Source organism: Cytobacillus spongiae (assembly GCF_021390075.1).
This window is the reverse complement of record NZ_CP089997.1, coordinates 2,594,184-2,824,869: the sequence shown is the minus strand read 5'-3', so window position 1 is coordinate 2,824,869 and position 230,686 is coordinate 2,594,184. Positions and strand designations below refer to the sequence as shown.

Sequence of the window (230,686 nt, the reverse complement as noted above, 5' to 3'; positions counted from 1 at the left end):
AATAAGTGGTATTATATAGGCGTAAAGAGACAGACCATTGTTTCTTTGCGCTTTTTTCGTTTATTTTTCTGATTGGTTAACTATTTGAGGGAATGGCAAAAGGTTGGCTTGTGAGATTATGATCGGATTATATTAGATAACTAGTAGTTAGTATTAAGAGGACCAGGCTTTTTGATCCTCTTGACTACAAAATTCATGGTATAATTATCCAAAAGGAGTGTGGTTCCTATGATCTTGAGCGAAATACTATTAATAGTGACGATTTTCTCTTTGCTATTACTTGGAGGCGTATCGTTTACTCTTTTCATTAGGAGATCGATTCACAATTCAAGCTCGAAGGCGGCTGCATCGAGTGAGATTCATAAGAAATTAGATCGTATCATTGAACTGTTAGAACACCAATCAAAATAACATCGGACGTACCCATTAAATCGCTTCATCTGTTAAATAAAACAAGCCGCCATTAATAACCGAGATATGTATTTTCGGCTCGTACTGATCTTGTAAGGCTTGCTTTTCGACCTCATAGCTTTCCGTTTTTTCTTCTTGTTCCTCATAGAAATGCTCTAGTAGGTCAAGGTCTATTTTCCAGCGTTGTCTCGCATCTGCTGCCCATGTATGTTCTTCATCTGCTATGACATTTTTCAACGTATTTTCGATGCGAGAAACCCCACTTTGCGGTTTGATGATGGGTGATAATGTAAAGGTATAGTCTGGAATTTTCGGTGTTAACTTCAGTTGCAGTAAGCGGTCATGAAATCCTTCGACCATTTTCCCATTTATTAATTGAAGCCCAATAGATTTAAAAACATCCCGTTTTCTGTCACATTGGTACGAAATTTTCACATTTATTCCAAGCCAAGGCTTTAAAGCTGTTTGCTGGCCGTTGAAGTGATGATTTTCATATAGCCGAATATATCCTGCCAGCTTTTTCGTTGACTGAAAAATTTGATGAAGTCTTGGAGAGCCGAAATGAATCGTTTCTCCCTTTACATGCTCAGGTGTTTTATTTGGTTCGGTAATAAAGGTGAGCTTCATTGGGTTTGGCTCTCCACCAGTCTTCTCCAAATAGTGCCAATAAAACGGACGATTCATCAGCTCCTTGTCTAACTCAATCGTTAATTGGACGGACATATAGCCTGGTTGATTTTCAATGATTTCGCAGCCATTAGCGACAAAGTACTTTTCAAGAAATGCTTTAATCTCATGTTGCTGCATTTGATTCACCCTCTCTCACTTGCTCAGCGAATTCAATCATTGATGTGAAGTTATCCATCTTGATCTTCATTTCTCCTTCACTCGTTGAATGACTGAAAATATCAATTAAATGATCCTCAACATTCCCAAATTCCAGCTTGGTTAATATATCGTCAAGTTCACCGATGACCTTTTCAAACAAATTAATTTTCTCATGTAGCAGCTTTAATACATGTTCTTCAACCGTGTTCTTCGTGGCAAAGTTGTAGATCATCACATCTTTTTCCTGACCTAACCGGTGGATACGGCCAATTCGTTGTTCAAGGCGCATTGGATTCCACGGGAGGTCAAAGTTGATAATATGGTTACAAAATTGGAGGTTAATCCCCTCACCGCCAGCCTCTGTTGCAATTAGTACCTGTGCATGCTTTTGAAATAACTCTCGCATCCAGTCCTTTTTCCCGCGTTTAAACCCACCTCGAAATGGCACTGATGTAATGCCATTTTGCTTTAAATACCATTGCAGATACATTTGGGTAGCCCGATACTCTGTGAAAATAATTACTTTATCATCAATTTTTTTTATAAGCTCTAATGCTTTTTCTGCTTTAGAGTTCGATTGAACTGCGTTTACCTTTGACATAAGTAAGGCGATTTGCTGCTCATATGCTTCGTTCGGTGTTTCTTTTCGTTGAATCATATTTTTGAGCGTAAAATAAACGGCCTCTCTACTACTGCATGCCTCTCTTTGTAAGGTCATTATAGAAAATTGACTCGCATGTCCAAAAGTCTCTGCCCCCCTTAAGAGATTTACAGCATCGTATAGCTCTCTCTCCTCTTTTGTTAATTCGATAGGAATAGTTTCTACATGTCTCTTTGTCCATTCAATGCCCGTGTCGCTTCGTCGATTGCGAATCATGACTTTATTGACAAGTTCACGCAGATGCTCATCATCGTTTAGTGATCGGGCATCCTTTTTGTATTTCTCATAAAATGCAGTTTCGTTTCCAAGATGACCTGGCTTTAAAAGAGAAACTAGGTTGAAGATTTCACTAATGCGATTCTGAATAGGTGTAGCGGTTAGTAGCAAGCAGAACTTTTTCTTTAAGTTTTGGACAAATTCATAGTTTTTCGTTTTATTATTTTTTAATTTATGAGCTTCATCAATAATAATTAAATCGTAGTTTTGTTCATAAATGATCTCTCTATGAGGCGTACGTTTTGCTGTATCAATTGATGATACAACCACATCACATTGCTCCCATACATAGCTTTTCTTTTGACCAATCGCTGGTATAAAGAATTTGCTGTTTAACTCCATCGTCCATTGCGTAACAAGGGAGGCTGGTACAAGAATTAACACCTTTTTCACTAGTCCTCTTATCATGTATTCTTTTAGGATTAGTCCAGCCTCAATCGTTTTTCCAAGTCCAACTTCATCGGCTAGAATCGCTTTTCCATTCATATTTTCAATGACCTGTTTCGCCACCTCAAGCTGGTGTGGAAGGGGTGTCAAATGGGGCAAATGATTTGGTGCCTGAAGCCCTTCGAATTCCGGAACTACTGTGTGCTTTTCCACTTCCACAGCTAGTTTATATAGCTCCCAATTTCCCCATGGGCCATCATATGCGATTCGATGGTGAAATTCATCCTGCCACTTTAGATGAAAATCGATTTCTACTGTCATTAAAATACAGCTCCTTTTCATACATAAATATATTGCCCAAATGGTTTAAGGATGGTAGGATGAGAGTAGCTTTTAAATGTTTAGAAATTTGTCAAATTATAAAATCTTATAGAAGTTTTATTAAATGATTTCCAGTATGTACTAGTATGACCAATATGGTAAATTTTATAAATGCGAATGACAGCAAGGGGAGAGACTACAGCGTAGCGCCGAAGGAGCAAGCAATGAACTTGTGAATCTCTCAGGCAAAAGAACTCTTGTTGGACGCAACTCTGGAGAGCGCTTTTTACAAAAAGCCACCAAAGGGGAAAGCCATACACTGGTAAACTTTCAGGTGAAAGGACAGAGACCTTCTCGAATTAACAGGGAGGTTTCTGTCCTTTTTTGTATGCCCAAATACAGCATGAAAGCAAGTTAAATCATACTTCTATAGCGATTTTCAATGGGGGAGGATTATCAAATGTCAGAATTAAAACGCACACCGCTCTTTGACGTATATAAAGAATACGGAGCAAAAACGATTGATTTCGGTGGTTGGGACTTACCTGTACAGTTCTCAAGTATTAAAGATGAACATGAAGCTGTAAGAACAAAAGCAGGGTTATTTGATGTTTCTCATATGGGAGAAGTAGAGGTTAAAGGTACTGATAGCCTCGCATACTTGCAAAAAATGATGACAAATGATGTTTCAAAATTGAAAGATGGTGGCGCGCAGTATACAGCGATGTGCTACGAGAACGGCGGAACAGTTGATGACCTCCTCGTTTATAAATTAGAAGACAACCATTATTTACTCGTTGTAAACGCTTCTAACATTGAAAAAGATTATCAATGGTTAGTAGATCACGTGGAAGGTGAAGTGAAGTTAGATAATCTCTCTGAAAAAACAGCTCAGCTTGCCCTTCAAGGTCCTTTAGCTGAAGGTGTTTTGCAAAAGCTTGTTCAGGAAGGTAGCTTAAGTGATATCGGCTTCTTTAAATTTCAAAATGAAGTCAATCTTGGAGGCATACACGCCTTAGTATCACGTACAGGATATACAGGAGAAGATGGGTTTGAAATTTATTGTGACTCAAAAGACGCTGTTACGCTTTGGCATGCTATTTTAGAAGCTGGAAAAGAAGAGGGCGTCATTCCGTGTGGGTTAGGTGCACGTGACACTCTTCGTTTTGAAGCAAATTTAGCTTTATACGGCCAAGAATTATCTCCAGAAATTACTCCTTTAGAAGCAGGTATTGGGTTTGCTGTCAAGATAAATAAAGAAGCTGATTTTATCGGAAAAGAAGTATTAAAGAACCAGCGTGAAAATGGTGTACCAAGAAAGCTTGTTGGTGTTGAAATGCTTGATCGTGGTATTCCTCGTCATGGATACTCTGTCTTTAAAGGTGAAGAGCAGATTGGCGAAGTAACAACGGGTACACAATCGCCAACATTAAAGAAAAATATTGGCTTAGCATTACTAAAAACAGACTTTACTGAAGTGGGAACAGAGGTAGAGATTGAAATTCGTGGAAAACGCTTAAAAGCACAAGTTGCATCAACCCCATTCTATAAAAGAGAAAAGAAGTAAGAGAGGAGAATCACTGATGAAACATCGCTACTTACCGATGACAGAATCTGACCAAAAAGCCATGCTAGATACAATTGGTGTTCAATCTGTTGATGAGCTATTTAATGATATCCCTGAAAAGGTTCGATTCAAAGGGGAATACAAGATTAAACAAGCGAAATCTGAAACGGCTTTAATGAAAGAGCTGACACAATTAGCACAAAAAAATGCCGATTTACGCTCAAACGCCTCCTTCCTTGGAGCGGGTGTCTATGACCATTATATGCCAGTTATTGTCGATCACGTTTTATCTCGCTCTGAATTTTATACAGCGTATACTCCTTACCAGCCAGAAATTTCTCAAGGGGAACTACAAGCGATTTTTGAATTCCAAACGATGATTTGTGAACTTACAGGAATGGATGTTGCGAACTCTTCTATGTATGATGGGGGAACAGCTCTTGCAGAAGCAGCCATGCTAAGCGCAGGTCAAACACGTCGGAAAAAGGTACTTATCTCTTCTGCTGTACACCCAGAGTCAAAAGAGGTCGTTAAGACATATGCGAAGGGTCAATATATAGAAGTAATTGAAGTGCCACATGAAAATGGAGTAACGGACCTACAAGCCTTAAAAGAAATGATGAATGGTGATATTGCAGCTGTGATTGTTCAATATCCTAACTTCTTTGGTCGTGTGGAGCCGTTAAAAGAGCTTGAAGAAATCATCCATGCTGAAAAGTCTATGTTTGTCGTTTCGAGTAATCCTCTTGCACTTGGTGCACTAACTCCTCCAGGTTCATTTGGAGCAGATATCGTAGTTGGGGACGCACAGCCATTTGGGATTCCTACCGCTTTCGGTGGCCCGCACTGCGGTTATTTTGCAGTAACGAATAAGCTGATGAGAAAAGTACCTGGCCGACTTGTTGGACAAACAAATGACGAGCAAGGGAGACGTGGCTTTGTCTTAACGTTACAAGCACGTGAACAACATATTCGCCGTGATAAAGCGACTTCAAATATTTGTTCAAACCAAGCACTAAATGCACTAGCAGCCTCTGTTGCGATGACAGCTCTTGGGAAAAAAGGTGTAAAAGATATGGCGATGGCAAATATCCAGAAAGCGCATTATGCTAAAAAAGTCTTTATAGAGAATGGATTTGAGATTGCATTTGATGGACCATCGTTCAATGAATTTGTCGTGAAATTAAATAAGCCTGTTAAAGCAATGAATCAACAATTATTAACGAATGGAATCATCGGTGGATATGATCTCGGACGTGATTTCAACGAGTTAGAAAATCATATGCTTGTAGCAGTTACTGAGCTTAGAACAAAAGAAGAGATAGACACATTTGTAAAAGAATTGGGGGATTACAATGCTTAATCAAGATCAGCCGTTGATTTTTGAAGTGAGTAAACCAGGTCGTATTGGCTATAGCATCCCGGAGCTAGATGTTCCAGAAATCGATGTAAACGAGCTGCTTCCTGAAGGCTATTTACGCGTTGAAGAGCCGAATCTACCAGAAGTGTCTGAGCTAGATATTATGCGTCATTATACGGCATTATCGAAGCGTAATCATGGAGTAGATTCAGGCTTCTATCCTCTTGGTTCTTGTACGATGAAATACAATCCGAAAATCAATGAAAATGTTGCACGTTTTAATGGATTTGCTCATATTCATCCATTGCAAGATGAGAGCTCTGTTCAAGGGGCTCTTGAACTGTTATACGATCTACAAGAGCATTTAATTGAAATTACAGGAATGGATGAAGTGACACTTCAACCAGCTGCTGGAGCACATGGAGAATGGACGGGGTTAATGATGATCCGTGCTTTCCATGAAGCAAACGGCGATACAAAACGGACGAAAGTAATTGTTCCCGATTCTGCTCATGGAACAAACCCAGCATCTGCGACAGTTGCCGGCTTTGAAACAATTACAGTAAAGTCGGATGAGAATGGCTTAGTGGATTTAGAGGATCTTCGTCGTGTTGTTAATGAAGAAACGGCAGCTCTAATGCTAACAAACCCTAATACACTAGGTCTATTTGAAGAGAACATTCTTGAAATGGCTGAGATCGTTCACGGTGCAGGTGGTAAGCTCTATTATGATGGAGCAAACCTTAATGCCGTTCTATCAAAAGCACGTCCAGGTGATATGGGCTTTGATGTCGTTCACTTAAACCTTCATAAGACTTTTACAGGTCCACATGGTGGGGGTGGCCCAGGATCGGGCCCTGTAGGTGTAAAAGAAGACTTAATTCCGTTCCTTCCAAAACCAATTATAACGAAAAGAGGGGACGAATATATATTAGATTATGATCGCCCTCAATCGATTGGCCGTGTCAAACCATACTATGGAAACTTTGGGATTAATGTACGCGCATATACGTATATCCGTACGATGGGTCCTGATGGGTTAAAGGCTGTCACTGAATACGCGGTATTAAATGCCAACTACATGATGAGAAGACTTGAGCCACACTTTGATCTTCCGTTCGACCGTCATTGTAAGCATGAATTCGTACTTAGCGGAAAACGACAAAAGAAACTAGGGGTTCGTACGTTAGATATTGCCAAACGTCTTCTTGACTTTGGGTACCATCCACCAACCATTTACTTCCCGCTAAATGTAGAGGAATGTATTATGATTGAACCAACAGAAACAGAATCTAAAGAAACATTAGATGAGTTTATCGATGCAATGATTCAAATTGCGAAGGAAGCAGAAGAAAATCCGGAAATCGTTCAAGAAGCTCCACATACAACTGTAGTAGGTCGTCTAGACGAAACGCTTGCTGCTCGTAAGCCGGTTCTTCGTTACCTAAAAGCTTAAAAAATTGTTGTAGAAAACATTCACTGGATAACTTGTTGAATAATCAAAATTAAGCGTGAATTCCTAAGCGAATTCGCGCTTTTTCCTTCTATTATTAGACGAGGTTGCTTTTTGTAGAATGGAACTGTTTTGGGATAGAATGTCGACATAGAAATAGACAATTAAAAGGCAAGAAGAGAAAAAAGCCTGTTGAGGGGAATTTCCACACAACAGGCTTTTTCTTTGTTTTAGTTCTTTGATTTTATTTTACCAGACCATTTTTTGAACCCGCCTTGTAGTTGAGAAAGGTCTTTATAGCCTTTTCTATTAAGGAATTGGGCAGCTCTGCCGCTGCGAGTTCCACTTTGGCAATAAAGATAGACAGGCTTGTCCGGACGAATTTCCTTCATGCGCATTTTTAACTGCGAAAGCGGGATATTTCTAGAGCCAAGAATATGTCCTGCTTCAAATTCATTCGGTTCTCTTACATCAATTAGTTGTGCCTTGCGATAGCCTTGACGGAATTCTTCCTCTGTCAAGGTTTTTAGAATCTTTCGTTGATATAAAAAGACAACGATTGAATAGGTTAAAATAGCACCAACCGCAATTAAAATGAAATATAAAATATCCATCTCTTTACTCCTTTCACACAGGGATAAGACAACTTATATTATATAAGTTATGATAGGAGGGAGTAAAGAATATCTTCTTAAATAATCGGACAAGGTTTTCTTACTTTGTTTTTTATGTATCATCTGATAGACTAAAAAACGCAGAAATTATTAAATGACAAACGAGGGTTCAAGATGGAAAAAGAAATTTGGCGGTTTATTGACTCGGGCAATTGCTCCCCATCATTTAATATGGCACTAGATGAGGCATTGCTAGATTGGAATAGTCAGGGGAAAATCCCACCTGTTATTCGCTTTTATGGATGGGATCCAGCAACATTATCGATCGGTTACTTCCAGAAGGTTGAAAAAGAAATCAATATGGAAGCAGTACAAGAACATGGCTTAGGTTTTGTAAGAAGACCTACAGGTGGGAGAGGGGTTCTTCACGAGCATGAGCTTACATACAGTGTGATTGTTTCAGAAGAGCACCCAGATATGCCAAATACGGTCACAGAAGCTTACAGGGTGATTTCTGAAGGGATATTAAAGGGCTTTCATCATTTAGGGTTAGAGGCCTATTTCGCAGTCCCAAGAACAGATGAAGAGCGTAGTTCATTAAAAAACCCTCGATCAGCGGTCTGTTTTGATGCACCTAGCTGGTATGAACTTGTTGTTGAAGGACGAAAGGTAGCTGGCAGTGCACAAACGAGGCAGAAGGGTGTTATTCTTCAACATGGATCAATTTTACTCGATCTTGATGAGGATAAGCTTTTTAGTCTATTTAAATATCCAAATGATCGGGTAAAGGAACGAATGCAGAAGGCTTTTAAAAATAAAGCGGTTGCAATTAATGAAATAAGCCCAAGAACGATTACGCTTAATGAAGCAAAAGAAGCCTTTAAAAAAGGGTTTGAAGAGGGGCTTAATATCAAGCTAGAGCCATATGAGCTTACACCTGATGAAATTTCAATTGTTGAGCAACTAGCTAAAGATCGATATGAAAATCCAAAATGGAATTTCAAACGATAAAAATAGAGCATTGCTGTGTTGTCAACAAGTAATGCTAGGTATAAGGAACGATTTAATAATATTTTGAAAAAGTGGCGAATTTTGTCGCTTTTTCTTTTTTTGTTGTTAGATGCATACAAATCGCATATTTCTAGGCTTTTTCCTTTGAAAAAAGAAGCAAGGCTCAAAATATGTTAAAAATTATCGTATTTTGCTGTAAAAATAGATAAATCTCTTTTTTTCTCTTGTTTCTATCCTTTTTGGTGTTTGACAAAATGAAAACAATTTGACCAAAACACAATATATAGTATGTAGAAAAATAAATGAGGTACTATATGTTGATTTTGGTTTTTTTATATGATATTTTATTGTTACTGCAATAAACATCTAGATTCGTAACATAAACTACTAAACTATTAGCTTTTCGCTAATTTATAGAAAAGGCTATTTTCTAAAAGATTGTTGTTTTATAGCATGATACCTTCTTCATACGAAGGCTGGGAGTATGGAGCGGTAGGAAGCGAGACACATGTGTGAGCGGTGGGACAGATGAGATCCCGGAGAGAGGCAAAACCGAGGAGGCGAATTGCACGTCTCGCGGCAAGCGAGTATCCTGGAGCAAAAAACTGCTGCCCATGTTTCAGAAGCAACAATATATAGGAAAACAGCCATAGAAAAAAACAAAGAAACATTTTCATTTGAAGGAGTTGTAGGCATGTCTGTTGCATTGAGACAAAATAATGAAATTAATATTGAGAGATTGAACAAGGATATTCGGTTATTTCCCCAAGTTCACCCCATTACCCCTGATATGAAAACTACCCATAAAGGGGTCTCTCGTTTAGTGATGCTCGATCGTTATACGTTTAAAGATACTGAAAAAGTGACACTAACAAATGGAGACTTCGTTGTATTAACCATCAAAGAAGACCCTAAATTTCCTGCACGCGGATTAGGATATATCGTTGAGATTGATTGGGAAAGTAAAAAAGCAAAGGTAAAAGTCGATGATGAGTTCAGAGGCGTTTTGGACAACCCACAAGAGGCTGACACCGGTATTATTATTCGCTCTCTTGATGTGATAGAGAAGCCATTAGAAGTATTCTATGAGCAAATTGCAAAACGCAATGCAACAGGCCTAGCATCGGTCGAAACAACGGAAGAAAAGCGCCAAGAATGGTTTCACAAGTTTTACGAAGAGCTTGTGAATTTAAACTTTATTCCAGCTGGTCGTGTATTATACGGAGCTGGATCGAATACAGATGTGACCTACTTTAACTGCTACGTTATGCCGTTCGTTCAGGATTCTCGTGAAGGGATTTCTGAGCACCGCAAACAAGTGATGGAAATAATGAGCCGAGGTGGTGGTGTTGGAACAAATGGTTCCACGCTACGTCCACGGAACACATTAGCAAAAGGTGTGAACGGCAAGTCGTCAGGTTCGGTTTCATGGTTAGATGATATTGCGAAGCTAACTCACTTAGTTGAGCAAGGGGGTTCACGCCGTGGTGCCCAAATGATCATGCTAGCAGATTGGCATCCAGATATAATCGAATTTATTATTTCAAAAATGCAAAACCCTCGAATTTTACGCTTTTTATTAGAAACAACTAATGATGAGACAATCAAAAGGTATGCGAAGGAAAAGTTAAAATTCACTCCGCTTACAGAACAAGAAAAAGCAATGTACCAAGGGATCATTAACTATAAAACAATCCCTGGTCTTGGCGGATTCTCAGATAAGATGATTCGTGATGCAGAAGAGAAGCTAGAAACTGGTGGAAATTATTCTGTTCATAATTCCGAATTTTTAACAGGTGCGAATATTTCAGTATGCTTAACGAAGGAATTTATGGATGCAGTTGAAAAGGATGAAGAATATGAGCTTCGCTTCCCAGATGTAGAAAGCTATTCTGCAGAAGAAATGCAAACCTATAATGAAGAATGGCATAAAGTTGGCGATGTTCGCGAATGGGAGAAAATGAACCATAAAGTACGAGTTTATCGCCAAATCAAAGCGAAGGAGCTTTGGAACTTAATCAATATCTGTGCTACTTATTCAGCCGAGCCTGGAATTTTCTTCATTGATAATGCCAACGATATGACGAACGCAAAAGCGTATGGAAATAGCGTTGTCGCTACAAATCCTTGTGGGGAACAGCCGCTTGCCCCTTATAGTGTTTGTAATTTAGCAGCTGTAAACCTTGCTGAAATGGCGAATAAAGAAACAAAGCAAGTAGATTTTGATAAATTAAAGCGCACGGTTGAAGTAGGCGTTCGTATGCAAGATAACGTTATTAATGCTACGCCATATTTCTTGGAAGAGAATAAAAAGCAAGCACTAGGCGAGAGACGTGTAGGTTTAGGGGTTATGGGTCTTCATGATCTTCTCATTTATTGTGAAACAGAATACGGTTCTGAAGAAGGGAATCAATTAGTAGACAAAGTGTTCGAAGCAATTGCTACGACAGCATACCGCACATCTGTTGAGTTAGCGAAAGAAAAGGGAAGCTTCCCATTCCTAGTTGGTCAATCAGAAGCAGAAACGAACCGTTTACGAAAAGCATTTACTAAAACTGGATTTATGAAGAAAATGCCTGAAGATGTTCGTCATTCAATTCTAGAGCATGGAATTCGTAACTCTCATTTATTAACCGTTGCACCAACTGGAAGTACAGGAACAATGGTGGGGGTATCTACTGGATTAGAACCATACTTCTCCTTCTCTTATTTCAGAAGTGGTCGTCTTGGTAAATTTATTGAAGTTAAGGCAGACATTGTTCAAGAATATTTAGATCAGCACCCAGATGCAGATCCTAACAATTTGCCACATTGGTTTGTAACGGCTATGGAGCTAGCACCAGAAGCTCACGCGGACGTTCAATGTATCATTCAACGCTGGATCGATAGTTCAATTAGTAAAACAGTTAATGCCCCTAAAGGATACAGTGTTGAACAGGTTGAAAAAGTATATGAACGTTTATATAAAGGTGGAGCGAAGGGCGGCACAGTGTATGTTGATGGCTCTCGAGACACACAAGTCTTAACCTTAAAAGCAGAAGAAAATAGCTTTGAAGAAGAAGAAAGCAAGAAAATTCCTGCAGCGAAACAGCATGTCGTTCTTGTCGATACAATTAACGATCTTCGTTCAACAGATGTGACGATTGGATCAGAAGTAGGAAATACATGCCCCGTTTGCCGCAAAGGACAAGTAAAAGAAATCGGTGGCTGTAACACGTGTACAAATTGTAATGCACAATTAAAGTGTGGGTTATAAGTTCATAATTGAGGAGAGTTGGAAAAATTTTTCCTACTCTCTTTTTTTCGTTTCATTTTTTTGTTGAGCATACTAAGCATAATCAGGTCAATAGCAAAGAAATGAGGTCAGAACATGAAACCGTTTGTACCACAGCTTGTATATATCGAACCTAAAGCACTAGAATATCCGCTTGGAATGGAATTAAAAGAGAAATTTGAGAAGATGGGGCTTGAAATAAGGGAAACAACTTCACATAACCAGGTAAGAGGAATCCCGGGCGAAAATGAGCTGCAAAAATATCGAGTTGCCAAATCTACCCTAGTGGTTGGAATTAGACGAACATTGAAATTCGATACATCAAAGCCCTCAGCTGAGTATGCTATTCCATTAGCGACAGGTTGTATGGGACACTGCCATTATTGCTATCTTCAAACAACATTAGGGAGTAAGCCTTACATTCGAACATATGTAAACCTAGATGAAATCTTCGACCAGGCAACGAAGTACATGGAGGAAAGACAGCCTGAGATTACCCGTTTTGAAGCAGCCTGTACATCGGATATAGTAGGGATCGATCATCTTACACATTCATTAAAAAAGACGATTGAATTTATTGGTCAGACGGAATTTGGTCGATTGCGGTTTGTAACTAAGTATCACCATGTAGACCATTTATTAGATGCCAAGCATAATGGGAAAACCCGTTTTCGATTCAGCGTGAATTCCCGGTATGTAATCAAAAACTTTGAACCAGGCACTTCCTCATTTGACGAGAGATTAGAAGCGGCAAGAAAGGTTGCAGACGCCGGGTATCCCCTTGGCTTTATAGTGGCCCCCATTTATTTGCATGAGAATTGGGAAGAGGGCTATAGAGAACTTTTTGAACGCTTAAGTGAATCTCTAAAGGGTGTAAACCTTGAAGGTCTGACATTTGAATTAATTCAACACCGGTTTACAAAGCCAGCCAAAAATGTGATTCAAAAACGCTATCCAAAAACTAAGCTAGAAATGGATGAAGAAAAGCGAAAATATAAGTGGGGCAGATATGGGATTGGAAAATATGTTTATCCTACAGATGAGGCAAGTCAGTTAGAAGAAACCATTCGAGGGTATGTAAAATCTTACTTTCCTGAAGCAGAAGTACAATACTTTACGTAGTAGGATGCAATTTTATTTTATTTAGCTTGTATGCCGTACTATTTTTATGAGGTGCTGCTTAAAGATGTAACATGGGATTACATCGAGGGAGTGGCGATCATGTATATTGACGGCGTTTTTTCAGGTGGAGGAATTAAAGGCTTTGCCTTAGTCGGAGCATATGAAGAAATTGAGCGTAGAGGCTTTCGTTTTAAGCGAGTTGCAGGAACAAGTGCGGGAGCATTGATTGCAGCATTTATCGCAGCAAAGTATACGAGTGATGAAATAAATGAGTTACTCTCAGACCTTGACTTAGAGAAGCTTCTAGATTCAAGAAGGACGATTATTCCCTATCCTATTGCTAAATGGGTACTCCTGTATTGGAGACTAGGACTATATAAAGGAAAAGAACTAGAAAAGTGGATCGCTATTAAGCTTGCTCAAAAAGGTGTGCGAACCTTTGGAGATTTGCCGCCCAAAAGTTTACGTGTGGTTGCTTCTGACTTAACCAATGGTCGTTTGCTCGTCCTGCCAGACGATCTGCCAAAGTATGGCATAGATCCCCTCACGTTTTCTGTTGCTAAAGCAATCCGCATGAGCTGTAGTCTCCCCTTCTTTTTTGAACCTGTAAGGTTAAAAACAGGGGGTGACACGAATATTGTGGTTGACGGTGGGGTTCTTAGCAATTTCCCTATGTGGTTGTTTGATAAGGAAAATGTGAAACTAAAGCGTCCAGTATTAGGAATAAAGCTGAGCCATAATTTAACTGCAATGCCTAAAAATAAAATTGATAATGCTATCGACCTTTATGGAGCATTGTTCGAAACAATGAAAAATGCACATGACGCTAGATACATTTCAAGAAGGCACGAGAAAAACATTATCTTTATTCCAACAGAGAGTGCGATCACAACCGAATTTCAAATCAGCTCAGAAAAAAAACAGGAGTTATTAGAATTAGGGAGAGAAAAGGCATCCATGTTTCTTTCTACATGGACTTATTAGATTGAATGTATCACTTGAAATACAAAAAAATCGAGCATATTATAACGATGCTCGATTTTTCTTTTTGCCTTTTTTTCCTTCGATGACAGTTAAATGAGAAGAAGACTTCTTCTTTGATTCAGATTTCAATTTAGTCAAAGAGCCGAGATTGGATTTCTTTAGACTTCGATTGGAACCGCTTTCGGATTTTTGGAATCGTTTCTTAGATCGTTTAGCTGCTTTTACGAATGCTCTTTGCTCTTGCTTTTGCGGGCTTGATTGGGTCATTTTTCGGTATATGAAATAGAATACGGCACCAACGATGACTATGACAACTATGCTCTGAATAAATGCGCCGGGGTTGTTAATCAAACGGCTAATTACGCCTAAGGCTCCAAGCGCAATCAGTATCATTACGAAGTAAAACGAAGTCCTTTGTTTCAAGAAAACCACCTCCTTAAAAGCATGATTAGCATATTTTGTTCATTTTAAACTAGTCCTTCTGCAGAATTTAGCTGATCTTCCGTTTCTTTTTCCATTCGCAATAGTTCTTGGAAGGAAAGGATCGCTACTTCCACTTGATCATCACTAGGTTCTTTCGTAGTTAATAGCTGAAGCCAAAGTCCAGGTAATCCAAGATATTTTAATACTGGTACATCACGGAGTTTATTTGTAACCTGCAGCACTTCAAAGGAAATCCCTAGTACAACTGGTATTAGGGCAAGGCGATTCACAACGCGAACCCACAATGGCTCAAGGGGAACAAGCATATAGACAAACACACCGATAATGACTGTGAAAAGAATAAAGCTGCTCCCACAGCGATAATGAAGCCTTGATTGGGCTTGCACATTTTCAACAGTTAATTCTTTTCCGTTTTCAAAGGTATTAATTACTTTATGCTCTGCTCCGTGATATTGGAACACCCGTTTAATAATTGGTGTCAATGAAACAAAATAAATATAGCCGAGAAGTAAGATGAGTTTAAAAAAGCCTTCAATTAACACCTGACTGAAATCACTAGAAAAGATCGGTTTTGTTAATTCTGCTAAAAATACGGGTATTAATGTAAAAAGAAATTTTCCAAATAAGAAGGAAATAACCCCAATGGCTGCAACACCAAGGACCATTGTTAATTTAGACGTTTCTTGCTCTGCAATTTGGTCGTCATCTTCTGGGTTGACATCATATCTTTCTGTTGAGAAGTTTAAGTGCTTCGAACCGTTTGCACTTGCCTCAATAATCGCAACAATTCCTCTGATGAAAGGGATTTTCTTCAATAATTTTAAAGAGGGATTCGATTTTCGAGGGAGATGATAGTAATCAATCGACTCGTCCTTTCTCCTAACTGCTGTAACATAATGATGTTTTCCGCCGAACATAACCCCTTCGACAACAGCTTGCCCACCGTAAACGGGCTTTTGCTTTTTCGACATGGTTTCGCACCTCAATCTATTTTCTTAGGAAACAGCAACGATCCTTACTTATAACAATCGTATGAAATAAAGCAGCAATTTAGAAAAATAGATTAATCTAAATTGGTTCTTGCGTTGTATGCTTTTTTTTACAGACGCTGAATACCTTATTTTCATTTTACTAAAAAAGTTAAAAAACCTCTACATTCAGCAATAGCTTGACCAATATTCTAATCGATATGAAAAAATTAAAAATGAATGCAAGAGTCTAAGGGTTGATGGACAGAATAAATAAAGCGGAGGTGGTAATAGTGGCTGAAGAAAAAGGCTTAGAACAGAATCAAAATGAAAAGCCAATGTCGATGATGACTATGGTCGTTTGGACTGGATTATTTGGTGGTGTGTTTTGGAGTAGTTTAGCATATGTTGCTTATGTTTTTAGTTTTACAGAAATTAGTCCAAGAATTATTCTTGAACCATGGGCGATTGGGGATTGGAAGGATGGATGGCTAGGTACAGTCATTTCCATCATCTTAATCGGTGTCGTATCCATTGTAGCAGCACTTATATACTATAGCGCTTTAAAAAAGTTTGAAAAAATGTGGGTAGGCATTCTATTTGGAGCCGTGCTGTTTTTGTTGGTGTTTTTTGTGTTAAACCCTTTATTTCCAGGGATGAAAACCTTTACTGAGCTTGAACGAAATACGATAATTACTTGTGCGTGTTTCTATATACTTTATGGAACATTTATTGGTTACTCGATATCATATGAATACAATGAGTTTTTACAACGAAAAAAAACGAATAAAGAAGTTGTCTATTAATTATTAGAAATATAAGAATTTATGTTAGAATGTTCATATTGGACATTCTTTTTCATTCTTACTAAAAGGGATGTTTTTAATACAATTCACAGGAGTTCAATATGCAAAAAATAGTCGTATTAAATGGCCCCAATTTAAACCTACTTGGTCAAAGAGAGCCGCACATATATGGAGCAACAAGCTTGAAGGATCTAGAGAGTCAAATGGAAGAATTGGGGAGAGGGCAGCAAGTTGAAGTCTTCTGCTTTCAATCAAATCATGAAGGGGTTCTCATCGATAAGCTCCATGAAGCTAATCATGTCGGGATAATTGGAGTTATTTTAAATCCTGGAGCCTTTACGCATTACAGCTATGCCCTTCGCGATGCGATTGCAGCTATCGATGTTCCAGTCATAGAAGTACATATATCAAATGTTCATGCCCGCGAAGCATTCCGCCATGTTTCCGTCACGGCTCCTGTGACAGTCGGACAAATTGTTGGTTTAGGCTTTAAAGGGTACGAATTAGCATTTCAAGCATTAATTGATCGTGCAAAGGAGAGAGGAAACAATGGAAAAATTACAGAAACTACGTAACCATTTTGAAAAGCTTGGAATTGATGGAATGTTAATTACAAGCAATTTCAATCGTCGTTATATGACGAACTTTACAGGGTCTTCTGGTGTCGTGTTAATTAGCATGGACAAAGCTCAATTTATTACAGACTTCAGATATATTGAGCAAGCAAGCAAACAGTGTGAGGGATATGAAATAGTCAAACATACAGGTTCGATTCCTGAAGAAGTAGCTAAGCAAATAGAAGTACTAGGAATAAATAAGCTAGGATTTGAACAAGATCATTTAACATTTGCAGGATTTAAAGCATATGAACAAGTGGTTAAAGCAGAATTTATGCCAATTTCAGGTGTAGTGGAAAAGTTACGCTTGATTAAGACGGATGCAGAGATTAAGATATTAAAGGTGGCAGCAGACATTGCGGATGCTGCATTTAAACATATTTTAGATTTCATTCGACCAGGCAAAACAGAGCTTGAGGTTTCGAATGAACTCGAGTTCTTTATGAGAAAAGCTGGCGCTACGTCATCTTCTTTTGATATTATCGTGGCTTCAGGCTACCGTTCTGCCTTACCACATGGAGTAGCAAGTGATAAAGTGATTGAGAAGGGCGATTTTGTTACACTTGATTTCGGGGCATATTATAATGGATATGTGTCAGATATTACACGTACGGTCTCTGTAGGAGAAGCAGATGACAAGCTAAAGGAAGTCTACCAAGTCGTGCTAGATGCACAGTTACGAGGCATGGATGGAATTAAGCCTGGCATGTCGGGAAAAGATGCAGATGCCCTAACGAGAGATTATATAACAGAAAAAGGCTATGGTGAATACTTTGGCCATTCAACAGGTCATGGAATTGGACTTGAGGTTCACGAAGGACCATCCCTATCTGTGAAATCAGACCTTGTACTAGAGCCTGGAATGGTTGTAACGGTAGAGCCAGGTATATATATTCCTGGACTTGGTGGGGTTCGTATTGAAGATGATACGTTAATTACGAAAGATCATAACGAAACGCTAACACATTCAACAAAAGAGCTAATCATTCTTTAAAGGTAAATAGGAGGATATCAGTATGATTTCTGTAAACGATTTTCGTACAGGTTTAACAATTGAAGTAGACAATGGCATTTGGAGAGTAATGGATTTCCAACATGTTAAGCCAGGAAAAGGGGCTGCATTTGTTCGCTCAAAATTACGTAACCTTCGTACGGGTGCTGTTCAAGAAAAAACATTCCGTGCTGGTGAAAAAGTAGGGAAAGCTCAAATTGACAATCGTAGAATGCAATACTTATATGCAAACGGCGATCTGCATGTTTTCATGGATAACGAGTCATATGAACAAATCGAACTTCCGTCAAAATCAATTGAGTATGAGCTAAAGTTCCTTAAAGAAAATATGGAAGTACAAATCATGATGTATCAAGGAGAAACACTTGGAGTGGAGCTTCCTAATACAGTTGAGCTTGAAGTAACAGAAACAGAACCTGGAATCAAAGGTGATACGGCTTCAGGCGGAACAAAGCCTGCGATCTTAGAAACTGGCTTAAGTGTACAAGTTCCTTTCTTCGTTAACCAAGGAGATCGTTTAATCGTTAATACAACTGACAGCACTTATGTTTCTCGTGCGTAATTAGAAAAAGTGTTTGCGTTCTAGCTAAACACGGCTCTAACCAGGAATTTCTAAGCGAATTAAGTATTAAAAGCCGGTCGTAGTAGTATGCTCCAATCGGCTTTTTTACTGATTATGAATTGATAAATTGTATCGATGGTGGATAAGCGCTGCGACATCCAGCGCAAGCGCCCTAGCGCCTAGTGTACTTCGGTCCTCTCGTTACGATAAGTCAACATCGATTCGCTTACAAGCTAATCGGGTTTCCTTTATCTCCTTCGAAGCCCTCGTGGACAGGGGCGCACTGCGCTTTTCTTACTGGAGATTATTTTTTAGAGAACGGTTCCCTTCCTGTTGCACCTACCGAAATGTCAGTGTCACCCTTATTATTATAAGTGGGATCTGCGTTTAGGTTAGTATGATTCTTTTGTGCACCACCTAAATAGGCTGACTTTTGTTGATAATTAAAAAACTCCTCTTGATTTTCATTCACCATATAAAACACTCCTTTCAGTTATATTGTTGTCAAGCTCGATGGAAAAGAGAACAGGAAATAAATGAAAGGAACTAGCCAGTTTTTTCTATTGAAAAAATAAGACTAAACAGGTATGATAATGACTAAGGATGCTGCGTTGTTCGTTTGTATATGAAGTTTCAACCTTTAATTAGTAATAGGGAGTCTAATATGAGAGCTCAGACATCAAGCCTTCATTGCGTAGAGGACGATGAACCAGCTTCTGCAGACACCCACCTGTTGGAGCAGGTATGAAACTCCATATAAAATCGGCGGCAATCGCGGCTACACAAGTTTATAACTCTAAGAGGCACTCAAATTAATTTGAGTGCCTCTTTTTTAGTGCGGAACAATTATGGATAGTTGTCTCAAACAACTACGAATCGTTAAAACATTAAGGTAATATCACTTAGCGTTACAGGTCAGGTAATTTCTCAAACTGAGACTCTCTTGGGAATAAATATACACTCTCACTCCTACTCGTATGGATATTCCACTCTCAGCGATGCTTCGATTTCTAATTGTCCAGGCTCAATCGGAGTGGTAGATACACCTTTAACCTGAGTAGATGCTTCAAATGGAATGGGGCCACCATTCATTTGCGAACCTTCTGTAATTAATATTGGCGGTTGCACGAGCTGAACGCCTAGTGAGTGAGCAATGGTTGCAGCTTTTTGCTCAGCCGTTTGCAGGGCGATTATGAGTGCTTGTTGATAATAAGCATTCGGATTTGATACAGAGAATTGAATTTGTGATACAGAATTTGCACCGTTTTGCACGGCAGTATCTACTATAGCCCCAACTTTGTCTATTTCACTAATTGCAATTGTTATCATATGGTTTACTTTATAACCTCGGAAAATTTGCTCGCCCTCTTTGTATTCATATAATGGGTAGATGGAATACTCGCTTGTTTGAATATTTTGTTTATTAATCCCTATGCTTTCCAAACTTCTTATTACATCATTCATGTGTTTTGAATTGTTCGCTTGAGCAGTTTCAAGATTTTGATCTTCAGTGTTTACCCCAAGAGTGATGGTTGCTTTATCTGGCTGAACGGCCACTCTTCCTTCTCCCGTTACTTTTATCAGCTTTTTCTTGGGTAATTGCATACGAAGATAGGGCTGAAATGGTTGCTGATAGTACATTCTCTTCTCCTCCTCTATAAGGCTCCATTCAATAAATTGATTGCAGCCCTCAATCTTTAAATGCTTATTCAAATAACAAGTAAGGTGCAAATCAACGTTCATTAGTAGAAAATATTCTATTACTTGTTTTTTCATTCAACAATCTCACTGTTTACCCGTACACGTTCACAAATTCTTTAGGAAAACAGGTGAAACAAAGTCATAAAGTGGTCAAGCTTACATACATTTTAATTAGTAAGAGACACGTAGAAATATGGGAGGATTAGCTGTGGAAACGATACGAACCTTTTTACCAAAGCATATTGCCGAGATTCTTAAAAAAATCCCTCCTGTCCAGGCGTTGGGTGTGGAAGAAATTCGATTACGAATCAATCGGCCTATTGAGATTACGATGAATGGTTCTCCGCAATTTTTGTCTTATATTTTTCAACCGGAAGATGCGATTCAATTAATGAACAAAGTAAGTCATTTCTCCATTTACACGATGGAAGAGGAATTGAAGAGAGGCTATGTCACCATTGCAGGTGGTCACCGCGTAGGGTTAGCTGGTAAGGTGATTCTTGAAAATGGCATGGTGAAAGCCATTCGTGACCTCTCCTCGTTTAACATTCGCATAGCAAGAGAGAAAATTGGAATTGCCGAAGGGATTATTCCTTATTTATACAATGCTGGTTACAAGCATACAATGATTATCGGTCCTCCCCAAACCGGGAAAACAACCTTGCTGAGAGATATGGCAAGAATCATTTCTAGTGGGGATGAGCGAAAAGGTCGCAAGGCGGCTAAGGTAGGAATTGTGGATGAACGATCTGAAATTGCCGGTTGTTTAAATGGGATTCCTCAATTAACCTTTGGACCTCGAGTAGATGTTCTTGATAGCTGCCCAAAGGCAGAAGGGATGATGATGATGATTCGTTCGATGAGTCCAGATGTACTAATTGTGGATGAAATTGGAAGAAAAGAAGACGGAGAAGCCATAATGGAGGCTGTGAATGCGGGAATTACACTCATGATGACCACCCATGGAACATCCATTGAAGATGTGAAAAAACGTCCCACATTAAAACCACTAATTGAGATAGGTATTTTTGAACGGTATATAGAGCTAAGTAGAAAAGATGGGCCAGGAACGATTACAAGTATCCGCGATCAAAATGGTCGTCCGATTCTAAAAGAAGTGAGAGTGACTTAGATGCTTAAACTTATTGGTGCTGTAATTATTTTAGTAGCCACCACATGGACAGGCTTTGAAGCTTCTAGGCATTTGAATGAACGCCCCCGTCAGCTAAGACAGCTTAAATCTGCACTCCAATCGTTAGAGGCGGAAATCATGTACGGTCATACTCCGCTTCATGAGGCTGCTAGAAGATTAGCTGCCCAGCTGTCTAAGCCATTATCTTGGTTTTTCGAAGCTTTTTCTAAAAAGCTCACAAATCAAGATACAACCGTGAAAGATGCGTGGGAAGAAAGCTTGATTGAAGTATGGAAGCTAACGGCCTTTAAAAAAGGAGAGTTTGAAATTATGAAGCAATTTGGTGAAACACTTGGTCGGCATGACCGTGTTTCACAGCAAAAGCAAATCATGCTTACCCTGTCCCACTTAGAAAGAGAAGAAGCAGATGCATGTGAGAGACAGGCAAAATACGAAAAGATGGTAAAGAGTTTAGGGTTTTTATCAGGCTTATTATTAATCATATTGCTAATGTAGCAAAAGTTCTGAAGTGGTGAAGTTTAAGGAGGAGAAATGATGGGCTTAGAGGTAGATATTATTTTTAAAATTGCGGGAGTAGGAATTGTGGTGGCATTCCTTCACACGATCCTTGACCAGGTTGGCAAAAAGGAATATGCACAGTGGGTTACATTATTTGGATTTATTTATATCTTATTTATGGTTGCTACGATCGTTGATAATCTCTTTCAGAAAATTAAATCGGTCTTTTTATTCCAAGGATAAAGGAGGGCTTCGTCATTGAAATTGTCCAAATTGTAGGAGTAGCGCTCGTATCTACTTTTCTAGCCCTCATTGTTAAAGAACAAAAACCTAACTTCGCTTTTCTGCTAATTGTTTTTGTTGGATGTGCGATTTTTCTTTATTTGGTCGATCATATTGCCAATATCATTCATATGATTGAGCGAATTGCTGTTAATGCAAATGTCAATCTCGTTTATGTGGAAACGATTTTAAAAATTATTGGTATTGCCTATATCGCTGAATTTGCTTCACAAATTACAAAGGACGCAGGTCAAGGAGCAATCGCTTCCAAGATTGAGCTTGCTGGAAAAATCCTCATCCTAGCGATGGCGATTCCGATTTTGACTGTCTTAATAGAAACAATCATTCAGCTCATACCGAGCTAGTAACATGACGAATTTTAATAGCTTCTAGCCATTCTTTGTTGTTCCAACCCGGACGTGATTGCACTCATTTACGTCTGATAAAGCCTTCCTTTAAAGAGGTGAAATTATGAAGCAACCGCTTCCGATCGTTCTCCTATTCCTATTTCTAATTTATTTACTATTCATCCCAAATGTACAAGCCACAACAAATGAAGAGGAAGCAAATGAAACCGTTCATCCAGAAGTGCTTGTAGAAAAACAGCTAGAAACGTTAAATATTGATGAATTAAAGCAATTTTGGGAAGATGTCATGAATCAATATGGAGGATTCCTTCCTGAAAGTCAAAAAGGAAGTTTATATGAATTTATTAAAGGGGAAAAGAATTTTTCCTTTAAAGAATGGTTCTCAGGTGGTATCAAATTTGCTTTCCATGAATTTATCGTAAATGGAAAACTTCTCGGTTCCCTAATCATGCTGACAGTATTTAGTATTTTCCTACAAACCCTTCAAAACTCTTTCGAACAAAGTACAGTTAGTAAAGTAGCATATTCAATTGTATTTATGGTGTTGATCATCATCGCTTTAAATAGCTTTCATGTGGCTATTACTTATGCCAATGAGACGATCGGCACGATGATTTCCTTTATTCTGGCGCTCATTCCTTTGCTACTCGCATTAATTGCCTCATCTGGAGGCGTCGTTTCAGCCGCATTTTTCCATCCTGTCATCTTGTTCCTTATGAATACTAGCGGCTTATTTATCCAATATGTTGTTCTGCCATTATTGTTTCTTGCTGCTCTGCTTAGTATTGTCAGTATTCTTTCAGAGCATTACAAAGTAACACAGCTTGCAAATCTTTTAAGGAATTGGAGCATTGGGCTACTTGGTGTGTTCGTCACGATTTTTTTGGGTGTCATCTCGGTTCAAGGAGCTTCAACCGCTGTAACAGATGGGATAACGATACGAACGGCTAAGTTTATTACAGGGAATTTTATCCCGGTAATCGGGCGGATGTTCACAGATGCAACTGACACAGTGATTAGTGCCTCCGTTCTGTTAAAGAATACGGTTGGTATCGCGGGAGTAGCCATTTTGCTTCTTATTGTTGCTTTTCCAGCCATCAAGATTTTAATGATTGCCTTTATATATAAATTTGCTGCAGCGATTTTACAGCCGCTTGGAGGTGGCCCTGTCATTGCCTGTTTAGATGTTATTAGCAAGAGCATCATTTATGTTTTTGCAGCGCTTGGCATTGTATCTTTAATGTTTTTTTTAAGTATTACAGTTATCATTGCGGCTGGGAATTTAACGATGATGATGAGGTAAAGGGGGGGAGAAGATGGAGTTTTTAAAAGAGTGGATCACCAATATCATTCTATTTGTCTTGCTGGCAACCGTAATAGATATGCTTCTCCCGAACTCCAAGCTGCAGAAGTATACAAAGATGGTAACAGGGCTCTTATTAATTACTGTGATTATGGCGCCAATCCTAAAAATTTTATCCGTCGATCTAGAGAAAACGATGGCAGCTGTCACGATCTTTGATCAATCAGGTGAAAAAAATATGGAAGATTCAATCGAAATGAAAAAAATAGAAATACAAGCCTCCCAACGTGCATATATTTTAGAACAGATGGCTGTCCAATTAGAAAAGGATGCAGAAGAGGAGTTGATGATTCAATACGGGCTAGAAATAGAAAAGATTGAACTTTTAGTAGAAGAAAATGAACAAGTACCTTCCCTGGAAAATCTACAAAAGGTAATGGTCCAACTCAAGCAACCAAACGATGGAGCTAAGGCAGCTGTAGAAGTGGTAAAGACTGTAGAGATAAATACAGAGAAGCCACTTGAGAATAAGGCAGCTGAAGAGCATGCAGACAATGTTGCAAGCCTGCTCTCGCAAAAATGGAATGTAAAAGAAAAAACGATTGAAGTCTTGATAGAAAGGGGGAGCGTTGAGTCAAATGGATAATGAAAAGGGACCCATTTCATGGTTGAAAAGGTTAATTTCGAAGGAAGATCAATCCAATCAAAAAGCAAGTAAGTACCAATATCTACTTCTGGTTCTAGTTTTTGGAGCAGCGATTATGTTAGTTAGTAATATGCTATTTAAAGATGAAGGGGCAAACGCTAGTCTTCCAGCTTTCAAAAGCGAGGAGCAAAAGGAAGAAGAGGTTCCTGCCTTTGGGCAAAAGCAAACAGGTGAGAATAAGCTGATTTCCGATTATGAAGCCCATTATGAAAATCAACTAAAAGAAGCACTTGAAGGCATGATGGGTGTCGATGATGTTTCCGTAATTGTAAACGTAGACGCCACAGAAAAGAAAGTGCTAGAAAAAAATACAACCTCCCAATCCCAAACGACGGATGAAACCGACCGTGAAGGTGGGAAGCGTAAAGTAGAAGACCAATCAAAAGAAGAACAGCTCGTTATTGTTCGTAATGGTGAAAAAGAGGTTCCGATAGTAGTAGAAACAAAGAAACCAGAAATTCGCGGAGTCCTCGTAGTAGCCAAGGGAGCAGATAATATTCAAGTGAAAAAATGGATTATTGAGGCAGTTACAAGAGTACTTGATGTTCCAAGCCATCGAGTAGCAGTTATGCCGAAAAAAACTAAGGGGGAATAAATAAATGTTATTGAAAAAACAAACAGTATGGTTATTAACAATGCTAAGCTTAGTTGTCGTATTATCAGTGTATTACATTACATCTCCAGAGCAAATGAATCAGGATCTAGCCGCGATGGAAGAGAAAGCAAATGAAGAGGAAGCAAAGGATGCACAGGGAGAAGCGACTGAAACGGAATCAATTGAAACAGAGGATGGTGAAGTTATCTCTAGTATTGCAAGTGATGAAGTATTCGAAGCATTACGTTTAGAGCTAGACACAGAGCGAAGCAAAATGAAGGAAGAATTAACTGAAATTATGGCGTCTACTGATCTTCCAGCTGACAAGCGCAGTGAAGCATATGATCAAATGCAAAAGCTTGACCAAGTAGCGCAGCAAGAAAGTGTTTTAGAGACATTAATTAAAGCAATGGGATATGATGATGCATTAGTTCGTGCAGACGGGGATAAAGTTCGTATTACTGTTAAGTCAAATGACCACTCACCAGCTGCAGCAAATGATATCATCCAACTTGTGAAAAACGAAATCGGACAACTTCAAGCAGTGGCTGTTCAATTTGAGCCATCAAAATAAGAAGATTGAAAAAGAGCTGACCAAACAACAGGTCAGCTCTTGTGGCTTTTTATCCTCAGTTAAATATAGTGTAAGCGATATAGTATTGAATGATTTACGATCGATAAATAAATTACGATTTATAAAGCTTCATCAAATTATCCATTGCATCATGAGCAGAAGCAATCGAATGAAATAATGCTTCATGATGCTTTGTTTGTAGGCTGACGGTTGACGACAACTCTTGGAGAGAAGCACTTGCTTGCTCAATAACTGAACTAAACTCAGCGATTGAGCTTTCGATTGACCGAGAAGAGGTGTCTATATGCTTCGTCATGGCATCGTATTCGGAAATTTCCCTTTTCAGTTGAATAAAAGTCTCTAAGATTTGTTCAAAGGTTAATTCTGTTCTCTTCGCTTCCTCCAAGGTGCTTTGAATGGTGTTACCAGTAAGCTGAACGTGCTCTTTTGTTACATTCGTACTATTCATGACATTTTTTAAATTATCGGATATTTGATTGGCGATTTTTCTTGTCATTTCTGCGAGCTTTCTAACTTCGTCTGCAACAACTGCAAAGCCCTTGCCACTTTCTCCTGCACGTGCCGCTTCAATAGACGCATTCAGGGAAAGTAAATTGGTTTGGGCGGCGATTTCTTCAATGCTGGCTGCAAAACGACCAGTTTCCATTATGAGATTTGAGAGGCTTGATATATCTGAATGAACCTTATTCATATCGTCATATGTCTTTGTCATAGACCCTTTCAAGGTGTTCATTAACTGATTTCCTCTTTGCGTTAATCCTTCTGCAGCAATCGCATCCTCATGTAATTTGCCAACGAGCTCGCTTGCCTTTCGAACGACTCCGTTTGAGTGTTCAAGCGCTGTTGTTATATCCACAATCGAATCGGTTTGGGACTGAATACCGGAAGAAATTTCTCCAATGGTCAAGTCCATTTCGATTGCAGATTGATAATTTTCTTCACTCTTGGCTTTAACATGATCGATCATTTTAGAAATGCTCGAAGAATTCTCTTCCAATGATTTTCTTATATTTTGATCTTGTTCATAGAGAGTTGACGTCTCCACTTGTGCTGAAACAATATTGTCCGATAATTTTTGAGAGATTTTTAGCTGAAAGGTTAAGAGAATGGATACAAGGACAAATAATAGATAAATGGTCACATAATTTTTACTTTCAAGCGGTAATACCGAGTGGTTTAATAGCGTAAAAGTAGTGATAATCCCTAAACCTAATACTGTTGCTAGCCATAGTATCCATTTATTCATATAGATTGCTGCAGTTGCTAAAACAAAATAAACAAGAAAGTAGGCTGTAGGTGAAATGCTATTTTGCATAATAATTAACATAACAGAAGAAACAATAATAATAGATACGTACGGTATAAATGAAGCAAGCTTCCGGGAATAATGAAGTGTAGCAACAATTGCAACACCCATTCCGCCTCCAATGAGAATAGATAATATAACGGCAAGTTCTTTTTTCATAGCGATATCTACAATAGCGGCTAAGATAACGCTTACAAATGTAGCTTTGACAACTAGTGAATTTTTTCTAGTTAAATCTTCGTGTTTTATTTCTCCAATCGTTTTCATTTCCTCATCCCCTTCGTTCATAATCATAATTTCGCTATAATGTAGAAATTTCCTCTTCTAAAATTCACAAATTTTTCGAAAAGTATTACAATGGATATGAAGGGTTTGTGTCGAATATAGAAACAAGCAATTGAAAATATATCATGTTGAACTTTGGTAAGGTATTAAGGTATGATATTAGTATCTAGTCATAATCTAGTAGAAACAAGGGGTGCTTAACATGTTAAAAGTACAAGAAATTCGTGAATTAATTAAGCTTGTTGATCAATCAAGCATTGATGAGTTTGTATATGAATATGATGGTTCAAAAATCAAAATGAAAAAGAACGTAGTAGGCTCTGTACAGGTAGCACAGCCAGCAAAGCAAGTGGTTATTGAAGAAGCTCCTGAGGCTCAGCCAGTAGTGGAACAGGTAGCGGCAATAAAGCAAGAAATGAAAACAGAAGCACCAAAGCAAGAAGTTGTAGAAGAAGATACTTCTCACTTACATAAAATTGTTTCGCCAATGGTTGGTACGTTTTATCAGGCTTCATCACCAGAAGCAGGGCCATATGTTAAGGCTGGAGACAAAGTATCAAAAGATTCAATTGTCTGTATTGTAGAGGCAATGAAGTTGTTCAATGAGATTGAAGCTGAAGTAAACGGGGAAATCGTTGAAATCCTTGTAAAAGATGGCCAACTAGTTGAATACGGTCAACCATTATTCTTAGTGAAGCCTGAATAAGGAGTGATTTCAGGATGATAAAAAAACTATTAGTAGCTAACCGAGGAGAAATTGCCGTCCGAATTATACGAGCTTGTCGTGAACTTGGGATTGAATCTGTTGCTGTTTATTCAGAAGCAGATAAAGATGCATTACATGTACAGCTTGCGGATGAGGCATATTGCATTGGTCCGAAAACTTCTAAAGAAAGTTATTTAAACTTTACGAACATTATTAGTGTAGCGAAACTAACGAATTGCGAAGCCATCCATCCGGGTTATGGGTTTTTAGCAGAGAATGCAGATTTTGCAGAGCTTTGCCGCGAATGTAATATCATTTTTGTTGGTCCATCTCCAGAAGCCATATCAAGGATGGGAACAAAAGACATTGCCCGTGATACAATGGAAGAAGCGGGAGTTCCTATTGTTCCTGGCTCGAAAGGGATCATTAAAGATATCGATGATGCAATGAACCTTTCAAACCAAATTGGATATCCTGTCATTATTAAAGCAACTGCTGGTGGTGGCGGAAAAGGAATTCGGGTAGCGAGAAACGAGCAAGAGCTAGTAAAAGGGATTAACATCACACAGCAGGAAGCCTTAACAGCATTTGGAAACCCTGGGGTTTATATTGAAAAATACATTGAGGACTTCAGACACGTGGAAATCCAAGTGCTTGCGGATAACTTTGGAAATGTAATACATCTTGGCGAGCGCGATTGTTCCATTCAACGAAGACTGCAAAAGCTTCTAGAGGAAACGCCATCTCCAGTATTATCTGAAGAGATGCGTAACCAAATGGGAGAAGCAGCTGTAAAAGCAGCAAAAGCAGTTGATTATTCAGGTGCAGGAACGATTGAATTTATTTATGACTATCGTGCCAATCAGTTTTACTTTATGGAGATGAATACCCGTATTCAAGTCGAACATCCTGTTACAGAAATGGTCACAGGGGTAGACTTAATTAAAGAGCAAATTAATGTGGCATCAGGTGAACGATTAAGATATACTCAGGATGATATAACTTTCAACGGCTGGTCGATTGAATGTCGAATCAATGCTGAAAACCCTGAAAAGAACTTTATGCCATCTCCAGGTAAGATTGAAATGTATTTACCACCAGGGGGATTTGGAGTTAGAATAGAGTCAGCGGCATATCCAGGTTACATGATACCGCCATATTATGATTCAATGATTGCGAAAGTCATCACATATGGAAATACAAGAGAAGAGGCAATTTCTCGCATGAAACGAGCTCTAAGTGAATTTGTGATAGAAGGAATTCATACGACCATTCCTTTTCATTTAAAGCTATTAAGTCACGAGAAGTTTGTTGAAGGTGAGTTTAACACGAAGTTTCTAGAGATGTACGATGTGATGAACTCTTAAACCTACAGGAGGTACAAATATGAGTGAAAATAACATTTTGCAAATGAACCAAGGAAATAGCGGGCTTGGGAAGGTTGAAATTGCTCCTGAAGTGATTGAAGTGATTGCAGGAATTGCTTCATCTGAAGTTGAAGGTGTAGCTCAGATGCGCGGTAACTTCGCTTCTGGTGTAGTGGAGAGACTAGGCAAGAAGAACCATGGCAAAGGCGTTAAAGTGGAGTTAACTGAAGAAGGGATTAAAGTGGATGTCTATTGTGTACTTAAGTTTGGCATCTCTATTCCGACAGTTGCTCAGAAGATTCAAGATAATATTCGCCAAGCATTGCTTAACATGACAGCTCTAGAAGCTGAGGAAGTAAATATTCATGTTGTTGGAATTCAATTTGAAAATGCTAAGCAAGAAGCTGAAATTGAGGAAGAAATTTAATCGAAAAGCCAAAGGCATCTACAGTGTCTTTGGCTTTTGTTCTGAAACAGCAACAAAATCATTCTTTAATAAAGTAGTGTTTTTTGATAACATTACAATTTCGAGGGAAAATAATATTGTTTTCCATGCGAAGTGGCTTGACTTATGCTATTATCTTCATATGAAAATGAGATAATGGAACGTAGAAGGAGTTAATGAATTATATGAAAAGAAGAACAGCAAGAGAAAAAGCTTTGCAAGCATTGTTTCAAATTGATGTGAGTCAAGTAGAAACAGCTGATGCAATTGAACATGTTTTAGAGGATGCTCCAAGTGATGATTACTTGGATTTACTTGTAAAGGGTGCTGTCGAGCATCGCGAACAAATCGACGAAATCATAAAAAGTCATCTTGAGAAATGGACGATAGAGCGAATTGCCACTGTTGATAGAAACTTATTAAGATTATCGGTATTTGAATTAAAGTACTGTCAGGATGAAGTTCCAGCGAATGTTGTCATTGATGAGGCAATTGAGATTGCCAAGCTATACGGAGATGATAAATCGAGTCGCTTTATTAACGGGGTACTTTCAAAGGTGAAAGAACAAATTTAAGCGACAGTTCATTCCATTCGGGCGGAAGGTGAAGATACTCTATACTTGCCATCCGCCCTTAAATTTTAGGTGGAGATGAAATATTCTTAAATTGGTAATAAATGAGGGATACATATGGAAGCCATTTTGTTGAACGGAAAAGAAATAGCTGAAAAAAAACGTAAAATGATTAGAGATGAAGTGAGCCAGCTTCGTTTGAAGAATATCATCCCTGGCTTAGCTGTCATATTGGTAGGGGACGATTCCGCCTCTCGTACATATGTGACAAATAAGCAAAAAACTAGTAAACAATTGGGTATGCATTCCATTTTAATTGAATTTCCATCGAGTGTAAGTGAAGAAGACCTTCTTTCAAAGGTTCAAGAACTAAACATTGACCCTAGCATTCATGGGATTCTTGTACAGCTTCCACTGCCAAAGCAAATCGATGAAATTAAAGTAATTGAAGCGATCTCTCCTAATAAAGATGTGGACGGGTTTCATCCCATTAATATTGGCCGATTGATGATTGGTCAAGATACATTTATCCCTTGTACTCCTTTTGGAATTATGGAAATGATAAAGGAAACAGGAGTAACTGTTGAAGGCAAGCATGTGGTTATTGTTGGTAGAAGCAATATTGTCGGAAAGCCAGCAGGACAATTGTTCCTAAATGAAAACGGGACGGTAACCTACTGTCATTCAAGAACACCTAAATTACATGAGTATACCTCGAAAGCAGATATTCTTGTGTCAGCTGTTGGAAAAGTGGATCTTATAAGAGGAGATCATGTCAAGGAAGGTGCTATCGTAATAGATGTGGGGATGAATCGAAATGCAAGCGGAAAGCTGTGCGGGGACGTTGCCTTCGAAGAAGTGAAGAAAAAAGCATCGTACATTACGCCGGTTCCTGGGGGAGTAGGTCCAATGACAATTACGATGTTGATGGAAAATACGCTAAAAGCGGCAAAATTACTGCTCCAAAACAGATGATAAATACACAAGGGTAGTCCTTCTCTGTTTAAAGTTTGAAAATCGTAGCCAAAGCATATGCAAAAGTGACGGATACGAAAGGACAACTTATAATAGAGAGGGATATTTTTATATATATGACAGTGTTAAACCTTAGTGGTGATCTCTAACAGTACGTTGATTGTATCGAAAGGTGGGAGACTCCAGACTCCAATGGGAAATCGATTTTGGGAGACCCCACAGTCGAAGCAGAGGATATTCACCTTACGCCTAGCGGCAAGTGAGTATTCTGGAGGGAAACTGTCTAAGTTTCAAAACATCAATGTATACGAAAACAGCCTTTTATTAAAACAAATGGTAAGGGAGTTTGGTATGAAAGAACAGCGTTATTTATCGATCAACGCTTTAACGAAATATATAAAACGAAAATTCGACGCAGACCCCCATTTACAAGATGTACTAGTAAAGGGAGAAATTTCGAATTTTAAACAGCACTCTAGCGGACACATGTATTTCACTTTAAAAGATGAAAAGGCTAGAATTCTAGCCGTAATGTTTTCTGCTCAAAATCGTACAATGAAATTTACTCCTGAAAATGGGATGAAGGTGTTAGTCCGTGGAGATATATCGGTCTATGAATCAAGTGGGCAATATCAGATATATGTCAAGGAAATGTTACCTGACGGAGTGGGAGCTTTATACCTAGCATATGAACAACTGAAAGAAAAGCTTGAAAAAGAAGGACTGTTTTCTCCAACCTCTAAGCAATCATTACCTAAATATCCGAAAACCGTAGGGGTAGTAACATCTCCAACCGGTGCAGCAATTCGAGATATTATCTCTACCATCTCTCGAAGATATCCTCTTGCTAGGATTCTGGTCATTCCTGCTCTTGTCCAAGGGCAGCAAGCCGGACCTTCCATTGTAAGAGCAATTCAAAAGGGAAATGAAATTTCGGATATCGATGTACTTATCGTGGGCAGAGGAGGAGGCTCAATTGAAGAGTTGTGGGCGTTCAATGAAGAAGAGGTAGCAAGAGCCATATTTTCTTCTAGAAAGCCGATTATCTCAGCTGTTGGTCACGAAACAGATTTTACGATTGCGGACTTTGTAGCTGACCTGCGTGCACCTACACCAACTGGAGCTGCTGAATTAGCTGTTCCTCATATTGATGAATTAGTTGATCGCCTTTTAAATAGGCAAACGCGGGTTATTCGTGCCATGAAGGAAAGAGTTCAATTACAGCGAGAAAGACTAAACCGGACAAAAAAATCGTATGCATTTCGTTTTCCTGAACGGATGTATGAACAAAAATTAGAACAGTTGGACCAGCGTACAGAGGATTTAAAGCGCGGTGCATCAAGGCTTTTTACCATGAAGTTGGATGAACACAACCAACTAATCAAACGTTTGGCTCGAAATCGGCCAGAAGAAATGGTAAAGAAATCAAAGGAATTACATGAACGCCTTGAGAAGGCTTTGAATCTTTCCATGAATCGGAAACTGGATCAGCAAAAGCGACAGTTAAATCACACCCTAATCACTTTAGATGCGCTGAGTCCGCTTAAAGTAATGGACAGAGGATATAGCCTCTCCTATCGTGAAAATGGGGACTTAATTAAGAGTGTGAATCAAATTGATATAGCCGAGAAGCTCGAAGTAAAGGTTCGGGATGGTTCGGTTATTTGCCAGGTGATGGATAAAAAGGGGAGTGAATTAGATGGAGTCAAATGAGAAGTTAAGTTTTGAAGAAGCGATGGAAAAGCTAGAAGGAATTGTCGAACGATTAGAAGAAGGGGATGTACCTTTAGAAGAAGCTATTTCTATTTATAAAAAAGGGATGGACCTATCCAAACTATGTCATGAAAAACTGAAGAATGTTGAAGAACAATTAACTCAAATTTTAGTGGAGGATGATCAAAAACAACCATTTTCCATTCGTGAGGAGGAATAGCCAGCGTGGAAGCGTATGGATTGGCTGATTTTTCAAAGAGAGAAAAAGAACGGTTGGAAGTAGATCTGAAAGAGCGAATAAACCTCTTATCAGGTCCTAAGGTGCTTAAGGATGCGATGTATTATTCGTTAGAGGCAGGTGGTAAGCGGATTCGTCCCTTACTAGTATTTGCTACATTAGAAGCGTTTGGTATCGATACGAAGCATGGCTTACCGATGGCTTCTGCAATTGAAATGATCCATACATACTCTTTGATTCATGATGATTTACCGAGTATGGATAATGATGATTTAAGAAGGGGAAAGCCTACAAATCATAAGGTTTTTGGAGAGGCAAATGCAATTTTAGCTGGAGATGCTCTATTAACTTACAGCTTTGAGGTTATTGCTAATGCGAAGGATGAACAATTAGATGCGTCTAAAAAGGTAAAGCTAATTGCAAAGCTAGCTCAATCATCCGGTGCAGAAGGCATGGTTGGAGGTCAAGTAGCAGATATAGCTGGAGAAGACAAACAGTTAACTCTAGAGGAAATCGAATACATTCATGTTCATAAGACAGGTAAGCTATTAGCTTGTAGTGTTGAAGCTGGTGCGATTATTGCAGATGCAAGTATCGAACAGTTAGAAAAATTTAGTCAATTTGCGTACCATTTAGGTCTAGCCTTTCAAATTCAAGATGATATTCTTGACTTAGAGGGTACAGAAGAAATGATTGGCAAGCCTGTTGGTAGTGATGAAAATAAAAATAAAAGCACTTACCCAGCATTATTAACGATGGATGGTGCAAAAAAAGCATTAGCGAACCACTTATCTGCTGCCAAAGAATTATTAAAAGAAACGAAATTAAATACGAAAATACTTGAAGAAATCACGGATCTAATCGGAAATCGTAATCATTAAGAAGAGCAATTAGGTATAATAATTGAGGTTATATATAAATTATGGTATAATTTAATCTGTTTTAGGATGGTGCAGTATTCTAGTCGACCTACTGTTTCTGAAGGTGGGGCTAAAAATCCACTAAAGGGCACATCGATGAAGTTCCTATTTTTGGCTTGAAGCGCCCAGCTTTGGGTCAATAGTGGGAGTAAGGGATAAGGGCGATCCACAATGGCATGTGGGCGAAGACCCTTATCTCGCGGAGGCCTTTATTGAGGAGCTATTGATGGATTTCTCATAAGGTATGAACCTGTGAACACGAATCTATGGGGATTCAAGTAACAGCGTAGCCTGCCTTGAGTGAAGCGTGAGGGGATTGCGGTTACAGAGTATACATCAGTTGGCCATTGATATATGCTACTTTCGTCCGCATGAAATCTGCTTTGCAAAAGAGGATAGGGTACAGTTAAAGGTTGCTGAGGAAAACTCCTAGGCTGTTCCTAAGACATATTAGGGGGATTATAGTGCGGACTAAGTGGTAATCCAGTCTAGTCGATGGTGACACGGCTAAGGTGTATTTAAAGGGAAACCGCCGGTATGGCGACATCCGGTATATGCTTGGGAAAACCTACTGGACCTAAGCCGTAATTTTTACTCCTTATATGACCATCCTTATTATTTGATGATTAGGAGACATATCTAAATCTCCTTTACATATACTTGTTCAACAATCTTTTAAAGGGAAGCGTAAGCGACTTATGAGGACCATTTTACGAAATTCGATTAGATGGAGTGTTAGTATAGCCGTTATCACATTCGTGTTAGCGGCTCTTTTTTCAATTGTATCTACAAGTATACTCGATGGACTATCATGGGGAATTGGAATGTTTGTCGTTTTAGTGATCGTTTGGATTGGAATTTTTTTTGATATGGTTGGGATAGCTGCAACGGCAGCCGATGAGATTCCATTTCATTCAATGGCCTCTAATAAAGTGCATGGAGCTAAGCATTCTATTCAAATCATTCGTAATGCAGACCGTTTTGCAAGCTTTTGTAATGATGTGATAGGGGATATTTCAGGGATTATTAGTGGAGCTGCCGCAGCTATCGTCATCGCAGAATTAACGTTGTCATTTAAGATGGGAGTAAGCTCAGTTCTTGAATATAGTATTTCAATTATCATGACTAGTGTAATTGCAGCCATGACGGTTGGAGGAAAAGCATTTGGAAAATCCATCGCAATAAGGTACTCTAGAGATATCATTTTTCAAGTTGGAAAATTATTATATTTCTTAGAAAAACATACAAAAATCAAGCTATTTAAAGATAAAAAAAGAAAGAAAAAGAAACGAAAGTGAGTGATCCGAAGCATGGATCTGTTATCCATTAAAGACCCTTCCTTTTTAAAAGGGCTTTCTAACAAAGAGCTAGAAGCTCTCAGTCAGGATATTCGCCAGTTTTTAATTGAAAAGCTCTCTGTAACAGGGGGCCATATAGGGCCTAATTTAGGTGTTGTTGAGCTTACAGTGGCATTGCATAAATGCTTTGATAGTCCTAAAGATAAAATTCTTTGGGATGTAGGACACCAGTCATATGTTCATAAAATCTTGACAGGCAGAGCAAATGATTTTGATTCACTAAGGCAATATAAAGGTTTGTGTGGATTCCCGAAGATGATTGAGAGCCCTCACGATGTTTGGGAAACAGGTCATAGTTCAACATCCCTTTCAGCTGCAATGGGAATGGCGATTGCACGTGACTTAAAGAAGGAAGACTCTCACATTATTCCTGTTATTGGAGATGGTGCATTAACAGGAGGAATGGCTCTTGAAGCATTAAATCATATCGGGCATGAAAAGAAAGATATGATAGTCATATTAAATGATAACGAAATGAGTATCGCTCCTAATGTTGGTGCCCTTCACAGCGTTTTGGGAAGATTAAGAACAGCAGGGAAATATCACTGGGTTAAGGATGAGCTAGAATACTTGCTTAAGAAAATTCCAGCCGTTGGCGGAAAGCTAGCATCGACAGCTGAGCGAATCAAAGATAGTTTAAAATATTTATTTGTGTCAGGGATGTTTTTCGAAGAGATGGGCTTTACTTATTTAGGCCCAGTTGATGGACATAACTTTGAAGACTTATTCGATAATTTAAATTATGCAAAGAAAACGGAAGGCCCGGTCATTCTACACGTAATTACGAAAAAAGGAAAAGGCTATCATCCAGCTGAAAGTGATACTACGGGCAATTGGCATGGAACTGGTCCATATAAAATTGAAACAGGAGATTTTGTTAAGCCAGCAAATACTCCACCAGCGTGGAGCAAGCTTGTAAGTGATACGGTTTTAAAGGAAGCTCGTAAAGATGAGCGTATTGTTGCCATTACACCTGCTATGCCTGTTGGAAGTAAGCTTGTTCATTTTGCTGAGGAGCTTCCTGACCGTATGTACGATGTAGGAATTGCCGAACAGCATGCTGCAACAGTTGCTGCTGGATTAGCTACGCAAAAGATGAAGCCGTTCTTAGCTATTTATTCTACTTTCCTGCAACGTGCATATGACCAGGTAGTTCATGACATTTGCCGTCAAAATTTAAATGTATTTATAGGAATCGATCGTGCCGGCTTAGTTGGAGCAGATGGAGAAACACATCAAGGTGTGTTTGATATCGCCTTCTTACGTCATCTTCCAAATCTGGTTCTGATGATGCCAAAGGATGAAAATGAAGGACAACATATGGTCCATACTGCACTTAAATATGATGATGGACCAATAGCAATGCGTTTTCCAAGAGGTAATGGAATTGGTGTACCACTTGATGAAACATTAAGACCAATCCCAATAGGCTCATGGGAAGTACTGAGGCCTGGAGAGGATGTGGCTATTCTAACGTTTGGAACAACAATTCCAATGGCGATGGAAGCGGCAGTAGCTCTCGAAAAACAAGGAATATCTGTACAAGTAGTAAACGCAAGGTTCATTAAACCACTTGATGAAAAGATGATAACCGAGCTGTTAGCTATGGGAATGCCAATCCTTACAATAGAAGAAGCAGTTTTACAAGGTGGATTTGGAAGTGCTGTTATTGAATTTGCACATGACAAGGGTTATCATCATGCTGAAATTGATCGTCTTGGTATTCCTGATCATTTCATTGAACATGGTAGCGTAAATGAGCTATTAAAAGAAATTGGATTAACAACAGAAGATGTTATCGAATCGATCCAAGCTTTAGCTCGGAAAAAACAAAAAAGGGCATAAACTAATGAATACAAAGAAAGAACGGATTGACGTATTGCTCGTCGAAAGAGGGCTAATAGAAACAAGAGAAAAGGCAAAGAGGGCTATTATGGCAGGACTTGTCTATAGTGATACAGCAAGGCTTGATAAGCCAGGGGAAAAAGTATCAGTTGATACACCACTTACCGTTAAAGGAAATGTAATTCCTTATGTAAGCCGCGGAGGACTGAAACTAGAAAAAGCATTAAACGTATTTCACCTAAGTGTGAAAGATAAGGTTCTCCTCGATATTGGAGCTTCAACAGGTGGCTTTACCGATTGTGCACTGCAAAATGGAGCAAAAATGTCCTATGCACTAGATGTAGGATACAATCAGCTCGCATGGAAGCTTCGCCAAGATGAACGAGTAGTAGTAATGGAGAGAACGAACTTTCGTTATGTCACACCAGCTGATCTTGAATCAGAGATGCCAAATTTTGCTTCAATCGATGTTTCATTTATTTCACTTAGACTAATTCTCCCTGTGTTAAAAACACTTTTAGTAGCTAATAGTGATATTGTGGCACTTGTGAAGCCTCAATTTGAAGCTGGACGGGATCAAGTCGGGAAAAAGGGAATTGTGCGAGACTCAAAGGTGCATGAACAAGTGATAAAAGAGATGATCGACTTCTCATTGGCACAAGGATATGATGTAAGGGACTTATCCTTCTCCCCAATAACTGGTGGGGATGGCAATATTGAATTCCTTCTCCATTTACATTGGTCAGGGGAGAAAGAGAATGGTGAGCATTTACTTACCTACTCCCCTAATGATGTAGTGTCAGACGCACATAAAGAACTAAGATCTAAACAGAGTATGGAGGAATAAGCGACAGCTTGTTCCTTTTCTTTTGATAAACAATTATATATTTTCCATATTAAATGCACCATAAGGAAAAAGGAATCATAAAAATTATGTCGAATACTTCTTTATATAAATCACATTTGCTTTTTTCTAGAGTGAAGGACTTTTGCAAGCAGAAAATTCGAATAATTTGTGATTAAATGTACATTATGAGGGAAATCAGCTAACATGGGGTTAAGTAAACATACATATTAAGATAAACCACTTGAGGTGAGAAAATGAACAAAGGGCAAAGGCATATTAAAATTCGAGAAATCATCACAAATAATGACATTGAAACACAGGATGATCTGGTTGATGAACTGAAGAACGCAGGCTATAACGTAACTCAAGCAACTGTTTCAAGAGACATTAAAGAACTACACTTAGTAAAAGTTCCATTGATGGATGGCCGATACAAATATAGCTTACCGGCTGATCAAAGGTTTAATCCACTACAGAAATTAAAGCGTAACCTAATGGATGCATTTGTTCGTATCGATTCAGCAGGTCACCTTCTTGTCATGAAAACGCTTCCTGGAAATGCAATGGCGATTGGAGCGCTTATTGATAATCTGGATTGGGAAGAAATTTTAGGTACCATCTGTGGTGATGATACGTGTCTCATTATTTGTAGAACTCCAGAAGACACGGAAGTCATTTCCAATAAATTTCTTGAAATGCTTTAAACAGAGGTGAATAGTAGTTGTTAAGTGAGCTATCAATAAAAAATTTCGCTATTATTGAAGCCCTCTCTATTTCGTTTGAGAAGGGCTTAACTGTATTAACGGGTGAAACAGGTGCAGGAAAATCGATTATTATTGATGCACTACATTTGCTTGTTGGTGGGAGAGGCTCTTCAGAGTTTGTACGTCACGGTGAAGCACGTGCAGAAATTGAGGGCCTTTTTCAAATTGACCAGCCGTCACATCCTAGCTTTGAGAAAGCAAAGGAATTTGGAATAGAAATCGAAGAAGGAATGGTCGTTTTAAGGCGGGACATTTCTCAATCCGGAAAAAGTGTTTGTCGAATTAATGGAAAGCTTGTAACCATCTCAACCCTACGGGAATTCGGTAGTACACTCGTCGATATTCATGGTCAGCATGAGCATCAGGAGCTTATGGATGAGGCTAATCATTTATTGCTTTTAGACCAGTTTGGAGGACAAGAGATCGAACAAGCAACAGAGGAATACAGAGCAATCTATCGTGCCTATGAGCAAACGATGAAAAAGCTAAATCAATTAAATGAGAATGAACAACAAATGGCCCACCGCCTTGATTTGATTCAATTCCAATGGGATGAAATTGAAAAAGCCCAGTTAAAAATAAATGAAGACCAGGATTTGCTTGAAGAAAAGAAACGATTATCTAACTATGAGAGAATATATGATGCGTTAAAGGTCGGCTATTCCTCATTAAGTGGAGAGCAAAAAGGTTTAGATTGGATTGGTCTTGTCATGAGCCACTTAGAGACAGCCTCTGACATAGATGAACAATACAAGGATCTATCAGAAGCTGTGTCTAACAGTTTTTACCTATTGGAGGACACGGCACGTACGCTAAGAAATGAGCTTGATCGATTGGAATATGACCCCCAACGTTTGAATGAAATTGAAGAACGGCTTAATGAAATAAACCAATTGAAGCGTAAATACGGCAAAAGCATCGAGGAAATCCTAGAATATGCTTCCAAAATTGAAGAAGAGATTGAAACCCTTCAAAACAAAGAAGTTCATATAGATCATTTGCAAAAAGAAATTCAGAGCTTAAAAAAAGATTTGCTTGTAGAAGGGAAAGAGTTGACTACTTCTCGAAAAAAATGGGCACAATTACTAACAGATTCGATCCATAAAGAGTTAAAAGAGCTGTATATGGAAAAGACTGTATTTGAGATTAATTTCCATGAGCAAATAGATGTTTTTTCAAAAAATGGGATGGATAAAATTGAGTTCTATCTATCAACCAATCCAGGAGAGCCATTAAAGCCTATGTCGAAAATAGCATCTGGTGGGGAGCTTTCGCGGATTATGCTTGCGATGAAGAGCATTTTTTCAAAACATCAAGGCGTGACTTCGATTATTTTTGATGAAGTAGATACTGGCGTTAGCGGCCGGGTAGCACAAGCAATTGCAGAAAAAATTCATCATGTATCAACGGATTCTCAAGTGCTTTGTATATCTCATCTTCCTCAAGTGGCAGCGATGGCAGACACCCATCTATATATTGCAAAGGATACAAAAGAAGGAAGAACGAAAACAACTGTAGCTTCGTTGACGAATCATGAAAAAATACGAGAAATAGGCAGAATGATTTCTGGAGTGGAAATCACCGATCTTACAAAACAGCATGCAAAGGAATTGCTGGAATTAGCAGATGATATTAAGAAAAAATGAAAAGCTATCCAAACAGGGTAGCTTTTTTACAACTATAAGCAGTTATAAATGACTCAGAAGCAGGCAAAATTAAAGATGTAGCCATTTAAAGACGTTGTTTGGACTAGAAGCGAGGAGAGTGAAGGTTTTGACATACGAACTTCTAAGAAAAATTATTGGTGGAATTCTCCTTGTTTCATTAATTGCAATTGGATTTGCGAATCCTATTCAGGAGTATATCCATATTCCAAAAGATATTACAGTCTTTGAAGGTCAGCAATATGATTTTTCAAAAGCAGCCCCAGTGTCAGCTACGATATCATCTGAGCAATCGACTGTAGCCTTCAATGACAATGGAAATGGAGTCAAATTAACTGGAACTAGACCAGGTAAAGAGGAAATGATGCTTGAAATAGCGGGATTTCCGATAAAAAAAGTAGATGTCAATGTATTAAAGGATTTTAAAATAATCCCTGGCGGTCAATCAATCGGTGTAAAGCTTAATACGGTAGGTGTTTTAGTCGTTGGACATCACCAAGTAAATACCTCGAGTGGAAAAGCGTCTCCTGGAGAAACAGCAGGCATTCAGGTGGGAGATATAATCACAAGCATTAATGGAGAAAAAATTGAAAAAATGGCCGATGTTGCTCCATTCGTACAAGACGCAGGTGAATCAGGTAAGTCATTGAATATCACCTTGAAGCGTGAAGAAGGTGAGGTAAAAACGGAATTAACTCCGCTAAAGGAAGACGGAGGAAATATGTATAAGCTTGGGTTATATATTCGAGATTCAGCTGCTGGAATTGGAACAATGACTTTTTACCACCCCGAATCCAAAAAGTATGGTGCATTAGGCCATGTAATCTCTGATATGGATACAAAAAAGCCTATTGTTGTCGAAGATGGACAAATACTACGTTCGACCGTTACATCCATCGAAAAGGGGAGCAATGGAAATCCCGGTGAAAAGCTAGCACGTTTTTCCTCAGATAAAAAAGTAATAGGGAATATCACGAGAAATAGCCCATTTGGAATCTTTGGGAAATTGAACAAAGATATAACGAACGGTGTGGTTGATGAAGCGTTGCCAATCGCCCTTTCCCATCAAGTAAAAGAAGGACCAGCACAAATTTTAACAGTTGTAGACAATGACGAAGTTAAAAAGTTTGATATTGAGATCGTTAGTACGATTCCACAAAAATTTCCTGCTACAAAAGGAATGGTCATAAAAGTGACCGATTCAGAACTTCTAGAAAAAACTGGCGGAATCGTTCAAGGCATGAGCGGTAGTCCGATCATACAAGACGGCAGAGTAATTGGTGCAGTCACACATGTTTTTGTAAATGACCCCACTTCAGGATACGGTGTTCATATTGAATGGATGCTAAATGAAGCAGGGATTGATATATATGAGAAACCTCAAGAAAAGGCCAGCTAAATAAATGGATAAATAGGCGGAAGAGATTCCGCCTTTTCATTATTTTATTCTCTTCTACTGGTATGGTATGATAGCATAAAGATTTTTCGACATAAATTCCGCTTCATAGCTTGTCAAATATCGAAAAGAGTCGAATAGATGAGAAAATGGGAGAAAAGTAAAGATTTCTTCTGATATTTAATAAAAATTAAAAAAAGAAAAGGATTTTTTGTTGCATTGTCGAATTTGTCCTTTAGAATAGAAAATAGAGAGAGAAAAGAGACCAACAATGAATTGAGGAGGAAATAAGTAGTGAAGAAAATCAAGGTATGTGTTGTCGACGACAATAGAGAACTAGTAAGTCTAATTGAAGAATATATTGCTTCACAAGATGATATGGAAGTAGTTGGAGTCGCTCATAATGGTCAAGAATGTCTTGATGTGGTTGAGCAAACAAATCCTGATGTTCTTGTTTTGGATATTATTATGCCTCATCTAGATGGTTTAGCGGTGCTTGGAAAATTACGTGAATTGAATTTAGAATCCCAGCCGAATGTTATCATGCTAACGGCATTCGGACAAGAAGATGTAACTAAGAAGGCAGTTGAGCTTGGTGCTTCCTATTTTATTCTTAAGCCATTTGACATGGATAACTTAGCGAATCACATTCGCCAAGTAAGTGGAAAGGTAAGTCAAGTTTTAAGAAAATCTACATCATCGAGCTACCGTACACAAGGTGAATCCAAACCGAAAAATCTTGATGCCAGTATTACGAGTATCATTCATGAAATCGGCGTTCCTGCTCATATTAAAGGATATCTTTATCTACGTGAAGCGATCTCAATGGTTTACAATGATATCGAACTACTTGGGTCTATTACAAAAGTTCTTTATCCAGATATTGCAAAAAAGTACAATACGACGGCTTCTCGAGTTGAACGCGCCATTCGTCATGCAATAGAAGTTGCATGGAGTCGTGGCAATATCGACAGCATTTCCTCCTTATTTGGCTATACCGTTTCTATGTCTAAAGCAAAGCCAACCAACTCTGAATTCATTGCAATGGTCGCTGATAAGCTTCGTTTGGAGCACAAGGCTTCTTGAAAGGGTAAGGAAGGTTAACAATAACTAATCACATGCAATTATTCATAATAATAATGACGTTTGCGCCTTCAATTTTTCTGCTACTTAAGCAATAATTGGAGGTGTTTATTATTAAATGAATGCCTATTTATATAAACAGCATAAAGTTCATTAAATGAACTTATTCCTATCAGTTTGTATATTTATTTTTTGATGATTAGATAATAAATCTACACCATGAATTTTACAAAAGTAGAAATTTCCCCACCTAAGTTGTAGGTGGGGAAACTTGTATATTCAGCTAATTGCAATAAGGTTTTCTTCACTTTCTTCTTTCAAAGCACACATTTTTCAATTCAATAGCTATTTGCCCTCACAGCTTGTCCTTTCCTTCATAAAATATAGTAGTAAAAGGAAAGGAGGTGAGCTACATGGGGTGCAATCGTGACCGTAATAACGTTGCAGGTGCATTTGATGACAGGGACGATCTAGTAGCTGGCGCTTTTGATGAAAATTTCCGAGTTCCTGTAAAAGCGTTTATCGATGGAGAAGATTTTTGTCGAGGTGTTCGACGTTGTCTCATTAAGGATCTAGTAGCTGGTGCTAGAGATGATCGACGGGACAGACGCCGCCACAGAAGGTGTTGGTAATAACGTCACCATAAGCTACCAATCCGTGTTCATTCCTTTTCAATAGGTTCAAAATAATTGGTTATTTTCTAAAAAGATTTTTGTTTTACTTTTGGTAGTAAGCTTACCTTCTTGTTTGGAGTGGGAGAATGGTAGACGCCTAAGGAGTAAGTGGGATATAGGAGATCCCACAGGCGAATAAAGGAAGGATCACCGCACCCCTAACGGTAAGCGAGTATTCTGTAGCGGGAAACTGCCCATGTATTAAAAACAACAATGGATACGAAAAAAGCCCAATAAATATAAAATGGAAATTCACTACCTCCAAAGAGAGCCCCGCAGCCTGAAATCTCTAATATAAATACTGGAGGGAAGCGGATTTCCTTTTTTAAAAAATTAATTGGATAATTGACCCAAAAAACAACAACATTACAAATTTTAGCCGATACTATTGAGGAGAATAACTTGATCCATTTTATTGTGAAATGACAAAACTTTCAATTAATGGTATTCACTCAAACCAATTATCTTATATAATTTATCTATTAGTAAAAATGTCGGAGAGGTCGTACATCTTATGGAGTTAGTTAAAAATGAATTTATCATCTTGGAAGAAGATGCTGAAATAGTATTTATAACAGTATTTAAAGCAGGCTTCACATTGCTCCAGATTAACGAAATTTTGAACGAATATCCAAGAGTATCTATTACGAAGTTTCTGCCATTAAAGGCTGCGTTAGAAAACGCTGAAAATGTTCGAATTGAGATAGGTGAAATGAAGCCATTAGTAGGCTTATTCTTATCTGCTGATCAAATGCTAGCAAAAATTAGATTGAATATAACTGAGCAAGAATTATTAGAAAATAAAGAAAAATACCGATCCGCCATATTAGAAACCTTACATAAAAATCATGTAAACGAAGGAATTCTTGTTTCCTCATTACAAAATGACCTTGTTGCTCAAAAGGACATTGTCATTGCGCGTGGAATAGAGCCACAAAATGGAGCAGATGCTCGCCTGCTGTATTATAAGCGTTCAGAGCGAAAGCCTTCCATTAAAGATGATGGGAAAGCAGATTTCTATGATATGAACTTTATTGATGAAGTGAAAAAAGGAGATTGGCTAGGCGAGAAAATTAATGCTACTGGAGGGACACCAGGAAAAACGGTGACAGGAGAGCTGCTTCCTCCTAAATCTGGTAAAGAGCGTAACTTTCTTTATGATCCCCAATCAGTAGGAGAATTTTCAGAGAATGGAAAAGTCGTTTTAAGAGCGTTAACAGATGGAGTGGTAGAGATTAAGGCTGGGAAAATATCAGTTGGCAGGCACTTAACAATCAATGAAGATGTAGGAGTTGGGACAGGAAACATTGAGTTTGATGGAAGTGTGACGATCAATGGTGTGATATTAGATGGCTTTTCCGTTCGAGCTACAAATGATATTTCCGTAACCGGTGATTTAGGTGTTAGTGGGATTAAAGAAATCGTTTCCCTTAAAGGAGATATTTTTATTAAGGGGGGAGTGTTTGGAAAAGGATATTCTACAATTAAGGCAGGAAAAAGTATATTTGTGAGACATGCAAATGAATGTATCCTGGAAGCTGAAGAGGATATTCATATTGGCTACTACTCAATAGGAAGCACAATAAAGGGTAGAAATATCATTATCGATGATCAAAAGAAAGGGAAGATCATTGGAGGCCATACGGAAGCAAAAGGGAGAGTAATTGCGGCCATTCTAGGGAATAAAATGGAGCGAAAAACGATTATTCAGGTAGAAGGCTTCAACCGAGAGGAAATGAGCAAGGAGCTTGAAAGTCTATTACATGATTATAAAGAAGGCATTATTGAAATAGAAAAGCATCGTCGCAAATTAGATGTGTTTGAAAGCTTTCTAGACCAATTAAATGAGCATCAACGTGAAGAATATCAAGTGGTTAAGAGTAGTTTTGAAAAGGTCTTTATTCGTATTACGAAACTCGATGAACGCCGTAAATCTCTGATGGCATTATTAGAGACAAAAGGAGAAGGACAAGTATCAATTGAAGAAGTTGCCTATCCTGAAACGATGCTACAAATTAAAAACTTAAATAAGAGACTGAACTCAAGTGTTAAAGGAACCTTCTATGCGATGAAAAACAACCTTCATTTTGAGTAACCTACTGGGAGGTGAGGATCATGGTTGAACAAGAACGAGATACAAAGCAAAATTATCAGGTCTTATTAGAAGCAATTGATTTTTTTACCCAACGTTTTCATTTAAATCAGTTGTTTCATTATAGCTTATTATTTTCAACAAGGATGCTTCAATTAGACAAGGCTGCATTATTCGTGTATAAACCAGATGGGTTTTTATGTACGGAACAAACTTCGTTTGCAGAACTTGTAGGTAGAAAGGTTTTCGTCTCTCAAAAGTTTAAAGAGCTCCCATTATATAATGGAAGAATCATTACGAAGGAGTTCACGGAATATTTGCCTGCAGACTTTGTTGAAGAATATGGGATTAAATTAGTCGTTCCAATCATTAATGATACGGAGCTAATCGGATTTATCGTGACTCCTACTAGAACGAAAGGTGAATTCACAGAAACCGAACTTACTTTTGCGGATATTCTTATGAAACTGATGAATGCATCGTTCGAAAATAATTCCAGATTACTAGATTTTAATCAAGTGAAATCCGATTTAGATAAAAAACTATTTGATCTTTTTGTTATAAACCAAAGCACTAAAGCGTTATTATCTGAGCTAGATATGAAAAAACTCTACTCAATAGCAACCGATGTATTTAGTGAGATTTCTGGAAGTAGGGTTACTTCCTTTTCGGTTTACGATGAGCTGACTAAAAAGGTGAAGGTTGTGGGTTTTAAGGATGTTCATTCCTTCAAGACCAATTACACTGAACTAACTCTAAACAGTCAATTCTTCCCTGAGAAAGTAGTTCTGAATGTCAAGAAAGACCAGTACATATTAAGAGAGCTGTTTGTAGAGTCGGAAAGATTAGAGGAATTGCAAGCTGAGTACGTTGTGTTAATCATGCGTAATGGGATCGTTGGAATCGTTACATTGAGTGAGAGCCGATCAGGAGAAGGGTATGATTCAGCGATTTTTGAATTAATTGAAACGCTTGCCTCTTCTACTTGCATCGCTCTAAATAATGCAAAGCTTTTTCAAGAAATATCCTACCAAAAAGAACTAGTGGAGAAAAAGCTGAAGACTCTTGAAACGTATAATGTTCTATCTAGAACAGTCAATTCTTGTGAAACAGAAGAAGAGCTTTTAAGCTTATCTTTACAGGCCATTCAATTAGCATTTGGGGTTCAGCAAGCGTTTTATGCAAAGAAAATGAACGGGCATACATATAAAATTAGTCAAGCAGTCGGTTTATATACTACTACAAATGAAACGATTGAGCTGAAAAATGACTTTTATGAGGAACTAGGTGATACATTTATTCAGTACCAGCAAACACATTTATCCGATTATTTTTCTGGGCAGATTACGAGTGAGGTTCGCTCAACGAATGGGTTAATTGTTTCACCGATTTCATTTCGAACGCGTACAGATTCATTAGAAGAGGAACCGGTATATCTACTTGTTATCTTTTCTGAGGATCGAGCATTAAAGCACGAAGATTTTCTCATTATAGATACATTGACGAGAAATATCAGGCCAATCCTTTACCAAATGAATCGTGTAAAAGATGATAAAAGGAAGTTTCTTCAAGCGGTTGAAGAAAGAATGATCTCTTCAAAGCTCTTTGGAACGGAAAATGTATTTGTTTATTGGCAAAGAGAACATATACATCCTTTTCATGACGGAGCTTCGGTAGTTGTCGATGGGAAAGAATTGCAGACATATTACAGGATAAATGGTTATGTTTTCTTTTTGGAAAATCAATTGGTGGAATATGATGGTTGGAATATTATTCATAACCCTAGGGAATTGGAGGATATTATTGGGCACCCATATCAATAACAATGTCTTGTAAGACACTGTTATTGATGTTCGGTCTCTTTTTCAAGCTCCATAAGCTTTTGGATTAATATATGCTGAGGCATATGCATTAATTGTTCTAGTGGAACATTTAGCTTTTCAGCAAGTTTTAAAGCTGTTTCGGGTGAAAGCTGTAAAGGCTTCATCTGTATTCCTCCCTGTTCATTTAGCTTGATTTCATTATAACACAGTCTAAATTAAAGGATGTGAAGGTATGACACTGATATTTGCTCATCGAGGATATTCTTCGCTTTATCCTGAAAACACGATGCTTGCGTTTAGGGAAGCTGAAAAAGTGGGATCTGATGGAATTGAACTAGATGTACAATTGACTAAAGACGGGGAAGTTGTAGTCATTCATGACGAAAAGGTAAACCGAACGACAAATGGTACAGGATTTGTCAAAGATTTATCCTACCAAGAAATAAGAAAGCTGGATGCAGGTTATTCCAACAAAATGCTTGTGAAAAAAGAACCGATTCCATCATTAATAGAAGTTTTTGACTGGATGAAGACAAATGATATGATCTGTAATATCGAATTGAAGAATGGAATATTTCCTTACGAAGGGATAGAAGAAAAGGTACTCTCCCTAATCAGAGAGTATGAACTTTCTGACAGGGTTATTATTTCTTCATTCAATCACTATAGCATTATTCACTTCTACCTTTTAGCTCCTGATATTGAGATTGCTCCGTTATTTGCAGAAGGAATTTATATGCCGTGGGTGTATACTCAATCCATCCGAGCGAAAGGCTATCATTCGAATTATTTGGCTATAAATGAAGAGATTATTCAATCTTCTATAGAGAATGGAATCGCTGTTCGACCTTATACGGTTAATAAAGAAGAGGTTATGAGAAGCTTATTTTCCATAAATTGCACAGCGATTATTACAGATGATCCGGTGAAGGCGCAAAGAATAAAAAAAGAATATCGAAAATAAAAAGATGCTGGGACATAAGCATTTCAGTCAATAATCTATCCGAACGATCAGGAGTTATCTCCTTTTACTAGTTCGGATATTTTTGTTTGTTCGGAAAACAAATTTTATTAAATAATGGAATGGAGCGGAAGACACTCGACTACTAAGGGAAATAGAGGAAAGGCTGAGACACCCAAGCGCAGCAAGGAGGCTCAGATTCCTCCCCGCGGAAATCGAGTGTATGCAGCTCAGGTGGAACGAATTTGTTTTTGCAATCTTTAAATAAAGTCATTGTTCGTCTTATGTCCCAGCCTCTTTTTGCATTCTGAGAATCTCTACGTTGACTATTTTCTTTCTTGAGGATTCGATTGATTATTGGATTCATCGAGTTTAAACCGCGCTTGAACCTTGTTTCTTTTTCGGTCACGATAAAGGATAAATCCGGCTACAAAGGCTAGTCCAAATAAAAACAAGACGAATCCAGCGATAAATTGTAGCCATAAGTAAGGAAATGGATCAAGTAAAATACCAAACACCATATCCCTCATAAGTTTAATTCCAACTGCAGCTAAAAAACCTGGTATTAACAAGATAATTAAGGCGATAATTCTTAACATAATAGGTCCCTTCAACTTGTATTCCTCTCACGAAAATAATAAAACAAATAAGAAATTTGTCAAGAAGAGTGAATCACTCTAAAATAGGGATAGTATGAAAAAAATTGCACATACATTTGAAGTAGTAGATAAAGCTCTATAGGGGTGAAGAAATAATATGCAGACGGTGATGATTGTTGGGGCAGGTAAAGGTGGAACTGCCATTATTAAGATATTAAAAGAAACCGCTGTCTTAGATGTACGGGTTGTCGTCGATATCAATCCAAATGCACCAGGACTTAAGGTTGCTAAGGAAAATGGGATCATAACCGATCAAGATTGGCGTCCGTATTTAACCGATGATATAGATATTATTATTGAAGTGACAGGGAATGAAGAAGTGTTTAAAGACCTTCGAGATCATCGAAGTAAAAATACTGTCCTAATACCTGGCAGTGTAGCTTTTTTGATTTCTAAGTTAATAGAGGAAAAGGAAGAACTCATCTTTAAATTGAAAAACGAAACATACAAGCATGATATGATCTTTAACTCTGCTGGTGATGGAATGATCGTAATTAATCAGCAGGAGGAGATTATTCTCTTTAATCGAAGTGCCGAAAAGATGACAGGCTATAAGCGTGATAAAGCCGTTGGGAAGCATATTCTCGATATTATCCCATCCAGTAAGCTTCCACGTGTCCTTGAAACGAGAAGAATTGAAGCAAACCAAGAAGCGCTATTATCAAATGGTCTAAAAATTATTACAACGAGAATTCCAATTATTGATGAAGATGGTGAATTAATCGGAGCTTGTTCAGTATTTAAGGATATTACAGAGGTTGTGAACTTAGCGGAGGAGCTTACGAACCTTAAAGAGATTCAAACGATGCTTCAAGCGATTATCCAATCAAGTGATGAGGCCATTTCCGTTGTTGATGAAGAAGGGCGTGGAATCTTAATCAACCCTGCATACTCCCGAATTACAGGGCTAACGGAAGAGGAAGTGATTGGTAAGCCAGCAACTGCTGATATTTCCGAAGGGGAAAGTGTACATATGAGGGTGTTACAAACGAGAAGGGCTGTACGTGGTGTCCCCATGCGCGTTGGGCCGAAAAAGAAGGAAGTCATTGTAAATGTTGCTCCTGTAATTGTGGATGATAAGCTAAAGGGAAGTGTAGGGGTCATACATGACATCACAGAACTACAAAATTTAAACAGAGAATTAAGTAGAGCTAGACAAATTATAAGAACATTAGAAGCGAAATATTCCTTTGAAGACATCATAGGTGACTCTGACGAGATGAAGCTTGCGGTTGAACAAGCAAAGCTTGGGGCAAAAACGCCTGCTACCGTGTTATTAAGAGGAGAATCTGGTACAGGGAAAGAATTGTTTGCTCACGCGATCCACAATGCAAGTGATCGAAAATATAATAAGTTTATCCGAGTGAATTGCGCTGCCTTATCAGAATCTCTACTAGAAAGTGAATTATTTGGCTATGAGGAAGGTGCTTTTTCTGGAGCCAAACGAGGAGGCAAGCGTGGATTATTTGAAGAAGCGAATAATGGGAGCATATTTTTGGACGAAATTGGTGAGCTAACAGCCAATACACAAGCGAAATTGCTACGAGTTCTTCAAGAAAATGAAATTATTCGAGTCGGTGGTACAAAGCCAATTCCTATTAAAGTTCGCGTTATTGCAGCAACCAATGTCAATTTAGAAAAAGCAATTGTTTCAAATACGTTTAGAGAAGATTTATATTATCGATTGAACAGAATGCCAATTCAGATTCCTCCATTAAGAAGAAGAAAAGGGGATATCCCATATTTATGTGAACGCCTTATCCAAAAAATCAATCAGGATTATGGGCGGAATGTTGAAGGGGTTACAGAAGCGGCGATGAAACAGCTAATGCAGTATGAGTGGCCAGGTAATGTGAGGGAGCTAGAAAATATTCTTGGGCGAGCGATTATCTTCATGAATTACTCAGAAACCTTTATCGATATTCAACATGTTCCGGAATTACTTGAGAAGAAACAGGGAGATACTAAAGAAGATATGGTGACTGTTATGGTGTCTGACCAGATGCCTCTATCAAAGCTAATTGAAAATTATGAGCAAAAAATTATAAAAAAAACGCTCGAACAATACGATGGCAATAAGACTCTTACTGCAAAAACATTGGGAGTATCTGTGCGAAATCTCTACTATAAGCTCGAAAAATATGGAATTGCAAATGGTGGCATGCAATAATTTTCATAGTGTGCAATATTCTTCATATAAAAACAATGAAAAATAAAGCGTTTTCACAAAAAACGACTTGGCACGGTTCTTGCATATTATATTTGTGAGTGTTCAGCAAAGAGAAAAAAGGGGTTGAAGCAAATTGAAATTGGACTCGCTTATAGAAAAAGCAACCCAATACGAGAACAAGACTGTTGCGGTGGCCGCTGCAGAAGATCACGAAGTAATAGAAGCTGTCGGTGAGGCACTCAAAAGAAATTTAGCTAATTTCATGTTATTTGGGGATAAAGAAAAGATTATTGATATCATCAATGAAATTGACCCAGATATGGCAAAGAATGAGCATATTAAGATTATTCATGCCAACTCAAAAGTGCTTGCTTCGGAACAGGCTGTTAAAGCAGTCAAATTAAATGAAGCCAATGTACTAATGAAAGGGAACGTTCCAACAGCTACTATTTTAAAAGCAGTATTAAATAAAGAATATGGGTTGAGAACAGGTAGTGTGTTATCCCATGTGGCTGTGTTTGAAGTGCCTGATTACGATCGCTTTACAATTGTAACGGATGCAGCTATGAATATTGAGCCAGACTTAAGCCAAAAAGCTCAAATAGTGAGCAATGCCGTTCAAATTGCGAGGGGTATTGGAATTGACATGCCAAAGGTCGCTCCAATTGCTGCCGTTGAGGTTGTGAACCCAGCGATGCAAGCAACATTAGATGCAGCAGCACTTACACAAATGAATCAAAGAGGACAAATTCCAAACTGCATAATTGATGGACCTCTTGCTTTAGATAATGCGGTTTCAAAGCTAGCTGCTGAACACAAAGGAATTAAAAGTGAAGTTGCTGGACAAGCCGATATTCTACTCGTTCCTACAATTGAAGTTGGAAATGTATTATACAAATCTTTAATTTATTTTGCTAAAGCAAAAGTTGGAGCTGTTATTGCAGGCGCAAAGGCACCAATCGTATTAACATCCAGAGCGGATTCTGCTGAAAGTAAATTATATTCTCTTGCTTTAGCATTATGCTCTGTTTCAAAATAGAATTTTTTTATAGATATGGGGAGGAATTTTTAAATGGAAATCTTCAAGTATATGGAAACTTACGACTATGAGCAATTAGTATTCTGTCAAGATAAACAATCAGGATTAAAAGCAATTATTGCGATTCATGATACAACTTTAGGGCCTGCACTTGGCGGAACACGTATGTGGACTTATGAAAACGAAGCAGCAGCAATTGAAGATGCTCTTCGTCTAGCAAAAGGAATGACTTACAAGAATGCTGCTGCAGGTTTAAACCTTGGTGGAGGAAAAACGGTTATCATCGGTGATCCACGTCAAGATAAAAATGAAGAAATGTTCCGTGCGTTCGGCCGCTACATCCAAGGCTTAAATGGTCGTTATATCACTGCTGAAGATGTTGGTACAACTGTAGCTGACATGGACTTAATCCACGAAGAAACAGATTACGTTACAGGAATTTCACCTGCGTTTGGTTCTTCTGGTAACCCATCACCAGTAACTGCATACGGAGTATACCGTGGAATGAAAGCTGCTGCGAAGGAAGCTTTCGGAACAGATTCTCTTGAAGGAAAAGTGATTGCAGTACAAGGTGTAGGAAATGTTGCATATAACCTTTGCCGTCACCTACATGAAGAAGGGGCACAACTGATCGTTACGGATATCAATAAAGAAGCAGTTCAACGTGCAGTTGAAGAATTCGGTGCGAAAGCTGTAGAGCCTAACGAAATTTATGGAGTAGAGTGTGATATTTACGCACCATGTGCTCTTGGGGCAACTGTAAATGATGAGACAATTCCTCAAATTAAAGCAAAAGTTATCGCTGGTGCGGCTAACAACCAATTAAAGGATACAACTCATGGCGATCTTATTCATGAATTAGGAATCGTATATGCTCCAGACTATGTAATCAATGCAGGTGGAGTAATTAACGTAGCGGATGAATTATACGGATACAACCGCGAACGTGCAATGAAAAAAGTAGAAACAATCTACAATAACATCGAAAAGGTTATTGAAATTGCAAAACGTGATGGAATCCCAACATATAAGGCAGCAGATCGAATGGCTGAAGAAAGAATTGAAAGAATGCGTAATTCTCGCAGCCAATTCTTACAAAACGGACACCACATCTTAAGCCGTCGCTAATTCTTAGGGCTATTTTCTAAATGATTGTTGTTTAATACGAGGTGAGATTACCTTCCTTTGTACGAAGGCTATCAGTTTGGAGCGAAAGGATGCGAGATGCCTACGGTAAGCAAGTATCCCTAACCGAAAACTGCCCATGTTTCCAAACAACTATGAATATGAATTAACATGATTAAAAAGCTACGACTTAATCATTCTGAGAAGCTCGGTGCGAAAATAAGCTCTGTATCATGATTAGCTGAGCAAAAAAAGTAAAGGAGAGAGCGCTGAATGATAAATTCAGCCTCTTTGCCTTTTAGCTATTGGAGGAATACACATTGCAAGAAAAAGAATATCGGATTCTCGTCATCAACCCAGGGTCAACTTCTACGAAAATTGGAGTGTTCGATAACGATATTTCCATTTTCGAGAAGACCATTCGTCATGATTCTGAGGTGATCAATACATTTGAAAATATTATTGATCAATATGAGTTTAGAAAAAATACGATTTTAGAAACACTTGATAACGAGGGAATTAACATTTCCAAATTAAATGCTGTTTGTGGTCGTGGAGGGTTATTGCGTCCAATCGAAGGTGGAACATATGGCGTTAATGATGCGATGTTACAAGACTTACGTGCAGGCTATTCCGGTCAACATGCGTCTAACCTAGGGGGAATTATTGCTTACGAAATTGCAACAGGGTTAAATATTCCTTCTTATATTGTAGATCCGGTAGTAGTAGATGAGCTAGACCCTATCGCACGTATTTCTGGTTTTTCTCTAATTGAACGAAAAAGTATTTTCCATGCATTAAACCAAAAGGCAGTTGCTCGCCGCGTTGCTAAAGAGCTTGGGAAGAAATACGAGGAACTGAACCTTATTGTAACGCACATGGGTGGAGGAATCACAGTTGGTGCTCATAAGGAAGGAAGAGTCATAGATGTAAACAATGGTTTACATGGAGATGGACCTTTCAGCCCAGAGAGAGCTGGAACAGTACCTGCAGGTGATCTAGTTGCTCTATGCTACTCTGGTCAATACTACCGAGAAGAAATTATGAAAAAGCTTGTTGGCCAAGGTGGATTGGTGGGGTATCTAAATACAAATGATGCTGTTGCAGTTGAAAAAATGATTGAAAATGGCAATGAAGAAGCAGAGCTTGTATACTCAGCGATGGCTTATCAAGTCGCAAAGGAAATTGGTAGTGCAAGTGCAGTTCTTGGCGGAAAAGTAGATGCGATTATTTTAACTGGTGGCCTTGCTTACGGAAAAGACTTTGTTAAAGAAATTAGCAGCCGTGTGAACTGGATTGCTGATGTGATTGTTCAGCCTGGTGAGAATGAACTTCAAGCATTGGCAGAAGGAGCTCTCCGTGTGTTAAAAGGAGAGGAAAAAGACAAAGAATATCCAGGTGCGAAACAAGCGAGCAAGGCAAAGGCTTAATAATAAAAGGGGGAGCTAAAACATGGCACAAGAATATGATTTAGTCATTCTTGGTGGCGGAACGGGCGGCTATGTAGCTGCCATTCGTGCGTCCCAGCTTGGACTTAAAACAGCAATCGTAGAAAAAGGCAAACTAGGTGGTACGTGCTTACATAAAGGTTGTATCCCTAGTAAAGCACTGTTAAGAAGCGCAGAAGTGTATGCAACAACAAAGCGCGGTGAAGAGTTTGGTGTTATGACAAGTGATGTGAGCCTTGATTTCGGTAAGGTTCAAGAGCGCAAGAACAAAATCATTAATCAGCTACATGGTGGAGTTCAGCACTTAATGAAACAAGGGAAAATTGATGTGTTTGAGGGAACAGGTCGAATTTTAGGACCATCTATTTTCTCACCAATGCCTGGCACAATTTCAGTTGAAATGAACAATGGCGATGAAAATGAAATGTTAATTCCTAAAAATGTTATTGTGGCAACAGGTTCACGTCCAAGAACATTACCAGGCTTAGACGTAGATGGTGAGTATGTAATGACTTCTGATGAAGCATTAGCAATGGAAAGCATTCCAAACTCTATCATTATTGTTGGTGGTGGTGTAATTGGAATTGAGTGGGCATCCATGCTTTCGGACTTTGGTGTAGAAGTTACAGTTATTGAATATAGTGATCGCATTATCCCAACAGAGGATAAAGAAATTTCTAAAGAGATGCAGCGTCTGATGAAGAAACGAGGCGTGAAAATTGTAACGGGTGCAAAAGTACTTCCTGAAACGTTAAACAAAGGAGAAGGTGTTACGATCTCCGCAGAAATTAAAGGCGAGCAAAAAGAATTCAAGGCTGAAAAATTATTAGTATCTGTTGGCCGTCAAGCAAATGTTGAAGGAATAGGCATTGAAAATACAGATATCGTAATTGATAAAGGGTACATTGTAACAAATGAGTTCATGCAAACGAAAGAATCTCATATTTATGGAATTGGTGATGTAATTGGTGGACTTCAATTAGCTCATGTTGCCTCACATGAAGGTATCTTAGCAGTTGAGCATATTGCTGGAGAAAACCCATCACCAATGAACTATGATCTTGTGTCAAAATGTATCTATAGCAGTCCAGAAGTAGCAAGTGTTGGAATTACAGAAGACCAAGCAAAAGAACAAGGGTATAATGTGAAAGTTGGGAAATTCTCGTTCCGCGCAATCGGAAAAGCACTTGTTTTTGGTGAATCTGATGGATTTGTAAAAATTGTGGCTGACAAAGATACCGATGATATTTTAGGTGTTCACATGATTGGTCCACATGTTACTGATATGATCTCAGAAGCAGGTCTTGCAAAAGTATTAGATGCAACTCCATGGGAAGTTGGACATACGATTCATCCGCATCCAACTCTGTCGGAAGCAATCGGAGAAGCAGCTCTAGCGGTAGATGGAAAAGCTATTCATTCTTAATAATTTTACTCTGTTAGATAAACAGGGTACCTAAAATATTTTGGATCGATGTAGACTGGTACGAAGCCATTCTACTAATTGAACTTAGGAGGTTACAAATATGGCTGAAAATCGTCATAAAGATTTAGGTTTAAGCGATGATCGAGTTTTAGAAATGTATGAAACAATGCTGCTAGCTCGTAGAATTGACGAACGTATGTGGCTTTTAAACCGTGCTGGAAAAATTCCTTTCGTTATTTCTTGTCAAGGACAAGAGGCAGCTCAAGTTGGTGCTGCATTCGCGCTTGATGTGGAAAAGGATTATGTATTACCTTACTATCGTGACATGGGTGTTGTCTTAACATTCGGAATGACGGCAAAAGATCTAATGCTTTCTGGTTTCGCCAAAGCAGAAGATCCAAACTCAGGTGGACGTCAAATGCCTGGTCACTTTGGACAAAAGAAAAATCGCATTGTAACAGGTTCATCTCCAGTAACGACTCAAGTTCCACATGCAGTTGGAATTGCACTTGCTGGAAAAATGGAAGGCAAAGACCTTTGTACGTTTGTAACATTTGGTGAAGGTTCTTCTAACCAAGGGGACTTCCACGAAGGCGCAAACTTTGCTGGGGTACACAAGCTACCAGTAATTTTCATGTGTGAAAATAACAAGTATGCAATCTCTGTTCCAATCGAAAAGCAATTAGCTTGTGAAAATGTTTCTGATCGTGCAATCGGGTATGGTATGCCTGGATACACAGTAGATGGTAACGATCCATTAGAAGTATATAAAGTGGTTAAAGAAGCTGCTGAGCGTGGTCGTCGTGGAGAAGGTCCAACATTAGTTGAAACGGTTTCTTATCGTTTAACACCTCACTCATCAGATGATGATGATCGTAGCTACCGTGCACAAGATGAGGTTGCTGAAGCGAAGGCGAAAGATCCTATCATTACATTCGCTGCTTACTTAAAAGAGCTTGGACTATTAACAGAAGAAAAAGAAAAAGAAATCAATGATCGTATTGCAAAAGATGTAAATGAAGCAACTGACTATGCAGAAAATGCTGCATATGCTCCTGCAGAAGATGCTCTAAAATACGTTTATGCTGATAAGTAAGGGGGAACGAACATGGCTGTAATTTCTTATATTGATGCGGTAACAATGGCGATCCGTGAAGAAATGGAAAGAGATCCAAAAGTCTTTGTCCTAGGAGAAGACGTAGGTAAAAAGGGTGGAGTATTTAAAGCAACAAATGGTTTGTATGATCAATTTGGTGAGGATCGCGTTTTAGATACGCCACTAGCTGAGTCAGCTATTGCTGGTGTAGGAATCGGTGCTGCAATGTACGGAATGAGACCGATTGCTGAAATGCAATTCGCTGATTTCATTATGCCTGCTGTAAACCAAATTATTTCAGAAGCTGCTAGAATTCGCTACCGTTCGAACAATGACTGGAGCTGTCCAATGGTTATCCGCGCACCTTATGGTGGTGGAGTTCACGGTGCACTATACCACTCTCAATCAGTTGAAGCGGTGTTTGCTAACCAACCAGGTCTAAAGATTGTCATGCCTTCTACTCCTTATGATGTTAAGGGATTATTGAAAGCGGCAATTCGTGATGAAGATCCAGTATTATTCTTTGAACATAAGCGTGCATATCGTTTAATCAAGGGTGAAGTACCTACTGATGATTATGTACTTCCAATCGGAAAAGCAGATGTTAAGCGTGAAGGGGAAGATATTACGGTTATTACATACGGATTATCTGTTCACTTTGCACTTCAAGCTGCTGAGCGATTAGCAAAAGATGGTATTTCTGCTCACATCCTCGATTTAAGAACGGTTTATCCTCTAGATAAAGAAGCAATAATCGAAGCTGCTTCTAAAACTGGTAAGGTATTACTTGTTACAGAAGATAACAAAGAAGGAAGCATTATGGGAGAAGTAGCAGCAATCATCGCAGAAAACTGCCTATTTGACTTAGATGCTCCAATTCAACGTTTAGCTGGCCCTGACGTTCCAGCAATGCCATACGCACCAACAATGGAAAAATTCTTTATGATAAACCCAGATAAAGTAGAAAAAGCTATGCGTGAATTAGCGGAATTCTAAAAACACTTGTAAACCATCAATCGGTATAAGCAGCGAATGAAGCTGCTTATGCCAAAAGAATAGATCGGACGAAGAAGAACGTTAATAGGAGGTTAACTCATTGGCTATCGAACAAATTAAGATGCCTCAGTTAGGGGAAAGTGTTACAGAAGGAACTATCAGTAAATGGTTAGTTTCTGTTGGAGACAAAGTAAATAAATATGATCCTCTTGCTGAAGTTATGACGGATAAAGTAAACGCGGAAGTACCATCATCTTTCACTGGTGTAATTAAAGAATTAGTGGCAAACGAAGGAGATACGTTAGAGGTTGGTGAGGTCATCCTTACAATTGAAGTTGAAGGCGGAGAGGCACCTGCTGGAAACGCTGCGGCAGCTGATAAAGTAGACACACCTGCTTCAACACAAACAGAGGCACCTACTCCAGCAGACCAGCCAAACAAGGCACGTTATTCACCTGCAGTATTAAAGCTTTCTCAAGAGCATGGAATTGATCTAACTCAAGTTCAAGGCTCAGGTGCAGGTGGACGTATTACACGTAAAGACATTCAAAAAGTAATTGAATCTGGCGATATTCCAACTGCAAGTGCAGCAGCACCAGCACAACCTGCTATGGCACAAGCAGCAGCTCCTAAGGTAGATGCGCCAGTAGCAGCACCTCAAGCTACGGCACCTAAGCAAGCAGCTCCAAATGTTCCAGTTGTTCCAGGTGATATTGAAATCCCTGTAACAGGTGTACGTAAAGCAATTGCGGCAAATATGCTTCGTAGTAAGCATGAAGCTCCACATGCTTGGACAATGATGGAGGTAGATGTAACGAACCTAGTTGAATACCGTAATTCCATTAAAGGTGATTTTAAGAAGAAGGAAGGCTTTAACCTAACTTTCTTTGCCTTCTTTGTAAAAGCTGTCGCTCAAGCATTAAAAGAATACCCACAAATTAATTCTATGTGGGCAGGCGATACGATTGTACAAAAGAAGGACATTAATATTTCTATCGCTGTAGCAACTGATGATGCGTTATTTGTTCCTGTAATTAAGCATGCTGACGAAAAGACAATCAAAGGCATTGCACGTGAAATTACTGATCTTGCGGGCAAAGTTCGTGCTGGAAAGCTTACATCTGCTGAAATGCAAGGCGGAACATTCACTGTGAACAACACTGGCTCATTCGGTTCTGTTCAATCGATGGGAATCATTAATTATCCACAAGCGGCAATCCTACAGGTAGAATCGATTGTTAAGCGACCAGTTGTAATGAACAACGGCATGATCGCAGTTCGTGACATGGTAAACCTATGTATGTCACTTGATCACCGCGTATTAGATGGTCTTGTATGTGGTAGATTCCTACAACGGGTAAAAGAAATCTTAGAAAATACTTCAAAAGAAAACACTTCTGTATATTAATACAATGTCCATTCACAAAAGAAAGGCGGCTGACTCTTCTGAGTCAACCGCCTTATTATTTATGCCTTCTTCGTTGCGTCAATCAGCCAAACAAATGGGTTTAGCTGTTTAAATTGAATAGTGAATCCATTTTGTTGGAACAAGTCCGTTAAAACAGGAATGGTCGTGTAGTATTCCGTCTCAAGGTCCGCTGCAAGGCTTAGGAAGTGATTTTTTTTCGCTTTTTCAATTGTTTCCTGCTTTCGTTCACTCGTTTCAAAAACAGTGTCAGCAAATACAACCTTGCCTCCCTCTTCTAACAATTCACTATATTTATTAACAGCAATCGCTTTTTCTTGGTCTGTTAAGTGATGAAATGCATAAGTACTTACAAAGGCATCTATCCCCCCGTTCATTTCAAAGTCAATAAAGTCACCATTTAGGATTGTAGTTCCTGGGAGCTTCTCTTGCGCTTTCACTCGCATTGTTGGAGAAGGCTCAAATCCTGTAACGGTGGTGCCCTCATTCTCAAGGAGCTTTAACGTTAAATTTCCAGTACCAACACCAAATTCAACAATTGATCCTTCTACTAAGTTAGCAACTTCTTGAAGAATCATTTCATAATTCAAAAACACTTCTTTATATTCAAGATCATGTCCTGTAACAGATTCATCATAAGAATCGGCCCAACCTTCAAATAATTCAACAAATTCACGACCCATGCAAGCATCATCCTTTTATCCGTTATCGTCTCTCTCATGAAAAGCAATTTTAAATTTTATAATTCCTATTGGTATACTATGATATAAACAGCTAATATGCAACTATTAACTTTGGATTAAAGATGAGGAAAATTCTACAAAAGACAATAGAATTGACAGATCTCTTGTTAAAGCATAGTATATTACTAGGAATAGTAAGAATTAAAAGGAGTTGGCTCAATTGACAATTAAAAAAATGAACGTAGAAAGCTTTAATTTAGATCATACCAAGGTTGTAGCTCCGTATGTCCGTCTAGCTGGAGTAAGTGAAGGACAGCATGGAGATAAAATATATAAATATGACCTGCGTTTCTGCCAGCCAAACAAAGAGCATATGGAAATGCCAGGATTACATTCATTAGAGCATCTAATGGCAGAACACAGTCGGAACCATCACTCGACTATTTTTGACGTTAGTCCGATGGGGTGCCAAACAGGTTTTTACCTTTCGGTCATTAATGATGATTCTTATGAAAATGTATTAGAACTTCTTGAAAAGACCCTTCATGATGTTTTAGAAGCTACGGAAGTACCTGCTTGTAACGAAGTACAGTGCGGATGGGCAGCAAGCCATAGCTTAGAAGGTGCGAAAGAGATTGCTAGAGAAATGCTAAGCAAAAAAGCAGAATGGAGCCATGTCTTTTCAAAATAATCGATTGCTTTGAGGTGTGACGAATGAGGTATTATGACCATGTAAAGGATTTGATCGGTAAAACTCCGTTAGTAAAATTGCATCATCCTGAAATCCCAGCTGGAGTAAATGTTTTTGCCAAGCTTGAATTTCTAAATCCTGGTGGTAGTATCAAGGATCGTCTTGGACTAAAGCTTTTGGAGCTTGCAATCGAAAACGGGCTTCAAGAAGAAGGAGTCATTATCGAGCCGACTGCAGGAAATACCGGTATAGGCTTAGCTCTAGCTGCAATTGGGACAAAAATTAATATCATCTGTGTAGTTCCTCAAAAATTCAGTATGGAAAAACAGACATTGATGAGAGCGCTTGGGGCGACAGTGATAAACACACCTACCGAAGAAGGAATGGAAGGTGCGATTAGGAAAACGGAAGAACTATTAAAGGAAATTCCAAATTCATACAGTCCTCAACAATTTCAAAATGCAGGGAATCCATTAACTTACTTTGAAACGTTAGGTCCAGAGCTTTACGAGGATTTAGATGGTCAAATTGATATATTTATAGCAGGAGCGGGAACGGGCGGAACCTTTATGGGATGCGCCAATTATTTTAAATCCATCAATAAGGAAATCAAAACAGTTATTGTTGAGCCAGAAGGATCGATTCTGAACGGAGGAGAATCCGGGCCACATCGAACAGAAGGAATCGGGATGGAATTTTTGCCGCAGTATATGAATAGGGGATATTTTGATGCGATCTACACGATTTCAGATGAAGCAGCATTTCGCAGAGTAAAGGAGCTAGCACAGCTGGAGGGACTACTTGTCGGTAGCTCGTCTGGGGCAGCCTTTGAGGCAGTGTTACAAGAGGCGAAAAACTCTTCGGAGGGAACGAACATCGTTACAATCTTTCCTGATAGCAGTGAACGATACTTAAGTAAATCCATTTATGAAGGTGATAACGTATGAGAAAAAAGACACAAATGATTCACGGTGGAATTCCGAGGGATGAGCACACAGGGGCCGTTTCTATTCCCATTCATCATGCAAGTACGTTTAAGCAGGATGGCGTAGGAAATTTCGTATATGAGTATGCTAGAACAGGCAATCCTACAAGGTTTGCTCTAGAGGAGTTAATTAAGGATCTTGAAGGTGGTGTTCGTGGATTTGCCTTTGGTTCGGGAATGGCTGCAATTTCTTCTGTAATGAATCTCTTCTCATCAGGAGATCATATTGTATTAACAGACGATGTATATGGCGGCTCTTATCGTTTAATGACAAAGGTACTCGCAAAGTATCAAATTGAAGTGACATTTGTTGATACAAGCGACCTAAATGAAATAAAAGAGGCTATAAAGGACAATACGAAAGCGATTTATATTGAAACGCCAACAAATCCACTTTTAAAAATTACAGATTTATCAAGAATTTCAAGTCTTGCAAAAGAGCATCAGCTCCTTATGATCGTGGATAATACGTTTAGTACTCCCTACTTCCAAAACCCAATTGAGCAAGGGGCAGATATTGTTCTTCATAGTGCCACAAAATACTTGGGCGGACATAGCGATGTAGTGGCAGGGCTTGTAGTTGTTAATTCGGAGACACTGGCAAATGACCTGCATTTTATTCAAAATTCAATTGGAGCGGTACTAGGACCTCAGGATAGCTGGCTTTTAATCCGTGGAATCAAAACATTAGCGATCCGCATGGAAGAAATTGAAGAAAATGCAAGAAAGGTTGCCAACTTCCTAACAGAACATGAAGCCGTTACAACTATTTACTATCCTGGTTTTGAAGAGCATAAAGGTCATGAAGTTCATGCGAAACAAGCTCGGGGATTTGGTGGAATGATCTCCTTTGATGTGGGAAGCGAAGAAAAAGCCTTAGATGTGTTGAAGAAAGTCCACTATTTCACATTAGCTGAGAGCTTAGGAGCTGTCGAGAGCTTAATCTCGTTACCAGCAAAAATGACCCATGCTTCCATTCCGAAAGAGCGCCGACTTGAATTAGGGATTACAGACGGATTAGTGCGCATATCTGTTGGACTAGAAGATGTTGAGGACTTAATCGAAGATCTACAAGCTGCATTACAATAAGATTTGAAGAAAAGACCCTTGAGATAGGGTCTTTTCTTTTGGGCTAAAAATTATCATGGTACTTAAGGAAGGAAAAAACCTGGTTTGTCGATCTGAATAAAAGCATATAGATTGGTAGTGGGCAGACGCTCATTTGGTAAATATGCCTTCAGTAAATGTGAATTCTATCGGAACCACATTGCTTGTTTCTCCCATGTATACTAAAATATGATTGAAACATAAAAAATTTCGAATTTTAATACAATTGAATCAGCGATATCGGAAGGGAGGGGAGCTGTCAGGTAATGACAGTGAGTTATGAGCCTAGAAAATATGATGAATGAGAAATTCACAACAACGTCTTTAGAAGATTGGAAAAAAAAGGCGGAAGAAAGCCTGAAAGGAAGACCAATTGAGACCTTATCTAGAAATACATACGAAAACATTCAATTGAAACCGCTTTATTCGTCTGCAGACCAACAGGAAGGTGAACTTTCCCAATTTCCTGGTGAGTTAGATTTTCGTAGAGGAACGGAAAGCCTTGGGTATTTAAAGGATAGCTGGAAGATTGCCCAAAAGGTTAATTATAAGAATGAAGAAGATTTAATTAGCAGTCTCGGGCATGCCTTGGAAAAGGGTCAGAATGCTATTTCATTTGAATATATAAAAGAGAATCTTGATAACTTATCTATCGTTTTGACAGAGGTGTATGAGAAAGCACCATTTAGTATAGATGCAAAATCCGACCAAACCATCCTTTTAGAGGAGCTTGAGAAACTCTCCAATCGTGAGAAGGTGTCGGGCTATATTGGGATGGACCCGATAGCACTGTTAACTAGAAATGGAAAGCTTCCAGAGGAGTTAGACAACTTCTATGATGCTTGGGCATTATTAATTCAGGATGCTGATAGAAATCTACCAAACTTGAAGACGGTGTTAATTGATAGTACGCCATATCTTGAAGCAGGAGCTAACAGTACGCAAGAGCTTGGGATTTCGTTAGCAGTTGCCGTATTTCATATAGAAGAGCTTATGAAGCGTGGGATCACTCTTCAGACGATATTATCCAAGCTTGTGTTTAAATATTCGATTGGCGCAAATTTCTTTATGGAAATTGCAAAGCTAAGGGCCGCTCGCTTTCTGTGGAGCAAAGTAACAGAAGCATATGGAGCGGACTTAGATCATCAGAAAATGACCATTTCCGCTGAGACTTCTTCTTTTACAAAGACGGCTTTCGATCCGTATGTGAATATTTTACGTTCAGGAAATGAAGCATTTGCAGCTATTATCGGTGGAGTTCAGTACCTTCATGTCCAAGCGTTTGATGAGCTATCAGGAGAAACATCCCCATTGTCCGAAAGGCTTGCAAGAAACACCCAGCTAATTTTGAAAGAAGAAGCTCTTTTGCAGAAAGTGATGGACCCAGCTGGAGGTTCTTGGTATGTGGAGCATTTAACAAATGAATTAGCTGAACAAGCATGGAAGTATTTTATCGAGATAGAAGACCGCGGCGGAATGCTAGAAGGATTAAGGAATAATTGGATTCAAGAGGATATTGCAGCTACGCTGGACCAAAGAAGGCAAGATATTTTTACTCGGAAACAAAGCATCATTGGGACGAATTATTATGCGAAGCTGGATGATCAACCGGCTTTAGCAAAGTCTTCTATCGTTGAAAGAGACAATATAATAATTGAACCACTTATTTCATCTCGCCTTGCTGAGCCATATGAAACGCTTAGAAACCGTGCTGCCTTCATCCAAAATAAGACAGGAGAGTGTCCGAAAATAGGCTTGATTTGCCTAGGGGATTTAAAGAACCATAAAGCTCGAGCTGATTTTATATCAGGGTTTGTTTCAGCTGGTGGGTTAGATGTCACAAAAAGTGCAGCAATTTTTGGAGTAGCAGATGCGGCTGCGTTCATTGAACAGACCCAATATCAACATTATTGTTTGTGTGGCTCAGACGTTCAGTATAATGAATTTGGTTTGGAGCTAATCAAAGAGTTGATGGCTTCTACACCTCATTTGAAACTTTACCTAGCGGGAATGCCATCTGTAGACAAACAAGGAGCATTTCGAGCTGCAGGTATAGAAGACTTTATCCATATGAAAAGTAACTGTTACGTCACAGTTTCTTCATTAATCAATGAACTGGAGGTGGCGTTGCATGACGAAAAAACCAAACTTTAAGAGTATTAACCTCTTTTCAACACGGGAGCAAGTGACGGAAAAGGATTGGAAAGAGAGGGTAGAAACCGAAATTGAAGTGTCTCTCGATGATTTGCTTTTCGAAACGAATGAGCAAATACAGTTAAAGCCCATATATACTGTAAATGATAGACAAGGGCTAGAGCATATTGAAGATAAGCCAGGGCTGCCTCCTTATACTCGTGGACCTTACCCAACTATGTACGTAAATAGACCGTGGACCGTTCGCCAATATGCTGGCTTTTCTACTGCAGAGGAAAGCAATGCCTTCTATCGCCGGAATCTTGCTATGGGACAAAAAGGCCTTTCGGTAGCCTTTGATCTTGCGACACACCGAGGTTATGACTCGGATCATCCACGTGTTGTTGGTGATGTAGGGAAAGCGGGAGTAGCGATTGACTCTATCCTCGATATGAAAATCCTGTTTGATGGCATACCATTAGATCAAATGTCTGTTTCGATGACGATGAATGGCGCTGTCCTTCCAATTATGGCCTTCTTTATCGTAACAGCCGAGGAGCAGGGGGTAAGTCAGGAAAAGCTGTCTGGCACAATTCAAAATGATATTTTAAAAGAATATATGGTTCGAAACACGTATATTTATCCACCAGAAATGTCGATGAAAATTATTGCGGATATCTTTGAGTATACATCTAACTATATGCCGAAGTTCAATAGTATCAGTATATCAGGTTATCATATGCAGGAAGCTGGCGCGCCGGCAGATATAGAGTTAGCCTATACACTTGCCGACGGTTTGGAATATGTAAGGACGGGCTTAAAAGCTGGAATAGATATTGATTCATTTGCGCCGAGATTATCATTCTTTTGGGCTATTGGCATGAATTATTTTATGGAAGTAGCCAAAATGCGTGCAGCAAGGCAAATTTGGGCAAAAATGATGAAAACATTTGAACCGAAAAACTCAAAGTCAATGGCTTTAAGAACACATTCACAAACATCAGGCTGGAGCTTAACCGAGCAGGATCCATATAATAATGTTATTCGAACGTTAATAGAAGCACATGCTGCATCAATGGGTCATACACAATCATTGCATACAAATGCATTAGATGAAGCCATCGCGTTACCAACAGATTTCTCCGCTCGAATCGCTCGGAATACTCAATTGTTTTTGCAGGAAGAGACAGGTATGACAAATGTCATCGATCCGTGGGCAGGCTCCTATTATGTTGAAGCCTTAACGAATGAGCTGATTAATAGGGCATGGGCACATATTGAAGAAATCGAGAATCTTGGCGGAATGGCAAAGGCGATTGAAACCGGCTTGCCGAAAATGAGAATTGAAGAAGCAGCTGCTCGTAGACAAGCACAAATTGATTCTGGAAAAGAAACAATTATTGGTGTAAATAAATTTCGCTTAGAAAAAGAAGACCCGTTAGAAATATTGGATATTGATAATACAGCCGTTCGATTAAAGCAGCTAGAGCGATTAAAGGAGCTTAAAGAGACAAGAGATGAAGAAAAGGTACTCGATGCACTTGCAGCCATTTCTGAAGCTGCTGAAACGGGTGAAGGGAATTTATTAGCACTAGCTGTTAATGCGGCACGAGTAAGAGCGACTTTAGGCGAAATCTCCGATGCGATTGAAAAAGTAGCAAACCGTCATAAAGCAGTCATTCGTTCCATTAGCGGAGTATACAGCTCTGCTTTCTCAAATGAAGAAGAGATAAATGAAGTGAAGAAATTAACAGATGAATTTTTGGATAATGAGGGAAGACGTCCAAGAATATTAATTGCCAAAATGGGTCAGGATGGACACGACCGAGGAGCAAAGGTGATTTCAACGGCATTCGCGGACCTTGGGTTTGATGTAGATATCGGACCACTGTTTCAAACGCCAGAAGAAACAGCCCTGCAAGCTATTGAAAATGATGTGCATGTCATTGGCTTAAGCTCGCTTGCAGCTGGTCATAAAACCTTGCTTCCACAACTTGTAGAGGAACTAGAAAAGCTTGGGAGAGAAGATATACTTGTCGTAATTGGCGGAGTTATTCCAGCTCAAGACTATCAATTCCTTTATGATCACGGAGCTGCGGCTATTTTTGGACCGGGTACCGTCATTCCAGTTGCAGCTGAAAAAGTCGTCCGAGCTATTTATGAAAAGCTTGGTTACGAGGAAGTGAAACAAGAATAAATGGCTGATGAGAAGAAACCAGAATGGAATGATCCCTCTCATCCGGAAAAGTGTTCGAGTGTTGTACGAAAGGGTGTAGAACAAGCAGTTCAGCCAAATACCATTCGCCAATCTGGCCGCTTTCAGAAGAAATCGGGTTATGAGCCTTCGATTGATGAATTATATAAGGGTGTCTTAAATGGTGACAGAAGTTTGCTTGCCCGCTCAATTACGCTTATTGAAAGCAATGCAGGCCATCATTTTACAAAAGCGCAGACACTACTTCACAAATTATTGCCTCATAGTGGAAGTGCGATTCGAATTGGGATAACGGGTGTACCTGGTGCTGGAAAAAGTACATTTATTGAAGCCTTTGGGTCCTATTTATGTAATCAAGGATTAAAGGTGGCTGTCCTTGCTGTTGACCCAAGCTCAAAGCTTACTGGTGGGAGTATACTTGGGGATAAAACAAGGATGGAGACACTTGCACGAAATCCACTTGCGTTTATCCGCCCTTCTCCTACAGGTGGGAAGCTTGGTGGTGTTCACCGGAAAACAAGGGAGACCATGATCGTCTGTGAAGCGGCTGGCTTTGACATCATTTTAGTCGAAACGGTTGGTGTGGGACAAAGTGAAGTATATGTACGTGATATGGTAGATTTCTTTATGCTGCTCGCTTTAACGGGTGCTGGTGATGAGTTGCAGGGGATGAAAAAAGGTATCATGGAACTAGCAGACGCAGTTATCATTAATAAAGCGGATGGGGATAATCTCCAACTAGCAAATAAAACAAAAGCGGAGTACGATCGAATCCTCCATTTTCTTCAATCAGCAACAAGGGGCTGGCAAACAAAAGCATACACTTGCTCAGCGTTGTTTCACGCTCAAATTGACTCGATATGGCGTGTGATTCAATCCTTTGAAAAACAAACGAAAGAGTCAGGTGTGTTTGCTGATAGAAGAAGGGCACAAACAAAGGAATGGATCTATGCAATGATAAAGGATCAGTTGCAATACCGTTTCTTTCAGCACCCTCATGTTAAAGAACGATTACCTCAGATGGAAAATGAAGTCATCTCCGGCAATCTTACAGTTACATCAGCAGTTGAAGAACTGTTTCAAGTGTATAATGAAAATTAAATGAAGCTCGCCTGTTGGTGACGGAGGCTGTAGACAAACTCGAAAAAGGTGTCTACAGCTTTTTTGTTTTTTACCTATAAATTTAGAGCCATGCGGAGAAAGCAGCTCCCAGGTAGCGAGCGCCACGCGCAAAAATTTCTAAAGCGGTTCAGTTTTCTGTTTCATCCTTCGTTCCAGTTGTATTTCTTGTTTTAAAGTTTTTTCCTTAAATTAGAAATGAGTAAAGGTCGAAAAAAAAGCAAACTATGTATAAAATAGATAGGGGAACGTGTAGCATTATGGAAAGGATCGAAGGAATGATGATTGTAAAAGGGAAACAGCTCACTAAGTGGGGATTACCTGGCTGGGTTTTCTTATTAGGAGTTTCAAGTTATTTTATTAGCGCTGATTTTAAAGAATATAAAGAGTTATTGATCGAGCAAGGCATGGATCTAGCAGGAATTGCTCTAATTCTAGCGATTGTTGGGATTCCACTGGGTTTTTTCATCCAGCAAATCAGTATATTTATTGGTTGGATTCTCCCAAAGGAATGGAGACGGCATTTTAAGGAAGAACACTTTGTTATTAAATGCATCCACGTTTCTCCTCAAAAGGAAGAATTAATGGATCGATATCGAAACCTCATTTTTCAAGTCCAATTCATTAATGCCATTATCACATCATTAGTATTCAATATTGGATTTGTACTACTCGTATCGCCTAAGCCTTACGAACGATTGATGCTTGTTCATATCCTTGTCTATTTTATTTTAATAGCGATTATGATTGCAAACCGATTGTTCTATACCAATAACCTAAGCTATTTTATTAAAGAAATAAAACGGGAGGGCTCGTTTTATTAACGTTATTCTATGAAAAAATGCCAGTGCTTTCATCAGCACTGGCAAAAAGAATAGGGAGTCAGGGGTATGGATTCAGCTATGTAGTTATAAGATACCCAATAATGAAAACTTTAAACTTTTATTTTGGATATTTTCTAAAAGGTTGTTGTTTATTACCAGATAAGATTCCCTTCTTCATACGAAGGCTAGCAGTTTAGAGCGGTAGGATGCGAGGCGTTTGGGAGAACAGCGGGACCTTCACAGGCTTACTGCCTCCCCTGCGACAAGCGAGTATCCTCGAGGGGAAAACTGTCCATGTTTCAAAAGCACCAATGGATTCGAATACAGCCTTGATTTATAAAAATAGTTTGTTATGTTTGAAATTTTGTGAAGGCTATTGGTATGATGATAGTATCCTTTACCTAATAAAGAATATAAATTAGGTTGAAACCTTTTTAGGAGTGGTCAATATGAATATGGATTTTAATTTTTTTATGAATGATGTAGTTCGTCAAGCTCGACAAGAGATCGTAGCTGCAGGATATACAGAACTAACAACTCCAGAAACAGTTGATGAAGCGTTATCAAAGCAGGGAACAACACTAGTAATGGTTAACTCAGTATGTGGATGTGCAGGTGGGATTGCTCGCCCTGCAGCTGCCCACTCGGTACATTATGATAAACGTCCAGATCATCTAGTTACTGTATTTGCAGGTCAAGACAAGGATGCAACGGCGAGAGCACGTGAATATTTCACAGGTTTCCCTCCATCCTCTCCCTCTTTTGCTTTATTGAAAGATGGGAAGCTATGCACAATGATTGAACGCCACGAAATCGAAGGTCATGAACCAATGGCTGTTATCGGCAAATTGCAACAAGCCTTTGATGAACATTGTGAAGAAGTCTAAATGATTTATGAAAGTCTCGGATAGAAGCCGAGGCTTTTTATTTTTGCATATATATGGCTGCTCCTTGAGAGGTGGAGTAGAGCAAAAACGGATTTCTGTTCAGAAGTTACGGATATGTTCGGTAAAGCTGCGGATTTCGTCAATTATTTTGCGGATATACCGAATGTTGATATATTTCAAAAGTCGCTGATATATTTCAATTTTCGCTGATAAATGGCAAAAATCGCTGATAAGTGGACGATTTTCGCTGATATATCAAAAAAGTCGCTGATATCATGAGTCAACTGCAAATGTCATTATTCTTCAACTCCATTTTGTCCTCCAAGTAGATGGAACCAAAGTCTATAGCTCCTCATGAAAACACTTTCTTCACAAAAAAACGAATTTTGCGTAAAAAATTCTTTACATACTGGTTGTTACAATCTATAATCACTAATTGTAGAACAATATTGTTCTACAATTTCATCAATAGAAACAAGGAGATCCCTATGAAAAAGAAATTGAAAGAGTACTTACTACTAAATATTGGACTAATTCTTATTACAATTAATATTCACTTCTTTTTAGCACCTAACCATTTTGTCATTGGTGGTACGAGTGGGTTATCAATTGTGATCCATCACTACATACCAAACTGGCCAATTGGCCTAATCTTGCTTGTCATTGAGCTATTCTTGTTCTTAATTGGAACATTACTGTTAGGATTTCAATTTGGCTTGAAGAGTTTGTATTGTAGTATTAGTTTATCTTTATATGTCCTAGGATTTGAGAAGTTCGTACCTCTTGCTGAACCATTGAGTGATGACCGAATCATTCAGCTCATAATTGGGCTTGTTCTCGATGCTATTGGACTTGTCATAATTTTTCACCAAAATGCATCTTCTGGTGGTACAGATATTATTGCGATGATCTTAAATAAATACCTTTCTCTTAAAATTGGTTTAGGTATTTTACTAGCAGATATATTAATAGCCAGCACTTCATTTATTGTGTTTAGCTTTGAAAGTGGCATGTATGCAATCGTAGGAATCATTCTTCTTAGTATTTTTATTAATTATTTTTCTAGTCAACTCAATCTTTCAAAAGAAGTAACGATTATTAGTAGTCAATGCGATGACATTAAGTCCTATATTGTGAAAGAGCTCCAAAAAGGAGCGACCATTCACTCGGCAAAAGGAGCTTTTACAAATGAGGATAAAGACATCATTACTACATTCTTAGGGAGAAAGGAATTCCAAAAGCTAAAAAAATATATTACGATCGTTGATGATAAAGCCTTTGTCACAGTCCACAATACGAGTGAAGTTATTGGAAACGGATTTAAAAGAAGTCTTTAGCTTGGAGGCTCGTGTAAACATTCATCATAAAAATATGATAAGATGAATGAAACGTTTACATGAAATGGCGGTAGTAACATGAAAGAAAAGAAATCAATGGAGCAGGTTGTATACGATACATTAACCGATGCCATTATTAGTCGGAAAATAGCTCCAGGAACACAGCTAATTGAAACAATGATTTCAGAGCAATTAAAGGTTAGTAGAACGCCTATCAGAAATGCGATTAAACGATTAGAAGTCGATGGCTTTGTTAACCTTATTCCAAATCGCGGCGCCTTTGTGATTCGGCCTAGCATAGATGAAATGGTACAGGCCTTTCACATTCGTAAAGAGCTTGAATTAATAGCGGTAAAGGATTGCTTTGATTTAATAACAAAAGAACATATAGATGACATGCTGAAGCTTGTGGAGAAAGAAAAGAAAGCCTTTGAACAAAAGAATGTCCACGGATATATTGCAGCGAATAAGGAGTTTCACCTCTCATTAGCTAGAGCTGGTGGGAATAAATTTCTAATTGAATTTTTAAGTAAAATTCTTGCGCAAATTGATATCTATTTATTAATATATAATGCATTCAATTATCTAGAGAGTCACCAATCAAACAGCTGGGAAGAGCATTATGCATTAATCGATTCATTGAGAGCGAAGGATCGCAAAGTATTTAATGAGAAGCTGATTGAACATTTACAATTCAGTTTAGAAGAATTAAAAATTGATTCCTTAAATTATCAGCCTCTTCAGGAATTATTTGATTCATAACAAACGAACCTATATGTAGGATTCATCTATATTCACACAGAAAAGCCTCAGTTCGAACTGAGGCTTTTTTTGTGTGAAAATAGCAAACTATGAATTTATATTTAATAATATTGTTGCATAATTATTAATGTGTGTTAAAATACACTTAGATGAATAAATATTAATATATTTACTAGGGGGACGCATTCAAATGAAGAAAATCAGCTCAATTATTATTATGAGTTTACTAGTGTTCGGAGTGTTAGTAGCTTGTGGAACAAGTGAAGAAAGCAAGAAAACAAATGGAGAAAGTAAAGAGGTACTTGTTTTAGGTACATCTGCTGATTACCCTCCATTTGAATATGTAGATACTGCAAAAAGCGAGGAAATTATTGGGTTTGATATTGATCTAGCAAATGCAATTGCGGATGAGCTTGGATATGAAGTTCAAGTGAAGGATATTGATTTTAGCGGATTAATTCCTGCTCTTGAAACAGGTCAAGTAGACTTTGTCCTATCAGGTATGACACCAACTGAAGAGCGTAAGCAAAACGTAGATTTTAGTGATATCTACTATACGGCTCATCATATGATCGTATCTAAGAAAGAGAGTGGTATCAAGACAGTTGAAGATTTAGACGGAAAAACGGTAGGTGTTCAGTTAGCTTCTATTCAAGAAGGGAAAGCAGAAGAAATGGCTGAGCAAATCAACATTAAAATTGAGAACCGTAACCGAATTCCAGAACTAATTCAAGAGATTAAGTCTGGACGCTTTGATGCAGCTATTATTGAGGATACAGTTGCAAAAGGATATTTTAAAAATAACGAAGATATCGAGGGGTTTATTCTTGAAGGGGATGATGAGGAAGCTGGTTCAGCCATTGCCTTCCCTAAAGAGAGCAAATTGACGGATGAATTCAATCGTGTATTAAATGAGCTGAAGGAAAACGGTGAGCTTGAGAAACTAATCGTAAAATGGTTCGGCGGAGAATAATTCAAAATGAAAGAGCGTTCAGAAGAGGATTCTTTTGAGCGCTTTCTTTCCTCCAATTAGCTGTATGCTCTCCCTTGTTATAGAAAGGATGATCCCTAGATGAACTTAGATTTTACTCAAATCATCCCATCAATTCCTTACATTTTGCAAGGGGTTATCGTCACCTTGAAAATTGTAATTGCCGCTGGATTGATTGGATTTGCGTTAAGTATTATTTTAGCCTTATTTAAAATTAGCTCCATTCGAGTACTTGGATGGTTTGCGGATGCATATACCTCTATCTTTCGTGGCACACCATTAATTTTGCAGCTGATGATTATCTATTTTGGGTCACCACAAATCTTTGGCTTCCAAATTGAATCGTATAATGCAGCTGTTCTTGCCTTCGCTTTAAATTCCGCCGCATATATTTCTGAAATTATTCGCGGGGGGATATTAGCCGTTGATCGCGGACAGATAGAAGCCTCGAAGGCACTTGGAGTTCCGTATAAGAAAATGATGTGGGATATTATCCTCCCTCAAGCGATGAAAAATATTTTACCTGCTCTTATGAATGAATTTATTACCTTAACAAAGGAATCTGCGATCGTTACCACAATTGGAGTTACTGATATTATGCGAAGAGCGTATATTGTCGGCGGCGATAAATTCTCCTTTTTTGAACCGTTGCTCATAGCGGGACTCATTTATTATGTAATGGTTGTGACACTTACCCTATTAGGTAAGGCTTTGGAAAGGAGAATGAGACGTAGTGATTAAAGTTGAAAATTTGCATAAACATTATGGGAAATTAGAAGTTTTAAAAGGAATCGATACGACGATCGAAAAAGGAGAGGTAGTAGCCATAATCGGGCCATCGGGTTCAGGTAAGTCAACCTTTCTGCGTTGCTTAAACCTTTTAGAAATGCCGACTGACGGGCGCATATGGATTGATGAACAAGAAATCACCGATAAAAAAACAAATATTATGAAGGTTCGTCAGCATGTGGGTATGGTTTTTCAGCATTTTCACTTATTTCCACATAAGACGGTCATGCAGAATATCACGTATGCTCCGATCAAGGTCAAAGGGTTGTCGAAGCAAGAAGCAGAGAGTATTGGGTTTGAGCTATTAGAAAAAGTAGGGCTAAAGGAAAAGGCAACTGAATATCCAATCCGTTTATCTGGTGGTCAGAAACAGCGTGTGGCGATTGCAAGATCGCTCGCCATGCAGCCAGATGTGATGCTTTTTGATGAGCCTACATCTGCACTAGATCCAGAAATGGTGAAAGAGGTGTTAGATGTAATGAAATCCCTTGCCCATACGGGAATGACAATGGCTGTCGTTACACATGAAATGGGTTTTGCCCGTGAAGTAGCTGACCGTGTTTTGTTCTTGGACAATGGGATATTAGTAGAGGACGCTCCCCCTTCAGAATTTTTTACAAACCCGCGTAGCAGCCGTGCCCAGGATTTCTTACAGAAGATGCTTTAGTTCTTAAGAAAAAGATTAGTCAGAAAAGGCTATTGAAGATGCATACAATTATTTGCTAAAATGGGTGTAATTAGAAAAGAGAGGACTGATGGGTGGACAATGAAGAACTAATCATATTTTTTACGATTGAATGAACTATTCAACTCTTTAAAAATAGGATTAGTCTGCCCAAATTCCATTTATGATCTTATCTATTGATCTAGATCGTTTATTTATCTATGTTTAGAATCGGACTAATCCTTCCAATTAACTTTGGGAGGATTTTTTTGGCTATCAGAGCCTTAATCCCTCCCTGCCGAAAGGGGATTGATTGTATGAAGGAACTAATAAAGTTGACCAACGTTTCCTATGAAGTTGCGGAAGTGTCTTTATTCAAAGCTTGCGATGTAAGTGTAAAGCAAGGAGATATCATTGGAGTAATCGGAAAAAACGGAGCAGGAAAAACAACCTTATTGAAGTTATTAAGCCAAAAAACGGAGCCAACATGCGGTAAGATTCAATGGCTACAGGCCAACCTTACAACCGTACTGGTTGAACAGGAGCTAGAGAGCTATTCAATTAACTGCCTACCATATGAACTAGTAAAGATTTGGCCTACACCTAACCGATCATATGAGCTATTAAGTGGTGGAGAAAAAGTTAAAACACGCCTTGCAGATGGTTTTTCCACTTGTGCAGCCATATTACTATTAGATGAGCCGACAAACCATCTTGACAAGGAAAGTACAGATCAGCTAATTGAGAGAATGAAACGGGAGAAAAGGACGATTATTTTTGTATCGCATGATCGCTACTTTCTAGATGCAGTGGCAACAAAAATTTGGTCGATTGAAGAGAAAACACTTATTGAGCATGTGGGGAATTATTCTAGTTATATGGAAGAACGTAGGGTTAGACGATTAACACAACAGCGTGCATATGAGAAACAACAGAAAAAGAAAGCCCGAATTGAAGGGCAACTTACCGAGCTTGCAAAATGGTCGAAAAAGGCTCACGGGCAGTCAACCAAAAAAGAGGGATTTAAAGAGTACTACCGTGTAAAAGCGAAGCGGAAGGATGCACAAATCAAGTCGAAGCGAATACGTCTTGAAAGTGAACTTGAAAAAGAGGTAGTTGTACCTGTTGAAGAAGAATATCGAGTGGATTTTTCTTTAACAGGTGTTGAAAGTCGAGGAAAGCGTTTGATCGAAATCAAAAATTTGTCCAAAGCATATAACAAAGAATGGCTATTTCAAAATCTGCAGTTGACCGTTCAGCGTGGAGAGAAGCTTGCTATTATTGGTCCAAATGGAAGTGGAAAAACGACTTTGTTGAGAATAATTGCTGGGCAGGAAACTGCAACAGGCGATGTATGGATCTCTCCGTCAGCCAAAATCGGTTTTTTAACACAAGATGTATTTGACTTACCTCTTGATCAAACGGCAGAGCAATTTTTTTATCAAGAGTCGTATAAGGAAAGAGGAAACGTACAGAATTTAATGAAGCATCTAGGGTTTTTGGCTACTCAATGGAAGGAACCGTTAAAGAACATGAGCATGGGAGAGCGGGTTAAGTGCAAGCTGATGAAGTTCATGCTAGAAGAGAAGGATGTACTGATCTTAGATGAACCGACCAATCACTTAGACCTTCCATCACGTGAGCAATTAGAGGAGACGTTAGCTTTATATAAAGGTACGCTACTTGTCGTTTCACATGACCAATACTTTCTTGAAAAAACAACTGAAGCGAAATGGCTCATCCAAAATCAATCAATGAAAGAGCAGCGAGGTGAGCCTATCACTTCGACAAGTGACAATGACAATCTTCTGTTAACACTTGAAGCCGAGCGTCTAGAAATCTTGGGGAAGTTGAGTTTTATGATGCCTCATGATGAAGAATATGCGGAACTGGATCATAAGTTCAAAGAGTTATCAAGCAGGATCAAATATCTTTCTAATCAATCCTGAAGCATTCAGGAGGAGGAGGACTCTTCTTCCTGAGTGAATGTATTTTTACGCTATCCTTTCCTATTAGGTGAATCGTTGATAAAATGGTTCTAACATATCGATTAGGAGAACATCAGATGAAATTTAGTATAGGGTTCCGTACGTTAAAGACGGCTCTTGGAACAGCGGTTTCCATTATGATTGCACAGTTTATTGGACTAGATAATTTTGTCTCAGCGGGAATTTTAACCATTCTATGTATACAGGTTACAAAGAAAAAATCTTTACGAGCTTCTTGGGACCGGTTTGTTGCATGCTTACTAGGTATGGTCTTTTCCATTGCTTTTTTTGAAGGGATTGCCTATCACCCAATAATGATTGGGGTACTGTTATTATTCTTTATCCCAACTGTAGTCATGGTAAAGGCGAGCGATGGAGTGGTTACAAGCAGTGTCATTATTCTACATATTTATTCAGCAGCTCACGTAACAAGAGATCTGATCATGAATGAGCTAGGGATTATTTTTATCGGGATTGGTGTTGCGTTAGTTATGAATCTATACATGCCAAGTCTTGAAAACAAATTGTATACGTATCAAGTTGAAATCGAAGATAATTTTCAGAAGATCTTTTTAGAAATTGTCGCCTACTTGAGAACGAATCAATGTGATTGGGATGGAAAAGAAATTACCAATACGCTGAAATTAATTGATGAAGCGAAAACACTCGCTTTTCGTGATGTTGAAAACCACTTTCTCCGCTATGAAAATGTCTACTATAACTATTTTAAGATGAGAGAAAAGCAATTTGAAATAATTGAGAGGGTCTTGCCAATTGTGACCTCAGTCCCGTTGACACTTGAGCAAGGAAAAATGATTGCGGATTATATCGAAGAACTCTCTCATAATATTCACCCTGGAAATACAGCGCTTATCTACTTAGAAAAGTTATACCGTTTAAAAGTAGAATTTGAAAATATGGAGCTTCCTAAAACAAGACAAGAATTTGAAACACGTGCTGCACTGCTTCATTTTATTAAAGAAATGGAACAATATTTGATCATCAAACGATCATTTAGAGGGTTTCAAAATGACCGCTGGAAAAATCGGTATAAGAAGGCGAAAGTGGCGAGAAACTAATGGAAAATTAACTGGTGGTGAGTTTGATGTTAAAGCTTATTTCTGCCATGTTTCTATCTTTTGTCATTTCCCCCATTTGGCCACTTGGACCCAATCCATTGCCTGGTGATCCATTTGTTATTATCAACAAGCAAACAAACGAGCTTGCTTACATTCATGACAATCGTGTTCAAACCGTCATTTCGATTGCTACTGGAATGACGGATGAATGGACTCCTGAAGGTTTGTTTACTGTAACCGTTAAAGCGGTAGACCCCTATTATCGGAAAAAAGACATTGCAGGGGGAAGTCCTGAAAATCCCTTAGGTACAAGGTGGATTGGGTTTGATGCGCGAAATTCAGATGGACGTACATATGGAATTCACGGCACAAATCATCCGAGCTCAATCGGTAAATACGTCTCACAGGGCTGTATCAGAATGCAAAATGAAGCAGTAGAATCGTTATATGAGTATATCCCTCTCGGAACAAAGGTGTTAGTCCTGTCTACTTCAAAAAGCTTTGAAGAGCTAGGAGAGGATTATGGGGCTATTAAAGGGAAGTAGCTAGGGAAATACGATCATTAATATTATCAAAACCATTCGTCATAGGATAGTATCCCAATTCACTAACAAGAGCGCCAACAGCTATCGCGGTTGGCGCTCTTGTTTATTTCTTCTTGTTTTCTGACGCTTTTAAGGCAACTTCCTCTAGCCCAGATTGAGCAAATTCCACATCGGTTTTAGGAAGGGCTTTGTTGTTCTTGAATTGTTTATTTTTTTGTTTAGACAATGTGATAACCTCCTTTTGTATGGTCTTTGATTAGGATACTTATCTTAATATGCGCTTTTTTCCGAGTCTTATTTGTACCAATAAGTAGTATGTTGATGGAAGAGGATCATCGAAAGAATGTAAGCATCCTATAACCGCACATGCATAAGAAAAACATACTAAGATTAGTAGTACAGACCCCGGCCAGTGTATGTGCTACTATTTTTTTTTATAGTAGAAGTGAAGTAAGGCCGACCAGCCTCAGGGACCATATTGTAGAGTATTACGACAAATTAAAAACGCAACCTCAAGGAAAGCCCCATAAAGTTGCGTCAATCGCGTGCGTGAATAAATTTTTGAAAGTGGCATTTCATCTCATCACACACAACATTACCTATAATTACGAAGCAGTTTAACCTGTTCGTAAATAAGTTGTCTATACTATATCATACTTGACCTTTCGAAAAAATACACCTCGTTAGGTCTATTTGGCATGGACAAATGATTTTTGAGTGAGAGAACTCCCTCCTCCCCTCCAAGAATCAGTCTTCAAACATATATAAATATGATAAAAAACTCTTGACTAGAGGTAAGAAAGAGGCTGGGACATACCTAAAGGACTCTTTCTCAAAGACGAACAATGACTTCATTAAAATAGTTAGGTTGTAAAAACAAGTTCGTTCCACATGCCCTGCAGACACTCGCTTTCCACTGGGAGGAAGCTGAGCCTCCTTGCTGCGCTTTGGTGTCTCAGCCTTTCCTCTATTTCCCTTAGTAGTCGAGTGTCTTCCGCTCCATTCCTCTATTTTCAAAAAAATTGTTTTCCGAACAAACAAAAATACCCGAACTAGTAAAAGGAGATAACTCCTAATAGCTCGGATATCCCATTGACTGAAATATTATGTCACAGCCTCTTTGCATCGTTATTATAGTAAAAATGCAATTCCCGTAAGTAATGTTGATGCAAGCATGGCAAAAATCATGACGTATACGACGACTTTTCGGGTTTTTCGATTATTCAAAATGTACTCCTCCTATTAAGAGAATTATTCTTTTGTCCTTATTTTACTAGGAATTTTTCAATTGAACAACCGCTCATTTTAAGGAGGAATTATTCTGTTTTTGTCGAATATTTTAATTATTGCACATATTATTATCGTTCGGAGGGGAAATGGTTGATTAAGAAAGTAGATCACATTGGAATTGCTGTTCAATCATTAGAATCAGCATTACCTTTTTATACGGATATCTTAAAGCTCCCTCTTTTAGGAATGGAGGAAGTAGAAAGCGAGCAGGTGAAGGTAGCCTTTTTACAAGCGGGTGAAACAAAGCTTGAACTGTTAGAGCCTATGAGCAAGGACAGCCCAATTGCTAAGTATATCGAAAAACGAGGGGAAGGAATTCACCATGTAGCTTTGGGAGTTGATTCCATCCAAGAACGAATCAATGAAATGAGAGAAAATGGGATTCGTATGATACACGAAGTACCAAAGCAAGGAGCTGGTGGTGCGCAAGTAGCGTTTATGCACCCGAAAGCTACTGGTAGTGTTTTATATGAATTTTGCGAGAAGAAATGATAAAGGAGAATAGTCATGACAGACATCTACGATAAAATATATGAATTGTACGATCGAAAGCGTGAAGTGGAGCTGGGGGGCGGAGATCAACGAATCGAAAAGCAGCATGAAAAAGGGAAGCTAACGGCACGAGAGCGGATTGAATTATTAGTCGATCCTGGTACATTTGTTGAGCTGAATCCTTTTATCCAGCATCGATGCACGGATTTTGGGTTGGATCAACAAAAAGGTCCTGGCGATGGAGTAGTAACAGGCTATGGAAAAGTAAATGGACGTCCTATTTATCTGTTTTCCCAAGATTTCACTGTATTCGGTGGAGCGTTAGGTGAAATGCATGCAAAAAAAATCGCCAACGTCATGGATTTAGCTGCGAAGAATGGGGCGCCATTTATTGGGTTAAATGATTCAGGTGGTGCTCGTATTCAAGAAGGGGTTGTTTCTCTTGATGGATACGGACACATTTTCTATCGAAACTCTATTTACTCTGGAGTCATTCCGCAAATTTCTGTCATCATGGGGCCTTGTGCCGGTGGTGCCGTATATTCACCTGCCATAACTGACTTTGTATTTATGGTTGAAAAAACAAGCCAAATGTTCATTACAGGTCCTAAAGTAATTGAGACAGTAACTGGCGAGAAGATTTCACCTGAGGATCTAGGAGGGGCAAAAGTACATAACTCTATAAGTGGAAATGCTCACTTCCGCGGCGAATCGGAACAAGAAGTCATTGAACAGGTTCGCTTATTATTAAGCTATCTTCCTCAAAATAATGAGGAAAAACCACCACGTTTAGAAGTGGATGAAATGGATGATTATCGGCAAGATCTTGCTGATGTGGTTCCGTTTGATGCTATCAGGCCATATGACGTTAGAAAAGTGATCGAGCATGTCGTTGATCAAGATTCTTTTATGGAGGTTCAAAGCGATTTCGCGAAAAATATCGTAATTGGTCTTGCCCGGATTAAAGGCGAAGTGGTTGGTTTAGTCTGTAATCAGCCTAAATTTATGGCAGGAGGACTCGATATTGATTCATCCGACAAAGCTGCTCGTTTTATTCGTTTCTGTGATTCTTTCAATATACCAATTATCACCTTTGAAGATGTGACGGGATTTTTCCCTGGGGTCAAACAGGAGCATGGAGGAATCATTCGCCATGGTGCGAAAATTCTGTATGCCTACTCAGAAGCAACAGTTCCTAAGCTAACAGTTATTTTACGAAAAGCGTATGGGGGAGCATATGTAGCGCTAAATAGTAAGTCTATTGGAGCGGACATTGTATATGCTTGGCCAAATGCAGAGATTGCTGTAATGGGTCCTCAAGGGGCAGCAAATATTATTTTCTCAAGAGAAATTCAGAATAGTGAAGATCCTGAAGCTACTCGAGCGGCAAAGATCGAAGAATACCGAGAGAAATTTGCAAATCCGTATGTAGCGGCAAGCATGGGAATGGTTGATGATGTCATTGATCCAAGAGAAACGCGTATAAAAATTATTCAAGCGTTAGACATGCTTCGAAATAAAAAAGAGTCTAGGCCGTATAAAAAGCATGGGAATATTCCTTTATAATGTTTCCCGTTTGTGATGATAACGCTTAAAATGTATACTAGTCTAGTGAGTACAATGATGGAGGTCAACTAGATGATTAATCAAGAAAGATTATTAAATGAATTTTTAGAGCTAGTTCAAATTGATTCAGAAACGAAGTATGAAACGGAAATTGCCAACGTTCTAAAAAAGAAATTTACCGATTTAGGTGTTGAGGTATTTGAAGATGACACAACAGCTATTACAGGGCACGGGGCTGGTAATCTCATCTGTACCCTTCCAGCAACAAAAGAAGGTGTCGATCCAATCTATTTCACTTCCCATATGGATACGGTTGTCCCAGGAAACGGTGTAAAGCCTTCCATTCAAGATGGATATGTAGTGACAGATGGAACGACGATTCTAGGGGCGGATGATAAGACGGGACTTGCGGTTATGCTTGAAATTGTCCGTGTATTAAAAGAACAAAGCATTCCTCATGGGACGATCCAATTCATTATTACGGTTGGAGAAGAATCAGGCCTAGTAGGTGCAAAAGCACTTGATTCTTCTTTAGTTAAGGCAAAGTTCGGCTATGCACTTGACAGTGATGGGAAAGTAGGAAACATCATTGTTGCTGCTCCAACACAAGCCAAGGTTTCTGCTGTAATTTATGGGAAAACGGCTCATGCGGGTGTAGCTCCTGAAAAAGGAATTTCGGCTATCACAATTGCGGCTAAAGCGGTTTCAAGAATGCCTTTAGGTCGAATTGACGAAGAAACGACAGCGAATATTGGTCGCTTTGAGGGCGGAAAACAAACAAATATCGTTTGTGATCGCGTAGATATCCTGGCCGAAGCACGCTCTTTAGTAACAGAAAAGATGGAAGCACAAGTACAAAAAATGAAAGAAGCTTTTGAAAGTGCTGCAGCGGATATGGGCGGCAGAGCGGAAGTAGATGTTCAAGTAATGTATCCAGGCTTTAAATATGGAGAAGGCGATCATGTTGTAGAGGTTGCTAGAAAGGCAGCTGCCAAAATTGGTCGCAGCTGTGAGCTTCTAAACAGTGGTGGCGGTAGTGATGCCAATGTTATAGCTGGATTCGGAGTTCCAACTGTAAATTTAGCGGTAGGTTATGAAGAAATACATACGACAAATGAGCGTATGCCAATCGAAGAATTAAATAAACTAGCAGAAATGGTCATTGCCATCATCGAAGAAGTTTCTGCCTAATGGTTGAGAGAGAGCCTTTTATAGGTTCTCTTTTTTGGTGCAATATAATTATTTTTATCGAGTGAATTTTTTATACTTTTTCACCGTCTATTAGGATAATTGGTTACTCTACTTCGCTTTACTTCGACTTTCCAAACGCAATATTTCCTTCTTTAAAACAGAAGCATCAATATGAAGGTACGAGGAAATTCTAATTCGTAGGAGGGAATGTCTTGCGAATAATATCAATCGTACTATTGTTGCTTTTTCTATTTCCGTTTATTTCAGTGACGAAAGCAGAGGTACCTTTAAAGGCTGTATTTGTACGTAATCATCAACTGTGGATGAAAGAAGGTGATCAGGAAATACAGCTTACCAAAGATAAGTATGTTTACTCTCCTAAATGGTCTTATGATGGGAGGTTTATTGCATACATTGACGGGGATGAGCACGGAGAGAAATCGAATCTGTGGATCTATGATACAAAAAGAAAAGAACATTTCGAACCATACACGTCCATAGAGACTACTTCTTTTTCATGGTCACCTACTTCAAATGAGCTCGCATATCTATCTGGATGGGTATTAAATATTACAAAGACAAAAGACGGCAGACCATCAGGATTTGAAAATGTATCGTTAGGTGTTAGTAGCTTTGAATGGGTTCCAGGTGGAAACGAGTTGATTGTGTCGGCTTCATCAAACCGCTTGCCTACAGGCTGGGAGCCAATTAATTTGTATCGGATTCCAAAGGATATGAATCTTAATGTGAAAGAAGCTAAGCTATTGTACTCAATTCCAATCGATGAAAATAATCTATTTGCCGTTCATGTTGGAGACTTTAAATGGAGTCATAGCGGCAAATGGGTGAGCTTCCTTGGAACCCCTACACCTTCTTGGGCAATGGATAGCAATCCATTATGTGTTCTATCCTCAAACGGAAAAGCTTTTAAGGATATTGGCAGGATGTTAGGGTTTAGTGATTGGTTTAAATGGGCACCCCATGCCAGTAAACTAGCTTATATTTCGGGAGAAGGACGTTTTTTTGTTGAAAATAAGAGTATGACAATTGCTGATATAGAGGCATCTACAAAGCAGGTAGAATATACACCGAAAGGATATGTCGATCTTGATTTGGAGTGGCTATCTCCTTCCCAAGTCATCGTAGCTCGGTCAAAAGCGAACAAATCGTGGAAAGAGGGACCGGTTCCGACCATGTTCACTTCTTTATTTCAAATTGACATAAGCTCGGGAATACAAAAGCAAATTACCTTTCCAAAAGAAAATGAGTTAGATGTAAATCCTCAGGCTGCTGGTTCTTATCTCATATGGGAACGGAAGCGTGACGAAGGGAATAATGGAGATGTGTGGATGAAGCAAAACGAACAGAAAGCTGCGAAAATCTGGATAAAAAATGTTGATTACTCTCCAATTATATTCAAGTCTAACTAAGCAAAGTAATTCTGGTGTTAAGCAGTAGCGATTTGCAATAGAATCATTTACTTATCAGAATAAGTTAGGTTGAAGTTTGATATTGGAATAGATTGAAGCAAGATAATTAATATCAGCACTTGTTAATTTTTCTCGCTTTCTTCACTAATCGCATATTTTCTTCAACCTTTCTCCTCAATAGGAATTCTATGTAAATGTGTGATACCTCATAGACAAATGGATAGGAATTTTATAATATGACTATAGGGAAAAATAGGGAGGCTTCGGTATGGCAAATAGTAAAAAAGTTGTCGTTTTTCAAGTAGGGAAGGAAGATTACGCAATCTCAATTGAGTATGTCACTTCCATCGAAAAAGTGGAGGGAGTAACACCTATTCCTCATTTGCCTGAATATGTAAAGGGAATTGTGAAGGTTCGAGAAGAGTTAATCCCTATCATTGACTTTGAAACGATTCTGTATAATCGCCACATCACGGTTACTGACTCAACAAGGCTTATCGTATTACATACGGATCAGATGTTCCTCGGTATTCTAGTGAATGATGCGAAGGAAATTATTGATATTCAAGAGGAGCAAATTAAACAAATTGGATTAGTAGCTTATCAAAAAACAAGTTATTTTACTGGTGTTGCTAATTTGGATTCACGCTTAATTACGATCATTGACCCATCCGTGCTAGTAGGATCATTAGAAGGAATTCGCGATATTCAGGAATATATGAAATCACAAGCTCAATAGGTAGAATAGGAGATTACGAGAGTAGTCTCTTTTTTTGATGGGAAGGAGCGTTCGCTCATTTTCCGAGCGAACGCTCCTTCTTCAGTGAATATCGCTCGCTTTTTTAGAATTCCGCTCGCATTCGACTAGAAATCGCTCAGGTTCGACTAATTTTCGCTCGAGTAATGATGAATTTCGCTCCGAATGGGTTTTTGCAAAGGGGAATGTATTCAATATTTCTGTTTTTATGGTTGGTGAAAGCTAAATCGATGCTTGTGTTTCATGATTTTGGATACAAACGACTTAATCTCATCATCTCAACAACAAAAGTCACCAATTGAGCTTTTTCATTTATGGTTTGATAAAATAGACATATTATGAATCGGGAAGTGTCATCATGAAGCAAATGTATCCAAAAAAGGGACGCGTCATTCTCCATGTTGATATGAATAGCTTCTATGCATCGGTTGAAATGGCTTATGATCCGGCTCTAAAAGGAAAGCCGCTCGCAATTGCGGGGAATGTGGAGGAGCGCAGAGGGATTATTGTGACCTGTAGCTATGAAGCGCGTCGCTTTGGGGTTAAGACGACGATGCCACTATGGGAGGCACGAAAGCTTTGCCCCCAATTAATTGTTATTAAGCCTAACTTTGAGAGGTACCGAGCAGCATCAATGGGCATGTTTCAATTGCTGAAGCAATATTCTGAAATGGTTGAACCTGTTTCCATTGATGAAGGCTATATCGATATAACAGACAGCTATGAGCTTGGGTCGCCGCTTTTCATTGCTGAAAGCATTCAAAAGAGAATTCTTGAGCAACTCGACCTTCCATGCAGCATTGGGATTGCTCCTAATAAATTTTTAGCCAAAATGGCATCAGATATGAAAAAACCACTTGGAATTACCGTATTAAGAAAGCGCGATATACCTCAGGTTCTCTGGCCGCTAGAAGTGAAGGAGATGCATGGGGTTGGCCAAAAGACAGCTGAAAAGGTAAAGAGTCTAGGCGTTCATACGATTGGGGACTTAGCAAAAGCGAACGAAGTACAACTGAAAGCGTTGCTTGGAATTAATGGACTAAGGCTCAAGGACCGAGCGAATGGGATCGATACAAGAGCTGTCGACCCCTTTTCAGCTTCAGAATTTAAAAGCGTTGGAAATTCAACAACTCTTCCCAAAGATGTGGCGAATCAAAGGGAACTCTTTGAGGTTCTTAATCGGCTAGCCTTTAAAGTATCTTCGCGCTTAAAAGCGAAAGAGGTACTTGGCACATCATTAGGAATTACGATCCGGTATAAAAATCGGAGCACAACGAATCGGAGTAAAAAGCTAGAGAACCCAATTGTTAAGCAAGAGGATATTTTTGAAGAAGCTAAAGGGTTATTCGGTAAGCATTGGACTGGCGATTCTGTACGGTTGCTTGGGATCACAGCACATGATTTAGTTGAACAAGAGCATGCTGTGAAGCAGCTCGATCTATTTTCATTTGAAGAAGATGCGAAAAAGGAGCCGCTCGTACAAACATTAGAACAACTTAAAGGGAAATACGGCCCTTCTATTATTCAACAGGCAAGTAAGGGGGCAGCTAAAGATAGCTCGAAATCACATAGCATTGGAACGGATACTAGCTTTAACAAGGATTTTCTGCAATCCTTTGGAGATAAAAAGGATAAGTGATGTCAGCATGTTTTTTTTAGGTGGAAAATTGACAAACTAATGGAAGAGTGTTGAATAGTTGCAAGTGAATTCGAATCTTGCTAAAGTTAAGTGGTTCTATCAATCAAGCAATAATAGCATTAGAAGGGATGTAGGACGATGACGAAACAGCAAATTGGCGTTATTGGATTAGCCGTTATGGGAAAAAACCTTGCGATGAATATCGAGAGCAGAGGATATACCGTTTCCGTTTATAACCGCTCAAGTGAGAAAACGGATGAAATGCTTGCCGAAACGAAAGGTAAGAATATTGTAGGCACTTATACAATTGAAGAGTTTGTTCAATCGTTAGAAAGTCCAAGAAAAATCTTATTAATGGTTAAAGCAGGAGCTCCCACTGATGCGACAATTGAGCAATTAAAGCCGCATTTAGATAAAGGGGACATCTTAATCGATGGTGGAAATACATACTTCGTTGATACACAGCGTCGAAATAAAGAATTAAGCGAATTAGGGATTCATTTTATAGGTACAGGTGTATCTGGTGGAGAAGAAGGAGCTTTAAAAGGCCCATCTATTATGCCAGGTGGTCAAAAGGAAGCCTATGAGTTAGTAGCACCGATCTTTAAGGACATTGCTGCTAAGGTAGATGGGGATGCATGTACAACCTATATCGGACCAGATGGTGCAGGGCATTATGTGAAAATGGTGCACAATGGTATTGAATATGGAGATATGCAGCTCATTTCTGAATCCTACTTTTTACTTAAGAATGTGTTAGGGCTATCTGCTGACGAGCTTCATGAAGTGTTTGCAGATTGGAATAAAGGGGAGCTAGACAGCTATTTAATTGAAATAACAGCTGATATCTTTACTAAGAAAGACGACGAAACAGGGAAACCACTTGTTGATATGATTCTTGATACAGCAGGGCAAAAGGGTACAGGGAAATGGACCAGCCAAAGTTCGTTAGACTTAGGCGTTCCACTACCGATTATTACAGAATCTGTGTTTGCGCGTTTCCTTTCAGCGATGAAGGAGGAGCGTGTTGCTGCAAGTAAAGTGCTACGTGGCCCAAGTACAATGAAATTTACAGGCGACCGTTCGGCGTTTATTGAATCGGTTCGTAAAGCCCTTTATATGAGCAAAATATGTTCTTATGCCCAAGGATTTGCGCAAATGCGTGCAGCATCAGAAGAGTATAATTGGGATCTTCAATATGGAGACATCGCGATGATTTTCCGCGGAGGCTGTATTATTCGCGCTCAATTCTTACAAAAAATTAAAGTGGCATACGACCAGGATCCGAAGCTTACAAACCTACTGTTAGATCCATATTTCAAAGAAATCGTAGAAAGCTATCAGGATGCACTACGAGAAATCATTGGAGTAGCGGTTCAAAACGGAATCCCAGTTCCTTGTTTCTCGGCTGCTTTATCGTACTATGATAGCTACAGAACAGAAACACTGCCTGCGAACCTATTACAAGCTCAACGCGATTACTTCGGGGCTCATACGTATCAACGTGTGGACAAAGAAGGAATTTTCCATACAAATTGGATGGAGTCTGAAGGGAAATAACTATTTCTTATTTTCACAAAAGCGCTTAATAACTATTATATAAAGAGCGTGTATTGAAACAGAAACGTTTCAATACACGCTCTTTCTTTTTAAACGCTGTTAACCTACTCTCAGATAAAAAAAACCCTCGCTGGTGAACAACGAGGAGCTTTTCTTTAAAGAATACCTTCGATTAAGATGACTCTAGCTGGTGAAGCATCTGTTCCTTGTAGCTTAAGTGGAGCCGCTGTCATAAAATACGTCCCTGCTTTAATGTCTTTTAGCTCGAGGCCTTCCATAATAATAATATCTTGACCCATTAATGTACGATGGGTGGGGTGTCCTTCTTGAGCACGCTCAATGCCTAGTGCATCGATGCCAATGCCACTAATGCCGATGTCAGCTAAATAGGCTGCTGCATCTTCAGCCACATATATGAATTCGAAATTAAATTCTGTGTCAAAAGAGTTTTTCGTTTTTAATAAAATAAAGTCGTCCTTTTCAATCCCTTGTCCTTCAAGGTCCTGTTTTGTTACTTTTTCTATAGAGCTTGTTAGGTCTAGCACTTTACAAGGGCGAACTAAACGCTCAAGGGGAATGGTTTCAAATGTTTTTCCATCATTTATCATATGAAGCGGAGCATCTACATGCGTACCTGTGTGAACGTCTAAGCTTAAGCGTGATTCTGTTACATGACCATTTGTTACGGTGTTTAACTTAGGCTGCTTTTCGGGCTTGTTTTTATAAACAGGCATCCCTTCAAAAATCGGAGCTGTAATATCATAGATTTTCATTTTCGTCCCACCTTAACATTTTTCAATATCTAGATCTGTTACTGGCCACCAGAAATAGCCGTCTTGTTCTAATAGCTCATCTGCTGCTTTCGGCCCCATTGTTCCTGCAGGATAATTCGGGAAGTTATCTTCTTTCGTGTTTTCCCATACTTGAGAGATTTTATCGACAAAGCTCCAAGAAAGGGCTACCTCATCCCAATGAGTAAAGTTTGTTGCATCGCCGCTAATGCAGTCCAATAGCAACTTTTCATATGCTTCTGGTGTATTAATTCCGTCAATGCCCTTGTTTGCATAGTTGAGCTTAACTGGCGTGGCATCTAGCTGCTGCCCAGCTTTCTTTGCATTTAAATGAAGAGTGATCCCTTCATCTGGCTGAATATGAATGACTAGTAGATTTGGGTTAAGTGTTTGATCTTTTCCGTAATATAAGTTCATTGGAATATCTTTAAATTGTATGACGATCTTCGTTGACTTCGCCTTCATGCGTTTTCCTGTACGAATGTAAAAAGGAACACCTGCCCAGCGGAAGTTATCGATTAATAATTTTCCAGCTACAAATGTTTCCGTGTTTGATTGTGGATCGACCATCGTTTCTTCTCGGTAGGCTGGTAGGCTTTCAGCATTTACTGTTCCCTGTGCATATTGTCCACGAACAAAATGAGTCTTTACTTCTTCTCCTTCGATTGGACGAAATGCACGAAATACCTTTACTTTTTCCGAACGGATTTCATCTGTTGTGAGCTTAATTGGCGGCTCCATTGCAAGCAAGGCAACCATTTGCAGCATATGGTTTTGGACCATATCACGAAGAGCTCCACTTTTTTCGTAGTAACGTCCCCGTTCTTCAACACCTAATACCTCACTAGAAGTTACCTGGATGTTGGAGATATATCGATTATTCCAAAGCGGTTCAAAGATTGCATTGGCAAAACGAATAACCTCAATGTTTTGAACCATTTCTTTTCCTAGATAATGGTCAATTCGATAGATTTCATCCTCTGAAAAAGCCTGGCGAATTTGCTTATTTAACTCTTTAGCGGATTCTAAGTCATGACCAAATGGTTTTTCAATAACAAGGCGTTTGTAGCCTGCGACATCTGTGAGTCCATCTTCCTTTAAATGAACCGCAATTGTTCCAAAGAATTCAGGTGCCATTGCTAGATAGAAAATTCGGTTTCCTTCCAGCTTGTAGTGTGAATCTAGGTTATTTGCTAAATTTTTTAGAGCAAGATAAGAGCTAGAATCAGTCACATCATGGGAATGGTAGTAAAAATGAGATGAAAATTGCTCTAGATCATTGCTGCATTCAACGGCAGATTGGACCGATTTTCTCACATTGCTTTGGAAATCTTCATTCGTCAGGGATCTTCGCGCAATTCCAATGACGGCAAAATTTTCAGCGAGCTTCCCTTTTTTATATAGTCGGTAGAGAGAAGGGTAAAGCTTTCGGTTGGCAAGATCTCCAGTGGCTCCGAAAATCATAATGAGTGCAGTTGGTTGTGCATTTTGTGTCACGACAAAGTACCTCTCTTTATCTAAAATAGTATGTAAAACAAAGACTGTGTAAGGAGCATAACCTTTCAAACAGTCTGAATGGGGTTCGTGATTTGCTCAGGGGAAACCACTTGAAAAAAGGAACCTCTATAATTAAGTTGAAATGCAACTAAAAAATATACCCATACAAATATAAAATTTTACTTGGTTCTAGGCGATTTAGCAAACATTATGGTTGTGTATAGTTTCTTCTATTCTGTAAGAACTATCCCCAGCTCGTGTAAGAGCATGATAGATATTCGATATGGTATTATAGGGGGAATCACCTTGATTGAAAGGAGGAGTAATGCGTGGATTTGTTTTTTTTAGGGACAGGGGCTGGAGTGCCAGCCAAACAGCGAAATGTTTCTTCCGTTGCTTTAAAGCTATTAGAGGAGAGGGGAGAGATATGGCTGTTTGATTGCGGAGAAGCAACCCAGCATCAAATTTTACATACATCCATTAAGCCTAGACGGATTAGTAAGTTATTTATTACCCATCTACACGGCGATCATATATACGGTTTACCAGGTTTGTTGTCAAGCCGCTCGTTTCAAGGGGGGGAAACCGAGGTAACCCTTTACGGACCAAAAGGGATTAAACAATATATAGAAGTTAGTTTATCTGTGAGCGGGACATATTTAAAATACCCACTGCAAATTATTGAGATTGAAGAAGGGGTTGTTTTTGAGGATGAGCAATTTCTCGTAGAGGCTAAATTGCTTGACCATGGAATTCCTTCCTATGGATATCGTATTAAGGAAAAGGACCGTCCAGGAACGTTAGATGCCGAGAAGCTCACAGCTGCCGGGATTCCTCCAGGGCCTGTTTATAAAAAAATAAAAAAAGGCGAGTCTGTTGTTCTCGAAGATGGGAGAAGGATTGAAGCAGAGGAGTTCCTTGGACCTGAACTGAAAGGGAGAATTATTGCGATTCTAGGAGATACAAGAATTTGCGATAATGCTTATCATCTAGCAGAAAATGCAGATGTACTTGTACACGAAGCAACCTTCGCAGCTGGCGAAGAACAAATGGCGTATGATTATTTTCATTCGACGACGACTCAAGCTGCAACCATTGCAAAGTCTGCAAACGTGGAAAGGCTGTATTTAACCCATATTAGTCCCCGCTATGATCGTGCGGATTGGAGACAACTAGAGGAAGAAGCACAATCCATTTTTGCCAACACGAAGATTTCTGAGGACTTTAAGGAAATTCACATTCCATTGAAAAAGGAGACAAACATATGAAGAAAATTTATGTTGTACGTCATGCCAAAGCAGAGGGCCAACCATTTGAAGCAGCTCTAACAGAAAAAGGAGCTAGGCAGGCGGAAGAATTGGTTGGCTTTTTTTCGGGTAAAAAAATTGATCGAATATACTCTAGCCCATTTATCCGTGCTGTTCATACAATTAAGCATGTAGCGGAGGCGCATAACCTAGAAATTATAGAAGATGACCGGTTGGGGGAACGCGTATTAAGTGAGGGCCCACTTGAAGACTGGTTGGAAAAGCTAAAAGCAAGCTTTGAGGACTTTACCCTCTTCTTTAATGGTGGTGAATCGAATAAGGTTGCTATGGAGAGAGCACAATCGATCATTAAGGAAGTGTTGGAGCAAGACGCTAGCGATATTGTACTTGTGAGCCATGGAAATCTTTCCACCCTCTTACTAAGATCCTTTGACGAACGCTACGGGTTTGATTCCTTGATGGCTTTGTCCAATCCAGATGTATTTGAGATTCTTATAGAAGACAATGAAAACACAACCGTCAGCCGAATTTGGGATGATCGCTGTTAGGGATGAAGTGTTAACAAGAGGCCGATGAAGGCCAAAACAGCTATGAAAAAAGAGAAAAGTGGTCATCATAAGGCCGATGAAGGCCAAAAGAGCAAGATAAAAAGGTAGAACTGGTCTTCATAAGCCCGAGCATCTGTCAATGCTGACCCAAATCCAAATGCCAAAACGGAAGCAAGAAAGATTTCCGCTCTCTTCACCAATTATAGTCTTGAAAATCGCCTCGTATTTCATTTTTCAATGAATAAAAACCTATTTAACAAAAAGGACTGTAGGCAACTCAACGGGCTTCAAGTTTGCCTACAGTATTAGATGAGTAAGTATCGCTACTCGTCTACTCTTCCATTAATATGTCTTTCAATCCCTTTGTCCATTCTGACTGTAATGTTCCGAGAGCTTGATTCTCTCGATCGACAATGGTTGCGGAAGAGTCACTCTCATTAAACCAAATGGCATAGTCTAATAATCTTTCTGGCATGTTAGGGTCATAGGTGAAAAATAATGTGGCTACTAGATCTTCTTTCCGTGACATGTCCACTTTAACGTTAGATTCCCACTCAATGTTTGAAAAAAGGTCTCGTAGCACCTTAATCTCTCTCTCTTTCGAAATAATTATCTCACTCACACCCTCTGCTTGAACATCTACTCTCGTCAACTGATTCAATTGGTAATCTTCTTCGGTTTTAGAGCATCCTACGACCATAAGTATGAAAAATGCATAAAGGATAGAATAGCGAAAAATCCCCTTCATAAAATCGGCTGTTTTGCTTATCTTTTCATTATTACTTGAACCTCTAATAGTTGTAAGCAATAGCTCACCTTCTGTCTAGTTATTTAGGAATAATTCCTATCTTAGATTCATTTTCATTAGGTGAAGCATATTCTAAAATCAAATTACCTATATGATCAAATTCAATAAGATCTACATTTTTTTCTAATTCAAAGTTAACTTTTTCTAATTCCATTTTACCTACGTTGTAGAGATGGAGAACTTGCTGTTCGTCTATAATTGCAAGTTTATCATTTGAAACCCGGAACATGCCAATCGATTTAAATTCCCCATCTATTGAATGAAACTCCCCAGTTTTTAAGTCTATGTAGCCAAAGGAGTGAATATCCCATGAGGTAAGAGAATTTAAATTTAGGGAGAAAATTTTCCCGTTATCAACTAATGCATATGAAGGGAAAGGAGAAGGTGTAGAATAATTTTGAATTTCTTTATTTTCAATGTTGTAAGTATAGACTGACCCCTTATGATTACTACTATCAGACCAAACAATTAAGTTATCTTTTAATGAAACAAAGTTATTATACAAACCGTACGTATTTAACTGGCTGATAACTTCTTTCTTTCCGTTTTCTAAGTCGTATAATATTACATTTTTATCCTCATCTTGTAACTCCACCCAAGAGACATATTTTTTGTATAAAACTGGTGATAATAAGCTTAATTGGTCACTGCTTCTTTCAGAAATAACTTTAATCGTTTTATTGTGTCTATTCATAGCCAATATCTTTTGTTCTAGTCCATTTGCACTACTATCAATCCAAAGAATCCAATCTTCATTGAGTTGTGTTCGCTGCATTAAAGCATCCGAAAATTCTGACTGGTAAATTGGAGTGATTTCTTTGGTAGATAAATTATATTCTATAAGCTCATTAGTAGACTCTGTTGTATGTATAGATGTATTTGTATTTACAAACACACTTTGCCCATCAAGAACAGGGTCATTTATACTTTTAAAAGGTAAAATGATATACTGCTCAACTAAAGACTCTTTTATTTCTTCACAAGCAGCTAAAAAGAAAAGCAATATAGTTACATATATAAATATATACTTTTTCATAATTCCTCCAAAAAAAGGGGAAGTGTATTACCTCCCCCTAATTTTATTTAATATGCCATCGCCATGTTTTGGCCAGCTTTATCTGCTTCTAAAACAGCTCTAAAAATTCCGTTTGCACTAGAAGAACCCATATTGTCCCAATATACACCATAAAACGTGTCACTATAATGAGGATCTACAGAGCGAACTTGCTTGGATCCGGTGTTGTAGTCATAAGAATAAGCGCTTACTGTATTGGAGTGCCTTATGCTTGTACCATTTTATCTATTAAGGTACTTTGTCTGTATTAACAAAATAGGTGCGTTTGTTTGGTCTTTTAGTACACCTTTTATTCTAGTTTCAAAAGTACTTTGTGGATTTGAAGCATTCTCAATATCTGCAGCTACATAAGGATTTCCTGATAATCCATATGTACTCTTATAATTGTTTAGTGCTGTTACTAAACCAGTTGTAGTACTTCCATCAGACGTTGTGCCTGCCTTAGATGCTAGTGTAGTTTGTGAAGGTAGACTAGTACTAGAACCACTTTTAGTTTTATGGAAACTTAAAGATTGTCTAACTGAAGCTGGCCCACACCAATATCCAGTCTCCTGTTTGTAGTTAGTCACAGATAAAGAATAGTATTCCCCCTCAGGCAAGCTCATTAGAGAGTATCCTTCTTGCTCTTGATCTGAACTTAAAGATTCCAGTAAGAGCAAGTCTTTTTCATTAGCTAATTCTTCATATTCTGCCAATTTTTCTTCAGTTAGACTAGAATCATCAACCTGAGCTCCAGTATTAGCAGATGTTGTAGCAACATCACTCAAAAACAAACTTAAAGAAAATAACGGTTGCTGTTAAATAACTTCTTTTCAGCATAGTACACCTCTTTAATTTAATTATCGGCCGATAACCAGATATTACAACAATTAGTATTCGACAAATTTCTGAATATTTTGTTCATTATTTGTTAGTAACAAATAATATGTTAATAGTTACTTCTCTAGGTTTGATAAACGACATGTGGAGATAAGACTTTGTGAAGTTTTGTACTTAAACTATCAGGTGCTTACGTTGAATTTGGATTTAAAACAAAGGACCTTAATCAGGTCCTTATTTTTATGGTCATTTATCAACAATATTATTTAACATAGCTAAAAACAAAAGGACTGTTAAATGAAGACTTATTACCCCACATTTCTCCATTAGGATGGGAACATGTTAATTTGTTAGGGGAATATACATATGATTCTAAAAAAGTTCCTTCTAATGAATTACGACCACTAAAGCTATAAAGAAAAGCTGATTTTTCCTTAGAGTTGGAAAAATCAGCTTTTTAATTCCATTATTTGTCTTAGCGTGGGTTTTATGTCAAAATGTTGGCGCTACCCCATATCTAAATGACTCCTTCTCAAAGACGAACAATGACTTTTTTAAAATAGTTAGGTTGTAAAACAAGTTCGTTCCACCTGCGCTGCAGACACTCGCTTTCCGCGGGGGAGGAATCTGAGCCTCCTCTTTGCGCTTTGGTGTCTCAGCCTTTCCTCTATTTCCCTTAGTAGTCGAGTGTCTTCCGCTTCATTCCACTATTTTAAAAAATTTGTTTTCCGAACAAAAAAATACCCGAACTAGTAAAAGGAGATAACTCCTAATCGTTCGGATAGATCATTGACTGACATACTTATGTCCCAGCCTTTAGCTCGTTCTTACCATCCACGGTCATACTGCTTTGGAGGCGCGATGCTTACTCCGAGGTCTTTAGCAGCTGCTCGAGGCCAATATGGATCACGTAAAAGCTCACGTCCGATGAAAATTAAATCGGCGCGATCATTTTGAAGAATTTCTTCTGCCTGTAAACCGTTTGTGATTAAACCTACAGCTCCGGTTGGAATCTTTGCTTCGTGCTTAATTCCTTCCGCTAACTTTACTTGGTATCCAGGGAAGACAGGAATTGAAGCAGGAACAACAGCACCTGAGCTAACATCAATTAGATCTACGCCTTGCTTCTTCATCCAGTCTGCCATTTCTACGTAGTCTTCAACATGAAGACCTTCTTCGTGGTAGTCCTCTGCTGATACGCGGACAAAAAGTGGGCCTTCCCATACGGTTTTTACTTCATTGATGATTTCTTCGAGAATTCGATAACGATTTTTCGCTGATCCGCCATAATCGTCTGTACGTTTATTAGTCAGTGGCGATAAAAATTCGTTGATTAAGTAACCATGTGCACCATGAAGCTCAATTACATCAAACCCAGCTTCTTTTGCTCGTTCGGCTCCTGCTTTAAAGGCTGCAATCGTTTCGTTAATCTCTTCTACTGTCATTTCTTTAGGTGTTTTCATGTTTTCATTAAACGGAATGGCAGAAGGGGCAATTATTTCACCTTCTACTGTTGCCTTTCTACCTGCATGAGCCAATTGAATTCCCGTTTTTGCGCCATGTTCCTGCATTAACAGGGTTAATTCCTTGAGCCCTTCGATATGGTCATCGCTCCAAATACCAAGATCCTTTGGAGAAATACGACCTTGAGGCGTAACAGCAGTTGCTTCTAAAATAATTAATCCAACTTGACCTACAGCTCTGCTCGTATAATGTGTTTTATGCCAATTCGTCACCATGCCATCTTCTTGATCGCTTGAATACATACACATGGGTGCCATCACCATTCGATTTTTAAAAGTCGTTTGTTTAATTGTATAGGGAGAAAATAGTTTTGCCTCCACAGATAACTCCTCCTTATTTCGGAATCCAAAATATATTTTTAGTATAGCAGAGTACTAAATAAAAGAGTAAAAAGATGCTTATGAAGAAAATGTATGTAAATCATCGGAATTCAGATAATAAGCTGGAATGATATCTACAAATCTCGACAATTTTACTTGATTAACATGTATATACATATTATAATAAATTTATCACTTGTATATACATGTTTGAAAAATGTAAGCGTTTAAAATAGAAGAGCCATATGAGGAGGTTTGAAAAAAATGGATTTAAAACAACAAGCGAAGCTCATCCTAGATGCAATTGGAGGCAAAGATAATATTGCGGCGGCTACCCATTGTGTAACGAGATTACGATTTGCTTTAAAGGATGAAAACCAAGTAAATAAAGAAGAGCTTGAAAAGATTGATGTAGTAAAGGGCTCCTTTTCAACTAATGGACAGTTTCAGGTTGTGATTGGCCAAGGGACTGTAGATAAAGTGTATGAAGAGCTAGTAGCGATTACAGGAATTGGCCAAGCTTCGAAGGATGATGTAAAAACGGCATCGGAGCAAAAGTTAAACCCAATTCAACGTGCAATCAAGACACTTGCCGATATTTTTATCCCGATTCTTCCTGCGATTGTTACAGCCGGATTGTTGATGGGGATTAATAACATCTTAACGGGACCTGGTATTTTTTATGAAAAGTCCTTTGTTGAAGTGAACCCTGAATGGGCTGACTTTGCTGGAATTATTAACTTAATTGCGAATACAGCATTTGTATTTCTACCAGGTTTAATTGGTTGGTCTGCTGTTAAGAAATTTGGCGGGAACCCATTACTCGGAATTGTATTAGGACTTATGCTTGTCCATCCAGATCTATTGAATGCTTGGGCATATGGAAAAGCGTTGGAGGAAGGTACAATCCCAACATGGAACTTATTTGGACTTGAGATTCAAAAAATTGGCTATCAAGGCCAAGTGTTACCGGTATTATTTGCTTCCTACGTTTTAGCGAAGCTAGAAATTTTCTTGAAAAAGCGCATTCCTGATGGATTCCAGCTTTTACTTGTTGCACCAATTGCCTTGTTGCTTACTGGATTTATTTCTTTTATTGCGATTGGACCGATTATGTTTTCGATTGGGAATGCGATTACGAGCGGGCTAGTTTCTGTATTTGATTCATTCGCCGCATTAGGTGGTCTGATCTATGGCGGTTTATACGGGTTGCTCGTTGTTACAGGAATGCATCACACATTCCTTGCGGTGGATATCCAGCTGATTGGAAGCACTGGTAGCACGTTCTTATGGCCAATGCTCGCTTTATCAAACATCGCACAAGGGTCTGCTGCGATTGCCATGATGTTTGCAACGAAGGATGAGAAGCTTAAAGGACTATCGCTCACATCTGCGATTTCCGCATGGTTAGGGATTACAGAACCAGCAATGTTCGGTGTGAATTTACGCTTTAAATATCCATTTATTGCAGCCTTAATCGGTTCAGCAATTGCAGGCTTATTTATTACACTTCAGGGCGTGAAGGCTACCTCAATTGGTGTAGGAGGACTTCCTGGATTCCTATCCATTTTCCCTGATATGTGGCTTCCATTCTTTATCGGAATGGCGATTGTCTTAATCGTACCGTTTACGCTAACGTTCATTTTGGCAAAAAGAAAACAAGCGAAATAGTTCAAACCAATAGCAACCAGGTGCTCAGTCTGGTTGCTATTAGCATTACCTTAGATGAAAAAGTGGAAATCATTAACCATACAGCATGTGCAAAATAAACATAATTTGAATGAGGGTGGTGTTCTCGTGTCTCAACCTTGGTGGAAAAAATCGGTGGTATACCAAATTTATCCGAAAAGCTTCAATGATACGACTGGAAATGGTGTAGGTGATCTTGCGGGTATTATCGAGAAGCTCGATTATTTAAAGAAGTTAGGAATTGATGTCATCTGGCTAACGCCTATTTATCAATCTCCTCAACGTGATAATGGCTATGATATTAGCGATTATTTTCGTATTTATGAAGAATATGGAACAATGGAGGATTTTGACAAGCTTTTATCTGAAGCGCATAGCCGGGATATGAAAATTATTATGGACATCGTTGTGAACCATACTTCAACAGAACATGAGTGGTTCCGTCAAGCGAGCGCATCGAAAGACAATCCATACCGTGATTTCTATATTTGGAAGGATACGAAGGATGGAGAGGCGCCAACGAACTGGCAGTCTAAGTTTGGTGGGTCTGCTTGGAAGCTTGATGAAGGAACTGGTCAATATTATTTACATTTGTTCGATGAAACACAAGCGGATTTGAACTGGGAAAATGAAAGGGTTCGAAACGAGGTGTATGATATGATGCACTTTTGGTTGAAGAAAGGGGTAGACGGCTTCCGCCTGGATGTAATCAACCTAATTTCAAAGGACCAAGGCTTCCCAGACGATGACGGATCAGTGCCTCCTGGAGATGGACGAAAGTTTTATACAGATGGGCCTCGAGTGCATGAATATTTGCATGAAATGAATCAAGAGGTGTTCAGTCAATATGACATGATGACGGTTGGAGAAATGTCATCGACCTCTATTGATAATTGCATTAAATATACCCACCCAGAACGTAAGGAATTAAATATGACCTTTAACTTCCATCATTTAAAGGTGGATTATCCAAATGGGGAGAAATGGACTCACGCTGAATTTGATTTTCAATCGTTAAAGGACATTCTTTCTACTTGGCAGATGGAAATGCATAAAGGCGGAGGCTGGAATGCACTGTTTTGGTGCAATCATGATCAGCCGAGGATTGTTTCTCGACTAGGTAACGATGAAGAATATCATAAGGAGTCCGCGAAAATGCTTGCAACTACGATTCACTGTATGCAAGGAACTCCTTATATTTATCAGGGAGAAGAATTCGGGATGACCAATCCGAAGTTTGATTCAATTTCTGATTACCGGGATGTAGAATCGTTAAATATGTATACTATCCTGAAGGAACAAGGGATGAATGAACAGGAAATAATGGACATCCTCAAGCAAAAATCAAGAGATAACTCAAGAACGCCTATGCAGTGGAATGCTAGTGAGAATGCTGGTTTCTCAAGCGGGGAGCCTTGGATTCCAGTAGCTTCAAATTATCGTGACATCAATGCTGCAGTCGCAGTGGAAGATCCGGATTCAGTGTTCTATCATTATCAAAAACTGATTCAATTAAGAAAAGAATATGATATGATCATTGAAGGAGATTTCCAGCTAATTTTAGATGATCATGAGCAGATCTTTGCTTACCTACGAAATGGTCAGAACGAAAAGCTCTTAGTCGTCAATAATTTTTATGGGAAGAACACGACCTTTGAATTGCCTTCACAATTACATTTAGATGGCTACAAGGGTGACATACTCCTTTCTAATTACAGCGATTCACCAAAGGACTTCCACGAAATCGAATTGCGTCCTTATGAGTCTGTTGTGTATCATTTGAAAAAATAGGTGGCGTGCGCGATGGCAAACAAGTATTTAACGATCTATAGTGATATTCTCGAACAAATCAAAGCGAGGGAGCTTGAGCCGAATGCATTACTCCCTTCAGAGCATGAATTAAAGGATCGCTACAATGCTTCCCGTGAAACCATCCGAAAGGCTTTAAACCTGTTAGCACAAAACGGCTATATCCAAAAGGTCCGCGGCAAAGGGTCAGTCGTTATTGCTCAAGATAAATTCGATTTTCCTGTCTCTGGACTTGTAAGCTTTCAGGAGCTTGCCCAAAAATTAGGCCAAGCCTCTCATACCATTGTTCATGAAACGTCGCTGGTCGAACCAGATGACTTCTTAAAGAAGCAGCTGCCTGTTACAGACGATGATTTTGTATGGAAAGTGATTCGTGTACGTGAAATTGGGGGGAAGAAGATTATCCTAGACAAGGATTTCTTTCATCAGAAATATGTTCCTTCCTTAACAAAGGAAATTTGCGAGGCATCCATCTATGATTATTTGGAAAATCAACTGCAGCTAACAATCAGCTTTGCTAAGAAAGAGATTGTGGTCGAGGAGCCAACAGCTGAAGACCGAACCCTGCTAGACCTTGAAGGGTTTCATAATGTTGTCGTGATTAAAAATTATGTCTATTTAGATGATGCCAGTCTTTTTCAATATACAGAATCAAGACACCGTCCTGATAAATTCAAGTTTGTGGACTTTGCTCGCAGAATTCATGAAAAATGAGCGATCGATAAGGGGCGCTCATTCTTAGACTATAGACCAATTCGAGTTATGATGAGTTGATCTATAGTCTTTTTTTATTCAACGTTTTAATTATTCTATATAGAAAGCGAAGCATCCTGTAGGGGGAATCAAACGTCCAATCTAATCAATCTTTTAAGGATTTTTTCAGTGACCTCGCAAGCATCTGGAGCGCATATCATCCATTTTTCGCATACCTCGATCAAATAAATTTACGCTCTATTTACGGTTGTTGAAACAGAATTTCATCGGCCAGTCTCTCAATTTCATCTTCTGCATATACCTTAAAATCAGCTAGCATTTCATTTGTGACCTTTTCAATCTCTCTTTTGGAATAACCTAATCGACTCATGGCTATTGTTGTGTATGCAAGGGCTTGGCTTTGCTCCATTATTCACACCACCTCTATTTGCGACTTTTTCTATTTCATTTTTTGCCGTTTAGAGGAGATGCATACTTATAACTACATTTGCGAGTATTCAGCGCTTCCTTTTATTTCTTCGGTAAGCAGCATCCCAAGTCGCTTGGATTGGGAGGTTGCTTCTTGTATGCATTTAACAAAGGCCTCTTGAACCCCGTGCTGCTCCAGCACATGAATACCAGCCTCAGTTGTGCCACCTGGACTTGTTACTTCTCTTCGCATTTGCCTAGGTTCCTTAGATGACTGCTTTAACATACTAGCCGCTCCTAATAACGTTTGAACAATGAGCTCTTTTGCCATTTCCTTTTCTAACCCGATTTCTACTGCGCTTTTTTCCATTGCTTCTACTAGGTAGTAGATGTAGGCAGGGCCGCTCCCTGATAAGCCCGTTACGGCATCAAGCTGCTGCTCCTTTACGATCGTTGTTTGACCAATTGTTTGAAAAATTGCTGTTGCCATGCGTAATTGTTTGCTAGTAACGTGCTCATTCGTTGCCATGGCGGTAGCGGACTGGCCCACGGCGGCTGATGTATTCGGCATTGCACGAACGATGGCGATTGGTTTTTCAATGAGTGCTTGGATGGTGTCGATGGATATTCCTGCTAGGACAGAGACGAGGAGCATGTTCTCCGTTAAATGACCTTTGATTTGCTTTAAGGCAACAGCCGCATCCTTCGGTTTCATGGCGAGAATGACGACCTCTGCGTCAGCGAGGAGGTCATGAAGGTCATAGGTGGTGTTGATTCGATAGCTGTCTTTTAACGCTTTTAGTTTCGTATCGTTGGTGCGATTTGTGACCCAAATGTGGCTGCTCTCTAGCATGCTATTTGAAACCATACCAGCCATCATCGCTTCTGCCATGGAGCCTGCTCCAATAAATGTGATCTTGTTCATGTAGGTAGCCTCCCGTTTTTTAATAAAAAAAGTTATTTATGTGGAAATTTCTTACGTGACGAATCTTTTTGAATGCAAAAAAGCCCTCTCATCCTGCAAAGGACGAAAGGGCTATCTTCCGTGGTACCACCTTTATTCATCTTTTCTCTAGGCGTGTTCGCTCCAAAAGAATAGATGATCTCTAGCTCCAGTAACGTTGGAGGACGTTTAGGTTTTCCTAACAGCTCCTAAGGTAGGTTCAATGGATAGGGGATGGTTAGGTCTTTCAGCCGGTGGACCTCACTCTCTTTTCATACTATTCCATTTACTGGCCTTTTTCATTGCTTCTTTAAAGTCATAAAGTTTTACTTGTGATTATGATGGATGAAGAGCTTGTCTGTCAAGTAAGTATTTTGCTTGGTCTATTATTTGTCGTTGTTAAATTATGTGAAAATAATGACAATTAACCGAATTCCAGTTACACTTAAGATGAAGACCTACCGAATTTAAGTGTACTAGGTATAATGAGCCTGTTTTTTTCCAAGGATGCTTTACGAAGGTATTTTATATAAAAATAACGTTGAGGAGTATGTAAAATGACTGAATGGAACGAAGGTATTGCTAAAATCGTCTTGCCAACCCCTTTTCCTGTTGGTGATGTAAATGTGTATGTAGTAAAAGGAGAGCGTCTCACATTAGTGGATGTTGGCCCAAAAACCGATGAGGCCTGGGAAGCGTTAACTTTGCAGTTAAAGGATCTAGATCTTACGCCAGAAGATATTGAACAGGTGGTGCTCACTCATCACCATCCAGATCATGCAGGGTTGCTGGATTATTTTCCTGCTTCTCTAGATGTGTATGGACACAGATGGAACGAGAGGTGGATCAGCCAAGCCGATCTTTTTTTGCAGGAGCATGACGATTTTTTTCAAAAAATGTTCGTTGAATTTGGTCTTCCGGATGAGTTTTTCCCTTATATCGCCCGGATGAAAAAAACGCTTCGCTTTTCGTGTAATCGCTCTTTAACGGGAATGTTGGGGGAAGGGGATCATCCAATTGGCATGTCTGAGTGGACAGTTATTGAAACCCCTGGTCATGCTCAAAGTCAAATTGGCTTGCTTCGTAAGCGAGATGGTGTATATATTGCAGGTGACCATTTACTTGCCAATATCTCTCCGAATCCTTTGCTTGAACCACCATTGCCTGGAGAAACGGAGAGACCGAAGCCTCAGCTTCAATACAATGCTTCGTTGAGAAAGCTACTTGAAGTGCCTTTACTCTTTGTTTATACAGGTCATGGCGGTGAAATTACAGATCCTCATCGGCTCATTGAAAGAAGGTTAGTCCGTCAGCACGAACGTGCCATGCAAGTGAAGCAGCTGCTTGTTGAAAAGCCTCTAACTGTTTATGAGACATGCGTTCGGCTTTTTCCGACGATTTATGCAAAGGAATTATCGTTAACGATGTCTGAAACAGTTGCCCAGCTTGACTATTTGAGCTCATTAGGGGAAATTACTATTCAGAAGGACGACAAAGCGTTCCGTTATTCTGTGTAATGAGGTGAAAATGTGGCAGTAGGTCAATTACAAGGAAAAAATATTATTATAACAGGTGCTTCTGGGGGGATTGGAGCAGAAATCGCAACGCTCTGTGCTGAAAGAGGAGCCAATCTTGTTTTATTTGCTAGAAGTTTAGATAAGCTGGAGCAACTAAAGGAAAAGCTTCAAGGACAATTCTCCACAAACGTGAAAGTCTACTCTTTGGATGTAGCTAATACAGAAGAAGTTGAGCGACAGTTTGTTCAAGTGCTAGATGAATGGGGTCGGGTAGATGTGTTAGTTAATAATGCGGGCTTTGGTGTGTTCCGAGAAGCTCATGAGGCGGAAATGGACGAAATAAAAGGAATGTTCGATGTGAATGTGATTGGACTAATGGCGTGTACTCGGATGGTGCTTCCAGTCATGCGAAAGCAGCGAGCAGGACATATCATAAATATCGCTTCACAGGCGGGTAAGCTGGCAACGCCAAAGTCGAGCGTCTATTCAGCTACAAAGCATGCTGTACTTGGCTATACAAACAGCTTGCGAATGGAGTTAGATGATTACCATGTATTTGTTACCGCTGTGAATCCTGGTCCGATTGCGACGAACTTCTTCAACATAGCAGATGAAAAAGGGACCTACGTTCAAAACGTGCAAAAATATATGCTGAAGCCTGAAGAGGTTGCTAAAAAAATTGTTGATAAAATGTTCACCCGTACAAGAGAGATTAACTTGCCTCGTTGGATGAATGCTGGCAGTGTCTTCTATGCTTTGTTTCCTTCACTGATTGAAAAAATGGGGAAAAAGGCTTTTAACCAGAAATAAATGAACGGAGCAGCCGCCATCACCTTGGCGGTTGTTTCATTTCCCCTGTTATTCTCCACCCTTCAATTTCACGTATTCTGCTAATAATTGATCAAGGCTTTGGCTTAATTCTGCATATCGTTCCTTATTCTGTTTGACTGAAAACATTTCCACTCGAAGTGCATAAATTTCCTTCATCACTTCTAGCCTTCGATGGCTTTTCATTATCATAGAATCCTCTCCTTCGTAGAGAAGCTTTTGCTTCCGTTCTTTTTATCATGACAAAGGAGAAAATGGCTTTATATGACTTATATCACATAAATGGTGATTTCATAGAAATTTCATAATTTTTAGAGGGAATATGAGCAAATGTAATCAGCATGAATGTGTTCCTTATAATTTCCCCTACCTTCCTTAGAGAGTGGAGGAAACTAGGGATTCGTCATAAAAATTGCCATTGAAATCGAACGTATATTCGCTTATGATAAGGAATATACTATAAAAGGAACAGGTGTTCTTATTTTATTTCGTTTTTCTGAGGAGGATCGAAATGGTTGATTACAGCAAGATGCCACAAAATCAGATTTTATGTATCGATATGAAAAGCTTCTATGCCAGTTGCTCGGCTGTCATGGATGGATTAGACCCACTGGAATGCTACTTAGCTGTTGTAGGTGACAAGAAGAGAGAGGGGAGTATTGTACTAGCTGCCTCCCCTCGGATGAAGAAGGAGTTCGGAATAAAAACAGGCTCGCGAAAATTTGAAATTCCTAAGGATCCTCGTATTAAGATTGTCGAGCCGAAAATGGCAACTTATATGCGGATCTCAACAGAAATCACTCGTGTGTTTCATCGTTACGTCCCAAAGGAAGCCATTCACACATATAGCGTCGATGAGAGCTTTATTAAGGTAGATGGTGCAGTAAAGCTTTGGGGAGATGCAAAGACGATTGCTTGGAAAATAAAAGATGACATTGAACGGGAATTTCAGCTTCCGTGTGCGATTGGAATTGGACCGAACCTTTTAATGGCGAAGCTTTGTTTGGATTTAGAAGCGAAAAAGGCAGGAATTTCCGAATGGGGCTATGAGGACGTTCAAACGAAGCTTTGGGAGGTCTCCCCATTAAGTGAAATGTGGGGAATTGGAAGAAGAGTAGAAAAAACGTTAAATGGAATGGGGATTTTCACCGTTGGCCAGCTTGCCCGCTATGATCTAGAGCAGCTGGAAAAGAAGTTTGGTGTGATGGGAAATCAATTGTATTACCATGCATGGGGAATTGATTTATCCGAAATAGGCGCGCCGATTATGGAAGGACAAATCAGCTTTGGCAAAAGCCAAGTCCTACTGCGTGATTATAAAGAAAAAGAAGAAATCAAGCATGTAATTTTGGAGATGTGCGAAGAGGTAGCAAGAAGAGCAAGGCAACATCGCAAGGCGGGTCGAACAATTAGCTTTGGTGTTAGCTATAGCCAAGATGAATTTGGCGGGGGATTTTATCGATCAAAAACGATTGAGGAACCAACAAATGTGACAATGGATATCTATCAAGTTTGTTTAGAGCTATTTGAAAAATTTTATGAAGGAAAAACGGTTCGGAAAATATCAATGGCGATTGGCAATATTGTGGATGACTATGAGCTGCAGCTCAATCTCTTTGATGAAAATAGCTGGAAAAAGCGTGAGCTAGGTTATGTGGTGGACCGTATTCGCGGGCGTTTTGGCTCTGCTTCCCTTCTTAGAGCGGTTTCGTATACAGCTGCTGGAACAGCTAGACATCGAGCAAAGCTTGTAGGTGGGCATAAAGGATAGGTGAAAGGAGAAAGACTATGATTCGTGATCGTGGAAGAATGAAATGGACAGCGATGATGCTGCCAGAGCATGTTAAGCTACTTCGTAATTGGGCACTGGAAGATACGTACGAACAAAAGAAGCACGTAGATGAACAGCATTTGGAGCAAATGAATGACATCATTTCAGAGGCAATGGAGTTTGGAACAACCGTCACAATGATCTACTATCAAAAACGGCAGCACCAGCTACTAATGGGGAAAATCCATTATTGGGATGAGTTAGCCCAAAAGCTCCATATGATGGATCGCTTTGACGAGGTCCATCACATTCGGATTGACGAAATCGTCGATGTCCAGCTAACCGAGGGCTAATTGTGCGGATTTCCAGCTGGAAACCCGCAATAGCTTACTTTTGGTCGTCTAATACTTTTTCAGCACGAACACATGACTCGAACTTTCCTTTATGGTTCCCATCGCAAAACGGCAGCTTAGCTGAAAGCCCACAACGACAGAGGGAAAAAGCCTGTTTCGTTTCAAATACATTCCCATCTACATCAATTAATTCAACATCACCCGTAACGCGGAAGGCACCATTATCCATCACCTTAATTTGCACCTTGGACATCAATTCCTCTCCTTTCAGAAATTTTCTATATTATTATATGATGGTAAAAGGAAATGTGGAAAAAAGCAAGTAAGTGTTCGAAACAAGTAAACAAAGTTCGTTATGTTACAATGTTGAAGAAATGCAATAGAAGGGAAGCAAAAAACATGGAAATCAGAATAACAGAAGCAGCGTACGAGAAACTGCAAGAAAAAATAGCCGCAGAAAAAGGTTATTTAAAATTAAAATACGATACAGAAGGCTGTGGATGTGTCGTAAGCGGAGTAACCGCATTATGGTTTGTGAACGAGCTTGAAGAAGACGATATGGAAGTCAAAACCGATCAAATGTCTATCTATATAGAAAAATCAAAACAGGTCTTTTTAGATGAATCGATGACGATTGACTTTCGTCCCCAGTCAAACTGCTTTCAGTTAAAAAGCCCCAATCAATATTTGAATCCGAGAATGAGCTTTGTGAACAAAATATCGGGATAAGCGATCGAAGTGTCACTTGTCTAGAGTAAGTTCAAGGAAAAGCTTTATGTGCTTGTAGATGACCAAGCCCCATGATGGGGCTGGTCAGGAGAAGCACTTATGATTGAAGCTTAAAGACATGGTTTACTAAAAACGCATCAATCGCTGTTTCATAAGCCTCTTTATTTTCATTTAAAGACTGAGCGTGAACACCATTTGATGCAAGGAACAGCTCTTTTGGCCCCTTTTTTCTCTCATACAGATTCTGTGTCATGGTGGGGAGAATGAAATCATCCTTTTCACTATGAATAAATAAAATGGGATTGGCTATGTTTTCAATGACTGAAATAGGAGAAACCTCTCCAAGTGAATATTTTTGCCGCATGCGAACAAATAAGTCAGCAACAGGTAGGAAAAACCGCGGATAAAATTTCAACTCAGCTTTAATCCGGTATGCGAGTTGTTCCTTGAAATCGGAAAATGGACAATCAGCAATATAGAAGTCCGCACCATCCTCCAGCATTCCTGCATATAACAGCATCGTTGCGGCCCCCATAGACTCCCCGTGGATACCAAGAAGAAGGTCATTCCCCTTCGTCATTTTCAACCAGTCTACAACTGCTTTCAAATCAAATTTCTCAAAATGACCGTAGCTGGTCGTTCTCCCGCCAGATTCTCCATGCCGGCGGTGATCGTAAATAATCGCATTGAACCCGCGCTCTAGAAACAAATCCATATATTTTATCGAATTGGTTTTATTTTCGGTAACACCGTGACAGATAATGACATATCGATTGGTTCGATGAGGTTCGATTAACACAGCTTTGAGGGAATAACCAAAGGGTGAATCAATTAACACATCCCTTTTGGGCAAACGATTAAATGTATCTAAATTTAGTCTCCCAGCATCACTTTCCCGTTGGATGATTAGCTGCTCATCCTTCTTTTTCATATACATGATGCGATTGGACATGTAGATTCCTAATGAAGCAACAAACACGAAGAAGGAAAACAAATAACGGAATGCCTTTTTCAAGAACAACCCTCCATAAATGTTTTTTAGTAAGTAAGAATCAATTTCTCACACAAAAGAGCAGTGTCTAGCACCTTCAGTAGACTATATACCAGTATAAACAGCTGGCACGTCACATGTTCAATTAAGCGTAAAATTGTGCAGCGACAGAGCAGACTTTACATCATATTTTACCACTGGATGGTGATTTCAACCAAAATAGAGGTGGGGGATAGAAACTTTTTTTGAAAATAGCTGTATGTACGATACGGATCGATTGAACTTCACAGCAATTTAAACAAAAGGAGTAAATTTTATTCGATCCGGTCATCGACAGTCTACTTTGTGTGATTGGCATATAATCTGTTCCTTCCACAAACTCAATGCCACCACATTTAAGACGTTCCTGCGTATTCATCCTTATCATTCCTCGCATCGTTTTCTTTTAAAAAAGTTTCAAACGAACGGTGGTTTTTCTGTCATTCCAGCATTCGATTCAGTCATTAAAGAAATAGAGAAGTCAAATTAGTCTCAAAAAAATGAAACCAAAGTGAATTTGAGTCGTCTTAGCAGTAAGTGAGAAATGAGGTGGAAATACATTGACAGGGATGAAGGGAAAGGAAGTTCGCGTAACTTGTGAACAAAAAGAGTTATGGTTTGAAAGACTAATGGATGAGTATGGAGACAGGTTAACGAAGCTTTCGTACAACTATATAAAGGATTGGAATCTTGCTGAGGATATTGTACAGGATGTATTGATAACTTGTTATAAAGAATATGAGAACTTGGACCAGATTGTATCATTCAAGGCGTGGATATTTAGGGTCACAATTAACAAGTGCAAAGATTTATTAAAAAGTTCACTTTTAAAAAAGGTAATCAGTCATTCTAGTTTACTTAGACAAACAAACTCACCAGACTTATCTCCAGAGCTAGCCCTTATGAAGAGTGGGGAGGAAGCCTATTTAGCTGCATGTGTTTTAAATTTACCGCTGAAGTATCGGGAAGTCGTGACGCTATATTATTATGAAGAGCTATCGGTTGAAGAAATCAGTGAGGTTCTGAAACTTAATGAGAACACGATCAAAACAAGGCTGAGCCGTGCAAGAATGAAGCTAAAAGTACTCATGGAAAGGTGGCGATAATATGGAAAAAGAATTAAGGCATTTGCGGAAAGCAATGAATTCTTCCACTCATAAGGGAGTCCACTTCACAGAGCTACAGAAAGAAAGAGTTAAGGCTGCGCTCATGGAAGAAAAAAATACCGTAAAAAGGAAGTCTGCCCTATCTATTTATGTAACGGCGACTCTAGCGGCCTCATTATTTCTCCTATTATTTTATAATGATTTTGTCACTTTCAATGTGACAAACAATGCTACAACCGAAAAGGAAAGTCAAATATTAGCTAATGAGTGGGAGATTCGAAACGAATACTCTCAACATGGAAAGGTAATGTTTACTGTTTTTCCAGATCCAGCCTTATCTGTTGGTAAACCTTATGGCTATTTATTCAGTTTTAAAGAATCGTTCGCCGCTTATAATGGGAAAAATCTCGAAATATATGCTACGCATCAAGAGACTGGTGAACGCATAAAGGTGCTATCTTCCGAAAAGATTACAGAGCCAACCCCTGGGTACAGGAGTTTAGAGAGATATACTACAAGTTTAACCGTCCCAAAGAGTGGACGCTGGAAATACGAAATATACTTCGATGGAGCATTATATGGAGATGTAGTATTAGCCGTCATGGAAAATACTTTTCTGCCAATTGATGTTCCGAAATTTGTTCACGAGGAGGACTTTCGTAAGATTGATTGGAACCGTAAAGCCGTATTAATAGATCACAATATCCTGGGAAATAAAAATAAGTCTGGGGTTATCGGGGCTGATATGCCGAGTGTGAATAACGGCCAAAAATGGCTGTGGCATCTATGGGGGGCTGAGCCGTACTCGAGCCTCACAGTTATTGGGTACCATAAAAATACGGAAACCGTCCATCGAATTCTTACAACCGGCTGGTCCTTAACCCTTGGGGGAGCTGCAAATGGAGCGGCCGCTACAAGCCCCTCGAGTGTATCCATCCCTCTTTCCGGAGAGTGGGCTATGTTACTTTATGTTAATGGAGAGCTATTCGATATATTAGTCTATGAAATACATTCTTGATTGTGGCTAACGAACAACTACAGGAATGAAAATGGCGTATGTATATAGGAGATGGCAAAAACAGAGACAATGCCATCTCCCATATGATTAGCGTGGCATTATGAATTACATGTACACCTCTACTAATATATATGCTCTCTCCTTTGTGAGATTGGCTAATACAGCCACATATTCTAAATGTTCCATTGTTCCGCCTTCATACTTCATGGAAGCCTCTTTTGCGGTAGCGTCTCGATCAGCGATCCAATCCCGTTGTTCTTTTCTCAGTTGGTCCATATCCTCTGAAGAAAGTTGTTGCTTTAGGACGCCATAAATCTCATTTAACAGCTTGTCCCATGCTTCATAACGTTCATTCTCGACATGTTTCAACGCATATGTGGACGTATCTACAGCTTCCATGTCCGCCGTTTGCTTCTTCGTATCCGCTAATTTTTGAAGATATACTTCTTTAGTAGACGTCGTTTCTTTTGTTGTAGCTGTTTGATTAGACGAGTCCTTGTCTTCATTTAAGTCCAGATCATCTGTAGTTGAATCTCGGTCTGATGTTGTTTTCGAACGACCTTCTTTTGTTGGAGTACCACTCGTTTCTTCTGCTGAATTTTGACATGCAGTTAAAAGGAGCATAGCTAGTAATGTAAACATTACGAGACCCGTCCTTCGCCTATTTCTCATGTAAGCCCTCCTTGAATTCTATCCAGTAGAAATACCCAATTCCATCACAGGAAAAAGTATGGCCTGTTTGATTGGTATGCTACTATCATTCTATACATAAAAAATACTAACAGAAAAAGGGAACGAGACCAATTGATAGGATACAAAGGGGATGGAGAAGGTGTTTGGTAATCTAAATCTTGCAAGCCTAGTGATGGGGTTCGTATAGTGGAGACTGCCGGTGCTATTAACTTAACACGAGAGAAAAAGAAAAATAACTGGCTGGGTTGCTTATCACTGATGATGAAGAGGATCCCGATTCCCTTTAGGAACGTAAGCGCTTCTCCCCAAAAAATGATGCTGATACATGCAGTTAAAGCGGTTCCTGCTCCGGCCCATATGGCGTAAGCCGATCTATAATTTGTAAAAAAAAGGAATTGTATCCGGCGGTGTAGAATAGGTTAGGATGAAAAAGGAAGTGATACGTAAAGTAAAATACAAATGCACGAACCTATAGAATTCGAATGTCTAACTACAGCATATGTGTATTTATCTCATAAACTAGGAGGAGGCTAACAGGATGCGATTGTTAGTAGCGATATTCATCCTATTGTCAATCAGTGGATGTAACGTAGAGAAAGAAACTGAACCGGTAGATTTATTTGAATATAAGGATTCCTATGTAGGAGATTCAGGTGCCGTTAGTAAAATAATGAGGGAACTGCCAAGTCCAGATGGAGAAAAAGTGGGAGGGTTGGAGTTAAAAACAACGGAAGAACCTTATGGGATCATACTTAATTATAGGGAAGCAGAAGAAAGTGAGGGAATCGAAACAAATTACAATGAGCTTGCATTATATAATGCAACATACTTTCTTTGCTTAGTGAAAAATGCAGATTGGGTGAAGTTCAATTTTGAAAATCAAATGTTCACAATTACTCGAGATGAATTAGAAGCTTTCTATGGAAAAGATATTAGGAAGTTTACGACTGAAGAAGAGTTAAGTCTGTTTATTCAAGAAAATTTGGAAGATGAAGACAAAGTGTCTAAATTTTTTAACTAGAAGCGGTTTAAGGTGTTGCGACGAAGGATCTACATACACTAACGATGAAAATTGGAGGAATGAATGAATCAAGGAATAAAGATTACGGCATTAAAGTATCCTAATATCCCCCATTACGAGTGGCAAGGAGAGGTTGTTAGGAAAACGGAAGATGGTCTCTTCGTACTTTGTTGCCCTGGGAGGAAGTTACACCATTATTCAAAAGGTGCTACATTTACAATTAATAATGTTTCGTTAGAATACTACTCTTTCAAAGATTGGTTTACCGCCGCAATGGAAATCGAGAATGGACGGGTAGTTTCGTATTATTGCAATATTGCGATGCCGTCAAAAATGATTAGCAATCATGTTAGCTTTGTAGATTTGGACTTAGATTTTGTCATGAGTGAACAAACAGGGTGGCAAGTCGTAGATGAAGAAGAATTTGAAGAAAATAGTATTAAGTTTGAATATTCGGCGGAGCTAAAGAAGGCTGCTTTCGAATCGTTAGAGGAACTAAAGGACAGAGTGAGGAAAAAACAATTTCCATTCAATGAAAATTCATTAGCAGGAATACATATAGACGATTATTTAAAATAATGAAAGAGAGGATGAAAGGAAAGGACGGTGCATGTTCATAGACCTCATTAAAGATGCAATCTTGGTAACTGATACACCTTATGACAAAGAAAAAGGGTAATTCGTTCAATAATGTACGTTGGCATGGATCCGATAGAAGAGGGCTGCGCCTATATTTTTTATAATGATATTGACTTGTATGAATGTTTTGAATAAAATATTTGTAATTAATTGAAATGCAATGAAGAGAAAAAGTAGGGTGAATTCGTTTTATACAGAGAGCTTCGGTAGCTGAAAAGAAGCAAAAACAATCATCTGAACAATGGTCTCTGAGCTTCGTACTGAACATACAATTGTATTAGTAGGATACGACGGGTTTTGGCACTCGTTATCAAAGTCACAGTATAAGAGTTTTATGACTCCGTACTTGATGAGGCAAATGATGTGAATTATTTGCATAATAAGGTGGTACCACGGAATTTATCCCGTCCTTAACATTATGTTAAGGGCGGGTTTTTTATTTTTCAAACGAAGAAATAGGAGGAAAAATCAATGGCTATATTTATTGGAGGCGCGTGGCCGTACGCAAATGGTTCTTTACATCTTGGTCACATTTCTAGCTTATTGCCGGGAGATATCTTGGCAAGATATTATCGATTAAAAGGGGAAGAGGTTTTATATGTATCAGGGAGCGATTGTAACGGTACACCTATAACAATTAGGGCGAAGCAAGAGGGACTAACACCAGGAGAAATTGCCGATCGATATCATGAAGAGTTTCAGGAGTGCTTTGCCAAATTAGGGTTTTCCTATGACTGTTATACAAGAACAGATACTCCATATCATCATCAGATTGTTCAAGGGATATTTTTAGAATTGCTTGAAAAAGGGCTTATTTATCTAAAGGAAATTGAGCAAACATACTGTGAACATGATCAACAATTTTTACCAGATCGGTATGTGGAGGGGGAGTGTCCAGTATGCGGTGCTACCGCACGGGGAGATCAATGCGATAATTGTTCTACTGTTCTAGAACCATTAGACTTATTAAATCGAAAATGTAAACTATGTGGAAACCCACCAACTACCAAAAAAACAAAGCATTTCTATTTCTCTTTAAGTCAGTTTCAAGAGGTGTTAAGTAACTATACACAAGAAGCGAAAGACAAAAGGCTTTGGCGAGAAAATGCGATTTCTTTAACGAACAGATATTTACAAGAAGGTCTTCAAGACCGTCCCGTTTCAAGGGATTTGCCTATCGGTGTAAGTGTCCCAGTTCCAGGATATGAGGATAAGAAAATTTATGTATGGATTGAAGCAGTTTCAGGTTATTACAGTGCAAGTAAGCTTTGGGCGAAGGAAGCTAAGAAAGACGATGCTATATTTTGGGATTCAAACACCATATCCTATTACATTCACGGAAAAGACAACATCCCCTTCCATTCAATCATATGGGCTGGAATATTGTCAGGCCTAGAAAAACAAGCCTTACCTACACATATCGTTTCGAATGAGTATCTGACATTGGAAAGGAAGAAATTATCAACTAGCAGAAATTGGGCTGTTTGGGTACCTGATATTCTAACTAGATACGAACCGGACTCCATACGTTATTTCCTAACGATAAACGCTCCAGAAAGTCGGGATGCTGACTTTTCTTGGAAGGAATTCATTTATAGCCATAATAGCGAGCTGTTGGGAGCGTATGGGAACTTGGTGAATCGAACATTAAAATTTATCCAAAAATCATGTGAAGGGATTGTTCCTACTAAGCCAATTTCTCAAGCACTAATGGAGAGAGTGGATTCATTATATAGTGAAGTAGGGCATGAACTTGAAGCAGGGTCATTCAAAGTAGGGTTGGAAAAAATATTTGAAGTAGTTAGATTTGCAAATAAATACTTCGATGAACAACAGCCTTGGAAAAAGGTGTCTGAAGATAAAGAAGCTTGCCTTCAAGTCCTATCTGATTGTGTGTATGTAATCGCTAATTTAGCAAATTTATTGACACCATATCTCCCTTTTTCAAGTGACAAAGTGAAAAAAATGTTACTTATAGATGAAGAAAATTGGAATCCAGTTTCAGTGATGGCACCTGTTTTGCTATCGAAAGTGAAGCCATTATTTGAGCGAATTGACGTATCAAACATTAATGAAGAAATAGAGAGATTAATTAAGCAGACAAAGTAATTACAAAATGGAGTGAATGTTTAATAAAATGAACACTCCCCATATCCAAATAGGCAAAGAAGTTAATGAATGCTATAGAATCATGTCCCTAGAAAGTTTATCAATCTAATTTATGGAGGATTGTAAGATATGTCTAATATAATCTTAGAAAAGTTCGAACCAACTGATTTTAGCAGTTATTTTCTACTTGTTTCGAATGAGCAAGTAATGAAAATGATCAGCGAACGTTCTATTCCATTAGAGGAAGCAAAAGAAAATTACAGCAAAATCATAGTAAGAAATGAAAAATATGACATATTTGGTTCATATAAGGTGTTTAATGAGATATATGAATTTATTGGACTTGGCAGTTTAATATTGAATGAAGATAAGAATGAAGAGGCAGAGCTAGGGTATATGTTACTTCCGAACTATTGGGGGAAGGGGTATGGTAGTAAGATAGCAGAGCTTTTAATTGAAAAAGCCAAAAGTACTTGTATTAGTCGGTTAACTGCCATTATTGATCCCAAAAATATACCATCTAGAAAAATATTAATAAGCAGAGGATTTCATTCAGAAAAAGTATGTGAAATCGAAGGATTACCCGGTGAAATTTTGAGTAGGGTAGTGTAGTTTTATCGGATCTTTTATTGCTAGGAACCAATAAAGGGCCGTCGATCGACGGTCCTTATTAAATAATTGAAAATGACAGACAGGCGGAACCTATGAACCATCACTCCAGATGAAGTCGCAAATCGGTTTCAACTTGAGAAAATATAAAATGGGTCACTGTTTGTGCGAGGGGGTTGACTTGATCAATAAATGCTTCTGCCTCAGCGAACGTGTTAAATTGTATTTTTAACATATAGCAAGCACTTCCCGCAATTCGATAACAGAATTCTATGTTTGAAAGTTTTTTAATATAATTCTTAAATGAAGCATAGTCCCCATTTTTAACCGTTGCTTCTATGATGCATTGAATAGGAGATCCAAGCTTTTCATAATCGACTTCTAAGGTATATTTCTTTATGACACCAACTGATTCCATTTGTCTAACTCTCTCTGCTACAGACGGGGAAGAAAGATGCACTCTTCTTCCAAGCTCACTCATGGATAAACGACTGTTCATTAGTAACTCATCTAAAATTTTTCTATCTATGTTATCGATTTTCATAATTAAATATATCCGCCTTTTTTCGTTTGAAATGAAATGTATTTCTTAATGAATTTATATAGAATTTAATGTGAAAGTCCATTTTTATTTCCTATAATAAATACAGAAGTTACTATAACAAGGAGGAATGAAAATGGCAAGAATTATCGAATCTCGCTTTGGGGAAACCCCTTTTCAAAGATTGCTCGGGCATAATCAACAAATTATGGAGCGCTGGAGTGAATTAGGAGATCTGTTAGCGAGTGAGGGGAGATTACTGCCGGAGTTAAAAGAACAAGTTAGACGAACATTAGCGCAAAAAAATGGATGTGAATATTGCAGGGTGAAAGGAAGGCCGGATCTAGAAGGGGTTGATGAAAAAACAGCGCTTGCGGTAGGGTTTACAGAGGTCTTTTTACAACAAAAGGGAAATATAACAGATACGGTTTTTGATGTATTGAGAGACAGCTTTACAGAGGAGGAAATCAGTGAATTATGTGCCTTTCTTTGTTTTACTACGGCCTCCCAATACTTTGGTGCCATAATGAAATTAACGTAGTGTTCAGCAATAAACACCCCGGATCTAAAGGCTCGTGGCTAGGTCCGGGGCATTTATTTATTGCTCAGAATTCTGACGTTTGGTTGGATGAATTGCTTGTTCTAGCTCTTCTGCTGCGATCATTTGCTTGACGTTCCCGCTAGTTGGCTGCCCTTTTTGACTGTTGCCTTTATCGCGTTTTTGGCTCATGGTTCTGCCTCCTTCAGTTAGCTTCATTTAATAAGATGGATAAAGGAGATCGAACTTATTCACAAAAGAACTAAACCTTTTCTGTTTGTGATAAACGGTAATAAGCCGTTTCGATTGGTCGAGAGAGATGTGGACGAATGACATCTATTGCTTGAACCAGCTTAGTTAGATCAATCCCTGTTTCAATTCCCATCCGTTCAAGCATAAATACAACATCCTCTGTTGCCGCATTTCCTGCAGCACCTGGTGCAAATGGACAGCCACCAAGACCACCTGCTGAGGTATCAAAACGAGTAACTCCCGCCTGAAGTGCTGCAAAGATATTGGTCAAAGCCATATTTCGTGTATCGTGGAAATGGGCGGTTAATAATAGGTGGGGAAAGGCATGCTTTAATTTCGAAAATAATGAAAAAGCTTCATGAGGAGCAGCCATCCCAATAGTATCCGCAACACTAAGTTCATCGACGCCTAAATCGACAAATTGCCTGCATAAGCGAATGGTCGCTTCTTCCTCCATTTTTCCTTCATATGGACAGTAAAAGGCAGTTGAAATACAAGCTCGGACAAAATAACCGCTGGCTTTAAGCTCTTTAATGATCGGGGCTAACTCATCCATGCTTTCATCTGTCATTTTGTTGATGTTCTTTTTATTAAACGTATTGCTCACACCAACAAAGACTGCTACTGCTTTACAGTCTGTCATATAAACACGTTCAACACCTTTAGCGTTTGGTGTAAGAACGATGTTTCGTGTGTTTTCATCTAAACAAGCGCTTACAATTTCTGCTGCATCTTGCATTTGCGGCACCCATTTTGGTGACACAAAAGACGTTAATTCAAGCTCTTTTATTCCTGAGCCTCTTAATTGAGTAATGAATTGTTTTTTGGCTTCTGTCGGAATAAATGCTTTTTCATTTTGAAGTCCATCCCGAGGACCTACCTCAATGATTTCCACTTTTTTCGGTAATTGAAGTGTCATGTTTTTCCCTCCTATTCACATATTATTATTTTAGATGGATTTTTTTTAGAAATGCAAGAATAATAGAAATTTTGACAAAATAAAGGGATTTCTTGCAATTGCTAGAATGTATTATGGTATTTAGAGAATGAAAGGATGAGAGAATTTGACGCAAACATCAGAAGTAGTTATTGTCAGTGCCGTACGCACAGCAATTGGTAGTTTTAATGGAAGCTTGAAGAATATTTCTGCTCCAGAGTTAGGAGCAATTGCGATCCAAGGAGCATTAGAAAAAGCGAAAGTAACAGCTGAACAAATAGATGAAGTGATCTTAGGGAATGTTTTGCAAGCAGGCTTAGGACAAAACCCTGCTAGACAAGCGGCATTAAAGGCGGGTCTTCCTGAAAGCGTTTCCGCAATGACGATTAATAAAGTTTGTGGCTCTGGGTTGAAGGCTGTACACCTAGCGACACAAGCAATTTTAGCGGGTGATGCGGAAATTGTAGTTGCAGGTGGAATGGAAAATATGAGTCAAGCACCCTATCTCTTAAAAAATGCGAGAGACGGCTTCAAAATGGGCGATCAAAAGCTAGTTGATAGCATGATTTCAGATGGGTTGTGGTGTGCTTTTAACGATTATCACATGGGGATTACAGCAGAGAATCTCTGTGATCGATATGAACTGTCAAGAGAAGAACAGGATCAGTTTGCAGCAGCAAGCCAGCAAAAGGCAACTCAGGCGATTGAAAGCGGCAGATTTCAAGATGAAATTGTCCCTGTCACGATCCCGCAGCGTAAAGGAGAGCCGATTGTTTTTAACACAGATGAATACCCGAAAAAAGGAACAACTGCAGAGAAGCTTTCTAGCCTTCGTGCTGCTTTCAAAAAGGATGGATCTGTTACAGCAGGAAATGCGTCAGGGATTAATGATGGAGCTGCGGTGTTGGTCTTAATGAGCCGGAAAAAAGCGGAAGAGCTAGAGCTTACGCCACTAGTAACTATTAAAGGGAATGCAAGTGCTGGTGTAGATCCTAGTATTATGGGGATTGGACCTGTATCCGCTGTGAAAAAAGTATTAGAGAAAACTTCTACGAGCATGGAAGATATTGACTTAATTGAGGCGAATGAAGCGTTTGCTGCACAGTCGTTAGCTGTAGGCAAGGAATTGCAATTTAATCACGAAATTTTAAACGTTAACGGGGGAGCGATTGCGTTAGGTCATCCAATTGGAGCAAGCGGAGCAAGAGTTCTTGTCACATTAATTCATGAAATGCAAAAGCGTCAAGCCAAAAAAGGATTAGCTACATTATGCATTGGCGGCGGGCAGGGAGTTGCCACAATCGTTGAGCTTGCATAATCGGCTCGAAATTTCATTTGAAACCAATTTAGATGATAGGGAAAGGGGAGACATATATGAAGAAGATTTGTACCTCATTTCAAGAGGCAGTGGCAGATATTCAAGATGGAGCAACCTTAATGGTAGGAGGCTTCGGTTTATGTGGAATTCCTGAAAACTTAATTTTGGCCTTAGTAGAAAAAGGAGTTAAAGATCTAACCGTAATTTCAAATAACTGTGGAGTAGATGATTGGGGTCTAGGGTTATTATTGAAAAATAGACAAATCAAGAAAATGATTGGATCTTATGTAGGAGAAAACAAAGAGTTCGAAAGACAAGTGCTATCAGGGGAAATCGAGGTAGAGCTCACACCACAAGGAACATTAGCTGAAAAAATTCGTGCCGGTGGGGCTGGTATCCCCGCATTCTATACACCAGCTGGCGTTGGAACACCGATAGCTGAAGGGAAAGAAACAAGGGAATTCGACGGCAAGGAGTATTTATTAGAGCCGGCGCTAACAGCTGACTACAGCCTCGTAAGAGCATGGAAAGGGGATCGGATGGGGAATCTTGTCTACCACAAGACGGCAAGAAACTTTAATCCAATGATTGCAGCCGCAGGGAAGGTAACAATTGCAGAGGTCGAACAGTTGGTGGATACAGGCGAGCTTGACCCGAATTATATTCATACTCCAAGTATATATGTTCAAGCGTTGATCGAAGGAAAGCAGGAGAAGCGAATTGAAAGGCTAACAGTCAAATCATCATAAAGGTAGGAGGGTGAAGAGGATGAGTATCGATAAAGCAGCGGTTAGGGAAAGGATTGCAAGGCGTGCAGAGAAGGAAATTGAAGATGGCTTCTATGTAAACTTAGGGATTGGCATGCCGACGTTGGTAGCTAATTATATTACAGATAATAAGCAAGTAGTGCTGCAGTCTGAAAATGGACTTTTAGGAATTGGACCGTATCCAACAGAGGTAGAGGTTGATGCAGACTTAATAAACGCTGGGAAAGAGACGGTAACGACGATTCCGGGCTCATCTTACTTTGATAGCGCAGAATCTTTTGCGATGATTCGAGGAGGACATGTGAATGTAGCCATTCTTGGTGGAATGGAAGTGGCAGAAAACGGTGATCTTGCCAACTGGATGATTCCAGGTAAGATGATCAAAGGAATGGGCGGAGCGATGGATCTCGTTCATGGTGCGAAAAAAATTATCGTCATAATGGAACACACAAATAAGAATGGCGAATCGAAAATACTTAAAGAATGTACATTGCCATTAACAGGAAAAGGCGTTGTTAATCGCATTATAACTGAGCGCTCAGTCATTGATGTCACACCTGAAGGCTTAAAGCTCGTTGAAGTTGCAAAGGGCTATACAGTAGAAGACATTTTAGCCTGTACAGCACCAGCCTTACTAGTAGATGAAACTATTGTAACCGACGCATACTAAGTAGTTGAAAAAAGCGCAGCGGAAGCTGGGCTTTTTTCTGTAAAGAAAGGGATTGGAAAAATGAATTTCACCCACTATCCATGCTATAATGGGTGAAAAAATGCTGGAAGGGATTCATATGAAGAAACAAAAACGAAACGTAAAACAAAATAATAAAAAACAAGAAGATAAGCCGCTTACTTTAGGAGATATGCTGAATAAAGATCTTCTCGATCAATTAAGAGAGACGAAAAAGGATCTGAAGGAAGAAGCTGAGAAGAAGCTAGAGGAAGAAGAAAAGCGTAAGCGTGAGGAAAGAAGACTAAGAGAGAAGAACAAATCCTTCGAAGAGCTATTAAATGAGAGCTCAATGAACTGGAACGATTATAAATAAAAGCAAGATGTTTTCAGACAAACAGATTAAATTCAATGTATGGAGTGAAAAAGAAGTGTTGCAATTAATCCCCTTATTGAGCAATTAAAGAGATGGGACATACGTACGTCAGTCAATGGTATATCCGAACGATCAGGAGTTATCTTCTTTTGCTAGTTCGGGTATTTTTGTTTGTTCGGAAAACCAATTTTTTGAAAATGGAGGAATGGAGCGGAAGACACTCGACTACTAAGGGAAATAGAGGAAAGCCTAAGACACCAAAGCGCAGCGAGGAGGCTCAGAGTCCTCCCCGCGGAAAGCGTGTGTCTACAGCGCAGGTGGAACGAACTTGTTTTTACAAGCTAAATATAAAAAAGTCATTGTTCGTCTTTGAGAAAGAGTCATATAGTTAGGTCCCACTTTTTTCACTGCTCCATTCAATATGACGCCTCTTTCCTTCATCCGTTATCGATGCTGATCATATTGATTAGCCTTCGTAACGGATTGAATGAAGGATCGCTCTTCTTCGGATAGGGGCTGGCTTTGAATAGCTCTCGCGTTTTCTTGAATTTGTTCGACTGTACTAGCACCTGTAATAACAGAAGCTACTGCCGGCTGAGTAAGATTATATAGAAGAGCCAGTGAAGTGAGGTCACGATTTGAGGTGAATCTCTCTTCCAATGAATGAATTACGTCCTCTAATTCCTCGTAGCGATAATCCAAATAGCCCGCCTCCTGTATCTTTGCAGTTGCCTTTTTAAGGCCTGTGCGACTGACAAGTCCTTTCGCAAGTGGCCCACGTGTGACAACACTTATATTTTTACTTTGTAGAAATGGCAGAGCTTCCTCCTCCGGGCGGCGGTCTAACATGCTATACTGCATCATTACGGAAACCATACCTGAACGATTTGCAAATTCTCGAATGACGTTTGGCCGGATGGAAGAGATTCCATAGTAACGAATCAATCCTTCTGATTTAAGTTCCTCGAATGCTTCAATCGTTTCATCGAGAGGATCGTCCATTGTTCCCCCGTGCAATTGATACAAGTCGATATAATCAGTACCTAAACGAGATAAGCTTTGTTTCACTGCTTCTTTAATATAGGCTTTGGACGGGTCCCAATTCCAGCTATCCTTCGCTTCCTTCCAGCGATTCCCTACCTTTGTCGCAAGGATCACTTTGTCTCGAACGTTTTTTAAGGCTTGTCCGACAAGCTGCTCGTTGACGCCAAAATCATATAAATCAGCTGTATCAAAGTAATTGATTCCTTCATCTAGAGCAGCTCCGATGATTCTTTCCGCTTGTTGGGCATTCGTTCCAAGGGACATGCAACCTAGTCCAAGCTCGCTGACATACAGATCAGATGGTCCCAATCTTCTTTTCTTCATATCAATTCACACGCCTTTCTTTTATATCCTTAATAGTAACGAAAGGGCTTGTTTTTTGACAAATGTTGCGATTGGGGAAATTGTCTAGTAGCATCAATCCACTCTTGTACGAAATAAAACTGCTTGTTATATTCTATTAATTTCTCTCTGATTTCCCAAGCCTTTCCGGCCAGAACTACCCCTTGGTTCACAACGTATATTTTCATTTTGTTCTAGACCTCCTCCCTATGAGATAACTTGTTAATTCAGAAGAAGCACAATAAACTATGATAAAATGTATGAGTAGATCAATTCGGATTAGAACAGGAGTTGCAGAAGAAATGAGTCAATTAGAAGAAAAAACGCTACATTCGGAGAAAATATTTTCGGGGAGAGTTATTAGTCTACAGGTTGATGAGGTGAAATTGCCTAACGGGAGAACTTCAACTCGTGAAATCGTCAAGCACCCAGGGGCGGTAGCTGTTATTCCGATTACTTCTGATGGCAAGATTGTTATGGTTGAGCAATATCGAAAAGCGCTTGAAAAGACGATTGTTGAAATTCCAGCAGGAAAGCTTGAAAAAGGGGAAGAGCCTGCAAGCTGCGCAAGACGAGAGCTAGAAGAGGAAACAGGCTATGAATGTAAACATCTTGAGTGGCTGATTTCCTTTTATACTTCTCCTGGATTTGCTGATGAAATGGTTCATTTATATATAGCAACTGGTCTACAAAAAAAAGAACATGCGGCGTCATTAGACGAAGATGAATTTGTTCATGTAATTGAATTAGAACTAGATGAAGCAGAGCAATGTATCCATGATCAAAGGATTTTCGATGCAAAAACAGCTTATGCTGTGCAATATTTACAATTAAAAGCGAGTGTTCAAAAATAATGAATCGTTACTACGTAGATCTTCATATTCATATTGGAAGAACCTACACCGGAAAGCCTGTGAAAATTACTGGGGGAAAATCACTAACCTTTTCAAATATTATTCAGCATGCTAGAGATGAAAAAGGTCTTCATATGATTGGCATTATTGATTGTCATTCACCTGAGGTCCTTTTCGAAATAGAGGAGCGATTAGCATCAGGAGATTTAGTGGAGCATCCAGATGGCGGATGGTTTGATGAAGGATTATCGATTATCCCGGGCTGCGAGCTTGAGATATACGATGAGTTCAGTAGTGGTCCGATCCACGTCCTAACTTATTTCTCGACGATCTCTAGTATGAAAGAATTTTCGAGTTGGTTATCTAATCACATGAAAAACATTCAATTAAGCTCACAGCGACTTTATGTGAGTGGCAGAGAATTACAGAAGAAAGTCAAAGAATTAGGTGGGTTGTTTATTCCTGCTCATGTATTCACCCCATTTAAAAGCTTATATGGGAAGGGTGTTCGAAAGAGCTTGACGGAAGTGCTTGATCCAGAGTTGATTGATGGAATTGAGCTTGGGTTAAGTGCTGATTCGGACATGGCCGACCTCCTAGTAGAGCTACACAACTATACATTTGTTACGAATTCAGATGCTCACTCATTAGGAAAGATCGCCCGGGAATATCAAATGATCCAAATGGAGGAGCTCACATTCAAAGAATTGAAGAGAGCCTTATTGAAAGAAGGCGGGAGAACTGTCATAGCGAATTACGGACTAGATCCACTTTTGGGGAAGTATCATCAAACCGTATGCGCAGCTTGCCATCAAATCAGGTCTGCAGAGCATAAAGAATGCCCAAAATGTGGCGAAAGTAAGATTATTAAAGGGGTATCAGACCGAATTATGGAGCTTCAAACAGCAGCTTCTGGTCCAGTTGATCGTCCTCCATATATTCATCAAGTACCGTTGGACTTTATTCCGGGACTCGGACCTAAATTATTGGCGAAGCTAGTAGACCATTTTGGTTCGGAAATGGCGATTATCCATGAAGTACCACTTGAAAAGCTTAAAGAGATTGTCCCAGACAAAGTGGCGGTGCAAATTGACAAAGCTCGTCATGGGGATTTAGCTCTTCAAGCTGGTGGAGGAGGCAAGTATGGAAAAATTACAGCAGAGTCATAGACGGTAACTAAAGGTTTGAGGTCTCTAGCATGTGGTAAGGATATAGACTAGTAAATCTAGTCCGTTCGCTCTTCCTCTTTGTTCTTGTCATAGATTAAAAAGACAAGCATACATATGAACTATATACCGTTCATAGGAGGAACAGCAATGAAGAAAAATAGATACCAGAACATTGTAGCAACCCATTTTCGCGAGCATTCCTCGATCTATTTATTTGTCGTTGTCTTATTTTTAATGGGAGTGATATTTGGGGCTGTTGTCGTAAATAGCTTAAGCTTTACACAGAAAGAGGATCTATTCTATTATCTTTCCCAATTTTTTGGACATGTGGCTGATGGGAAAAACATTGCTTCAAAAGATTTGTTCTATCAAAGCTTTTATCATAACAGTAAATTTATAGGGTTGATGTGGATTTTAGGAATCTCTATTATAGGTCTGCCTGTCATCCTCATATTGTTGTTCATGAAAGGGATGGTTGTGGGCTTTACAGTCGGATTTTTAGTCAATCAAATGAGATGGGATGGGTTTATGCTGTCGTTTGTTTCCATCCTGCCGCAAAATCTAATTATCATCCCTGTGTTTATTATTGCTACAACACTGGCCGTCTCTTTTTCCTTAAAAATGATCAGAAGACAATTTATGAAGAAACTAGGTGGACCGATCATGCCCCTATTCTCAAGGTACTTGCTCTCATTTATCGTTATGATTGTCTTTATTGCAATTGCTGCAATCATTGAATCGAGCCTTACACCACCGTTAATGAAAGCGATTGTAAATTCCATAAAATAATAATTATTATCAAATGATATTAATTATCGAATCTAAATTGTAATTATTTTATTTTGAACTTCTTTCCTCATCTGTTATAATGAGAATACAGTGGCGGGGAGGAAGGAAAATGGAAACTAGAATTGAAAGAATAAAGAAACAGTTGCATTCAGCAAGTTATAAATTGACACCGCAACGAGAAGCTACAGTTCGCGTGTTATTAGAAAATGAAGAAGATCATTTAAGCGCGGAAGATGTATACCTCCTTGTAAAAGAAAAATCGCCGGAGATCGGGTTAGCAACTGTTTATCGTACACTAGAATTACTGACAGAATTAAAGATTGTCGATAAAATTAATTTCGGTGATGGAGTATCACGCTATGACCTAAGACAAGAGGGAGCAGCTCACTTCCATCATCATTTAGTTTGTATTGAATGCGGTGCAGTAGATGAAATTCAAGAAGACCTTTTAGAGGATGTAGAAGAGATCGTTGAAAGAGATTGGAATTTCAAAATTAAAGATCATCGATTAACATTCCATGGAATTTGTCATCGTTGTCAAGATAAAGAAGAAGTCGAAACCGAAAGCGAAGAAACCAAAACTGAAGAGTAAGACGTAAAACCTTTTCGAATGGCTGAAAAGGTTTTTTTAATAGGAATAACATCTTTCAATTTGTATATCCTACATAGACACTTTTCTAGGTATAAACCTCGTCCAATTTGGCATACCCTTTAGTAAGAAGACTTATTGGGGGAGAATCCATGACGTTGTTTAAGCTTATTTTTAAAACGGTAAAAGTATTTGTCCTTTTTACTGGATGCACAATCTTATTTTACTATGGTATTATGTGGATAAATGAAGAATATCAGGATTATCATCGGTATGATGAACCAAAAGGAGCCGCAATAAAAGTATCAGCAGCAACTGATCAAGAGCCATTAAATGTTCTAGACCGGCTAATTCTGTTTTATTTAAATGGGGAGTAATGCGTATATGGAAGACCAGCTAAAAGATTTCATCCACTATGTAACAATTGAAAAAGGATTGGCGAAAAATACGATTATTTCTTATGAACGAGATTTAAAGAGCTATTTCAACTATTTGCAGAAGGTTGAAGCTGTAATGAATTTTAATACCGTTCAGCGGGTTCATATCATTCAGTTTCTTTCATACTTAAAAAGCAATGGGAAATCGGCAAAAACGCTTGCAAGGCATATTGCTTCGATACGCGCCTTTCATCAGTTTTTATTGCGAGAAAAAATGGCAGATCACGATCCATCTGTTCATATAGAGACACCCCAGCAGGAAAAATCGTTACCAAAGGTGTTAAGCTTAGTGGAAGTCGAGGTATTATTAGACGCACCAAAGCTTGATAGTCATTTTGGCTATCGAGATAAAGCGATGCTAGAGCTCTTATATGCGACAGGAATTCGTGTGAGTGAATTAATCGGGCTCAAAACAGGGGATGTTCATTTGACAATGGGGTTCGTCCGCTGCATTGGGAAAGGAAATAAGGAGAGGATCATTCCAATTGGTCAAACAGCAACGAATGCGCTTATCGATTATCTTGATCATGGTAGACCTTTCTTTGTTTCAAAAAAACATAAAGATGACTCGTTATTTTTAAACCATCATGGCAAACAGCTAAGCAGACAAGGATTCTGGAAAATTCTAAAAAAACTTACACAAGAAGCGGGAATTGAAAAGGATTTAACACCTCATACATTAAGACATTCCTTTGCAACACATTTATTAGAAAATGGTGCTGATTTACGTGCTGTACAAGAGATGTTAGGTCATGCGGATATTTCTACTACGCAAATTTATACCCATGTTACAAAGACCCGCTTAAAGGATGTATACAGCCAATTTCATCCAAGAGCTTAATAGTTTTAAAGATTGGACAAAAAGCTGCCAAAATTATCGGTAGCTTTTTATTGTTTTTTACCTGCTAAATTTAGTAGAATATAGATGTCAGACTTCTGACGATTGATTTGGTTGAAAGTTTTATTTTTGGGTAAAATAATATCGTTTGTGAAAACGGATTCAATTGAAGAAGGAGGATTTTTATGAGCGCATATACATATAAACGGATCTTTCTCATCGTGCTAGATTCAGTGGGAATTGGTGAGGCACCAGATGCTGCTAAATTTGGGGATGAGGGTTCAGATACATTAGGTCACATTGCAGAGCGGATGAATGGGCTGCATATGCCAAATATGGCAAAGCTCGGGCTTAGCAACATCCGAGAAATAAAGGGAATAGAAAAAGCGGACCACCCCCTTGCTTTCTATACAAAAATGCAAGAGGCATCAAATGGAAAAGATACAATGACAGGTCACTGGGAGATTATGGGGTTAAATATCAGCACTCCATTCCAAGTGTTTCCAGATGGGTTTCCACCTGAATTAATTGCTGAGCTCGAATCTCGTACCGGAAGAAAAGTGATTGGAAACAAGCCGGCAAGTGGAACGGAAATTCTTGTAGAACTTGGTGAAGAACATATGAAGTCTGGAGATTTGATTGTCTATACTTCTGCTGATTCTGTTCTTCAAATTGCGGCACATGAAGATGTAGTTCCAATTGAAGAGCTGTATAAGATTTGTAAAATTGCTAGGGAGTTAACACTTGATGAAAAATATATGGTAGGTCGTGTAATTGCGAGACCTTTTATTGGTGACCCAGGTGATTTTAAGCGAACTTCCAATCGTCATGATTATGCGTTAAAGCCATTTGACCGTACGGTGATGAATGAGTTACAGGATGAGAAATATGATGTAATCGCTATCGGGAAGATTTCTGATATTTATGATGGAGAAGGGGTGACTGAATCCATCCGAACCGCTTCCAATATGGATGGTATGGATAAATTAATCCAAAGCTTTGATAAAGACTTTACTGGTTTAAGCTTTGTGAACTTGGTAGATTTCGATGCATTATTTGGTCATCGAAGAGACCCAGAAGGATATGGAAAGGCATTAGAAGAGTATGATGCACGACTTCCAGAGGTCTTCTCAAAAATGAAGGATGAAGATCTGCTAATTATTACGGCTGACCATGGAAATGATCCGGTTCACCACGGGACAGATCATACGAGAGAATATGTTCCTTTACTCGTTTATACAAAGAGTAAAGAAGGGAAAGAACTCCCAATTCGAGACACCTTTGCTGATATTGGTGCAACGGTAGCAGAAAACTTCGGAGTCAAAATGCCGAACTATGGAAAAAGCTTTTTATCTGAGCTTAAGTAGACTCTCTTGTCAAGATGAGGATGTTCACTCGACATGCTCGAATGATGAGTTCAACTTGAAAATAATATAGACGATTTCATTGGATTAATAAGGAGATGACTAGAATGAATTATGAAGCCATTAAAAATGCAGCAATGTATTTAAATGAACGTTACGATAATCAACCGAAAATCGGGTTAATCCTCGGTTCAGGGCTAGGTGTACTTGCAGAAGAAATTGAACAACCAACGAAAATTCCTTATAACGAAATTCCAGATTTCCCTGTCTCAACAGTAGAAGGTCATGCAGGACAGCTTGTGTTTGGAACGATTAACGGAGTAGAAGTGGTTGCCATGCAAGGTCGCTTTCATTACTACGAAGGGTACTCCTTTGATAAAGTGACATTTCCTGTTCGCGTAATGAAGGAATTAGGTGTGGAAAAGCTAATCGTGACAAACGCTGCTGGTGGGGTCAATGAAAGCTTCACACCAGGAGACTTAATGATCATTGAAGACCATATTAACAACATGGGGTCGAATCCTTTAATTGGACCGAATGATTCCAAGTTAGGCGTGCGTTTCCCAGATATGTCGGAAGCTTACTCGAAGGAATTAAGAGAAGTAGCAAAGAAAATCGCATCCGAGCTTTCTATTCCTGTGCAAGCTGGAGTTTATGTTGGGAATACAGGTCCTACTTATGAAACGCCTGCTGAAATTCGGATGTTCCGTACACTAGGAGGCGATGCTGTTGGCATGTCAACTGTCCCAGAAGTCATTGTCGCTAGACATGCAGGCATGGAAGTATTAGGTATTTCTTGTATTTCAAATATGGCTGCTGGTATTTTAGATCAACCACTTAACCATGAAGAAGTAATTGAAACAACCGAAAAAGTAAAGAGTCACTTTTTACGCTATGTGAAAGAATTAGTGAAACAACTAGGAAATGAATCAATTCAAATCTAATGAACAGTGGTGATAATCATGAGAATGGTGGATTTAATCGAAAAGAAACGTGATGGACATGAGCTGTCAACGGAAGAAATTCAATTTATTATTAGTGGATATACAGATGGAACAATCCCTGACTATCAAATGAGTGCATTGACGATGGCGATCTTTTTCGAAGGGATGACTGAAAAAGAGCGTGCAGATCTCACAATGGCAATGGTAGAGTCTGGTGATCAAATTGATCTTTCACAGATTGAAGGCGTTAAGGTTGATAAGCATTCTACTGGTGGTGTAGGTGATACAACAACACTCGTTCTAGGACCACTAGTTGCTGCAGTTGGGGTGCCAGTTGCAAAAATGTCTGGAAGAGGACTTGGCCATACAGGTGGAACGATTGATAAGCTGGAGTCTGTTGAAGGCTTCCACGTTGAAATCGACAACGACGAATTTATTAAGCTTGTTAATCAAAATAAAATTGCAGTTATCGGTCAAAGTGGAAATTTAACTCCAGCAGATAAGAAGCTATATGCTTTAAGAGATGTAACAGCTACCGTAAATAGCATTCCACTCATTGCGAGTTCGATTATGAGTAAAAAAATTGCAGCTGGGGCAGATGCAATTGTCTTAGATGTAAAAACGGGTGCTGGAGCCTTTATGAAGACGTTAGAAGATTCAAAAGAGCTAGCTAGCGCTATGGTTCGAATTGGTAATAATGTAGGCAGAAAGACAATGGCTGTTATTTCAGATATGAGTCAGCCACTGGGTTTTGCTATTGGAAATGCATTAGAAGTGAAAGAAGCGATTGATACATTAAAAGGAGAAGGTCCAGAGGATCTTACAGAGCTATGCTTAACTCTAGGAAGTCATATGGTTCTCCTAGCAGGTAAAGCCGATTCTGCTCAACAAGCGCGAACAATGCTAGAAGATGCCATTCAAAATGGTTCAGCATTAGAGTCATTAAAAGTATTTTTAAGCTCCCAAGGCGGAAATGCCGAAGTAGTTGATGATCCGGAAAAGCTTCCACAAGCGAAGTATACGTTTGAATTAGAAGCGAAAGAAGACGGGTATGTTTCTGAAATTATCGCAGACTCAGTTGGTACGGCTGCCATGTTATTAGGTGCAGGCAGAGCGACAAAGGAATCCGAAATTGATTTAGCAGTTGGATTAGTTCTACAGAAAAAAATCGGAGACCAAGTTCAAAAAGGTGAGTCACTGGTGACCATCTACAGTAATTTTGAAGATGTAGAAGAAGTGAAAGAGAAGCTATACCATAGCATTAAACTTTCTTCAGAAAAAGTGTCTGCACCTTTACTCGTGCATGCGGAAATAACTGAATAACCAACCAGTTGTAAAGGCTGTTTCCAGGTCAATCATATGACTTGGAAGCAGCCTTTTTGTATTTGGAGGAAATGACTGTATAAATTTATGGATATTGGAAAAAATGGAAGTTATAAAGAATGGAGGGTTTATGTCATGAAACGAATTGTGTCTGTTATGCTAATTAGCCTTTTACTTACTTCTATAGCGATTCCATCTGCATTTGCCAATGAAAAGACAGGGGTGGAGCTTGCTAATGATTCCAAGTCTGCCATATTAATTGAACGAGATACGGGTTCAGTATTATATGAAAAAAATAGCGACGAACAATTGCCGCCAGCAAGTATGACGAAAATCATGACGATGCTGTTAATTATGGAAGCGATTGACGAAGGGAAATTACAGTGGGATGAGAAAATCCGTGCAAGTGAATATGCGGCATCGATGGGTGGCTCACAAATATTCTTAGAGCCAGGTGAACAAATGACAACCGAAGAAATGCTAAAAGGGATTGCAATCGGTTCTGGAAACGATGCATCTGTAGCGATGGCTGAGCGGATTGCAGGCTCAGAAGAAGGTTTTGTAGAAATGATGAATGAGAAAGCGAAAGAGTTAGGGTTAAAAAATACGTTCTTCAAAAACACAACAGGCTTACCAGTTGAAGGTCACTATAGTACAGCCCATGATATGGCCATTATGGCAAAAGAGCTTTTAAAATACGAAAAGATTACCGAATATACAGGAACCTATGAATCATACTTAAGAGAAAATACGGATAAAAAATTCTGGTTAGTTAATACGAATCGTTTAGTAAAATTCTACCCAGGAGTAGATGGTTTGAAAACGGGGTTTACAAGTGAAGCAAAATATTGTTTAACGGCGACTGCAGAGAAGGATGGTATGCGGGTGATTGCAGTTGTATTTGGAGCTCCAACTTCAAAGGCTCGTAATGCACAAGTGACCAAAATGCTAGATTATTCTTTTAGTCAATATGAAACACATCCAATGTATGAAAGAAACCATTCTGTCGGAAAAGCAAAAATCAGTAAAGGTAGCGAGAAAATGGTTGATGCTCTTACAAGTGAGCCGATTTCGTTGTTGACGAAAAAAGGGGAGAGCATAGAGGATGTAGAACAGAAAATCATGTTCAAAAAGGACTTGAAAGCTCCTATTAAAAAGGGTGCTCCGATTGGGACGATTCAATTTGTGAAGGATAATCAAACGTTAGTTGAGTCCCCGCTAGTCGCGAAGGAAGAAATTAAAGAAGCGAGCTGGTGGATTCTGTTCAAACGAGCTTTTGGCATGTTTACAAAAGTTGGCGAATAATCAATAAGAATTTGTCGAACACATTCTTATTCCTACTATTTTTAGCGAATAAGCACTAGTTTTGTCCGTAAGGAAGGAAATGCACCTCTTATATAGAATTTCACTCACTATAAGGCAGACCCATCTCAAGAGTTGAGGGAGGAGATGTCCTTCATGTATTTTCTGTCTCAATCGATTAAAATAGGTTGGAACAGTCTACATGTAGACCATATAAGGAGGATATGGATAGTGAGTCTAAATATCGATCTTGAAGTGAAAAATAACGTTCTATGTATCCGTCTTAGCGGAGAGCTAGACCATCATACGGCAGATACGCTTCGTGAACAAGCAACTAAAGCAATTGAGGATTTCGGTATCCGTCATATTATTCTTAATTTAGAGCATCTATCCTTTATGGATAGCTCTGGGCTTGGCGTTATTTTAGGAAGATACAAACAAATTAAAACGATGCATGGAGAAATGGTAGTTTGCGCAATTTCCCCAGCTGTCCAAAGACTCTTTGAAATGTCAGGTCTATTCAAGATCATTCGTCTTGAGGCGACAGAAGAATTTGCTTTGGAAAGATTGGGGGTAGCGTAGGATGAAAAATGAAATGCATCTTCAATTTAGTGCGGTCAGTCAAAATGAATCCTTTGCACGGGTAACCGTTGCTGCTTTTGTCGCGCAACTAGACCCGACAATGGACCAGCTTACAGAGATCAAGACGGTTGTGTCAGAAGCGGTAACTAATTCCATTATTCATGGGTATAACAACGACCCGAGCGGAACGGTCTACATTTCAGTTGTCATTGAAGATGGAATCGTAGACCTATCGATTAAAGATCATGGGGTGGGTATCTCAGATGTGGATGAAGCTAGGCAGCCCCTTTTTACAACGAAACCTGAACTGGAGCGCTCAGGCATGGGCTTTACAATCATGGAAAACTTTATGGATGAGATCGAGGTTCAATCCTTACCTGGAAAAGGAACAGAGATTCGATTAAGGAAGCATTTAACGAAAAGTAAAATGCTATGTAATTAAGGGAGTCTTGCCTATGGATGTGGAGGTAAAATCAGAAAAAGGCCAAACATATTTAAAAGATCAAGAAGTTAAGGAATTAATTGAGAAAAGTCAAGCAGGAGATCAAAGTGCGAGAGACTTAATTGTCCAGAAAAATATGCGCTTGGTATGGTCTGTTGTCCAGCGTTTTCTAAATCGAGGCTATGAACCAGATGATCTTTTTCAAATCGGTTGTATAGGTTTATTAAAGTCAGTAGATAAATTCGACCTCTCATACGATGTCAAATTTTCTACCTATGCTGTCCCTATGATTATTGGCGAAATCCAGCGTTTTATTCGTGATGATGGGACGGTAAAGGTTAGCCGCTCATTAAAAGAGATGGGCAATAAGATTCGGAAAGCTAAAGATGAGCTCTCAAAATCATTAGGTCGAATTCCTACGATATCTGAGATCTCAGAATTTCTGGATGTTCCAACTGAAGATATCATTCTCGCTCAAGAAGCAAGTCGAATGCCTTCGTCCATACATGAAACTGTATACGAAAATGACGGGGATCCGATTACATTATTGGACCAAATTGATGATGGAGATGAGGGCAGGTGGTTTGACAAGATTGCTCTAAAAGAAGCGATTCGTGAGCTAGATGAACGGGAACGACTTATCGTCTATTTGCGATACTACAAGGATCAAACCCAGTCTGAGGTTGCGGCACGGCTAGGAATTTCTCAGGTACAAGTCTCCAGGCTAGAAAAGAAAATATTAAAGCAAATGAAAGACCGTATGGATGTTTAGTCCAAACGGTCTTTTTCTATTTTTTTGGAACCCAAGGATCAGTTTAAAAACCATTTATTGGTCAACATGAACCTACTTGTGGTTACTCATACTATTTATACAAGGAAATCCATGTGTGGGAAGTGAACATGATGGAAACAACGGTATATATTCGCATGCGTCATCGAATTCAAGTGCGTCCCCACGACACCGTCGTTTTACAAGATATAGCCCAAATCATAACAGATGATGCTGTATATGAAGAGTTAAAGACTTTGCCCATTCATCAGGTCTCAACCCATGATCAAAACATCATAATTGTCGATGTGATGCGGGTAGTGAAGGGGATTACAGAAGTAAACCCTGAATACGAGGTACAAACCATAGGTTCCTCTCAGACCATTATTGAAGTGGTTTTTAAGAAAAAAGGAGTTTCGATTCCTTTTTTTATATTAATATGGCTACTGCTCTTTTTTGGAGCAGCACTTGCAATAATGAATTTTCATGAGGATGTTAGCATGCAGTCGGTTCATCAGCGCATTTATAAGCTGATAACTGGAAGGGCCATTGAGCAGCCACTAATTTTCCAAATTCCCTATTCGATCGGCCTAGGGCTCGGGATGATATTATTTTTTAATCATGTGTTTCGAAAGAGAATTAATGAGGAACCAAGTCCACTAGAAGTCGAAATGTTCAACTATCAACAAGATTTAGATCAATACGTGATTATGAATGAAAACAAGGAAAGTATGAAACAGCTTCATGACCATTAGTATTCTTTTTGTCATCTTTGTAGGGTTTGCTGGTGGACTTGCAGTAGGTTCAGGGTTTGTTGCATTTTTAACCGTATTAGGAGTGATCCCGCGCCTAACCCAACTGTCAAAAACGATGAAAATGATTCACTCCTATGAGTGGGCGGTTGTGACCGGGGCGGTAGGGGGAACAGTTGCTAGTCTAACAAGCTTTCAGCTTTCAATCAATGCGTTTGTTCTTATCCCTCTAGGGCTTGCCTGTGGTACATTTGTTGGCTTGCTAGCGGCAGCACTCACTGAAGTATTAAATGTATTGCCCATTCTGTCGAAGCGAGTGGGCGTAGATGATCGCATTGTCATCCTTTTAATGGCTATTGTACTAGGTAAAGTATTAGGCTCATTGTTTCATTGGATCTATTACGTCGATCTTTAAGCTACTTAATCTGAAAAGGAAAGGACATCATCGCATGAGTGATCGGAGGCGTGTCATATTAATAACTGATGGGGACGAATATGCAAGGAAGGCAGTGGAGGTTGTTGCCACTGAAATTGGCGGTAGATGCATCACGATGTCACATGGCAATCCAACTACTCTTTCAGGCCCCCAAATGGTGGAATTAATAAAGAAAGCACCGAATGATCCCATCTTAGTGATGTTTGACGATAGTGGTTTTATTGGAGAAGGATACGGTGAGCGCGCCTTAAAGTATGTAGCTACACATCCTGATATTGAAGTGCTTGGAGTTATTGCAGTAGCCTCTAGAACAAGACAGGAAGAGTGGACGAGGGTCGATATCTGTATCGATAAGGATGGAGAATTAACCCCATATGGTGTTGATAAATATGGAATACGAGAAATGGAAATTGGCAGAATATATGGAGACACGGTGTATTCACTAGATGAACTCGATGTCCCGATTATTATTGGTGTTGGCGATATTGGGAAAATGGGAAAGAAGGATCATTTCGAACAGGGTGCACCTGTTACTCGGAAAGCTGTGGAAGTAGTGTTAGAAAGGAGTGGATATAATGGGAATCGATCAAGCTAAAAAGCCCATCCCTGAATCACTGCAAGAAGTTGAGCAATTTATGAAGGATCGAATAGGACTAGGAACTAGCTTTGATCTAGGCGTAAGGAAATTTAAGGTGCTTCGAAAGGATGTCCACTTTTATTATTGTAATGGACTTTGTGATACCCAATTTATGATGGAATTATTTGAAGAAATTGTCGGCATTAATGATCATGAAAAGCTGTCGACAAATTTGTTTTCAATGGTTGAAAATCGCTTGGTCCATCAGTCTGTTACACCGCTTAAAACGCTTGATGAACTTGTCGATCAAGTACTTTCTGGGTTAATTATAGTACTTGTAGAAGGAGAAGCAAAGGCATTAGCAGTTGATGTTCGGAGCTATCCAGGCAGACAGCCTCAAGAGCCAGATACAGAAAAAGTCATCCGAGGCTCACGTGATGGGTACGTTGAAAACATTATTGTAAACACGGCATTGACACGTAGGCGAATTCGAGATGAGCGTCTTCGATTTGAAATCTTAAATGCAGGTGAACGCTCTAAAACCGACATAGCGATTGGCTACATAAAGGATGTAGCCAATAAGGACTTAATTGATGTAATCAAAAAAGAGATAGAAAGCATTGATATTGATGGCTTACCAATGGCAGATAAAACGGTTGAAGAATTTCTAGTGAAGCAAGGCTATAATCCGTATCCTCTTGTAAGGTATACAGAGCGTCCGGATGTAGCTGCAAGTCATTTATTGGAAGGACACGTCCTTATTTTCGTTGATACGTCCTCAAGTATCATTATTACACCGACCACCTATTTTCATCATTTACAGCATGCAGAAGAATACCGCCAGTCGCCAGCGGTAGGAACATTTGTTAGATGGACTCGATTCCTAGGTGTCATTGCTTCAATATTTTTGTTGCCTTTATGGTTTTTATTTGTATTAGAACCCTCGCTTTTGCCAGAGCGAATTGCGTTTATTGGGCCGAATGAACAAACGAATATCCCAATAGTTGTTCAGATTTTCTTAGCGGATTTAGGGTTGCTGTTTCTAAGGATCGCTGCGATTCATACCCCAACACCTTTAGCAACCGCCATGGGGTTAATTGCAGCGGTTTTAATTGGACAGATTGCCATAGATGTAGGGCTGTTTGTTCCGGAAGTCATTTTATATGTGGCTGTAGCAGCGATTGGAACTTTTTCAACGCCAAGTTATGAATTAAGTATTGCAAATAAAATGGCTCGGTTGGTGTTATTGGCATTAGTGGCGATGTTCCACACACCAGGGCTTGTTATCGGTACGACGATTTATGTTTTGTTTTTAACAGGTATACGTTCTCTTAATACGCCATATTTATGGCCGTTTCTTCCGTTTAGTCCAGGTGCGTTGCTGACGATTTTTATTAGAAAATCAACGCCAGGAGCAAAAATAAGGCCTAGTATTGTGAAGGCGAAGAATCGTTTAAGTCAGCCTTCAGGGAATAAGTAAGATGACTTGAAGCCGTTTGACACCTGCGGGATGAAGAGGAAAAGTCAAGACCCCACAGGCAAAGTCGAGGAGGCTTGACTTCATCCACGCGGAAAACAAGTGGATGAAGCGCAATGGAACGAACGGGCTGTATAGTAAAATACTCATATTGGTTTGTTGTTTGCTATTATTTCCAAATTAGTCTACGAGTTAACGGGTATGGAGCTTGTTTCGATTATGTAAATTTGCGTTTGTGTGTTGGATCTTGGCTGATACGTAAACCCTTTAGGTGTAAGTACATTTTGGCTCTAATTAGATAAAACTCTCTCATGAATATTTTAAATAATAAAGACAGGAGCCAAACTCAAACAATGAGTTTGGCTCCTGTCTAATGCTTTGTAAAGGCACATGTTTATTTTGAGAAGAATGATTTTATGGCATCAATGACAGCAATAAAAAATTCTTTAAGCTTATCAAGGAAGCCTTGTCCTTCTTCACTTTCGAGAAAATTGCTGATTTTATCTTTTGCTTGATTAATTTGTTCCCCTACCTGATTCCAGTCAATATTTAAGTCTTTTAATCGATTAAATAATTCAATTAAGCTTTGGATTTCTTGTTCTGTTAGAGTAATTCCAAGCTCTTTGGCTGCTTGTTCGATGATTGCCCTGAGGTCGGCATCATTCTGCGGAGCATTTTTTGCCATTTCTTCTTTAATTTTCGCGATTAATGCGGCGGCATTTTCTTTTCCGACGGATTCTCCTAACTCAGCGGTCTTCACCATCTCCTCATTTGCCGCTTGCTTAACATCTTCTGGAATCGATTCTTCTGCAGATATTTCATATGCTTTAATAATCCCTGTAAGAGCGGCTGTACCGGAAACAGGTATTGGTGCAGTAATATAGATGCTTGCATCCTTTACTCCCGCAGTAATCAGAGCGTTAATATACATTTCATCAGTTACCCAATTAATATTATTGGTTTCCACCTCGAGGCCGGTTCCTTCAGCGGCAACGGTAATAGCAGAAGAAGAAATAGCTCTTGTTCCAATAAGGGCTTTAGAGATGTACTTTCCTAAATATTGATGTTCTTCCTGGTTCGATACGGTGACCATTTGTACATTTTCTGGTGCATTCATTTCCTGCAAGAGCGACTGCTTTTGTTCCTCTGACAGATTTTCACCTAAAGTGACAATCATATCTCCTTCAGCGAGGTCAGCTAAGCTTTGCACTGGAAGGATGAGTAGTAATAGCAATATCAGTGGCAGCAATTTATGTTTTATCATAGAGAACCTCCTCAAATGGGTGTGTGATCACATAAGTAATAGACGATTGGGAACGTAGAAAAGTTTCTGTTTTCTTGTACTCTTAGTCGTAATTGCCTATGGTCATTCATGAACTTGTCAAATTAATTATGCATATTTACATAAGAAATTCAATGGATTTCAGTCTGTGTATAGTGTAGAATAAATTTCAGTTATAAGAAACTCCTGTGGCATTGAAGAACAGCGTAAGTATGGCCGAACGCAATGAAGGAGCACCTGTCGAAAGGGAGGGCATTATATGGAAAAAAAGAAAAATGGGATTGTATTTATATTAATCTTAGTATTTGCAATTATTTGGGGTGTTATTTACTGGTTGTTCATTGCACCGAATAGTTAAACACAGGGGATTGAACTACAAGTTGGTTTTATGTATGATAAGAACGGAATATCATAAGTGTCACATTCTAAAAGAGAATACATATAATGAATGTAAGTTTACGACTGTTTGTTTTTGGAAAAAATAAGGGTATTGCACATTGACAGGCTAGTTGTTCAATGTGAAGAAAAGAACGCTTTGTGTAAATATTTTACGAAAATGTTCTATTTATAATGAGGGATCCTATATGTTAATTCGCTATAAAAAAACGTTTGAAAAGATTGCAATGGGTTTACTTTCTTTTATGCCTCAAGAAAAAGAGTTAAAGAAATTGCAACTAACGATGAAGAAATATGAAACCGAAGAGGATTGGCAGCTTTTTTTATGGAAGGATGAAGACATCATTGGCTTAATTGGCGTCATCATGTTAGATGATTCATCAATTATGGTTCAACATATATCAGTAAATCCGTCGCATCGACTACAAGGAATCGGAAAAAAGATGGTACAAGCGTTAAAAGAGCTCTATCCGAATAAGGAGTTTACTTCTAATGATGAAACCGCTCCATTTTTAGAAAAGTGTTAGAAAAAAGATATGAAAGACAGAGAGGGGTATTTAATCTCTGTCTTTTTTGTTCTTGTCTTGCATGGCGTTTATTCGTTCAGAAATGACGTTACTTCTATCCCTAAGCATATGGCGATGAATAATATGTTCATTTAGTATATCGCTTTCAGCACCCCATGCCATCGAATTTTCCATACAATATGTAGCACATTGGTGCACTAAACCTTCCTCTCTAAGTGGGATGGAAACACTTTTGTATGCTGAGTTTGAATGGATGGCTGTCATTTGTTCATTGATGATTGACAGAAGAGCATCTGAATCGATCCCAAGCTTTTCTAACTCATGCTTCTGTGGTCGAAGAATATCATAGGCCTTCTTTAAAGTCCGATAAGCTCCTTTAAGGTTATTGCGGCGAAAGTGGTAATTTCCAACTGCAAATTGGATAAGGCCCACCCAGAGAGATTGTTTATTTCTGGGATCGACTGATTTCCAATACTCTTCTAAAATTTCATGGCACTCAAAATAATCTCGATCTCCATGAAAATGAGCTAAAAACTGGATATATTCTCTCGGATACATGAGAAATCCCCCTTTGATAAGGCTATGCCTATTTTAGCATAAACAGTTGGACGAGATAAAAAGGCAATGTCTAGAAACGTAGACATTGCCTTTAGAGGTTTCATAAAAAGCTTTGACATTATATTATAACCAAGCAGCACCAACGATGATTAATAGAATGAAAAGAACAACGATTAAAGCGAAGCCTGCTCCGTAACCAAATCCACCAGCTTGTGACATATTCAATTACCTCCTCTTTGTTAGTTACAATTCCATCCTATGTACGTTTGCCGGTTTGTGTATGGGCGATGGTCCATTTACTGCTTGATAATTTTGCAAGAGGGTTATTTTTCTATTGGATAACGCAGTTTAATCCTCTATACTATTAATAGTCATTTTCACTGTGACTATTTATGATGCAATAAAATGAACTAGCTTCAATACGTAAATAAAAGGAATTATGGTGGATTAGATGCAATATAACGTAAAGATTGATTCATTTGAAGGGCCGCTTGATTTGCTGCTTCATTTAATCAATCGTCTAGAAATTGATATATATGATATTCCGGTCTCTAAAATAACGGAGCAATACCTGACCTATATACATACGATGCAGGAGCTTCAATTGGATATTGCGAGTGAATATTTGGTGATGGCTGCTACATTGCTAGAGATTAAAAGTAAAATGCTATTGCCGAAACATGAAGAAGAAATAGTAGAGGACGATCTAGGTTTAGAGTATGAAATGGACCCTCGTGATGAACTTGTTGAGAGATTGATAGAATATAAAAAATACAAAGAAGCTGCAGATGAATTTAAATCACTTGAGCAGGAGAGAAGCTTATTTTTCACAAAGCCTCCAAGCGATTTATCAGAGTTTACGAAGGATGTTCAGACAGATAAGGTTGACTTAAATGTGTCATTATATGATATGCTAAGTGCATTTCAAAAATTAATGCGCCGAAAAAAGCTACAAAAGCCGTTATCTACGAAAATTACTCGCCAGGAAATTCCGATTGAAAAACGCATGGAAGAAATACTGGACAATCTTCGTATGGTCAAAGGGAGAATGAGCTTTCATGAGCTTTTTCCTTTCCCTGAAAAGGAGCATATCGTTGTCACTTTTTTAGCTGTATTAGAATTAATGAAACGAAAAGAAATACATGTAGAGCAAGAGCATAATTTTGCAGAAATATTTGTTGCTGCAAAGGAAGGAGTAGAATTAGTTGGGGATCGTTAATTGGAGTGGAATTGTGGAAAGTCTATTGTTTGCCGCAGGTGATGAGGGGCTTTCGTTAAAGCAGATTTCCCAAGTATTAGAGATTGATGAAGTACAAGCAGAAGCAATTATGCTAGAACTAATGGAAGACTATCATCAAAGTGAAAAGCGTGGAATAACGATTGTTCAATTAGCTGGAACGTATCAGTTTGCTACAAAAAAAGAGCACTCCCCCTATTTGAAAAAACTAGTGGAGTCTCCGAACGTCTCGACTTTATCTCAAGCAGCATTAGAAACTCTAGCGATTGTTGCGTATAAACAGCCGATTACGCGAGCTGAGATTGAGGAAATCCGTGGAGTGAAGACCGAGAGGCCGCTTCAAACATTAGTAGCAAAGGCGCTTATTAAGGAAGTTGGTCGAGCAGAAGGAACTGGCCGAGCCTATTTATACGGAACGACGAAGGAATTCTTAGATTACTTCGGTCTCAAGAACATTAAAGAGCTTCCACCATTACCTGAAAGAGAAGATGATGATTTAGGACAAGATGAAGCAGATCTCTTTTTTGAGAAATTTCAAGAAACAATTGAAAATTGAGTTTTCTGACACATTTAATCGATTTTATGGTAATATGATGATAACTTTTAAAATGCTTCATTGCTGATAATGAAGCATTTTTCTATACCATTCGGTTGAAATTTGAAAACTAACTAGACGAGTGCAGTACATGAAATGACTTTTTTGAGAATATACATATTTCACTTCGGCAGTTAGTTTAAAGGGAGGATCCATAACTTGATTATTCAGCATTGTCGAGGATATGAATTAGAAAAAGCCCAATCTAATACGTCAGAAGATTTTTTTAACAGAAGCGAGATTTGTTATATCGAAGATGGACAAGAGCGATCACTTCATGTTCTTTATGTCCGTTATTTTGAGGAACAAATGGCAGAGTTTACACCATTTTCATCGGATCCTGTTTTTCAGGCAGGAGATAGACAAGTGGAATTTAAAGACCTTGTTGCATTAGCTTGTTTGCTCAATCATCCAGGCTTCCGGCATCGAAAGAGAGTCTATATAAACAATCAAGCGGAATTTGCCTCTTTTTTCAAGACACTCGATTTTGAGAAGCTCCCTAAGCTATTTGAAGAGTTAGAGACAAAACAAAGCTTTGAAGTGAGATCACCTTTAGAATATATCGTACAGCCATCATAATATTACGGACGAATAAGGGGTGGAGATTGTGGGGAATACCATCGTAAAATCTCAATTAGAAGATGTAAGCAGTTTTTTACAAACAACAGTTCAAGAACTTGAGGATTTCTTAAATAAAACGACATTGGCCGCTCTGATGAATGAAAAGCAAGGGGATGAAGAATATTATAAAGCCATTCTCTCTCATATGAGAAAGCTCCTTGTTTATTGTGAAGAAGGACTAGATGCATGTCATGTCATTTTACAAGGTGTCTCTTTTCAAAAAGGGGCAGCTGAGAAGACGCTTTATCGAATTTATCACCAATGTATTGAGGAATTCTTCTCTCCAAAAAATGATGCATGGTTTGAAAACAGTCGCTCAGCTTATACAGGGAAAAACGCAATTAAGCTAAAGTCTGAAGTTCCAGATAGCCTAGTAAGGCTTTTCAAAGGACTAGAAGGCGACTTTCAACGGATTCGTGAAGAGTTAGAATACTACGAAACAGACTACCGTACGAAAATGACACAAACGAAATAACGAGCTAGAAAAAGGAATGGCGCTTAGTCGCTCATTCTTTTTTTGTGTTGGCATCTCTGGGTACCCCTTACCCCTTTGAAGCCAGATGTAGGAATAACTCAAGATTAGTATGTAAATTGGCTTATGATAAATTCGGACTTGGTAGAGTAATTTTTCCAAATGTATGTCATACGATAGAAGGAATACATTGGGGAAAGAGGGATTAAATGAGCCGTTTTTATGATTATCTTCAAGAGGTTTCTAAGTGGAATAAGGAACTACGCTCGTTTCTTGAAACCCAAACGGTTAACGAAAGGGAAGAGATATGGGGAAAGCTTGATCGGTTTTCAGCAATTGTTGACGGGGCTTCGACGAACTTATCACAAGAAGAAATCGAAGCGATCCAATCGGAAGTGGACTTGTTACAGGATGAGGTGGAAAGCTATTTTGAACAAAGACAACAGATTGGAAATATCTATCTTCAAGAGCCATATGTAGCTGCAGGGGAACATACTTTACCTAGCCTTCCATATCCTTATGATGCCCTTGAACCATATATTGATAAGGAAATCATGAAGCTTCACCATGACAAGCATCATCAATCATATGTAGATGGCTTAAATAAAGCAGAGCTAAAGTTAGTAGAAGCAAGGAAAGCGAATGACTTCGGGCTCGTCAAGCACTGGTCAAGGGAGCTTGCCTTTCATGGCTCGGGGCATTACTTACACACCATCTTTTGGAACAATATGAGTCCAAGAGGAGGAGGCAAGCCTTCGGGTCCTTTACTAAAAGAAATAGAAAAGTATTTTGGAAGCTTTGAAGCTTTTAAAAAGCACTTTAGTGAGGCAGCCAAACAAGTGGAGGGTGTTGGCTGGGCTATCTTAGTTTGGTCTCCTCGGTCTCGACATTTAGAAATTCTTCAATCGGAGAGACACATGCTTTTAACTCAATGGGACACGATTCCACTCCTTGCTCTGGATGTTTGGGAGCATGCTTACTACTTGCAATATAAAAATAACCGCGGGAAGTATGTAGACAACTGGTGGAATGTGGTCTATTGGAGAGATGTTGAACAACGATTTGAAAAAGCAAAGCAATTGAAATGGACTCCAGCCTGATCTTCAAGCGAAAAGCGTATACTGCTTTTCGCTTTTTTCTTTTCTTTGCTAAATTCCTTCATCTAGTCATATCAAAACTTGTCCTGCATACACTTGTACAAACCAATAAAAGAGACGAGGTTTTGTTTGATGAAGTTAAAATTGAAGTGGCTCATTTCCTCCCTCACTGTCTCGCTGCTTTTCCTGCTGCTTCCTGAAAATACGAAGGCCATTTCCGTAAGTGCAAGGGGCGCGGTGCTAATCGAGCAGGAATCAGGGCGGATTTTATATGAGAAAGAAGCGAATACGAAAATGAGAATCGCCAGCATTACCAAAATCATGACAGCCATTATAGCCATTGAATCAGGCAAAATGGATGAAATGGTGAAAGTGAGCGAGAAGGCAGTTCGAACGGAAGGCTCTTCGGTTTACTTAAAGCCAGGGGAGAAAATTAAGCTGGAAGATCTTGTTTATGGATTGATGCTACGATCTGGGAATGATGCAGCGGTAGCAATTGCAGAACATGTGGGAGGGAGCTTAGATGGGTTTGTCTATTTAATGAACCAGAAAGCAAATGAAATCGGGATGAGCAACACCCATTTTGCCAATCCGCATGGGCTAGATGATCATGAGAATCATCTTTCTACGGCATTTGACATGGCTTTATTAACAAGATATGCAATGGAAAATGAAGTCTACCAAAGAATATCGGGCACGGAGGTTCATAAAGCGCCTAACCCTACTGAAAAATGGGACAGAGTATGGAAAAATAAAAATCGCCTGTTAACCCAACTATATGATTATTGTACAGGGGGAAAAACGGGGTATACGAAACGAGCAAAACGAACATTAGTCAGTACAGCATCCAAGGAAGAGATGAATTTAATAGCTGTTACACTTAATGCGCCAGATGACTGGAATGACCACATCGCAATGTATGAAAGTGCATTTAAAACATATGATATGGCAGAAATTTTAGAAGAAGGGGATCTTTCGGTAGAGGTAGACGATTTTTATCAAGATAAGCTAATTATCAAACAACCGTATGTTTATCCGGTAAAAGGGGACGAACGAGAGTTGTTTCGAGTGGAATATAAACTACAGAAGCCACAGGACGATTGGGAAGATGGAAAAGAGGTTCCAACAGTTGTGGGCAGAGCGATTATCTACTTAGACGAGAAGCCGATTCATCAATCTTCTATTTACTTCAAACAAGAATTTATCAAAGAAGAGAAATCATTTTTTGATTTTTTTAAGGGGATTTTCTCCTCAATCATCGGTGTGAAATCATATGGTTAACATCATCTGGGTAGCAATGACCGTCATCGGCATTCTCTTTGCGATCATAAACGGAACGATGAATGAGGTAAATGAAGCCGTCTTTAATGGAGCGAAGGAAGCAGTCACTTTATGTATAGGATTGATTAGTATTCTCGTCTTTTGGTTAGGTATTATGCGGATTGCGGAGGATGCAGGCCTTTTGAAAAAATTATCCTTTCTCTTTCGTCCGATCGTTAAGAGACTTTTTCCAGAAGTTCCAAAGGATCATCCAGCGATGGGCTATATCTTATCCAATATGATGGCGAACATGTTTGGCCTCGGAAATGCTGCCACACCCCTTGGAATTAAGGCGATGGAGGAGCTAAGAGAGTTAAATGGAGGAAAGGATTCAGCGAGTAGGTCCATGATTACCTTTTTAGCTATTAATACATCAAGCTTAACTCTAATTCCAACGACGGTCATTGCAATTCGAATGAATTATGACTCAGCAGCACCGACGGAAATTGTAGGAACCACATTAGTTGCCACCTTTTGCTCTACGATAGGTGCGATATTAATAGACCGTTATTTTCATTATAGAAGAAGCCGCAAAGGATGAAATCAATATGGAGATCATTACAACAATTTCATTATGGTTTATTCCCGTATTAATCGGCTCTATTCTATTGTACGGGACATTTAAGCAGGTTCCCACGTATGAAAGTTTTGTAGAAGGCGGAAAAGAAGGCATCAAAATAGCTGTTTCTATCATTCCTTTTCTTGTGGGAATGCTTGTTGCGATATCCGTTTTTAGAGCTTCTGGTGCATTGGAATATATGATTGATTTGATCAGACCAGCACTTGAGGCAATCGGATTTCCAGCAGAGATTGCACCCTTAGCGATTATTCGGCCCATCTCAGGAACTGCTGCTCTTGGCATGACTAGTGACTTAATCGCTACCTATGGTCCGGATTCCTTTATTGGCCGTCTAGCCTCTACTCTACAAGGCAGCACCGACACGACTTTCTATGTACTAACCGTCTACTTTGGGGCTGTCGGAATTAAGAAAATGGGAGATGCCCTTAAGGTAGGTCTTCTGGCAGACCTCGTTGGAATCATTGCAACAGTCGTCATAGTTACTCTAGTATTTGGATAATCGGAAGAGAAAAAGATACCCATTGATTTTGGGTATCTTTTTCTTTGGGAATAAGCGGAGCGAGTTTTTGTTTTACGGGAAATTGAAAAATAGGGAGAAAAAGCTGATTTGGTGTGTAGGAGAACGATTACAAGTTGGCTAGGTACAAAACTTCGATCGAAGAAATGTGAGTACCATGCAAAAAATGGAGTGGTATAAGAAAAGACAGACTGATCGCATGCCAAACATTGATCAAGTATAATGAATAAAATACGGTAACTTTAAAGAAAGTTGAGTGATTGGAGTGAAAACAGCATAAATGGAGGTCAACCCGAAGTAGGAAATAGCCAAAGTGAGCGAAAAGTGGACAAACGTGAGCGGAAAATTTCGAATAGGAGCGAATTCATACCGAATAGGAGCGAAAAATCAAGAAAAGCGAGCGAAATCCGCTTAGGTGTGATCGAACGCTCAAAAAAGGATCGAACGCTCACTAGTTGGCCAGGTGCAAATCATTGATCGAGATGAGAGTGTGAAAGAAAAGACAAATTATCATGTATCAAATACCGATCGAGAAAAGAGTACGCTAGAATAAACTTGTTGTCCTCCAACGTAATGGAGATGAAACCTGATAGTGTGAGAGTACTAGAAAATATCGTATCAATACCTTCCAACAAAACACATATCCACGAGAACAGTAGCTTAAAAAGGTCATCACTTATATTCACCCCTCATTTCTGATTTCTTCATTTAATCCACTAATTAGATTCCCTTCATAAATAGTCAAAAAAATTGCTTACTTTGAAAACGTTCAAAATTGTGTCATAATGCATTAGGATGGAAAAGAATTTAGATACATCCGAAATATATGAGGTGAAATAAATGGAAAGATTACAAAAAGTTATTGCTCACGCTGGATTTGCATCAAGAAGGAAAGCGGAAGAGCTTATCGTAGAAGGAAGAGTAAAAGTGAACGGCAAAGTGGTTAAGGAGCTTGGGGTAAAAGTAAGTCCTTCCGATCGTGTCGTTGTAGATGGAATCCCTGTTGAACGAGAAGAACCAGTTTATTTTATGTTTTACAAGCCAAGAGGCGTAATTTCAAGTGTCAAGGATGATAAGGGTCGTAAGGTCGTGACAGACTTCTTTGAAAATATTGAACAACGGATTTACCCTGTTGGTCGACTTGATTTTGATACATCTGGGTTATTGCTTCTTACAAATGATGGGGAATTTGCGAATTTACTGATGCATCCGAAAAACGAAATAGAAAAGGTATATGTCGCGAAGGTTAAAGGAATCCCGTCTCGTGAAAATATGAAATTATTAGAAAGAGGAATTAAGCTAGAGGATGGGAAAACCGCTCCAGCAAAGACAAAGCTTCTTTCTATGGATAAGAAAAAGCAAACGGCGATCGTCGAGCTGACGATTCATGAAGGGAAAAATCGCCAAGTTCGAAGAATGTTTGAAGCGATTGGACATGAGGTCATGAAACTGAAACGTGAACGATATGGCTTTTTAACGTTAAAGGGATTAACTCCAGGTGAAATCCGCGAGCTTTCTCCACATGAGGTTAAGCAACTACGTACGTTAGCAAATAAAAGTTCATAGAAGTGTCACACTTATTTAACTATGTAAACAATATCGGCATGTTGAAAAATGCTATAATAGAAAACAATGTGAACATTTTTAAATAGTTGGGGGACTACATATGAAAAAGAAACGATTAGTGCTTCGTACTATCATTTTATTAATATTAGCCGGTGCGGTTGGGTACACATTATATGCCAATCTAACAAAAGATCAAGTTCAAAAAGTAGAAATTGGAAAAATAGCTCCAGACTTTGCACTAGTGGATTTAAACGGTGAAAAGCATAAGCTTTCAGATTATAAGGGGCAAGGCGTCTTCTTAAATTTTTGGGGAACATGGTGTAAGCCGTGTGAAAAAGAAATGCCTTATATGAATAATCAGTATAAGCAATATACAGATCAAGGAGTACAAATTCTCGCAGTTAATGTGGGAGAGTCTGATTTTGCTGTAGAGAAGTTTGTGGAAAGGCATGAGCTTGTGTTCCCAATTGTAAACGATAAAGATGGACAGGTACAAAGTGCTTACGGTATTAATCCATTACCAGTAACCTTTTTAATTGATCCAGAAGGAAAAGTAGTGAAAGTTCATACAGGTTCACTTTCAGAACCAATGGTTAAAGATTTTATGGAACAGATAAAGCCATAAATGACGGGGAGTTATGGAGATGAAAGACGTAAAATGCGAATGTGGGCACGTCAATCCGCATGGTACCGTATTATGTGAATCGTGTGGAAAAGTGTTCGGGGAAGAGGAGAACAATAAGAAGCTTCTTGATATGAGATATGAAGGGAGTGCTAGGCGCTCTCAAACGTATAACAAAACAATTGTTGATAAAATATGGAATTTCTTTTCGTCTGTTAAGGTAGGGGTATGGCTGATTGTAGTTACCTTAATTGCTTCAGCCCTCGGAACGATCCTTCCACAAGAAATGTATATTCCACCTGTCATGCCTGCAGCAGAATATTATGAAGATCAATATGGGTGGATAGGCAAGCTATACTATGAACTAGGTTTTCATAATCTATATAGTTCTTGGTGGTACTTAATTCTGGTTGCATCCATCGGTGTATCACTTGTTATTTGTAGTTTAGACCGTGTTGTTCCACTCTACCGTGCCTTAAAGGTACAACGAGTGACGAGACATGAAGGGTTTATGAAGCGTCAAAGACTATTTGGTGTGACAGAAGAAAACGTTTCAGAAGAAAGCTACATTTCAATTAAAGACAAGCTGAAAGAAAAAAGATACAAAATCCGTGAAGAAAATGGCAATATTTTGGCTGAAAAAGGTCGATTTTCACGATGGGGTCCATATGTAAACCATGTGGGGCTTATTATCTTTTTAATTGGAGGCATGCTCCGATTTGTGCCAGGGATGTACATTGATAAAGTGATCTGGGTTCGTGAAGGTGAAACGAAGGTGATTCCTGAAACAAAAGGGGAATACTACTTAACTAATAATCAATTTATCGTAGAGGTTTATGATAAAGATAAAGATAATGAAGTGTTCAAAGAAGCGATTGATAAAGCTGGGATGGTAGCTAAAAATTATCAATCTGATGTCACGCTCTATAAGACAGATGGACAAGCCGTTACTGGTGAGAAGCCGGAATTGAAGAAAGTGAGAGACTATTCCATTCGGGTGAATGAACCATTGAAATTCGATAACTTTGCTGTCTATCAAGTAGACTATAAGCAAAATGAATTAAATAAAATGACGTTTGCTTTAACAAATAAAGATACAAACGAACAATATGGTAATGTAACTGTTGATCTTTATGATCCGATGCCGTCCTATGAATTAGATGGTGGATATTCAGTAGAGGTAGTTAGTTATTTCCCTGATTTTGAATTTGATGATAATGGTGAGCCGACAACAAAATCACGAATCCCAAATAATCCTGCGTTTGTATTCAAAATGTTTACACCAGATAAGCCAGAAGGAGAAGTTAGCTTTGTAGCGATACAGCAAACGATTGAACCATTTGGAGATAATGATTACAAAATGGCATTTGCTGGAGTAGAAACGAAAAACGTCTCTGGCTTAACCGTTCGAAAAGATTTAACCTTACCGATTATTGCAATTGGTGGTATTATTTTTATGATTGGTGTTGCGCAGGGCTCTTATTGGAATCATCGCCGTATTTGGATTCGCCGTGAAAACGGTGAAGTGTGGGTTGCTGGTCACACAAATAAGAACTGGTTTGGACTTAAGCGTGAAATCAGCTATGTTTTAGCGGATACGCCAGTAAAAGAACCAGAAGATCAAGTTCAAAATGAGAAGAACGGATAGGGGAGGGACACTCGAGTGGCAAATTTGAGTGCGAATTTATTATATGTTGCTTTTATCCTATACTTAATTGCAACTGTATTGTTTGCGGGTTCAATTCGTGATAAGCATATAAAGTCTGGAAAAGAAGGCAAAAACCGTTGGGCAAGCTTTGCCATTTTAACGACTATTATCGGATTTGTAGCCCAACTAGGCTATTTTATTACAAGATGGATTGCTGCTGGACATGCTCCAGTTAGTAACCTATTTGAATTTATTACATTCTTTGGATTGGCTTTAGTAGGAGCGTTTATCGTTATTTACTATATTTATAAAACACCAATGCTAGGCGCATTTACCATGCCAGTAGCCTTGCTTATTATTGCATATGCAAGCATGTTCCCTAGAGAGATTTCTCCGCTGATTCCTGCACTGCAAAGTGACTGGCTGCACATTCATGTAACGACAGCAGCTATTGGGTCTGCGATTCTATCGATTAGCTTTGCAGCCGGTTTATTGTACCTTGTTAAAGCGATTGATCAAACGAAGCCGTCCAAGCAAACTTTTTGGCTGGAGATGGTCATGTATGGAATCATCTGTACTTTAGGCTTTGTTATTGCCACTTCTGTATTTTCTGCAATGGATTACGAAGCTAATTTTAACTGGATTGATAAAAATGAAAAAGAAGCGGTTATGGAATATAAGCTTCCTGCGTTAACTGGCCCACATCAAGGCACACTAACAACTGATGGAGTGATGGAGCCGTTAATTGAAATGCCTGCAATCATTAATGCGAAAAAACTGAATACGTTAACATGGTCTATTTTAGTCGGTTCCGTTCTCTATGCATTATTAAGAGTAATTTTCCGAAAACGACTTGCTGCAGTTCTTCAGCCGTTCGTGAAAAATATTAATTTAGACTTAGTAGATGAAATCAACTATCGTTCTGTACTAATCGGTTTTCCTGTGTTCACATTAGGTGCGCTTATATTTGCAATGATTTGGGCACAAATCGCATGGACAAGGTTCTGGGGATGGGATCCTAAGGAAGTATGGGCATTGATTACCTTCTTATTCTATGCAGCATATCTTCACCTTCGACTTTCCAAGGGCTGGCATGGAGAAAAATCTGCATGGCTTGCGGTCATTGGCTTTGTTATTATTATGTTTAACACAGTGTTTGTAAACCTAGTTATTGCTGGTTTACATTCATATGCTGGTTCATAAGATTATTTTCAATCCAACTACCTGCCTAAGTAGGCCCGATAATTGTTCAAACAACGATTAGTGCAATTTGATAGAACCACTCAATCATTGTCACATTTCGGGAGCCTTCACTTTTTTGCGGTGAGGGCTTTTTGGTTAAAACACTATTTACTGGGGGATGTTATTCATGGAAAAAGATGTGAAAATTCTGGTTGTAGATGATGAAGAAAGAATTCGCCGTTTATTAAAAATGTATCTTGAAAGAGAGAACTATACGATTGATGAAGCGGAAGATGGGGAAGTTGCGTTAGAAAAAGCGCTGACTAATGATTACGATCTCATTTTATTAGATCTAATGATGCCAGGAAAAGATGGAATTGAAGTATGCCGTGATCTTAGGGAGAAAAAGGCTACTCCAGTTATTATGCTGACGGCAAAAGGAGAAGAGGTCAACCGCGTTCAAGGCTTCGAAGTGGGGACGGACGATTATATCGTCAAGCCGTTTAGCCCAAGAGAGGTTGTATTACGTGTGAAGGCATTACTACGCCGTTCGTCTAAAACAAGCTTCTTACAAACGGAAACGACAACAAAGGATGTTATTGTTTTTCCACATTTAACAATTGATAACGATGCTCATAGAGTTTTAGCGGATGGGAAAGAAGTCAGCTTGACACCAAAGGAATACGAATTGCTCTATTTTCTAGCCAAAGCTCCTGATAAAGTGTTTGACCGTGAGCAGCTTTTGAAAGAAGTATGGCATTATGAATTTTTCGGTGACTTACGAACAGTCGATACTCATGTTAAACGTTTAAGAGAAAAGCTAAACAAAGTCTCAGAGCAAGCAGCCAAAATGATTGTAACAGTTTGGGGTGTAGGCTATAAATTTGAGGTTGTCAATGAATGATGTTTTGGCGGAGTGTTGTAGGTAAGCTTTGGTTTACCATCCTTTTATTAGTTTCATTTGTTCTATTAATCCTAACTGTAATGCTTTTGGAGTTTTTTGAGAATTATCATGCCAAGGAAACGGAACGAGAGTTGACAAATACAGCTTTAAAGATTGCGGAGATGCTTGAGGAGCACGAGCTTTCAGTAGGGCTTGAGATATCATGGGAATTAGTAGATGATGTGACAAGTGTTACCGTAATAAAAAGCACCAATGAGTATTATTCGTCTCCTGCAAGTGAGGCGAATATCGAACTTCCAATCTCTTATTTCCTTGATGATGAAGAACTGTCGTATGTTCTTAAAACGGAAGAACCGGTTAAGAAGATTTCCTCTCCGGCTATGATGAATTCAAGTGAGGATCTAAGAACTTTAATTATCGGTGTCCCTTTCCGGTTGAAAACAGATGAGACTGGGGCAGTTTACCTCTACCAATCATTAGAGGTTATTCAGGAAACGACGAAAACGACAACCAAATTTATCTTTTTAGCTGCAGGCGTTGCGATCATTTTAACAACGATATTTGCTTTCTTTTTATCAACGAGAATCACTGCACCGCTTCGGAAAATGAAAGAAGCTGCCTTCGAGGTAGCAAGAGGAAAATTTGATACGAAGGTGCCTATCCTAGATCAAGATGAAATTGGTGAGCTAGCTACGGCCTTCAATCAAATGGGAAGACAATTAAAATTCAATATAAGTGCCCTTAGTCAAGAAAAGGAGCAATTAAAGAGTATTTTAAGTAGTATGGCAGACGGCGTAATTACCTTTAACCGAGATGGGACAATCTTAATTACCAATCCACCTGCGGAGCGCTTTTTGCAAAATTGGTATTATGAGCAAGGTTCAACAAGTACAAACTCGTCTGCCGTCCCTTCAGAGGTAATGGAGCTATTCCAATTAGCTGTTAATACTGAAAAGGAGCAAGTGGGTGAAGTCTCCATTCAAGGTCGTTTTTGGGTGATTATTGTAAGCCCGCTTTACAATCAAACCTTTATCCGCGGAGCAGTCGCTGTTGTTCGCGATATGACTGAAGAGCGACAGCTTGATAAGCTTCGAAAAGATTTTATTGCCAATGTTTCTCATGAACTCCGTACGCCTATTTCTATGATGCAAGGCTATAGTGAAGCCATTGTAGACGATATTGCGCAAACGGATGAAGAAAAGAAAGAGATGGCAAAGGTTATTTATGATGAATCGCTACGAATGGGTAGGTTAGTAAATGAATTATTAGACCTTGCTCGAATGGAAGCAGGGCATATTCAATTAACGGTAGAAAAGATAGATATTCATCCTTATTTACAGCGAATTATTCGGAAGTTTCATGGACTTGCAAAGGACAAGGAAATCCATTTGAATGCAGATATACAAGTGGCTGAGGATGCTTTTCAATTTGACCCTGATCGCATTGAACAGGTGCTTACCAATTTAATTGATAACGCCATTCGACACACCCCGAAAGATGGTCGTGTAATTGTATCGGTGAAATCGGATGACCGCGGACTTCATATGGAGGTAAGTGATTCTGGTTCAGGCATTCCAGATGAAGATCTTCCGTTTGTTTTTGAGCGATTTTATAAAGCGGACAAGGCGAGGACAAGAGGTCGTTCTGGTACGGGACTCGGCTTAGCGATTGCTAAAAATATTATCGATGCACATAAAGGCTACATTTCTGTCCAAAGCAAGCTTGGTCAAGGTACGACATTTTCCTTTTTTATTCCGCGAATTTCTGAATAATATATCGGTAAATGGCGATTGTTCTTGATTCATGAGAAACATTTGACCAGAATAATGAACGCTTTGTAAGACAAATGATAAAAGCAAAAGGAAGGTTTTCCCTTGAAAGCCTTCCTTTTTATTCGGAAAAATAATATATTTAAAGATGTAACTTTACATACTGATTTTACGACTAATATGATGAACGGGGAGGGAAACCAATGGACTCCGTGTTTGATGAATTATACTCAAAATATCATCAGGACGTATTTCAATTTCTTTTTTACATGGTGAAAAACCGGGAACAGGCGGAAGATCTTGTTCAGGAAGTATATATACGAGTGTTAAAATCATACGAACGATTCGAGGGAAAAAGCAGTGAAAAGACATGGTTGTTCTCAATAGCACGAAATGTAGCCATTGATTTCTTTCGTAAGCAAAAAAGTTGGAAGAATCGAATACTAGAAAAGTTTGACTGGTCGACTCAGCAAGTTCAGGACGATCATCCAATTCCTGAGGAAATTGCCGTGCAAAATGAAGAAATTCAGTCGATTTATGATTGTTTAGACAAATGTACGCTTGATCAAAAAATGGTGATAATTATGCGTTATTTACAAGAGCTTTCAATAACAGAGACAGCTGAAGCGTTAAACTGGACAGAAAGTAAAGTGAAGACGACACAACACCGAGCGTTAAAGGTGTTAAAAAAGGAAATGGAAGAAAAATGGGGCAAGGAGGGGACCAATGTTGAAAAAACAGGAACTAGATGAGAATCAGCTAGAAGAAATTCTACGTCAGATGCCTAAAATAATAGACAATCGTGACCCTAGAGACGTGTACCAAAACATTTCCTTGAAAATGGAAAAAAGAAAACGAAAGCGATGGGTGATGCCTTCAGTTGCAACTGTAGCTGCTGTCATTATTTTGGCTATCCTCTCTCCAAACCTATTGAATCTACAAAATGGATCATCCGATTTAGCATTTGATACGGCAGAATCGAAGAATGCAACTTTTGAAATGGCAAATGATGCAGATCGTAGTGCAGAAAATAAAGTAGAAATATATAAAAAGGATGAGGTAGAGTCAATAGAAGATGATTCAACAGCCTTAACTGGATTGGAAGAGCCGAAAGAAATAGTTCAAGCTGTGGATACAAGTGCTGTATATGAGGCAGATATTAGGGAGAATGAACAAGTATTTACCTATGCGATCCCAGATGTAAATGCACAGATCATCGTACCCGTTAGCATAGTTGTTCCACGAAATGAGGACAATTCGTTAATGGATGAATATAATAACTACATGAGTCAACTGCAAGAGGAAGAATGGGGTTTAAGTGAATACTATCCTTTTAAAGGAATTATCTCTTATGATGAATCAAGCCGAATAATCAATGTGGATCTAGCAAAGGATCACCCGTACGGAGAAGGTTCTGCTGCGGAATTGATTTTTAAAAATGTTCTATCCTATGAATTAGCAGCATTTGATATCGAAAAAGTAATGCTCTATACAGATGGAACTCCAGGCGTTATGCTAGGGAATACGGGCCTAATAAGTGAAATTCCTGTTGAAGATCTAGGAAAGCGTGCATTTTACTTTCATTATGCTAAAGGGGTAGAAGAACCGTATATTGTACCTTCAGAAGAGCGATACAATACAATCGAAGAGGCATTTCGTACCATGTATAAGGATGTATCTCACTTAGGATTGAAAGCCGCATTAGCAGCGGATATTCAAATGGAACAGATTGAAAAGTCGGCGAATAACCTTACAATCCACTTCTCAGAAAATACAGATCTAGCAAGCCTTGAGCAGGCAACAAATGTAATCGAGGCGATTTTGCTTACCGCGAAGGATTATGGATTTGAAAATGTGTTATTTAAGAATACAAATAGTAAACAGATTGGTTCATTTGTGATGAGTGAACCCATCCCAGTTCCATTATCAGCTAATTATAAAAGCATTGAATAATCTAGAATAGTTGAAGAAGCCTGTTGGCATTCGTTAACAGGCTTTTTTGTATTTTTTAAGAAATTCCATTTTAGTGATCAATGGGTGTATCTAAATCGATTTCCTATCATCGTGGTGGAAGGTTGACCGTTTTTTCCTTTTTTTTGCATAAAATTGCTTGTGAAATTCATATACTATCAGATGTGCTTTTTCTTAATCTCTTTCATAGACGAAGAATTCCAACAGTTCCTTCTCCTTCCATCGACAATAAAGTCACTTCATTCATCGGATTTGTAGTGATAATTATGTACGAGCTGTCATAGTGTGTAAAAGAGAGTAAATTCAAGGAGGAAAAAAATGGGAGACTACATAAAAAGGTTTTTAATTGCCGGAATAATGGCTCTTTGTGTTAGTTTATTGTTTCTTGGTGGAAAGCACTCTCAAGCTGCTATGCTAAATATAGAGGAATTAACAAAAGAGTGGGTATGGCCTTCAAATGGGGTAGTAACCGATACATTTGGAACGAGGCACGGACACCATAAGGGGATTGATATTGCTGCAGAGGAAGGCTCACCGATCTATGCTGTCGATAAAGGAACGGTAACGAAGTCTTACTATTCATATACGTATGGTCATGTCATTTTTATTAAACATGAGAACCAGCTCGAAACGGTATATGCTCATTTAAAAAAGCGCAACGTGGACGAGGGTCAAACCGTTGAAAGAGGAGACATCATTGGAGAGATGGGAACAACTGGTGACTCTTCAGGTGTTCATTTACATTTTGAGGTGCATCAAACGGAGTGGACATATGATAAAACAAATGCAATTGATCCAGTATTTGCACTAGGAGATGCTACATTGGGGCAGACTGTACATGTACTATTGGAGCCGGCTCATTCGAAGGATGTAATGGAAACAATAGCCTCACATAGGGCTATTATTCAAGATCACTTATCCATAGGTAAAGATCATTTTTCAATAGATAGTGAATTAAAATCAGAAGTAGAGTCAAGTGTTACTGAGGAAAGGCTCATCCATCAGGTTAAGCCTGGAGACACTCTTTGGTCTCTTGCTGAACAGTACGATATGACCGTGGAACAAATTAAGCTTCAAAATGGTTTAGCAAGCGATCGGATTGTGGAAAACCAGGAAATTATTATTACAAGCGAGAATAAACCGTATATTGTTCAAGCTGGAGACACATTAACATCCATTTCAATAAAAGTGAATGTTTCTGTACAAGATTTGATGAATCTCAATGGCTTAAAAAATGATGTCATCAAACCAGAGCAGGTGCTAGTAATTCAAGCAGAACAATAGCAGTTTTCCTGATAACTGCTAGTTATGCTCCAGTAGTTAGGTGTATATCTAGCAGGATTCTCTTGCTCCCAGATATAGAAAAAAGTATAATGGTAGAAAAATCTGGGAAGGTATAGGTGGATACATGCTAACGGACTATCATAACCATTTGGAAAAAGGGACATTAAGTCTCGAGTATTTAAAGCAGTTTACCGATATGGCTAATCACAGAGGAATTGAGCACTTTGGGATTTCTGAGCATGCATATCATTTTTATCAAACAGCAGATATTCTGCGAAATCCTTGGGTGGATGAACGGCGTTATTATGATATGAAGGATTATGTTGCCCTTTTTCATCAAGCTTGGAGAGAGGGAATGGATGTAAAAATGTCCATCGAGATGGACTATACACCTGGTAAACATAAAGAAATGGAGAAGTTCATTCATGGATATGAATTTGACTATGTAATTGGCTCGATTCACTGGATTGGTGACTTTGGAATCGATCTAGCCGAATACATAGAGGAATGGGATAAGCGTGATCTACATGAAACATATACAAAGTACTTTGATCAAGTAGTGACGCTAGCGGAATCGAATTTGTTCGATATTATTGGTCATATTGATTTGGTGAAAATATTTAAATATATTCCAAAGGAAGAAGAGTTTTTGCTCGCCCAGTATGATCGTGCAACAACTGCTCTAGCCAATTCAAAAACATGCGTAGAGGTAAGTACGGCAGGCTTACGTAAGGTCGTGAAAGAATTGTATCCTGATAAGAGATTGCTCCAAATGTGCTATCAAAAAGGAATTCCCATTGTGCTGTCTTCGGATGCCCATCTTCCGAAAGATGTTGGGGCAGATTATCACCAAGCTATTAAACTAGCAAAAGAAGTGGGATATCAAACCATCATGACGTTCTCAAAGGGTGAGCGGAAGGAAGTACCATTAGGGTGAAATGTAAGTAGAACAGAACACAATGATAATTAACAAAGAGGCTGGGACATACGAATTTCAGTCAATGGTATATCCGAACTATTAGGAGTTATTTTCTTATATTAGTTCGGGTATTTTTGTGTGTTCGGAAAACAAATTATTAAAAAATGGTGGAATGGAGCGGAAGAGACTCGACTACTAGGGAAATAGAGGAAAGGCTGAGACACCAAAAGCGGCAGCGAGGAGGGTCAGGTTCCTCCCCGCGGAAAGAAGGTGTCTGCAGCACAGGTGGAACGAACTTAATTTTCCACCAACCTATTTAAAAAAAGTCATTGTTCGTCTTTGAGAAGGAGTCATTTAGTTATGGCCCAGCCTCTTTTGTCATCTATTCATTTACTTGTTGAAACTATTTGTAGCGTTCGGTTTACACAACAATTCGATTAATCGATACGATGTCATCGAGCGCCTCTAAATAGTGAAAAGGTTCGTCTTCAAGGTGTTTATCAAATGAGAGGAGCATAATGGCTTCCCCGCCTAGTTCTTTTCGTCCAACCTGCATGGTGGCGATATTTATTTCCTGGCTACCCAAAATTTGCCCAACTCGACCAATTACTCCAGGGCGGTCCATGTGTTGAATATATACTAAATTTCCTTCTGGGTGAAAATCAATGCTAAAGTCGTTTAACCGGATGATACGAGGACCATAGTTCTCAATATACGTTCCAATCATTGTAAACTGCTGGTTTTCTCCCTTTGCTGTAACGGAAATGCTGTTTGTATATCCAAACGAATGAGAGGTAATCTTTTCACCCACCGTAATGTCACGTTCTTTTGCTGTGTGCAAGGCGTTTACTTCATTTACATATCCATCAATCCGATCGGTAAAGAATCCAGAGAGTAAGGCTTTTGTTAAATAGGTTGTTTCAAGATCTGTAACGGTTCCAGAATAGCTAATTGATAATTCTTGAACTGGTTGCTTCATAAGCTGAGAAATCATCGACCCCATCTTTTTCGCAAGGGGATGGAACGGGCGAATCTTTTCGAAAATATCTTTAGACATAGAAGGGAGGTTAATCGAGTTTGAGACGGGTTTATCTTCAAGAAATAAGCGAACTTCCTTTGCTACTTGAGTAGCTACGTTCAACTGGGCTTCCTTCGTTGATGCACCTAAATGTGGTGTGACAATGACCTCTTCAAGCTTTACTAAAGGATGATCACCCGGTGGCTCGTTTACAAACACATCAAGAGCGGCTCCAGCAACATGACCAGAAGAAATCGCCTCAGCCAGTGCTTCTTCGTCAATAATTCCTCCTCGAGCACAATTGAGGATGTACACACCTTTCTTCGTTAAGGGAAGTGTCTCTTTGTTTAATAGCCCTTTTGTTTGGGGTGTAAGTGGTGTATGGACTGTAATTATATCTGCTTCCTTTAAAACGCCTTGTAAGTCCTGTAGATGAACTCCAAGCTTTAAAGCACGATCTTTTGTAAGAAAAGGGTCAAATACATGGACATTCATACCGAATACTTTGGCTCGCTTCGAGAGCTCAGTGCCTATTCGACCTAACCCAATAATTCCGAGGTTTTTTCCATACAGTTCACTGCCTATGAAGTGGTTTCGCTTCCATTCTAAATTCTTTACTGACTGATGGGCTTGTGGAATCCGTCTAACTAGAGAAGCCATCATGGCAAAAGTATGCTCAGCTGTTGAAATCGTATTTCCATCAGGTGCATTAACAACGATGATGCCTTTTTTCGTAGCGGCTGCTACATCAATATTATCTACTCCTACTCCTGCACGTGCAATGATTTTTAATTGAGGCATTTTTTCTAAAAGTTCTTCATTTACCTTTGTGGCACTTCTAACTAACAACGCTTCTATTCGTTCTAACTGTACGTGAGGAGAGTCAACTTTCTGCTGAATAACTTCTACATTATCCATATCTAGCAATGGTTGAAGACCGTCCTCCTGAATGGAATCTGCAACTAAGACTTGGATCATGACATACACCAACCTTTTTACACCAATTTTCTGACTATTTTACAAAACGAACATTCAGCTGTCAATTGCTAAAATTGTTCATGTTTAAAATGTAAACGCTTTAATATAAAAAAGTGCGAAATTAGTACCTTTTTTTCGTTAAGAATAAAATGAGTGGTGGAAAATGGCTTTGAAACAAATATCTTCACAAGAGGATTGTTTTTCAGTATAATAAAAAATGTATAAAATAATATGGTCTATCTTCGGGGCAGGGTGAAATTCCCGACCGGCGGTGATGAGATAATTCTCTAAGCCCGCGAGCCTGTTTTTGGGGCAGGATTTGGTGTGATTCCAAAGCCGACAGTAAAGTCTGGATGGGAGAAGATGGAGGTTCTGCAAACATTCAAAAAATGCAGGTTTTGAATGTTTATTAAGCGTGCCTTTCAGATATTTCTCCCTCAAGGTGTATTCTTGAGGGTTTTTATTTGTCATGCATGCGAATTGCTGAACCTTTCCTTCTTTAGGGGATGGTCCTTAAAAAGGAGAGAACAAAATGAAAAAATTTAATGTTAAGGCTTTAGTTGCAATTGGGATGCTTAGCAGTATCTCGTACGTTTTAATGGTGTTGAACTTTCCAATCCCACCATTTCCACCGTATTTGATGATTGACTTTAGCGATATTCCTGCATTGATCGCCGCGTTAATCTTCGGTCCTGTAGCGGGAATATTAGTTGAATTATTTAAAAATATTTTAGATTATTTTATGACTGGAAGTGCAACAGGTGTACCAGTTGGACACATCGCTAACTTTATTGCAGGCGTATTGTTTATTTTACCAACTTACTATTTATATAAAAAATTGAATTCATTAAAAGGAATGACATTTGCTTTAGTAGTAGGTACCATTTCAATGGCGGTTATTATGAGTGTTCTAAATTATTTTGTAATTTTACCAGCTTATACGTTTTTCTTGAATTATCCTGCGATGTCAAGTGAAGCGACTCGCCAAATGGTTGTATCTGCGATATTACCTTTTAATGTGGTAAAGGGACTGTTAATTGCCCTTGTGTTTATGCTCATGTTTACAAAAATGCAAACATGGATTCAAAAACAAACTGTTTATCGAAATGCATGATGTTAATTGATCGACGTAGGTCGTTCCATTGATTACTGATAAAAAAGGGATTGAGAGCACATTCTCGGTCCCTTTTGTGATTTAAGGGTGAAGAAGATTGATTCCGCTCCAGGCACTTGCTTTCCGGGGGGCGGCCAGTAAGCTTCCTCATCGCTAACGCATATCAGGAGGCTCTCTTGTAACGTTAATCCCAAACTATACTTCAATGATAAAAGTGGTATTCAAAATTCGGGCATAAAAAAATCCCCTTTCAAAACGAAAGAGGATCTTTAATAGTAACTTAACTTAGTCATGTGCTTATTCGAATTTAGTTGCGTCCCCTTCAAATGGCTCATCAGCAACTTTGATAGAATCAGTTGGGCAACCTTCCATAGCGTCCATCATATCGTCGATTAATACATCTGGAATTTCAACGATTCCTTCGTTATCATCAAGCGTTACGAATGCAATGCCCTCATCATCGTAATCGTAAATATCTGGAGCAGCAGCTCCGCATGCACCACAAGCAATACAAGTTTCTTTGTCTACAATCGTGTATTTTGCCATGAAAAAACCTCCCAAAGATTAAAAGAAATGGTTATCTAATAATTTGCTTCCAAAATGAATGGAAACTCGTTCCTCATAGACTATTTTATAGCTGTTTGTAGGACATTTCAATAGAAAAAGTATTGAGAATGCTTATCATACAAGGATTTCGCCGATGTATCGACGAAATTTTGCATTTTAAGACAATTTGTTTTTTCTTTCATGATAAAATAACTAGTAGTAGGAAAAAATTCAAAAACCCACTTGGTTTATTATGACCATATTCCTGTTGAACATAAGGGTTTTTCATTGTGGTGATAACATGGATCTTTCTTTTTTTAACCAAATCATATTACATTGCCTATCGAGAATTAATGGAGAACGAACTTCTGCCTCCATTTTTCATTTAATTAATGGAAAAAAATCATCCCAAACGATACAGGATGCACATTTGTTTGGGCTAACCTCATTATTTGGGCTGTTTCCAAACATAACAAGAATTCAGTTTGAGAATTGCATAACAGTTCTAAAAGAAAGGCAGCTCATATTAGAGGAAGCAGAATTATATTATTCTATAACCGAAAAGGGAAAAGAAGTCTTGGAATCCTTGTTGCCCAAGGGGCTGTCAGTATATTTAAAAGGATGGCAATACCATCATCTGACACAGCACTTTTGGGAAAGATTATCGCTACTTATTCAGGTTGTTTCAAACTTAAGTGTGCAAAATGCAACGTATTTGCCAATTCAACGAAATGAGAACGTTCATAATTGGTTAAAGTATTACATTTCTTCCTTTACCAATCGAAAAGAGCTCGCTGAGCAATTACATGATGAATTAGTGAATTGTCTAGAACTGGCGAACGATATTATTCCAGAAGTAATCATTATTCGCTTAACTGGATCACAGCATATTGGGTTAACAGAATACCAGGCAGCAGAGTATCTTCAAATGGAGCCATCCTATTATCATTATGAATTTGTAAAGACAATCCATTTTATCCTTGAGACCGCAAAGAATAACAAAAATAACTTTCCGATACTATATGCTATTTTTTCTGATCTTGTGCTAGAAGTACCACTAACCCAATCAACCAAAAAGACATTTGAAATGATTGAAAAAGGGTACTCTACGAAAACAATTGCTGATATACGGAGATTAAAGGAAAGCACCATCGAGGATCATATTGTAGAGATTACCTTGAACGTCGCAACATTTGATATTTCTTCTTATGTAAGTAAAGCAGAACAAGTAGCGATCTTAGATGCAGCCAGAAGGGCTCCATCCAAACAGCTTCGTCATATTAGGGAGCTGACAAATGATCTAAACTATTTTAAAATACGTCTCGTATTAGCTAAGTTTGGAGAGAAGCCATGGAATTAAAGGAACAGCTTAATACCTATTTTCAATTTGATCATTTTCGCCCTGGACAGGAAGAATCAATTGCATCCATCATGAGAGGTCAGCATACCATTTCTATGCTTCCAACGGGAACAGGGAAGAGCTTATGTTATCAATTATCTGGCTATTTGCTAGATGGACAGGTTCTTATTGTTTCTCCTTTACTTTCCTTAATGCAGGATCAGGTAGACCAAATGAAAATGCGTGGTGAAAAGAGAGTCGTTGCAATTAATTCCTTCTTAACAAACGAAGAGAAGAAAAAGGTATTTCAACATCTAACCTATTATAAATTTATTTTCATCTCTCCTGAAATGTTGACAAGCTCGTATGTTTTAGAAGCGTTAAAAAGGATCAACATTACCCTATTTGTCGTAGATGAAGCCCATTGTATATCCCAGTGGGGGTATGATTTTCGCCCGGATTATTTGAAGCTCGGTGAAGTACGGAGTCAATTGAATAAGCCACTAACTTTAGCTTTAACAGCAACGGCAACAAAAGAGGTTTTTGCAGATATCGTTCAGTCGTTACAATTGGACGACTGGAAAGAGGTGCTTTTTTCGGTTGATCGAAAAAATATTTCACTGAGGATCGAGCATCTTAGCTATTATGAAGAGAAAATGAGCCGTCTCGCAGAGCTAGTGTCCTATCTTCAAGGTCCAGGGATTATTTATTTTTCTAGTAAGAAAATGGCCGAAAAGACAGTCCATTTTCTGCAAGAAAAAGGGATATCACGAGTGATGGCCTATCATGCCGGACTTGGAAGTGAGGACCGAATTCTTATTCAACAGCAATTTATCCATAACCAGCTCGATCTCATATGTGCGACAAGTGCATTTGGGATGGGGATCAATAAAGAGAATATCCGCTATGTTATTCATTTTCATATGCCATTACAGCTTGAATCATACCTTCAAGAAATCGGAAGAGCTGGCCGCGATGGTCTACCAAGTATAGCAATTCTGCTTTCGGCACCTGGGGATGAACAGCTTCCCATTCAGCTGGCTGAGGGAGAGCTCCCAAGTGTAGTGCAAATTGAACGGATCGAGCAATGGCTAATTGACCATTCCCATGTAATCAACAAACTCGACAAATATGAAGAAGAGCTTAAAATGATTGGTGGACTTACAGATGTTCAATTTAGATTGATTAAGGATTATGTACTACATTCTCCCGCTGGAGCACTTGATACAAGAATGCCATTAGATGAATTCAAGTCTCTTATGGAGAAACGAATTCAACTCAAAAAGGAAAAAATTAGGACCGTGTCACATTGGATTCACACAAGTATGTGTAGAAGAGAAGGGATTCTACAGTATTTTGGTGAGGAACGTACAGTCGAAGTAGAAAATTGTTGTGATTGTTGTGGAATAGCCATGAGTGATTTCCGTGAGCAAGTGCAGGGTAAAGCACCATCGGAAAATCGATTTAGTTGGAAGAATTATTTATCTAAGATTTTATTAAATAAGTGAGATGTCGAATAATGAAGAATAAATATGAGCAAGTCATAAAAGAAATTTCAGATCGGGAGCTCTTCTTCCATTTGTTTGCTACGCAAATTTTACTATTAACGATTGCCTTTATTTTAGGTATTATATTATTTAACAGCTATTCCGCATTTTTCGACTTGTTTCTTTGGGAAGACTGGCGGATATTGTCTATTGGTGGATTGGCTGGACTTGCTGTTGTGTTCTTGGATTTATGGTTAATGAAATGGCTTCCGAAAGCTTTGTATGATGATGGGGGCTTAAATGAGAAGTTATTTCAAAATAAAACTGTCATTCAAATTGCGCTAATTGCCGCAATGGTAGCAATTAGTGAAGAAATTCTCTTCCGTGGTGTGATTCAAACCCACTTCGGGTTAGTCTTATCGAGTGTAATTTTTGCACTCGTTCATTACCGTTATTTATTTAATTGGTTTCTATTTATCAATGTCACTGCCCTTAGTTTTTTAATCGGATACATCTATTTCCTAACGAATAACCTACTTGTTACAATCTTTATGCATTTTGTTATTGATTTTCTCCTTGGAGTGATGATTCGAATGAAACAGGGGAAGCCGGCAAATTAATTATGTATTATGGGAATTAACGAAAGAAGTAATTTTATATGTATGATACGGTTCTTACCTGATCACAATTCTGATGGACAAAGAAGGGATAATGAATGAGGAACGAAAATCCTAATAAAGATCAAGCGGACCAATTGCGGAGAAAAATAGAAAACGTAGACAAGAGTGAAAAAAAGCCATCAAAAGGGTTGCCACCAAGAGCATCTATTCATCGTGAAAAGAAAAAGAAAAATAAGTTCAAAATTAAGTATCCGCTCATTAAGTTATTAGCTCTAATTTTCATCCTACTTCCAATTACGATTTTTAGTATATATACGTACAAATCCAATGAGGCTACCTTCAAGAAAACGGCTGGAGAGAGTAGTGGATTTGAAACCGTTAATTTCGAAACGAAAATTGAGAAGAAAGAAGCGAATAAGAAAGAAGACGAGGAAGGCAAATCGGACGAGACCTCTGAACAGAGTGATAATCAATCTAAAATTGACATAGACGAAAGTAAGCCAAAAACAACAGTTGTAGCTCCGCGAACTTCAAATAGCTATGCAGATGATAAAAATGAAAACTCAAAAGTGGAGTCTGAAGATAAGGCCTCCGAAGATGAAGGGAAAGTACTGTACCATCAAGTAAATGCAAACGAAACGTTATACAGGATTGCGATGAAATATTATCAATCACAAGAGGGAATAGAGAAGATTAAAAAGGCGAACAACATTCAAGGAAATGAAATTCAAGCAGGGCAGATATTGAAAATTCTAGTAGAAGAATAAAACGAGACTGTTTCAGGAGTAAGCAACTCCTCTATGAAACAGTCTTTTTATTTGGATTATTGAACCATAACCATTTTTAAAGGATAACTTTTATTTTCCTCATACATATACGGATGGACAAGTTCATATATTGTTCTTGAGAGAGGAGGGGAGAAGCCAATGGAATCACCGATTATTATGCTTGACGACAGAACGGATCAAGCTACAAGACAGATGCTGCAAAAGGTTGTGGAGCGGAAGAAAAAGTTTGATCGTTACAAGCTAAGGCACTTATTGGTAGTCTATTCTACCATTTCCCTTGCGTTTTTATATTTTATATATTTGTATTACACCATATTAGAGCCTTATTCTTATTCTTTTTTTGCGATATTTTCTGCCTATGTCAATCAATCAATTAATCTTTATCTTCTGATCTTAACTGTGGGGCTTTATGGGTTAATGAATCTCTTAAAGGAAAAACGGGAAAAGGCTGAAAAAGAATTCCATGCATTGCGTTGTGAAATCATCGATAAGAGCAAGGACCTTTGGAAGAGAGAAGAAGAATGGAAAAGTCGACACCTTGTCTTTGAAATGATGAAAAAAAACTATGATATTAACCTCTTTCATGAAAATAAATGAGGCTGGGACATAACTAAATGACTCCTTCTCAAAGACAAACAATGACTTTTGTAAAATAGTTAGGTTGTAAAAACAAGTTCGTTCCACCTGCACTGCAGACACTCGCTTTCCGCGGGGAGGAAGCTTAGCCTCCTCGCTGCGCTTTGGTGTATGTCTCAGCCTATCCTCTATTTCCTTTAGTAGTCGAGTGTCTTCCGCTCCATTCCACTAATAAAAAAATCGTTTTCCGAACAAACAAAAATACCCGAATTAGTAAAAGAAGGTCACTCCTGATCGTTCGGAAATATAATTGGCTGACATACGTATGTCCCAGCCTCACTGAATCATCGAATGAAGATATTAAAAGAATTTTTTGCGATCACGTTCATCTTTAAGTATTTCAACGGCTTCTCGGAATCGTTGTGAATGGATGACTTCTCTTTCACGTAAGAACCGTAATCCATCATTTAAGTCGGGGTCATCACTCATATTAATGATCCATTGGTATGTGGCCCTTGCCTTTTCCTCTGCTGCAATATCTTCATATAAATCTGCAATTGGATCCCCTTTGGCCTGAATATATTGAACGGTAAATGGGTTTCCTGCAGCATCATGATAGAATAGTGCTTTATCATGGTTCGCATAATGTGCTCCAATTCCAGCCTCTTTCAACTGCTCAGGGGTTGCGTCTTTTGTTAATTTATACACCATTGTCGCAATCATTTCCAAATGGGCAAACTCTTCAGTACCGATGTCATTTAACAGTCCAATTACTTTATCAGGCACAGTGTAGCGTTGGTTTAAATACCGTAAGGCAGCAGCTAGCTCACCGTCAGCACCGCCATATTGCTCAATCAAATATTTGGCGAGTCTTGGATTACAAGTGCTTACCTTTACAGGATATTGAAGTTTTTTTTCATAAACCCACATGAAGACAGCCCTCCTTGTATTCTACATTTGCCATGGCCATGGTGCATCGTCCCAATTCCAAGGGTATCCTGAATAACTATGTCCATATTGCATTAATGGACCGTATTTGCTTTCGATGGCCTTTTTCAGCTTCTTACGCTCTTGTGAATAATGATTGTATTGCTTGATTGCCTCATAATCTCCGTTATGTGTATCTAAATAGAGAGTTAGGTCCAAAAGCACAAAGTCAACAGCTTGTAATTGCTCCATTAGATCATAAAACTCCACTGGAAGCTTTTTTTGCGTCATGAGGGATTGCCTCCCTTCGCTTTCTCATAAGGGCTATAATACGGATCATAAAATACTTTCCACAGTGTACCTTTACGAAGTGCTTCCATTGGTGGATATTGAGGTAAATTAGGTGGCTGAAAGCCTAAGTATAAATTTGGCGGAGTCGAATACGTTTTTGCTAGAATCGGTGGACAAGGATCATACGGACTAACATATGGATAGTAAACCTTTTGGTGTGTGTTCATCGTTGGTAGCCCTCCTTTAGAATACGTCATTTCATATGTATGATAATTTTTGTGTTTCATGTTCGTTTTCTTGTTTCTATCCTGTTAAGGGGTTCCCTCATTTAGGTTTAATTGACACGAAATAGCAACAATATTTTCAAAAACCCCTGCTAGAAAAAAGGTATTTTCGAAGCGATGTGGAAATATATAAGTGTGTCGGAGATAAATACACAGAGGTGATAAGAATGTTCGTAAAAAGCATAATGATTCCGCAGCATAGCTGTCATGTTCTAGAGAAGAATGATAATTTAGCAACTGCTTTAAAGAAGCTTGAAGAAAATCAAGTGGATGGACTGCCGATCTTAGATGGAAAGCAATATATTGGGATTATCACAAGATATTCAATTTATGAAGGCTACTTTAATTCTCAGCAGAATAAAGAAGACTTTTTACAAAATACATTAGCAGTCGATGTAGCAACCTATCAGGAAAAGTTTTTAGAAGGAAACGAAATTTTCGAGCATACCCTTCTAGACTTAAAGGATTTCCCATTGTTAGCAGTTGTGGATGAGAAACGTAATTTCCTTGGAGTGGTGACACGGTTTGATGTGCTTGACCAATTCCAATCTGCATTTGGAATGCATAGGCCAGGAGTTCGAATTGCCTTTACTTCGGTAGAGACAGAAGGCCGCATTGCCCGCCTTTCAGAAATTGCTCATCAATTCCATGAACACATTATCTCGTTAGTAACGTTTGATGAAACGGACAAATTGGTTCGACGTATTGTTATGAAAATAGAAAAGAAGGATAATATTGATCGTTTTATCAAGAAATTAGAAGATTCTGGGTTTAGAGTTCTAGATATTCAAGAAGATTAAAAACCTCTAGATAATCTAGTCAATAAATTCAACCCCTCTCATACATTGTTTATGGGAGGGATTTTTTGTGCTTAAGAAAATTTTTCAGCTTGTAACAGGATTAATATGCGGGTATTTATTTATTAAGTGGGTACCCATTTCTTTCCCATTTGATTTTTCCTCTTTTTTAGTCGAACTGGTGTTGGAACCTGTTACTTTTTTTGCTGCAATGGTTGTGTTAATTATTGGGTTTATTGCAAATGCCGATTTGATCCATGATGGCGTGGTGTTAACGTTTAAGCTTCTGAAAAAGGAGGAAATAAATATCCTTGATTTTGCTTTAAGTTACGCTCTTGTTGCAGTATTTTTATTACTATTTAAGGTTGGTTTTGTACAGACCGCTGTCTTTTTCTGTTTATCCCTAATTTATGGTATTATTTCTATAGACTTTAAGAAAATCAATTTTATTGAGAAATGATAGGTGTTGGAGGACAGCATGGAGTTTATTTTATTCGTAGCAGCATTAGGAATCCTCTTGTTGGCATATATGGTGAAGGAAGCATTTGCGAACAGGGTAGTATATGGTGAAATGTCTTTTTCTGAATTTCCCAAAAGCTTTGGTGAGGTTCGAATCTTTTTTATTTCCGATATCCATAAACGAAGTGTTTCTGAGCAGCTGTTGGAACAGGTTAAAGAAAGTGTTGATTTAGTAATCATTGGTGGGGACTTACTTGAAAAAGGGGTTCCGCTTTCGAGAGTTAGACAAAATATTGAGCGATTGAAAAAGCTTGGCCCAACCTACTTTGTATGGGGAAATAACGACTATGAAGTGGATTATCACGAATTAGATGCCTGTCTACTAGAATGTGGAGTGAAAATTCTCGATAATACAGCGGTTTCCTTCGAGTCAGAGGAAGGAGACCGTTTTATACTTTTAGGTGTGGACGATATGAACATGAAAAGAGACCGATTAGACTTAGCATTGTTAGACGCTGAAGAAGGGTTCAAAATTTTAGTCAGTCACAACCCGAGAATTACAGCAAAGGTGAAAAAAGAGCATGGAATTAGCCTAGTGTTAAGTGGTCATACACATGGAGGGCAAATTCATATTTTGGGGTTTAGCCCTTATAAAAAAGGGGGATTAGAAGAAGTAGGACATACGACCCTTTTTATTAGCAATGGATATGGTACGACAGCTTTACCTTTTCGCTTAGGCGCAAAAGCTGAAGCTCATATGCTTACCATCACACATCGAGATGATAATTGTTCATAACCTATACAAAGTTTACACAAAGGAGAGAACAACTATATAATCATCTTTAAGGGATGTAATGTAAGTAGATGGAGGCAATTTGAATGGATAATCAAGAAGGAAAATATAATATTAAAGCGGTTTCTAAAATCCTTGGAATTCAGCCAGGGACGCTTAGAGCTTGGGAAAGACGGTACCAGATGATTGCGCCCAAACGGAATGATTCAGGTCACCGCTTATACTCAGAGCAGCATGTGAAAATTTTGAAATGGCTTGTATCAAAAGTAAACCAAGGGTTCACGATCAGTCAGGCAGTTTCGTTGCTTGAGAATAATGATGTTTCAACAGAAGAACCTCAACTACCTCATCAAAACGAAAGCGGAGATCGTTCGACGATTATTGCTGACGAGCTGTTAGATGCCTTGCTTCAATTTGATGAGACAAAGGCACATGATCTAATTAATCAAGCATTTAGTCTTTATACAATTGACAAAGTATTAGTAGATATATTAGGTACACTACTTGTTAAGATAGGGGACCTATGGGAGCATAACAAGATTACAACGGCTCATGAACACTTTGCTTCATCTATTCTTCGGTCTCGAATTGGAATCATATTGCATTCGTTTCCCCACAATTCCATCCTACCGAAGGCTGTCGCGGTATGTGGACCAGGAGAGTGGCACGAGTTAGGGTTATTAATTTTTACGTTGTTCTTACGAAGAAAAGGGTTTGATGTTATTTATTTAGGTGCGAGCATCGCTGAAGAGGATATAGATGTCGTAATTGATACAGTGCACCCAAAATTTATTTTCTTTTCATGTACCATGCGAGAAAATGTTCCTACTACATTATCCCTTGCAACAAAGCTTAAAGAAGAGCATGAAGGGCTAGAAATCGGTCTAGGTGGCTTTGCTATTGACACCTTACCTGATGAAGTAAAAAAGAAATATGACCCATTTGTTATGGGTAGCGTTAAAAACGAGTGGGAAAATTGGTTAAAGGAAAAGCTAAGTTAAAGATAGACGACTCACCAACCTGCAAATTCTTCATAGACTAAAGCAAGAGTTGTTCATAGCAGGGGGCATCGTCTATGCGCTTAGAACGTTTAAATGATCATAAAATAAAAATTTTTCTCACGATGGATGACCTTCTTGAAAGAGGGTTAACCAAAGAGGATATTTGGAAGGATACATTAAAGTGGCATCAATTATTTCACGAAATGCTTGAGGAAGCTAGTGAAGAGTTTGGCGTCGAGTTATTTGGATCCGTTGCTGTTGAGATCTTTTCAATGCAGGCTTCAGGGATGATAATGATTGTGACAATGGTTGAGCCAGATGATGAAGAATCATTAGCAGATGACTTTATTAACATGCAGGCTTCACATCAAAATGAAGATCTCATATTCGAATTTGTTGATTTTGAACATGTCATTTCTTTATCGAAAAGGCTAAGGACCATCGAATATACAGAAGGAAGCCTATACCATATGGACGGGAATTATTATCTTTATCTCGATATTCCCGAAGAAGAAATCAATCGATATGTATCCCTTTTGTCTGAATTCGGAAATCAAACATTTATTAGTATTCACCGATTAATGGAATACGGGAAGGAAATCATAAAAACTCAAGCCGTGAAAACCATTGACTATTTTTTTAAATAAGTTGTGTATCTGAAAATGTGAACTAGGAAGGGACCTCAATTTATCGTGTCTGACTGTATTAAATAACTTTGATTAAAGAGGCAATTGCCTCTTTTTTCTATAGATTGGTCTCTTTGCCTAAAGTCACTGGATGAAAAGGAATGGTGAACTCTCTCTCACTCATAAGAATGTCCTTTTTCTATAGTACAAACGTAATGGAAACCTTTTTATTAGTAAATAATGTACTTGCTTAAAAGATAAATGATTTAGTTGAAGGAAGGGAAAAACAAGAGTATAGATAAAATGAATCATGTGAAAAACAATGAAATCGTAAATGATTGAATACGAATAGAAAGTGTATAAGCTTTTGAAGATTATATTGAAAAAATAAGGGGAATAGGCAAGGATAAATAAACAGAAAATTCCTTTAATAATAGGAATGGTAGCGGTTTCATAAAATTATCAAAAAAAGCGGAAAAGTATGTTTTTCTTCTTGCATAAATCAACCAAAAGTGTATACTATGTCATGAAAGCGGACAACAACGCAAATGTGATTTATTTTAGGAGGTTTACACATGGTAGCCGAGAAAGGTACTGAAAATAAAACGATAGAAGACAAACATGACGTTTTAAAGTCAACTCAAACTGTCATTCACAAAGCTTTAGATAAGCTTGGATATCCGGAAGAGGTATTTGAGCTATTAAAAGAGCCGATTCGAATGATGACAGTAAAAATCCCTGTCCGAATGGATGATGGAACTGTAAAAGTCTTTACTGGCTACCGGGCTCAACATAATGACGCAGTTGGTCCTACAAAAGGCGGAATCCGTTTCCATCCAAATGTTACTGAGAAAGAAGTAAAAGCACTTTCTATTTGGATGAGTTTAAAATGTGGTATTGTTGATCTACCTTATGGCGGAGGAAAAGGTGGAATCGTTTGTGATCCACGAGATATGTCCTTCCGTGAATTAGAACGTTTAAGTCGCGGTTACGTTCGGGCAATTAGCCAAATCGTAGGTCCGACTAAAGATATTCCTGCACCAGATGTATTTACCAATTCACAAATAATGGCTTGGATGATGGACGAATATAGCCGAATTGACGAGTTCAACTCCCCTGGATTCATTACAGGAAAACCGCTCGTATTAGGTGGTTCTCATGGGCGTGAATCAGCAACGGCAAAAGGTGTAACCATCTGTATTCGTGAAGCTGCCAAGCGTAAAGGGATTAATATTGAGGGTGCTCGAGTAGTCGTCCAAGGCTTTGGAAATGCTGGTAGCTACCTTTCAAAATTCATGCATGATGCAGGAGCTAAAGTAGTTGGTATTTCAGATGCTTACGGTGGATTATACGATCCAAATGGTTTAGATATCGACTATTTACTGGACCGTAGAGATAGCTTTGGAACTGTAACTAAATTATTTAAAAATACAATTACCAATAAAGAATTATTAGAATTAGACTGCGACATTCTAGTACCTGCTGCAATCGAAAACCAAATTACAGAAGAAAATGCGCACAATATTCGTGCTAAAATTGTCGTAGAAGCAGCTAATGGGCCAACTACATTAGAAGCTACTCAAATTTTATCAGAACGTGGAGTATTACTCGTTCCTGATGTATTAGCATCAGCTGGAGGCGTTACGGTATCATACTTTGAGTGGGTTCAGAATAACCAAGGCTATTACTGGACAGAAGAAGAAGTAGAAGAAAAATTAGAAAAAGTAATGGTGAAATCCTTTGATAGCATTTATGAAACGGCTGAAACGCGTCGAGTAGATATGCGTTTAGCCGCATATATGGTTGGCGTTCGTAAAATGGCTGAAGCTTCTAGGTTCAGAGGGTGGATCTAATATATATTACAAGCATTCTTCATTGAATCTTGGCGAAAAATCTCCTATCATAAACAGATGGGAGATTTTTTTGCTATAGGATACTTTCTTGTTGTGGAGTGAACCTCATCCTTTGTTATCGGAGGTTGCTGCATCAGCCAAATGAAACGTACATTCAAAGGAAATTTGTATATAGACTAAATTGTTTAGGAGTGAATGAATTTGAAGATGGAGGATGTCATTATTATCGGGGGCGGCCCATGTGGTTTAGCTGCAGCAATTGCATTAAAGGAGATGGGAAAAGATCCTCTTGTGATTGAAAAGGGAAATGTTGTCAACGCGATTTATCATTATCCTACTCACCAGACTTTTTTTAGCACAAGTGAAAAATTAGAAATTGGGGACGTACCTTTTGTAACAGAAGAATATAAACCGAAAAGAAACCAGGCACTTGTCTACTATCGGGAAGTGGTTAAAAGAAAAGATCTAAGGATTCAAGCTTATGAAAAAGTAACCAATGTTTCGAAGCAGGAGAATGGTGACTTTATAGTTGTCACGGATCAATTTGAATATACTTGTCGATATGTTGTCGTTGCCACAGGCTATTATGATCATCCAAACTATATGAACGTGAAGGGCGAGGATTTGGCGAAGGTGTCACATTACTTTAAAGAGGCACACCCGTACTTTGACAAAGATGTTGTCGTTGTAGGCGGAAAAAATTCAAGCGTGGATGCAGCCATTGAACTGACAAAAGCAGGGGCAAGGGTTACGGTTATTTATAGAGGAAACCAATATTCACCGAGTATAAAGCCATGGATTTTGCCTGAATTTGATTCGTTAGTGAAAAATGGGATTGTCAAATTGGAGTTTGCCGCCCATATCAAAGAAATTTCGGAAACTGAAGTGATTTATGTGAAAAACGGGGAAGAGCTCCGCATCCAAAATGATTTCGTGTTTGCCATGACTGGCTACCATCCCGATCACCAATTCTTAACGAAAATGGGTGTTGATATTGACATTGAAACAGGTCGACCTCATTTTAATCCCGAAACAATGGAGACGAATGTAGAAGGTATCTTTATCGCTGGAGTTATAGCCGCAGGCAATAATGCAAATGAAATCTTCATAGAGAACGGCCGATTCCATGGGGGACAAATTGCAGAAGCCATTAGAGAAAGAGAATAAGGAAGTATGAAGGAAAAAGATTCGGAGTGGCTCCGGATCTTTTTTTGTTGAGGAGTGCGAGGTGGGTGCTATAGATGATGTTCGCAACCACGAATGGTGACCTCATGTCCACGTACCGGTTTTTGAGGCTAAAAAAATTATTACAAAGTCGAGGAAGATTAAAACTGTGAGTAAGAGAGGTGGAATGGGCTAAATAAGGTTGATGAAGACTAAAAAGGAGAGAAAAGTAGGTTGAAAGAGTCATCATAAGATCGATGAAGACCAAAGAGGAGAGAAAAGTAGGTTGAAAGAGTCATCATAAGATCGATGAAGGCCAAAAAGGAGAGAAAAGTAGGTTGAAAGAGTCATCATAAGATCGATGAAGGCCAAACCAGCGAGAAAGAGAGGTGGTAAAGGTCATCATAAGATCGATGAAGACCAAAACAGAGAGAAAGAGAAATAGAAAAGGTCATCATATGAACGATGAAGTCCAAAACAACGAAAAAAGAGCTTGGCAAGATCATCAATAGTTTCAATCAGGAATAAAGAAAGAGACTACCGGTGGCAGTCTCTTACGGATATTCTTATACTTGGAACATTTCGTCGATTTCTTTTTGCTTTCTATTGGATGCTAGGCCGATCAATAGCTTTAGGCGCGCTTTTTGGCCGTTGAGTCCGTTTGAGAAAATGACACCGATATCTTTTAGGTGCTTGCCCCCCCCTTCGTACCCATATATATCCTGAACAATGCCGTTGAAGCATCTTGAAACCAAGACAACTGGAATTTGTTTTTTGATTAAACCAAGTATGCCTTCTACAGCGGATGGAGGAACATTTCCTTGTCCAAGTGCTTCAATTACCACCCCATCAAATTCCATATCTCTTAAGGCAAAAAGCATGGACGAGTCTAGTCCTGCATGTGCTTTAATGAGTGCTACTCGTTTAGATACATGTTGAATGGAATATTTCTCGTGTGTCGTTGGGGCATGGTGGAAAAATACGCCTCTTTTTGTAACAATGCCGATTGGTCCATATTGTGGACTTTGAAAGGTTGAAACATTGCTTGTATGTGTTTTGGTTACATTTTCGGCCGTATGTATTTCATCATTTAATACGACGAGTACGCCCTTATCACGTGCTTCATCACTTGCCGCTACTTTTATTGAAGAGATTAGGTTATATAGACCATCTGCCCCTATTTCATTGCTAGACCGCATGGCACCAGTTACGACAATCGGATGTGAAAACTGTACAGTAAGGTCTAAGAAATAAGCGGTTTCCTCTAAAGTATCGGTACCATGTGTAATGACAACTCCTTCAATGCCATGCTTTTCGTCATACTCTTCAATTATGTTCTTTAAAAGGAGCATTTCTGCAGGAGTGATATGTGGAGATGGTAGATGGAAGGGTTCAGCTACCATAATATCTGCTAACTGTAATAAGGCAGATGTTTGATTTGTTAATGGATTTTCCTCGCTGGGTGTTACAGCGCCTGTTTCATGGTCCTCGCTCATTGAAATCGTTCCGCCTGTATGGATGACTAAGATTTTTTTCTTCATAAAAAAACTCCTCCGGGTTGCTAAATATTTACTTTTGAATCAAAATCATTCATTTCATTTCTAATAATAACATGATACGATTAAAGAAACCGATTGAAAAGAGGACGGCTTATGCTGGGAATATTATCTGCCGGTATTGCTCCCGGCTTAGCGTTACTTAGTTATTTTTATCTAAGAGATCAATATAACTCTGAGCCAGTTTCCATGGTATTAAAGACATTTATTTTCGGTGCCATTTTGGTATTTCCGATTATGTTTATCCAATATGTTTTAGAAACCGAGCAAGTCATTCAGACTCCTTTATTGAATGCCTTTTTCGCTACCAGTTTATTAGAGGAGTTCTTTAAGTGGTTTATCTTGTTTTATACCATTTACCAACATGTAGACTTTGATGAGCCATATGATGGAATTGTGTATGGAGCATCTGTTTCTCTTGGATTTGCGACTCTGGAGAATATCTTTTATTTATTTACTGGTGGTCTGCAATATGCCTTGGGGAGGGCGCTTTTACCTGTTTCAAGTCATGCTTTATTCGGCGTCATAATGGGATATTATTTAGGGAAGGGGAAGTTTACTCGTAAAAGGAAGTCCTTATGGATTTTCTTCTCCCTCTTTGTTCCTTTTTTCCTTCATGGGATTTATGATTATATTTTAGTATCACAGAAGCATTGGATTATGACTATTGTTCCCTTTATGATCTTCCTTTGGTGGCTCGGCCTGAGAAAAGTTAAACGAGCTCATGAATTACATGATCATAATAAAGATTCCTTTCAAGTCCAAGATACAACTCTTCATTCTTAGAATGAAGGGTTTTTCTTTTGTGCACGTTTTTTGTAAATGAGAGGCATTGCTTTCGATTCTTTAGTTCTCGGCAAGGAGGGAACATTTTTATGGGGTGCAAATCAAACACTTGGTTTCATTCGTAAGTCCTTCATTTCCCTTTTTTCATCATTTTTGAATAAAAAGCCAACTTCTACAAAAAATACGTTTAATGTTAAATAGATTTCTTTTGGGGGTTTCAACATGAAAAAAAATCTTTTATTCATGAAAGTAATAGCCATTTTTTCTTTGTGTTTGGTATTAATCCCTACAAGTGGGACAGACCAAAAGGTTGGTGCTTTTTCGAATCAAGTCGTACAGCATGGCGCTGTCGGTGATGACGTCATTGAATTACAGGCAAGGCTTCAATATTTGGGCTTTTATAACGGAAAGATTGATGGCGTGTTCGGATGGGGGACATATTGGGCATTACGGAATTTCCAGTATGAATTTGGGCTGCCAATTGATGGATTAGCAGGTGCTGAAACAAAGCAAAAGCTTGCAAAGGCATCAAAGTATAACGAGCAATTTGTTAAAGAACAGATTAATAATGGAAAGAAGTTTACCCATTATGGTGGGACGGACTTAGAAAAGCAAAAGCAGCCAGGTGGTGGAAATCAGCAGGGAGGAAATGGTGGAGGTCAAGGAGGCGCAACGCCAGCACCTAAGCCGCAAGGAAATACTCCTGAAAAGCCTGCTCCAGCTAATCCTGCTCCAGCAAAGCCGAAAGAAACACCACAAAAGCCAACTGCTACAAATGTACCAAATGGCTTTTCGCAGAATGATATTCAGTTGATGGCAAATGCTGTATATGGTGAAGCAAGAGGAGAGCCTTATACTGGGCAAGTGGCTGTAGCTGCAGTCATTCTAAACCGTGTCCAAAGTGCTTCATTCCCTAATACCGTATCAGGCGTCATATTTGAACCAGCAGCTTTTACTGCTGTAGCCGATGGACAGATTTGGCTTACTCCAAATGAAAATGCGAAAAAAGCGGTAATTGATGCGATAAATGGATGGGACCCAACCGGTGAAGCCTTGTATTACTTTAATCCGGATACGGCAACAAGTGCTTGGATTTGGTCAAGACCGCAAATTAAACGAATCGGGAAGCATATATTTTGTGAATAGAGGTGAAGTGCATTGTTAAGAGGGATATTAATAGCTATTTTATCATTAGGAGTTGCAGGTACAGCGTTTTGGGGTTATCAAGAGCATCGTGAGAAAAATGCTATTCTCTTAAATGCAGAAAACAATTATCAAAGAGCCTTCCATGATTTAACCTTTCAGATGGACTTGCTGAATGACAATATCGGAACGACACTTGCGATGAATTCGCGTAAATCTTTGTCTCCTGCCTTAGCGGAGGTATGGAAAATTACTTCTCAGGCACAAAGTGATGTGGGGCAGCTGCCATTAACTCTATTGCCTTTTAATAAAACAGAAGAATTTTTAGCGAAAATTGGAGATTTTAGTTATCAAACAGCTGTTAGAGATTTAGACAAAGAACCATTATCTGATAAGGAATATAGCGCTTTGAAAAATTTATATAGCCAATCGGCGGAAATCCAAGGTGAGCTTCGAAAGGTACAGCACATGGTACTTGAAGATAACCTAAGGTGGATGGATGTAGAGATGGCTTTAGCTACAAATGATGAAAATGCAGATAACACGATTATCGATGGGTTTAAAACGGTTGAGAAAACGGTTGAAAGCTATGGTGAAACCGATTTTGGACCTGCCTTTGTCAATATGAGCAAGAAAGATGAGAACTATAAATATTTAGAAGGCAAAGAAATCAACAAAGAAGAAGCGATCGAGATTGCCGGTAAATATGTGAATATGGGAAGGAACGCAGAAGTAAAAGTTGCTGAAAACGGAAAAGGCTCAGACTATGGGTTTTTCAGCGTTACGATGCAAGATAAAAAAACGAAGCAAGAAGCAAGTATGGATATAACGAAGAAAGGCGGATATCCAATATGGTTTATCCAGCCACGAGACGTAGAGGAGCAGAAAATTAGTTTAAATGATGCCAGCAATAAAGCTGCGAAATTTTTGAAAGAGCATGATTTTGAAGAACTTGAGCTTTTTGAAAGCGCACAGTACGATCATGTTGGGGTATTCACCTATGTAACGAAAAAAGACGATGTTCGGATTTATCCTGATTCCATCGACGTCAAGGTAGCACTCGATAATGGAGATATTATTGGATTGTCTGCTGAGGACTATTTGAAATCAAGTCACCAAAGAGAATTGCCTAAGCCGTCAATAGCTGTTGAGGAAGCGAGAGAACAGATTAATCCGAAAGTGAAAATCATGGAAGATCGTCAGGCTGTCATTCTCAATGACTTAAACAAAGAAGTACTCTGCTATGAATTTCTAGGAACATTAGGGGATGACACGTACCGAATTTTTATTAATGCCGAATCAGGCTTAGAGGAAAAAGTAGAAAAGCTACAGAAAGCAGAACAATTATACGAAGAAGTTCTTTAGAGTGACAGAAGGGAAAGCAATTTGTGCTTTTCCTTTTTTCATTTCCGTGTCATAATAAAAATTGACAAGATTCTCCTATTAAATCAGGAGAAATTCGATCAGAGTTTCCTAACAGAAAGTGTGGTCCATATGATAAATATCGGCGATGTGTTAATTTTAGAGCCTAAATACTCAGATAAAATTGAAAAATATAAATGTAAACTAGTGGAGTCAAAAGAAAACAGTTTGTATATTGATTATCCCATAAATGAAGAAACAAAGCGGACGGCATTTTTTCTAGACGGAACGCAGCTTAAAGCCACCTTTGTAGGAAAAGACGGCTCTGCCTATATGTTTGAAACCGAAGTAGTAGGCCGTGTGAAACAAAATATTCCGATGATTATTCTTTCTTATCCTGGAAATGATCAGTTATTTAAAATACAGAGAAGGCAATACGTGCGTGTAGAGTCGCCTATTGATGTGGCGATCCACCCTATGGAAAGGGAGTTTCAGCCGTTTACTACAGTTACAGATGATATTAGTGCAGGTGGGGCAGCGGTGCTCTTTCCTAAGGATACCAGCCTAAATGAAGGGCAGGAATTTATGCTTTGGATGGTCCTACCTATGCAAAATGGAGAATACCATTACTTGAAATTGAGGAGCAAAATGGTTAGAAGCATGGAATATAATGAAATACGCAATAAAGCATCTATCCAATTTTTAGAGGTGTCTCCACAAGAGCGACAACTCTTACTCCGTTTTTCCTTTGACAGACAATTGGCAATGAAGAAAAAAGGGCTAGAAAACTATTAAGTATGAATATTTATACCCATTCCTCCCCATAATGTTAAAAAAAACGGTGAGGGGAAGATGGAAGAATGATGCGAATTGAACGACTTTTAATCAAGCTAGTAGCTATTCAGCTTCTGTTTCTGCTTGCCACCCAAATTTTTTTTCATAAGATGAATGTGGTTCCTGAACTGAAGCAAATTACTCAATATGAAGGAGTAACTGAATCCAATTTTACAAAGCTACTAGAAACATTTAACGGCCGTTTTCAAGGAGAGTAGGGAGATTCCCTACTCTCCTTTATTTAACCCTCATTTACCTACTAGTGATTTCATTATTCGCTTCACAAGTCATAAGGCTTAACATAGTAAAGCTATCATCTTTTCTCGTCACAATCTTCTATAATTAATTACTCTCTTCATTGATCAAAATATCATTTTCTTTTATAAAAAAGCATTTCCGATACATAGAAAGAAGCCATTCTATGTTAAAATAAGAGGGATCATAAATTTGTGTGAGATTCAATCATTCACTAACCTATATTACGATGAAACAACAGTGTAAACTCAGGAGGTACTATGGATAAGAAGATTTCCATTGCAATAGATGGTCCTGCGGCTGCAGGGAAAAGTACAGTAGCAAAAATCGTAGCAGAGAATTTACAATACATTTATATTGATACTGGTGCAATGTACCGAGCATTAACATATAAGCTTTTATCACAGAATAAAGATATTGAGAATGAATCAGAAATTATGGACATGCTCGCAGGCACCGAAATCCGTCTATCACCGAGTGATGAAGGGCAGCTCGTACATTTGGACGGAAATGATGTGACAACGGAGATTCGTACAGCAGAAGTTACGAACACGGTATCTGTAGTGGCCAAGCATAAGCTTGTTCGAGAAGAAATGGTGAGAAGACAACAGAGCTTTGCCGTTCATGGTGGAGTCGTTATGGATGGAAGAGATATTGGTACCCACGTTATTCCTCATGCGGAAGTAAAGGTGTTTTTACTAGCAAGTGTAGAAGAAAGAGCACAAAGAAGACACGCTGAAAACTTGTCAAAGGGTTTTCCATCTGACATCGAGAAATTAAAAGAAGAAATTGCATTAAGGGATAAATTAGATTCAGAAAGAGAAGTCGCCCCGTTAAAGAAGGCTGAGGATGCTGTTGAAATCGATACAACTTCATTATCCATTCATCAGGTTGTCGATGAAATCATGGCATTAGCTCAAGAAAGGATCGGATAAATTTGACGTTCTACACGTTCGCAAGATCAGTTGTTAAAGGCGTGTTATCGCCGATCTACCCCATCAAAACGTATGGGATAGAAAACATTCCAAAAGAAGGCGGCGTCCTTCTATGCTCGAATCACATTAATAACCTTGACCCTCCAATTGTTGGTGTGGCCACTCCAAGGCCCGTTCATTTTATGGCGAAGGAAGAATTATTTTCTGTACCTGTTTTAGGAAAGATTGTCGGTCGCTTACATGCTTTTCCTGTGAAACGAGGGATGAGTGATCGTGAAGCACTGAGAAAAGGTCTAGGGGTATTAAAAGATGGGAATGTGTTAGGGCTTTTTCCAGAAGGAACGAGAAGTAAGACAGGAGAGCTTGGGAAAGGATTGGCAGGTGCTGGTTTTTTCGCGTTAAGAACTGATGCAGCCGTTGTTCCTTGTGCTATTATAGGTCCTTACAAAAAGTTTTCACGCTTAAAGGTCGTTTATGGAAAGCCAATTGATTTGAGTGATTTACGTAAAAATAAAGGAACGGCTGAACAAGCTACCGAATTAATTATGGATGAGATTCGTAAATTAATTAATGAATATAAATAGTACGTCTTGCTTGACAAAATTAGCTATTTATTAGAAGTTATAAAAAAGGGAGATTTTACGAGTTTCTTAAGTCTCAAATATGAAAGCTTCATGAAGAACATATGGAATTATTTGATTTAAAACTCTGTTAGGCTTAACTTTAGCTACATGGGAGAAAGGTTCTCCGTCTAATCTTTTGTTTAGCAGAGCCAAATAAATACATGGAAGCAGTCATTGTAGATTAAGGAGGAATACATATGTCAGAGGAAATGAATCAAATTGAGGTAAAGAGCTTTGTAGTGGGGGACCGTGTAACGGGTCAAGTCACGAAGGTTGAGGAGAAACAAGTCATTGTAAATCTTCAAGATAGCAAGCTAGATGGTATTATCCCAATCAGTGAATTATCAAGTCTGCATATTGAAAAAGCAAGTGATGTCGTGAATGAAGGGGATTCACTTGATCTAGAAGTATTAAAGGTTGAAGAAGATGCCCTAGTTCTCTCGAAAAGAAAAGTGGATGCTGAAAATGCATGGGCTGAGCTCGAAAATAAATTCCAATCTGGTGAAGTTTTTGAAGCTGAAATTAAGGATGTAGTCAAAGGTGGATTAGTGGTGGACCTTGGGGTGCGTGCATTTGTACCTGCGTCATTAGTAGAAGCTCATTTTGTTGAAGACTTTTCAGATTATAAAGGAAAAAGTTTAACTTTCAAGATTGTAGAATTAGATAAAGATAAAAATCGCCTAATCTTATCACATCGTGCGGTAATTGAAGAGGAAAAAGGGAAGCAAAAGCAGGAAGTGTTAGCAACATTACAAGTGGGGCAAGTGCTTGAAGGAACGGTTCAACGTATTACCGATTTCGGTGCATTTATCGATATTGGTGGGGTAGATGGATTAGTTCATATTTCCCAGCTTTCACATGAACATGTGGAGAAGCCTTCAGATGTTGTTACAGAAGGACAGCCTGTTCAAGTGAAAGTACTTAGTGTAGATCGTGACAATGAAAGAATTTCATTATCGATTAAAGAAACACTTCCTGGGCCATGGGCAAATATCAGTGATCGTGCTCCTAGAGGTGCTGTGTTAGAAGGAACGGTAAGACGTTTAGTTTCTTATGGAGCATTTGTTGAAGTTTTCCCTGGTGTAGAAGGGCTCGTTCATATTTCACAAATTGCACATAAGCATATCGGGACACCGCATGAAGCGTTAAGTGAAAATCAATCTGTCCAAGTGAAAGTATTAGACGTAAATGAATCCGAACAACGTCTATCATTAAGTATTAAAGAGCTTGAGGAGAAAGAATCTGAAATTCCAACGGATTACGTAATGCCAGAAGAAAATACCGGCTTCCAATTAGGAGATATGATTGGCGATCAACTAAAAAAATTAAAATAAAATGGTGATAAATGTGTCTAGATCAAAACGAAAATGGGATCATATTCAGTATGCCTTAACGACCGGACAAAAGCGTCTCACAGGTTTTGACGAGGTCACATTCGTACACCAAAGTTTACCTGGTACTTCTTTGGACCAGGTAGCATTAAATACGGAGATTGGCGGACTTAAGTTAAGTTCGCCAATTTTTATTAATGCAATGACTGGTGGCGGAGGAGACCGAACGTTTGAAATAAATGAAGGATTAGCGGAAGTTGCAAAGGTAACAAATATTGCAATGGCTGTAGGTTCGCAAATGTCTGCCATAAAGGATAAAAGTGAACGAGAAACATTTTCCATCGTTCGAAAGCAAAATCCTAGAGGTGTGATTTTTGGGAATCTTGGAAGTGAAGCGACTGTCGATCAAGCAAAAGAAGCTGTAGATATGTTAGAGGCAAATGCTCTTCAAATTCATCTTAATGTGGTTCAAGAGCTTACGATGCCAGAAGGAGATCGGGATTTTCGAGGAGCTTTATCCAGAATTGAAGCCATTGTCAATGGTATTGATGTTCCAGTAATTGTTAAGGAAGTCGGATTTGGGATGAACCAAGATACAGTAACGAAGCTCGCTTCTGTTGGAGTATCTGCCATTGATATTGGCGGTTTTGGCGGGACGAACTTTGCTGAAATAGAAAACGAGCGTAGACATAGATTTCTTTCCTTCTTTAATGATTGGGGTATTCCAACCGCTGCTTCCATCGTTGAAGCAAAGGAAAGTGAAGCAAACACTACGATTATCGGTTCGGGGGGAGTTCAGACGAGCTTGGATATTGCGAAAGCGATTGCTCTAGGGGCGAATGCCGTTGGAGTCGCAGGGTTCATGTTAAAGCTTCTTTTGGAAAAAGGAAGAGAAAATCTAATGGAAGAAATCTCCTCTGTTCATGAGGACCTAAGGATGATCATGACCGCTCTAGGAGCAACGAATGTTCAACAGCTGCAATATGCTCCGATTGTCTTTTCCGGAGATGTCCATCATTGGTTGACTGAACGTGGGATCAATACGAAGAAATACAGTCAAAGAAATTTCTCCCATTAGGGGAGAGTGAAAATTTTCAGAAGAAGAGATCGAGAGCATATTCTCGGTCTCTTTAGTTTATTACGGTAAACAGAAATACATTAAAGAGTCAAAAGGTTCACAAGATTAGTAAGGTTTTTAGGAATGAGAGACAATTACCATCTTAGTGATTGGAGCGGAAATCACAAGTTCCTTCCATACAGACGAAGGTCTATGTTATGGATTACCATTGTCTTCTACCATTAGTTAATATACTAATGACAAAAAGGGACCAAAAGTGTTTTGGTCCCTTTGTCAGTATTTGGAGCTCTCGCCCTCATTGGAGAGCTGTTTCGCCCTATTTATTATCATTCAATGTTCTTGCTTCTTCAGGGCTTTGAAGCTTGCTTGCACCTGGATAGTGAAGTGCTTGGTCTCGGTCTGCTTCTACTTTGCCACTCTTCTTAAGCTTTCTCTCTTGACGATCCTTTCCCATCCCTACACCTCCTTATCATTAAGATGATACTGAACGAAAAGATTATACTCGTAAGATTAAAGTACATAACGATTAGGCATAATGGAAATGATAGGAGGTAGGGAATGGAAGGGATTACGTTTTATTGGTTTATGTGGTTTTTTTGGATTATTACAACCTTTATTCTTAACAAACAGAACCCATATCGTTTCAAGCTATCTATAGCCATATTAGTCATAATGATTCTCTCGCCATATTCTGTGGCTCTACTACGAGTTCCTTTTTCATTAGCAGTTCTATGTATGATGTGTTTTGTATATACAGCTGCTATTCGAATGAGTTGGCGGGTGTTAATCTATTTTTTAATAAGCTCAACTATTGTTACGCTTGCATATGTTAGTTTCGAATTATTTCAGCTTTTTGACCCGGTGTGGGTAATGTTTCATCATGACTGGATGCTTGCTTTTGCCATCGTTTATATAACCATTATGCTTCAAGAAAATCATCAATTGCGTATGATGACCATGCTCTCTGGGGCAATTCAAGGGGAAATTCTCTATGCCATTGTTTTAAAGAAATTCAATTTTCTCTATGCCATTGGCTCATTTGCTTTTCTAGATGTAGCAGCTATTGGAGTGAGCTTTCTTCTCGCATGGTGGGGGATGGAATACTTGGCTAAATATTTTGAAAAGCACATTAATCAACTAGCAAGGGAGAAGCAAAAACTATCATGAATGAGTATACTTTACCGATTGTATTTGGCTTAATTGTAGGTACTTTAACTAGAATTTATATGTTACGAACAGACTATCGTCAATATCCAACCTACCTCCATGGGAAGACCATTCATATTGCTTTAGGTTTTATTGCCGCAGGACTTGGTACGGTTGCAGTACCCTCTATTCTAGAAAATGAATTTACGGCAATCACCTTTTTAACTTTAGCAGCCTCACAGTTTCGCGAAGTGCGAAATATGGAGAGAAATACATTATCAGAGCTAGATAGCTATGAAATGGTTCCCCGAGGTAAAACCTATATCGAAGGAATCGCGATAGCGTTTGAAAGCAGAAATTATTTAGTGATTTTTACTTCGTTAGTAAGTACGCTAGGCTACCTCCTCTTAAATATATGGGTAGGAATGGTTTTTGCGCTTATTGGCTTTTTTGTATCAAGTAAGCTCATGTCAGGTGGACAGATGAAAGACATAGTCGATGTAGAGTATGTAGAGCCAAGGTTTGATGGTGCAGGACTTTATGTAGACAATATCTATATTATGAATATTGGGTTACCTGAGCGTCAGGAAGAGGTTTTAAGGTACGGGATGGGATTTATATTAAAGCCGAAGAACTTTAATTCACGCTCCACGATAGCTAATTTAGGCCAGCGCCAAGCGATATTGCATGATGTTTCTACTGCTCTAGGTGTATATCGAGATTCTGGAACACCTGCGTTGGTTCCGTTAGCGAAACGAGATCTTGATGATGGCAGGGTCGGAGTATTTGTTCTCCCGCAAGAGAAAGATATTCCAAAAGCGATAAAAGTAATTGAAGCTGTACCTACGCTGGAAAATGCCATTCGTATGCCTTCAGAGCGAAATCCGAAGAAAGAAGGAAGGGGACGTTTATGACACTTGATAAATTTATTCTCGCAGCCATTACAACGAACCCAAATAAAGTACCGAGCGGAGCTGCTGTGTTTCATTGTGAAAGCAGAGAAGAGATGGAAGTGATTGCGACGAATTTAGAAGCCATTTTGGACGGCATAGCTCATATGCTAACCGAAGAACTATATGTGATTGTAAAACATTAAGGGCCAATCCAATTTTTTCATTGCGAGGAAGATATCACTTTGATAAAATAACTAAGTTAGACCCTTCTTTTACATAGAAGGGATTTTGTTTTTTAGGATTCTAGCAGAGGGTACGTTATATGTAAGGCTGTTTTTTAATAATCATGTTGTTTTTACGTATATTGTGGAATAGAACGAATGGAACAGTTCCTTATCCTTACAATAGTAAATTCCAACAGGGGTTGCGAAAGCAGTTGATTGAATACCAACTAACCATAACATGAGAAAATGCATTTTTAGAATCTTATTAGCATTTAGATAGATTATAGACATTAGAAAGGATGATGTTCATGGTAAAACCAGTGGTTGCCATTGTTGGACGTCCGAATGTAGGAAAATCAACCATCTTTAATCGAATTGTTGGAGAGCGCGTTTCCATTGTTGAAGATATACCTGGAGTTACGAGAGATCGTATTTATAGCTCTGCCGAATGGTTGACACATGATTTTAATCTTATTGATACTGGCGGAATTGATATTGGAGACGAACCGTTTTTAGACCAAATTCGTCAGCAGGCTGAAATTGCGATTGAGGAAGCGGATGTTATTATCTTTCTTACCAATGGGAGAGAAGGGGTTACCGCAGCTGATGAAGAAGTGGCTAAAATTCTTTATCGAGCGAATAAACCGATTGTACTAGGAGTCAATAAAATCGACAACCCAGAAATGCGCGAGCAAATTTATGATTTTTATGCACTTGGGTTTGGGGAGCCTTTCCCTATTTCTGGATCACACGGACTTGGCCTAGGAGACCTTCTTGATGAGGCAGCTAAGCATTTTCCAAAAGGAAAAGACAATGAATATGGCGATGAAGTGATTAAATTTTCACTTATTGGTCGTCCAAATGTAGGAAAATCCTCGTTAGTAAATGCGATTCTTGGGGAAGATCGTGTCATAGTTAGTGATATTGCAGGCACAACTCGTGATGCCATTGACTCTGTATTAACGTATCATGGACAACCATATGTTATTATTGATACAGCGGGTATGCGAAAAAAAGGAAAAGTATATGAAAGTACCGAAAAGTATAGTGTACTAAGAGCGTTAAAGGCAATTGAGCGTTCCGACGTGGTCTTAGTTGTAATTAATGCAGAAGAAGGAATTATTGAACAGGATAAGAAGATCGCTGGATATGCTCATGAAGCGGGAAGAGCAATCGTAATCGTTGTGAATAAATGGGATGCAGTGGAAAAAGACGAAAAGACTATGAAAGAATTTGAACAAAAGATTCGCGAGCATTTCTTGTTCTTAGATTATGCGCCAATCGTCTTCTTATCTGCGAAGACGAAAAAGCGGATTCACACATTAATTCCATTAATTAACACAGCGAGTGACAACCATTCACGAAGAGTGGAAACAGGTGTCTTAAATGATGTCATAATGGACGCAGTGGCAATGAACCCAACACCTACAGATAATGGGAAGCGCCTCAAGATCTACTATACGACTCAAGTTTCTGTGAAGCCACCAACATTTGTTGTGTTTGTCAATGACCCTGAGCTATTGCATTTTTCTTACAAACGCTTCTTAGAAAATAGAATTCGAGATGCCTTTGGCTTTGAAGGAACCCCTATTAATATCTTTGCGAGAGAAAGAAAATAAAAAGGTTGTGATTCGGTGCAGCGGAATAGAGAAAAAGTAGCAGTTATTGGAGCTGGAAGCTGGGGAACTGCCCTCTCAATGGTACTAGCTGATAATGATCATGAAGTTAGACTATGGGGACACAAACCCGAACAGATTGATGAAATCAATCAATTCCATACGAATAAGAAATACTTGCCTAATATTTCTTTACCAGAATCAATTAAGGGTTTTTCCTCTTTAGAGGAAGCATTAAAGGATATTTCTACTGTCATTTTAGCTGTTCCAACAAAGGCTATTCGAGAAGTAATTGAGAAAATGAACGATATTAAGGGTGGACCTTTTACGATTGTTCATGTGAGTAAAGGGATTGAGCCAGACACATTGCTCAGAATCTCTGAAATGATTGAAGATGTGGCGGCTGAAGAGATTCTTGATCAAGTGGTTGTACTATCAGGTCCTAGTCACGCAGAAGAAGTGAGCCTGAGACATCCTACAACCGTGACCGTATCGTCAAAAGATATGCAGGCAGCAGAGAGAATACAAGATCTGTTCATTAATCAGAATTTCCGTGTCTATACCAACCCGGATATTATTGGGGTAGAAATTGGCGGTGCTTTAAAGAATATTATTGCACTAGCAGCAGGAATAACCGATGGTCTAGGGTATGGGGATAATGCGAAAGCCGCATTAATTACGCGTGGTCTTGCGGAAATTGCAAGGTTAGGAACAAAAATGGGGGCAAGCCCTCTTACATTCTCAGGACTTACTGGAATTGGAGATTTAATCGTTACTTGTACTAGCGTTCACTCAAGAAACTGGCGAGCAGGGAACTTGCTCGGCAAAGGCCAAAAGCTCGAAGAAGTCTTAGATAATATGGGAATGGTTGTAGAAGGCGTTCGGACAACAAAGGCAGCATATCAGCTTGCTAAGAAGTATGATGTGAAAATGCCAATAACAGATGCCCTATATGATGTGCTATTTAATCATGTCAATCCAAAAAACGCAGTTGACATTTTAATGAAGCGTGGAAAAACCCACGAAATGGAAGATCTTGCTAATGTTTTAGTGGATCAATCTCATAACTAAATTAATCTGCAAAAAATAGGCGTTTTCAAGATGCGATTTCCCTCGTCATTGCATACAATGCAACGAAGCACACTTGTAGAATGAACAGGGTTTGGAGATTTAGTCAACTGGTAGAAGCAAAGATTGCCCCGTCTTTGCTTCATTTTTTTTGCCTTGGCCTAGGGGGGTGTCTTCTGTTATTTTTTTGCTTAGCTCACGTACTTCTTCAATTTCCCTCCGTTTGAAAATAAAAAATTTCATAATAAAGGCTATATTGTAAAAGATTGTTGTTTTTTGCGAGGTAATATTCCCTTCTTATACGAAGGCAAGCCGTTTGGAATGGAAGGATGCTACCTGCCTTCGGTAAGAAGAGTGGGACAGGTAAGAATCCATAGTCGAAGCAAGGGAGGCTCACCGCATGCCTTTCTGCAAGCGAGTATCCTAGAGCGGAAAACAGCCCATGTTTTAACCCAACTATGGATGCGAAAAACAGCCTAAAAAAGAAAGCAACGTTAAAAAACATGGGACATCCAGTTAGTTTGTCCATTACTTCTCCTTTGTTTCAAGAAAACTGTATGATATAATACTTTTCGGGAAAAAGGAGAGGATTGTATGTCACCATCTTTAATGAAAATGTGGATTTCACTAGCATCTATGGGATTTATGTTTTTAGCCATTATTTCAATTTACTTTAGCCGATACAAACTAAAAAGCGGAATTTTTAAAGTAATTACAGCTATTTTTGCCTATATTTTAATGATTGTATCTGGCCTCATCATCCTATTAGTTGTATTGAGTGGTCCAACAAATTGATTACATATATAAAGGTTGGAATATGATGAAGAAAAATAGACTATTCGTTTTTATTCTTATACTCACCCTCATGCTTACTGGATGTATGTATCCACAAGAGAAGTTAGTAGAAAATCAAATACCTTATCAAGACCAAGCAGAAGCTGTTCAATCGGCCGTCCTTCAATTTCAACAGGATAATGGCGGGATTCTACCAATCAAAACAAGAGATATGGAAACACCTATCTACCAAAAATATCCGATTGATTTCAAAAAAATTACGCCAAAGTATATGGCTGAACCTCCTGGAAACGCATTTGAAATGGGGGGAATCTTTCAATATGTCCTTGTGGATGTGGAGGAAGACCCAAAAGTAAAATTATTAGACTTAAGAATAGCGGAGAAAATCCGAGAGTTAAACCTACGAATCAAGATGAATCAATATCCTCCATATAAAGATCAAATAGCTGAAAATGTATTTACATTAGATTTCACAGAGTTGGGCTATAAACAGGAGCCTGTCGTTACAAGTCCCTATTCTGAGCAAAATCTACCGTTTGTTATTACAGGAGATGCTCAGATCTATGTAGATTACCGGATGGATTTGTATCAAGCACTCCAAACAACAGATGAAACGTTGGAAGCAGGACAAGATATCCGCAGCATTCTTGTGAAGGACTCCTTAATTGTCCCTGCCTACTCGCTTCCTTATACAGTTGATGAAAAAACAAATGAGCCAATCTTTTTGGTGAAATAGTCATAACCCTTCTTCTACTTAATATATTGTAGGAGAAGGGTTTTTCTTTTGGTTTCCTGTATTGGTGTTCCTCTACATGACAGGGCAACAAAGGAACTGTAATCTATACTGTTGATTTTGATAGGGAGTCTAATCAACAGTACCTACATACAGTACCTAATAATCAATCAACCCTCAAACAAACGAATACATTTTCAAGCAGATAGAAACTAGAGAGAATTTTATGAAAATAAGGGGGTAAAAATTTAGAAAAGTGTCATAACGTTGTAGGACAACGTCATAAACTTATACTGTCCAAAAGTTTAATTGATAGGATAATATTTTCCCACTATCTCAAGATTTCAGGAGGGGATCACTTGGAAAAGGTAGATATTTTCAAAGATATTGCTGAGCGAACAGGCGGCGATATATATTTAGGTGTTGTAGGAGCTGTAAGAACAGGTAAATCTACTTTCATTAAGAAGTTTATGGAGCTTGTAGTAATACCAAATATGAGCAATGAGGCAGACCGTGCACGCACGCAAGATGAATTACCTCAAAGTGCTGCTGGTAAAACAATTATGACAACTGAGCCTAAATTTGTACCAAATCAAGCAGCATCTGTAAAGGTTGAGGATGGACTAGAAGTCAATATCCGATTAGTGGACTGTGTCGGATATACGGTCCCAGGGGCAAAGGGCTATGAGGATGAGAATGGGCCAAGAATGATTAATACACCTTGGTATGAAGAGCCAATCCCATTCCATGAAGCAGCCGAAATCGGTACAAGAAAAGTCATACAAGAGCATTCTACAATTGGTGTTGTAATTACGACAGACGGAACAATTGGTGAAATTCCTCGCTCAAGCTATCTTGAAGCGGAAGAACGTGTGATTAATGAGCTGAAAGAGGTTGGAAAGCCATTTATCATGGTGATAAATAGCGTACAACCACATCATCCGAATACAGAGGCATTAAGACAAGACCTATGCGTGAAATACGATATTCCTGTGTTGGCGATGAGTGTGGAGGGTATGCGTGAGACAGACGTATTAAGTGTCATGCGTGAAGCCTTATACGAGTTCCCGGTGTTAGAAGTGAATGTAAACCTACCGAGCTGGGTCATGGTGCTAAGAGAAAATCACTGGCTTCGTGAGAGCTATCAAGAAGCGGTGAAAGAAACCGTTAAGGATATTAAACGTCTCCGTGATGTGGATCGTGTGGTTCATCAATTTAGTGAGTATGAATTCATTGACAATGCGGGATTAGCTGGAATTGAAATGGGTCAAGGGGTAGCTGAAATCGACTTGTTCGCGCCAGATGACCTATACGATGAAATCCTCAAAGAAATTGTCGGGGTCGAAATTCGCGGAAAGGATCACCTCCTTGAGCTCATGCAGGATTTCGCTCACGCGAAGACCGAATACGATCAAATTGCTGATGCATTAAAAATGGTGAAGCAAACTGGCTATGGAATTGCAGCGCCATCGCTTGCCGATATGAGCTTGGATGAACCAGAGATCATTCGTCAAGGATCACGCTTTGGCGTCCGTTTAAAAGCGGTAGCACCATCCATTCATATGATTAAAGTGGATGTAGAATCTGAATTTGCGCCAATCATCGGAACAGAAAAACAAAGCGAAGAGCTCGTCCGCTACCTGATGCAAGATTTTGAGGACGATCCATTATCGATTTGGAACTCCGATATCTTTGGTCGAAGTCTAAGCTCCATCGTAAGAGAGGGCATTCAGGCAAAGCTTTCTTTAATGCCTGAAAACGCTCGCTATAAGCTTAAAGAAACACTAGAGAGAATTATTAACGAAGGCTCAGGTGGATTAATCGCTATTATCCTATAATTCATCCAGACGAGAGGTTCACCAAAAAAGTTCTAGCTTCTAGAAGAGCTATTCATATATTGAGTAAAGGCTGTAGATAATTTGTCTACAGCCTTTTTATGCATAATATCGGATAATACTTAATAATGAAGGGGCGGATTCATATAGCTGAATTATACGTAGGTTTATATTTACTACGTCTCTATTTGTATCAAGGTTTAGTAGCACTAGGTGGATTGGAACGAAAGCGAAAGGTGCGAAGACTCCTGCTGGATTAGCGGGATAGGTGAGCCCCCTCAAGACGCCTTTAGCGCTGATGATACTTACCACCCGACCCTCGGAAGTCTAAGCATCCAGTAGTGGAATTCAACCGTCCCATTAATAAAGCAATCCTTATAATTACTATTGCAGAGGATTTAGGTACCCATCAACTTGACGAATGCTTCTTGAAAAGTAAGCACATGGAGAGGAACCCCCTCTCTAATCTAATATCTCAAAAAGAGTATGTATTGCTAATAAATAGTCTGTATGAAGTCAATTCAACTCTTTCCCCACAAAAATAGAGTGTTTTACTCGATTTCCCCTTTAGGTACATTGACCTAAAAGGATTTTACAGAATTGGCTAACTTATTACAAATATGTTTCAAACAAGAAAAGATTCCCAATAAATCTAGGAATTTTCTTGATATGAATAGATGATTATGATAATCTTTTATCAGAATTACGTTGTGAATCGCCTTAAACCCTTGGTAGAAAAGGGATTTAAGAAAAAAACAATTGAATTCTTTCGGTTTTTCATTTAATATAATCCATGTTAACCAAAAAATACTTCGCAACGTATAGAATTCAGTAATATTGTTTACAAATGAATGTAACAGTTCATTTTACTGAGTTAACTTATCGTGATATCTTGGGAGGAGGTGAAAGGCATGAATAAAACAGAACTAATTAACGCTGTTGCAGAAGCAAGCGAGATTTCTAAAAAAGACGCAACTAAAGCAGTTGATGCTGTTTTTGAAACTATCTTAAATGCTTTAAAAGACGGTGATAAAGTACAATTAATCGGTTTTGGTAACTTCGAGGTTCGTGAGCGTGCGGCTCGTAAAGGTCGTAATCCTCAAACTGGTGAAGAGATCGAAATTTCTGCAAGCAAAGTTCCTGCATTCAAACCAGGTAAAGCGCTTAAAGATGCAGTTAAGTAATTACATAAGTGCTTAAAGCTTTAGCTTGAGCTAAAAAGACCGTGTTCCCACGGTCTTTTTTTCATACATTCTGCCATAATAGGATGAACAGTCCTTTATCCAGCATCGTTAGAGCATTCCGCTTTGCTTGTTTGAAAGAGATTATGCTAATATGGAATTGTCAAACAACAGAGAAAATTGTCTTAGGAGGAAAATGTATGTCAAACGTCAATCGTGCCCAAATCGAAGATGCGGTGCGTTTAATACTAGAAGCTGTTGGGGAAGACCCAAACCGTGAAGGATTACTAGATACACCAAAACGTGTGGCGAAAATGTATGAGGAAGTTTTTTCTGGTTTACAACAAGACCCTTCAGAATACTTCGAAACTATTTTTGGAGAAGATCATGAAGAGCTTGTATTAGTTAAGGATATTCCATTCTATTCGATGTGTGAGCACCACCTTGTCCCATTCTTCGGTAAAGCGCATGTAGCGTATATTCCAAGAAACGGACGTGTAACAGGCTTAAGTAAGCTTGCAAGAGCAGTTGAGGCTGTAGCAAAACGTCCACAGCTTCAAGAGCGAATTACATCTACGATCGCGAATACGATCATGAGTAAGCTTGAGCCACATGGTGTGATGGTCATCGTAGAAGCAGAACATATGTGTATGACAATGAGAGGCGTTAAAAAGCCTGGGTCAAAGACGGTTACATCTGCAGTTCGTGGAAGTCTTGCCGAGGATTCAAGAGCTCGTGCAGAAGTTCTAGCCTTAATAAAAGAATAATCTAAAAATAGATTCTGTGTGTCAACTTCAAACCTACGAAGATTTGTTAGCTTGAGAGTTCAAGTTGAAACAGGATCAAATTACATATTTATTATTAAAAGGAATCAAAAGGATATCATATGAATACCCTTTTGATTCCTTCTTTGTAAGAATGAAAGTCAAGCAGAGCTTTAAAAATTAGCAAATTTACAGCTCGAAAGGTGTGGTAGTCGATGGAAAAAAAACAAACAGCTAATGGAGATTATGTCGTGATTAAAGCAGTGGAAGATGGAGTAAATGTGATCGGCTTAACGAGAGGAACGGACACTCGCTTTCATCACTCAGAAAAATTGGATAAGGGAGAAGTTCTTATCGCTCAATTTACAGAGCATACATCTGCCATAAAAGTAAGAGGGCATGCGAAAATTGCAACAAGCTTTGGAGAAGTAGAAAGCGAACCGAAAAAATAAGCGGTCTGCAGTGGTAGATGAAAAGAAAATCGATTAACATTTCCCCAACAAGGCTTCATTTATGGTATAATTGTTTCTGCCTTGTGTGAACGGATATAGGTATAATTAACAGTGATGTTATACATAATGACAAACGAACAAGAAGTATACATATAAATATGGGGAAACAAGGGTGATTAGATTGCAAGAATTCCAAAAACAACTAGCAGATGTGAAGGAGAAGATATATCAAAAGGTATCTCATCCCTATTTAATGAGGTATATTGAGAGTCCTGATATTGATGAAGATAAAATTCTTCTGCTCCTCTCCATTCTGAAGGAGCTTAATCTATCAGAAGAAGAAATAAGCAATTATGCAATTACAATCATGCTGATTCAAATTGCCCTTGATACTCATGAACATGTTTCTAACGCTAATTTGGAAGAAGGTAGCTTAAAAACCCGTCAGCTAACCGTTTTAGCTGGTGATTACTACAGTGGTCTTTACTATAAAATTTTAGCAGATATGAAAGATATTCATATGATCCAAATTTTGGCTGAAGGGATTAAGGATGTCAATGAACACAAAATCAGTGTTTACCAAAAAGAGTCAGATGATCTAGAAACACTAATGGCTTCAATTAAAATGATTGAAGGCTCATTATATAGTAAATTAAGCAGTTACTTTCAAGTGTCAGGCTGGTATGAATTCGTATCCAATCTCTTATTCGTGAAAAGGTTAATAAGTGAAAGAGAAAAGTTTGTTAGTGGGAGTCCATCGATCGTATTTGATGGGTTAGAAAAACTGGCACGCTCAGTCACCCATAAGAATTCAATAGAGAAGCAACGATATTTATTAGCGTTATGCGATCGCTATATAATGAATTCTAAGCTACTCTTAGAAAAGGCGATGACGAACATTCCATTTTTCAACGAATTAATTAATCAAAGAATGCTCTCCATTTTTAAGCAACATCAGCCTTTACCAACTATTTTTGTGGAAGAAGGGTAGAAACATGCAACAATCTAAAGAAGAACGTGTACATAAAGTTTTCGAAAGCATTTACGATAATTATGATAAAATGAATTCAATCATCAGCTTTCAGCTGCATAAGAAATGGCGTAAAGACACAATGGCGCGTATGAATGTTCAAAAGGGTTCTAAAGCGCTAGACCTTTGTTGTGGAACGGCTGATTGGACGATCTCCCTATCGGATGCCGTTGGACAAGAAGGTCATGTCATTGGACTTGATTTTAGTAAAAATATGCTTAAAATCGGGGAAGAAAAAGTAAAGAAACATCCTTTGAAGAATATTGAATTAGTTCATGGGAATGCGATGGAATTACCATTTCCAGACAATTCGTTTGATTATGTTACAATCGGTTTTGGGCTTCGTAATGTTCCTGACTATTTACAGGTTCTAAAGGAAATGCACCGTGTAGTGAAGCCTGGTGGAGTGGCTGTTTGTTTAGAAACTTCTCAACCAACAATGATTGGCTATAAACAGCTTTACTATTTCTATTTCCGTTTCATTATGCCGGTTTTCGGTAAATTGTTTGCAAAGAGCTATGATGAATATTCATGGCTGCAAGAATCAGCTCGTGATTTTCCGGGGATGAAAGAACTTGTGAAAATGTTTGAAGAAGCCGGATTTGATCGAGTAGTGTACAAGCCATATAGCGGTGGCGCTGCGGCTGTTCATTTAGGATATAAAGAAAATTAGAAGTTCAAAAAAAGCTGGGTGAATACGTATGAAATTAAAGATGATGTATTCATTTTTAAATTCTGATTTAACAATAATTGAAAAAGCGCTAGAGGATACGATACAGGCTCAAGCACCATTGTTACGACAAGCGTCCTTGCACTTATTACAAGCTGGAGGAAAACGGATTCGTCCAGTTTTTGTTTTGCTTGCTGGGAAATTTGGTGACTATGATATGGATGTAATGAAAAAAGTAGCTGTATCGTTAGAATTAATTCATATGGCTTCACTCGTTCATGATGATGTAGTGGATGATGCTGAACTTCGACGTGGAAAGCCAACGATTAAGGCCAAATGGGATAACCGTATTGCCATGTATACGGGTGACTATATCTTCGCACGTTCGTTAGAGTTAATTACAACAATTAACAAGCCAGAAGCGCATCAAATTCTAGCACACACCATTGTTGAAGTGTGTATTGGTGAAATTGAACAAATTAAAGATAAATATCGGGTCGACCAGCATTTAAAAGATTATCTTCGCCGCATAAAACGGAAGACGGCTCTATTAATTGCTGCAAGTTGTCAGCTTGGTGCCATTGCTTCAGGTGTCGATGAAAAGCTTCATAAAAAGCTCTTTCAATTTGGCTACTATGTAGGGATGTCCTTTCAAATAACGGATGACATTCTAGACTTTACAGCAACAGAAAAAGAGCTAGGGAAACCTGCTGGCAGCGATTTGCTACAAGGAAATATTACGTTGCCTGTTTTATTTGCTATGGAAGATGACAAGATTAGAGCTGAAGTGGCAAAAGTAAACGAAAGCATGAAGCCAGAAGACATTCAAACGTTGATTCAATCCATTAAGGATTCAGGTGCTATTCAAAAGTCGATTCAAATGAGTAATCAGTATTTGGATAAAGCGCTTGCCATTCTAGATGAGCTACCTCAAAATCGTGCAAAAAAAACATTAAGGGACATTGCGAGATTTATCGGCAACCGTAAATTTTAAGAGGTTGCTAAATTTTCAAAACAATGTTACTATTTTCGTGGATTGTTGTTTTAACGATTCACTATACATAAGATTTTTAGGAGTGGAAAACATGGAAAGAACTTTTTTAATGGTGAAGCCTGATGGTGTACAACGTAATTTAATTGGTGAAATCGTTTCTCGTTTCGAAAAGAAAGGCTTCCAGTTAGTTGGAGCGAAATTAATGAGCATTCCTACTGAACTTGCAGAGGAGCATTATGGTGAGCACAAAGAACGTCCATTCTTCGGTGAATTAGTAGATTTCATTACTTCTGGTCCAGTATTCGCAATGGTTTGGGAAGGTGAAAATGTGATTTCTACAGCTCGTCAAATGATGGGTGCAACAAATCCTAAAGATGCTGCAGCTGGTACAGTTCGTGGGGATTATGCAGTAACGGTTGGAAAAAACATTATTCACGGTTCTGATTCACCTGAGAGTGCGGTTCGTGAAATTGGCTTATTCTTCAAAGAAGAAGAGCTTGTAAATTATGGCAAATTAATGAATCAATGGATTAACTAATCCATACAAAAGTACTTGTACATTGTTACAAGTACTTTTTTTTGCAAACGGATACATAGTGTCTCGATTTCATTGATTTCTTCTATACGTAAGCTTTTAATACCTAAATTTTTGGTAAATGGACAAAAAAAACTCTCCTATTTACTTTGCTTTCCGCTATACTAAATATATTAATAGGACTAAGGATGGAGAGGCTATATGTCACAGGATTATCAAGACTTTATGGTGAATATCAAAAAGAAAACAGGAATCGACCTTTCTTTATATAAAGAAGCTCAAATGAAAAGAAGACTTGTTTCACTTTATGAAAAAAAAGGGTATCGCTCCTTTCGTGACTTCTATGATGGGATGACAAAAGACAGAGAACTACTATACGAATTTCTAGATCGGATGACGATAAATGTATCAGAATTCTATCGAAATGCGAAGCGCTGGGAAGTACTAGAGAAGAAGATCTTGCCGAAACTTCTTGCTGAAAATAAGAAGCTTAAAATTTGGAGTGCGGCATGTTCGACAGGGGAAGAGCCATATACGATTGCGATGATTTTATCTAATTTTATGCCTCTTTCACAAATTCAAATTCAAGCAACAGATCTAGATGAAAACGTGATTGCCCGCGCAAAGATTGGACTATACCCGGAGCGTTCACTAAATGAAGTACCTGATATAATAAAGAAAAAGTACTTTACGAAAGAAGGAAGCATGTTCAAGGTGTCAGAGGATATTAAAAAGACAGTAACCTTCAAAAAGCATAATTTGTTAGCAGATAGCTTTGGAGGGCCTTATGACCTCATTGTGTGCCGAAACGTGCTGATTTACTTTACAGAAGAAGCGAAGGATCAGCTTTATCTTAAATTTAGTCAAGCATTGCGGAAGGACGGTATTTTCTTTGTAGGAAGTACGGAACAAATCTTTAATCCAGCTAACTATCAATTTGATACAGAAGATACTTTTTTTTATCGTAGAAAATAATAGATGAGACATAGAGAGTCAGAAGGTACTGGCTCTTTTTATTTTTTCCTTTGGATATAAAACGGGGTATGTTAAAATGACTCCAAACTTTATCATCTTAAGCTTATTACGTTGGTCAAATAAATTTCTAATTTTTAGTTCTTTTGCTATTCTTATGTTTGAGCTTATGTTATATTGATACATAATCCTTTAATGAGTTGAAGGGGGAAAGAGAATTGAGATATTTAACTTCAGGTGAATCACATGGACCTCAATTAACGACAATTATTGAAGGTCTTCCAGCTGGAATGCCCATACTAGCAGAGGATATAAATAACGAGCTAGCGAGACGACAAAAGGGTCACGGTAGAGGGCGAAGAATGCAAATTGAGAAGGATACTGTACAAATAGGCAGTGGGGTAAGACATGGATATACGTTAGGTTCCCCTGTTGCCTTAACTGTCGAAAATAATGATTGGAAGCACTGGACAAAAATCATGGGACAGGAGCCGCTTGGGGATCAAGAGCAAGCCGAAATGAAACGCGTCATCTCAAGACCACGTCCAGGTCATGCGGACTTAAATGGTGCCATTAAATACGGTCATCGCGATATGCGTAATGTTTTGGAACGGTCTTCTGCAAGGGAAACAACGGTTCGAGTAGCGGCAGGTGCAGTAGCTAAAAAGCTTCTACATCTGTTAGGCATTGAGGTTGCATCACATGTAGTAGAAATAGGCGGAGTTAAGTCGAACTATTCGTCATATCCGTCTATAAGCAAAATACAGGAAATAACAGAGAACTCACCCGTACGTTCCCTCGATCCAATTGCTGAGAAAGAAATGATGAAGGCCATTGATGATGCAAAAGAAAATGGAGATTCTATCGGTGGAGTCGTCGAAGTAATTGTCGAAGGAATGCCACCAGGTGTCGGTAGCTATGTCCATTACGACCGTAAGCTAGATGCGAAAATAGCTAGTAGCATCGTCAGTATCAATGCTTTTAAAGGTGTAGAGTTTGGCATTGGCTTTGAAGCGGCCCGCATGCCAGGAAGTGAAGTACATGATGAAATCGCTTGGGATAGCGAGCAAGGATATTACCGAAAAACAAACCGCTTGGGAGGCTTTGAAGGTGGGATGACTACTGGAATGCCAATCGTCGTAAGAGGAGTTATGAAGCCTATTCCTACCCTTTATAAGCCACTTCAGAGCGTTGATATTGAAACAAAAGAACCATTTTCGGCTAGTATTGAAAGATCAGATAGTTGTGCGGTTCCAGCAGCTGCTGTCGTAGCAGAGAGTGTAGTAGCTTGGGAAATTGCATCAATGATCGTTTCTCAATTTTATGCTGATCGAATGGATGCATTAATTGAACAAATTAATCAACAGCGTGAGTATGCGAGGGAGTTTTAATGCAAGAGCATATCATTCACACTCCATCTAAATCTTACCCGGTCTATATTGGACCGGGTTCTATTCAACAGTTACCGATTTTTCTACAAGATGCTTTTTTAAAGGTAACAAAAATTATGATCATCTCAGATGAAACCGTAAGTAACTTACACCTGCCTTCAGTGAAAACGGTATTAAATGACTTTCAAGTAGTTGAGCACATCGTGCCAAAAGGAGAGGCAGCGAAAACATTTGAGACATACTATGAATGCTTAAGCTTTGCATTAGAGCAGAAGCTAGATCGTAGATCATTAATACTCGCCCTTGGCGGAGGGGCAGTAGGTGACCTTGCCGGATTTGTCGCATCAAGCTTTATGCGCGGAATTCCATTTATACAAATTCCGACAACCATTCTAGCTCATGACAGTGCTGTAGGGGGCAAAGTAGCGATAAACCACCCCCTTGGTAAAAATATGATTGGAGCATTTTATCAGCCAGAAGGTGTAGTGTATGATATATCCTTTCTTCAAACTTTGCCGAAAGGTGAGTTAAGATCAGGGTTTGCAGAGGTGATAAAACATGCATTGATACAAGATGAAAATCTTTACGATTGGTTGCGACTGAACGTGAATGAACTTGATTGCTTACCATTTGACGATCTTCAATATATGTTGCTAGAAGGAATAAAGATTAAAGGGAAAATTGTCGCCGAAGACGAAAAAGAAAATGGGATTCGGGCATATCTTAACTTTGGTCATACATTAGGGCACGCGATCGAAGCAGAGGTTGGATATGGAGCGATTACCCATGGGGAAGCGGTGCTAATCGGAATGCTGTTCGCTTTGCAATTAAGCGAGGAAATAGCGGGATTACAATGGGATAAAGCAGAATTTATCAGCTGGGTAACGAAACTAGGCTATTCCCTTGATATTCCACGTGGCTTAATAATAGAGAACTTAATTGAACGTATGAAGCAGGACAAAAAAACAATCGGGCAGAATATCAATTTTGTACTATTAAAGGATATTGGTCGACCAGCTCTAATTGAAATTGGGGAAGAATCATTGAAAAATCAGTTAATGAAGTTTTAAAGAGGAGGAAGCGAATGATTAGAGGAATAAGAGGAGCAACGACTGTAAGCGAAGATCGTGAGGTTGATGTTGTCGAGGCTACCGAGGAATTATTAAGAGAATTGATTCGCGAAAATCAATTGCTAGCTGATCAGGTAGCTTCCATATTCATCTCAGTAACAGATGATTTATCATCAGCTTTTCCAGCAAAAGCCATTCGAGAAATTGATGGCTGGACATATGTACCTGTCATGTGTATGAGGGAGATTCCAGTTATACAATCTTTGCCCAAGTGTATACGCATAATGGTGCATTACAATACGACGATACCACAGAATCAAATACATCATATTTATTTACGAGAGGCTAAGGCATTAAGGCCAGACCTTTCTAAATAAAATCCTTTCTAAATCCACTCCCTAACCTTTGATTCTATGATCATATGAAATGGTACTTTCGTACTTTACTATGATAATTCGCGAAAGTTTAAGTAGCTATTAGAACAAGCTCAATGTAAAAAGACTTGTAATGTATCTACTCGTCCTAAATGGGGAGTAAAGCGCGCACATGAAATAAATATTGAAGAGGTGTTATTGATGAAATGGAAAAATCAGCTTGAAAATCTTGCTCCATATCAGCCGGGCAAATCGATTGACGAAGTGAAAAAGGAATATGGGCTAACAGAAATTGTGAAGCTAGCGTCAAATGAAAACCCATTTGGATGTTCTGAACAAGTGGCTTCTGCCCTTTCACAGTATTCAAAATCATTCGCTTTATATCCAGATGGGTACGCTGCAAATCTCCGCTCGACCCTAGCTGAGCACTTACAAGTTGAAGAAAACGAATTGATTTTTGGAAACGGCTCAGATGAAGTTATCCAAATGATTTCAAGAGCACTTCTCGGACCAAATACAAATACGGTAATGGCATCGCCAACATTTCCGCAATATAGGCACAATGCCAAGATTGAAGGGGCTGAAATCAGAGAAGTTCCGTTAATCGATGGAAAGCATAACCTTGAAGAGATGTTAAGGGTAACCGATGGGGATACAGCGGTTGTTTGGCTTTGTAGTCCGAATAATCCAACAGGTAGATACATAAACAAAGGTGAGTTACTTACATTCATCGATCAAGTGCCGAAAGAAACGCTGGTTGTCCTTGATGAAGCTTATTTTGAATATGTGACAGCTCCTGATTATTATGATTCACTTGAGTTATTGAAAAAGTACCAAAATCTTATTGTGTTACGAACTTTTTCAAAAATTTACGGTCTTGCCAGCTTACGGGTAGGATATGGAATCGGACATAAGGATATTATCCGAAAAATTGAACCAATTAGAGAGCCGTTTAATACAAATACATTTGCACAAGTAGCAGCCAATGCAGCGATATGTGATCAGGAATTCGTGAATGAGTGCAAAAAACAAAATCAATTAGGCTTAGAGCAATTTTACACATTTTGTAAAGAGAACCAATTAAACTATTATCCATCTCAAGGGAATTTTGTATTAATTGATTTCAAAGTGAATGGGAATGAAGTTTTCCAATATTTATTAGAAAAAGGATTTATCGTACGATCAGGAGTTGCGCTCGGATTCAGTACTTCGGTTCGTGTGACAGTTGGCTCCCAAGAGCAAAATAAACAAATCATACAGCAGATGAAAGAATTTCTTCAAAAAAGTACATCTTTTTCATAAAACTAGAGAAATCAAAACTACCTTAGGCGGTGATTGGTATGAATGGACAGGTATTTCTTATAGGTCTAGGGTTAATTGGAGGCTCTCTAGCTTTATCCATTCGGGAACAACATCCACAATCAAGAATAGTAGGATACGATATTAATGATGAGCAGTGTAAGCTTGCAAAAATGCTTGGAGTTATTGATGAAGCCGCTGAGACAATTGAAGCTGGGGCAAAGGATGCGGACCTGATCATCATTGCCACTCCAGTTCTTGAAGTTGAACGAATATTAACGGTTCTTGAAACCATCTCATTAAAACGAGATGTCATCATAACGGACGCAGGAAGCACAAAATTAACCATTGTAAAAAAAGCGGCAGCATTAAAAACCAAAGGGATTACCTTTATTGGGGGACACCCGATGGCTGGCTCTCATAAAAGCGGCGTATCAGCCGCCAAAACCCTGCTATTTGAAAATGCCTTTTACCTACTTACTCCAGAGGAGGACATAAAGGAAGAGTATATAGCAAAGCTACAGCATTGGTTGCAAGGAACAAAGGCGAAATTTTTAGTTATTACGCCCGAAGAACATGATTTGTTAACAGGCGTAATAAGTCACTTTCCCCATGTCATTGCGGCTTCATTAGTTCATCAAGCTAAGCTTACAAGCCAAGATCAAAAGCTTGTGACGAGACTGGCAGCAGGGGGATTTCGAGATATTACGCGAATCGCTTCTAGCAGTCCTGAAATGTGGCGTGACATTCTTATTCATAACAAAGACGTGCTATTATCCCTCTTTCACCAATGGAAAATGGAAATGAGTAAAGTCGAAACGATGCTACTTGAAGAAAATGAAGAAAAGATCTATCACTATTTTTTAGCAGCGAAGGAATTTCGTGATGAGCTCCCTCAAAAGCAAAAGGGCGCTATTCCAGCCTTTTACGATTTATTTGTCGATGTTCCGGATTACCCTGGGATTATCTCAGAGGTTACAGGTTATTTAGCGAAAGAAGAAATTAGTATAACGAACATTCGTATTTTAGAAACTAGAGAAGATATCAATGGAGTATTAGTGATTAGCTTTCAGACAGAGGAAGACCGATCAAAGGCGGAAAAATGCTTATCTACATATACAACCTATCAAACGTCTATCGGGCCATAATTGATAGATTTTGAAGATTAGAAAAAGGTGATATCATGAAACAGTTAACTCATAATCGTACAGGTTTAAAAGGAAACCTACTTGTTCCCGGCGATAAATCGATCTCACATCGTTCGATTATGTTTGGAGCAATCGCTAACGGAACGACTACTGTTACAAATTTCCTCATGGGACAAGATTGTTTATGTACAATAGCATGCTTTCGAAAATTGGGTGTCAGTATTGAAGAAGAGGCACACCAGATCATAATCGAAGGTAAAGGGTTTGAAGGGTTACAAGAGCCTACGGATGTTCTTGACGTTGGGAATTCTGGAACGACTATTCGTTTGTTGCTAGGGATATTAGCTGGTAGGCCGTTTCACGCAACATTAATTGGAGATCATTCCATAGGAAAGCGTCCGATGACAAGAGTAACTGTGCCTTTAGCAAAGATGGGCGCCAAAATAGATGGCAGACAGAATGGAGAGTTTACTCCTCTATCGATTCGAGGGGGAGAACTATCTGGGATGAATTACTCGTTGCCAGTGGCTAGTGCTCAAGTGAAATCAAGTTTACTTTTTGCGGGGCTTCAAGGGAAGGGGAAAACAACGCTTGTTGAAAAAGAGAAAACAAGAGATCATACTGAAAGAATGATTAAGCAATTTGGTGGTCAAATAACAGAAGATGGCTTAACGATACATATAGAAGGTGGACAGTCGCTTAAGGGTACTTCCATTCAAGTTCCAGGAGATATCTCCTCAGCCGCTTTTTTCTTAGTAGCTGCAGCTATCGTTCCGGATAGTGAGATTACCCTAAAAAATGTTGGGCTTAATCCAACGAGAACAGGTATTTTAGAGGTGTTAGAACAAATGGGAGCTAACATGGAAATTATACCAACTGATGCGGATAGTTGTGAACCTGTTGGCGATATTGTGATTCGTTATTCCAAGCTGACAGCTACAACCATTCAGGGTGAAATCATTCCGAAGCTCATTGATGAGCTTCCGATTATTGCTTTGTTAGCCACAGCTGCTGAAGGAAAAACGATCATCCGCGATGCTCAAGAATTAAAGGTGAAAGAAACAAATCGGATTGATACGGTTGTTCATGAGCTAAAGAAACTTGGTGCGAATATCGAGGCAACAGAGGACGGTATGATCATCCGAGGTGGACAGGGGTTACATGGTGCAAATGTATCTAGTCATGGTGATCACCGGATCGGCATGATGTTAGCCATTGCTTCATTAGTAAGCAATGAGCCTGTTTACTTAGAGGGGGAAGAAGCGATTTCCGTTTCCTATCCAACCTTCTTTGCAGATCTACAACAAATAATGAAGTAACCAAAGCCTTGTGGCTACTAATATGGGCTATAGACAAACTCGAAGTAAATTGAGCTTGTTCTATGGTCTTTTTTGATTGTAGCCTTGAAACAAACAGTTCGTTTAGGTCGAACACTCTCATGATGTATGCCCTAAGAGAGCCAATCGCTGCAAATCTACAACACGTTAAACCAAATAAGGATAAACATGGTAATAGGCATTATATTTGTTAATGTTTGTCAAAATTTTTCTAATTTACATAGACGAGGATGCTTGACTCCTGTGGGATGAGTGTTACAGTCGATGCCCCGCAGGAGGGACTCCGATGAGTCTAGGCGAGCGCCAACCGGGAGTCAAGCTGTCTGTACTGTAACGGAAATCAACACTTTCTACGTTCAAATGACCATGAACAACTAATCAGCCAATCTTGTGAAGCTACATACTTATGGTTGTTTTATATTTCAGTCATAATTCTTATTGTTTCACCATAGCTTGTCATAAGACCATAAAAAGGGTGGTTCTATGACATATATCATTGAAAACGCCAATATCTTATCAGGAAAAGGATTAACCAAAGCATCATTGTTCATCCAACAAGGGAAAATATCCTCTGTCAAATCTTCATTTAAAAAGTATTCCCATATGCGTATGAATGCCGATCCCTATTATTTAACGGTTCCACATATTCCATTGGTGACAAATATTCCAGTGGACAAGCCATTCTTAGAAATGAAAACATTTTTCACCGACGAACTGATTTCTAAAGGATGTACTGCGTTTCTAACGTACGTTGAGGTTAAACAGGAATATCTATTCGAGGAAGCTCTTAAGAAAATGAAAACGCAGCTACTAAGTAGTCCAATTGATTATATTATTTGTGTGAAAATATCAAGCGCACTACTCACCACAAGCTTTATTCGAAAATGTAAAAGAGAGAAAGTTCCAGGAATTTTTATTGAATTTGGACACGAAGAAGAACTGATGAAAATTCCATGGGGTTGGATAAAAGAAGCACTGTTCCCGTACAATTGTCCGTTAATCCCGGTTGTCAAGCAGGAAAATGAGCGAGCTAAAAAGAAAGTAATAAGTGAGTGGAATGAGCTAGTTCAAAATGAAAAGCTACCTGCATTTCAAGAAGAGCTTACGAGCCAGAATCCACTTACATTGCAACAATTAGCAAGAATGGGAATCTATCCTTTGAAGGCGTGCATACAACCTGGTAGAGAAGTAAGTTACAATCTCTATCGTAAAAGTAGGCAAATCATGAATGTTGAACATTCGGAGCTGTTTCATTATCATAGTGATATGTTAATGGTGACGGTGCATAAAGGGCAAGTCATTCGAGCAGGTCAGAAGATCGACTTTCGCCCAGGCTTTGGCGAGCACGTAAAAATTGTCACACCATCCTATTTTCAAATAGACGTCGATTAGCGATGGAGAGGAATTCAATATGGAGAAAATAAATAAAATAGTCACTTTATTAGAAAATGGCGAACACGAAGAAGCGCTAAATCATTATCGCCAAATCCTTGACAAAGGGTCGAATGAAGAAAGATTTCTACTAGGCGAAGAGCTATTTCAATATGGATTTTTAGAAGAGGCTAAGTCTCTTTATCACACCTTGTTAAAAGCATACCCTGAAGAAGGAGAGCTCCTTGTCTTATTAGCTGAAACATATATGGAGCTAGGTGAAGAAGAGCAAGCTGTGTTAGAACTTGAAAAGGTTCAAGAGCACGATCCAAGCTTCCCACAGGCTTTGTTACTGCTAGCGGATCTCTATCAAATGGAGGGACTTTATGAAGTTAGTGAGCAAAAGCTAATAAAGGCGAAGTCGATGTTACCGGAGGAAGTCATCATAGATTTTGCACTTGGAGAATTGTATTTAGAGCAAGGAAGATTTACCGATGCCATAAAGTATTATGAAGTAGTATTAAAAACTGAGAATGTTATTGCTGGGGTAAATGTTCATCAACGGATGGCCGATGCGCTAAGTGCAGGCGGAGCTTTTGAGGAAGCCATAGCTTATTATGAAACCGCTCTTGATGACCGACTTGAAATCAACACACTTTTTAACTATGGCTTTACGGCTTTACAGGCAGGCTATAATAAAACCGCGATTGAGAAGTTTACCATGTTAAAAGAAATTGATCATGAATACCACTCTTTGTATATTAATTTAGCAAAAGCATACGAAAGAGAAGAGCAATTAGAGGAATGCTATGAAGCCATTACTTCAGGACTAAAGCAAGATGATTTTAATAAAGATTTATATTATTATGCAGGGAAGATTGCGTTAAAGCTAAATATGGAAGAGGAAGCAGAGAAGCATTTGCGAGAAGCGTTAGTGCTTGACCCTGAATTTTCAGAAGCAGCACTTGTGTTAAATAAATTATTAATTAAGCAAGAGCGCTTTGAGGACGTATTGGAGATTATCGAGATGATGGAAGCGATTGAAGAGGAAGAACCTCAGTTTTTATGGGATGCAGCCCTTGCTCTCCAAAACCTCGAAAAATATTCGGAGGCATTAAACAAATACCAACTTGCATATACTTTCTTTAAAGATCAAACGGATTTTCTTTCTGATTACGGTTATTTTCTGTTTGAGGAAGGAAAAAGGTCAGAGGCTATCGAAGTTTTCACTAAACTACTCAAGGATGATCCAAGTAATGGGGAATATGAAGATATCCTAGGTCGACTTTCAGAACAATTTTAGAACGAACCTTTAAACACAGAGGAGGGAAAATAAAAATGACAACCCCTGTATCTGTTAATGAGAAAAAAGACTTTATTCGTTGGTTTCTTAATCACTATCAGTTAAAGAGAAGAGAATGTGTCTGGATTTTAAATTATTTAATGAGTCATGATCAGCTAATGGAGAAGGTTCATTTTGTTGAAAATGCACAGTTTTGTCCGCGAGGCTTAGTGATGTCAACTCATTGTGTAGATGAAGTTCCTTTCCGCTTTTATAAAGAAAATGTGATGACAACAGATGCGGAAAAGTCATTTCATGATATTAGGTTGAACCGTGATGAGGACATATTCATTCAACTTAATTTCCAGGCATCCAATAAGGCTCACCAATACGTGGCGGTTTTAGAAGAAAATCCATTTATGCCAAAGAATCTTCAAATTACTGAAAAAGAGAGACTGATAGCAGAGAGGTTTTTGTCCGAGAGTCTTCAAAAATTCGAAGAGGAAAAATTATTACAATTAATTGATGAAGCATTAGATCAGCATGATGAAGTAAGCTTTAAGGAATTAACCTCCAAATTAAAAAGAATACGAGTGCGATAAGCTTTTCACCAAAAGGGGTTCGAAATTTCGAACCCCTTTTTTTTTTTGAGAAGGATGGACGGCTGCCGTATGAATTATGCAGGTAAATATGAAAAATGTAAATGTTCTGACACAATTTTTCTGTTTGGTCCATGCTATAGATAATGATATGATGGAAAAGAGTTTGAATAGATTTGGAGTGGAACGAATGAAGTGGATTTCAGAAGATATTGATATGTATTTAAAATCGCGAGAATATGTAGACACAATTGTCCTTCCGTTACTTCCCATTTCGTTAGGGGAGGATATGAAATCGTCTGTATCAATGACAGAGTTCATTTCTTTATTAACGAATCAGTTAGAGAGGCAATTTAGAGGGCGATTAATTATGCTGCCTGGTTTTTCTTACTTAAAGAATGATTCATCTGAAAAGAATTTCCTCGACTTGAAAATCTGGGAAAAAGAGTTCAAAGAAAAAGGGTTTCAGCATGTCTTTTATGTGACTTCAGACAGCTATTGGAGAACAAAGGAAACCGAATTAGAAGGATCGCTCATTTGGCTCCCATCCTTGCCATTAGAAAATATGGATCAAAACTATAAGGTTTCGATTTTAGAAGATCAAGTAAAACAATTGTTAAATATATTTGTCCAAAAATGGAATCAACAATAAATTAGTAATATTGGTCACATTCTTGCCATGTTTTCGCAACAGGATTATATTGACCTATAATAAAGATTGATATATCATTGTTATGTCCTAGTTTTATATTGTGTGTTTAACTCGTCCGTTGGACTTGACTACATAATAGAGGGGGGAAAAGTATGAGTAAACATCGAGTTTCAAGACGTCAATTCCTGAATTATACACTTACGGGTGTAGGCGGTTTCATGGCAGCTGGAATGCTAATGCCAATGGTTCGCTTTGCGGTTGATCCTGTTTTACAACACAAAGCTGGCGGTGATTTTATTGCTACTCCACAGAAGGTGAGTGAAATCACAGCTGAGCCAGTCCGAGTTGACTATTCATTTGAACAACAAGATGCATGGTACACTTCAGAAGTTACGAATACTGCATGGGTTTATAAGGACGAAAATGGGGAGATCGTCGCTTTGTCACCTGTATGTAAACACTTAGGTTGTGTAGTAGACTGGAATACGGATAAATCGAATCCAAACCATTTCTATTGCCCATGTCACGGTGGTCTGTATACCAAAGATGGTAACAATGTAAAAGGTACACCACCAATTGCACCACTAGATGTATTTCCTTTTAAAGAAAAAGACGGATTCCTATACTTAGGAAAAGCTGAGCCAAGAAAGGGGGCGTAATAATTGTTAAACAAAATTTATGATTGGGTAGATGAACGTTTAGATATTACGCCTTTGTGGCGAGATATTGCTGACCATGAAGTACCAGAGCATGTAAATCCTGCGCACCATTTTTCAGCGTTTGTATACTGCTTTGGTGGGTTAACGTTCTTTGTAACTGTGATCCAAATTTTATCTGGTATGTTCTTAACGATGTATTATGTTCCAGATATTAAGAATGCTTGGGAATCCGTTTACTATCTACAAAATGAAGTTGCTTTTGGACAAATTGTCCGTGGAATGCACCATTGGGGTGCGAGCTTAGTTATCGTAATGATGTTCTTACATACGTTACGTGTATTCTTCCAAGGAGCATACAAGAAGCCTCGTGAACTGAACTGGGTTGTTGGGGTTTTAATCTTCTTCGTCATGCTAGCACTTGGATTAACTGGATACCTATTACCTTGGGATATGAAGGCATTATTTGCAACAAAAGTTACAATTCAAATCATTGAGTCAACACCTTTAATTGGGATGCAATTGAAAACATTAATTGCAGGTCACCCAGAGATTGTTGGTGCTCAAACGATTACTCGTTTCTTTGCAATTCATGTATTCTTCTTACCAGCTGCATTATTAGGATTAATGGGAGCTCACTTCTTAATGATCCGTAAGCAAGGTATATCTGGTCCATTGTAAGATTCATATTCGAAAATTATTATTATATGATTTTGTGTAGAAGGAGGGGGATTTCTCAATGCATCGTGGAAAAGGTATGAAGTTCGTAGGTGATTCACGTGTTCCTGCACCTTCAGAACGTAAGCCTAATATTCCGAAAGATTATTCGGAATACCCTGGAAAAACAGAAGCTTTCTGGCCTAACTTCCTTTTAAAGGAATGGATGGTAGGAGCAGTTTTCCTTATCGGTTTTTTATGCTTAACAGTGGCACATCCGTCTCCACTTGAAAAAATCGCTGACCCTAGTGATACGGCATATATTCCATTACCAGACTGGTATTTCTTATTCCTATACCAGCTATTAAAGTATACTTTTGCATCAGGTCCTTATAATGCAATCGGTGCGTTTGTTATTCCTGGACTTGCATTTGGTGCGTTATTATTAGCTCCATTTATCGATCGTGGCCCAGAGCGTCGCCCATCAAAGCGTCCTCTTGCTACTGGCTTTATGCTATTAGCTTTAGCGGGTATCACGTATTTAACTTGGGAATCTGTTGTAAACCATGATTGGGAAGCTGCGAAGAACCAAGGGAAAATCGTTGCTGAAGCAGAGATTGATAAAGAATCAGATGGCTACAAAATTTTTGAAGCCAACGGCTGTGTAAGCTGTCACGGTGGAGATCTTGAAGGGGGAGCTGGTTCTCCACCTCTAGTGGATAATGGCCTATCTCCAGATGAAATCGCTGACATTGCTAAAAATGGTAAAGGTGCTATGCCAGGCGGCCTGTTCAAGGGAACAGATGAAGAGCTGCAAAAGCTTGCAGAGTTTATCTCTAGCGTCGAAAGTAAATAAAGTAAAAAAGCTGACGAACTTCGTCAGCTTTTTTCGTGTGCGAAAATCAGCTGATGTATGTTTTGCTTTGCCGTTCGGATTTGAAGTAGATTTTGATATTAGTAGGAAATACGGATATCTTTCGAATAGGGTGGATATATAGGAAGAAATCGCGGATATCTTTCGTTTTTCCACGGATAGATAGGAAAGAGCTACGGATCTCTCTTTTATTCACAGATATCACCAGGCCCCTCAATGAAAGAACAAATAAAGGTAGTTAATTCTGAATTGAATGTTGCTAGCTCTAGCTTTATTACTATTTGAACACACTTATGGTAAGATATAACTGGAATTCTATGATAGAGATGGGGAAAGAAAATGAAGTGGATTTATTCAATCCTTGGAAATCGCCAAGTGCTTTGGCTTTTATTAATTGTAAATATTGTTGGTACGGTATATGGGTATATTTGGTACGGATCTCAATTGGAGCAGACACCTGATAAGTTTCTACTCTTCGTGCCTGATAGCCCGACTGCAAGTTTGTTTTTTGTCTTAGTTCTAGTTGCCTTTTTATTAGGAAAGAACTGGCCGCTGATGGAAGCGCTAGCGATTATCACCCTTTTTAAATATGGAATTTGGGCAGTCGTCATGAACCTTCTTGTTTATTTTGTAACTGGCGAGTTGGACTGGGTTGCCTATATGCTAATGGCATCTCATGGAGCAATGGCGATTCAAGGGATTCTCTATGCACCATTTTATCGAATCAAATGGTGGCATGTTATCGTTGCAGGTATTTGGACTTTACATAATGATGTAATTGACTACGTTTTCTTTATGCTCCCTAGGTATCCAGTACTAGACATGTATATTCCTCAAATCGGGTATTTTACCTTCTGGTTAAGCATAGTTTCGATTGGAATTGCTTGGTATTATGGCATTAGGAACAACCGGTTTACCTTAAATATTTAATCATCGATCTATTGAAATAGTTGGTCTAACCTTGTCCACTTTTACATACATTTTAGTAGTAATTGGAGGGGGGACAAGGATGAAAGTAAGATTCGCCATTTTCGTATTAATCACTATTTTACTTACGCCACTATCCGGATATGCAGAAAAGTCGTCGCCTATCGATCAGCTTGATCATCTTTCTGATGAAGCACTTCAAATGGTTAAGACTCAACGATATGAGGATGCAAAAAACCTATTGGATTATTTTTCTGAACAGTTTTTAACGATTACCTCAAATGATCGTCCATTTACGATGGACGAATTACGCATTGTAACGGTTGCTCATAACGATGCCATGGAGGCAGCAACGAGTGCAAATATGGATTATCAAGAACGAATCAACCGAGTGACCAAGTTTCGTTTAGTTATGGATGCTATTTCCTCTACTCACCAACCGCTTTGGGCAGAAATGGAAAACTCGATTATGACTGTGTTTGGTGAAGTAAAGGAAGCTGCTTATCGGGGGAATAATCAACTGTTTCATGAACAGTTCAATTCATTCTTATCTTTATATGAAGTCATCTATCCAAGTTTGAAAATTGATGTAGCAGTTGAACAAATTCAAAAGCTCGATGCGAAAATTAATTATATCGATCACTACCGTCCGCAAGTATTAGCTGAGGTAGCAAGTCAAAAACAGCTTGAAGAATTAGAAGCGGATTTACAAACGATTTTTGATGAGATGACAGAGGATGAGGCAGATCCATCTTTATGGTGGGTGATCATTTCAACAGGTAGCATTATTATTCTTACATTATCTTACGTTGGTTGGAGAAAATATAGAGGAGATCGGGAAAAACAACGAAACCGTTCAAGGCAATTTAAGGAATAAGCTTTTATAGCAAGAACACCTACCCAAGTTTTGAGCGATCACTTGAAGATATTTGGAGGGGTTGATGTGTTTCTTCTCTACTTTGGATTAATCATCTTAGTGCCTCTGTGGGCTCAACTTAAAGTGAAAAACACGTATGCAAAATATTCAAAGGTCGGTTCAACCTCTCAATTAACCGGTGCAGAGGTTGCAAGAAAGATATTAGACCAAAATGGACTGTATGATGTAAGGGTAGAAGAGTCTAGAGGGTATTTAACGGATCATTATGACCCTAGAGCTAAAAGCGTGCGGCTGTCTTCTTCTAATTATCATCACCATTCAATTGCAGCAGCTGCAATTGCAGCCCATGAGGTGGGTCATGCCATCCAAGATCAGGAAGGGTACTCGTTTTTGCGTCTCCGCCATGCGTTAGTGCCTGTTGCGAGCTTTAGCTCCAAGTTCGCTTGGATCTTAATTTTAATTGGAATATTTGTACAGTTGAGTCAAATGTTCTTGCTTGGAATTATTTTGATGGCAGCTGCCGTTGTATTCCAGCTTGTCACACTTCCAGTCGAGTTTAATGCCTCTTCACGTGCGATGGATCAGGCAGTCTCTCTAGGAATTATCCGGATTCATGAAGAATCAGAAACAAAAAAGGTACTATCAGCAGCTGCTCTTACATATGTGGCCGCAGCAGCAGTCGCAGTCCTTGAGTTGCTTCGATTCATTCTTATCTATTCGGGTATGGCAAATCGAGAATAAAAAACCAGTCATGATTATAAGTCATGACTGGTTTTTTATCATTTCATGCTGCCATGAACGTCATTAATGTTCAATCGGTTTCTTGTTTTCATCAAGGGTAAATCCTTCACCAATCACATCGTGAACGACGCTAACCGATACAAATGCATGAGGGTCGATGGAGTTGATGATATTTTTCAATCTGACAATTTCGTTTTTCCCTACTACACAGTAGAGTACTTCACGCTCTTTTTTCGTAAATGAACCATGGCCTTTTAATACTGTCACTCCACGCTCCATTTGCTCCATAATCTTAGATGCGATATCGTCGTTTAGATCCGAGATAATCATTGCGCCTCTTGCAGCATAGGCGCCTTCTTGCATAAAGTCAATTACTCTTGCTCCTACAAATACGGCTACTAACGTATACATCGCTTCTCGGTATGTTAAATAGAAAATTAACGATAAGATAATAACGATGGCATCAAACATGAACATCGTTTTTCCCATGCTCCAGCCTACATATTTATGGGCTAAGCGGGCGATGATATCTACGCCGCCTGTCGTTCCTCCATAGCGAAAAATAATACCGAGGCCAATTCCGATAAATACTCCGGCAAAAAGGGCTGCAAGAGTTAGATCTTCATACAAAGGCATGTTGATTTGATTTCGTTGAAAAATCCATAGGAAAATAGAGACTCCAACAGTTCCAATAATCGTGTAAAGGAAGGAGTTTCGTCCCAATAGTCGCCAGCCAATTAAAAAGAGGGGAACATTCAATAGCAAGTTTGTATAAGAAGGATCCCAGTTAAATAAGAAATACAATAAGAGCGTTATCCCAGTAAACCCACCTTCGGCAAGATTATTTTGCATATTGAAGTGGACAATTCCAAAAGAAAAAATAGCTGCTCCAATTAAGATAAATAAAATGTTTTTTAATTTAAGTCCAAAAACCACGTGTGTATTCCCCCGCTTTCTCATGTTCAAACGCCTTAATTATATCTGAAAATAATAGAAGGGGCAATGTGAGGGGAAAATGAAGGCGGAGAAATATTTAATTCAAAGGAAAATCAGTGAGAAATGTTTGTAAAGCTTCGCGTAATTAGCTAACATGAATAGAGGTATATCAAAATTTGATGAAGGAACAAACATAGTGGTTACATAATGATTCAATTCGTTTGAGGTGATAACGTTGACAGACAAAACAGTAAAAGAACTTCAACAAGAAGTAGATCAATACATAGGTCAATTTAAAGAGGGGTACTTTAGCCCACTGGCCATGCTTGCACGAATGACGGAAGAATTAGGCGAGCTTGCAAGGGAAGTGAACCATTACTATGGTGAAAAGCCAAAGAAATCTTCGGAAAAGGAAAACACCATCGAAGAGGAATTAGGGGATATGCTATTCGTCCTTATTTGCTTTGCAAACTCCTTACATATTGATCTTGAAACAGCCCATAATCGGGTGATGGATAAATTTAATACGAGAGATAAAAATCGCTGGACAAGAATTGAGAAGCTGGAGGATAACGAGAATGAATAAAGTGAAGGTTGTTGTAGCTGGCCCAAGAGGTCGTATGGGCCAGGAAGCTGTGAAAATGGTTGAGATTGCAGAAGAATATGAGTTGGTAGCTGTCATAGATCATAAGCATGATGGGAAAATGCTAAGTGACTTAGACGGGTTTGCAAACTTTGCGGTGCCGATCTTTAGCGATATCGCGCAGTGCTTTCAATCTACAAAGCCAGATGTTCTTATAGACCTCACAACTCCTGAAACGGGTATGTACCATACAACAACAGCACTTACATATGGCGTACGACCAGTAGTTGGAACTACCGGCTTTACAAAAGAGAATCTTCACGAGCTAGAAGAGCTATGCAAAGAAAAGGAACTTGGTTGTATCATTGCACCTAATTTTGCTGTAGGCGCGGTACTCATGATGAAATTTTCGCAAATGGCTGCTAAATACTTTCAAGATGTAGAGATTTTGGAGCTTCACCATGACCAAAAGCTTGATGCTCCATCAGGTACAGCTGTTAAAACTGCAGAGATGATTGCTGAAGTAAGACAAACGAAAGAGCAAGGTCATCCACAAGAGAAAGAGACAATGACCGGTGCAAGAGGAGCCAATTACGACGGTATGCATATTCACTCAGTAAGGCTTCCAGGGTTAATTGCTCATCAACAGGTAATGTTTGGATCGGATGGACAAACGTTAACGATTCGCCACGATTCTTTTAATCGTGCGTCATTTATGTCAGGTGTCAAGCTTGCAGTCGATACCGTTATGAAGCTTGATACTTTTGTTTATGGTCTTGAAAATATAATGGAGTAGGAGAGCGATACGATGAATATTGCACTAATTGCCCACGATAAAAAGAAAGACGATCTTGTTCGTTTTGCCATTGCCTATAAAAATATTTTGGCGGAGCATCAATTATTTGCAACTGGAACAACTGGCTTAAGAATAACAGAGGCAACTCAGCTTCCCATTCATCGTTTTCAATCTGGACCACTTGGGGGAGACCAAGAAATAGGTGCATATATTGCCAATAATAAAATGGACGGCGTGTTTTTCTTCCGTGATCCATTAACTGTTCAGCCTCATGAACCAGATGTATCGGCACTCATCCGGTTATGCGATGTGTATAGTGTTCCACTTGCCACCAATATGGGGACAGCCGAGATTCTCATTAAAGGCTTAGAACGTGGGGACCTATCATGGAGATCGATCGTACATGGAAAAAAAGGGGACTAATATGGAGATGCAATTAGATATTTTGGCTTTTGGTGCCCATGCGGATGATGTTGAAATTGGTATGGGGGGCACAATCGCCAAATATGCTTCAAAAGGGAAACAAATTGGGATCATCGATTTAACACAGGCAGAACTATCCTCGAACGGTACGGTGGATCTACGGAAAAAAGAAGCAGAACAAGCAGGTGAGATTCTAGGGATTTGTCTCCGAGATTCACTTGGACTGCCTGACAGAGGATTATTCCTACGAGAAGAATATATTGAAAAAGTAGCGGGAGTCATTAGGCAGTATCGACCTCGACTTGTCTTTATGCCGTTTCCGATTGATCGCCATCCTGACCATGGGAATTGTGCGAAAATCGTAGAGGAGGCTGTTTTTTCTGCTGGGATTAGAAATTACCCCACAACAAATGGCTTAGAAGCTCACAGGGTAGAACATACATATTATTACATGATTAATGGGTTTCATAAACCTGACTTTGTTATTGATATTTCATCTTTTATAAAGTACAAAACTGCAAGTCTAAAAGCGTATCAAAGTCAATTTACAAAGGATCCGAATAGCGTGGATACCCCGTTAGTCAACGGGTATATAGAAACGATTGAGGCACGTGAAAGAATGTTCGGAAAAGAAGTAGGGGTCATGTATGCTGAAGGGTTTAAACAGAAGAAACCATTGTTAGTAGATCAAGATTTATTAGGGGAAAGTATATGAAAAAATTAAAAATTGGTATTACATGCTACCCAACCGTCGGTGGCTCTGGAGTAGTCGCTACTGAACTAGGGAAAATGCTTGCTGAAAGAGGCCATGAAATTCATTTCATTTCATCTGGATTGCCTTTTCGTTTAAAGAAAATGTATCACAATATCTATTATCATCAAGTAGAGGTAAACCAGTACTCAGTTTTTCAATATCCTCCCTATGATATTGCCTTAGCCAGTAAAATGGCTGAAGTGATCAACAGGGAAGAGCTAGATGTACTCCACGTTCACTATGCCATTCCCCATGCAGTTTGTGGAATACTAGCGAAGCAAATGAGTGATCGAGATGTAAAGATTATTACCACATTGCACGGTACGGATATTACCGTTTTAGGCTATGATTCTTCTCTATCGGAAGCAATTAAATTCGGGATTGAAAAATCAGATATTGTAACGGCCGTTTCCAAATCGCTTATTAGTCAAACCTATGATTTATTGCACCCAGATAAGCGAATAGAGCCAGTGTACAACTTTATTGATGAGCGAGTGTACCGAAAAATCGATTCTTCCCATTTAAGGGATGAATACAAAATTTGCCGAAATGATAAAGTAGTCATTCATGTGTCAAACTTCCGTACAGTAAAGCGCGTACAAGATGTTGTTAAAGCGTTTGCGAAAATTTGCAGCCAAGTGCCGGCTAAACTCTTACTAGTTGGAGATGGCCCCGAAATGTCTGTTGTGTGTAAGCTCGTAGATGAATTAAATATTAGGAAAAATGTGTTGTTTTTAGGGAAGCAGGATAACCTTGAGGAGCTCTATTCAATTAGTGATTTAATGCTGTTACTATCAGAAAAAGAAAGCTTTGGTCTGGTAGCTTTAGAGGCGATGGCATGTGGTGTTCCTTGTATTGGGACAAATATCGGAGGAATACCAGAGGTTATTTTAGATGGTGAAACAGGCTACATTTGTAGTCTTGGAGATATTGATGAAATTGCAAACAAAGCAATCGCTATTCTAAAAGATTCTGCGTTACATATCCGTCTGGCTTCGCAATCTGTCACACTTGTTCGAGAAAGGTTTCGTGCAGACCTTATTGTCAAGCAGTATGAAGACCTCTACTATCAGCTTTTACAAGATGAGGCTACAATATGAACCTCGCGTTTACAAAGGCAAAGCCTGTTCTAGAAGAGATCGAGCGGCATGGCTATGAAGCATATTTTGTCGGTGGTTCTGTTAGAGACTTTCTAATGAATCAACCGATAAATGATGTTGATATCGCAACATCGGCTACCCCGTTCGAAATAAAAACAATCTTTGAAAAGACGATTGATGTTGGAATCGAGCATGGGACAGTTGTTGTTCTCTATAATGAGGAAGCATACGAAATTACGACCTTTCGCTCCGAAGCAGAATATGAGGATTTTCGAAGGCCATCCAAAGTTGATTTTATTCGATCACTAGAAGAGGACTTAAAGCGAAGAGACTTTACCATGAATGCGATTGCTATGGATGCGAGGGGGACGATAATCGACCCGTTTAATGGGCAGCAATCGATTCAGGAAAAAGTGATTATGACCGTAGGTAAGGCAGAAGAACGCTTTCGAGAGGACGCCCTTCGAATGATGAGAGCGGTAAGGTTTGTAAGTAAGCTTTCGTTTGAATTGGATGAGCAGACATATTTATCTTTAAGAGAATTCGGCTACTTACTCGAACATATTGCGGTCGAGAGAAAGTTAGTAGAATTTGAAAAGCTACTCATGGGTACGAATCATTCTCGTGCGCTACATTTGCTAATTGATACAGGGTTGTATTTATATTTGCCAGGGTTAGATGGGTATAAAATCAGCTTATATCAATTGATTGATTATGAAATAGATTTGCTAACTTTAGAAGAGCGTTGGGCGCTGCTGCTCGCAACTATTCAAATTCCTGAATCCGAAATGGAACCGTTTTTACGTGAATGGAAACTTCCTGTGAAAAGGCTCCGTGAGATACAAAGGATGGTAAAGTGGCTAAGCTACAGGCAACAGCAGGAATGGACAAGCTACACGATCTATCAAGCAGGCGTTGAACACACAGTCAGTGTAGAAAAGCTATACAATTGCTTAAAGAAGCAACCTTTGCTTAATGAAGTAAATGAGCTTGCGGCCAAACACGAGCAGCTAGCGATCCGATCCTTTAAAGAACTGAAAGTGACGGGGAACGATTTAATGGAGTGGCTTAACCGGAAGGGCGGACCTTGGATAAAAGATGCTCTTGCTGAAATTGAAGAAATGATTGTGAACCAAGAGTTGTTAAATGAGCCGAATCAAATAAGAGAGTGGGTGATGTCATGCAAACAGATGTAAGGAAGAAGCTGTTAGAGGCATTTACGAATCATGAAGACGAATATTTGTCCGGACAATACTTAGCCGATTTAATTGGTTGCTCCCGCACTGCGGTTTGGAAGCATATCGAAGATCTTCGGAAAGAAGGTTTTACTCTTGAAGCTGTTAGAAGGAAAGGCTACCGCATTACACAAACATCAAAGACCGTCTCTGAAAACGAAATTCGTCTGGGGTTAAAAACCAATACGTTAGGACAGCAAATACATTACGAAGAGAGTGTTGAATCTACCCAAAAGATCGCCCACAGATTAGCCTATGATGAAGCGCCAGAAGGTACGCTTGTAGTAGCAGAAGAGCAAACCTGCGGGAGAGGGAGAATGGACCGAGCTTGGCATTCCCCTAAATACACTGGGATTTGGATGAGCTTAATTTTGCGTCCGAATATCCCCCCGCCAAAGGCGCCGCAGCTTACATTAATAGCCGCTGTTGCTGTTGTTCAAGCAATGGAGCAGATGACTTCGCTGACCCCGCAAATCAAATGGCCGAATGATATCTTAATTGCAGGGAAAAAAGTGACAGGCATTCTTACCGAATTGCAGGCAGATTCAGATCGAATTATCTCGGTTATAATTGGAATCGGTATGAATGTCAATCAGAAAGAGGAAGATTTTCCAGAGGAATTGCGAAAGATTGCTACTTCTCTTATGCAAGAGGAGGGGGTTGAAATTGACCGGGCTGCTTTGATTCGAGCTGTTCTAACGAAGCTTGAGACACTCTATCAGCTTTATTTAGAAAAGGGCTTTTACCCGATTAAGTTATTATGGGAAAGCTATGCCATTAGTATTGGCAACAATATTACGGCACGAACGCTTACAGGAAATATTTATGGAAAAGCAGCTGGGATAACGGAGGATGGGGTGTTACTTGTCGAAGATTTGGAAGGAAAAACCCATCATATTTATTCTGCAGACATTGAATTAGAAAGATAGACCTGACTATAGCCAAGCATTATAGCTATTTGCTATAATCTTAGATGGGCAGTATCAATCGTGAACTGCACCTATTCGTTGATTTGAAATACAAATAGATTCTGCCTAGATCCAGAGTTGGACCGGGACAGAGGGATGAAACATGAACAATTCACGATGAACGAAATCCTTCTGACTTTTTTGAAGGATTTTTTTGTTTTTAGGGAAGGAGCTTCCCAGCACACATAGATAATAATAACCTACTAGAGGCGTGCACTTGTTCTTTGTGACACCAGTTTTATCACCTCTTCCAATGAAAAAAGCTGTTTTTTGCCAAAACAAAAGACAAGTAGGAGGAAGATGTATGAAGCAAACGACTGATTTTCTTAAAATGAAAAAAGAGAAAGAAAAAATGGTGATGCTTACTGCTTATGATTATCCATCTGCCAAGCAAGCAGAAGCTGCGGGAGTTGATATGATCCTCGTAGGCGATTCACTTGGAATGGTCGTCCTTGGATACGATTCAACGATTCCTGTAACGATGGAGGACATGATCCATCATGCAAAGGCGGTTAAAAGAGGGGCAAAGGATACGTTTATCGTTATCGACATGCCTTTTATGAGCTACCATTTATCAATAAAAGATACGCTACTCAATGGAGCTAAGCTGATTCAAGAAACAGGTGCGAATGCCGTCAAGCTTGAGGGAGCAGATGAGGTCGTAGAGAAAATTGCGGCATTAACAAAGGCAGGTATTCCTGTTGTCGCTCATTTAGGATTAACGCCACAATCGGTAGGCGTACTAGGTGGTTATAAAGTTCAAGGGAAAGAAGCAGAATCGGCTCGAAAACTAATAGAGGATGCGAAAAGATGTGAACAAGCTGGTGCGTTTGCGCTTGTGCTAGAATGCGTACCAAAACAATTAGCTATGAGTGTCACAGAAGCGCTAACCATTCCAACCATCGGAATTGGTGCTGGTGTGGATGTTGATGGACAAGTGCTTGTTTATCACGATGTTGTCACATATGGTGTTGAGCGAGTGCCAAAGTTCGTTAAGCAATATACGAATGTCAATGAAATCATGGTGAATGGGATTCAAACGTATGTAGAAGAAGTGAAAGCATTAAGTTTCCCCGAAGAAAAACATAGCTTTACGATGAAGGAAGAAGAGCTTCAAGGGCTTTACGGAGGGAAATCATGAGAATTATTACGAAAATACACGAAATGCAGGAAATCATCAAGCTCGACAAACAATCAAAGTCCATCGGTTTTGTGCCAACCATGGGTTTTTTGCATGAAGGCCATCAGGCTTTGATGAAAAAAGCAAGAGAGGAAAATGATATTCTTGTATTGAGTATATTTGTAAACCCTCTCCAATTTGGTCCAAATGAGGATCTAGATGCTTATCCAAGAGATATCGAGAGAGATACGAACATCGCTGAAGCAGAGCAAGTAGACTACTTGTTCTTCCCATCAGTGCATGAAATGTATCCTGAGACTCCATCAGTAACTGTAAAGGTGCATGAACGGACAGACGTGTTATGCGGCGCATCCCGTCCAGGCCACTTTGATGGGGTAGCGACCGTTTTAACGAAGCTATTCTCCATCGTTCTACCCGATCGAGTGTATTTAGGAATGAAGGATGCACAGCAAGTTGCAGTTGTTGAAGGGCTAGTGAGTGACTTTCATATTCCATTAACAATCGTTCCAGTTGAAACAGTCCGTGAAGAGGATGGTCTAGCGAAAAGCTCTAGGAATGTGAATTTGCTTCCCTATGAAAGAGCGCAGGCGCCAACCCTATATGATAGCCTGCAACGTGCAAAGGAAATGATTGAAGGTGGAGAGAGACTACCAGAGGTCGTTCAATCATTCATGAAAGAAAAGATTGAACAGGAAACAGAAGGAGTCATTGATTATATAAGTATCTATTCTTATCCGAGCTTAAAACCTGTAAGCCGAATAGAAGGTAAAATCATCATTGCGCTGGCTGTTCAATTTCAAAAGGCTAGACTGATTGATAATATAGTGATAGACCTTTGATCTAACTGTACGAAAATGTCTCCAGCGTAATAACATGATTTAAACCAAAACATGCAATCAAAGTTGAGAAAACAGCCAATTTTCATACTAGAATGGATAGGGGGAAACACCATGTTTCGCACCATGATGAATGGGAAAATTCACCGTGCCCGTGTAACGGAAGCGAATTTAAACTATGTAGGTAGCATTACGATTGATGAGGATATTTTAGATGCAGTTGGAATGGTAGCAAATGAGAAGGTTCAAATTGTTAACAACAACAACGGTGCACGACTAGAGACGTATATTATCCCTGGAGAAAGAGGGAGCGGTGTGATTTGTTTAAATGGAGCTGCTGCCCGCCTCGTTCAAGAAGGCGATGTTGTGATCATTATATCATATGTAATGGTGCCAGAAGAAAAAGTTGCCATCCATAAGCCGAAAGTGGCAATTATGGATGAACATAATCAAATTACCGAGCTCATCCATGCAGAACCAGCTGGAACAATTATGTAATTGAAAGCAATTTAATAACAGATACAAGGGGTTCTGGATGCGTACATTCCGAACCCTTTGTCTATTAAAAGGGCGGCTATCCTCATAAAGTGACGCTCTTTGAATAAATACAGCGGTTAGGTGGAAGAAAAAAAGAATAAAGCTTTTTATTTTACCGTTTTTATGATACCGTTTGAATGACTGAAGGTACGAGGTGTACGTCAATGAGTAATAAATTTGTTGTCGTTGATTTAGAAACAACAGGTAACTCCCCGAAAAAAGGGGATAAAATCATCCAATTTGCAGCTACCGTAATTGAGAACGGTAAAATTTCGCATACATATTCTTCCCTGCTGAATCCAGGGCAACCGATTCCAGCTTTTATCGAGGAACTGACGGGAATCAATGATTCCATGGTCAAGAACGCACCAACATTTGATCAAATCGCTGGAAAGGTACTTACTTTATTAGATAATGCATTTTTTGTTGCACATAATGTGTTATTCGATTTAAATTTCTTACAGGACGAGTTAATTGAAGAAGGCTATGAAGGCTTTTTCGGTCCTGTGTTAGATACGGTTGAGATGGCTCGAATTCTTTTTCCAACTACAGACAGCTATAAATTGTCAGACTTAGCTGCAAAAGAGGGTTTAACCCATGAAAGGCCACATCAAGCCGATAGTGATGCGTATGTAACCGCAGAACTATTATTACTATTAATGGACAAATTGAAGAATTTACCACACCAAACGATTCAGCAATTAAAACGGCTGTCAGGTGGCTTGAAGAGTGATCTCGATTTACTGTTAGATGAGATTGATCAAGACAAGAGCCAGCACGTTGAAATGCTGTCAAGTGATCTTGAGGTGTATCGAGGGATTGCTTTAAAAAAGGCAAAGGAACGAGTACATTCCTATCGGGAACAGCCGTTTGCTTACCCAACAGACGGGAACGGGAAAGCAGAACTTTTAAAACGAGCTTTTTCTCAGTTTGAAATGAGGGAAGGCCAGTTTGAGATGATGGATGCTGTTTACCATGCGTTTCAAGAAAATCAACATGGGCTAATCGAGGCAGGGACAGGAATTGGGAAATCACTTGGCTATTTATTACCAGCTGCCATCTTTGCCAAACAAAACGGAGAACGGGTTGTAGTAAGCACGTTTACAACCCAACTACAGGAGCAATTATTATCAAAGGACATCCCTTTACTAACGAAAATGTTTGATTTCTCATTAAGGGTAGCTTTGTTAAAAGGCCGTAATCATTATTTAAGCCTTGCTAAATTTGAGGAAAGCCTCAATCAAGAAGAAGATAATTATGATACGACTTTATCCAAAATGCAAATTCTCGTTTGGTTAACAGAAACAGAAACTGGTGACCTTGATGAAATCAATCTCTCTAGTGGGGGAATGATTTATTGGCATAAGATCAAAAACGACGATACGATGTTTCTTCAAGGGAAGAGCTGGTTATCGAGAGATTTCTATCTGAATGCGAAAAAACAAGCAAAGGAAGCGGATCTTCTCATTACGAACCATTCCTTGCTTCTATCGGATCTTGCTTCCGAGCATCAAATCCTACCAGAATACCACTATGCGATCCTTGATGAAGGACACCAATTTGAAAAAGCTGCTGGAAAGTTTCTCGGCGTTTCCTTTGATTATGTGTCTATTCGAATGTTACTCGGACAATTGGGGCTGTATGAACAAAAACAACTATTCTACAGGCTTGAAAATACACTTGAAAGCCACGGGGCCCAAGCTGCATCTGAAGGCTTACACACGTTCGAAATCAATCAGATCCTCACAGATGTGTTATTTGAGATGGATGAATTCTTTAAATACTTAGCTTCTTATGTTAGGAAAAAAGTAAAAAGAGCTTCGAATTATCGGATCAGCTGCACATTACAGGAACGAGCAAGTGAATCAAAGGAATGGAAACACTTGCATTCTGTAGCGGAACGCTTTATCTTTCTTTTACGAGACCTCATTGATGCTCTTCAAATAAAGATTGATCAATTAAAACCATTAAAAGAGGCATTATCGATTGAAGAAAAGCTCTCACTTGAGGAAATCGTATCAAATTTAACGAGTTTAGAGGAAAAACGAACATTCGTAAAGCAAATCTTTATAGTCCATTCAGATGATATTAAATGGGTAGAGATGGACACTCGGACACAAAATAGTACCGTTGTCTATTCTCAGCCGGTCTCTGTTGCCGATTCCCTTTCCACAAGCTTCTTTGGGAAAAAGAAAAGCATTCTGATTACATCTGCAACATTATCAGTAAAAGGATCTTTTCATTATATGAAAGCACAGCTAGGGCTTGAAAACACTTCATGCTTACAGAAACAGATTTCGTCTCCTTTTGAATATGCTAAGCAGGTCCAATTATATGTACCTGAGGACCTTCCTGAAGTGAATCAAGTGAGGCTAGATGATTATGTTGCCGCCATTTCTGAGCATATTATTTCAATTGCAGAGGCAACCTCCGGAAGAATGCTCATCTTATTTACTTCACATGAAATGCTGAAGAAAACCCATGACTTAATTAAAGAAAGTGGGTTACTTGAGGAATTCTCATTAATCGCGCAAGGAATTACGAGCGGAAGCCGAGCCCGATTAACGAGAAATTTCCAACGCTTTGAGAAATCGATTCTGTTTGGTACGAATAGCTTTTGGGAAGGAATTGATATTCCAGGAGAGGATCTCACATGCTTAATTATCGTGCGCCTGCCATTTTCTCCACCTGATGAGCCTGTAACAGAAGCGAAATCTAATCGAATTAAAGAGCAGGGGGGGAATCCCTTTGCTGACTACTCATTACCTGAGGCCATTTTAAGGTTTAAACAGGGATTTGGACGACTGATACGTACGAAAACAGATAAAGGATATATAATTGTTTTTGATAAAAGAATTGTTACAACCCAATATGGGAAAGCATTTCTTCAGTCCATTCCATCCGTCCCTATCAGGAAAACGGATATTATCGGACTGGTGCAAGCAATAGAAAATCATTCGACTGATTCTTAAAGTTAAAAGGACGTTACAAGTGGGAGTTAATGGGATAAATCTTGGCGAATAACACACTCTATATGTAGATGTATGGGAGGAGTTAGGATGAATGTGTTATTAGCTATGATGCTATTCTTTACTAATTGGTATTATATTCCTTCTGAGTCACCTTCTTTACCAGTAGAGGTAGAGAGCATTGACCTAAAGTTGAAAAATGATGAAATAGCCTTTACTTTTTTATCTATTTCTGACGGGGAAGCGATATTAATCCAACATGGTAACGGTGAAAATATTCTAATCAATACAGGGGGCGAAGGAACAGAAAAAGAAATAAAGAAACTCCTTCAGCTCTATGATGTAAATAAAATCTCTACCATTTTACTGACGGAGGATGATCGGTGCTGTAATAGTAATTTAGAATGGATGATCACATTTTACGATGTAAAGCAATTGATTACTGGCGATTCATTGTTAAATAAATTGAAAGAGCAAATTGATCTTTATGACGATGTGAGCGTTCATTCATGGTCGAAAGGAACCAAACAACAAATCTTACCTGGATTCCACTCAGAAGTTCTTTTTGAAGGAAGCGGAGTAGAAGAGGGAATGGATTTAGCCATTCATTTCTTTCGCCATAAAATATTGTTGATGAGCTCCACGAATAAAAGTGTAGAACAACAATTTTTGAAGAAAGACTTGGCGGATATTAACATAGTGAAGATCCCATCTTTTGCTAGAGAAAATGCGGTATCAGAATCCTTAATCAAACATATTGATCCGCAAATGGCGATTATTTTTCAATCAAAGACCACTAAGCCAAGTTCTGAGTTACTCGATATGCTTCATCAAGCTTGGATTGATGTTTACTATACAAAGAAGCATGGTACAGTGACGATGAAGTTTACTGACATTAATTACGAGGTAATTACTATTTCCAATAAAGACGAGTTATAAAAAGGAGCTGCGCAAATATTGCGCAGCCAAAAGACGTTGTGTGGGCTAGAGAAATTTTTTTATGCTTGACTAGCTGCAAGTTATAGCAAAATCAACTAAAAAGTATAACAGATCCTCAAGAAAAAATTCACGTTATGATCTACCAGCTGTTATAATGTGATATAGCAGGGGTAATTGTTTCGTAATCATATTTTAACCGAATCCAGTGTACATATAATTAGCAATTTTTGTAGTGACTTAGGAGGAGTACTGATGGAAAGTAAAATTGAAATTATTTCAACCGTGACAATCGAAAATAGTCCGGATTTGTATAAAATTGTCGATGTGCTTAACCGAAATCTAAAGTATGAAAATTTGATGTTTGGTTTAGCATTAGATAAGCAGGATCAAGAAAAAGCTGTTTTTACGATATATAGGACATAAAGAAGTGAAATAAATGAAAAAGTGGATATTTATCGGTAGTTTTATTCTAATCTTGGTCATTGGATTTTTTGTTAATGTATATTTAAATTCATTAGAGCCAGTAAAAGCAGCTGAAAAAGTCGCCGTGAAACAAGCAATGGAGGAAACGAGCTTGAAGGAAGCGAGTGATTTCTCTCTTTATCACGGATTGCATACCTATTACATTGTGAAGGGAAAGGACGATAAAGGGGAAGAAATTATCGTCTGGCTTCCAGAAAAAGAAGGAAAAACGATCGTTAAAAAAGTGAAAGATGGCGTCACCAAGCAGCAAGCAGTTGAGAAATTACTTGAAGAAAAAACACCAAAAGAAATCGTATCCGTCCGCCTTGGAATTGAAAAAAACATCCCACTTTGGGAAATTTATTATCGATCCGGTGACGAGTTAATCAACTATTATTATGTCGATTTTGAAACAGGCGATTGGCTGAAAAAAATTGAAAACCTTTAGGACCGATTAAGGAGGCAATGAAAAAGATGAAATTAGCAAGTAGGGTAAAAGCGTTAACTCCATCTTCTACTTTAGCTATCACAGCAAAGGCAAAGGAATTAAAGTCACAGGGGCATGATGTGATTGGACTTGGAGCTGGTGAACCGGATTATAACACTCCGCAAAATATCATTGACGCAGCTGTGAAATCAATGAACGAGGGCCATACAAAATATACGCCTTCAGCTGGTCTTCCAACGTTAAAACAAGTCATTTGTGAAAAGTTCCAAAAAGATCAAGGAATCAATTACGATCCTAGTCAAATTATTGTCACAAGCGGGGCAAAGCATGCACTTTATACACTATTCCAAGCGTTGTTAGATGATGGAGACGAGGTAATTATACCTACACCATACTGGGTAAGCTATCCTGAGCAAGTGAAATTAGCGGGAGGAGTTCCCGTCTATGTAGAAGGAATGGAAGCAAATGAATTCAAGATCACGCCAAACCAATTAAGAGAAGTGATTTCTGACCGAACAAAAGCAGTGATCATTAATTCTCCAAGTAACCCAACTGGCATGTTATATACAAAAGAAGAGCTACAAGCACTAGGTGAGGTTTGCCTAGAGAAGGATCTCCTCATTGTATCAGATGAAATTTATGAAAAGCTAGTATACGGAGAACATAAACATGTTTCAATTG

The 230,686-nt window shown here is 38.9% G+C and carries 239 protein-coding genes, 1 other RNA gene, 1 pseudogene, 3 riboswitches and 1 other annotated feature (2 of these 245 only partly in view); of the genes and pseudogenes, 199 read left to right on the top strand and 42 right to left on the bottom strand.

Translation table 11 applies throughout. The features are described from left to right. Both LS684_RS14335 and LS684_RS14330 read left to right on the top strand, forming a co-directional pair. Positions 1 to 2 carry a 2-nt sliver of a YqzE family protein gene (locus LS684_RS14335; protein WP_233806929.1) on the top strand. The gene continues 178 nt to the left of window position 1, outside the view, so just 2 of its 180 coding nucleotides fall inside the window; its start codon lies off the left edge, out of view; the stop codon is cut by the window's left edge — 2 of its three bases fall inside, at positions 1 to 2. Between the two features lie 226 nt (positions 3 to 228). After that, positions 229 to 411, top strand: a complete 183-nt coding sequence (locus LS684_RS14330; protein WP_233806928.1) for a DUF4083 family protein — start codon at positions 229 to 231, stop codon at positions 409 to 411. 15 nt (positions 412 to 426) lie between these two features. Here LS684_RS14330 and LS684_RS14325 read toward each other — a convergent pair whose 3' ends face one another. Together LS684_RS14325 and LS684_RS14320 are read right to left on the bottom strand one after the other, a co-directional pair. Beyond that, complete coding sequence (locus tag LS684_RS14325) at positions 427 to 1,218, bottom strand: YqhG family protein (RefSeq protein WP_233806927.1); 792 nt, start codon at positions 1,216 to 1,218, stop codon at positions 427 to 429. Further along, entirely contained in the window at positions 1,205 to 2,884 is a 1,680-nt protein-coding gene (locus LS684_RS14320; protein WP_233806926.1) for a DEAD/DEAH box helicase, read from the bottom strand. The genes LS684_RS14325 and LS684_RS14320 overlap by 14 nt, the downstream gene beginning before the upstream one ends. A 177-nt stretch (positions 2,885 to 3,061) precedes the next feature. Next, positions 3,062 to 3,151, top strand: a riboswitch (glycine riboswitch). Positions 3,152 to 3,154: 3 nt separating this feature from the next. After that, positions 3,155 to 3,232: riboswitch (glycine riboswitch) on the top strand. Positions 3,233 to 3,344: 112 nt separating this feature from the next. Here LS684_RS14320 and gcvT point away from each other — a divergent pair. From gcvT to gcvPB, 3 genes are read left to right on the top strand one after another with little or no spacing between them, the layout of a single operon-like run. Further along, a complete protein-coding gene (gene gcvT, locus LS684_RS14315; RefSeq protein WP_233806925.1) occupies positions 3,345 to 4,451 on the top strand; it encodes a glycine cleavage system aminomethyltransferase GcvT in 1,107 nt (368 codons plus the stop codon). 16 nt (positions 4,452 to 4,467) lie between these two features. After that, complete coding sequence (gene gcvPA / locus LS684_RS14310; RefSeq protein ID WP_233806924.1) at positions 4,468 to 5,814, top strand: aminomethyl-transferring glycine dehydrogenase subunit GcvPA; 1,347 nt, start codon at positions 4,468 to 4,470, stop codon at positions 5,812 to 5,814. Next, the gene (gene gcvPB, locus LS684_RS14305; protein WP_233806922.1) at positions 5,807 to 7,267 is read left to right on the top strand and encodes an aminomethyl-transferring glycine dehydrogenase subunit GcvPB; all 1,461 of its coding nucleotides are present in this window, start codon (positions 5,807 to 5,809) and stop codon (positions 7,265 to 7,267) included. The genes gcvPA and gcvPB overlap by 8 nt, the downstream gene beginning before the upstream one ends. Positions 7,268 to 7,494: 227 nt before the next feature. On the opposite strand, the gene LS684_RS14300 is transcribed toward gcvPB, so the two are convergent. Next, positions 7,495 to 7,878 carry a rhodanese-like domain-containing protein gene (locus LS684_RS14300; RefSeq protein WP_233806920.1) on the bottom strand — a complete coding sequence of 128 codons (384 nt, stop codon included), beginning with the start codon at positions 7,876 to 7,878 and terminating at the stop codon, positions 7,495 to 7,497. A 174-nt stretch (positions 7,879 to 8,052) separates the two neighbouring features. Between LS684_RS14300 and LS684_RS14295 the strand changes: the two genes are divergently transcribed. The 4 genes from LS684_RS14295 to LS684_RS14280 all read left to right on the top strand — a co-directional run bounded on the left by LS684_RS14295 (position 8,053) and on the right by LS684_RS14280 (position 14,269). Continuing rightward, a complete protein-coding gene (locus tag LS684_RS14295; protein ID WP_233806918.1) occupies positions 8,053 to 8,889 on the top strand; it encodes a lipoate--protein ligase family protein in 837 nt (278 codons plus the stop codon). Positions 8,890 to 9,583: 694 nt separating this feature from the next. Next, positions 9,584 to 12,145, top strand: a complete 2,562-nt coding sequence (locus LS684_RS14290) for a vitamin B12-dependent ribonucleotide reductase (RefSeq protein ID WP_233806916.1) — start codon at positions 9,584 to 9,586, stop codon at positions 12,143 to 12,145. A 114-nt stretch (positions 12,146 to 12,259) separates the two neighbouring features. Continuing rightward, positions 12,260 to 13,285 carry a spore photoproduct lyase gene (gene splB, locus LS684_RS14285; RefSeq protein ID WP_233806914.1) on the top strand — a complete coding sequence of 342 codons (1,026 nt, stop codon included), beginning with the start codon at positions 12,260 to 12,262 and terminating at the stop codon, positions 13,283 to 13,285. 99 nt (positions 13,286 to 13,384) lie between these two features. Then, the gene (locus tag LS684_RS14280; protein ID WP_233806912.1) at positions 13,385 to 14,269 is read left to right on the top strand and encodes a patatin-like phospholipase family protein; all 885 of its coding nucleotides are present in this window, start codon (positions 13,385 to 13,387) and stop codon (positions 14,267 to 14,269) included. Positions 14,270 to 14,308: 39 nt separating this feature from the next. On the opposite strand, the gene LS684_RS14275 is transcribed toward LS684_RS14280, so the two are convergent. Further along, positions 14,309 to 14,701, bottom strand: coding sequence for an SA1362 family protein (locus tag LS684_RS14275; protein WP_284701565.1), 393 nt, complete (start codon positions 14,699 to 14,701; stop codon positions 14,309 to 14,311). Between the two features lie 35 nt (positions 14,702 to 14,736). Continuing rightward, positions 14,737 to 15,684 (bottom strand): DUF1385 domain-containing protein, encoded by a 948-nt coding sequence (locus tag LS684_RS14270; RefSeq protein ID WP_233806907.1) that lies wholly within the window; start codon positions 15,682 to 15,684, stop codon positions 14,737 to 14,739. Between the two features lie 290 nt (positions 15,685 to 15,974). Between LS684_RS14270 and LS684_RS14265 the strand changes: the two genes are divergently transcribed. The 4 genes from LS684_RS14265 (at position 15,975) to efp (ending at position 18,678) form a co-directional block, all read left to right on the top strand. Beyond that, positions 15,975 to 16,487 carry a YqhR family membrane protein gene (locus LS684_RS14265; RefSeq protein ID WP_233806905.1) on the top strand — a complete coding sequence of 171 codons (513 nt, stop codon included), beginning with the start codon at positions 15,975 to 15,977 and terminating at the stop codon, positions 16,485 to 16,487. 101 nt (positions 16,488 to 16,588) lie between these two features. Then, positions 16,589 to 17,062 (top strand): type II 3-dehydroquinate dehydratase, encoded by a 474-nt coding sequence (aroQ, locus tag LS684_RS14260; protein WP_233806903.1) that lies wholly within the window; start codon positions 16,589 to 16,591, stop codon positions 17,060 to 17,062. Then, the gene (locus LS684_RS14255) at positions 17,037 to 18,098 is read left to right on the top strand and encodes a M24 family metallopeptidase (RefSeq protein ID WP_233806901.1); all 1,062 of its coding nucleotides are present in this window, start codon (positions 17,037 to 17,039) and stop codon (positions 18,096 to 18,098) included. Before aroQ ends, LS684_RS14255 begins: the two co-directional genes overlap by 26 nt. A gap of 22 nt (positions 18,099 to 18,120) precedes the next feature. Further along, the gene (gene efp / locus LS684_RS14250; protein ID WP_233806899.1) at positions 18,121 to 18,678 is read left to right on the top strand and encodes an elongation factor P; all 558 of its coding nucleotides are present in this window, start codon (positions 18,121 to 18,123) and stop codon (positions 18,676 to 18,678) included. 304 nt (positions 18,679 to 18,982) lie between these two features. Here efp and LS684_RS14245 read toward each other — a convergent pair whose 3' ends face one another. Further along, a complete protein-coding gene (locus LS684_RS14245) occupies positions 18,983 to 19,153 on the bottom strand; it encodes a hypothetical protein (RefSeq protein ID WP_233806889.1) in 171 nt (56 codons plus the stop codon). A 125-nt stretch (positions 19,154 to 19,278) separates the two neighbouring features. On the opposite strand from LS684_RS14245, the gene ssrS reads away from it, so the two are divergent. Further along, positions 19,279 to 19,463: non-coding RNA, 6S RNA (gene ssrS, locus LS684_RS14240), on the top strand. A 184-nt stretch (positions 19,464 to 19,647) separates the two neighbouring features. Here ssrS and LS684_RS14235 read toward each other — a convergent pair. Further along, the gene (locus LS684_RS14235) at positions 19,648 to 20,319 is read right to left on the bottom strand and encodes an SIMPL domain-containing protein (protein WP_233806887.1); all 672 of its coding nucleotides are present in this window, start codon (positions 20,317 to 20,319) and stop codon (positions 19,648 to 19,650) included. 268 nt (positions 20,320 to 20,587) lie between these two features. On the opposite strand from LS684_RS14235, the gene spoIIIAA reads away from it, so the two are divergent. The 8 genes from spoIIIAA to LS684_RS14195 all read left to right on the top strand — a co-directional run bounded on the left by spoIIIAA (position 20,588) and on the right by LS684_RS14195 (position 25,858). After that, entirely contained in the window at positions 20,588 to 21,511 is a 924-nt protein-coding gene (gene spoIIIAA / locus LS684_RS14230; protein ID WP_233806885.1) for a stage III sporulation protein AA, read from the top strand. Then, positions 21,512 to 22,027 (top strand): stage III sporulation protein SpoIIIAB, encoded by a 516-nt coding sequence (gene spoIIIAB / locus LS684_RS14225; RefSeq protein ID WP_233806883.1) that lies wholly within the window; start codon positions 21,512 to 21,514, stop codon positions 22,025 to 22,027. A 39-nt stretch (positions 22,028 to 22,066) separates the two neighbouring features. Next, the gene (spoIIIAC, locus tag LS684_RS14220) at positions 22,067 to 22,273 is read left to right on the top strand and encodes a stage III sporulation protein AC (RefSeq protein ID WP_233811668.1); all 207 of its coding nucleotides are present in this window, start codon (positions 22,067 to 22,069) and stop codon (positions 22,271 to 22,273) included. A 14-nt stretch (positions 22,274 to 22,287) separates the two neighbouring features. Then, positions 22,288 to 22,677 carry a stage III sporulation protein AD gene (spoIIIAD, locus tag LS684_RS14215; protein WP_233811667.1) on the top strand — a complete coding sequence of 130 codons (390 nt, stop codon included), beginning with the start codon at positions 22,288 to 22,290 and terminating at the stop codon, positions 22,675 to 22,677. A 106-nt stretch (positions 22,678 to 22,783) separates the two neighbouring features. Further along, positions 22,784 to 23,983, top strand: coding sequence for a stage III sporulation protein AE (gene spoIIIAE / locus LS684_RS14210; protein ID WP_233806881.1), 1,200 nt, complete (start codon positions 22,784 to 22,786; stop codon positions 23,981 to 23,983). A 13-nt stretch (positions 23,984 to 23,996) separates the two neighbouring features. Continuing rightward, positions 23,997 to 24,629, top strand: coding sequence for a stage III sporulation protein AF (gene spoIIIAF, locus LS684_RS14205; RefSeq protein WP_233806879.1), 633 nt, complete (start codon positions 23,997 to 23,999; stop codon positions 24,627 to 24,629). After that, positions 24,622 to 25,284 carry a stage III sporulation protein AG gene (gene spoIIIAG, locus LS684_RS14200; RefSeq protein WP_233811666.1) on the top strand — a complete coding sequence of 221 codons (663 nt, stop codon included), beginning with the start codon at positions 24,622 to 24,624 and terminating at the stop codon, positions 25,282 to 25,284. The genes spoIIIAF and spoIIIAG overlap by 8 nt, the downstream gene beginning before the upstream one ends. A 4-nt stretch (positions 25,285 to 25,288) precedes the next feature. Next, positions 25,289 to 25,858 carry a SpoIIIAH-like family protein gene (locus LS684_RS14195; RefSeq protein ID WP_233806877.1) on the top strand — a complete coding sequence of 190 codons (570 nt, stop codon included), beginning with the start codon at positions 25,289 to 25,291 and terminating at the stop codon, positions 25,856 to 25,858. A gap of 112 nt (positions 25,859 to 25,970) precedes the next feature. On the opposite strand, the gene LS684_RS14190 is transcribed toward LS684_RS14195, so the two are convergent. Next, positions 25,971 to 27,452 (bottom strand): methyl-accepting chemotaxis protein, encoded by a 1,482-nt coding sequence (locus LS684_RS14190; RefSeq protein WP_233806875.1) that lies wholly within the window; start codon positions 27,450 to 27,452, stop codon positions 25,971 to 25,973. A gap of 220 nt (positions 27,453 to 27,672) precedes the next feature. On the opposite strand from LS684_RS14190, the gene accB reads away from it, so the two are divergent. The 18 genes from accB (at position 27,673) to LS684_RS14100 (ending at position 47,952) form a co-directional block, all read left to right on the top strand. Further along, positions 27,673 to 28,176 (top strand): acetyl-CoA carboxylase biotin carboxyl carrier protein, encoded by a 504-nt coding sequence (gene accB / locus LS684_RS14185; RefSeq protein ID WP_233806873.1) that lies wholly within the window; start codon positions 27,673 to 27,675, stop codon positions 28,174 to 28,176. A 14-nt stretch (positions 28,177 to 28,190) separates the two neighbouring features. Next, entirely contained in the window at positions 28,191 to 29,543 is a 1,353-nt protein-coding gene (gene accC, locus LS684_RS14180; RefSeq protein ID WP_233806871.1) for an acetyl-CoA carboxylase biotin carboxylase subunit, read from the top strand. A 19-nt stretch (positions 29,544 to 29,562) separates the two neighbouring features. After that, entirely contained in the window at positions 29,563 to 29,970 is a 408-nt protein-coding gene (locus tag LS684_RS14175; protein ID WP_233806869.1) for an Asp23/Gls24 family envelope stress response protein, read from the top strand. A gap of 203 nt (positions 29,971 to 30,173) precedes the next feature. Next, the gene (nusB, locus tag LS684_RS14170; RefSeq protein ID WP_233806867.1) at positions 30,174 to 30,563 is read left to right on the top strand and encodes a transcription antitermination factor NusB; all 390 of its coding nucleotides are present in this window, start codon (positions 30,174 to 30,176) and stop codon (positions 30,561 to 30,563) included. 114 nt (positions 30,564 to 30,677) lie between these two features. Further along, on the top strand, positions 30,678 to 31,535 hold the full coding sequence (gene folD / locus LS684_RS14165) for a bifunctional methylenetetrahydrofolate dehydrogenase/methenyltetrahydrofolate cyclohydrolase FolD (protein WP_233806865.1): 858 nt from the start codon (positions 30,678 to 30,680) through the stop codon (positions 31,533 to 31,535). A gap of 351 nt (positions 31,536 to 31,886) precedes the next feature. Continuing rightward, on the top strand, positions 31,887 to 33,248 hold the full coding sequence (gene xseA, locus LS684_RS14160) for an exodeoxyribonuclease VII large subunit (protein WP_233811665.1): 1,362 nt from the start codon (positions 31,887 to 31,889) through the stop codon (positions 33,246 to 33,248). Next, entirely contained in the window at positions 33,235 to 33,468 is a 234-nt protein-coding gene (locus LS684_RS14155; RefSeq protein ID WP_233806863.1) for an exodeoxyribonuclease VII small subunit, read from the top strand. Before xseA ends, LS684_RS14155 begins: the two co-directional genes overlap by 14 nt. Before the next feature lie 5 nt (positions 33,469 to 33,473). After that, positions 33,474 to 34,367: a polyprenyl synthetase family protein gene (locus LS684_RS14150; RefSeq protein WP_284701564.1), complete on the top strand. Its 894-nt coding sequence runs from the start codon at positions 33,474 to 33,476 to the stop codon at positions 34,365 to 34,367. Positions 34,368 to 35,104: 737 nt separating this feature from the next. After that, positions 35,105 to 35,704, top strand: coding sequence for a CNNM metal transporter family protein (locus LS684_RS14145; RefSeq protein ID WP_233806861.1), 600 nt, complete (start codon positions 35,105 to 35,107; stop codon positions 35,702 to 35,704). A gap of 12 nt (positions 35,705 to 35,716) precedes the next feature. Then, positions 35,717 to 37,609, top strand: coding sequence for a 1-deoxy-D-xylulose-5-phosphate synthase (gene dxs / locus LS684_RS14140; RefSeq protein WP_233806860.1), 1,893 nt, complete (start codon positions 35,717 to 35,719; stop codon positions 37,607 to 37,609). A gap of 4 nt (positions 37,610 to 37,613) precedes the next feature. After that, positions 37,614 to 38,456 carry a TlyA family RNA methyltransferase gene (locus LS684_RS14135; RefSeq protein ID WP_233806859.1) on the top strand — a complete coding sequence of 281 codons (843 nt, stop codon included), beginning with the start codon at positions 37,614 to 37,616 and terminating at the stop codon, positions 38,454 to 38,456. A gap of 254 nt (positions 38,457 to 38,710) precedes the next feature. Next, positions 38,711 to 39,160, top strand: a complete 450-nt coding sequence (gene ahrC, locus LS684_RS14130; protein WP_233806858.1) for a transcriptional regulator AhrC/ArgR — start codon at positions 38,711 to 38,713, stop codon at positions 39,158 to 39,160. Positions 39,161 to 39,177: 17 nt separating this feature from the next. Further along, positions 39,178 to 40,866 (top strand): DNA repair protein RecN, encoded by a 1,689-nt coding sequence (gene recN, locus LS684_RS14125; RefSeq protein ID WP_233806857.1) that lies wholly within the window; start codon positions 39,178 to 39,180, stop codon positions 40,864 to 40,866. A gap of 118 nt (positions 40,867 to 40,984) precedes the next feature. Next, a complete protein-coding gene (gene spoIVB, locus LS684_RS14120) occupies positions 40,985 to 42,283 on the top strand; it encodes a SpoIVB peptidase (protein ID WP_432418776.1) in 1,299 nt (432 codons plus the stop codon). A gap of 291 nt (positions 42,284 to 42,574) precedes the next feature. After that, complete coding sequence (gene spo0A, locus LS684_RS14115; protein WP_233806855.1) at positions 42,575 to 43,366, top strand: sporulation transcription factor Spo0A; 792 nt, start codon at positions 42,575 to 42,577, stop codon at positions 43,364 to 43,366. A 410-nt stretch (positions 43,367 to 43,776) separates the two neighbouring features. Continuing rightward, positions 43,777 to 43,995, top strand: a complete 219-nt coding sequence (locus tag LS684_RS14110) for a hypothetical protein (protein WP_233806854.1) — start codon at positions 43,777 to 43,779, stop codon at positions 43,993 to 43,995. 556 nt (positions 43,996 to 44,551) lie between these two features. Next, entirely contained in the window at positions 44,552 to 46,132 is a 1,581-nt protein-coding gene (locus LS684_RS14105) for a flagellar assembly protein A (RefSeq protein ID WP_233806852.1), read from the top strand. Between the two features lie 20 nt (positions 46,133 to 46,152). Beyond that, positions 46,153 to 47,952 (top strand): GAF domain-containing protein, encoded by a 1,800-nt coding sequence (locus tag LS684_RS14100; protein WP_233806850.1) that lies wholly within the window; start codon positions 46,153 to 46,155, stop codon positions 47,950 to 47,952. Positions 47,953 to 47,972: 20 nt separating this feature from the next. Here the strand turns inward: LS684_RS14100 and LS684_RS14095 are convergent, their stop codons facing one another. Then, positions 47,973 to 48,116 carry a YycC family protein gene (locus LS684_RS14095; protein ID WP_233806848.1) on the bottom strand — a complete coding sequence of 48 codons (144 nt, stop codon included), beginning with the start codon at positions 48,114 to 48,116 and terminating at the stop codon, positions 47,973 to 47,975. Between the two features lie 68 nt (positions 48,117 to 48,184). On the opposite strand from LS684_RS14095, the gene LS684_RS14090 reads away from it, so the two are divergent. Next, positions 48,185 to 48,916: a glycerophosphodiester phosphodiesterase gene (locus tag LS684_RS14090; RefSeq protein WP_233806846.1), complete on the top strand. Its 732-nt coding sequence runs from the start codon at positions 48,185 to 48,187 to the stop codon at positions 48,914 to 48,916. A 323-nt stretch (positions 48,917 to 49,239) separates the two neighbouring features. Here LS684_RS14090 and LS684_RS14085 read toward each other — a convergent pair whose 3' ends face one another. After that, entirely contained in the window at positions 49,240 to 49,512 is a 273-nt protein-coding gene (locus LS684_RS14085; RefSeq protein ID WP_233806844.1) for a DUF2627 domain-containing protein, read from the bottom strand. A gap of 157 nt (positions 49,513 to 49,669) precedes the next feature. Between LS684_RS14085 and LS684_RS14080 the strand changes: the two genes are divergently transcribed. From LS684_RS14080 to LS684_RS14045, 8 genes are all read left to right on the top strand, one after another. After that, a complete protein-coding gene (locus tag LS684_RS14080; RefSeq protein WP_233806843.1) occupies positions 49,670 to 51,742 on the top strand; it encodes a sigma-54 interaction domain-containing protein in 2,073 nt (690 codons plus the stop codon). 133 nt (positions 51,743 to 51,875) lie between these two features. Beyond that, the gene (yqiS, locus tag LS684_RS14075) at positions 51,876 to 52,781 is read left to right on the top strand and encodes a phosphate butyryltransferase (protein WP_233806841.1); all 906 of its coding nucleotides are present in this window, start codon (positions 51,876 to 51,878) and stop codon (positions 52,779 to 52,781) included. 33 nt (positions 52,782 to 52,814) lie between these two features. After that, positions 52,815 to 53,909, top strand: coding sequence for a Leu/Phe/Val dehydrogenase (bcd, locus tag LS684_RS14070; RefSeq protein WP_233806840.1), 1,095 nt, complete (start codon positions 52,815 to 52,817; stop codon positions 53,907 to 53,909). Between the two features lie 317 nt (positions 53,910 to 54,226). After that, on the top strand, positions 54,227 to 55,336 hold the full coding sequence (gene buk, locus LS684_RS14065) for a butyrate kinase (RefSeq protein ID WP_233806839.1): 1,110 nt from the start codon (positions 54,227 to 54,229) through the stop codon (positions 55,334 to 55,336). A 22-nt stretch (positions 55,337 to 55,358) separates the two neighbouring features. After that, the gene (gene lpdA / locus LS684_RS14060; protein WP_233806838.1) at positions 55,359 to 56,780 is read left to right on the top strand and encodes a dihydrolipoyl dehydrogenase; all 1,422 of its coding nucleotides are present in this window, start codon (positions 55,359 to 55,361) and stop codon (positions 56,778 to 56,780) included. 100 nt (positions 56,781 to 56,880) lie between these two features. Further along, positions 56,881 to 57,876, top strand: a complete 996-nt coding sequence (locus LS684_RS14055) for a thiamine pyrophosphate-dependent dehydrogenase E1 component subunit alpha (protein ID WP_233806837.1) — start codon at positions 56,881 to 56,883, stop codon at positions 57,874 to 57,876. Between the two features lie 12 nt (positions 57,877 to 57,888). Then, the gene (locus tag LS684_RS14050) at positions 57,889 to 58,872 is read left to right on the top strand and encodes an alpha-ketoacid dehydrogenase subunit beta (RefSeq protein ID WP_233806836.1); all 984 of its coding nucleotides are present in this window, start codon (positions 57,889 to 57,891) and stop codon (positions 58,870 to 58,872) included. Positions 58,873 to 58,972: 100 nt separating this feature from the next. Continuing rightward, positions 58,973 to 60,280 (top strand): dihydrolipoamide acetyltransferase family protein, encoded by a 1,308-nt coding sequence (locus tag LS684_RS14045; RefSeq protein WP_233806835.1) that lies wholly within the window; start codon positions 58,973 to 58,975, stop codon positions 60,278 to 60,280. Between the two features lie 59 nt (positions 60,281 to 60,339). Here LS684_RS14045 and LS684_RS14040 read toward each other — a convergent pair whose 3' ends face one another. Continuing rightward, the gene (locus tag LS684_RS14040) at positions 60,340 to 60,981 is read right to left on the bottom strand and encodes a class I SAM-dependent DNA methyltransferase (RefSeq protein ID WP_233806833.1); all 642 of its coding nucleotides are present in this window, start codon (positions 60,979 to 60,981) and stop codon (positions 60,340 to 60,342) included. A gap of 235 nt (positions 60,982 to 61,216) precedes the next feature. Here LS684_RS14040 and LS684_RS14035 point away from each other — a divergent pair, with 235 nt between their 5' ends. The 16 genes from LS684_RS14035 to LS684_RS13960 all read left to right on the top strand — a co-directional run bounded on the left by LS684_RS14035 (position 61,217) and on the right by LS684_RS13960 (position 79,097). Next, positions 61,217 to 61,672, top strand: a complete 456-nt coding sequence (locus LS684_RS14035; protein WP_233811663.1) for an S-ribosylhomocysteine lyase — start codon at positions 61,217 to 61,219, stop codon at positions 61,670 to 61,672. 23 nt (positions 61,673 to 61,695) lie between these two features. After that, positions 61,696 to 62,619: a PLP-dependent cysteine synthase family protein gene (locus tag LS684_RS14030; protein WP_233806831.1), complete on the top strand. Its 924-nt coding sequence runs from the start codon at positions 61,696 to 61,698 to the stop codon at positions 62,617 to 62,619. Next, positions 62,616 to 63,746, top strand: a complete 1,131-nt coding sequence (locus LS684_RS14025; protein ID WP_233806830.1) for a bifunctional cystathionine gamma-lyase/homocysteine desulfhydrase — start codon at positions 62,616 to 62,618, stop codon at positions 63,744 to 63,746. The genes LS684_RS14030 and LS684_RS14025 overlap by 4 nt, the downstream gene beginning before the upstream one ends. Positions 63,747 to 64,058: 312 nt before the next feature. Continuing rightward, positions 64,059 to 65,918 carry a methylmalonyl-CoA mutase subunit beta gene (locus LS684_RS14020; protein ID WP_233806828.1) on the top strand — a complete coding sequence of 620 codons (1,860 nt, stop codon included), beginning with the start codon at positions 64,059 to 64,061 and terminating at the stop codon, positions 65,916 to 65,918. After that, positions 65,896 to 68,094, top strand: coding sequence for a methylmalonyl-CoA mutase (gene scpA / locus LS684_RS14015; RefSeq protein WP_233806826.1), 2,199 nt, complete (start codon positions 65,896 to 65,898; stop codon positions 68,092 to 68,094). Before LS684_RS14020 ends, scpA begins: the two co-directional genes overlap by 23 nt. Beyond that, entirely contained in the window at positions 68,095 to 69,213 is a 1,119-nt protein-coding gene (gene meaB, locus LS684_RS14010; protein WP_233806824.1) for a methylmalonyl Co-A mutase-associated GTPase MeaB, read from the top strand. It abuts the gene before it with no gap. A 278-nt stretch (positions 69,214 to 69,491) separates the two neighbouring features. Continuing rightward, complete coding sequence (locus LS684_RS14005) at positions 69,492 to 70,055, top strand: BA5345 family protein (protein ID WP_233806822.1); 564 nt, start codon at positions 69,492 to 69,494, stop codon at positions 70,053 to 70,055. Between the two features lie 449 nt (positions 70,056 to 70,504). Then, a complete protein-coding gene (locus tag LS684_RS14000; protein WP_233806820.1) occupies positions 70,505 to 70,942 on the top strand; it encodes a BrxA/BrxB family bacilliredoxin in 438 nt (145 codons plus the stop codon). A 488-nt stretch (positions 70,943 to 71,430) separates the two neighbouring features. Continuing rightward, a complete protein-coding gene (locus tag LS684_RS13995) occupies positions 71,431 to 72,279 on the top strand; it encodes a YitT family protein (protein WP_233806818.1) in 849 nt (282 codons plus the stop codon). Positions 72,280 to 72,357: 78 nt separating this feature from the next. Further along, on the top strand, positions 72,358 to 73,041 hold the full coding sequence (locus tag LS684_RS13990) for a GntR family transcriptional regulator (RefSeq protein WP_233806816.1): 684 nt from the start codon (positions 72,358 to 72,360) through the stop codon (positions 73,039 to 73,041). Between the two features lie 190 nt (positions 73,042 to 73,231). After that, positions 73,232 to 74,014 (top strand): transporter substrate-binding domain-containing protein, encoded by a 783-nt coding sequence (locus tag LS684_RS13985; RefSeq protein ID WP_233806815.1) that lies wholly within the window; start codon positions 73,232 to 73,234, stop codon positions 74,012 to 74,014. 99 nt (positions 74,015 to 74,113) lie between these two features. Next, positions 74,114 to 74,773 (top strand): amino acid ABC transporter permease, encoded by a 660-nt coding sequence (locus LS684_RS13980; RefSeq protein ID WP_233806814.1) that lies wholly within the window; start codon positions 74,114 to 74,116, stop codon positions 74,771 to 74,773. Next, a complete protein-coding gene (locus LS684_RS13975) occupies positions 74,766 to 75,488 on the top strand; it encodes an amino acid ABC transporter ATP-binding protein (protein ID WP_233806813.1) in 723 nt (240 codons plus the stop codon). Before LS684_RS13980 ends, LS684_RS13975 begins: the two co-directional genes overlap by 8 nt. A 314-nt stretch (positions 75,489 to 75,802) precedes the next feature. Continuing rightward, positions 75,803 to 77,434 carry a ribosomal protection-like ABC-F family protein gene (gene abc-f / locus LS684_RS13970; protein ID WP_233806812.1) on the top strand — a complete coding sequence of 544 codons (1,632 nt, stop codon included), beginning with the start codon at positions 75,803 to 75,805 and terminating at the stop codon, positions 77,432 to 77,434. A gap of 116 nt (positions 77,435 to 77,550) precedes the next feature. Continuing rightward, positions 77,551 to 78,552 carry an aromatic acid exporter family protein gene (locus LS684_RS13965; RefSeq protein WP_233806811.1) on the top strand — a complete coding sequence of 334 codons (1,002 nt, stop codon included), beginning with the start codon at positions 77,551 to 77,553 and terminating at the stop codon, positions 78,550 to 78,552. A 26-nt stretch (positions 78,553 to 78,578) separates the two neighbouring features. Next, positions 78,579 to 79,097, top strand: a complete 519-nt coding sequence (locus tag LS684_RS13960) for a L,D-transpeptidase (RefSeq protein WP_233806810.1) — start codon at positions 78,579 to 78,581, stop codon at positions 79,095 to 79,097. Between the two features lie 103 nt (positions 79,098 to 79,200). On the opposite strand, the gene LS684_RS24140 is transcribed toward LS684_RS13960, so the two are convergent. Further along, entirely contained in the window at positions 79,201 to 79,323 is a 123-nt protein-coding gene (locus LS684_RS24140) for a hypothetical protein (protein WP_267930248.1), read from the bottom strand. Positions 79,324 to 79,565: 242 nt separating this feature from the next. Between LS684_RS24140 and LS684_RS13955 the strand changes: the two are divergent. After that, a pseudogene (locus LS684_RS13955) lies at positions 79,566 to 79,718 on the top strand (IS110 family RNA-guided transposase); the annotation flags it as partial. 510 nt (positions 79,719 to 80,228) lie between these two features. Here LS684_RS13955 and prli42 read toward each other — a convergent pair. Further along, positions 80,229 to 80,324, bottom strand: coding sequence for a stressosome-associated protein Prli42 (gene prli42, locus LS684_RS13950; RefSeq protein ID WP_233806808.1), 96 nt, complete (start codon positions 80,322 to 80,324; stop codon positions 80,229 to 80,231). A gap of 153 nt (positions 80,325 to 80,477) precedes the next feature. Here prli42 and mce point away from each other — a divergent pair, with 153 nt between their 5' ends. The 7 genes from mce (at position 80,478) to gndA (ending at position 89,022) form a co-directional block, all read left to right on the top strand. Next, positions 80,478 to 80,879: a methylmalonyl-CoA epimerase gene (mce, locus tag LS684_RS13945; protein WP_233806806.1), complete on the top strand. Its 402-nt coding sequence runs from the start codon at positions 80,478 to 80,480 to the stop codon at positions 80,877 to 80,879. Between the two features lie 15 nt (positions 80,880 to 80,894). Beyond that, on the top strand, positions 80,895 to 82,445 hold the full coding sequence (locus LS684_RS13940) for an acyl-CoA carboxylase subunit beta (protein WP_233806804.1): 1,551 nt from the start codon (positions 80,895 to 80,897) through the stop codon (positions 82,443 to 82,445). A gap of 72 nt (positions 82,446 to 82,517) precedes the next feature. Further along, positions 82,518 to 83,636, top strand: coding sequence for a tripeptidase T (locus LS684_RS13935; protein WP_233806802.1), 1,119 nt, complete (start codon positions 82,518 to 82,520; stop codon positions 83,634 to 83,636). Positions 83,637 to 83,848: 212 nt separating this feature from the next. Beyond that, a complete protein-coding gene (locus LS684_RS13930; protein ID WP_233806800.1) occupies positions 83,849 to 85,066 on the top strand; it encodes an eIF2A family protein in 1,218 nt (405 codons plus the stop codon). A gap of 268 nt (positions 85,067 to 85,334) precedes the next feature. Further along, positions 85,335 to 85,805 carry a chemotaxis protein CheW gene (locus LS684_RS13925; RefSeq protein WP_233806798.1) on the top strand — a complete coding sequence of 157 codons (471 nt, stop codon included), beginning with the start codon at positions 85,335 to 85,337 and terminating at the stop codon, positions 85,803 to 85,805. A 376-nt stretch (positions 85,806 to 86,181) separates the two neighbouring features. Beyond that, positions 86,182 to 87,462: a DNA polymerase IV gene (locus LS684_RS13920; RefSeq protein WP_233806796.1), complete on the top strand. Its 1,281-nt coding sequence runs from the start codon at positions 86,182 to 86,184 to the stop codon at positions 87,460 to 87,462. A gap of 138 nt (positions 87,463 to 87,600) precedes the next feature. Continuing rightward, entirely contained in the window at positions 87,601 to 89,022 is a 1,422-nt protein-coding gene (gene gndA / locus LS684_RS13915) for an NADP-dependent phosphogluconate dehydrogenase (protein ID WP_233806793.1), read from the top strand. Positions 89,023 to 89,177: 155 nt separating this feature from the next. Here gndA and LS684_RS13910 read toward each other — a convergent pair whose 3' ends face one another. Continuing rightward, complete coding sequence (locus LS684_RS13910) at positions 89,178 to 89,795, bottom strand: cyclase family protein (protein WP_233806791.1); 618 nt, start codon at positions 89,793 to 89,795, stop codon at positions 89,178 to 89,180. Positions 89,796 to 89,807: 12 nt separating this feature from the next. Beyond that, positions 89,808 to 91,277, bottom strand: coding sequence for a glucose-6-phosphate dehydrogenase (gene zwf, locus LS684_RS13905; protein WP_233811662.1), 1,470 nt, complete (start codon positions 91,275 to 91,277; stop codon positions 89,808 to 89,810). Positions 91,278 to 91,639: 362 nt separating this feature from the next. Between zwf and rnz the strand changes: the two genes are divergently transcribed. Together rnz and LS684_RS13895 are read left to right on the top strand one after the other, a co-directional pair. Further along, entirely contained in the window at positions 91,640 to 92,578 is a 939-nt protein-coding gene (gene rnz / locus LS684_RS13900; RefSeq protein ID WP_233806789.1) for a ribonuclease Z, read from the top strand. Beyond that, complete coding sequence (locus LS684_RS13895) at positions 92,575 to 93,126, top strand: histidine phosphatase family protein (RefSeq protein WP_233806787.1); 552 nt, start codon at positions 92,575 to 92,577, stop codon at positions 93,124 to 93,126. Before rnz ends, LS684_RS13895 begins: the two co-directional genes overlap by 4 nt. Before the next feature lie 331 nt (positions 93,127 to 93,457). On the opposite strand, the gene LS684_RS13890 is transcribed toward LS684_RS13895, so the two are convergent. The 4 genes from LS684_RS13890 to namA form a co-directional block, all read right to left on the bottom strand. Next, positions 93,458 to 93,934: a hypothetical protein gene (locus LS684_RS13890; RefSeq protein WP_233806785.1), complete on the bottom strand. Its 477-nt coding sequence runs from the start codon at positions 93,932 to 93,934 to the stop codon at positions 93,458 to 93,460. 19 nt (positions 93,935 to 93,953) lie between these two features. Continuing rightward, positions 93,954 to 94,970, bottom strand: a complete 1,017-nt coding sequence (locus LS684_RS13885) for a hypothetical protein (protein ID WP_233806783.1) — start codon at positions 94,968 to 94,970, stop codon at positions 93,954 to 93,956. Positions 94,971 to 95,230: 260 nt separating this feature from the next. Then, positions 95,231 to 95,776 (bottom strand): C39 family peptidase, encoded by a 546-nt coding sequence (locus tag LS684_RS13880; RefSeq protein ID WP_233806781.1) that lies wholly within the window; start codon positions 95,774 to 95,776, stop codon positions 95,231 to 95,233. Between the two features lie 879 nt (positions 95,777 to 96,655). Beyond that, a complete protein-coding gene (namA, locus tag LS684_RS13875; RefSeq protein ID WP_233806779.1) occupies positions 96,656 to 97,672 on the bottom strand; it encodes an NADPH dehydrogenase NamA in 1,017 nt (338 codons plus the stop codon). 264 nt (positions 97,673 to 97,936) lie between these two features. Between namA and treP the strand changes: the two genes are divergently transcribed. From treP to treR, 3 genes are all read left to right on the top strand, one after another. Then, a complete protein-coding gene (gene treP / locus LS684_RS13870) occupies positions 97,937 to 99,343 on the top strand; it encodes a PTS system trehalose-specific EIIBC component (protein WP_233806777.1) in 1,407 nt (468 codons plus the stop codon). Positions 99,344 to 99,469: 126 nt separating this feature from the next. Beyond that, a complete protein-coding gene (gene treC / locus LS684_RS13865; protein ID WP_233806774.1) occupies positions 99,470 to 101,152 on the top strand; it encodes an alpha,alpha-phosphotrehalase in 1,683 nt (560 codons plus the stop codon). A 12-nt stretch (positions 101,153 to 101,164) separates the two neighbouring features. Then, complete coding sequence (treR, locus tag LS684_RS13860; protein WP_233806773.1) at positions 101,165 to 101,884, top strand: trehalose operon repressor; 720 nt, start codon at positions 101,165 to 101,167, stop codon at positions 101,882 to 101,884. A gap of 241 nt (positions 101,885 to 102,125) precedes the next feature. Here the strand turns inward: treR and LS684_RS13855 are convergent, their stop codons facing one another. Both LS684_RS13855 and proC read right to left on the bottom strand, forming a co-directional pair. After that, the gene (locus tag LS684_RS13855; RefSeq protein WP_233806770.1) at positions 102,126 to 102,293 is read right to left on the bottom strand and encodes a hypothetical protein; all 168 of its coding nucleotides are present in this window, start codon (positions 102,291 to 102,293) and stop codon (positions 102,126 to 102,128) included. A 72-nt stretch (positions 102,294 to 102,365) separates the two neighbouring features. Beyond that, on the bottom strand, positions 102,366 to 103,217 hold the full coding sequence (gene proC, locus LS684_RS13850; RefSeq protein WP_233806768.1) for a pyrroline-5-carboxylate reductase: 852 nt from the start codon (positions 103,215 to 103,217) through the stop codon (positions 102,366 to 102,368). 575 nt (positions 103,218 to 103,792) lie between these two features. On the opposite strand from proC, the gene LS684_RS13845 reads away from it, so the two are divergent. Both LS684_RS13845 and LS684_RS13840 read left to right on the top strand, forming a co-directional pair. Further along, a complete protein-coding gene (locus tag LS684_RS13845; RefSeq protein ID WP_233806766.1) occupies positions 103,793 to 104,752 on the top strand; it encodes an MBL fold metallo-hydrolase in 960 nt (319 codons plus the stop codon). A gap of 12 nt (positions 104,753 to 104,764) precedes the next feature. Beyond that, positions 104,765 to 105,562: an SDR family NAD(P)-dependent oxidoreductase gene (locus tag LS684_RS13840; RefSeq protein WP_233806765.1), complete on the top strand. Its 798-nt coding sequence runs from the start codon at positions 104,765 to 104,767 to the stop codon at positions 105,560 to 105,562. A gap of 48 nt (positions 105,563 to 105,610) precedes the next feature. On the opposite strand, the gene LS684_RS13835 is transcribed toward LS684_RS13840, so the two are convergent. Beyond that, positions 105,611 to 105,772, bottom strand: coding sequence for a hypothetical protein (locus LS684_RS13835; protein ID WP_233806764.1), 162 nt, complete (start codon positions 105,770 to 105,772; stop codon positions 105,611 to 105,613). Positions 105,773 to 106,091: 319 nt separating this feature from the next. Here LS684_RS13835 and LS684_RS13830 point away from each other — a divergent pair, with 319 nt between their 5' ends. Both LS684_RS13830 and LS684_RS13825 read left to right on the top strand, forming a co-directional pair. Then, a complete protein-coding gene (locus tag LS684_RS13830) occupies positions 106,092 to 107,351 on the top strand; it encodes a Y-family DNA polymerase (protein WP_233806763.1) in 1,260 nt (419 codons plus the stop codon). Between the two features lie 17 nt (positions 107,352 to 107,368). Continuing rightward, a complete protein-coding gene (locus LS684_RS13825) occupies positions 107,369 to 107,704 on the top strand; it encodes a YolD-like family protein (protein WP_233806762.1) in 336 nt (111 codons plus the stop codon). Between the two features lie 34 nt (positions 107,705 to 107,738). Here the strand turns inward: LS684_RS13825 and LS684_RS13820 are convergent, their stop codons facing one another. Continuing rightward, positions 107,739 to 107,957: a CDGSH iron-sulfur domain-containing protein gene (locus tag LS684_RS13820; RefSeq protein WP_233806761.1), complete on the bottom strand. Its 219-nt coding sequence runs from the start codon at positions 107,955 to 107,957 to the stop codon at positions 107,739 to 107,741. Positions 107,958 to 108,103: 146 nt separating this feature from the next. Here LS684_RS13820 and LS684_RS13815 point away from each other — a divergent pair, with 146 nt between their 5' ends. Further along, complete coding sequence (locus tag LS684_RS13815; protein ID WP_233806760.1) at positions 108,104 to 108,433, top strand: iron-sulfur cluster biosynthesis family protein; 330 nt, start codon at positions 108,104 to 108,106, stop codon at positions 108,431 to 108,433. 97 nt (positions 108,434 to 108,530) lie between these two features. Here LS684_RS13815 and LS684_RS13810 read toward each other — a convergent pair whose 3' ends face one another. Beyond that, on the bottom strand, positions 108,531 to 109,448 hold the full coding sequence (locus LS684_RS13810; protein WP_233806759.1) for an alpha/beta hydrolase: 918 nt from the start codon (positions 109,446 to 109,448) through the stop codon (positions 108,531 to 108,533). A gap of 584 nt (positions 109,449 to 110,032) precedes the next feature. Here LS684_RS13810 and LS684_RS13805 point away from each other — a divergent pair. Then, a complete protein-coding gene (locus tag LS684_RS13805; protein WP_233811661.1) occupies positions 110,033 to 110,569 on the top strand; it encodes a sigma-70 family RNA polymerase sigma factor in 537 nt (178 codons plus the stop codon). Position 110,570: 1 nt separating this feature from the next. After that, entirely contained in the window at positions 110,571 to 111,587 is a 1,017-nt protein-coding gene (locus LS684_RS13800) for a DUF4871 domain-containing protein (protein ID WP_233806757.1), read from the top strand. 105 nt (positions 111,588 to 111,692) lie between these two features. Here LS684_RS13800 and LS684_RS13795 read toward each other — a convergent pair whose 3' ends face one another. Further along, on the bottom strand, positions 111,693 to 112,259 hold the full coding sequence (locus tag LS684_RS13795; RefSeq protein ID WP_233806755.1) for a lysozyme inhibitor LprI family protein: 567 nt from the start codon (positions 112,257 to 112,259) through the stop codon (positions 111,693 to 111,695). Positions 112,260 to 112,303: 44 nt separating this feature from the next. Further along, complete coding sequence (locus LS684_RS13790; protein ID WP_267930421.1) at positions 112,304 to 112,681, bottom strand: DMT family transporter; 378 nt, start codon at positions 112,679 to 112,681, stop codon at positions 112,304 to 112,306. Positions 112,682 to 112,818: 137 nt separating this feature from the next. Between LS684_RS13790 and LS684_RS13785 the strand changes: the two genes are divergently transcribed. From LS684_RS13785 to LS684_RS13770, 4 genes are all read left to right on the top strand, one after another. Further along, on the top strand, positions 112,819 to 113,301 hold the full coding sequence (locus tag LS684_RS13785) for a DUF4825 domain-containing protein (RefSeq protein WP_233806752.1): 483 nt from the start codon (positions 112,819 to 112,821) through the stop codon (positions 113,299 to 113,301). Positions 113,302 to 113,364: 63 nt separating this feature from the next. Then, positions 113,365 to 113,880 (top strand): DUF402 domain-containing protein, encoded by a 516-nt coding sequence (locus tag LS684_RS13780; RefSeq protein ID WP_233806750.1) that lies wholly within the window; start codon positions 113,365 to 113,367, stop codon positions 113,878 to 113,880. Positions 113,881 to 114,091: 211 nt separating this feature from the next. Then, positions 114,092 to 114,355, top strand: a binding site (T-box leader). Positions 114,356 to 114,411: 56 nt separating this feature from the next. Continuing rightward, positions 114,412 to 116,049 (top strand): methionine--tRNA ligase, encoded by a 1,638-nt coding sequence (metG, locus tag LS684_RS13775; RefSeq protein ID WP_233806748.1) that lies wholly within the window; start codon positions 114,412 to 114,414, stop codon positions 116,047 to 116,049. Positions 116,050 to 116,178: 129 nt separating this feature from the next. Beyond that, positions 116,179 to 116,661 (top strand): GNAT family N-acetyltransferase, encoded by a 483-nt coding sequence (locus tag LS684_RS13770; RefSeq protein ID WP_233806746.1) that lies wholly within the window; start codon positions 116,179 to 116,181, stop codon positions 116,659 to 116,661. A gap of 100 nt (positions 116,662 to 116,761) precedes the next feature. Here LS684_RS13770 and LS684_RS13765 read toward each other — a convergent pair whose 3' ends face one another. Then, positions 116,762 to 117,202: an Lrp/AsnC family transcriptional regulator gene (locus tag LS684_RS13765; protein ID WP_233806744.1), complete on the bottom strand. Its 441-nt coding sequence runs from the start codon at positions 117,200 to 117,202 to the stop codon at positions 116,762 to 116,764. 133 nt (positions 117,203 to 117,335) lie between these two features. Here LS684_RS13765 and LS684_RS13760 point away from each other — a divergent pair, with 133 nt between their 5' ends. Beyond that, complete coding sequence (locus tag LS684_RS13760; RefSeq protein WP_233806743.1) at positions 117,336 to 117,740, top strand: carboxymuconolactone decarboxylase family protein; 405 nt, start codon at positions 117,336 to 117,338, stop codon at positions 117,738 to 117,740. 57 nt (positions 117,741 to 117,797) lie between these two features. Here LS684_RS13760 and LS684_RS24135 read toward each other — a convergent pair whose 3' ends face one another. After that, entirely contained in the window at positions 117,798 to 117,929 is a 132-nt protein-coding gene (locus tag LS684_RS24135) for a hypothetical protein (protein WP_267930246.1), read from the bottom strand. 70 nt (positions 117,930 to 117,999) lie between these two features. Then, the gene (locus LS684_RS13755) at positions 118,000 to 118,908 is read right to left on the bottom strand and encodes a hydroxymethylglutaryl-CoA lyase (RefSeq protein WP_233806742.1); all 909 of its coding nucleotides are present in this window, start codon (positions 118,906 to 118,908) and stop codon (positions 118,000 to 118,002) included. A 145-nt stretch (positions 118,909 to 119,053) separates the two neighbouring features. Between LS684_RS13755 and LS684_RS13750 the strand changes: the two genes are divergently transcribed. From LS684_RS13750 to LS684_RS13735, 4 genes are all read left to right on the top strand, one after another. Then, complete coding sequence (locus LS684_RS13750) at positions 119,054 to 120,244, top strand: acetyl-CoA C-acetyltransferase (protein ID WP_233806741.1); 1,191 nt, start codon at positions 119,054 to 119,056, stop codon at positions 120,242 to 120,244. A gap of 56 nt (positions 120,245 to 120,300) precedes the next feature. Further along, positions 120,301 to 120,993, top strand: a complete 693-nt coding sequence (locus tag LS684_RS13745; RefSeq protein ID WP_233806740.1) for a CoA transferase subunit A — start codon at positions 120,301 to 120,303, stop codon at positions 120,991 to 120,993. Positions 120,994 to 121,012: 19 nt separating this feature from the next. After that, positions 121,013 to 121,681, top strand: coding sequence for a CoA transferase subunit B (locus tag LS684_RS13740; RefSeq protein WP_233806739.1), 669 nt, complete (start codon positions 121,013 to 121,015; stop codon positions 121,679 to 121,681). 118 nt (positions 121,682 to 121,799) lie between these two features. Continuing rightward, on the top strand, positions 121,800 to 122,054 hold the full coding sequence (locus tag LS684_RS13735; RefSeq protein ID WP_233806738.1) for a YqkE family protein: 255 nt from the start codon (positions 121,800 to 121,802) through the stop codon (positions 122,052 to 122,054). 444 nt (positions 122,055 to 122,498) lie between these two features. Here LS684_RS13735 and LS684_RS13730 read toward each other — a convergent pair whose 3' ends face one another. Both LS684_RS13730 and mciZ read right to left on the bottom strand, forming a co-directional pair. Beyond that, entirely contained in the window at positions 122,499 to 123,422 is a 924-nt protein-coding gene (locus LS684_RS13730; RefSeq protein WP_233806737.1) for an aldo/keto reductase, read from the bottom strand. A gap of 29 nt (positions 123,423 to 123,451) precedes the next feature. Next, positions 123,452 to 123,628 carry a Z-ring formation inhibitor MciZ gene (gene mciZ, locus LS684_RS13725; RefSeq protein WP_233806736.1) on the bottom strand — a complete coding sequence of 59 codons (177 nt, stop codon included), beginning with the start codon at positions 123,626 to 123,628 and terminating at the stop codon, positions 123,452 to 123,454. A 114-nt stretch (positions 123,629 to 123,742) separates the two neighbouring features. Between mciZ and LS684_RS13720 the strand changes: the two genes are divergently transcribed. The 17 genes from LS684_RS13720 (at position 123,743) to LS684_RS13640 (ending at position 138,087) form a co-directional block, all read left to right on the top strand. Further along, the gene (locus tag LS684_RS13720; RefSeq protein ID WP_233806734.1) at positions 123,743 to 124,294 is read left to right on the top strand and encodes an NUDIX domain-containing protein; all 552 of its coding nucleotides are present in this window, start codon (positions 123,743 to 123,745) and stop codon (positions 124,292 to 124,294) included. Beyond that, positions 124,294 to 125,463 (top strand): endonuclease Q family protein, encoded by a 1,170-nt coding sequence (locus tag LS684_RS13715; RefSeq protein ID WP_233806732.1) that lies wholly within the window; start codon positions 124,294 to 124,296, stop codon positions 125,461 to 125,463. Before LS684_RS13720 ends, LS684_RS13715 begins: the two co-directional genes overlap by 1 nt. Before the next feature lie 147 nt (positions 125,464 to 125,610). Then, positions 125,611 to 126,252, top strand: a complete 642-nt coding sequence (gene spoIIM, locus LS684_RS13710; protein ID WP_233806730.1) for a stage II sporulation protein M — start codon at positions 125,611 to 125,613, stop codon at positions 126,250 to 126,252. A 109-nt stretch (positions 126,253 to 126,361) separates the two neighbouring features. Then, positions 126,362 to 126,844, top strand: coding sequence for a ferric iron uptake transcriptional regulator (fur, locus tag LS684_RS13705; RefSeq protein ID WP_233806729.1), 483 nt, complete (start codon positions 126,362 to 126,364; stop codon positions 126,842 to 126,844). 149 nt (positions 126,845 to 126,993) lie between these two features. Continuing rightward, positions 126,994 to 127,218 (top strand): YqzK family protein, encoded by a 225-nt coding sequence (locus tag LS684_RS13700; protein WP_233806728.1) that lies wholly within the window; start codon positions 126,994 to 126,996, stop codon positions 127,216 to 127,218. 7 nt (positions 127,219 to 127,225) lie between these two features. Then, positions 127,226 to 128,119 (top strand): site-specific tyrosine recombinase XerD, encoded by an 894-nt coding sequence (xerD, locus tag LS684_RS13695; protein WP_233806727.1) that lies wholly within the window; start codon positions 127,226 to 127,228, stop codon positions 128,117 to 128,119. Between the two features lie 182 nt (positions 128,120 to 128,301). After that, on the top strand, positions 128,302 to 129,483 hold the full coding sequence (gene deoB / locus LS684_RS13690) for a phosphopentomutase (protein WP_233806726.1): 1,182 nt from the start codon (positions 128,302 to 128,304) through the stop codon (positions 129,481 to 129,483). A 104-nt stretch (positions 129,484 to 129,587) separates the two neighbouring features. Further along, positions 129,588 to 130,424 (top strand): purine-nucleoside phosphorylase, encoded by an 837-nt coding sequence (locus LS684_RS13685; RefSeq protein WP_233806725.1) that lies wholly within the window; start codon positions 129,588 to 129,590, stop codon positions 130,422 to 130,424. A gap of 18 nt (positions 130,425 to 130,442) precedes the next feature. After that, positions 130,443 to 131,747 (top strand): pyrimidine-nucleoside phosphorylase, encoded by a 1,305-nt coding sequence (locus tag LS684_RS13680; RefSeq protein ID WP_233806724.1) that lies wholly within the window; start codon positions 130,443 to 130,445, stop codon positions 131,745 to 131,747. A 135-nt stretch (positions 131,748 to 131,882) separates the two neighbouring features. Beyond that, positions 131,883 to 133,052 carry a D-alanyl-D-alanine carboxypeptidase family protein gene (locus LS684_RS13675; protein ID WP_233806723.1) on the top strand — a complete coding sequence of 390 codons (1,170 nt, stop codon included), beginning with the start codon at positions 131,883 to 131,885 and terminating at the stop codon, positions 133,050 to 133,052. A 228-nt stretch (positions 133,053 to 133,280) separates the two neighbouring features. Continuing rightward, positions 133,281 to 133,631, top strand: coding sequence for an anti-sigma F factor antagonist (gene spoIIAA, locus LS684_RS13670; protein ID WP_233806722.1), 351 nt, complete (start codon positions 133,281 to 133,283; stop codon positions 133,629 to 133,631). A gap of 1 nt (position 133,632) precedes the next feature. Next, on the top strand, positions 133,633 to 134,073 hold the full coding sequence (spoIIAB, locus tag LS684_RS13665) for an anti-sigma F factor (RefSeq protein ID WP_233806720.1): 441 nt from the start codon (positions 133,633 to 133,635) through the stop codon (positions 134,071 to 134,073). Positions 134,074 to 134,086: 13 nt separating this feature from the next. Next, positions 134,087 to 134,845: an RNA polymerase sporulation sigma factor SigF gene (gene sigF, locus LS684_RS13660; protein ID WP_233806718.1), complete on the top strand. Its 759-nt coding sequence runs from the start codon at positions 134,087 to 134,089 to the stop codon at positions 134,843 to 134,845. A gap of 131 nt (positions 134,846 to 134,976) precedes the next feature. Further along, on the top strand, positions 134,977 to 135,597 hold the full coding sequence (locus LS684_RS13655) for a stage V sporulation protein AA (RefSeq protein ID WP_233811659.1): 621 nt from the start codon (positions 134,977 to 134,979) through the stop codon (positions 135,595 to 135,597). Further along, a complete protein-coding gene (locus tag LS684_RS13650; RefSeq protein WP_233806716.1) occupies positions 135,587 to 136,009 on the top strand; it encodes a stage V sporulation protein AB in 423 nt (140 codons plus the stop codon). Before LS684_RS13655 ends, LS684_RS13650 begins: the two co-directional genes overlap by 11 nt. Positions 136,010 to 136,043: 34 nt before the next feature. Then, positions 136,044 to 136,625: a stage V sporulation protein SpoVABEA gene (spoVAEA, locus tag LS684_RS13645; RefSeq protein WP_233806714.1), complete on the top strand. Its 582-nt coding sequence runs from the start codon at positions 136,044 to 136,046 to the stop codon at positions 136,623 to 136,625. Continuing rightward, complete coding sequence (locus LS684_RS13640; RefSeq protein WP_233806712.1) at positions 136,606 to 138,087, top strand: spore germination protein; 1,482 nt, start codon at positions 136,606 to 136,608, stop codon at positions 138,085 to 138,087. Before spoVAEA ends, LS684_RS13640 begins: the two co-directional genes overlap by 20 nt. Positions 138,088 to 138,478: 391 nt before the next feature. On the opposite strand, the gene LS684_RS13635 is transcribed toward LS684_RS13640, so the two are convergent. Continuing rightward, entirely contained in the window at positions 138,479 to 139,348 is an 870-nt protein-coding gene (locus tag LS684_RS13635) for a DUF1002 domain-containing protein (protein ID WP_233806710.1), read from the bottom strand. Between the two features lie 602 nt (positions 139,349 to 139,950). Here LS684_RS13635 and LS684_RS13630 point away from each other — a divergent pair. Further along, positions 139,951 to 140,289 (top strand): GNAT family N-acetyltransferase, encoded by a 339-nt coding sequence (locus LS684_RS13630; protein ID WP_233806709.1) that lies wholly within the window; start codon positions 139,951 to 139,953, stop codon positions 140,287 to 140,289. A gap of 30 nt (positions 140,290 to 140,319) precedes the next feature. Here LS684_RS13630 and LS684_RS13625 read toward each other — a convergent pair whose 3' ends face one another. Both LS684_RS13625 and LS684_RS13620 read right to left on the bottom strand, forming a co-directional pair. Beyond that, positions 140,320 to 140,847 (bottom strand): DUF309 domain-containing protein, encoded by a 528-nt coding sequence (locus LS684_RS13625; protein ID WP_233806708.1) that lies wholly within the window; start codon positions 140,845 to 140,847, stop codon positions 140,320 to 140,322. 123 nt (positions 140,848 to 140,970) lie between these two features. Next, complete coding sequence (locus LS684_RS13620) at positions 140,971 to 141,066, bottom strand: YjcZ family sporulation protein (RefSeq protein ID WP_233806707.1); 96 nt, start codon at positions 141,064 to 141,066, stop codon at positions 140,971 to 140,973. Between the two features lie 232 nt (positions 141,067 to 141,298). Here LS684_RS13620 and LS684_RS13615 point away from each other — a divergent pair, with 232 nt between their 5' ends. From LS684_RS13615 to LS684_RS13530, 18 genes are all read left to right on the top strand, one after another. Then, positions 141,299 to 142,066 carry a segregation/condensation protein A gene (locus LS684_RS13615; RefSeq protein ID WP_233806706.1) on the top strand — a complete coding sequence of 256 codons (768 nt, stop codon included), beginning with the start codon at positions 141,299 to 141,301 and terminating at the stop codon, positions 142,064 to 142,066. Then, positions 142,053 to 142,640, top strand: coding sequence for an SMC-Scp complex subunit ScpB (scpB, locus tag LS684_RS13610; RefSeq protein WP_233806705.1), 588 nt, complete (start codon positions 142,053 to 142,055; stop codon positions 142,638 to 142,640). The genes LS684_RS13615 and scpB overlap by 14 nt, the downstream gene beginning before the upstream one ends. 198 nt (positions 142,641 to 142,838) lie before the next feature. Then, positions 142,839 to 143,258, top strand: coding sequence for a hypothetical protein (locus tag LS684_RS13605; RefSeq protein WP_233806704.1), 420 nt, complete (start codon positions 142,839 to 142,841; stop codon positions 143,256 to 143,258). A 28-nt stretch (positions 143,259 to 143,286) separates the two neighbouring features. Beyond that, on the top strand, positions 143,287 to 143,775 hold the full coding sequence (locus LS684_RS13600) for a YpuI family protein (RefSeq protein WP_233806702.1): 489 nt from the start codon (positions 143,287 to 143,289) through the stop codon (positions 143,773 to 143,775). A 206-nt stretch (positions 143,776 to 143,981) separates the two neighbouring features. Beyond that, the gene (locus tag LS684_RS13595) at positions 143,982 to 144,872 is read left to right on the top strand and encodes a superoxide dismutase (protein ID WP_233806701.1); all 891 of its coding nucleotides are present in this window, start codon (positions 143,982 to 143,984) and stop codon (positions 144,870 to 144,872) included. A gap of 129 nt (positions 144,873 to 145,001) precedes the next feature. Further along, the gene (locus LS684_RS13590) at positions 145,002 to 146,150 is read left to right on the top strand and encodes a D-alanyl-D-alanine carboxypeptidase family protein (protein WP_233806700.1); all 1,149 of its coding nucleotides are present in this window, start codon (positions 145,002 to 145,004) and stop codon (positions 146,148 to 146,150) included. Further along, positions 146,143 to 146,730, top strand: coding sequence for a nucleoside recognition domain-containing protein (locus LS684_RS13585; RefSeq protein WP_233806699.1), 588 nt, complete (start codon positions 146,143 to 146,145; stop codon positions 146,728 to 146,730). The genes LS684_RS13590 and LS684_RS13585 overlap by 8 nt, the downstream gene beginning before the upstream one ends. Positions 146,731 to 146,737: 7 nt before the next feature. After that, complete coding sequence (locus LS684_RS13580) at positions 146,738 to 147,268, top strand: spore maturation protein (protein ID WP_233806698.1); 531 nt, start codon at positions 146,738 to 146,740, stop codon at positions 147,266 to 147,268. 858 nt (positions 147,269 to 148,126) lie between these two features. After that, the gene (rluB, locus tag LS684_RS13575; RefSeq protein WP_233806697.1) at positions 148,127 to 148,852 is read left to right on the top strand and encodes a 23S rRNA pseudouridine(2605) synthase RluB; all 726 of its coding nucleotides are present in this window, start codon (positions 148,127 to 148,129) and stop codon (positions 148,850 to 148,852) included. A 100-nt stretch (positions 148,853 to 148,952) separates the two neighbouring features. Further along, positions 148,953 to 149,477 (top strand): thiol-disulfide oxidoreductase ResA, encoded by a 525-nt coding sequence (resA, locus tag LS684_RS13570; protein ID WP_233806696.1) that lies wholly within the window; start codon positions 148,953 to 148,955, stop codon positions 149,475 to 149,477. 19 nt (positions 149,478 to 149,496) lie between these two features. Then, the gene (resB, locus tag LS684_RS13565) at positions 149,497 to 151,122 is read left to right on the top strand and encodes a cytochrome c biogenesis protein ResB (RefSeq protein ID WP_233806695.1); all 1,626 of its coding nucleotides are present in this window, start codon (positions 149,497 to 149,499) and stop codon (positions 151,120 to 151,122) included. A gap of 15 nt (positions 151,123 to 151,137) precedes the next feature. Next, positions 151,138 to 152,325, top strand: coding sequence for a c-type cytochrome biogenesis protein CcsB (gene ccsB, locus LS684_RS13560; RefSeq protein ID WP_233806693.1), 1,188 nt, complete (start codon positions 151,138 to 151,140; stop codon positions 152,323 to 152,325). A gap of 166 nt (positions 152,326 to 152,491) precedes the next feature. Continuing rightward, complete coding sequence (locus tag LS684_RS13555) at positions 152,492 to 153,208, top strand: response regulator transcription factor (protein WP_233806692.1); 717 nt, start codon at positions 152,492 to 152,494, stop codon at positions 153,206 to 153,208. Then, positions 153,205 to 154,980 (top strand): ATP-binding protein, encoded by a 1,776-nt coding sequence (locus LS684_RS13550; protein WP_233806691.1) that lies wholly within the window; start codon positions 153,205 to 153,207, stop codon positions 154,978 to 154,980. Before LS684_RS13555 ends, LS684_RS13550 begins: the two co-directional genes overlap by 4 nt. Before the next feature lie 200 nt (positions 154,981 to 155,180). After that, positions 155,181 to 155,729: an RNA polymerase sigma factor SigX gene (gene sigX / locus LS684_RS13545; RefSeq protein ID WP_233806690.1), complete on the top strand. Its 549-nt coding sequence runs from the start codon at positions 155,181 to 155,183 to the stop codon at positions 155,727 to 155,729. Next, on the top strand, positions 155,704 to 156,930 hold the full coding sequence (locus LS684_RS13540) for a hypothetical protein (RefSeq protein WP_233806689.1): 1,227 nt from the start codon (positions 155,704 to 155,706) through the stop codon (positions 156,928 to 156,930). The genes sigX and LS684_RS13540 overlap by 26 nt, the downstream gene beginning before the upstream one ends. 336 nt (positions 156,931 to 157,266) lie before the next feature. Then, positions 157,267 to 158,232 carry a peptidoglycan DD-metalloendopeptidase family protein gene (locus LS684_RS13535; RefSeq protein ID WP_233806688.1) on the top strand — a complete coding sequence of 322 codons (966 nt, stop codon included), beginning with the start codon at positions 157,267 to 157,269 and terminating at the stop codon, positions 158,230 to 158,232. A gap of 124 nt (positions 158,233 to 158,356) precedes the next feature. Then, positions 158,357 to 159,169 (top strand): histidinol-phosphatase, encoded by an 813-nt coding sequence (locus tag LS684_RS13530; protein WP_233806687.1) that lies wholly within the window; start codon positions 158,357 to 158,359, stop codon positions 159,167 to 159,169. A 403-nt stretch (positions 159,170 to 159,572) separates the two neighbouring features. On the opposite strand, the gene serA is transcribed toward LS684_RS13530, so the two are convergent. After that, entirely contained in the window at positions 159,573 to 161,147 is a 1,575-nt protein-coding gene (gene serA, locus LS684_RS13525; RefSeq protein ID WP_233806686.1) for a phosphoglycerate dehydrogenase, read from the bottom strand. A gap of 234 nt (positions 161,148 to 161,381) precedes the next feature. Next, a riboswitch (FMN riboswitch) is annotated at positions 161,382 to 161,516 on the top strand. 163 nt (positions 161,517 to 161,679) lie between these two features. Here serA and LS684_RS13520 point away from each other — a divergent pair. After that, a complete protein-coding gene (locus LS684_RS13520; protein ID WP_233806685.1) occupies positions 161,680 to 162,261 on the top strand; it encodes an ECF transporter S component in 582 nt (193 codons plus the stop codon). 297 nt (positions 162,262 to 162,558) lie between these two features. Here LS684_RS13520 and LS684_RS13515 read toward each other — a convergent pair whose 3' ends face one another. After that, positions 162,559 to 162,807 carry a ferredoxin gene (locus tag LS684_RS13515; protein ID WP_233806684.1) on the bottom strand — a complete coding sequence of 83 codons (249 nt, stop codon included), beginning with the start codon at positions 162,805 to 162,807 and terminating at the stop codon, positions 162,559 to 162,561. Between the two features lie 301 nt (positions 162,808 to 163,108). Here LS684_RS13515 and LS684_RS13510 point away from each other — a divergent pair, with 301 nt between their 5' ends. The 5 genes from LS684_RS13510 to LS684_RS13490 all read left to right on the top strand — a co-directional run bounded on the left by LS684_RS13510 (position 163,109) and on the right by LS684_RS13490 (position 167,638). Continuing rightward, positions 163,109 to 164,167, top strand: a complete 1,059-nt coding sequence (locus tag LS684_RS13510; RefSeq protein ID WP_233806683.1) for a YpbB family protein — start codon at positions 163,109 to 163,111, stop codon at positions 164,165 to 164,167. Beyond that, positions 164,158 to 165,654: a RecQ family ATP-dependent DNA helicase gene (locus LS684_RS13505; RefSeq protein WP_233806682.1), complete on the top strand. Its 1,497-nt coding sequence runs from the start codon at positions 164,158 to 164,160 to the stop codon at positions 165,652 to 165,654. Before LS684_RS13510 ends, LS684_RS13505 begins: the two co-directional genes overlap by 10 nt. 11 nt (positions 165,655 to 165,665) lie before the next feature. Continuing rightward, on the top strand, positions 165,666 to 166,253 hold the full coding sequence (locus LS684_RS13500; RefSeq protein WP_233806681.1) for a CPBP family intramembrane glutamic endopeptidase: 588 nt from the start codon (positions 165,666 to 165,668) through the stop codon (positions 166,251 to 166,253). A gap of 95 nt (positions 166,254 to 166,348) precedes the next feature. Further along, complete coding sequence (locus tag LS684_RS13495) at positions 166,349 to 167,020, top strand: LysM peptidoglycan-binding domain-containing protein (RefSeq protein ID WP_233806680.1); 672 nt, start codon at positions 166,349 to 166,351, stop codon at positions 167,018 to 167,020. A 159-nt stretch (positions 167,021 to 167,179) separates the two neighbouring features. Continuing rightward, positions 167,180 to 167,638, top strand: coding sequence for a YpbF family protein (locus tag LS684_RS13490; protein ID WP_233806679.1), 459 nt, complete (start codon positions 167,180 to 167,182; stop codon positions 167,636 to 167,638). A gap of 339 nt (positions 167,639 to 167,977) precedes the next feature. On the opposite strand, the gene LS684_RS13485 is transcribed toward LS684_RS13490, so the two are convergent. Genes LS684_RS13485 through LS684_RS13475 form a run of 3 tightly spaced genes read right to left on the bottom strand, consistent with a single transcriptional unit; the run spans position 167,978 to position 169,062 of the window. Next, the gene (locus LS684_RS13485) at positions 167,978 to 168,547 is read right to left on the bottom strand and encodes a manganese catalase family protein (RefSeq protein WP_233806677.1); all 570 of its coding nucleotides are present in this window, start codon (positions 168,545 to 168,547) and stop codon (positions 167,978 to 167,980) included. Positions 168,548 to 168,568: 21 nt separating this feature from the next. Next, positions 168,569 to 168,835, bottom strand: a complete 267-nt coding sequence (locus LS684_RS13480; protein WP_233806675.1) for a spore coat protein CotJB — start codon at positions 168,833 to 168,835, stop codon at positions 168,569 to 168,571. Then, positions 168,832 to 169,062: a spore coat associated protein CotJA gene (locus tag LS684_RS13475; RefSeq protein ID WP_233806674.1), complete on the bottom strand. Its 231-nt coding sequence runs from the start codon at positions 169,060 to 169,062 to the stop codon at positions 168,832 to 168,834. The genes LS684_RS13480 and LS684_RS13475 overlap by 4 nt, the downstream gene beginning before the upstream one ends. Before the next feature lie 224 nt (positions 169,063 to 169,286). Between LS684_RS13475 and LS684_RS13470 the strand changes: the two genes are divergently transcribed. The 7 genes from LS684_RS13470 to LS684_RS13440 all read left to right on the top strand — a co-directional run bounded on the left by LS684_RS13470 (position 169,287) and on the right by LS684_RS13440 (position 175,815). Then, complete coding sequence (locus tag LS684_RS13470; protein ID WP_233806672.1) at positions 169,287 to 169,919, top strand: CBS domain-containing protein; 633 nt, start codon at positions 169,287 to 169,289, stop codon at positions 169,917 to 169,919. Positions 169,920 to 169,986: 67 nt separating this feature from the next. Further along, positions 169,987 to 170,376 (top strand): hypothetical protein, encoded by a 390-nt coding sequence (locus LS684_RS13465; RefSeq protein ID WP_233806671.1) that lies wholly within the window; start codon positions 169,987 to 169,989, stop codon positions 170,374 to 170,376. Between the two features lie 18 nt (positions 170,377 to 170,394). After that, entirely contained in the window at positions 170,395 to 171,171 is a 777-nt protein-coding gene (locus LS684_RS13460) for a metallophosphoesterase (RefSeq protein ID WP_233806670.1), read from the top strand. Positions 171,172 to 171,254: 83 nt separating this feature from the next. Beyond that, positions 171,255 to 172,169, top strand: a complete 915-nt coding sequence (locus tag LS684_RS13455; RefSeq protein ID WP_233806669.1) for a MerR family transcriptional regulator — start codon at positions 171,255 to 171,257, stop codon at positions 172,167 to 172,169. A gap of 74 nt (positions 172,170 to 172,243) precedes the next feature. After that, positions 172,244 to 172,816 (top strand): genetic competence negative regulator, encoded by a 573-nt coding sequence (locus LS684_RS13450; protein WP_233806668.1) that lies wholly within the window; start codon positions 172,244 to 172,246, stop codon positions 172,814 to 172,816. A 554-nt stretch (positions 172,817 to 173,370) separates the two neighbouring features. After that, the gene (locus LS684_RS13445) at positions 173,371 to 174,648 is read left to right on the top strand and encodes a Glu/Leu/Phe/Val family dehydrogenase (protein WP_233806667.1); all 1,278 of its coding nucleotides are present in this window, start codon (positions 173,371 to 173,373) and stop codon (positions 174,646 to 174,648) included. Between the two features lie 201 nt (positions 174,649 to 174,849). After that, on the top strand, positions 174,850 to 175,815 hold the full coding sequence (locus LS684_RS13440; RefSeq protein WP_233806666.1) for a YpdA family putative bacillithiol disulfide reductase: 966 nt from the start codon (positions 174,850 to 174,852) through the stop codon (positions 175,813 to 175,815). A gap of 563 nt (positions 175,816 to 176,378) precedes the next feature. On the opposite strand, the gene LS684_RS13435 is transcribed toward LS684_RS13440, so the two are convergent. Then, positions 176,379 to 177,353 carry an asparaginase gene (locus LS684_RS13435; RefSeq protein WP_233806664.1) on the bottom strand — a complete coding sequence of 325 codons (975 nt, stop codon included), beginning with the start codon at positions 177,351 to 177,353 and terminating at the stop codon, positions 176,379 to 176,381. A 111-nt stretch (positions 177,354 to 177,464) separates the two neighbouring features. Here LS684_RS13435 and prsW point away from each other — a divergent pair, with 111 nt between their 5' ends. The 9 genes from prsW (at position 177,465) to fni (ending at position 185,715) form a co-directional block, all read left to right on the top strand. Next, positions 177,465 to 178,154, top strand: a complete 690-nt coding sequence (gene prsW / locus LS684_RS13430; protein ID WP_233806662.1) for a glutamic-type intramembrane protease PrsW — start codon at positions 177,465 to 177,467, stop codon at positions 178,152 to 178,154. Between the two features lie 222 nt (positions 178,155 to 178,376). Next, positions 178,377 to 179,300, top strand: a complete 924-nt coding sequence (gene sleB / locus LS684_RS13425) for a spore cortex-lytic enzyme (protein ID WP_233806660.1) — start codon at positions 178,377 to 178,379, stop codon at positions 179,298 to 179,300. Positions 179,301 to 179,312: 12 nt separating this feature from the next. Further along, on the top strand, positions 179,313 to 180,662 hold the full coding sequence (gene ypeB, locus LS684_RS13420; protein ID WP_233806658.1) for a germination protein YpeB: 1,350 nt from the start codon (positions 179,313 to 179,315) through the stop codon (positions 180,660 to 180,662). Positions 180,663 to 180,791: 129 nt separating this feature from the next. Then, complete coding sequence (locus LS684_RS13415) at positions 180,792 to 181,454, top strand: flagellar brake protein (protein ID WP_233806655.1); 663 nt, start codon at positions 180,792 to 180,794, stop codon at positions 181,452 to 181,454. A gap of 65 nt (positions 181,455 to 181,519) precedes the next feature. Continuing rightward, positions 181,520 to 181,711, top strand: a complete 192-nt coding sequence (locus tag LS684_RS13410) for a YpfB family protein (protein ID WP_233806652.1) — start codon at positions 181,520 to 181,522, stop codon at positions 181,709 to 181,711. Between the two features lie 297 nt (positions 181,712 to 182,008). Further along, positions 182,009 to 182,683, top strand: a complete 675-nt coding sequence (cmk, locus tag LS684_RS13405; RefSeq protein ID WP_233806650.1) for a (d)CMP kinase — start codon at positions 182,009 to 182,011, stop codon at positions 182,681 to 182,683. A gap of 2 nt (positions 182,684 to 182,685) precedes the next feature. Then, a complete protein-coding gene (locus tag LS684_RS13400; RefSeq protein ID WP_233806649.1) occupies positions 182,686 to 183,267 on the top strand; it encodes a lysophospholipid acyltransferase family protein in 582 nt (193 codons plus the stop codon). 236 nt (positions 183,268 to 183,503) lie between these two features. Beyond that, on the top strand, positions 183,504 to 184,640 hold the full coding sequence (gene rpsA / locus LS684_RS13395; RefSeq protein ID WP_233806648.1) for a 30S ribosomal protein S1: 1,137 nt from the start codon (positions 183,504 to 183,506) through the stop codon (positions 184,638 to 184,640). A 13-nt stretch (positions 184,641 to 184,653) separates the two neighbouring features. After that, positions 184,654 to 185,715 (top strand): type 2 isopentenyl-diphosphate Delta-isomerase, encoded by a 1,062-nt coding sequence (fni, locus tag LS684_RS13390; RefSeq protein ID WP_233806647.1) that lies wholly within the window; start codon positions 184,654 to 184,656, stop codon positions 185,713 to 185,715. A gap of 316 nt (positions 185,716 to 186,031) precedes the next feature. On the opposite strand, the gene LS684_RS13385 is transcribed toward fni, so the two are convergent. Beyond that, complete coding sequence (locus LS684_RS13385) at positions 186,032 to 186,169, bottom strand: YpzI family protein (RefSeq protein ID WP_233806646.1); 138 nt, start codon at positions 186,167 to 186,169, stop codon at positions 186,032 to 186,034. Between the two features lie 104 nt (positions 186,170 to 186,273). Between LS684_RS13385 and LS684_RS13380 the strand changes: the two genes are divergently transcribed. The 32 genes from LS684_RS13380 to LS684_RS13225 all read left to right on the top strand — a co-directional run bounded on the left by LS684_RS13380 (position 186,274) and on the right by LS684_RS13225 (position 215,878). Beyond that, positions 186,274 to 186,882, top strand: a complete 609-nt coding sequence (locus LS684_RS13380; protein ID WP_233806645.1) for a YphA family membrane protein — start codon at positions 186,274 to 186,276, stop codon at positions 186,880 to 186,882. Beyond that, positions 186,879 to 187,775 (top strand): YIEGIA family protein, encoded by an 897-nt coding sequence (locus tag LS684_RS13375; RefSeq protein ID WP_233806644.1) that lies wholly within the window; start codon positions 186,879 to 186,881, stop codon positions 187,773 to 187,775. The genes LS684_RS13380 and LS684_RS13375 overlap by 4 nt, the downstream gene beginning before the upstream one ends. Further along, positions 187,772 to 187,957 (top strand): capping complex subunit for YIEGIA, encoded by a 186-nt coding sequence (locus LS684_RS13370; protein WP_233806643.1) that lies wholly within the window; start codon positions 187,772 to 187,774, stop codon positions 187,955 to 187,957. The genes LS684_RS13375 and LS684_RS13370 overlap by 4 nt, the downstream gene beginning before the upstream one ends. Before the next feature lie 329 nt (positions 187,958 to 188,286). After that, positions 188,287 to 189,597: a ribosome biogenesis GTPase Der gene (gene der, locus LS684_RS13365; RefSeq protein WP_233806642.1), complete on the top strand. Its 1,311-nt coding sequence runs from the start codon at positions 188,287 to 188,289 to the stop codon at positions 189,595 to 189,597. Positions 189,598 to 189,612: 15 nt separating this feature from the next. Then, positions 189,613 to 190,665, top strand: a complete 1,053-nt coding sequence (locus LS684_RS13360; protein WP_284701563.1) for an NAD(P)H-dependent glycerol-3-phosphate dehydrogenase — start codon at positions 189,613 to 189,615, stop codon at positions 190,663 to 190,665. A gap of 591 nt (positions 190,666 to 191,256) precedes the next feature. Continuing rightward, complete coding sequence (locus tag LS684_RS13355) at positions 191,257 to 191,457, top strand: DUF2768 domain-containing protein (protein ID WP_233806640.1); 201 nt, start codon at positions 191,257 to 191,259, stop codon at positions 191,455 to 191,457. A 25-nt stretch (positions 191,458 to 191,482) separates the two neighbouring features. After that, positions 191,483 to 192,193 (top strand): YphF family lipoprotein, encoded by a 711-nt coding sequence (locus LS684_RS13350; RefSeq protein WP_233811657.1) that lies wholly within the window; start codon positions 191,483 to 191,485, stop codon positions 192,191 to 192,193. A gap of 356 nt (positions 192,194 to 192,549) precedes the next feature. After that, positions 192,550 to 194,028, top strand: coding sequence for a stage IV sporulation protein A (gene spoIVA / locus LS684_RS13345; protein WP_233806638.1), 1,479 nt, complete (start codon positions 192,550 to 192,552; stop codon positions 194,026 to 194,028). Positions 194,029 to 194,936: 908 nt separating this feature from the next. Further along, the gene (locus LS684_RS13340; protein WP_233806635.1) at positions 194,937 to 195,209 is read left to right on the top strand and encodes an HU family DNA-binding protein; all 273 of its coding nucleotides are present in this window, start codon (positions 194,937 to 194,939) and stop codon (positions 195,207 to 195,209) included. 197 nt (positions 195,210 to 195,406) lie between these two features. Beyond that, complete coding sequence (gene folE / locus LS684_RS13335) at positions 195,407 to 195,973, top strand: GTP cyclohydrolase I FolE (protein WP_233806633.1); 567 nt, start codon at positions 195,407 to 195,409, stop codon at positions 195,971 to 195,973. Between the two features lie 212 nt (positions 195,974 to 196,185). After that, positions 196,186 to 196,422, top strand: a complete 237-nt coding sequence (gene mtrB / locus LS684_RS13330; protein WP_233806631.1) for a trp RNA-binding attenuation protein MtrB — start codon at positions 196,186 to 196,188, stop codon at positions 196,420 to 196,422. A gap of 172 nt (positions 196,423 to 196,594) precedes the next feature. After that, entirely contained in the window at positions 196,595 to 197,413 is an 819-nt protein-coding gene (locus LS684_RS13325; RefSeq protein ID WP_233806629.1) for a heptaprenyl diphosphate synthase component 1, read from the top strand. A gap of 4 nt (positions 197,414 to 197,417) precedes the next feature. Next, positions 197,418 to 198,125 carry a demethylmenaquinone methyltransferase gene (locus LS684_RS13320; RefSeq protein WP_233806627.1) on the top strand — a complete coding sequence of 236 codons (708 nt, stop codon included), beginning with the start codon at positions 197,418 to 197,420 and terminating at the stop codon, positions 198,123 to 198,125. A 28-nt stretch (positions 198,126 to 198,153) separates the two neighbouring features. Further along, a complete protein-coding gene (gene hepT / locus LS684_RS13315; protein WP_233806625.1) occupies positions 198,154 to 199,116 on the top strand; it encodes a heptaprenyl diphosphate synthase component II in 963 nt (320 codons plus the stop codon). A gap of 91 nt (positions 199,117 to 199,207) precedes the next feature. After that, positions 199,208 to 199,654, top strand: coding sequence for a nucleoside-diphosphate kinase (ndk, locus tag LS684_RS13310; protein WP_233806622.1), 447 nt, complete (start codon positions 199,208 to 199,210; stop codon positions 199,652 to 199,654). A 198-nt stretch (positions 199,655 to 199,852) separates the two neighbouring features. Beyond that, on the top strand, positions 199,853 to 200,626 hold the full coding sequence (locus LS684_RS13305) for a CheR family methyltransferase (RefSeq protein WP_233806620.1): 774 nt from the start codon (positions 199,853 to 199,855) through the stop codon (positions 200,624 to 200,626). Between the two features lie 215 nt (positions 200,627 to 200,841). Beyond that, complete coding sequence (aroC, locus tag LS684_RS13300) at positions 200,842 to 202,014, top strand: chorismate synthase (RefSeq protein ID WP_233806618.1); 1,173 nt, start codon at positions 200,842 to 200,844, stop codon at positions 202,012 to 202,014. Continuing rightward, entirely contained in the window at positions 202,014 to 203,084 is a 1,071-nt protein-coding gene (gene aroB, locus LS684_RS13295; RefSeq protein WP_233806616.1) for a 3-dehydroquinate synthase, read from the top strand. The genes aroC and aroB overlap by 1 nt, the downstream gene beginning before the upstream one ends. 14 nt (positions 203,085 to 203,098) lie before the next feature. Continuing rightward, on the top strand, positions 203,099 to 203,461 hold the full coding sequence (gene aroH / locus LS684_RS13290) for a chorismate mutase (protein ID WP_233806614.1): 363 nt from the start codon (positions 203,099 to 203,101) through the stop codon (positions 203,459 to 203,461). A 198-nt stretch (positions 203,462 to 203,659) separates the two neighbouring features. Further along, positions 203,660 to 204,760, top strand: a complete 1,101-nt coding sequence (gene hisC, locus LS684_RS13285; protein ID WP_233806612.1) for a histidinol-phosphate transaminase — start codon at positions 203,660 to 203,662, stop codon at positions 204,758 to 204,760. Between the two features lie 38 nt (positions 204,761 to 204,798). Further along, complete coding sequence (locus LS684_RS13280; protein WP_233806610.1) at positions 204,799 to 205,905, top strand: prephenate dehydrogenase; 1,107 nt, start codon at positions 204,799 to 204,801, stop codon at positions 205,903 to 205,905. A gap of 35 nt (positions 205,906 to 205,940) precedes the next feature. Then, entirely contained in the window at positions 205,941 to 207,224 is a 1,284-nt protein-coding gene (aroA, locus tag LS684_RS13275) for a 3-phosphoshikimate 1-carboxyvinyltransferase (RefSeq protein ID WP_233806608.1), read from the top strand. Positions 207,225 to 207,725: 501 nt separating this feature from the next. After that, on the top strand, positions 207,726 to 208,634 hold the full coding sequence (locus LS684_RS13270; protein ID WP_233806606.1) for a hypothetical protein: 909 nt from the start codon (positions 207,726 to 207,728) through the stop codon (positions 208,632 to 208,634). 19 nt (positions 208,635 to 208,653) lie between these two features. Beyond that, the gene (locus LS684_RS13265; RefSeq protein WP_233806604.1) at positions 208,654 to 209,916 is read left to right on the top strand and encodes a tetratricopeptide repeat protein; all 1,263 of its coding nucleotides are present in this window, start codon (positions 208,654 to 208,656) and stop codon (positions 209,914 to 209,916) included. Positions 209,917 to 209,951: 35 nt separating this feature from the next. Beyond that, a complete protein-coding gene (locus LS684_RS13260; protein WP_233806602.1) occupies positions 209,952 to 210,497 on the top strand; it encodes a ReoY family proteolytic degradation factor in 546 nt (181 codons plus the stop codon). 187 nt (positions 210,498 to 210,684) lie between these two features. Beyond that, on the top strand, positions 210,685 to 211,146 hold the full coding sequence (locus LS684_RS13255; protein WP_233806599.1) for a YpiF family protein: 462 nt from the start codon (positions 210,685 to 210,687) through the stop codon (positions 211,144 to 211,146). A 152-nt stretch (positions 211,147 to 211,298) separates the two neighbouring features. Continuing rightward, positions 211,299 to 211,805: a Rieske (2Fe-2S) protein gene (locus LS684_RS13250; protein WP_233806597.1), complete on the top strand. Its 507-nt coding sequence runs from the start codon at positions 211,299 to 211,301 to the stop codon at positions 211,803 to 211,805. Positions 211,806 to 211,808: 3 nt separating this feature from the next. Then, the gene (qcrB, locus tag LS684_RS13245; RefSeq protein ID WP_233806595.1) at positions 211,809 to 212,483 is read left to right on the top strand and encodes a menaquinol-cytochrome c reductase cytochrome b subunit; all 675 of its coding nucleotides are present in this window, start codon (positions 211,809 to 211,811) and stop codon (positions 212,481 to 212,483) included. A 58-nt stretch (positions 212,484 to 212,541) separates the two neighbouring features. Further along, a complete protein-coding gene (locus LS684_RS13240; protein WP_233806593.1) occupies positions 212,542 to 213,315 on the top strand; it encodes a menaquinol-cytochrome c reductase cytochrome b/c subunit in 774 nt (257 codons plus the stop codon). A 357-nt stretch (positions 213,316 to 213,672) separates the two neighbouring features. Beyond that, entirely contained in the window at positions 213,673 to 214,263 is a 591-nt protein-coding gene (gene lhaT, locus LS684_RS13235; protein WP_233806591.1) for a lipoprotein heptaprenylglyceryl N-acetyltransferase LhaT, read from the top strand. 79 nt (positions 214,264 to 214,342) lie between these two features. Continuing rightward, the gene (gene ypjB / locus LS684_RS13230; protein ID WP_233806589.1) at positions 214,343 to 215,137 is read left to right on the top strand and encodes a sporulation protein YpjB; all 795 of its coding nucleotides are present in this window, start codon (positions 214,343 to 214,345) and stop codon (positions 215,135 to 215,137) included. A gap of 66 nt (positions 215,138 to 215,203) precedes the next feature. Beyond that, positions 215,204 to 215,878 (top strand): zinc metallopeptidase, encoded by a 675-nt coding sequence (locus LS684_RS13225; protein WP_233806587.1) that lies wholly within the window; start codon positions 215,204 to 215,206, stop codon positions 215,876 to 215,878. Positions 215,879 to 215,941: 63 nt separating this feature from the next. On the opposite strand, the gene LS684_RS13220 is transcribed toward LS684_RS13225, so the two are convergent. After that, entirely contained in the window at positions 215,942 to 216,814 is an 873-nt protein-coding gene (locus LS684_RS13220) for a YitT family protein (RefSeq protein ID WP_233806585.1), read from the bottom strand. 235 nt (positions 216,815 to 217,049) lie between these two features. Here LS684_RS13220 and LS684_RS13215 point away from each other — a divergent pair, with 235 nt between their 5' ends. The 15 genes from LS684_RS13215 to LS684_RS13145 all read left to right on the top strand — a co-directional run. Continuing rightward, positions 217,050 to 217,400 carry a nucleotide pyrophosphohydrolase gene (locus LS684_RS13215; RefSeq protein WP_233806583.1) on the top strand — a complete coding sequence of 117 codons (351 nt, stop codon included), beginning with the start codon at positions 217,050 to 217,052 and terminating at the stop codon, positions 217,398 to 217,400. Beyond that, positions 217,393 to 218,193, top strand: coding sequence for a 4-hydroxy-tetrahydrodipicolinate reductase (dapB, locus tag LS684_RS13210; RefSeq protein WP_233806581.1), 801 nt, complete (start codon positions 217,393 to 217,395; stop codon positions 218,191 to 218,193). Before LS684_RS13215 ends, dapB begins: the two co-directional genes overlap by 8 nt. Before the next feature lie 12 nt (positions 218,194 to 218,205). Continuing rightward, positions 218,206 to 218,616, top strand: a complete 411-nt coding sequence (gene mgsA, locus LS684_RS13205) for a methylglyoxal synthase (RefSeq protein ID WP_233806578.1) — start codon at positions 218,206 to 218,208, stop codon at positions 218,614 to 218,616. A gap of 1 nt (position 218,617) precedes the next feature. Further along, complete coding sequence (gene bshB1, locus LS684_RS13200) at positions 218,618 to 219,331, top strand: bacillithiol biosynthesis deacetylase BshB1 (protein WP_233806576.1); 714 nt, start codon at positions 218,618 to 218,620, stop codon at positions 219,329 to 219,331. Then, positions 219,328 to 220,470 carry an N-acetyl-alpha-D-glucosaminyl L-malate synthase BshA gene (bshA, locus tag LS684_RS13195; RefSeq protein ID WP_233806574.1) on the top strand — a complete coding sequence of 381 codons (1,143 nt, stop codon included), beginning with the start codon at positions 219,328 to 219,330 and terminating at the stop codon, positions 220,468 to 220,470. The genes bshB1 and bshA overlap by 4 nt, the downstream gene beginning before the upstream one ends. After that, the gene (locus tag LS684_RS13190; RefSeq protein WP_233806572.1) at positions 220,467 to 221,666 is read left to right on the top strand and encodes a CCA tRNA nucleotidyltransferase; all 1,200 of its coding nucleotides are present in this window, start codon (positions 220,467 to 220,469) and stop codon (positions 221,664 to 221,666) included. Before bshA ends, LS684_RS13190 begins: the two co-directional genes overlap by 4 nt. Beyond that, positions 221,651 to 222,634 (top strand): biotin--[acetyl-CoA-carboxylase] ligase, encoded by a 984-nt coding sequence (locus LS684_RS13185; protein WP_233806570.1) that lies wholly within the window; start codon positions 221,651 to 221,653, stop codon positions 222,632 to 222,634. Before LS684_RS13190 ends, LS684_RS13185 begins: the two co-directional genes overlap by 16 nt. A gap of 343 nt (positions 222,635 to 222,977) precedes the next feature. Beyond that, positions 222,978 to 223,814, top strand: a complete 837-nt coding sequence (gene panB, locus LS684_RS13180) for a 3-methyl-2-oxobutanoate hydroxymethyltransferase (protein WP_233806568.1) — start codon at positions 222,978 to 222,980, stop codon at positions 223,812 to 223,814. Further along, complete coding sequence (gene panC / locus LS684_RS13175) at positions 223,811 to 224,653, top strand: pantoate--beta-alanine ligase (RefSeq protein WP_233806566.1); 843 nt, start codon at positions 223,811 to 223,813, stop codon at positions 224,651 to 224,653. Before panB ends, panC begins: the two co-directional genes overlap by 4 nt. Positions 224,654 to 224,764: 111 nt before the next feature. Then, positions 224,765 to 225,148, top strand: a complete 384-nt coding sequence (gene panD / locus LS684_RS13170) for an aspartate 1-decarboxylase (protein ID WP_233806563.1) — start codon at positions 224,765 to 224,767, stop codon at positions 225,146 to 225,148. Positions 225,149 to 225,351: 203 nt separating this feature from the next. Continuing rightward, a complete protein-coding gene (gene dinG, locus LS684_RS13165; RefSeq protein WP_233806562.1) occupies positions 225,352 to 228,159 on the top strand; it encodes an ATP-dependent DNA helicase DinG in 2,808 nt (935 codons plus the stop codon). Positions 228,160 to 228,246: 87 nt separating this feature from the next. Then, positions 228,247 to 229,095: a ComEC/Rec2 family competence protein gene (locus tag LS684_RS13160; protein ID WP_233806561.1), complete on the top strand. Its 849-nt coding sequence runs from the start codon at positions 228,247 to 228,249 to the stop codon at positions 229,093 to 229,095. A 252-nt stretch (positions 229,096 to 229,347) separates the two neighbouring features. Continuing rightward, entirely contained in the window at positions 229,348 to 229,518 is a 171-nt protein-coding gene (locus LS684_RS13155; protein ID WP_233806560.1) for a YpmA family protein, read from the top strand. A 13-nt stretch (positions 229,519 to 229,531) separates the two neighbouring features. Next, complete coding sequence (locus LS684_RS13150; protein WP_233806559.1) at positions 229,532 to 230,005, top strand: cell wall elongation regulator TseB-like domain-containing protein; 474 nt, start codon at positions 229,532 to 229,534, stop codon at positions 230,003 to 230,005. A gap of 26 nt (positions 230,006 to 230,031) precedes the next feature. Continuing rightward, positions 230,032 to 230,686: the 5' portion of a pyridoxal phosphate-dependent aminotransferase gene (locus LS684_RS13145; protein ID WP_233811656.1), read on the top strand. 533 nt of this gene lie beyond the right edge of the window; 655 of the gene's 1,188 nt are visible here — the first part of the coding sequence; the start codon lies at positions 230,032 to 230,034; its stop codon lies off the right edge, out of view.

Excerpts from the sequence above, each read along its gene's own strand:
- LS684_RS24135 (WP_267930246.1), bottom strand. The coding sequence starts at position 117,929 with ATGAGCCAAAAACGCGATAAAGGCAACAGTCAAAAAGGGCAGCCAACT.
- LS684_RS13305 (WP_233806620.1), top strand. The coding sequence starts at position 199,853 with ATGTCACAGGATTATCAAGACTTTATGGTGAATATCAAAAAGAAAACA.
- panB (WP_233806568.1), top strand. The coding sequence starts at position 222,978 with ATGAAGCAAACGACTGATTTTCTTAAAATGAAAAAAGAGAAAGAAAAA.
- bshB1 (WP_233806576.1), top strand. The coding sequence starts at position 218,618 with ATGGAGATGCAATTAGATATTTTGGCTTTTGGTGCCCATGCGGATGAT.
- LS684_RS13385 (WP_233806646.1), bottom strand. The coding sequence starts at position 186,169 with ATGGGAAAGGATCGTCAAGAGAGAAAGCTTAAGAAGAGTGGCAAAGTA.
- der (WP_233806642.1), top strand. The coding sequence starts at position 188,287 with ATGGTAAAACCAGTGGTTGCCATTGTTGGACGTCCGAATGTAGGAAAA.
- spoIIIAC (WP_233811668.1), top strand. The coding sequence starts at position 22,067 with ATGGGCTTAGAGGTAGATATTATTTTTAAAATTGCGGGAGTAGGAATT.
- hisC (WP_233806612.1), top strand. The coding sequence starts at position 203,660 with ATGAAATGGAAAAATCAGCTTGAAAATCTTGCTCCATATCAGCCGGGC.
- LS684_RS14090 (WP_233806846.1), top strand. The coding sequence starts at position 48,185 with ATGACACTGATATTTGCTCATCGAGGATATTCTTCGCTTTATCCTGAA.
- LS684_RS14095 (WP_233806848.1), bottom strand. The coding sequence starts at position 48,116 with ATGAAGCCTTTACAGCTTTCACCCGAAACAGCTTTAAAACTTGCTGAA.
- aroA (WP_233806608.1), top strand. The coding sequence starts at position 205,941 with ATGAAACAGTTAACTCATAATCGTACAGGTTTAAAAGGAAACCTACTT.
- folE (WP_233806633.1), top strand. The coding sequence starts at position 195,407 with ATGTCAAACGTCAATCGTGCCCAAATCGAAGATGCGGTGCGTTTAATA.
- LS684_RS13380 (WP_233806645.1), top strand. The coding sequence starts at position 186,274 with ATGGAAGGGATTACGTTTTATTGGTTTATGTGGTTTTTTTGGATTATT.
- LS684_RS13340 (WP_233806635.1), top strand. The coding sequence starts at position 194,937 with ATGAATAAAACAGAACTAATTAACGCTGTTGCAGAAGCAAGCGAGATT.
- xseA (WP_233811665.1), top strand. The coding sequence starts at position 31,887 with ATGAAAGAACAGCGTTATTTATCGATCAACGCTTTAACGAAATATATA.
- LS684_RS13500 (WP_233806681.1), top strand. The coding sequence starts at position 165,666 with ATGAAGAATAAATATGAGCAAGTCATAAAAGAAATTTCAGATCGGGAG.
- LS684_RS13755 (WP_233806742.1), bottom strand. The coding sequence starts at position 118,908 with ATGACACTTCAATTACCGAAAAAAGTGGAAATCATTGAGGTAGGTCCT.
- LS684_RS13620 (WP_233806707.1), bottom strand. The coding sequence starts at position 141,066 with ATGTCACAAGCTGGTGGATTTGGTTACGGAGCAGGCTTCGCTTTAATC.
- spoVAEA (WP_233806714.1), top strand. The coding sequence starts at position 136,044 with ATGAGTGATCGGAGGCGTGTCATATTAATAACTGATGGGGACGAATAT.
- LS684_RS13590 (WP_233806700.1), top strand. The coding sequence starts at position 145,002 with ATGAAGTTAAAATTGAAGTGGCTCATTTCCTCCCTCACTGTCTCGCTG.
- LS684_RS13805 (WP_233811661.1), top strand. The coding sequence starts at position 110,033 with ATGAAGGGAAAGGAAGTTCGCGTAACTTGTGAACAAAAAGAGTTATGG.
- LS684_RS13815 (WP_233806760.1), top strand. The coding sequence starts at position 108,104 with ATGGAAATCAGAATAACAGAAGCAGCGTACGAGAAACTGCAAGAAAAA.
- LS684_RS13835 (WP_233806764.1), bottom strand. The coding sequence starts at position 105,772 with ATGATAATGAAAAGCCATCGAAGGCTAGAAGTGATGAAGGAAATTTAT.
- LS684_RS13595 (WP_233806701.1), top strand. The coding sequence starts at position 143,982 with ATGAGCCGTTTTTATGATTATCTTCAAGAGGTTTCTAAGTGGAATAAG.
- LS684_RS14000 (WP_233806820.1), top strand. The coding sequence starts at position 70,505 with ATGAATATGGATTTTAATTTTTTTATGAATGATGTAGTTCGTCAAGCT.
- spoIIIAF (WP_233806879.1), top strand. The coding sequence starts at position 23,997 with ATGGAGTTTTTAAAAGAGTGGATCACCAATATCATTCTATTTGTCTTG.
- LS684_RS13720 (WP_233806734.1), top strand. The coding sequence starts at position 123,743 with ATGAGTCAATTAGAAGAAAAAACGCTACATTCGGAGAAAATATTTTCG.
- LS684_RS14255 (WP_233806901.1), top strand. The coding sequence starts at position 17,037 with ATGGAAAAATTACAGAAACTACGTAACCATTTTGAAAAGCTTGGAATT.
- LS684_RS14100 (WP_233806850.1), top strand. The coding sequence starts at position 46,153 with ATGGTTGAACAAGAACGAGATACAAAGCAAAATTATCAGGTCTTATTA.
- LS684_RS13190 (WP_233806572.1), top strand. The coding sequence starts at position 220,467 with ATGAACCTCGCGTTTACAAAGGCAAAGCCTGTTCTAGAAGAGATCGAG.
- LS684_RS13920 (WP_233806796.1), top strand. The coding sequence starts at position 86,182 with ATGAAGCAAATGTATCCAAAAAAGGGACGCGTCATTCTCCATGTTGAT.
- mgsA (WP_233806578.1), top strand. The coding sequence starts at position 218,206 with ATGAATATTGCACTAATTGCCCACGATAAAAAGAAAGACGATCTTGTT.
- LS684_RS13455 (WP_233806669.1), top strand. The coding sequence starts at position 171,255 with ATGGATAATCAAGAAGGAAAATATAATATTAAAGCGGTTTCTAAAATC.
- LS684_RS13435 (WP_233806664.1), bottom strand. The coding sequence starts at position 177,353 with ATGAAGAAAAAAATCTTAGTCATCCATACAGGCGGAACGATTTCAATG.
- LS684_RS13630 (WP_233806709.1), top strand. The coding sequence starts at position 139,951 with ATGTTAATTCGCTATAAAAAAACGTTTGAAAAGATTGCAATGGGTTTA.
- LS684_RS13745 (WP_233806740.1), top strand. The coding sequence starts at position 120,301 with ATGAAGAAGATTTGTACCTCATTTCAAGAGGCAGTGGCAGATATTCAA.
- dapB (WP_233806581.1), top strand. The coding sequence starts at position 217,393 with ATGAATAAAGTGAAGGTTGTTGTAGCTGGCCCAAGAGGTCGTATGGGC.
- spoIIIAE (WP_233806881.1), top strand. The coding sequence starts at position 22,784 with ATGAAGCAACCGCTTCCGATCGTTCTCCTATTCCTATTTCTAATTTAT.
- LS684_RS14005 (WP_233806822.1), top strand. The coding sequence starts at position 69,492 with ATGGAAAGGATCGAAGGAATGATGATTGTAAAAGGGAAACAGCTCACT.
- LS684_RS13925 (WP_233806798.1), top strand. The coding sequence starts at position 85,335 with ATGGCAAATAGTAAAAAAGTTGTCGTTTTTCAAGTAGGGAAGGAAGAT.
- dinG (WP_233806562.1), top strand. The coding sequence starts at position 225,352 with ATGAGTAATAAATTTGTTGTCGTTGATTTAGAAACAACAGGTAACTCC.
- ahrC (WP_233806858.1), top strand. The coding sequence starts at position 38,711 with ATGAACAAAGGGCAAAGGCATATTAAAATTCGAGAAATCATCACAAAT.
- LS684_RS13685 (WP_233806725.1), top strand. The coding sequence starts at position 129,588 with ATGAATTATGAAGCCATTAAAAATGCAGCAATGTATTTAAATGAACGT.
- LS684_RS13515 (WP_233806684.1), bottom strand. The coding sequence starts at position 162,807 with ATGGCAAAATACACGATTGTAGACAAAGAAACTTGTATTGCTTGTGGT.
- abc-f (WP_233806812.1), top strand. The coding sequence starts at position 75,803 with ATGAAGGAACTAATAAAGTTGACCAACGTTTCCTATGAAGTTGCGGAA.
- rpsA (WP_233806648.1), top strand. The coding sequence starts at position 183,504 with ATGTCAGAGGAAATGAATCAAATTGAGGTAAAGAGCTTTGTAGTGGGG.
- LS684_RS14050 (WP_233806836.1), top strand. The coding sequence starts at position 57,889 with ATGGCTGTAATTTCTTATATTGATGCGGTAACAATGGCGATCCGTGAA.
- LS684_RS13960 (WP_233806810.1), top strand. The coding sequence starts at position 78,579 with ATGTTAAAGCTTATTTCTGCCATGTTTCTATCTTTTGTCATTTCCCCC.
- LS684_RS13585 (WP_233806699.1), top strand. The coding sequence starts at position 146,143 with ATGGTTAACATCATCTGGGTAGCAATGACCGTCATCGGCATTCTCTTT.
- LS684_RS13530 (WP_233806687.1), top strand. The coding sequence starts at position 158,357 with ATGCTAACGGACTATCATAACCATTTGGAAAAAGGGACATTAAGTCTC.
- LS684_RS14145 (WP_233806861.1), top strand. The coding sequence starts at position 35,105 with ATGAGGACCATTTTACGAAATTCGATTAGATGGAGTGTTAGTATAGCC.
- LS684_RS13735 (WP_233806738.1), top strand. The coding sequence starts at position 121,800 with ATGAAGAAACAAAAACGAAACGTAAAACAAAATAATAAAAAACAAGAA.
- LS684_RS13370 (WP_233806643.1), top strand. The coding sequence starts at position 187,772 with ATGACACTTGATAAATTTATTCTCGCAGCCATTACAACGAACCCAAAT.
- cmk (WP_233806650.1), top strand. The coding sequence starts at position 182,009 with ATGGATAAGAAGATTTCCATTGCAATAGATGGTCCTGCGGCTGCAGGG.
- LS684_RS13535 (WP_233806688.1), top strand. The coding sequence starts at position 157,267 with ATGGGAGACTACATAAAAAGGTTTTTAATTGCCGGAATAATGGCTCTT.
- LS684_RS13855 (WP_233806770.1), bottom strand. The coding sequence starts at position 102,293 with ATGGAGCAAAGCCAAGCCCTTGCATACACAACAATAGCCATGAGTCGA.
- LS684_RS13785 (WP_233806752.1), top strand. The coding sequence starts at position 112,819 with ATGCGATTGTTAGTAGCGATATTCATCCTATTGTCAATCAGTGGATGT.
- LS684_RS13580 (WP_233806698.1), top strand. The coding sequence starts at position 146,738 with ATGGAGATCATTACAACAATTTCATTATGGTTTATTCCCGTATTAATC.
- LS684_RS14030 (WP_233806831.1), top strand. The coding sequence starts at position 61,696 with ATGAGGTATTATGACCATGTAAAGGATTTGATCGGTAAAACTCCGTTA.
- LS684_RS13990 (WP_233806816.1), top strand. The coding sequence starts at position 72,358 with ATGAAAGAAAAGAAATCAATGGAGCAGGTTGTATACGATACATTAACC.
- LS684_RS13700 (WP_233806728.1), top strand. The coding sequence starts at position 126,994 with ATGACGTTGTTTAAGCTTATTTTTAAAACGGTAAAAGTATTTGTCCTT.
- gcvPA (WP_233806924.1), top strand. The coding sequence starts at position 4,468 with ATGAAACATCGCTACTTACCGATGACAGAATCTGACCAAAAAGCCATG.
- spoIIIAG (WP_233811666.1), top strand. The coding sequence starts at position 24,622 with ATGGATAATGAAAAGGGACCCATTTCATGGTTGAAAAGGTTAATTTCG.
- LS684_RS14245 (WP_233806889.1), bottom strand. The coding sequence starts at position 19,153 with ATGGTGAATGAAAATCAAGAGGAGTTTTTTAATTATCAACAAAAGTCA.
- LS684_RS13480 (WP_233806675.1), bottom strand. The coding sequence starts at position 168,835 with ATGACGCAAAAAAAGCTTCCAGTGGAGTTTTATGATCTAATGGAGCAA.
- LS684_RS14135 (WP_233806859.1), top strand. The coding sequence starts at position 37,614 with ATGAATACAAAGAAAGAACGGATTGACGTATTGCTCGTCGAAAGAGGG.
- LS684_RS13965 (WP_233806811.1), top strand. The coding sequence starts at position 77,551 with ATGAAATTTAGTATAGGGTTCCGTACGTTAAAGACGGCTCTTGGAACA.
- LS684_RS13740 (WP_233806739.1), top strand. The coding sequence starts at position 121,013 with ATGAGTATCGATAAAGCAGCGGTTAGGGAAAGGATTGCAAGGCGTGCA.
- zwf (WP_233811662.1), bottom strand. The coding sequence starts at position 91,277 with ATGATTTTCGGAGCCACTGGAGATCTTGCCAACCGAAAGCTTTACCCT.
- sigF (WP_233806718.1), top strand. The coding sequence starts at position 134,087 with ATGGATGTGGAGGTAAAATCAGAAAAAGGCCAAACATATTTAAAAGAT.
- treP (WP_233806777.1), top strand. The coding sequence starts at position 97,937 with ATGGATTTAAAACAACAAGCGAAGCTCATCCTAGATGCAATTGGAGGC.
- LS684_RS14040 (WP_233806833.1), bottom strand. The coding sequence starts at position 60,981 with ATGGGTCGTGAATTTGTTGAATTATTTGAAGGTTGGGCCGATTCTTAT.
- LS684_RS13980 (WP_233806814.1), top strand. The coding sequence starts at position 74,114 with ATGAACTTAGATTTTACTCAAATCATCCCATCAATTCCTTACATTTTG.
- LS684_RS14155 (WP_233806863.1), top strand. The coding sequence starts at position 33,235 with ATGGAGTCAAATGAGAAGTTAAGTTTTGAAGAAGCGATGGAAAAGCTA.
- LS684_RS13280 (WP_233806610.1), top strand. The coding sequence starts at position 204,799 with ATGAATGGACAGGTATTTCTTATAGGTCTAGGGTTAATTGGAGGCTCT.
- spoIIIAB (WP_233806883.1), top strand. The coding sequence starts at position 21,512 with ATGCTTAAACTTATTGGTGCTGTAATTATTTTAGTAGCCACCACATGG.
- aroH (WP_233806614.1), top strand. The coding sequence starts at position 203,099 with ATGATTAGAGGAATAAGAGGAGCAACGACTGTAAGCGAAGATCGTGAG.
- LS684_RS13475 (WP_233806674.1), bottom strand. The coding sequence starts at position 169,062 with ATGAACACACACCAAAAGGTTTACTATCCATATGTTAGTCCGTATGAT.
- LS684_RS13470 (WP_233806672.1), top strand. The coding sequence starts at position 169,287 with ATGTTCGTAAAAAGCATAATGATTCCGCAGCATAGCTGTCATGTTCTA.
- gndA (WP_233806793.1), top strand. The coding sequence starts at position 87,601 with ATGACGAAACAGCAAATTGGCGTTATTGGATTAGCCGTTATGGGAAAA.
- LS684_RS13760 (WP_233806743.1), top strand. The coding sequence starts at position 117,336 with ATGGCAAGAATTATCGAATCTCGCTTTGGGGAAACCCCTTTTCAAAGA.
- LS684_RS14295 (WP_233806918.1), top strand. The coding sequence starts at position 8,053 with ATGGAAAAAGAAATTTGGCGGTTTATTGACTCGGGCAATTGCTCCCCA.
- LS684_RS13635 (WP_233806710.1), bottom strand. The coding sequence starts at position 139,348 with ATGATAAAACATAAATTGCTGCCACTGATATTGCTATTACTACTCATC.
- efp (WP_233806899.1), top strand. The coding sequence starts at position 18,121 with ATGATTTCTGTAAACGATTTTCGTACAGGTTTAACAATTGAAGTAGAC.
- LS684_RS13485 (WP_233806677.1), bottom strand. The coding sequence starts at position 168,547 with ATGTGGGTTTATGAAAAAAAACTTCAATATCCTGTAAAGGTAAGCACT.
- sleB (WP_233806660.1), top strand. The coding sequence starts at position 178,377 with ATGAAAAAAAATCTTTTATTCATGAAAGTAATAGCCATTTTTTCTTTG.
- meaB (WP_233806824.1), top strand. The coding sequence starts at position 68,095 with ATGGCTGATGAGAAGAAACCAGAATGGAATGATCCCTCTCATCCGGAA.
- bcd (WP_233806840.1), top strand. The coding sequence starts at position 52,815 with ATGGAAATCTTCAAGTATATGGAAACTTACGACTATGAGCAATTAGTA.
- LS684_RS13555 (WP_233806692.1), top strand. The coding sequence starts at position 152,492 with ATGGAAAAAGATGTGAAAATTCTGGTTGTAGATGATGAAGAAAGAATT.
- mciZ (WP_233806736.1), bottom strand. The coding sequence starts at position 123,628 with ATGAAAATATACGTTGTGAACCAAGGGGTAGTTCTGGCCGGAAAGGCT.
- resA (WP_233806696.1), top strand. The coding sequence starts at position 148,953 with ATGAAAAAGAAACGATTAGTGCTTCGTACTATCATTTTATTAATATTA.
- mtrB (WP_233806631.1), top strand. The coding sequence starts at position 196,186 with ATGGAAAAAAAACAAACAGCTAATGGAGATTATGTCGTGATTAAAGCA.
- LS684_RS13505 (WP_233806682.1), top strand. The coding sequence starts at position 164,158 with ATGGAATTAAAGGAACAGCTTAATACCTATTTTCAATTTGATCATTTT.
- resB (WP_233806695.1), top strand. The coding sequence starts at position 149,497 with ATGAAAGACGTAAAATGCGAATGTGGGCACGTCAATCCGCATGGTACC.
- aroQ (WP_233806903.1), top strand. The coding sequence starts at position 16,589 with ATGCAAAAAATAGTCGTATTAAATGGCCCCAATTTAAACCTACTTGGT.
- treR (WP_233806773.1), top strand. The coding sequence starts at position 101,165 with ATGGCAAACAAGTATTTAACGATCTATAGTGATATTCTCGAACAAATC.
- accB (WP_233806873.1), top strand. The coding sequence starts at position 27,673 with ATGTTAAAAGTACAAGAAATTCGTGAATTAATTAAGCTTGTTGATCAA.
- LS684_RS13350 (WP_233811657.1), top strand. The coding sequence starts at position 191,483 with ATGAAGAAAAATAGACTATTCGTTTTTATTCTTATACTCACCCTCATG.
- LS684_RS13520 (WP_233806685.1), top strand. The coding sequence starts at position 161,680 with ATGAAAAAATTTAATGTTAAGGCTTTAGTTGCAATTGGGATGCTTAGC.
- fur (WP_233806729.1), top strand. The coding sequence starts at position 126,362 with ATGGAAACTAGAATTGAAAGAATAAAGAAACAGTTGCATTCAGCAAGT.
- LS684_RS14330 (WP_233806928.1), top strand. The coding sequence starts at position 229 with ATGATCTTGAGCGAAATACTATTAATAGTGACGATTTTCTCTTTGCTA.
- spoIIAB (WP_233806720.1), top strand. The coding sequence starts at position 133,633 with ATGAAAAATGAAATGCATCTTCAATTTAGTGCGGTCAGTCAAAATGAA.
- folD (WP_233806865.1), top strand. The coding sequence starts at position 30,678 with ATGGAAGCCATTTTGTTGAACGGAAAAGAAATAGCTGAAAAAAAACGT.
- LS684_RS13375 (WP_233806644.1), top strand. The coding sequence starts at position 186,879 with ATGAATGAGTATACTTTACCGATTGTATTTGGCTTAATTGTAGGTACT.
- LS684_RS13510 (WP_233806683.1), top strand. The coding sequence starts at position 163,109 with ATGGATCTTTCTTTTTTTAACCAAATCATATTACATTGCCTATCGAGA.
- LS684_RS13885 (WP_233806783.1), bottom strand. The coding sequence starts at position 94,970 with ATGAAAAAGTATATATTTATATATGTAACTATATTGCTTTTCTTTTTA.
- spoIIM (WP_233806730.1), top strand. The coding sequence starts at position 125,611 with ATGAAGAAAAATAGATACCAGAACATTGTAGCAACCCATTTTCGCGAG.
- LS684_RS13985 (WP_233806815.1), top strand. The coding sequence starts at position 73,232 with ATGAAGAAAATCAGCTCAATTATTATTATGAGTTTACTAGTGTTCGGA.
- panC (WP_233806566.1), top strand. The coding sequence starts at position 223,811 with ATGAGAATTATTACGAAAATACACGAAATGCAGGAAATCATCAAGCTC.
- lpdA (WP_233806838.1), top strand. The coding sequence starts at position 55,359 with ATGGCACAAGAATATGATTTAGTCATTCTTGGTGGCGGAACGGGCGGC.
- gcvPB (WP_233806922.1), top strand. The coding sequence starts at position 5,807 with ATGCTTAATCAAGATCAGCCGTTGATTTTTGAAGTGAGTAAACCAGGT.
- LS684_RS14300 (WP_233806920.1), bottom strand. The coding sequence starts at position 7,878 with ATGGATATTTTATATTTCATTTTAATTGCGGTTGGTGCTATTTTAACC.
- LS684_RS13550 (WP_233806691.1), top strand. The coding sequence starts at position 153,205 with ATGATGTTTTGGCGGAGTGTTGTAGGTAAGCTTTGGTTTACCATCCTT.
- LS684_RS13730 (WP_233806737.1), bottom strand. The coding sequence starts at position 123,422 with ATGAAGAAAAGAAGATTGGGACCATCTGATCTGTATGTCAGCGAGCTT.
- LS684_RS14270 (WP_233806907.1), bottom strand. The coding sequence starts at position 15,684 with ATGTCGAAAAAGCAAAAGCCCGTTTACGGTGGGCAAGCTGTTGTCGAA.
- LS684_RS13270 (WP_233806606.1), top strand. The coding sequence starts at position 207,726 with ATGACATATATCATTGAAAACGCCAATATCTTATCAGGAAAAGGATTA.
- LS684_RS13265 (WP_233806604.1), top strand. The coding sequence starts at position 208,654 with ATGGAGAAAATAAATAAAATAGTCACTTTATTAGAAAATGGCGAACAC.
- LS684_RS14320 (WP_233806926.1), bottom strand. The coding sequence starts at position 2,884 with ATGACAGTAGAAATCGATTTTCATCTAAAGTGGCAGGATGAATTTCAC.
- LS684_RS13460 (WP_233806670.1), top strand. The coding sequence starts at position 170,395 with ATGGAGTTTATTTTATTCGTAGCAGCATTAGGAATCCTCTTGTTGGCA.
- LS684_RS13250 (WP_233806597.1), top strand. The coding sequence starts at position 211,299 with ATGAGTAAACATCGAGTTTCAAGACGTCAATTCCTGAATTATACACTT.
- gcvT (WP_233806925.1), top strand. The coding sequence starts at position 3,345 with ATGTCAGAATTAAAACGCACACCGCTCTTTGACGTATATAAAGAATAC.
- LS684_RS13415 (WP_233806655.1), top strand. The coding sequence starts at position 180,792 with ATGATAAATATCGGCGATGTGTTAATTTTAGAGCCTAAATACTCAGAT.
- LS684_RS13940 (WP_233806804.1), top strand. The coding sequence starts at position 80,895 with ATGACAGACATCTACGATAAAATATATGAATTGTACGATCGAAAGCGT.
- LS684_RS14085 (WP_233806844.1), bottom strand. The coding sequence starts at position 49,512 with ATGTTAAGAATTATCGCCTTAATTATCTTGTTAATACCAGGTTTTTTA.
- hepT (WP_233806625.1), top strand. The coding sequence starts at position 198,154 with ATGAAATTAAAGATGATGTATTCATTTTTAAATTCTGATTTAACAATA.
- LS684_RS13255 (WP_233806599.1), top strand. The coding sequence starts at position 210,685 with ATGAAGTGGATTTCAGAAGATATTGATATGTATTTAAAATCGCGAGAA.
- LS684_RS13765 (WP_233806744.1), bottom strand. The coding sequence starts at position 117,202 with ATGAAAATCGATAACATAGATAGAAAAATTTTAGATGAGTTACTAATG.
- deoB (WP_233806726.1), top strand. The coding sequence starts at position 128,302 with ATGAGCGCATATACATATAAACGGATCTTTCTCATCGTGCTAGATTCA.
- LS684_RS13410 (WP_233806652.1), top strand. The coding sequence starts at position 181,520 with ATGATGCGAATTGAACGACTTTTAATCAAGCTAGTAGCTATTCAGCTT.
- lhaT (WP_233806591.1), top strand. The coding sequence starts at position 213,673 with ATGAAGTGGATTTATTCAATCCTTGGAAATCGCCAAGTGCTTTGGCTT.
- LS684_RS14025 (WP_233806830.1), top strand. The coding sequence starts at position 62,616 with ATGAGAAAAAAGACACAAATGATTCACGGTGGAATTCCGAGGGATGAG.
- LS684_RS14035 (WP_233811663.1), top strand. The coding sequence starts at position 61,217 with ATGAACGTAGAAAGCTTTAATTTAGATCATACCAAGGTTGTAGCTCCG.
- LS684_RS13185 (WP_233806570.1), top strand. The coding sequence starts at position 221,651 with ATGCAAACAGATGTAAGGAAGAAGCTGTTAGAGGCATTTACGAATCAT.
- splB (WP_233806914.1), top strand. The coding sequence starts at position 12,260 with ATGAAACCGTTTGTACCACAGCTTGTATATATCGAACCTAAAGCACTA.
- LS684_RS13490 (WP_233806679.1), top strand. The coding sequence starts at position 167,180 with ATGGAATCACCGATTATTATGCTTGACGACAGAACGGATCAAGCTACA.
- LS684_RS14235 (WP_233806887.1), bottom strand. The coding sequence starts at position 20,319 with ATGTACTATCAGCAACCATTTCAGCCCTATCTTCGTATGCAATTACCC.
- LS684_RS13495 (WP_233806680.1), top strand. The coding sequence starts at position 166,349 with ATGAGGAACGAAAATCCTAATAAAGATCAAGCGGACCAATTGCGGAGA.
- prsW (WP_233806662.1), top strand. The coding sequence starts at position 177,465 with ATGCTGGGAATATTATCTGCCGGTATTGCTCCCGGCTTAGCGTTACTT.
- LS684_RS13615 (WP_233806706.1), top strand. The coding sequence starts at position 141,299 with ATGCAATATAACGTAAAGATTGATTCATTTGAAGGGCCGCTTGATTTG.
- LS684_RS13895 (WP_233806787.1), top strand. The coding sequence starts at position 92,575 with ATGAAGAAAATTTATGTTGTACGTCATGCCAAAGCAGAGGGCCAACCA.
- LS684_RS13655 (WP_233811659.1), top strand. The coding sequence starts at position 134,977 with ATGGAAACAACGGTATATATTCGCATGCGTCATCGAATTCAAGTGCGT.
- dxs (WP_233806860.1), top strand. The coding sequence starts at position 35,717 with ATGGATCTGTTATCCATTAAAGACCCTTCCTTTTTAAAAGGGCTTTCT.
- rluB (WP_233806697.1), top strand. The coding sequence starts at position 148,127 with ATGGAAAGATTACAAAAAGTTATTGCTCACGCTGGATTTGCATCAAGA.
- LS684_RS13540 (WP_233806689.1), top strand. The coding sequence starts at position 155,704 with ATGTTGAAAAAACAGGAACTAGATGAGAATCAGCTAGAAGAAATTCTA.
- LS684_RS13355 (WP_233806640.1), top strand. The coding sequence starts at position 191,257 with ATGTCACCATCTTTAATGAAAATGTGGATTTCACTAGCATCTATGGGA.
- LS684_RS14175 (WP_233806869.1), top strand. The coding sequence starts at position 29,563 with ATGAGTGAAAATAACATTTTGCAAATGAACCAAGGAAATAGCGGGCTT.
- LS684_RS13445 (WP_233806667.1), top strand. The coding sequence starts at position 173,371 with ATGGTAGCCGAGAAAGGTACTGAAAATAAAACGATAGAAGACAAACAT.
- LS684_RS13795 (WP_233806755.1), bottom strand. The coding sequence starts at position 112,259 with ATGAGAAATAGGCGAAGGACGGGTCTCGTAATGTTTACATTACTAGCT.
- panD (WP_233806563.1), top strand. The coding sequence starts at position 224,765 with ATGTTTCGCACCATGATGAATGGGAAAATTCACCGTGCCCGTGTAACG.
- bshA (WP_233806574.1), top strand. The coding sequence starts at position 219,328 with ATGAAAAAATTAAAAATTGGTATTACATGCTACCCAACCGTCGGTGGC.
- LS684_RS13995 (WP_233806818.1), top strand. The coding sequence starts at position 71,431 with ATGAAAAAGAAATTGAAAGAGTACTTACTACTAAATATTGGACTAATT.
- proC (WP_233806768.1), bottom strand. The coding sequence starts at position 103,217 with ATGAACAAGATCACATTTATTGGAGCAGGCTCCATGGCAGAAGCGATG.
- scpA (WP_233806826.1), top strand. The coding sequence starts at position 65,896 with ATGACGAAAAAACCAAACTTTAAGAGTATTAACCTCTTTTCAACACGG.
- LS684_RS13260 (WP_233806602.1), top strand. The coding sequence starts at position 209,952 with ATGACAACCCCTGTATCTGTTAATGAGAAAAAAGACTTTATTCGTTGG.
- LS684_RS14105 (WP_233806852.1), top strand. The coding sequence starts at position 44,552 with ATGGAGTTAGTTAAAAATGAATTTATCATCTTGGAAGAAGATGCTGAA.
- sigX (WP_233806690.1), top strand. The coding sequence starts at position 155,181 with ATGGACTCCGTGTTTGATGAATTATACTCAAAATATCATCAGGACGTA.
- LS684_RS13150 (WP_233806559.1), top strand. The coding sequence starts at position 229,532 with ATGAAAAAGTGGATATTTATCGGTAGTTTTATTCTAATCTTGGTCATT.
- LS684_RS13800 (WP_233806757.1), top strand. The coding sequence starts at position 110,571 with ATGGAAAAAGAATTAAGGCATTTGCGGAAAGCAATGAATTCTTCCACT.
- LS684_RS13625 (WP_233806708.1), bottom strand. The coding sequence starts at position 140,847 with ATGTATCCGAGAGAATATATCCAGTTTTTAGCTCATTTTCATGGAGAT.
- LS684_RS14110 (WP_233806854.1), top strand. The coding sequence starts at position 43,777 with ATGGGGTGCAATCGTGACCGTAATAACGTTGCAGGTGCATTTGATGAC.
- LS684_RS13935 (WP_233806802.1), top strand. The coding sequence starts at position 82,518 with ATGATTAATCAAGAAAGATTATTAAATGAATTTTTAGAGCTAGTTCAA.
- ypjB (WP_233806589.1), top strand. The coding sequence starts at position 214,343 with ATGAAAGTAAGATTCGCCATTTTCGTATTAATCACTATTTTACTTACG.
- LS684_RS13680 (WP_233806724.1), top strand. The coding sequence starts at position 130,443 with ATGAGAATGGTGGATTTAATCGAAAAGAAACGTGATGGACATGAGCTG.
- LS684_RS14055 (WP_233806837.1), top strand. The coding sequence starts at position 56,881 with ATGGCTGAAAATCGTCATAAAGATTTAGGTTTAAGCGATGATCGAGTT.
- LS684_RS14195 (WP_233806877.1), top strand. The coding sequence starts at position 25,289 with ATGTTATTGAAAAAACAAACAGTATGGTTATTAACAATGCTAAGCTTA.
- LS684_RS13155 (WP_233806560.1), top strand. The coding sequence starts at position 229,348 with ATGGAAAGTAAAATTGAAATTATTTCAACCGTGACAATCGAAAATAGT.
- LS684_RS13650 (WP_233806716.1), top strand. The coding sequence starts at position 135,587 with ATGACCATTAGTATTCTTTTTGTCATCTTTGTAGGGTTTGCTGGTGGA.
- nusB (WP_233806867.1), top strand. The coding sequence starts at position 30,174 with ATGAAAAGAAGAACAGCAAGAGAAAAAGCTTTGCAAGCATTGTTTCAA.
- LS684_RS14290 (WP_233806916.1), top strand. The coding sequence starts at position 9,584 with ATGTCTGTTGCATTGAGACAAAATAATGAAATTAATATTGAGAGATTG.
- LS684_RS13320 (WP_233806627.1), top strand. The coding sequence starts at position 197,418 with ATGCAACAATCTAAAGAAGAACGTGTACATAAAGTTTTCGAAAGCATT.
- LS684_RS13910 (WP_233806791.1), bottom strand. The coding sequence starts at position 89,795 with ATGAAAATCTATGATATTACAGCTCCGATTTTTGAAGGGATGCCTGTT.
- LS684_RS14020 (WP_233806828.1), top strand. The coding sequence starts at position 64,059 with ATGATGAATGAGAAATTCACAACAACGTCTTTAGAAGATTGGAAAAAA.
- LS684_RS13160 (WP_233806561.1), top strand. The coding sequence starts at position 228,247 with ATGAATGTGTTATTAGCTATGATGCTATTCTTTACTAATTGGTATTAT.
- aroB (WP_233806616.1), top strand. The coding sequence starts at position 202,014 with ATGCAAGAGCATATCATTCACACTCCATCTAAATCTTACCCGGTCTAT.
- LS684_RS14325 (WP_233806927.1), bottom strand. The coding sequence starts at position 1,218 with ATGCAGCAACATGAGATTAAAGCATTTCTTGAAAAGTACTTTGTCGCT.
- LS684_RS13820 (WP_233806761.1), bottom strand. The coding sequence starts at position 107,957 with ATGTCCAAGGTGCAAATTAAGGTGATGGATAATGGTGCCTTCCGCGTT.
- LS684_RS13675 (WP_233806723.1), top strand. The coding sequence starts at position 131,883 with ATGAAACGAATTGTGTCTGTTATGCTAATTAGCCTTTTACTTACTTCT.
- LS684_RS14190 (WP_233806875.1), bottom strand. The coding sequence starts at position 27,452 with ATGAAAACGATTGGAGAAATAAAACACGAAGATTTAACTAGAAAAAAT.
- LS684_RS13450 (WP_233806668.1), top strand. The coding sequence starts at position 172,244 with ATGCGCTTAGAACGTTTAAATGATCATAAAATAAAAATTTTTCTCACG.
- LS684_RS13845 (WP_233806766.1), top strand. The coding sequence starts at position 103,793 with ATGACTGAATGGAACGAAGGTATTGCTAAAATCGTCTTGCCAACCCCT.
- metG (WP_233806748.1), top strand. The coding sequence starts at position 114,412 with ATGGCTATATTTATTGGAGGCGCGTGGCCGTACGCAAATGGTTCTTTA.
- serA (WP_233806686.1), bottom strand. The coding sequence starts at position 161,147 with ATGATCCAAGTCTTAGTTGCAGATTCCATTCAGGAGGACGGTCTTCAA.
- LS684_RS13830 (WP_233806763.1), top strand. The coding sequence starts at position 106,092 with ATGGTTGATTACAGCAAGATGCCACAAAATCAGATTTTATGTATCGAT.
- ndk (WP_233806622.1), top strand. The coding sequence starts at position 199,208 with ATGGAAAGAACTTTTTTAATGGTGAAGCCTGATGGTGTACAACGTAAT.
- LS684_RS14080 (WP_233806843.1), top strand. The coding sequence starts at position 49,670 with ATGCAGACGGTGATGATTGTTGGGGCAGGTAAAGGTGGAACTGCCATT.
- accC (WP_233806871.1), top strand. The coding sequence starts at position 28,191 with ATGATAAAAAAACTATTAGTAGCTAACCGAGGAGAAATTGCCGTCCGA.
- LS684_RS13770 (WP_233806746.1), top strand. The coding sequence starts at position 116,179 with ATGTCTAATATAATCTTAGAAAAGTTCGAACCAACTGATTTTAGCAGT.
- LS684_RS13715 (WP_233806732.1), top strand. The coding sequence starts at position 124,294 with ATGAATCGTTACTACGTAGATCTTCATATTCATATTGGAAGAACCTAC.
- LS684_RS13825 (WP_233806762.1), top strand. The coding sequence starts at position 107,369 with ATGATTCGTGATCGTGGAAGAATGAAATGGACAGCGATGATGCTGCCA.
- LS684_RS14280 (WP_233806912.1), top strand. The coding sequence starts at position 13,385 with ATGTATATTGACGGCGTTTTTTCAGGTGGAGGAATTAAAGGCTTTGCC.
- LS684_RS13780 (WP_233806750.1), top strand. The coding sequence starts at position 113,365 with ATGAATCAAGGAATAAAGATTACGGCATTAAAGTATCCTAATATCCCC.
- LS684_RS13640 (WP_233806712.1), top strand. The coding sequence starts at position 136,606 with ATGGGAATCGATCAAGCTAAAAAGCCCATCCCTGAATCACTGCAAGAA.
- LS684_RS13240 (WP_233806593.1), top strand. The coding sequence starts at position 212,542 with ATGCATCGTGGAAAAGGTATGAAGTTCGTAGGTGATTCACGTGTTCCT.
- xerD (WP_233806727.1), top strand. The coding sequence starts at position 127,226 with ATGGAAGACCAGCTAAAAGATTTCATCCACTATGTAACAATTGAAAAA.